Genomic DNA, 225772 nt, shown 5'->3' with positions numbered 1-225772 from the left:
CCGACAAATACATCGCCTCCGACGCCTGGTTCATCAAGGGCGGCAAGGCGAAGCTCTACCCCGGCAAGACCCTCCGCCTCGAATCCGTGAAGGGCAACGGCGGCCAGGCCGACCGCGGCGGCGACGGCGTGATCGCCGACTTCGACAAGGACGGCTACGGCGACATCGCGATCGGCACACCGCTGTACGACAAGTACCGGGGCCGGGTGACGGTCTGGTACGGCGCCGCCTCGGGCCCCTCGTCGCAGTCGGCCCGCTTCACCCAGGCCACGAAGGACATCAAGGACACCCCGGAGGTGGACGACTCCTTCGGCGCCTCGGTCTCCGCCGGCGACGTGAACGGCGACGGCTACCGGGACCTGGCGATCGGCGCGTACGGCGAGAGGCTGGGCAACCAGCCGTACGCGGGCGCCGTCCACGTCCTGTACGGCACCAAGTCCGGCCTCACCGCCAAGGGTTCCCAGTGGTTCGCCCGCAACACCCCGGGCGTCCCCGGCGGCCTGGACGACGACTCCTTCGGCGGCACGGTACGCCTCCGCGACACGAACGGAGACGGCAAGGCGGACCTGCACGTGACGGCGAACTACGGGTCGGTGGTGCTACGGGGTTCGGCGTCGGGGGTCACGACGGCGGGGGTGGAGTCGGTGAACGGGGAGATCGTCGCGGGAATGCTTCAGTAACGACGAACGACGGCAGACCTGCGGACATGCAGATGTCCCTCCGTCCTGAAGTGCGGAGGCTGAGCCGGTAGCACGGAGTGCAACACGTACCGGCTCTTCTCCGCGACCCGGCAGGACGCGAGATTCCCCGAGGCGTGGAACAACTCGAGGCGGGCCAGGGGCAACAGCCCCTGCCCCCCGAGCGCCCAGGCCGACACGGCATCCAACGCACGGGGAGCGACCCCGCGCCCCCTGACCTCGGCGGAGGTCCAGTAGCCGACCTCGGCCACGCCTCCCGATGACTCCACGACCTTGACCACGACATGCCCGACGGGACGACCAGCGCCTTCGAGCACGGCGAAACCGAGCCGGGTACGACTGGCCCACCCCTCACTCTGCTCGTCGACCCACCGCCGAGCGTCGTCCTCACTGTCCAGATGCGTGACCAACCAGCGGCGCATACCGGGATCCCGATGAGCGACCACGAGCGCCGCCGCGTCGTCGGGCCGCCAGGGGCGGAGGGTGAGTGCGGGGGCGGTGGGGGTGGCTGCCGCCGAGAGCCGGACGGTCACGGTCAGCGGCTCAGATGGCGTATGAGGGCGGCGAGGCCGGTGGGGGTGGGGGCTATGACCGTGGCCGGGTCATCGCTTTCGCGGAGGAGCGCACGGCCTGCTTCCGGGGCGGCGACTTCGAGGCAGTTGGCCGCCTCACCGCCGCTGGAGAACGAGGACTTCTGCCACGTTATGCCGTCCGCCATTCTCTGCCCTCTCACCATTCGCGTACGAGTCCGTGAATCAGCTCCCGGGACTCTACGACCCCCAACGCGGCCGACTCCACCTTGCGGAGAACCTCCCGATAGCGCGCGAGTTGCGCCTCCGCGTCCAGGAAAGCACTGCCGTGCTGGCTGTCCACCATGACGGTGTCCAACTCCCGAACGGGTCCGCCCGCGTACACCACCGGATCGGCGACGCCGGCGAAGCCGTCCACGTCGAACGGCACGACACGCACGGCGACTTCGCGTTCCAGAAGCCACGACAACTGATCCCGCGCCACCTTGCGGTCCGCCACCCGGATCCGCAGCGCGGCTTCGTGGATCAACGCCAGGTACCGCATCCCCCCGAGAGCCTGCCGACGGCGCAGCCTGAACTCCACCCGCGTCTCGATCTCCTCCTCGGACAGCTTCGGCACCGAAGCCCCGAAGATCGCGCGCACCTGCCCCTCGGTCTGGAGCAGCCCCGGGATGTGCACGCACTCGAAGTTGGTCAAGTGCGCGGCATGGTGCTCCAGCTCGGCCAGATCGAGGTATCCCGACGGCACCCGCCCCCGGTACTCCTCCCACCAGCCCCGCCCGCGCTCGGTCGCCATGGCCACCAGAGCGTCGACGAGCGCGGGATCGTCGCACGCGTATTGACTGGCCAGGTGCCGCAGCCGTTCCGCGCTCACCCCGACCCGGCCGGCCTCAGTCATGGAGATCTTGCTCTCCGCGATGCCCGCCGCCTTGGCCGCTTCCCTGGCGGTCAGCCCGGCCCTCTCCCGGAGCTTGCGCAGTTCCGCACCCAGGCGTTGCTGGCGCACGGTGACGATGCTCCTCGCTGGCATAAGGCCCTTCTCTCCCGGCAGTTGGGGACACCAGTATCCCAGTTCAGCTTGACCGGGGTGATACATCACCCCTACCTTCAGTGACGCGACGCACACGCTGCGACACCCCGGGGCCCCGGAAGCGCACCGCACCGCCCTGCCAAGGCGGGCGCGACAGAGCCACCGCCCGGCACCACCACAGCGCCCCCACCCCTGCGCACCACCGGGAGACCGACATGCGGAACCGGCCCGACTGGGAGTACACCCTCCACATCCCCCACGACCCCCGAGCCGTAGGCATCTGCCGCCGAGCCCTCCGCGACATCCTCACCACCCACGGCCTCCCCGCCCTCCTCGACCCGGCGGAGCTACTGGCCTCCGAACTCCTCGGCAACGCCATCCGCCACACAGCCGGCCCGGCGTCCCTGAAGATCAGACAGTCCGGCCCCTCCTTCCGCCTCGGCGCCTGGGACTCCGACCCGACACCCCCGACGATCAACCCCCACCCCGACCCGACCGAATCCGGCCGAGGCCTGCACCTGATCGACGCGTACGCGGACGACTGGGGGTGGTTCGCGGTCAACGGCTCGTACGGGAAGTACGTCTGGTGCGAACTGGGTACGACGTCGAAGCCCGACTGACTCCTGCGGCAACTGCGCGCCAGTACCTGGACTCGGTGGCCGACGGAGAGCCCTAGAACCACCGTGCGTCGAGCGGACCGAACAACCTCCCGACGATAAGTTCAGGCACCATGGCGGAACCCCTCTACTACATCGACCGCTCCGACATCCGCGACGGCAAGCTCGCCCAGGTCAAGAGCGGTATGCACGACCTGGCCACGTTCATCGAGGCCCGCGAGCCCCAGCTCATCGCCTACCGCTTCTACATCGACGAGTCCGAGTCCACGATGACCACGGTGGCCGTCCACCCCGACTCCGCCTCCCTGGAACTCCACCTGGAACTCGGCGGCCCGAAGTTCCGCGCGTTCGGCGCGCTCGTCCGCATGAGATCCATCGACGTGTACGGCCGCCCGACCCAGGCAGCCGTGGCCCGGCTCCGCCAGAAGGCCGAGATGCTCGGCGGAGGCACGGTCACCCTCCACACCCTCCAGGCGGGCTTCCACCGACCGCTTCCGCCCACCCGCCGCAACCCCCTCAGTGGAACCGCGTAGTCACGATCCGCGCCTTGTAGATCTGGGCCAACGACTTCCTCCGGTCCCCGCCCGTCGAGAAGCGCACGACCTCGCCGCCATAGACGCTGTCGCTCGCCGTCACGTCACGCGTCCACATCCACTGGCCCGACGGATGGATGACGAACGACTTGACCAGCGCGAACTCGCCCCCGACCCGCAGATCCGTCTTCCGGCGCGTACGGCGGTCCACCGCGTACACCCCGTTCGAGTCCGTGATCACCAACCGGCCCGCGTCCGAGTAGTCCGGCTGGACGTCATGGCCGTAGTGCTTGCCCGCCCGTACCGCGCCGTCGTCGTCGCGGCGCAGGTCGATGTCGGCGCCCACCTTCCGCAGCCGGGCGGCCCGGCCACGGCCCCGCACCTCGTACGTCCGCAGCACCGGGCCGCCGATCACCCGCAGCACGTTCGCCTGGTCGTCCCACAACACCCCGTGCGGCTCGACCAGCTTCCCCAGGGCCGCGCCGTTGATGATCTGCACAGGGGTCGCGCCCCACCCGGAGCCGCTCGGCCCGTACACCCGGATCTCCCCGACCTTCTGACCACGACCGTGCGAGCACGCCACGACGACCACGTTCCTGCCGGGGATGTGCTCGATGCTGTGCGGGTAGGTCGGGATGCTCGCCTGCCAGCACAGATGCCGGTACCCGAGGCGGCTGCCGTTCCCCATCACCTTCACCGCGCCCGCCCGCCCGTTCCCGGGCTGCCCGGCCGTCATGAAGGCGTACGTCGCCGAGCCGACCTTCCGGAAACGGATCTCGAAGGGGTTGTTCCAGGGCGTACGGCTGTTGCCCGGGTCGAAGACCCAGTCGGCGGTGGTGTTGTTCCAGGCCGTCTCGGTGCGGCCGTAGACCAGGAAGCGGTTGGAGTTCTGCTCGCAGAGGGCGACCCGGTAGTCAGCCATGTCAGTCACATCTGCCAGGTCAGCCACGTCAGCAGCATCAATCACGTCAGTCGCATCAATCACGTCTGTCACATCAGTCATGTCTGTCACATCAGTCATCGTCGTACTCGGCTCCCCCGTTGTACTCCGCACTCCGCACTCCGCACTCCGCACCTTCCAGGCCGCCAGGGCCGCCCGTCCGCCGCGCAGCCATACGCGCGTTGGCCACGCCCCCGACAACGGCGGATAATCTCCCCTATCAGCCCAATACACCCAAACCTTGGGCCCCCGGGACCCCGAAACCACGGAAAGCCGGCGATCGTCATGGCTGAACATCCCCACGCCGCTCTCGTCCGCAAGGGCTACGAGCTCTTCACCCGCGGCGACATGGACAACCTGCGCACCCTCTTCGCGGGCGACTGCACACACCACGTACCCGGCGACCATCTGCTGTCCGGCGACTACAAGGGCCAGGACGCGATGATCGACCTGTACCAGCGGCTCTTCTCGGAGACGAACGGCACGTTCAGCGTCGAGCTGCAGAACGTGTGCGTCGACGGCCGCGGCCACGCCGTGTCCGTGCACCGCTACACGGCCGAGCGAGGCGGCAAGCAGATCGAGCAGAACGGCTGCCTGATCTTCCGGATCGTCGGGGACAAGGTCACCGACATCGACGAGTGCCAGGAGGACCTGGAGAAGGAGAGCGAGTTCTGGGCGTAACGCCCACGGAGCAACCGACGAACCACCGACGAACCACCGAGGAACCACCGAGGAACCACCGAGGAACCACCGACGGGACCGCACAACCCCGCACGCCCTCCAGGTGTCACACAGGTGAACGAACAGAGCCGCAGTTTCGGCTCCCGCTCGGCCACCCACCTGGAGCCCTCGTGCACAGACGGACCATACGGACGTACGCCCTCGCCGCCACCGTGGTCGCGGCCACCACTGCCGGGCTGGCCCTCGCGCCCACCGCGACCGCCGCCGGTCCCCAACCCACCCCCGTCACCAGCGACTTCAACGCGGACGGGTACGCGGACCTGGCCGTCGGCGTCCCCGACGCCGCCGTCGGCGGCAAGGCGAAGGCCGGTTACGTGCACGTCCTGTGGGGCGGCCCCAAGGGCATCGGCGCCCACGGCGGCATCCGGGTCAGCCAGGCCACCCCCGAGATCCCCGGCACCCCGGAGGCGGGCGACCGTTTCGGCGCCGCCGTGGCCCTCGCCGACACGAACGGCGACGGTGTGGCGGAGCTGCTCGTCGGCGCCCCCGGCGAGGACGTGAACGGCCACACGGACGCGGGCGTGGTCGTCGCGGTGGGCGGCTCGAAGAGCGCCACGAAGGGCCGGCCCGGCCCGGGCTCGAACGTCCTCACCGGCCCGTCCGCCTCCGCCGCGTACGGCCTGTCGGTCGCCGCGGCGGACCTGACCGGCGACGGCGGCCGGGACATCGTGATCGGCGGCCGGGATAAGGTCGTCCTCATCGCAGTCGTCGACGGCGGAGAGGACGTCGTCGTCACCACGGTCGTCGACACCCCCATGGGCGGCCGCGCCCCGCTCCTCGCCACCGGCGACTTCACCGCCGACGGCACGGACGACCTGGCGATCGCGTACCACACGGTGAACGCCCCCTACACCCAGTCGCACGTGCGGCTGTGGGCCTGGGACCCGGCCGACCGGACCATGGCCAACACCTGGAACTCGGACAACGGCGCCGCCTCCGCCCTCGCCACCGGCGACTTCGACGGCGACGGCCTGGACGACCTGGCCCTCGGCGAGTGCCGCGAGATCGCCGACGAGAACATCGACGACCCGTGCGGCCCGGAGGAGTACGCGAAGGGCGGCGGCATCCACGTCCTGTACGGCGCCAAGAGCTCCTTCGGCTCTCGCTCCCAGACCCTCAACCAGGACACGGTCGGCGTGTACGGCCGCGCCGAGGACGGCGACCGCTTCGGCGCCTCGCTGGCCGTACTGGACTGGAACCGCGACGGCCGCGACGACCTGATCGCGGGCGCCCCCGGCGAGGCCATCGGCACCCGCAAGGCCGCGGGCGCCGCCACCCTGCTGCTGAGCAGCAAGACCGGGCTCGTCGACCCCTTCGGCGAGGCCACGAGCGTCGCGTACAACCAGGACACCCCGCGCGTCCCCGGCGTCGCGGAGACCGGCGACGCCTTCGGCACGGCCGTGGCGACGGGCGACTACGACGGCGACGGCATCCCCGACGCGACGGTCGGCGCCCCCGGCGAGAACGCGAAGTCGGGCGGGGTCTGGCTCTTCCCGAAGCTCTCCTCGGCCACGTCCTACGCCCTCACCCCCGCGAAGCTCGGCCTCCCGTCCCCGTCAACGGCCTTGTCGTACGGCAAAACCCTGGCGAGCCACTGACGAGCCGCTGACGATCGACTGGCGATCGACTGGCGATCGACTGACGGTCATCCGGCGAACCTCTGACGAACCACCGACAACCCCCTATTTACCACCTACTTACCCCCTGCTTACTCCCTGACGGTCCCTTAGGGGATGTCACAGCTCGGCCGCAAAGCCGGGCCGGTTGGCCCCGGTCCGGCACGCGGTCGCGCCGGACCAGGTACGTTCGATGACGTGGCTGGATTCAGGATCGGACGCGGCCGGGACAACGGCGCTCCTCAAGCGCGACCGCAAAACCCCCCGCACGGACAGCAGGCCCCGCAGCGCGGCGGCCCGTCGTACGGCTACGCCCAGACGCCCCCGCAACCGCCGTACGGCGGCCAGGGCGGCGGTCGTCCGGGCTGGCCGCAGACGCAGGGTGGCGGCACCCGGCCGGGCTACGGCACGCACGGGGGTCATGGGAACCACGGCGAGCCGGAGTACTTCGGCGACGACGGCGGACACCCCCACGGCGGCGGCCCCGGCGCCGACCCGTACGCGGCGAACAACCCCGGCCACACCCAGATGTTCTCGGTCGGCGAAGACCCGTACACCCAGAGCGACGCCTACCGCGCCGGCCAGGCCCCTGCCCCGCCGGCGGGTCCTCGCCTCCCCTGGAAGGAACTGCTGAAGGGCATCGTCACCAGCCCGAGCCGGACCTTCCTCGTCATGCGGGACTACGCGATGTGGGCCCCCGCCCTCATCGTGACCTTCCTCTACGGCCTGCTCGCGGTGTTCGGCTTCGACACGGCCCGCGAGGACGCCATAAAGGCCACGCTCTCGAACGCGGTGCCGATCGTTCTGATCACCGCCGTGGCGATGGTGGTCAGCACCTTCGTCCTGGGCGTGGTAACCCACACCCTGGCCCGCCAGCTCGGCGGCGACGGCGCGTGGCAGCCCACGGTCGGCCTCTCCATGCTGATCATGTCCCTCACGGACGCGCCCCGCCTGGTGGTGGCGATGTTCGCGGGCGGCGACGCCTCGTTCGTCCAGATCCTCGGCTGGGCCACATGGGTCGCGGCGGGCGCCCTGCTCACCCTGATGGTCTCCAAGTCCCACGACCTGCCGTGGCCGAAGGCTCTCGGCGCCTCGGCGATCCAGCTGATCGCGATCCTGTCGATCATCAAGCTGGGCACGTTCTAGGGGCGGATGCGAGCGGTAACGAGTGAGGGGCTCCCGGCGTTCTGCCGGGAGCCCCTCACTCGTTACCGCTGTCGTTACCGCTGTCACTCGACGTAGTACGGTTTCCGCTCCCACGACCAACCCAACTCACTGGGGAGTTCCGCATGGCCAGCTACGAACAACACGCCCAAGCCGCGAGCGATCTATTGGCATCGATGAAGCTCGGAAAGCTGGCCTCGTATGAAGACCGTGCCCGGGCCGCACAGGTCGAAGCCCTACTGGCACTCGCCGCAGCCATCGCCGGCCGTCAGACGGGATCGTCATTGCAGCCGCCGCAGTCGGAGCGGTAGCCGGGCCGTCCGGAGCGGACCGAGGGAGGTCGGCCACCATCGTGGACAGCACGAGGGCCCCCGGACGATCTGTCGAGGGGCCCTCGTGCATCACGAACTGCGAAGCACGCGCAGGTCAGAGCGCTTCCATGTTCGGCTTTGCCGCTTCTCCCGACTTATGTACCGGAGGCAGGACACTCCACGGAAAATTGATCCACTCATCGGTCCGCTTCCACACGTAGTCGCACTTCACGAGGGACTGGGACTTCTCATAGATCACGGCGGACCGCACCTCGGCCACGGCGCCGACGCAGAAGTCATGAACGAGCTTGAGCGTCTTACCCGTATCGGCCACGTCGTCCGTGATGAGGACTTTCTTGTCGGAGAAGTCGATGGCATTGGGGACGGGAGCGAGCATGACGGGCATTTCGAGAGTCGTCCCCACCCCCGTATAGAACTCGACATTCACCAGATGGATGTTCTTGCAGTCGAGGGCGTAGGCGAGCCCACCGGCCACAAAAACGCCACCCCGGGCGATGGAGAGCACGATGTCGGGCTCGTACCCGTCGTCGGCGATGGTCTGCGCGAGCTCACGCACGGCGGCGCCGAACGCCTCGTAGGTCAGGTTCTCGCGGATCCCGCTCATGCCTTCACACCTGCGTCCTGTGGAAGTTCAGGAAGGAACGGGAGGCGGTGGGCCCGCGCTGCCCCTGGTAACGGGACCCGTACCGCTCACTGCCGTAAGGGAATTCGGCCGGCGAACTGAGCTTGAACAGGCAGAGCTGCCCGATCTTCATTCCGGGCCAGAGCTTGATGGGCAGAGTGGCGAGATTGGACAGTTCGAGAGTCACATGCCCGGAGAAACCCGGATCGATGAACCCCGCCGTGGAGTGCGTGACGAGCCCGAGCCGCCCGAGCGAACTCTTCCCTTCGAGCCGGGAAGCAAGATCATCGGGAAGGGAGATGACCTCGTAGGTGGAGGCGAGCACGAACTCACCGGGGTGAAGGATGAACGGCTCGTCCCCCTCAGGCTCGACGAGCCGAGTGAGATCCGACTGTTCGATGGAGGGGTCGATATGGGGATAGCGGTGGTTCTCGAACACCCGGAAAAAGCGGTCGAGACGCACGTCGACACTCGACGGCTGCACCATGGATTCGTCGTACGGGTCGATCCGCACCCGACCGGCGTCGATCTCGGCCCGGATGTCCTTGTCTGAGAGAAGCACGCCCCGAGGATACGCAAGACGCGCGGACCCCCTCCAACCAGGAGGAGCCCCGCGCGCCCGTCGACTACGACAACACACCGGCTGCCGCGACTGCTACCACTACCACCGGCCCTGCTACCGCTACGACAACTGCTGCCGCTACCGCTTCTCCAACGCCACCGGGACGACGCTGCGCAGCCGGGCGCAACGAGGGCAGCGGATGAGCCGGCCGGGGCCGAGGCGCTCGGCCTGCTGCATCGGGAACGAAGCGGTGCTGAACACGTGCCCATCGGCACAACGGACGACGGTGCGCTCCATCAAGTCCAAGAGTCCCTTCCCCAAGAGCCGCGTCTGGCTGATGACCTGACGACGAAAGCCACATTACGGGATGAAAGGGACGGCCCTCCAGGCGGCACTCCGATCCCGACGGAGGCCCACCCGGACCCTCTTCCACGCCCCCACCGTACGCCCCAACTCCCGCCACCCGCAGCCCCATCCCCACCCCCCAACGCACCCGGACCCCGCGCCTTCAGCACGCGGGGCCCGACATGAGGTAAAGTGACGACGCGTTCCGACACCGGCACCGACCGGCGTCTTACGCGGGTGTAGTTTAATGGTAGAACATCAGCTTCCCAAGCTGAGAGCGCGAGTTCGATTCTCGTCACCCGCTCCACGATGAAACCCCAGGTCAGCGGCCTGGGGTTTGTTTGTTGTCTAGTCCAATTTGGGGGTTCCGTGCCCTCTGTGTGCCCTAAGTCGGGGCCGAACAGCCGCACCCAGGACCCCCGGACATCACCTTGCGCCACCCAATCCTCGTTCGTCTCAAATGGCGAGACGCATTTCGTGTGACCCGCACCACAGGTCGAGCAAATGGCAACCAAGTCGCTTACGCAAAGGGCCGGTTGCGCGGCGCCGGTGTGGCCGGGTAGTTCACAATGCCCGGCATGCCCACCAGGTACGACCGTTCCCGCAGGCGCCGAGCGGCAGCGCGCTGTGGTCGCCCCACGAAGAAGGGGTCGCCATGCAAGCTCCCGCCGGAGATCGGGAAGGGCTGCCGACACCATGCCACTGGAGCAGAGCGCGAAGCCGCCGCACAGGAGGCGAGGGCTCGGGCCGAGAGAGCAAGACAGCGGGCGGAACGGGAGCGACGGGCCATCCTTACTGTGGTCGCCCTCGTCACCGTGGCCGTGTTCACCGGCCTCGGTGTCGGCATCTGGAACGGATGGAAGGACGATGAGCACGAGTCCATGTGCCAGCCACACCGGACCCAGGCACTGGCCCTGAGCGACAAGGCCCGCGCCGTCCGGATTCCCCTGGTGTTCGCCGGCGACCCGAACATCAGCATCCTGCAGCTCGGGACCGAGTTCCCCGACGACCTGGGAAGCCTCGACGCCACCTCCGCGACCGAGCTGGACATATCCAGCGCGTACTCCGAGAAGCGGGACTTGGCCGGGCAGGCAGCACGCGTTGTTCTCGATCACCGAGAATGCTTCGGGGCCGATTTCGCCGCCGCTGCCTCCCGGATAGAACGGGCGCCCACCGAAGTCAGACGGGTCGAGATGCCGTCGCCTGCTCACTGCGCCGATGGATGGCCGTCCACTTCAATCGGTCGGCGAGGTGCGTGCTCACACCACGGCGGCGTTGTTCCGGCTCAGCCTTGGGCGACGCTGCTCTTCGGCTGATCACGTACGGCAAGTCCCGCACCAGAATCTCCGAGCGCGCAGGACTCCGACCGCGACCTTACGCAGGCACCAGGTCTCCCAGCACCTCACGAAGAGCGGTGCCTACGACCGGTCCTGCAACCGCCACCTGACGAAGGTCATCGCCCTTCATGTAGCGGTAACTCTGGGGAGGGTGGAACGTCCCCGCGGCCCGCAATGCCCCGAGTGTCACCGGTTCGTCAAAGGAAACCGGATCCTCCAGCGTCAGACCACTCGCCTGGGTCGCACCATTCATGTAGGCGTCGTACTCCCGCCTGGTGATCCCCGTCTGGCTGCGGTGAGCCAACCAGACCTCCTTGGGAGAGGCGACATGTACCGCGGCAATGCGCGCCATGCCCACCAGGGCCATGGTGGGCGCGGTCGCGTAGAGCAGAACTGGGGTTCCGGGAGGCGCGGCGACGCGTTGGCGGCGGACCTCCACCGTCTTACTGCCGACCAGGATCGCGGTGGCGAAGCGCGGGTGGACGGACAGCAGCATCGCGCGTTCCGGATCGTTCACGTCGTTCGGTGCCCCTCTTTGTAGACCGCCTGGAACAGCTCGTTACTGATCTTCGACAGCGAGATCAGCGACAACGGTAGTCCCAGCTCCTTGGTGAGGGAGGTCAATCGCCGCAGCGTCACCGGCTTGGGGAAGATCTCGGCATCCGAGAACCTCAGCGCCATGGCTCGGCCCGAGGCGTCAGCGGCTGCTTTAACCTCACCCCGACCATATACGCCCAGGTGTTCGAATTTCGAGAAGAGGGTGTCAGGTGTGTCGATGAGCACCTCGTCGAGACGTGAACTGCCCACCACCATCTGGCCGTCCATACCTGCAGTGCCCTTGCTGACGTACCAAAGCAGACGGGCGGGAACGCTCTCGCCTCGGTGCCCGGAAGACCGGTAGTAGACGTGCTCCCGACTGATCCCCAGTACGTCGCTGCGAGGCAGCAGCATGGCCGGGACGTTGAACAGTTCAGTGGACCAGCGCGGTTCAATCGGCACCAGGAAGGACGGCAGCTCCGAGTCGATGACCTTCGCCGGCCACCAAGCGCGCTCCACCACAGAGGCCACCTCGGCTGGCATCCCAGCGTGAAGTGAGGCCGCTTCCACGGTCAGTTCGCGGGCGAGTCCGCCGGCCACCGCCTCCACCTCGGCTGCCGTACCGCACACGTTCACCAGGAGGGCCACGAACTTGCCGTCATGCTCGAAGAAGCCGTCGTCCCCAGCGGCAGCCTTGGCTACAGCGGAGAGGTGCGGGTCGCTGATGCGCATGATCTCCGCCCCGCAGTCGCGCCCATGGCGCTTCAGCAGGAAGAGAAGCTGCCTGGCCAGGGTCTCTTCCAGCGGATGGCCTGCGGTGCGCAGTACGGGGACGATCAGAGTCCGACCGTCCAACGCCCATGCGTAGAGGGCGACCGGATGGCCCTGCCCGTCCCTCAGCAGCTCTCGACGCCACACGACTGTGTCATCGGTCAGCGACCGAAGACGCTCGGCGAAAGCCGAGCCGTCGTCGCCGCCCGACTGGTTGAAGAAGGCGACCAGCTCGTCCTCCCCACCTGGTGCCACCTCGCTCGACCGGAACTCCGTGCCCATCAGATCGGCGGGGCGATACACCTGGGCTTGCCGCAATTCGTCCACGTGGAGCGTCACGGTGGAGGGCGCCACGACGCGGACACGGGCGACTTCCCAAGCCACGTCGGCAAGGCGGGACAGGAGCGGGTTCCGGGTGGCCAGGACTTGAAGGCCGGCGCACGATGTCTCGGCCACGTAGTGCAGGCAGCGTCGGAGTGTCGCGTCGACGGGGAGGTCTGCAAGCGACTCCGCGGCTGCCTTCAGCAATTCAGCCGTTCGTTCGGCCACAGCCTCGGAGGCAGGGGTGAGCTGGCGTAGGCCGTAGAGCGCTGCCCTCTGGTGCTGACGCTCGGCGGTATCGCCGACGTCCCGGATCTGGTGGACCAGTTGGGGCGTGTAGGCGAGTTCGACGAGGTCCGTCATCCAGCCCGCCTCCAGCGCGCGGGACTCCTCCGCGTCGTCCGTTTCCGCGAGTCCGCGCAGATCGGCGAAGACACCGTGGTCGACGGTCACCACCAGCAGCGCGTCGCTCTCCACCTCCGTGAACAGGTCAGGGTGCCCGAGGTCCAGCCACCATCCGTCGAGGATCTCTCCATCCCGGCCGCGTCCGCGCACCTCGCCGTTCGGGACGAACCCCAGGCTCGTCCACATGTCGCTGAGTTCGTAGTCCCGTCGGCATTTGGCCTTGATGCCGAGCCGTTGTGGATATCGCTGCTTGATGGCCTCCACCAGCAGTCGTGCGATACCCCGGCCGCGCTGTTCCTCCGCAACGCATAGGTGGGCGAGACGTATATGGGCACTCCTCTTGGGGAGCCCGAACAGCGCGTAGCCGATCACTTCGTCCGCTTCGACGGCGACCAGGAGCCCTCCGTTCTCCGCCGCCTGTCGATACGCGGGAGGCGTCAGCAGCCCCAGCGTCTTTGTGTAGCGATCACCCAGCGTCACGGCCTTGTCGATCAACTCGACCTGCGCAGGCGACGCGGGCAGAACCTTGATCGCCATCGTTCCCCCTCCAGAAGGGTCGGCCAAGGCCGACCTCAACTCCCCTGTCAGTACATACAGGGAAAGCTGATCTCAACCGAGGCCAACCCTCAAGGGGGCACGAGGGGCGCACGGTGCTGCAGAGGCTGTCACGGAGCGGCTACTGCCGTACGGACCCCGGCCAGGACCTGTCCAACTGGGATCCGTACGGTCACGGTTGTCACGCTTCCTCGGCGTGCTGCCCCTCAGCGTCAGGGCTTCGCAACTGCTGCCGTACCTCGGCGTCGATGCCTTGTGCCAGCCTCCGCTGGTGCTTCGCCGTCGAGTGCTGGTAGATCAGCTGAGCCCGCTCCGAGGACTGGCCGGCGCGGACCATGAGGTCCTTCAGCTTGGCGCCTGTGTCGGCGGCGAGGGTGTTGCCGGTGTGGCGGAGATCGTAGAAGCGGAAGTTGTCCGGCATGCCGACCTTGGTCCTCGCCTTGCGCCATTTGCGGCCGAAGGTCGAGCGGCGGAAAGGGGCGCCCTTCTCCCCGATGAAGAGGAGGCCGTCCGGTCCCTTCTCGGCGAACCACTGCAGGTGGCGGCGCAGCTCCGGGAGCAGGAAGTCCGGCAGGTAGACGGTGCGCTTACCCGCCCGGGTCTTGGGGTCGCCGGTGACTCGCCTGCCGTTCGTCAGCTCCGGCGAAGCCTGTGTGACGCGCAGGGAGCATTCGTCGAGATCGACACTGTGACGGCGTAGTTCAGCCAGCTCCTCCGGGCGGAGGGAAGCGAAGGCGCCCAGCAGGACCATCAGGCGCCAGCGCGGTCCCATGGCGTCGGCGAGGTCGAAGACCTGCTCGATGGCGGCGGTGGGACGTTCGTCGGCCTCCTCCTTGCCGGCGCCCTTGATGCGGCATGGGTTGTTGCGGAGGAGATCGTCGTCGACTGCGGTCTGAAGGATGGACTTCAGCAAGCGGTACGACTTGGCGACCGTGGTGGCGCCGGTCGCCTTCAGGCGGTCGGCGCGCCACGTGCGGACGGAGGGCGGGGTGATCTCGTCCAGGTTCTTGCCGCCGAAGGTCGGCAGGATGTGGAGGCGGAGCAGTCCGTCGTAGCGGTCGACGGTGGTGGGAGCCAGGCCGCGTTCCTCCAGCCAACGGAGTGTGTACTTCTCGAAGTTGACTGCTCCGGCGTCCGGGTCGCGCCATGTGCTGCGCTCAATGTCAGCGCGGACGAGGTTGAGCCAGTCCTGGGCGTCAGACTTGGTCTCGAACGTCTCCGGTGCTTTGTGCCGTTGGCCGTCCGGTCCGAGGTAGCGGGCCTGCCATCGGCCGGAGGCGAGCTTGCGTGCCGTGCCGAACTCGCGCCGCCGCTGCGGCTTGCGTGCCGCCATCAGGCCGCCTTCCCGTAGCGGGCACGGATGCGGCGGACCGGCTCGACGGTGCGCGCCTCGACGTACTCGGTGATCGCGCTCTCGGGGATGCGTACCGGGCGGCCGAGCTTCACGTAGCGGATGCGGCGCTCGGCGATCAGGCGGCGGACGAAGCGGTCGCCCGTGCCGAGCATTTCGCCGGCCTCGGCCACGGTCAGGAGGCGGTCAGCCATTCGCGGTCACCTCCTGAGCGGTGTGGGCGGTGCGTTGGGAGCGGGGAAGGGCAGGGGGTATTGCGGGTCGGCGCAAGGGCGGTGGGTCCTTTACTCGGGGTGGTGCGGTGTGGCAGGCCGTTCGGCGGGCGTCGCCTGGAACTACGCGGCGCGGATCCCATGGAGGAGGGCCAGGGGCGAGACCCGGAGAGCCTGGGCGAGGGCGACGAGGTCGTCGATGTCACAGCGGCGCTGGGCGCGTTCGATGCGGGACAGCATCGTGTTGGTCATCGGACGGCCGAGGGCGGTGACGCGGGCGGCGAGCTCGCGCTGGGCGAGGCCGCGTTCGGTGCGGAGAATTTCGATGGTGCGGGCGGTCCGTATTCCGGCCGGTCCGATTTCCAGGGATCGTGCTGCCATGGCTCCATTTGTAGCTTCCATTCGCCGGTTTGGTTAACCGGCGATCGTCGGCTATGTTGCGCCCGGCGAACGGGCGGGGCTTACCTCTGGGCTGGGTTCCGAGTATCCGGTTGGCGGCGTCTTCTCCAGCCCGATGGCATGCTCTGACGTGGGGTGTTGTGTTGTAGCTTGCACTCTCAGCAGGAGTCAACGGGTTCTCGAAGTGATACTTCTGGCTTCACCTGACGGTGCATTATTTCGGCAACCGGCGATCCGGGTTTATGGTTTTGTTCCTGCCTCGCAGCACACGTTCGCCGTCAGCTGTCTGATTTCCCGGCGGAATGCTGGACTTGTGTGGCAGGGGTGTGGCTGTCTTGGCTATACGACGCCACCAGCCCTCCCGCTTCGGACCGGGGCTGTATGCAACCCCCTCCCTGTGCACCGCCCGACGAGGGTCGATCGCACCTCTCCGTCCTGACCTAGGAGCCGCCGCCCGATGAGCTACGACGCCCGCGAATGGGTGTGGGACCACAGCCGCAGCAAGGGCACCGCCCGCATGGTCCTCGCCCTGATCGCCGACCGGTGCCGTGACCGGCACTGCGTCGCGTACGCGTCCGTGCCCACCCTCATGAAGCGCGCCAACGCGTCCCGCACCGCCGTACGCGACGCCCTGGCGAAGTTGATCGCCAGCGGCGAGCTGGTGCAGCTCCCCGACCGCAAGGGGCCACGGGGAGAGACGTACTACGTCCTTCCGGTCGCCGCCCGGTTCCTCGCCGATCAGGCCGAGGAGGGGGACCGGAATGCGGCCCCGCGGGGGGATCGGATTCCGACCCTCGGGGGGCCTGAATCCGGCCCTGCCGAGCATGTCGAGGGGGGAGCGGATTCCGACCCCGGGGAACGAAATCCGACCCCCAGGGAGTACGGAATCCGACCCGGTGGGGGTGCGGATTCCGGCCCCCAGAACAGAAGAGAACCGAAGGTGAACGGTAAGAGCAGCAGCTCTACCCCGCTCATCTCCGCGCTCGAATGGCAGATCGACGACGACGCCCGTGCCTGGCTCCAGCGCGGCGGCCACCTCGACCGACTCGGCGAGCACGCCCTGCACGCAGCCGACGAGAAGTGGCGCGCCTACCGGGCTCCATGGGCGCCCCGCACCGCCGCCGCGTGGGCCACCGACTGGCGCGCGTGGATCGCCCGGGAACACACCCCCGCCCCTGGACGCCCCACTCTCTACGCCCTACCCGGCGGCACCCACGGGACCCACACCACGGCCACGGCCACGGGCATGACGCGCTCCGAAGCGCACATGGCCGCCCTGCTCGCCGCCCTCGACGAACCGACCGGAACGGAGTATCCCGCCCTTGGACCGACGTGAAGTCGCCGCTGTCCTCGCCTACGTCGGGCGCCTCGACCCCCGCACCATCCGCGCCGGCACGGGCGAGGCCCGTGACCAGATCGCCCAGTGGCTGGAGCTGCTCGACGACGTGCCCTTCGCCACCGCTCACGGCTGGGACGTCCGCGAGGCGATACGGTCGCACGTCCTCGACTCGCCGTACCCGATCCTGCCCGTGGACGTCGTCCGCAGATGGCGTGCCCACCGACGCGACCGCCTCGATCGGCACACCGACCCCACTCCAGCCGCCGACCCGGACGACCCGGTCGCCTGGCGTGCCGAGCTGCTCCGGTCCCGGAACGCTGTCGCCACCGGGGTGACCGCCCCTTCGACGTACCGGCACATCGCCAGCGGTGGCCGGCCTCGCGACGTGGAGGAGCGCCTGCGCGAGGTCGGGTCGTGCATCCCGCCGGCCGTACGCGCCGAGCTCGCCCGCTACCGTCCGGCCCGCGCCGCACGCGAGACCGCCATCGCCGCGGGCGTCCCGGACGCGCTCGGCGTGCGGTGCGACTGGTGCCACGCGGCCGTGGGCTCCCCGTGCCGTCAACGCAGGGCGAGCCCTGACGGAACCGCCCGGGGCAATGCCGTACGTGCCACTCCCCATCCGTCGCGCGTCGACCTCGCCGCTGCCCGGATGGACCGACACCGAGCAGCGTGACGCCGTCCCGTTTCGCTCCTCGCGGCAGTTGCGTGGGCTGGGAACGGCCCGGTCCCCAACCGGTCGTACACGGTCCCGACGAGCGCTTGGGGGACCGCGTCCCGGGGACCGTGTGACGGCTGTCGGGGACCGGTCCCGCAGAACATGCAGCTCAGAGGGCCTTTATGTCGGTCCCCTGAAGCGTCCCCGGTAACCGGGACCGTCCCCCACGGCAGCCTCTTCGGTCCCCGCGGGGACCGGGACCGTGCAGCGGAACGGGACGGTCCCCGTGACGACGTGTCAGGGGGACCGTCCCCGATGAGCGGCGCATCCCGTCCCCCGTTGTATGGGGACCGTGTGCCGCAGCGCTTGGGGACCGGTCCCCGTTGCACTCCTCGCCAGCCACACAGCCCTGCCCCTGACGGCGTCTACCGCAGCTCCCACAACCGTCGCACTGCTTCGGCCACTGGCCTCATCTGCCAGCGCTCGACGCTTCGGCGGCTCAGCTCCCCTACCGACCACACCCTCGGAGAACCACACGTGCACGACCGACACCACGAAGTCACCAACCGGCAGGAGACCCCCACCGCCCCGGACAACCGCGCAGCAAGTTGTCGGGTAAGGAGTCCTTACCCGGCCCCCGCCCCGGGGGAGACGGAGGCATCCGGCGCAGGGGCGCCGGAGTCTGCCGGCCCGGGGGGACCGACCGAGACAGGGGGCGAGACCACGTCGTCGTCGCACCCCGTGCAGCCGTCCGCTCCGCGTCGCCGAATGCGTCAGCAGCGTCTGCGTGAGCGCCGCGTCCATCCCCGCTACAGCGACAGCGAGTTCGCCGAACTCGCACGCGCCGCCGACATCAGCCGTATGCCGATCGGCGGTTACGTCGCCGAGGCATCCCTGGCCGCCGCCCGCACCGAGGACCCATCGGCCGCGGTCGCCGACTACCGCGCCATGGTCAAGGCGCTACTGGCCACCAACAGACAGCTCGGCGGAGTCGGCAACAACCTCAACCAGCTCACCTGGCACCTCCACAAGGACGGCGCCTGGCCCCAGCCCGACACCGTCCTCCGCCTCCTGGCGCGCATCGAAGCAGCCATCGCCGCCGTCGACACCGCAGTCGCCCAGGTCGTAGAGGGGCGGTGAGCCGGTGATACCGAAGATCATCCTCGGCCAGGGCGACACCCGCCGCCTGATCGCCTACCTCTTCGGCAAGGGCACCGCCAACGAACACGTCGCCCCGCACCTGGTGGCGTCCTGGAACGGCTTCGCCCCCGACCCCGGACGCAGTCCTCACCGCGACCCCAAGGAGGTGGAGAAGCAGCTCCACACCCAGCTCGACCAGCCGGTGGCCATGCTCGGCCGCCGGGCACCCAAGACAACCGTCTGGCACTGCCCGGTCCGCGCCGCCCCCGAGGACCCCATCCTGACCGACGACCAGTGGGCCGAGATCGCCCGCCGGATCGTGGCAGCAGCCGGCATCGCACCCACCGGGGACACGGAAGCCTGCCGCTGGGTGGCCGTACGCCACGCCGACGACCACATCCACATCGCCGCCACCCTCGTCCGCCAGGACGGCCGCCGCCCCCGCCGAGACCACGACATACGCGCCGTTCAGAAAGAAGCCCGCCAGATCGAAATCGACTACGGACTCCGCCGACTGAAGCCCGGCGACGGCACCGCTGCCAAACGCCCCACCAGCAAGGAGCACTTCAAGGCCAGGCGCCTGGGCCAGGACGCCACCTTCCGCGAGATCCTGCGACTACGCGTCCGCCGCGCGATGGCAGCCGCCTCCACCGAGGCCGAGTTCTTCGCCCTACTTGAGGCAACGGGTGTGACCGTGCGGCTGAAGCTCGGTCCGTCCGGCGACGCGCTCGGCTGCAACTTCGCCCTGCCCGGCGACACCAACGACAAAGGAGAGCCCGTGTTCTACGCCGGCTCCACCCTCGCCGGCGACCTCTCCCTGCCCAAGATCCGCCAACGCCTCGCCACCACCAGCCCCGAACCCGTGGCCATCCGGCCGGGCAACCCGTGGCACCAGGCCACCGCCGCCACCGAACGCATCCCCCACCATCTGGCCCACAGCGACGACGCAGTGGCCCAGGGCCAGTTGGCCGCACTCGGCGGAGCACTCGACCTGCTCCCACTAACCGCCCCGCCCGCAGCGCGTGCAGAACTCGAACACGCCGCCGTAGCCTTCGAGCGCGCCACCCGCTCCCGCATCGCCGCCGACCACGTCAGCTCCCGCGTCCTGCGCCGCAGCGTCCAGGTGATCTGGAAGGATCCCGCACGGCATGGGGACGGTGCCGGGCTGGCGATGCTGCTGGACGTCGCGCTCACCGCGGTCGCCTACGCGATGCACTGGCACCGCATCCGCCAGCACGCCCAACAGCAGGCGGCAGCCGAGCAGACCCTCATCCACCTGCAGGCCGCGTACGCGCAGATCGCCGGACCAGTCCTGGCCGGCCTCGCCAGCAGGGCACCCAGCCCTCAGATCCAGCGCCGCTACGCCCACCAGCTCCAGCAGGCGGTCCCCGAACACGCCGACCGCATCCTGGCCGACTCCGCCTGGGACGCCCTGGCCACCGTGCTCGCCCAGGCGGAAGCAGCCGGACACAACGCGACCGCGATCCTCGACCGGGCCCTCAGCCAGCGCACGCTGGACGACGCCCACAGCCCCGCCCGCGCACTGACCTGGCGCATCCGCCGCCTCGGCGAACGCCACGCACCCGGCCCACGAGCCCAGGCGGCCAACGCCGACCACCCCACTGCTCCGCGCTCGCAGGAACCCCAGACCCGGCGGCGCTGAACACCCCTACGCCCGGCCGCCACCATCACCGCCACCGATCACAACAACACCGCACAAGGAACCGCCCATGCCCCAGCCCCCTGTTCGCGCCAACGTCGTCGTCCTCCTCACCAAAGTGGACAGCACCCCCCGCGATGACCGGTCGCTCCTGTATCGCCGCAATGGAACCGCCTTCACCACGGCCGAGCACGACCTGATCTGCACCGCTACCCCGGCAGAGGTCACCGCCGCGCACGCGCAGCGACAGCTTGAGTAAGAGTGGGCGCGTGAAACCTACGAGATGCAGAAGGCCCTCGTCGACCTGTTCACGAAGTACGTCGACCAACTCCCCGACGGCTCCCTGTGCAGCAACATCTACGCCACCATGACCGATGAGGACTACTCGGAGTACGAGCGCCTGGTCAAGATCGTCGCCGCACGAACCGGCCTCGAATACCGCGCCGAGCACGAAGACAACTGACCGTACGCACACCAACGGCGGCCCACCCAGGGGCCGCCGTTGCGGCAGGACTGAAGCGGCTGCCGATTCACCCCGCGACGATCACCGTCCCGGTGCCGACGGCCGTCTGCTTGACGATGCTGCTGCGCCCGCCAGCGGCTTGCCTCTGCTCGGGCAGGAGCCGTCAGCTGTGGCGGACGACGGTAAGCCTGCCCTCGGCGCTCTTGGGCACGGTACGGCGGAGCACCGGCACCGGGGAGGCGAGCGAGGAGGCGAACGCGGCGACCAGGTCGTGGGGGACGCTGGCGCTGAAGCTGGCGCACCACAGGTACGGGGCGCCGGGAACGGGGTCCGCCCACGCCTGCCAGCCCACCAGGTCAGGACGTGGGTCGGCGTCCTCGATGAGCGGCGGCAGCATCTCCAGGGAGACGTTGCAGGAGAACCCGGGATCCGTGGCGGTGGTGCGGGGGCGGTCCAGGTCGCGGATCCAGCCGCGGGCACAGAGCGCGTTGAGAACGGTCTCGGGCCCGGTGAGGCCGACCTCGGGCGTTTCGCGGGTGTCGATCGCCGCGAGGAGGTCGGCTAGCCCTCGTACGGAATGCCGGTGGTGAAGTACGCGTTCCACGCCGTCATCACGGACGTGGCATGCGAGCGGGCGCTCAACTGCCAGGCAACCGGCAGCCTGCCCAGCTCGAACGGGTGGGCCGCGAGAATCCACTCGGCGCCGCACAGCCCGTCCGAACTCACGTACAGCAGGGTGTTGCGGGCCGTGGGCCACATGCGCCAGCCGAGGCCGGCCAAGGTGTCGCCGATCCGCTCGGCGAGCGCACCGTCATCGCCAGCCAAATGGCGCGGGGTGACCCAGTACACCGGGTCCGGCGAGTCAAGAGGGGAGGGATCGCTGGGGTGGTGCGGGTGCAGGGGCGCTTCCGTAGGCTCGGGGGTGGTGTCCAGCAGCGTTGTACGTTGACATGGCTTGCCGCCGGGCACCAGCCCTTCAGGGGGTCTTTCCTGTCTGCCCCCGGCGAACTGCTGCGTCGGCACCCTCCCCGGCCGTCTGACGACATGCGAGGGCCCCGTCCACGCGCAGCTTGGACAGGGCCGTCTGACGTTCTACTTCAGGCTGCTCTCGACGGCCTCGAAGATGTCCGAGTCGGTCTCCTTCTGCCAGTCCGGCAGGTCGGGCCAGTCGGCCACGTATCCAGGCTTCGGGTCCTCGAAGTGCTTGTACATCTGGGCTGTCCAGCACGTTGCCACGAAGCGGCTCTTCTGCTCGCGTGACAGGCGGGAGGCGTGGCCGCCGCTGAGGTCGAGAAAGTGGCGCACCTGCTCGTACACAGCGCCCGCGGCCTCACGTTCCCACTCGGGCGTCTCCTCCCACGGGGTCACGTAGCTCGGCTTCGGCTCACCGGGGAAGTGCTTCCGCACCCCTGCGGTCCACGCCTCACGGAAGACCCGTGCGCCCTCGTTGGCCATGCCATCCCCTCTCGTCACGCCGTCAGGGTGCCGATCTCGGCCCTCAACTCGGCAATGCGCCGATCGCGCCCGAAGTTGCCAAGCTCGGCGGTCAGAGCTTGGAGTCTACGGGCGACGTAGCCGGACCCGGAGGCCCGCGCCAGACGCAGGGCCTCGACCCCGTACTGCACCACCTGTTCCGAGTCCCTCCGCTTTGCGCCGATAGCGGCCAGGTCGACGAGCACGGAGCCTCGGCGCCGGAACGAATGACCGGGAGCGAGGGGCTTTTGTCGAAGCGCGTCCTTGAGGGCGTCCTCGGCGAGGCCGAGCCGATTGAGCTGCAAATACCGGGCCCCGCGCTCCTCTGCCAGACGGGAGCCGTCAAAGCGCAACCATCCGCCGTTGGAGACTTCACCGCCCAGGTCGGACACCTTCTCCGCCTCGTCGAGCGCCTCCTCGCAGGCGTCGAAGTCGCCGAGCCATGCGTACGCCTCGGCCTGGACGGCTGCGGCCCAGTGCCTCGTTGACAGGTTGCCGTCGCCGCGAAGGGCGATGCGACGTGCTGCGCCGAGGGTTTCCGCCGCTCGCTTGTAGCGCTTCTCCGAGAGGTCCACGTAGGCGCTTCGGATAAGGGCACACGCCCACAGATCGAACGCGCCGGCCTCCCTGCTCGCGCTGGCGGCCAGTGAGTACGAGGCGGTGGCGTCACCGTAGCGGTTGGCGTCGAAGGCCAGCTCCCCCGCGAGTTGGAACAGGTCCCCGGCAGCGAAGCACAGCGTGCTGGCCTGGCTGTTCCCTCCCCAAAGCGCGTCGTTGAGGGCTTCGAGCTGAGACCGCACTACGGGGTGCACCGAGTGCTTGGCACGGGAGAGCTGGTACACCTGCCACAAGTGGCCGTTCATGCGCTCGAAGGCGTCGAGGTCGCCCCGCAGCTCGCCTTCCGCCAGGGTGTCCGCCTCATCTATCGGCACGGCGGCGAGCGCCCCCGAGACCGCCAGCAGGCGCAGAAACTCGCGTCGGATCATCTCGTCTGTGTCCTCTGGACCATCGTGGGCGCTCGACGCCAACCCCGTCGGCATGGGCAGGACTTCAGCCGAGGCCCACATGGCGTCGAGTTCGTCGAGGTCCATCTGTAGCACCTCAGCGACCTTGGGCCGCTGGGGAGGCTGGGGCTTCGATTCGCCCCGCTCCCATCGGCCTACGGTGCGCCGATCGACGCCAACCGCGAAAGCGAATCCCTCCTGGGTTAACCCCAGAGCTCTGCGCCTCTCGGCAAGGCTCATGTGGCCCCCCTTCCCCGGCTCTTGCTGTTCTCAATCATGGCGCCTGTCCCATGTCCCAGAGATGTCCCCACACTGACCCACGAATGCCGTGGTCCGCACGCCCTTCGCACGGAACGCTGGACTCCCATCCGGTGAAACCGCCGTCAGCCAGCGAGGGAAACGCCGTGACGACCATGATGAGAAGAGACGAAGCGTCGAAGGCCGAGTCCTGCGAGGACCCGATCGATGTCCAGCAGATCGAGGACAGCACGGAGTTCGCCCTCGTCATGCAGTTGGGCGCATCAACCCGCGAGGACATCGACACCAAGACGGCAACCCTCATCGGTGAGTTGAACCTGCTTCTCAGCAGGAGGCCGGGCGCTGACGACGATCCCGCCGTCAGGGACCTGTGCAGACGGGCGTACAGGCTGCTGGAGCTCTCCGAGCGCCCTACGAAGGAGACGCCGGCCTTCAGCGCCTTCTTCTACATGCGTGATGTCGCCAGTCTTACCCGCCGGCTGCTGTGGGTCTACGCGGAGGGCAGCGGCCATGCGCCCTGACCATCCCCTGCTGCTTCACAGCGCGTCCGCACCGACACGGGCTGTGTGCGCGCCCCAACCGGGCTTCTGGTGCGAGTGGCGCCATGCTGACGGACGCCTCATCAGGTCTGCTTCCCAGCGCACTCCCGAGTCGGCCGTTCGGTGGGCTCGCATCACCCTGCGCGTCATCGCCTCAGCCGTGGACGAGGACTTCGTCGATCCCCTTATGGCCAGGAGCCACCAGGGGTGGCGCGACGCCGTCCGGGCCCTCGCGGAGGGCGGGGAATTCGCGCTGCCCCTCGTGGCGAAGCCGTACTCCTTCGTATGGCACGTTCGCCCTGTCCCCTTCCTCACCCTCGTCGGCGGAAGCCCGATGCCTCACATTCCGGAAGGTGACCCGCCATGGGAATGAGGCCCAGCGAGTTGTGGGGCCGCTTCGATTGGCAGAGCGGCAGCTGCTTCAGGTGCGAGCAGACGAATGTCCCCGTGGCCGAGGTCGGCGAGATCGCGGTGGCGGGCACGGTGCTTCCTCTCTGTGCCTGCCAGCGATGCGTCTTCAGGCTCGAACAGCTCCACTGGACGATGAGCGAGCGCGCCGTCCGCCAGCGGAACGCCCCGGCTCCCGCACAGCCCCTTCCCCTCGGCCAGTGGCCCACCAAAGTGCCATTCGACAGACCGCCCTCCCACGTCGCGTAGGAGAACGGCCGCTTCTTGGGCGGGGCTTCAAGCCCCGCTCGCACCACGAGAAGAGAGAGCCGCCTTGGCAACCGAGGAACCAGACGACGACACGTTGTTCGACCTGATCGGCGCCGTCGGCGCCGGAATCAATGCCAGTAAGGACGAGGGCCTTCCCCTTGACGTGCGCGCACTCGCCGCTGACCTGGCCGACCACACCGCAGACAGGCTGGCCCAGTTCAAGAAGACGACGTAGTGCCGAGAAGGAGAATGCTTGTGAATGACACTCCCGCCCCGACGTCCGAGAAGCACAACGCCCCCGCATCCGAACAGCAGATGCGTGATGCCATGGTGGAGCGGCTGATCGAACTGGGGGCCGCGCGCAGTGGCCGCGTCGTGGCCGCGTTCCGTTCGGTTCCCCGGCACCTGGCCACCCCCGAAGTGGACATGGCCAAGACCTACGAGGCCGAGTTCGCCCCGGTCACGAAGACGGATGCGACGGGCGTGAACATCAGCTCGGTGTCCGCCCCGCGTATCCAGGCCATGCAGATCGAGCAGGCGGACATCCAGCCGGGGATGAGCGTCCTGGAGATCGGCTCCGGCGGGGTGAACGCGGCCTACCTCGCCGAGATGGTGGGCGAGCGGGGCCGCGTCGTCACGATGGACATCGACCACGACGTCACCCAGCGTGCCGAGGAGTTCCTCAAGGCGACCGGCTACGACCGGATTGTCACCGTGATCACCGCCGACGGCGAGCACGGCGTGCCCGGCCACGCGCCGTACGACCGCATCGTCGTCACCGTGCAGGCCGCCGACATCCCGCCCGCCTGGGTCCACCAGCTGAAGGAGGGTGGTCGGCTCGTGGTGCCGCTGCGGATGCGTGGCATGACCCGCACGGTGGCGTTCGTCCGCGACAGGGAGCGGCTCGTCAGTGACGGGTTCGAGCTGTGCGGGTTCGTGCCGATGCAGGGCGTCGGGGAGAACCGCGTGCGCCTGGTATTGCTCCACGACGTGGAAGGGGAGGAGATCGCCCTCCGCCTGGACGGCCATCCCGAGCCTGACGCCGAGGCCCTGCGTGTGGCCCTGGGCATGCCCCGTGTCGAGGCGTGGTCGGGCGTCACCGTGGCCGGCGACGAGTCCACCGAGCACCTGGACCTGTGGCTGACGACCGCCCTCGACAACCTCCCCTTGATGGCTGCCAAGATCGGCGCACGGAAGCGTGGTCTGGTCGGCTCCGCGTCGCCGATCGGCGTCCCCACGCTGGTGGACGGAGACAGCTTCGCCTACCGCACCGCGCGCCCCATCGACGACCCCGACCGGTACGAGCTCGGGGCGATCGGCCACGGGCCGCAGGGACAGAAGGTCGCGGACCGTCTGGTGGAGGAGATCCAGGTCTGGCACAGCGACCACCGGGCCCACCGTGCGCACATCGAGGTCCACCCGGCGGGTACGCCGGACGACCAGCTTCCCGCGGGCCGTCTCGTCGACCGACCCCACACGCGGGTCACGATCACCTGGCCGTGACGCCGTCGGCGGCGCCACGGCCAGGCCGGCACAGCACATCCCACCCGCCTTTTCCCGTGAGGAGTACGTGATGGCACAGCAGAACCCCACGACAACGCTGAAGGCCGCGACCGACTACAGCACCAACACCGGGTCGGACTTCGACCTCAACATCGAGACCCTCGCCTCGGCCCCGGTCATCGGCTCGCTGCTGAACGACACCAGCGACAACTGCACCTCCACCTGCCAGTCCGCCTGCACCAACAGCACCTGCATCGGCGGCTGACCCACCAGGGGCCGGGCGGAATCTGACCCGCCCGGCCCCGCGCACCGCCGTGACGAAGAAGGAGGCACAGCGATGTACCACGCGATCGATGCGAGCATGATCCGCGCATCAGTCTTCCCGCTGGCGGCGACGCTTCCTCCTTGGCCCGACCTGGACGGCGACGCCCCCGCCGACGTCGAGCGCTGGCGCGACTGGATCGCCCAGGTCTGGGCGGACGACACCCGGGCTGCCGCCATCGAGTTCGCCGCGCCGCTCCTCGCCGCCGCCATCCGCGACGTGCTCGGCGGAGAGCGGCAACGGCCGCGCTCCGTCCGGCGCACCGCGGCCTCGCTCGCCCGCTACCTGCTGCGCATGCAGCACCGCGCCACACCGTTCGGGCTGTTCGCCGGCCCCGCCCCCGTGCGCATCGGCGGCACCGCTCGGGTGACGTGGGGGAAGGAGCACCGTGCTTTCGCCCGGGCCGATGCCGAGTGGTTGAACACCGCCATCACCGCCCTGGAAGGCAACTGGGAGGTGCTGCGGCGCCTGCCGGTGATGGCAGATCCGACCTGCACGGTACGAGGCACTCGGGTGGCAGTACCGCACCAGCCCGGCACGAACGGCCCCACCGACACCACACTGCGACGAACCCGAGCCGTGGAAGCGGTGCTCACCTTGGCCCGTACGCCGATCACGGTCAGCGACCTCGTGGCCAAACTCCACGGCGACTACCCGGAAACGCCGACCGCGGTGATCGAGAACATGGTGTCCAGCCTCGTCGCCCATCGCGTCCTGCTGACCAGCCTCCACGCCCCCATGACATGCGACGACGCACTCGGACATCTCATCGCGCAGCTGGACGCCACGGGTGCCGCCGCCCCATCAGGTGGAGCCGGTACAGCCGAGGAGCTGCGAAAGATCCACCAGCTGCTCACCCTGCACGACATCGCTGCCCAGGGTGAGCAGCAGGCCCTGCGCGTCCAGGCGGCTGCGCGAATGAACACCCTCACCGGAGGCACCGCCCGCACCCTGGTCGTGAACGTGCGCCCCGACTGCGACATCGTCCTGCCGACAGCGGTCACGCGGGAGGCGGAGCGTGCCCTGGAGGTCGTCTCCCGTATCTCGCCGTACCCGAACGGCTCTCCGGCGTGGCGGGACTATCGCGCTCGGTTCCTGGAGCGCTACAGCATGGGAGCGATCGTCCCCCTGCGTGACCTCACCGACCCGGACACCGGCCTCGGCTTCCCCGTCGGCTACCGCGGCACGGTTCTGAAGCGGACGGTGTTGGCCACGACCCGCCGCGACGACCACCTCCTCGCTCTCGCCCAGTCTGCGGCCCTCAACGATCGGCGCGAAGTCGTCCTCACCGAGGAGGACATCGAGGCCATGTCGTTGGGGGATCCTACGCAAGTACCCGCGCACGTCGAACTGTGCTTCACCGTGCTGTCCCCCTCACTGGAGGACCTGGAGCACGGCCGATTCCATCTGGTCACCGCCGGTCTGTCCCTCGCGGCCGGCACCACGACGGGCCGCTTCCTGACGATGCTGGACCAGTCGGACCGCGACCGGATGACCGCCGAGTACGCCGCCCTGCCAACGCTGGCCCCCGGAGCCGCACGCGGGCAGGTGTCCAGCCCACCCCTGCGCATCCCGACCCGCAACGTCGGCCGCGCCCCAGCCGTCGTCCCACACGTCCTCTCGGTCGGCGAGCACAACCCGGACGCCACCCTCGACCTGGACGGCCTCGGCGTCGTCGCCGACTCCCGACGCCTCTACCTGCTCTCCCTCTCCACCGGACAGCTCATCGAGCCCTCGGTCCTGAACGCCGTGGAACTCAGCAGCGCCACCCACCCCCTCGTCCGCTTCGTCACTGAATTGCACCGCTCCCACACCGCCATCCTCACCCCCTTCGCCTGGGGCGCGGCGGCCCGGCTGCCATTCCTGCCCGAAGTCCGCGTCGGCCGCACCATCCTGTCCGCCGCCTGCTGGCGGCTGAACGCACGCGACCTCGGCGATGACAGTCGCGCCTGGATGTTCCACTTCACCGACTGGCGCATCCGTTACGGCGTACCCCGCACCGTGTACGTCGGCGGCAACGACCAACGGCTCCGCCTCGACCTCGATGTCAGCGCCCACCGGCAACTCCTGCGCGCCGAACTGGACCGCCACGGAACGGTGACCCTGCACAAAGCGCCCGACGAGGCGGCGTTCGGCTGGGTCGGCCGCGCCCACGAGATCACCGCGTCCTTCGCTTCCGACCAACCGCCTTCCCCCGCGCCCATCAACCGCACGACACCCGTCGTCAACCACGACTCCAGCCGCCTGCCCGGCGCCGGCGAGTGGGCCTACCTGAAGCTGTACGGCAACGCCGACCGAGCACCCGAACTGCTGACCGCGCACCTCCCGCGCCTCCTCCACGACTGGGACGCCGACGCACCGACGTGGTGGTTCACCCGCTACAGCGACCCCGACAGCCATCTCCGGCTGCGACTGCGCCTCCCGAACCCGAACGCCTTCGGTGAGGTGGCGCAGCAAGTCGCTGCCTGGGCAGGTGAGCTGCGCGCGGAGGGCCTTCTCCAACGCGTGCAGTGGGACACCGACGAGCCGGAGACCGGACGCTACGGCACCGGCCCCGCCCTCACCGCAGCCGAACAAGTCTTCGCCGCAGACTCCGCCGCCGCCCTCGCACAGATGGCCCTCCCCATCCCCGACAGCCTCCGGCCCGCCATCACCGCCACCAGCTTCGTCGACATCGCCGACGCCTTCCTCGGCTCCCCAGCGGACGGACGGGCATGGCTGACGACGAACCTCCTGAAGAACGACGGCGAAGCCACCACCCGCGACGTACTCTCCGCAGCCGTCCACCTCTCCGCCCCGGGCCCCGACCACGCGGCCCTGCAAGCCTTGCCCAACGGTGAGCACCTCGTCACGACGTGGGCCCTGCGCCGCACCGCCCTGACTGCCTACCGCCAGGCTCTCGAAGCGCACGGTGCCGACCCCGCCGCGGTTCTGCCGTCCCTTCTGCACATGCACCACAACCGGGCCGCCGGCATCGCCCCCGACAGCGAAGCCATCTGCCGCCGCCTGGCCCGCGCCGCCGCCCTTTCCTGGACCGCAAGAGAAGAAGGAGCCCTGCGGTGACTACCGCTCCGCCCGCCCCGGAAACGGACGCCGCCGTCCGGCAGTCCCTCGCCCGAGGCTCCCTCGGCATCGCCCTGCTCCACGTCGAACGCGCTCGCCAGGGCACCGGCTCCTGGCAGACCGCCCATCAGCAACTCACCACCGTCGGGCCCCTGTTGGACGGCGACGAGACGGGCCTGTTCCTCGGCGCGCCCGCGATGGCGTCTGTGCTGCACTGGGCCACCGTGGACAGCATCCGGTACACCGGCGCCCTGCAAACCCTCGACCGCATCGTCGCCGCCCACATCCGACGCCGACTGGCAGCAGCACACACCCGCATCGACCGCGGCGAGCCGACCACCTTCGCCGAGTACGACCTCCTGCGCGGCCTGACCGGCCTCGGCGCCCTCCTCCTACGCCGCGCCCCCGAGGGCGACGACCTCAAGGGCGTCCTTGAGTACCTGGTGCGCCTGACCGAGCCGCTCCCCACCGCCGACGGGCGACCCCGCCTGGGCTGGTGGGTGAGCCACAGCCCAGTCAACCTCACTGCTCCCACCCCCGACGGCCACGCCAACGCCGGCCTCGCCCACGGCATCACCGGCCCCCTCGCCCTCCTCGCACTCGCCAAACTCCGCGGCATCACCGTGCCCGGCCATGAGAAGGCGATGCTGCGGATCTGCAGTTGGCTGGACCAGATACGAGTGAACGACCACCGAGGCACCCGCTGGCCACGCTGGATCACCGACACCACCACCGTGCCCCCACACCTGGCCGCCCCCTCCTGGTGCTACGGCACCCCCGGCCTGGCCCGCGCCCAACAACTCGCCGCCCTCGCCCTGAACGACCCCGACCGCAAACGCATGGCCGAACGAGCACTCCTCTACTGCCTGGCCGACCCCACCCAGCTCGACCAACTCACCAGCCGCGGCCTGTGCCATGGCCTCGGCGGCCTGCTCCGGGTCCTCCAACGCGTCACCCAGGACGCCGACGAACCGCGAGCCTTCGTCCACCACCTGCCACAGCTCAGCGAACGCTTCCTCACCACCAAACCCCCAGCCGAGACCGGCTTCCTCAACGGCTCGGTCGGCGCGACCCTCGCCTTCCAGAACATCCAAGAAGGCACCCTCCCAGCCAGCGACTGGGACGCGTGCCTTCTCCTCATCTGACCGCGCGACCGAAAGGGATCGGGATGAATCTGCCCGACAGCAGCACGATCGAGCAGGCCGTCCTGGCTGTTCTCACCGGTACCCCACCCACGGAGGCCGCCAGCCGGGCGCAGACGTCGCCCGAGCATCTCCTCAAAGCCACCGAGCGATACCGCGACGCTGGCCGAGCCGCTCTCGGCGTCGGCCTCGAACCATCCGGCTGGCTCCAGGCGAACATCGAGTTCACTGACTACTCGACCGCCGAACGCGCCTTCCACACCTACCTCCTGCCCCTCCTACGACGGGCAATGGACAGCGGGTCGATCGCTTGCTGGTGGTTCATCCGCAAACGCCCAAGCTGGCGCCTCCGAGCCCTTCCTGGTCCGGGTTCCAGGGCAGATGACTTGTCACGGCAGATCCACGAGCTCCTCGACACCGTGGTCTCCGGAGGTGGGGCCGAGCGCTGGTGGCCGTCACCGTACGAGCCGGAAACCACTGCATTTGGCGGCCCGCACGGCATGGACATCGCCCACGACCTGTTCCACACCGACAGCCTTGGCGTCCTCGACTACCTGCATCTCATGGGCAGGGACGGAGACGAGGGTGGCTTCCTCGACGCCAAGGCCACCTCGCTCCTCCTCATCAGCCTCTTCTTACGCGCCGCAGGACAGGAATGGAGCGAGCAGGGGGACGTCTGGGCACTCGTCGCAGCAACGCGCCCTCTGCCTGGCGACGTCCCGGTTGACCGCGTGACCGCCATGACCCCCGTATTGAAAAGACTGCTGACGATCGACGCCGCTCCCGCCCTCAGGGCCAAGGGACCGCTGGCACCCGTCGCCGATTGGTTCGCCAGGATGGAGCACAGCGGCCGTGCCCTCGGTCACGCCGGACGCGAAGGGCGACTCAGCCTCGGGACACGCGGCATCCTGGCCAGGCACATCATCTTCCACTGGAACCGCATGGGCTTCACCACGCGCCAGCAGGCCGTCTGGGCACGAGCGGCGCGAGAAGCAATCCTCGGAAGCCAGCCGCGTGCCGTGATCGCCGCGACGGAGGCCAAGACAAGGCCCACCGCACCTGCGGCAATGACGCAGCAAGTGCCGCCGAGTGCGGGGTGAACCGGCATACAAGGCGAAGATGCGGCGAAGTGGTGAACTGTGTCCCGTTCCGGCCAGCCGCCCCAGTCCTGGAGTGCCTGCGGCAGGCCCCAGTGGCGAGGGTGACGGACAGGGTGATGTCGGCCTCCGGTAGGGCGTCGATCAGCTCGTCGATGTAGACGCTCGGGCACCCAGATCGGCCGCACAGTGCGGTGCCCCGTCCCCGTGCGGCGTGATCAGCCGTTGTGGAACCCGAAGTAACCGCAGCATGGATATCCGCTGTCGGCGCCCTTGGCGGCGTCAGCCTCGGCACCGTCACCGGCGTCCTCGCTGCCCGCATCCAAGCCCGCCCCGCTCACCGAGCAGCCGAAGCCGCTTATGCACAGGCAGAATCTGCCTACCGCGCCGCTCTCGACTCCGCGCGCGAACAAATCAGGGCCGCAGCAGCCCAGAACACTGGCAGCGCCCGGCGGCACGTCTACGCGGCCTTCATCAACGAGGCTCACAAGCTCCAGCTTGCGGTAGCCCAATTCGATCGGGACTTCTACGGAATCACAGTCGACACCAGAGAGGCACGCGAGGCCCTTGACCGTGTCGACAAGACAGCTGCCCTGGTTCTGCTAGAAGGGCCGAAGGAAGTCAGCGAGGCGGCCTGGGAGGTTGACGACGAGGCGCTGGCGGGGCTCTCCGACTACGAGAGATCCGGCGACACGTGAGGCTATGACGTGGCGGTCACGGGCATGTCCGACTCGGACTCAGGCGACGGCCGATGGGCCGCCGCCATCGGCAGGCTCAGCACCATCGTGAGGCCGCCGCCCGGTGTGTCCTCGGCGTGGAGGGTGCCGCCGATGGCCTCGGCGAAGCCGCGGGCCACGGCCAGGCCCAGCCCTACACCGGCACCACGCGGGGCGTCGCCGTAGCGCTGGAAGGGTTCGAAGATGCGGTCCTTGGCCTCGTCGGGGACGCCCGGGCCGCGGTCCACGACGCGCACCTCCACCCGGTTGGCGATGGCGCTCGCCGAGACCAGGACCGGGGTGCCCGCGGGGCTGTGCTTCACCGCGTTCTCAACGATGTTGGCGACGGACCGTTCCATCAGGCCCCGGTCGACGGCGGCCATGGGCAGCGTCTCGGGGATGTCCAGGTCGACGCTGCCCTCGGGGACGCCGCCGAGTGCCATCGGGATGACCTCGTCGACGTCGGTCTCGCGGATGATCGGGGTGACGGTGCCGGTCTGGAGGCGGGACATGTCGAGGAGGTTGCCGACGAGGAGGTCGAGGCGGTCGGCGCCCTCCTCGATGGCCTCCAGCAGTTCCGCATGGTCCTCCTGCGACCACTCGACGTCGTCCGAGCGCAGGGAGGTGACCGCGGCCTTGATGCCGGCGAGCGGGGTACGCAGGTCGTGGCTGACGGCGGCCAGCAGCGCGGTGCGGATGCGGTTGCCCTCGGCGAGTTCCTTGGCCTGGTCGGCCTCCTGCTTCAGGCGTCGGCGGTCCAGTACGACGGCGGCCTGGGCGGCGAAGGCCGCGAGAACGCGGCGGTCCTCGGCGGGCGGGACCCGCCCGGTCAGCGCGAGGGTCATGTGGTCGCCGACCGGTACGTCGACGTCCGCCTCCTCGGGGGTGGCACAGGGCCCAGGGCCCACGCTGCCGGCGCAGGTCCACGGGTCCACGTCGCTCGCGCGTTCCAGCAGGGCCGCCGACTCCATGGAGAAGGTCTCGCGGACCCGCTCCAGCAGGGCCTCCAGACTGGTCTCGCCGCGCAGGACGTTGCCGGCCAGGAAGGAGAGGATCTCCGACTCCGCTCTCAGCCGGGCGGCCTGATGGGTACGGCGGGCCGCCAGGTCGACGACGGAGGCGACAGAGACCGCGACGCCGACGAAGATCGCGATAGCGACGATGTTCTTCGGGTCGGCGATGGTGAGGGTGTGGACGGGTGGGGTGAAGTACCAGTTCAGGAGCAGGGACGCGGCCACCGCCGAGGCCAGTGCCGGGAGGAGCCCGCCCAGCAGGGCCGCCGCCACCGTCGTCGTCAGCAACAGCAGCATGTCGTTGGCGAGCCCGACGTCCGGGAAGACGCCCCTCAGCAGCCAGGTCAGCAGCGCGGGCCCGCCGAGGCCGACGAGCCAGCCCCAGATCAGGCGGGCCCGGCCGAGGCGGGCACCCTGGCTGACCGGGAGTCCGCGCCCCTTGCCGGCCTCGTCGTGGGTGATGAGGTGGACGTCGAGGTCGGGTCCGGAGTCCCGGGCAACGGTCGCGCCGACGCCCGGTCCGAAGACGTACTGCCAGCCTTTGCGGCGGGAGACGCCGAGCACGATCTGGGTGGCGTTGACCCCGCGCGCGAAATCGAGGAGCGCGACCGGTATGTCCTCCCCGACGACCTGGTGGAAGGTGCCGCCGAGGTCCTCGACGAGGGTGCGCTGGACGGCCAGTTCCTTCGGCGAGGCCGCGGTCAGGCCGTCGCTGCGGGAGATGTAGACGGCCATCACCTCGCCGCCCGCGCCCTTCTCCGCGAGCCGCACGGCCCGGCGGATGAGCGTCCGGCCCTCCGGTCCGCCGGTCAGGCCCACCACGATGCGCTCCCGCGAGCCCCAGATCTTCGACACCCGGTGCTCGCTGCGGTACTCGGTCAGGTAGGCGTCGACCCGGTCGGCCACCCACAGCAGAGCCAGCTCGCGCAGCGCGGTCAGGTTCCCTGGCCGGAAGTAGTTCGACAGGGCCGCGTCGACCTTGTCCGGCTTGTAGATGTTGCCGTGGGCCATCCGCCGCCGCAGGGCCTGTGGGGACATGTCGACCAGCTCGATCTGGTCGGCCCGCCGTACGACCTCGTCCGGCACGGTCTCCCGCTGCCGTACGCCCGTGATCGACTCCACGACGTCGCCGAGCGACTCCAGATGCTGGATGTTGACGGTCGATATCACGTTGATACCGGCAGCCAGCAACTCCTCCACGTCCTGCCAGCGCTTGTCGTTGCGGGACCCGGGAACGTTGGTGTGGGCGAGTTCGTCCACGAGTACCACATGGGGGTGCCGGGCGAGGACGGCGTCCACGTCCATCTCCGTGAAGACGGTGTCCCGGTACTCCAGTTCCCTGCGCGCGATCTGCTCCAGACCATGCAACATCACCTCGGTACGCGGACGACCGTGATGCTCGACGAAGGCCACCACACAGTCGGTGCCCCGCTCCACGCGGCGGTGCGCCTCGGACAGCATGGCGTAGGTCTTTCCGACGCCGGGGGCCGCGCCGAGATAGATCCGGAGCTTGCCGCGTGCCATGTTCATCCTTCGAAGCGATAGCCCATACCGGGCTCGGTGATGAGATAGCGGGGATGGGCGGGGTCCTTTTCCAGCTTGCGCCGCAGCTGGGCCATGTACACCCGCAGGTAGTTGGTCTTGTTGCCCTGGGTGACGCCCCAGACCTCCTGGAGGAGGTGTTTCTGTGTGATCAGCCGTCCCGGGTTGGTGACCAGGATCTCCAGCAGATGCCACTCGGTCGGGGTGAGGCGTACGTCGTGACCGTCCCGTACGGCTTTCTTGGCCAGCAGGTCGATGGTGAACCCGTCCGTCTCGACGAGCGTCATCCCCGGCGCGAGCGGTACCTCCTCTGTGCGGCGGACGGCGGCCCGGAGCCGGGCGAGCAGTTCGTTCATGCTGAAGGGCTTGGTGATGTAGTCGTCGGCTCCGGCGTCCAGCGCGGCGACCTTCTCCTCGGACGCCTGGCGGGCGGAGAGGACGAGGATCGGCACACGGGTCCAGCCGCGCAGCCCCCTGATGACGTCGACCCCGTCCATGTCGGGCAGCCCGAGGTCGAGCAGGACCACGTCGGGCTGCCGCGCGGCGGCCAGCCGGAGCGCGGTGGCACCGTCGGGGGCCGCGTCGACCCCGTACTGGCGTACCTGGAGATTGATGATGAGGGCCCGCACGAGCTGCGGATCGTCCTCCACCACCAGCACCCGTGTCATGGGTGTGCGCCTTCCTGTCGTGTGTCGGGGCCATGAACGCCGGAGGCCGTGCGACCGGCGCTCATAACGGCGGGAGTGGCGGCCCAGGGCTCTCTCCCGTACCGCCGACTGCCCTGTGGACCGTGCAGTGCGTCAGCTTCTGGCCAGGAGGTCCTTGAGCGCGATGTTGAGTTCGAGGACGTTCACGCGGGGCTCCCCGATGAAGCTGAGGGTACGGCCCTCTGTGTGGTCGTCGACCAGCTTCTGCACCTGATCGACGGACAGACCGTTCTGCTGAGCGACCCGGTGGACCTGGAGGTCGGCGTAGTCCGGTGAGATGTCCGGGTCCAGGCCGGAGCCGGAGGACGTCACCGCGTCGGCCGGCACCTCGGAGGGCTCGACCTTGTACTCGGCGGTCGAGTTGTCCTTGACGACGGCGGCCTTGGCTGCCTTCACCCAGTCGATCAGGTCCTTGTTGTCGGCGGACCGGTTGGTGGCGCCGGACAGGATCAGCTTGTACTGGGTGTTGACGCTGTTGGTGCCGAGACCGTTCTGGGGGCGGCCCTGGAACCACTTCAGGTCGGGCTCCGGGGTCTCCTGGCCCTCCTTCAGCGGCAGGTTGTACGACTGCCCGATCAGCGAGGAGCCGACGATCTGGCCGGTCCCGTCCTTGATCTCCGAGCCGTTCGCCTTGTCGCTGAACAGCGCCTGGGCGAAGCCGGTGACGACGAGCGGGTAGATGACGCCCGTCACCAGGGTCAGTACGAGCAGGGCGCGCAGGCCCGCTCCGAACAGCCGGGCAGTGTTGATGACCGTGTTTTTCATGGCGCTCAGCCGATTCCGGGGATGAGGGAGATGAGCATGTCGATGAGCTTGATGCCGATGAAGGGGGCGACCAGTCCGCCGAGGCCGTAGACGGTGAGGTTGCGGCGGAGCAGTTTGTCGGCGCTGACCGGCCGGTACTGCACGCCCTTCAGGGAGAGCGGCACCAGCGCGATGATGATCAGCGCGTTGAAGATGACGGCCGACAGGATCGCGGAGTCCGGCGAGGACAGGCCCATGATGTTGAGCTTGTCCAGGCCCGGGTAGACGGCCGCGAACAGCGCCGGGATGATCGCGAAGTACTTGGCGACGTCGTTGGCGATGGAGAACGTCGTCAACGCGCCCCGGGTGATGAGGAGTTGCTTGCCGATCTCGACGATCTCGATGAGCTTGGTGGGGTTGGAGTCGAGGTCGACCATGTTGCCGGCCTCCTTCGCGGCCGACGTTCCGGTGTTCATCGCGACGCCGACGTCCGCCTGGGCGAGCGCGGGCGCGTCGTTCGTGCCGTCACCGGTCATCGCGACGAGCTTGCCACCGGCCTGTTCCCGCTTGATGAGGGCCATCTTGTCCTCGGGGGTGGCCTCGGCGAGGAAGTCGTCGACGCCCGCCTCCTCGGCGATCGCCTTGGCGGTCAGCGGGTTGTCGCCCGTGATCATCACCGTCTTGATGCCCATGCGGCGCAGCTCCTCGAACCGCTCCCGCATGCCCTCCTTGACGACGTCCTTGAGGTGGATGACACCCAAGACCCTTGCCCCGTCGGCGTCCTCGACCGCGACCAGCAGCGGGGTGCCACCGGCCTCGGAGATCCGGTTGGAGATCGTGTCTGCGTCGTCGGCGACCGTGCCGCCCTGTTCCCGCACCCAGGCGATGACGGACCCGGCCGCGCCCTTGCGGACCTTGCGCCCGTCGACGTCCACACCCGACATCCGGGTCTGGGCGGTGAAGGCGATCCACTCGGCGCCGGACAGCTCGCCCTGCACGCGCTCGCGCAGACCGTACTTCTCCTTCGCCAGTACGACGATGGAGCGGCCCTCGGGCGTCTCGTCGGCCAGCGAGGAGAGCTGGGCCGCGTCCGCGACCTCGGCCTCGGTGGTGCCCTCGACCGGCACGAACTCGGCGGCCTGCCGGTTGCCGAGCGTGATCGTGCCGGTCTTGTCGAGGAGCAGGGTCGACACGTCACCGGCCGCCTCGACGGCCCGCCCCGACATGGCGAGCACGTTGCGCTGGACCAGCCGGTCCATGCCCGCGATGCCGATCGCCGACAGGAGCGCGCCGATCGTCGTCGGGATCAGGCAGACCAGCAGGGCCACCAGCACGACCATCGTGAGATGGGTGCCCGCGTAGTCCGCGAACGGCGGCAGGGTCGCCACCGCCAGCAGGAACACGATCGTGAGCGACGCCAGCAGGATGTTCAGCGCGATCTCGTTCGGCGTCTTCTGCCGGGCCGCGCCCTCGACCAGGTTGATCATCCGGTCGATGAAGGTCTCACCGGGCTTTGTCGTGATCTTGATGACGATCCGGTCGGAGAGGACCTTCGTGCCGCCGGTGACGGCGGACCGGTCACCGCCGGACTCCCGGATGACGGGCGCGGACTCACCGGTGATCGCCGACTCGTCCACGGAGGCGACGCCTTCGACGACGTCACCGTCGCCGGGGATGATGTCGCCGGCCTCGCACACGACCAAGTCACCGATCCGCAGTTCGGTACCGGGGACGCTCTCTTCGGAGCCCTCTGCGAGGCGGCGGGCCACGGTGTCGGTCTTTGCCTTGCGCAGGGTGTCGGCCTGCGCCTTGCCCCGCCCTTCGGCGACCGCCTCCGCCAGGTTGGCGAAGACGACGGTCAGCCAGAGCCACGCGCTGATGGTCCAGCCGAACCAGTCGGTCGGGTCCTTGAAGGAGAAGATCGTCGTCAGCACGGACCCGACCAGCACCACGAACATCACGGGCGACTTGACCATCACCCGGGGGTCGAGCTTGCGGCAGGCGTCCGGCAGCGACTTGAGCAGCTGCTTGGGGTCGAAGAGGCCCGCGCCGACACGTCCTTCGGCGGGCTTGTGCCCGGTGGGGACGTCGCTGTGCGGCGCCCGGGTCGGGGTGGCTGTGGACATCGCGTCCTCTTGCTTCGTTACGTCGGTGGTCATGACGCCAGCCCCTCGGCCAGCGGACCCAGCGCGAGCGCCGGGAAGTACGTCAGCCCGGTGATGATCAGGATCGCGCCAACCAGCAGCCCGGTGAACAGCGGCTTTTCGGTGCGCAGGGTGCCCGCGGTGGCCGGGACCGGCTTCTGCTCGGCGAGCGATCCGGCCAGCGCCAGCACGAACACCATCGGCAGGAAGCGGCCGAGCAGCATCGCGATGCCGAGCGTGCTGTTGAACCACTGGGTGTCGGCGTTCAGCCCGGCGAAGGCCGAGCCGTTGTTGTTGGACGCCGAGGTGTAGGCGTACAGGATCTCGGAGAACCCGTGCGCGCCGGAGTTCGTCATCGAGTCGCCCGGGGTGGGCAGGGCCATCGCCGCGGCGGTGAGGACGAGTACCAGTGCCGGGGTGATGAGGATGTAGCAGGCCGCGAACTTGATCTCGCGGGTGCCGATCTTCTTGCCCAGGTACTCGGGTGTCCGGCCGACCATCAGGCCGGCGATGAACACCGCGATGATCGCCATGATGAGCATGCCGTAGAGGCCGGAGCCGACACCGCCGGGCGCGATCTCACCCAGCTGCATGCCCAGCATCGTGATGCCGCCGCCGAGGCCGGTGAACGAGGAGTGGAAGGAGTTCACCGCGCCGGTCGAGGTGAGCGTGGTCGCCACCGCGAAGATCGACGAGGCGCCGACACCGAAGCGGCTCTCCTTGCCCTCCATGGCTCCGCCGGCGATCTCGAACGCCGGGCCGTGGTGGGCGAACTCGGTCCACATCATCAGGGCGGTGAACCCGAGCCAGATGGTGGCCATCGTGGCGAGGATCGCGTAGCCCTGCTTGATGGAGCCGACCATGACACCGAACGTGCGGGTCAGGGCGAACGGGATCACCAGCAGCAGGAAGATCTCGAAGAGGTTGGTGAAGGGGGTCGGGTTCTCGAACGGGTGGGCGGAGTTGGCGTTGAAGACGCCGCCGCCGTTGGTGCCGACCTCCTTGATGGCCTCCGTCGAGGCGACCGCACCGCCGTTCCACTGCTGGGAGCCGCCCATGAACTGGCCGACCTCGTGGATGCCGGAGAAGTTCTGGATCGCCCCGCAGGCGACGAGCACGATCGCCGCGACGAACGCGAGCGGCAGCAGGACGCGGGTCACCCCGCGCACCATGTCGGACCAGAAGTTGCCCAGCTCACCGGAGCGGGAGCGAGCGAAGCCGCGTACGAGCGCGACCGCCACCACCATGCCCACCGCGGCCGACACAAAGTTCTGCACGGCCAGCCCGCCGACCTGCACGACGTGGCCCATGGCCTGCTCGCCGTAGTACGACTGCCAGTTGGTGTTCGTCACGAAGGACGCGGCCGTGTTGAACGCCTGGTCCGCGTCGATGGAGGCGAAGCCCAGCGAACCGGGCAGCACGCCCTGCAGCCGCTGGAGGAGGTACAGGAACAGGACACCGGCCGCCGAGAAGGCCAGCACGCCGCGCAGGTACGCGGGCCAGCGCATCTCGGTGTCCGGGTTGGCGCCGATGCCCTTGTAGATCCACTTCTCGACCCGCCAGTGCTTGTCGGAGGAGTAGACCTTGGCCATGTAGGTGCCGAGAGGGACGTAGGCGAGCGCCAACGCCGCTATGAGGGCCAGCAACTGGAGCACGCCGGCGAGTACGGGACCCATGTCACCCGCTGCGGTAGCAGCTGTTGTCACCGTCAGAACCTCTCCGGGAAGATCAGGGCGAGGACGAGATAGCCCAGCAGGGAGACGGCCACGATCAGGCCGACGACGTTCTCGGCGGTCACAGCTTCGTCACCCCCTTGGCGACGAAGGCCACGAGCGCGAACACGGCGATCGTGGTGACGACGAAGGCCAGATCGGCCATCGCGAACTCCTGGAGTGAGGTTCGGGAAGAACGGACAGTTAGAGGAAACCGCGTCCATGGCCGGATTCGGTCTCCCGTTGACGGCTCTCTTACGGCCGCACCCACACCCTTGACGGGATCCATACGGCCCTGGTCGTCATCGGTGGCGGGGGTCACGTGACGGTGCGGAGCGGCCCGCTCACAGCAGCCGGAAACGCAGCCGGCAGATCACCGCGTCGGTCTCGCGACGTACGGCGTGCGCGACGACCGCGCCCCGCTGGTTCTGCAGCAGCCGCTGCCACAGCCGCTCGGGCTCGGCCTCCGGGATCAGGACGGTGACCCGGGTGGCAGGCTCCGCCGCCACCTCACGGACGTACGCGGCGATGGGGCGGCCCAGGCTGCGGCGCTCGGACGTCAGCCGGACCAACGGCACCCCGGGGTCCCACTCCGCCCAGGCACGCTCCAGCGCGTGCAGCTGGGCCCGGTCCTCGGGGTCGGGGTAGCAGACGGTGACGGCGCGGACCTCGTCGCCCAGTGAGACCGCCGCGGTCAGTGCCTCGGACGTCAGACGGGAGAGCGAGGAGACGGGCACGATCACCAGCGAACGGTCGCGGTGCGGGGTCTCGGGGACACGGCCCAGGCCCAGCCGCTCCCCGATGCGGGCGTAGGCGCGGTGCACGACGACGAACGCCGCCACCAGCAGCGGCAACGCCACCACGACCAGCCAGGCGCCCTCCCCGAACTTGGTCGCGGTGACGACGACGGCCGAGACGCCGGTCAGCAGCCCGCCGAAGCCGTTCAGCAGCGCCTTGCCCCGCCACCCCCGCCCGCGCTCGCTCCGCCAGTGCCGGACCATGCCCACCTGGGCGATGGTGAACCCGACGAAGACCCCGACGGCGAAGAGCGGCACAAGCGTGTTGGTGTCGCCGCCGGAGAACACCAGCAGCGCCGCCGAGACCACGGCCAGGGCCAGTACGCCGTGCCGGTGGACCTGGCGGTCGGCCTTCAGCGCGAAGACGTGCGGGAGGTAGTTGTCACGGGCCAGCAGCTTCAGCAGCACCGGCAGCCCGCCGAAGGAGGTGTTGGCCGACAGGGCGAGCAGGATCATCGTGGCGAACTGGACGACGTAGAAGGGCCAGTTGTGGCCGAACGAGGCGTCGGCGAGCTGGGCGAGGACCGTGACTCCTTCGACCGGCTGGAGGTGGAAGCGCGAGATGAGGACGGACAGGCCGATCAGCATCAGGCCGAGGACCGCGCCGAGGGCGACCTCGGCCCGCTGGGCCCGCTTGACGCGCGGTACGCGGAAGGAGGGGACGGCGTTGGCGAGGGCCTCGACACCGGTGAGCGCGCTGCACCCGGAGGCGAAAGCTTTCAGCAGGAGTAGCGCGCCCACGGTCGTCGCGTTGTCGGCGAGGACCGACGCGTGCCCGTCCGCGGTGGCCGTGCTGACCGGGGCGGACCGGAACAGACCGACGACGATCAGCACCAGGATCGAGCCGACGAACACCACGGTCGGCACGATGAACGCCTTCGCCGACTCCACGATGCCCCGCAGGTTCACGGCCGTGATCAGCGCCAGCACCACCAGGCACAGGACCAACCGGTCGCCGTAGAGGGTGGGAAAGGCGGAGGTCAGCGCGGCCACGCCCGCCGTGACGGCGACGGCCACGTTCAGGACGTAGTCCAGGACCAGCGAGGCGGCCGCCACCAGGCTCGTGCGCGCACCCAGATGAGCCTTGGCCACCGCGTACGAGCCACCGCCGTCCGGGAAGGCCGCGATCACCTGCCGGTACGAGGCGACGAGCACCGCCAGCAGACCCGCGATGGCCAGCGTCACCGGCAGGGTGAACCCGAGGCCGTGGGCACCGGCCGCGGCCAGCACGAGCACGATCGCCTCAGGGCCGTACGCCACCGACGCCATCGCGTCCAGGGAGAGGGCGGCAAGGCCCGTGACGGCGGTCAGCCGGTGGCGCTCGCCGGCATCGGGCGGCTCTTCGTCGGCGGGGGTCGCGCCCGGCTGGACTGTCAGGACGGACATCGGTTGGTACTCCTTCTTCTTTCGGCCGCGCGAGGGTCGTCCCTCAACCGCGCACGGGTCTTCCCTCAGCCGCACGAGAGGCCGAGGTGTGCGCGGTGCACTCAGGGTGTGTCCCGTTCCGGCTCCGGCCGGCCTCTCCTAGCGCGTTCTTCGCGCCGAACCGGCCGACTTTGACGAGGTCTTGACGACCGTGACGAAACGGCGGTGTGACCCAGGTGACAGAGCCGTCAGAGTCACATCAAGAGGGAGACGAGCCCGCTCCGCCGCTCCCTACGGTCTCCGCCATGACCCCCCTCAACGGCACACACCAACATCTCGACACGGCTCACGACCTGCGCCGGCCGCGGGATGTGCGGGACTCGCTCCGCTGCGCCGGCGCGCTGCTCGGATTTCTCCTCCTCCTCGACTGGGGCTCGGGCCGGTTGACGCTCTGGCGCGGCGCCCTGTGGTTCGGTCTGGCGCTGCTGCTCCTGCTCGCGCTGTATCCGGCCCGGGTCCGCGCCGGCGAAGGCTGGCTCGCCTCGCGCCGACTACTGCGCGAACATCGCGTCCGTACCGATCTGCTGGTGTCCGTCCGCTGCCTGGACGGCGTGTCGCAGCGACTCGTGCTGCGGGACTCGGTCGGCGGCCGGGTGGAGATCGATCCCGAAGTCCTCGTGCGGAACCCGCGGTTGTGGTCGCGTCTGGACGCGGGCGCCCGGAAATCGGCGGCCGCCGGCACGCTGCTGTGCGGGGCGACCGCGTTGAGTCGCCTCTCCCGGCGCGTCGACCGCGAGACCGCCCACGCCGTCTTCAGGGCGTCCGACCTGAAGTAGCCGACTCAAGGCTCGGCAGGGCGGTTCGTGGTCATGGTGTCGCGGTCACGGGTCGCGCTCATGGTGTCGCGGTCATGGCGCGGTCACCCAGCGGCACGGGTCCGGAGTGCCGCCAGGCCCCAGGACGACTCGCAGGCACGGTCCCTCTCATCACCGGACACGTCCGGCCGCACCGCGCGGCTGCGGCTTCTCCGTCGGCTGCGGTGGCTCGTCCGTCGTGCCGGTCAGGTCCGCGACGGGCAGGGACACGACCATGGTCAGGCCGCCGCCGGGGGTGTCCTCAGGGATGAGCGTGCCGTTCATCGCCTCGGTTAGGCCCCGGGCGAGGGCGAGTCCGAGGCCGAGGCCGGTGGTGTTGTCGGTGTCGCCGAGCCGCTGGAACGGTTCGAAGACGCGGTCCCGGTCCGCCGGTGGGAGACCGGGGCCTCGGTCCACGACCCGCAGTTCGACCCGGCCCGCCAGGGCACTGGCGGTGACCAGCACCTGCCGGCCCGGCGGTGTGTGCCGGGCGGCGTTACCGACGAGGTTGGCGACGACCCGCTCCAGCAGCGGCGGATCAGCCAGCACCGCCGGAATCTCCTCCACGTCCCGTGCCTCGGCCACCGGCACGTCCGCCAGCGCCATCGGCAGGACCTCCTCCAGGGTGGTGGCCCGCAGGTTCAGCGTGAGGGCCCCGGCCTCCAGGCGGCTGCGGTCGAGGAGGTTCTCCACCAGACGGCTGAGCTTGGCCATCGACTCTTCGGCGGTGGCGAGGAGTTCGTCGCGGTCCTCCGCCGAGAACTCCACATCCCGGCTGCGCAGCGAGGCCACGGCCGCCCAGCCGGCGGCGAGCGGGGTGCGCAGATCGTGGCCGACGGCCCGCAGCAGCGCCGTACGCATCCGGTCGGCGGCCTTCACGGGCTCCACCTCGGCCGCCGCCTCGGCCAGCCGGGCGGCGAACACGATGTACCTCGGTCGGCCGTGGCACAACACGGCGACCGCCTGGCCCCAGGCGCTGGTCCGCGACACAGCACGATCCGCTCGGGCATCAACTCCGCCCACCCCTGGGCCGACATGACCACCGACTACTCCTGGTCGCAGGCCCGGTTCAAGCAGTACAACAACTACGGCCTCGGCTCCGGGGACCTCGGCGCCAACGACCCTGAGATGACCGACTCGTAGGCCACCGACTACACCGCCGAGAAGTACCTGGCGGGTACCGACGGCTGGAACCCGGTCTACCACTCGTAGGGCGAGGGACACAGCGGATCGGGCCGGGGCGGTGGCAGCCGCCGTCCCGGCCCTGCACCCGTGTCTTCGACGGAACGACTCCGGTGAGGTCGCCCTCGACGGCTCGGCACCTTGCTTGGACGCGACAATTCCTGTCGACCTTCGAGCGGCGGTCCGCAAGCGACGGGACAAGGATCGTCAAGGAACGGTAAAGCGTCTTGACTCCGGTCGGTGAATAGCATTTACCTGACGAGGCAGATCTTTAATCTTCAAGTTATGCTTTCGGCACTGAAATCGTCTGGAGCACACCATGCCCCCCACCTCCCCTGCCCGCAGGGCGGCCGTCGCCTTCCTCGCCGCCGCCGCTGTCCTGGGTGCCGTCGCCGTACCTGCCGTCGCGGCACCGCGGAGCACGGATGCCGGGCACGCGGCACATGGCTACGGCGGCTATGGCGACGCCGCGCGCCTCGGCTACCAGAAGGCCGTCGCCGTCACGGTCGCCAAGGGCGTGTTCGAACGCGGGGACACCAAGGTCGTGGACCGTTTCGTGCGGTCGGACTACATCCAGCACAACCCGACCGTGGGGGACGGGTCGGCGGCTCTGAAGGGCCTGGCCACCTCGATCCACCAGCAGTTCCCCGACGCGAAGTACGACGTCGAGCGGGTCATCTCCCAGGGTGACCTCGTGATGCTCCACTCCAACGTCATCCTGGTCCCGGGCACCAAGGGCTCGGCCGTCATCGACATCTTCCGCTTCCAGGGCGGGAAGATCGCCGAGCACTGGGACGTGATCCAGAGCGTGCCGGACACCACCGCCAGCGGCAACGACATGTTCTCGACGCTGAGTTCGCCGAAGACCTCGCAGCCCCTGGACCACCGGCTCACCCAGGCCAACAAGAAGCTGGTCACCAAGGCATTCGACGAGCTCATGGTCCACAAGGACCTGACCGCCCTCGACCGGTACTGGGACGCCGGCTACCTCCAGCACAACCCGCAGATGCAGAACGGTGTGGCCGCGGGCAAGGCGGGCCTCGGCGGTTACTTCGCGTCGGCACCGCAGCTGACGGTCACACCGAAGCGGATCATCGCCGAGGGCGACCTGGTGGCCGTCCACAGCCTCTACGTGAACTACCCGGGGGACCGGGGCACGGTCATCCTGGACCTGTTCCGGGTGCGCAACGGCAAGATCGTGGAGCACTGGGACATCACCCAGTCCGTGCCGGAGACCTCGGCCAACGGGAACGGGATGATCTAGACCGATCCTGAAGAGATCTTGAGCGGTGGAAGTGGGCCGACGCCCCGGTGGCACACAGGGGGCGTCGGCCTGGTGGAGGTGAACTCGCCCATCGCGAAGTGGCCGCCGACGAGACGACCCAGGCCGGCGCGCGGGCAACGGTGTCACTTCGAGCGTCCACCAGTGATCGCTCCCGCGCACGATCTCCTCCGCGTGCCCGTCGTGCGGTGCCGGTCCTCCGCCAGGTCCGCCGGACGCCGATCTCCTTCAGGGCTACGGCCGATTGCTCGGTGTACTTCTCCGCCGGCTCGATATCACGCAGCCCCTGTTGTCCAGGGCGATGGGCGGGCTGGAACGCTGAACGGGCGTTCAATTGCCTGCGACAACGCGGCCCAGAGGGGGAGGCGCACTCTCAGAGCTGACCACGAGCAGGCAGGGAGGCGCCGATTCCTCTGCCCTCCGCGAAATGAGTGCCGATGACCACTCATTCCAGCTGCGCTGGGGCCGCCATGGCGATCTGCTCGAAGATCTTCTCGTCTGCGGCGAAGTCGGAGTCGGGGATGGGCCAGTGGATCACGACCTCGGTGAAGCCCAACTCCTGATGCCGGCCCGCGAAGTCGACGAACGCGTCAACCGACTCCAAGGGGCGGCCACGGTCCGGGGTGAAACCGGTGAGCAGGATCTTGTCCACCTCGGCCACGTCCCGCCCAATCGTGGTGCACGCGTCGGCCAGCTTCTCCACCTGGCCACGGAGAGCACGGATCGATTGCTCCGGCGTGCCGTTCTCGTACAGCTTGGGGTCCCCAGTGGTCACCCACGCCTGCCCGTACCGCGCGGCGAGCCCCAGCCCGCGCGGGCCGGTGGCGGCCACCGCGAAGGGCAGTCGGGGCCGCTGCACACAGCCGGGGATGTTGCGCGCCTCGTGCGCCGAGTAGAAGTTCCCCTCGTACGACACAGAGTCCTCGGTCAGCAGCCGGTCAAGGAGGGGCACGAACTCTGCTAGCCGGACGGCCTCGTCAATGCGTGTTGCGGTGATGGCGGTGCGCTGTTTCAGCGCGCCACGTCGAAGAGGTCGGCGTCGGCGCGGGCCCTTTCTGTGAAGGGAGTCGGCTTGATGCCCCAGGTCGTGTGGACATCCTCGGGGCTGGGTGCGCCGTAGCCGATCTGGTTGGCCCATTCCTGGCTGTGCGCGACGCCTGCGAGCATGCCGTCGCGAAGGGCGTCGGTGGCCGACGGCGCCCGATAGGTGATGCGGATTCCAGTGGCGTCGGAGAGGGCGGCGGCGATGTGCGCGACGTGCGGCTCGTCGCCGTTGAGTTCGATGATCTGACGGTCGAAACGGTCCGGGTCGCGACGCAGGGCGGCGACGGCGAACCGTGCGATGTCGACCACGCTGAACAGTTGGATCGGCATGTCGGTGGAGTGGACGGAGTCGAGGCGCCCCTCGGCCAGCCAGGGGAACATGGCCCGCGCCTTGGGCGGCAGGTAGCTCTCCATGAGGGTCACCGGCCGCAGAACGGTCCAGCGGCGCAGCGTCGACGTGCGCAGGCGGGCTTCGATCAGCAGGCGGGCCGCGGCGTAGGCGTCGAAGGTGAGGCCGGTGCCGTAGTCGCTGCGGGCGAGGTGGCGTTCGAGGCCGGCGACGCTGGTCTGCACGAACATGTCCACGTCCGCGCGCTCGGCGCTTTCGATGAGGAGCGTGCCGATGTCGGCCTTGAGGCGTCACCGTGAGGGCCGACAGGGACGGCGAAGACGGAGTCGACACCGTGCATGGCGGCGTCGATGGCCTCCCGGTCGCCGAGGTCGCCCTGGATGTAGAGGGCGCCGAGTTCGGCGAGGTACTGGGCTCGGGGGATTCAGGCGCGGCGGCGTCAAAGGCGCGCACGGTGTGGCCGACATCGCGCAGGTGGCGGACGGCGGCGGCACCCTGGTCACCGGCGGCACCGGTCACGAGAACGGTGGTGGGGGTCATGCTGGGCCTTTCCTCCTGGTGGAGGTCCGGTGCCGTGGAGCGCGATCACTGAGTCGTCGGGCGTGGCGGCGATGATGTCGGCGGGCGACCGTGGGCCGCAGGCGTGCGGCCCACAGTTGCCCCTCCAGCCCGGACACGACGAGTCCGTGGACGCCGCGGAACCCTCCGGGGGTTGTGCCGCGACCCTTACCGCATTGTCAGGACGGTCTTGCCCAGAGCGTGGCCGGCTTCGACCTGGGCGAGGGCCGCCGCTGCCTCAGCGAAGGGCATGACCGTGGTGACGTGCGGGTCGAGCGCGCCGGATGCGACCAGTGCGGCAACAGGGGAGAGCGTGTCGCCGGTCTGCTCCACTTGGAAGTAGCCGCCGCCGAGTTCGGCCGCCGCCGTCGGATCAGCAGCCGTGACGATCCGGGACTTGTCCGCGACGAGATGGGCGACGGCGTACAGGGCGTCGCCGCCGACCAGGTCGAAGACGGCGTCCACGCCGTTCGGGGCGACGGCGGTGACCCGGTCGGCCACTCCTTCTCCGTAGGGGACGTGAGTGGCCCCGAGGGAGGAGACGAACTCCGCCTTGCCCGGGCCGGCGGTGCCGATCACGGTGGCGCCCAGGCCGCGGGCGATCTGCACGGCCGCGACACCGATACCGCCACCGGCTCCGTTCACCAGCAGGGTGGCACCGGGCGTCAGGTTCAGCCGGTCTATGCCCTGCTGGGCGGTGGCCGCGGACACGGACAAGGTCGCGGCGTCCGTGAATGACACGCCGGCCGGCTTGCGTGCCGCGGTCTGGACCGGCAGCAGCACGTACTCGGCGTAGCCGCCGAGCAACGGCAGGGCCCCGAAGACCTCGTCTCCGATCGTGAACCCCTCGACCCCGTCGCCGATTTCTTCGACGACCCCGGCGACCTCCGTGCCGAAGGTCGCCGGCAGGGGCAGCGGAAGGAACTCCCGCAGGTAGCCGGCGCGCACCTTCCAGTCGACCGGGTTCACCCCGGCCGCGTGCACCGCGACCAGAAGCTGGCCCGGCCCCGGAACGGGCCTGGGCAGGTCGACAAATGCCTGCGTCTCGGGACCGCCGTACTCGGTGAAAACGTATGACTTGGGCATGGCTCCTCGTTCTGTTCGATCTGGTGAAACTCGGGTGGCCGGAAAGGCCGGGGCCCGGTCGTGGTCCGCGCAGTGGTGTCACGGGCGGGGCGATATGGATGCCCCGTCTGGGGGCCAGCCCCCGGCGGGCGCTGAAGACGGCCTCGGAGCGGTCGCGGTTTCCCGGCACAGCGGGCGATCTGCTGAGGCATGGCCTCGGGAAATCCTCCGGGCCGCCCTCGCTGCCCCGACGTGATCGCCACGTGTCAGAGCTTGTGCTCTGTCTTCTCGATCACCCGTCGGCTCCCGGCGGGAAGACGCCGCCTGCCGGTCCGCGCACCGCGGTCTTGGTCAGCTCAAGGACCCGCTCTGCGGGGAGGGGGTTGCCGGTGGTCGTGGAGGCCCAGTGGAACCACTCCTGCGGGGTCAGTCCTGCGGGCGCTTCGCCGAGGTAGGCCGGGCCTGCTACCGGGGTGCCCGGGTCGGTGCGCCAGCTCTCGGTGAGCGGGCCGATGTCCACCGCGTCGTAGCCGAGGGTGTCCAGGAGCCGGACGGCTTCTTCCTTGGCCGGTGCGTCGTCGCCGGCTATGGGCAGGGCGCTGCGGTCGGGGGCGCCGGTGGGCCGGGCGAGGGTGAACAGTTGGTGTGCGCCGATGTTGTTGAAGACCTTGACCACGCGGGACCGCGCGAGGTGCCGCTGCAGCAGCCCGCCGGAGGTGAGTTCATCCTCGTCCAGCTCTGCCATGCGACCGTCCCGCTGGGGGTAGTAGTTCATCGTGTCCAGGACGGTCTTGTGGGCCAGGGCGTCCACGGGAAGCTGGTCGTACGCCTTCAGCGGGATGGTCACCACCACCAGGTCGCCGGAACGTGCCGCCTCTGCCGGTGTGACCGCGCGGGCGTGTCCGCCCAGGTCGGCTACGAGATCAGCGAGCGTCTCGGGGCCCCGGGAGTTGCTGAGCAAAACGTCGAGTCCCGCCGCGACGGCCAGGCGGGCCAGGGACGTCCCGATCGCACCGCTGCCGATGAGCCCAAGAGTCAGAGGCACTGAGTTCTCCGTTCGTGATGCCGATGACGCGCGAATGCACCGTCGGCGGGGGTGAGTTGGTCGTGTGCGGGCGGAGGGCCGAGCCGTGCGTCGCCCGCCGTAGCCGTTGGTGGGGGGCGCCCTTCGCAGGTGTGTGTCCGCGCGGCTGTCCCGCGGCGGGCGGGCAGCGGCGCAGGGTGACCCAGAGACTGTGCGCCGGGGCCGCTCGGCGTCGACGAGCGCGGTGGTGTACAGGCAGGTGACGCCGTGGAAAACGAAATCCGCCGTCGTGCCGCGGACTGGGCGCTGCGCGCCGGACGCCCAGCGAGAGCAGCCGGCGAAGACGACTTGGCAGGCCCGGACGCAGTGCTGCGCCGCGCCACGTTGTCGTACGGGCAGTTCGTGCTGGTCGAACGGGGTTCCCGGCTGGGTGATCTTCCCTTCGCCCGGCCATGAGGCGGGGCTGCCCGCACAGCTCATGGATGCGCATGTGTATGTCCGGGACGATGCCGCCCGGTCCGGCGGTCTACGGCTGAAGCAAGACGTCGTGCGCGTCGTTGCGCAGCCCTGAAACCGTTGTGAACGGCGGCCTGGGCCGTCCTCATCGGTTGGTGCTCAGACCGAGCATGGTCTCCGTGCGCGTCCACAGTCGCTGGGCGAGTTCGGGGCTGCGGGACTGCTTCGAGGTGCGGGAGTCGGCCTTCATCCTGTTGAAGTACTGGCCGTTGACGCTGTGCGGGTCGGCGACGGTCGCGAGGTGCACGAGTGGCGCTGCGCCCTCCTTGTTGTCGATCATCAGCATGCCGCCGAGACGGGTGTTGTAGATCAGATGGTTGATGCCTGCCGCGCCCGTACCGATGCTGGAATTGACGACCCCGGGGTGGAACGCGGTGGCAGTGATCCCGGTCTGCGGCGTGCGCCGGGCGATTTCCCGGGTGAAGAGCAGATCGGCGAGCTTGGAGTCGGAATAAGCGGCGGAGGTCGAGTAGCGGCGTCTGTCGAAGGAAAAGTCGTCGAGCCGGATCCGGCCGCTCCAGTGAGCGAGGCTGCTGGTGATGACGGTGTGGGTCCGGGACGCGCTGAGCCGCTCGTGCAGCAGCGACTGCAACAGGAAGGGGGCGAGGTAGTTGATCTGCAGCGACGTCTCATGCCCGTCCTCAGTGATGCGCCGCTCGGGAACCATGGCGCCGGCATTGTGGGCCAGTACGTCGATGGTGGGGCACCGTTCGAGCAGTTGCCCGGCGAGGGAACGGACCTCGGCCAGCCGCGTGTAGTCCGCGGCCAGCGGTCCGACCCCGAGTTCGGCGGCGATGGCCGCGCTCGACTCCTTCGACGGCCCGACGGGCACCACGGTGGCTCCCTGCCGGGCGAGCTGCCGTGCCGCCTCGAAGCCGATCCCGGAACTCGCTCCGGTGATCACCACGGTCCTGCCGGTCATGTCCCGATCCATCGGCCTGCCTCGTCCCTCTGCGTGCGGTCCGCGCGTGCTGGGTCACAGCATACAAACAAAATCGTTCGTCTGTACTCTGGGGGTATGAGGAGATCAGCTGAGGAAGCGAAGGCGCGCATTCTGCAGGCCGCGCAGGCCGAATTCGCCCGGTACGGCGTGACGGGGGCCCGCATCGACCGCATCGCGCGGGAGGCGGGGGCCAGCAAGGAGCGCCTGTACGCGTACTTCGGCGACAAGCAGGGCCTGTTCGACGAGGTGATCCGCGCGGCCACGGAGCACGTCTACAACGCGGTGCGCATAGAGGAAGGCGACCTGATCGCCTATACCGGCTCTCTGGTGGAGCACTTTTTCGCGCATCCCGATGATCTGAGGATGCTGAACTGGACCCGGCTGGAGGAGCAGTGCGAGAGGGCTCTCACCCTCGACGCCGTCACCGCCCACCACGCGCAGAAGGCGGCAGCGGTGCGCCGCGCGCAGGAGGCCGGCCTGGTCGACCCGGTCTGGCATCCCGACGAGCTTTTGCAGCTCATCCTGGTCACCGCCACCTACTGGGCCAGCGCCTCCGGCAGCAGCGCCGAGTCCCCGGCCCGCTACCGGAGCGTGGCCGAAGAGGCCGTCCGTCGCCTCATCGAGCCGAAACGGTGATGTTTGTGTGTGGTGGATGAGTGACGAGACCGGGAGGGCCAGGAGCAATCAGCCCGCAAGTAGCTGTTGCGGTAACGATCTTGGGGTCTGTCGATCAAACGGCAGTCTCGATCGTGGTCGCGAGGTACACACTCCCGCGGAGACGAGGGCAGTAGGGAGGGGCGCCGTTGGCACGAGTGGAAAAGGTACGTCTGGGCAGGGCACCGGTCCGCGGTACCCGTGCGGGTGCCGCAGACCGGCCACTTCGGCGCGGGGAGTCGTCCCAGTGCGTCTGCTTGCCCAGCCTCAGGCGAGATGGCTGGCGAACCATTCGAGCATCAGCTGCGGATTCTCGGGGAAGTAGTTGTAGCCGTCGAACCGGCGGGTCGTGCCTTCGATCCAGTGCAGCTTCTTGTCAGTGGCGCCCAGACTGTCGTAGATGCCCTGCACGTCGGACGGGTGGGTGCTGGAGTCGTGGTGCACCTGTGCGACGAGGGTCGGGACGGTGACGTCCTTGGCGTAGGGCGTGGGCGTCAGCTCGTCGAGGTCGAAGCCGCTGAGATTCTTGTACTCCAAGGCGAAGGTGTCGATCGCGTCCGGCAGGCCCTGCGCGGCGAGCATGCCTTGCGCGATCGGGCGAAACGAAGACGGTTGCAGCGCGATCAGCGCGCGGATGCCCTGGAATTCTTCCGGGTGTTTCGACATGGCGATGATCGTCGAGTTCGCGCCGAGGCAACGGCTGAACAGGGCGATGCGAGAGTTGTCGATGCCCCGTCGCCGACGGCTGTACCGCAACGAGCCGATCACGTCCCGGTATTCGTGGAGTCCGAAGGACATGACTCCGCCGTTGGCGGAGTCGCTCTGGCCGTGGTTGCGCAGGTCGTAGGCCAGCACGTTGTACCCGGCGTCGTGCAGATTCCGGTAGTCGGGCAGGAAGTTGACCTCGAAGTCGACCATGGCGTTGTAGGGCTCGATGTGTCCCGGGAATCCATAGCGGTTGCCCGGCCCCGGGTGGTTGGCGATCACGAGCTTGTCCGAGTCCGCCGGAATGAACCAGCCTTCCAGGGTGGTGCCGTCCTCGGATGCGAAGCGGACGTCCTCGTAGTCCATGCCGTAGTCGTCGGGGCGTCGCATGATCGGGGTGCGGACCGGGTGCGCGAAGGCGGTCACTATGCCGGTGACGGTCTGCCGCGCGGCGCTGTCGCTGATGGTCACGTTCAAGCCTCTGTGCGGTCGGTGATGGGGGGTTGTCACTCGTCGACTCACGGGCGCCGGACGTCGATCTGCGGAGCGAGGTGCGCATCGACCCCTGCCGGTCCTCGACAAAGTGGTCTGCACCCTTACTGCTCTTGGCCGTGCATCAATGTACTCAGTGAGTACATTGATGGTCAATGGTGTAACCGATCACCGTGCGTGCATCGGGATACGCTGGCAGGCATGTCCGCGAGTCGCCCTTACCACCACGGGAATCTGCGAGCCGTTCTCCTGGAGAGCGCGGAGCGTGCCCTGCGTGAGAAGGGGGCCGACGCCCTCTCACTGCGTGAACTGGCCCGCGACGCCAATGTGAGCCCTCGCGCACCCGTCCGTCACTTCAAGGACAAGCAGGCCCTGCTCAACGCCTTGGTACTCATGGGGTACGAACGGTTGGGACATGCCTTGCAGGCCGCCGACGACCGAGATGCGCCCTTGGAGTTGCGGCTTGCCACCCTCGCTCAGGCGTACCTCGGCTTCGCCGTCGACAACTCCGAATTGCTGGAACTCATGTACGCCCGTAAACACGACCCGGACGCCTCCGAGCAGATGACCGCGGCCATCGACCGGACCATGGGCGGCCTGCGGCGAGTGATCACGGAGGCCCAGAAGCGCGGCGAGATCATCGAAGGCGACCCCGAGCGACTCACGCTCGTCGTGGCCGCTGGTCTGCACGGTGTCGCCGCTCTCACGGTCAACGGCGCGCTCACCCGGCAGGCAGGAATGGACGGCGCTCGCGACGTGGTCCACCACCTGCTCCGCGGGCTCACACCCGGCTGACGTCCGCCGGCGAACCTGCCTGCCGGCAGGGCGGGCTGGTGGTGGACAGGGGCTCTTGTTGTCGCCCTGATCCCCGTCAACGGCAGCCGGCCAGCCGTCGGGTGTGACGCGAAGCGCCTCGACGACAGTGATGCGTACGTCTTCACCGCGCGGCCGGCGACGCCATGCGGGACCCGTACCGCCACCGTAGGCGAGGCCCCTGCCGCAGAAGCCCTGTTCGCAGGGGTTGAACAGGGCTCCTGCGGGGCTGAGTTGGGGGGCGTCAATCGGGTGGCTCCCCTACTGGCCCTGGGCAGCAGGACGGCAGTTTTCAGGTGGGCCGCCCCATGACCAGGGGCTATACAGAGATCGCTGCTACACCACTCGGCGGGACACCATCCCGAGCCCGCCCAGCCTTCGTCATCGTGTCGCTGAACCACCGCCCGACCATCTCAGCCGGGCGCTGGGTTTCGCTCGTCGCCATCGAGAGTGCAACGGAGCCGAACCATGCACATCCTCTTTCGAGAAGACCGGCACCACTGTTGTTCGGTGTCGGCCTTCTCGTCAGGAAAATGGATCAGGTCAGGATTGACCTGGCTGAACTACTGGAAGTCGCAGCCTGGATTGGGGGCGTCCTCGGAAAACGGCGCGCCGTGCGGCAACACGTAGAGGACGTCCAGGACCAGTGGAGTGGTCCCGAGGTTGCGGCCTATGTGCACGTGGTCGGAGCCACTCATCTCCATGATGGTGCTACCGGCCTTGTAGACGCCGTCGGATTCACAGGTTGATTCGAAGTGGCTCAGGGTTCCCTGCTTGACAAAGCCGTACAGGGTTCCGTCGTGGTAGTGCCATCCCGTGCTCTGGCCCGGTGGGATCGTGATCTCCCGGAGGACGTAGTCCGTGTCGCCGATCGTGGTCTGCGAGATCACTGTGCCCTTGACTCCAGGGCCGGGGGGAGTGGCTTGGGCGGACCCCGCGACGAGTGACGAGCTGAGGGCTACGACGGTGATCAGCCCTGTGCGGAGTAGGTTGCGCATGGAAAGCCTTTCCGTGGGGGGAAACAGGCAGACGGCCCCGACTGTGGAACATGCCCCTCTCTGCGAGGGGACGTGTGCGTACCGCAAGCAATGCCCATCGCTGATGCGTCCCGGCTCCCGCCCCACCCCAAAGCCCGGATGGAGTACGGGACTTGGTCGTCCGGTCGGCGCGTGTTCCTGATTCCCGTGCCCGGCAGGGGCACCGCGCCGAGGTTTCCCGCGCGGTATGCCGCTCGCCTCGGCGGTGTCTCCGTTGCGTCGGACATGGCAGGGTTTCAGACGGGCTACACAGAGAAGGGGTTGCTTGACTTACTCAACCTTAAGAGGGTTGCTTGACTTAGGCAAGTCGCTGTGTGGGGTGTGGATGGAGGGCGCTGTCGTCGGTCGCCGGGGTCCCCGACGTGGTCGCTTCTGCGGGACCGCTCGGCCCGGTATTCGGAGAACTGCCGAAGCGCGGTCGGGGCGTCGATCGAGCCGGGGTCGACGACATGCTCCAACGCCGCGCTCTGCAGGATGCGCTTGACCGGAACCTCGAGCTTTTTGCCGGTGATCGTGTGCGGGATCGCCTCGACCGCTACGACGTCGTCGGGCACGTGCCGGGGCGATGTGCCGTCCCGGATCGCGGACGTGATCCGCTCGTTCAGCGCGTCGGTGAGCTCGGCCCCTTCCGTCAGCCGGACGAACAGCGGCGGGACACCATCGGGCCACTTTGTCAGGGCTGCTGTGACGCGTAAGGGTTTGCGGCCTGGCTGGGCGGAGGCTGCGGGTGGAGGCCCGGTACTCCCGTGCCGGCGGCCGCGAACGCCACGTCTTCACCACACGACGGGCAGTTCGTCGACCCCGTAGACGAACGTGTTCTCCTTGAAGGCGATGTCTTCGAAGGGGACGGCGAGCCGCAGGCCGGGCAGTCGGCGGAAGAGTTCGGGCAGGGCGATCTGGAGCTCTGCCCGGGCCAGTGGCTGGCCGAGGCACTGGTGGATGCCGTATCCGAACGCGACGTGCCGGCGTGCGTTGTCCCGGCCCAGGTCCAGGCTGTCGGGGTCGGTGAAGCTCTCCGGATCGCGGTTGGCCACGTGGACCGGGACGATCACGCCCTCTCCGGCGGAGATGGTGACGCCGCCGATCGTCACGTCCTCGAGGGCGTACCGGCGCAGTCCGCCGTGGACGATGGAGAGGTAGCGAAGCAGTTCCTCCACGGCGTTCGCGGCCTCGGTCGGGCCGGCGAGCAGGCGGGGGATCTGGGCGGGGTCGCGCAGGAGGGCGACGGTGCTGAGCGCGAGCATGTTCGCCGTGGTCTCGTGGCCCGCGAACAGCAGGAAGACAGCCAGGTCGGACGCGTCCCGCTCGGTGACGGTGCCCGCGTCCACGTGTTCGGTGAGGCGGGACAGCACGTCGTCGCCGGGATTCCCGCGCTTGGCGGTGAGCAGGTCGGCGAGGTAGGCGTTGAGCTCTTCCCATGCCTGCGTGAACTGCTCTCCCGTCGCATGGGCGTCCACGAAGACCCGTGAGCGTTTCTGGAAGTACTCGTGGTCCTCGTAGGGCACACCGAGCAGGTCGCAGATCACCAGCGAGGGCAGCGGCAGGGTGAAACGCTCCACCAGGTCCGCCGACCGCTCTGACCGGGTCATCTCGTCCAGGAGCCGGGTCGTGGTGCTGGCGATCCCGGGACGCAGTGCGCCGATCCTCTTGATCATGAACTCGCGGGTGAGTGTGCTGCGCATCGTGGTGTGGATGGGCGGGTCGTAGTTGGCGAAGAACCCATGGGCGAGCGGCGGCATGTCCGGACGCTGGCTCGGGAAGCCGGAGTGTGACTGGTCGCTGCTGAACGCGGGGTTCCCGAGGACCGCGCGAGCGTCCTCCCAGCGGGTCACCAGCCAGGCACTGTGCCTGCCGTCCCAGATGGTGACCTGGGTTATCGGGTTCTCGTCCCGCAGACGGGAGTAAAGGGGCGGCGGGTCCAGGGGTGTGTTTTTCGGCCGGGTGAGGGAGTAGGCGGGAGTGTCCACAGAGGACATGGGGGACTCCTGTCGTTGTTGCCTTGACATCGCGGGGGTGGGGGTCACGCTGTTGGTGCGGTTTCGGACGGCGAACGGGCCGGGACGACGGTCCACTCCTGGCGCGCGGCGATGGCCGCACGCCAGGAACGGACGGCGCGCGGTGGCATGCCGACGGCCAGGACGCCGACCAGGTGCTCGGCCCGGCGGTAGGCGGCAATGAAGCGCCGGGTCACCAAGTCCCCCTCGACCACGACTGCTTCGTCATGGCCGCGGAGATGGCCGTACGCCTGGATCCTCATGTCGTACTGATCGGACCAGAAGTACGGCACCGGTGCGAACGGGCGGCGCTCCCGCGAGCCTTCGCACAGGAGGTTGCGGGCGACTGCCGTGCCCTGCTCGGCCGCGTTGGTGCGGTGCTCGACGCGCATGTGCGTGCCGAACAGCGGGTTGTACCAGCGAGCCACATCGCCCACCCCGTACACACCCGGTGCGGCCTCGCTGAACTCGTCGCAGACCAGGCCGTTGTCCAGGGGGAGCCCGCTGCCCTCCAGCCACTCGGTGTTGGGATGCGAGCCGATGCCGACCACGACGACATCCGCCGGTACGACGGTTCCGTCCGCCAGGGCCACTCCGGTCACCTCGCCGTCGCGGCTGAGGACCTTCCGCACCATGACCCCGGTGCGCAGGTCGACGCCGTGCTCGCGATGTGCCTGGGTCAGGGCGCGGCCGACGTCCTCGCCGACGGCGTGGGCCAGCGGTACCGGGGCGGGTTCGAGCATGGTCACGGAGAGGCCGAGTCCACGGGCCACCGAGGCGGCCTCCGAGCCGATGAAGCCGGCCCCCACCACCACGAGCCGCCGTGCGATGAGGAGTTGTCGCCTCAGCGCCACCGCGTCGTCCAGGGTGCGGATGACATGGACTCCGCGCACGCCGTCCCCGCCCGGCAGCCGACGGGGCCGTACACCGGTCGCCACGACCAGGGCGTCGTAGCCGACGATGTCACCGCCTGCCAGCGTGACGCTCCGCTCCTGGACGTTCACGCCGGTGGCTGTCCAGCCCAGCCGCAGGTCCAGTCCGAGCGCCTCGATGTCGCCGCGGTCGCGGAGAGGGAGCCGGTCCACGTCCCACTCGCCGCCAAGGATCTGTTTGGACAGCGGCGGACGGTCGTACGGCAGGTGTGTCTCGTCGCCGACGAGGGTGATCGTGCCGTGGTAGCCCTTCCGGCGCAGCGACTCTGCGGCGGCGAGGCCGCCGGCGGAGGCTCCGACGATGACCACCCGGTCCATGGCGCTCACGATTCCTGTACGCGGATGGCCGCCGCGGGGCAGACCGTGGCCGACTCACGTACGTCGTCGTGGAGTTCGGGGGCGGGCGACTCGTCGAGCAGGACGACCATGCCGTCGTCGTCGCGCTGGTCGAAGACGTCGGGGGCGATCAGGACGCACTGCCCCGAGGCCACGCACTTCGGGACGTCGACTTCTATTTTCATCCTGGTTCTCCGGTTCTCGTGTGGGTAGGTCAGGCGACGGTCAGCAGGCCGGTGGCGATGCCGCCGCTGGTGCCGCCGTCTGTCAGCAGCACGGCACCGGTGATGCGGGAGACCGCCGGGCTGCCGAGGAAGAGCAGGACGTCGGCCTGCTCGTCGGGGTTTCCGGGTGGCCGAGGGGGGATCGGGAAGGTGTCGTGCCCCGAAGGAGTCGTTGTCCGCTTCCGGTTCATCTGCCTGCCTCGTCCCTCTGCGTGGGCTCCGCGCATGCTGGATCACTCGACAGCATACAAACAAAATAGTTCGTCTGCACCTGGGGTGTGAGGAGATCAGCTGAGGAAGCGAAGGCGCGCATTCTGCAGGCCGCGCAAGCGGAATTCGCCCTGTACGGCGTGACGGGGGCCCGTATCGAGCCACTGCTGCTCCTGCACGCCCTCGGCCGGTTCCAGCAGGACGCCGACAGCGAACTCCGCTACAGCGCGGTGGAGAAGGACCTGCAGAGCCTGCTGACCGAGTACGGCCCGCCCAACAGGACAACGCCCGCCTACCCCTTCCACCACCTCGTCAGCGACGGCGTGTGGGAAGTGCGCACCGACCACGGGCACGGCAGCCCCGGGACCGGGGTACGGGTTCTCCGGGAGACGGGCGCCACCGGCCGACTCGCACCGGAACTCCAAACCGCCCTGCGCCGCGAGCCCGAACTGCTGGGGCGGATGGCGCGGTTGCTGCTCGACCTGCACTTCCCGCCCTCGCTCCACAGCGAGTTGTGCGAAGCCGTCGGCCTGGAACTGGAGCCGTCGGAGACCGCGCACCTCGTGCCCGCGCGCAGACAGCGGGACCGGCGCATGCGCGAACTTGTGCTCACCGCCTACGAGTACCGGTGCGCCTTCTGCGGCTACAACGGCAGGATCGGCACGGTCCCGGTCGGGCTGGAAGCCGTGCACGTACGGTGGTGGGCCTTCGGCGGACCGGACAAGGTCGACAACGGACTGTGCCTCTGCTCGCTGCACCACAAGCTCTTCGACAAGGGCGTCCTCGGAGTCGACGACGGCCACCGCATACTCGTCTCCCAACACTTCGTCGGCCACAGCCCCGCCGCCCGCGAGCACGTCGTCGCACTCGCGGGCCGTCCCCTCATCGGCCCGCAGCCAGGCACACCCCCTGTCGCAGCCGACCACCGCGCCTGGCACACGAGCCAGGTCTTCCACGGCACTCCACGCCCCGCCACTGCGGCCTGACCGGATGACCGACACCTCCTCTCGACCCCCTCCCTGAAGTCGGCCTGCCTTCCCGCCTCGGCGGTGTCCACCCCGAGCAGGCCCGCATCGCTGGAGCCTCTCCGACCCCTCTCCGGCCCGAGTTGTTCGGCCGCCGCCGCTGAACCCTCCTCCGTACGCTCCTGCAATGGCGCCCTTTCACCCACCAGCCCATCTCGTCACCGGCCGTACTCAGGAGGACGTCGATGTCCCGGTGCGAGCCCGAGGCCAGGACTTCCAGGGGGCGGTGTGCAGCACCCCGCCGGGCTGTTCGGCGTCCAGGACGACGCCGAGGACAGCGAGCGATCCGTCGGACCAAGGCTCCGTCCAGGTCCAAAGCACTCGGAATCGAGGCTTGGCCAGGGTGATGAGATCGTGATGCCCGTGAGCCGGCACATCCCGGCCCAGGCGTACGTTCGCGGGTTCGCTCATCCTGGCCGGTGGTGACGCCGGACGGAAGTGGCTCTCCCGCCCGGCGTACTGTGCGAGGCGGTCAGCGGGTGACCATGAGCTTGCGGACGCCGTAGTTGGTGCCGGTGAAGTCCATGGGGACTTCCTCCAGCGGGGTGGCGAGCCGGAGGTCGGGGAATCGCTTGAAGAGCTTGGGCAGGACGGTCCTGAGTTCGGCGCGGGCGACATTCTGGCCGAGGCAGGCGTGGATGCCGTAGCCGAAGCCCATGTGGCGGACCATCTTGCGGTCGATGTCGAGGGTGTCGGGGTCTTGGAAGGCGCGGGGGTCGCGGTTGGCGGCGTTCAGCGCTACGACGACGAGGTCGCCCTTCTTGATGTGGCCGCCGGCGAGTTCGAGATCCTCCTTGGCGACGCGGCCCAGGCCGAACTGGACGATGGTGAGGTAGCGCATCAGCTCCTCAACCGTCGTACCGATCTTCTCGGGGTGGGCCAGCATCCGCTCGCGCTGCTCCTGGTGGGTGAGCAGGGTGAGGGTGGACAGGCCCATCATGGCAGCCGTGGTGTCGTGTCCGGCGAACAACAGCAGCACGCCGAGGCCGATGAGCTGCTTCTCGGTCAGGATCGAGTCCTCACCGTCGGTCTTGTGAACGAGTTCGGCGAGGATGCCGTCGGTGGCGCCGGTGCGGCGCTTGTCGGCAACGAGGTTGGTGATGTGGTCAATGAGCCAGTGGGCGCCCTTGTCGCGTTCCTCACGGCTCTTGGCCATGTCCATGAGATCGGCGGTGGCCTCGTGGAAGCCGTCGCGGTCCTTGTAGGGGACGCCGAGCAGCTCACAGATCACCAGGCAGGGGATGGGCAGGGCCATGGCCTGGACGAAGTCGAAGGTCTCGGGGCCGGCGGCGATGGCGTCCAGGTGCTCGTCGACGATTTTGTCGAGGTAGGGCTGGAGCTTGTTCTGCACGGCCTTGGGGGTGAAACGGCCGGTGAGTAGGCGGCGGTAGGCACCGTGCTCGGGCTCGTCCATCATCACGAAGCCGGCGTCGAAGGGAGCGTCCTCGCCGGCCTCGGAGAAGTCGCCGTCGGGAGTGTCGTGGCGCGGTCGCCGGGCGCTGAGGCGCGGGTCGGTGAAGACCTGGCTGCCTTCCTCGAAGCGGGTGACGAGCCAGCCGCTGGAGCCGTTGGGGAAGCGGATCTTGACGATGGGCTGCTCCTCGCGCAGCCGGGTGTACTCGGCCGGCGGATCGAAGGGGGCGTCGGCGTCGCGGGTGACGGGCTGGTTGATGAGGGGCTCGGTCATTTCTGCTCCTGCGCGGTGGGGGACTGGGCAGTGGTGTGCGCGTCGATCGCGGCGGTGACGCCGGTGTGGGTGGCGGTGGCCTTGCACCAGCCGGTGTAGACGGCCAGGTGCAGGACGGCCTCACGGAGCTGGTCGGCGCTCAGTTCGTTGTTGACCAGCGCGCCGTTGGCGATGATCTGGACGAGTTCGGGGCGGCCGACGGTGGCGGCGACGCCGAGGGTGAGCAGCCGGCGGTCGCGGACGGACAGGCCCTCGCGGCCCCAGACCTGGGCGAAGAGGTAGCTGACGGTCTCGGTGCTGAAGGGGTCGGTGCTGTCCTGGACCGCGGTGCTGAAGCCGGGGCCGTAAGCCTGGTCCATCATGTGCAGGCCGTAGGCGTGGACGTCGTCCTTCGCCGGTGCCGGTTCGGGTGGCGGTGCCGGTTCGGCGTCCAGTTGGAGGGTGTGACGGGCCTGTGCGCGTACCACGTCGACGAGGGGGGCCTGGACGCCGAGGTCGGCGGCGAGGTCCCGGGCGGCGTCAAGGTCCTTGGTCATCAGCGGCTCGATCTGGTGGCCGGCGGCCTCGGGCAGGACGCCGACGGCGTCCCGCATGCGCAGCAGTTGCAGCAGGGTGCGGCCTTCGGGGTCGGCCGAGTCGATGATCTCGGCAAGCCGGGAGGGGTCCACGCCTGCGGCGCGGGCCAGCGCGGCAGCTTCGGTGACCGTGCGCCAACTGCCGTAGGTGACGACGTTGCGGGCGATCTTGGTGGCCATGCCGGCGCCCGGCGGGCCGCAGTGCACGACCTTCTTCGCCCAGTCCTCCAGGACGGGCAGGGCCTCGTCGACGGTCTTCTGCTCGCCTCCGAGGATGGCGACCATGCCGTTCTCGGCAGCCTTGTCGCCCGGGGTCACCCCGCAGTCGAGGAAGCCCACGCCGTGCTCGGCGCACAGGCCGGCCAGTTCGTGGACGACCGGCAGGGCGACGGTGGCGAGCAGGACGATCACCAGGCCGGGACGGGCGGCCGACAGCAGGCCGTTCTCGCCGGCGATGACCTCGCGTGCCTGGGCGGCGTCGACCACCGCGACCATCACGACGTCGGAGGTCTTGGCCACTTCGGCGGGCGAGCCGAGCGGGTCGGGTACGCCGGCCAGGTCCGCGGCGGCGTCGGGGCGGATGTCGTAGACCGCGGGGACGCGTCCGCTGCGGGTCAGGCTGACGGCCACGCCGCCGCCGATCATGCCCAGGCCGATCACGCCGGCCCGGAGGGTGTCGCTCATGCCGTACTCCCGATGAGAAGGGGGGCCGCCACGGCGACCCGTGCCCGGTAGCCGCGCAGGGCCCGGACCATGTCGACAAGGAGCCCGGTCTCGATCCGCACGCCGTGCCCGTCATGGACGGTGCGCGGCGTGGCGCCCGGTTCGTCGCCGAGGGCGTCGCCCATGGGCTGAGGGGTGTCGGTGACGAGAGTCGCCTCGCAGCCCAGGCCGCGTGCCACGGCGGCGGCCGCGGTACTCACAGCCGCACCTGGATCGCGGCGGCCGGGCAGACCGCTGCGGCCTGGACCACGTTGTCGGCTCCTTCGGCCGGCGGGTTGTCGTCGAGCAGGACCACGATGCCGTCCTCGTCCCGCTGGCCGAAGACCTCCGGCGCCGCCAGCACGCACTGGCCGGCACCGCAGCACTTGTCGAAGTCGATGGAGATGTCCATGGGGGGGGATCCACTTCCGTCAAGCCCGCAGGAAGGGTGGCGACGTGCGCCGGGCGCCATATAGTTGCCCTAGGAACCTAACTTAGTTCAGTGGCGACTGTACCCCTGCGCGTGCGGGGCGACAACCATCACTTCGGAAGGGTTGGTCAGAGGCGTGAAGGGGGTGCGCGCGACATGCCCGGCCGGGCCGTCGCTCCCCCACTGAGGGGCGGCGGCTCCCGCTACGGCCGCGGGCCGTCCGGTTCCGGGGTACCCCTGATCTCCCTGATCCTGCGTGACGCCTCGGTCTCGGATCCGCTCGCGGCAATGAAGGGGGCGCCGGGGGCACCGGCGACGAGCGAGTCGACCAGTCCGTCGGCGAGTTGCAGGATCAGCTCCTCCGAGGACTCGTCCCGGTAGAGGTTGTGGTGCAGCGAGACCATGCCGTGCAGTCCGGCCCACAGGGTATGCGTGGCCTGATCCACCGGCAGGGACAGGCCGAACCCGTTCTCCTCGCAGCTGTGCAGGCCGGCGCGGAGGCTGGCGGAGATGTGACGGGCGGGGTGGCCGCTGATTCTGCTCGGCTCCGCCGTCGGCTGGTGCACCTCGAACATGAGCCGGTAGTGGCCGGGACTGCTCATGCCGAAACGGCAGTACGCGTATGCCTGGGCCCGGACCCGGGCCCGCGGGTCCGCCTCGTCACCGTCCCGGGCGGCGGCGGCCATCCGGGCGGCCAGGTCGCCGTAGCGGTCCTCCAGCGCCGCCCACACCAGTTCGGTCTTGTCGGTGAAGTGGAGGTAGATGCTCGGGGCGGAGATACCCACCTCCATGGCGACCGCGCGCATGGTCAGCCGGTCGGAGCTGCCCCATTCGCCGAGCAGCCGCTGGACCGCGGCCACGATCTCCCGCCGCCGCCGCGAGCCCTGCCCGTCCCGCTGACCGCCACCGGCCGGCCGTGTCTCCATCGCGCGCACTTCCCTTCCGGCCACAGGTTAACCGGCACCCGGCACCGGGCTCCGCAGTCGCAAGGCTCCCTCCAGCGTCCGGACGACACCCTGCTGTTGATGGACACGCTCGGCGCGGCCGTACGAGAACCCGGGCTCGCCCGTCCGGACGACCACGCGGACCGGGCAACCGCGCTGATCATGGGGTGCTGGAGCCAGCCAGCCGCCTCCTGCGAGGTGAGCAGTTGCACCTGAGGAGGAGCAGAACGTCGAACTGACGACGGAGCTGGAGCCCTGAACCAGCGCGGGTCAGAATGGACGGTCGGTCGCTGGACCGCAGTGCCCCGCCTCGCGTCAGGGCAGATTCAACAAATCGTCGCAACACGAGGAGTGTTGGGGTCGTTCATCAGGAGTCCGGTGAAGTGCTCGGCTGGGGTGTCCCAGCCGAGCGTCTTCCGAGGTCTTCGGTTCAGCTCGGCAGCGGCGGCGTCCAGGTCCTCCCTGGTGTACGTGGACAAATCCGTTCCCTTCACCCGTCGCCGACACCCGCACCCTCATGGCACTCGCCCGCGCCCACCGGGAGACCGACGGTGCTGCCGCCGAACCAGTGAGGCGACAGGCGTGGGCCATCTTCTCGGACATCGGCGTGCCCGAGACGGAGTATGCGGATCTCAACCGGTGACGTCGCCTCAGCTGAGCCCGCCAGTCCCGTTCCCGACGTAGCCAGGACATGTGCTCCGGCCCATGGCGACAGGCGCGGAAGACCGCGTTCTGGGCGCCCCGGGAGCATTCCATGCCGGAGCCTGCGCCGAAGTCGGGCACGTCGAGTTCCCAGACGACGCCCCCGTCGGACGTCGCCCCGGAGAGGCGGCCGAGGGAGCCCTCGGCGGTGTAAGTGTTGCCGTTCGGGAAGCGTTGGGTGCTGAGCAGGCGTGGGGCTCTCACGAGGACTGCGCCACCGGTTGCGCATGCAACAGCGGCCGCATGCGCCGTGCCGGGCTTGCGCCTGGTGCGCCCTCCAAGGGCGTGACGACGCCGCTGAACCGCCTGGGCCGAAGCCGTGCCCAATCCGTGCCCGTAAGGACAGACAACCACGGTCAACAGGGGTGCGAGACAACCCTCACGCCACCGCACTTGCTCGACATCTACGCAGGTCAAGGACATAGAGACCGCCCAAGCGCCGTCGCTTCCCAAGCTGAGAGCGCGAGTTCGATTCTCGTCACCCGCTCTTCTTCAAGCCTCAGGTCAACGACCCGGGGCTTGTTTCATAGGGGTGTCGTTGCTGCGGTTTGCGAGTACTCCCGCACCCCGAGACTGGGCCTCGCGCAACGGTCGTCGCGCCCAGAGGTAGAGATGCCCGGAAGCGCTGGCCAGCTTCGAGCAGCATCCCTCCGGACGGGGACTTCCTCGTCATCACCACGTGGCGTGCCCTGTCGGCCTACCTGGTTCGCGACAGCGTGCAGACCGACCAAGGACCGGGACGGAAGGTGATCCCTAGTTAGTGCCGCCGAGCGCCATCCCGTCCTGGCCCAGGATGAGGACCTGGGGGCTCTCCTGCGACCTGTCATTTCTCGGCATCTCCATGCCGCCATTCTCTCGCACGCATGCTTTCCCACACGGTGTGCCCCTGGACGAGGGTGATCCACCCTCGTCCAGGGGCACGGTCCGGCAACGGAGGCTCAGTGCGCGGCGCGGCGGGCCAGCGCCCCGCGCGAGCGGGTCACCAGCGCGGCCAGCAGGGCGGCGCCGAGGGGCACGGCCACCAGGAGGGCGGCGAGTGTCTCCCAGGGGACGACGATCGGCACGTACGGCGGGGCGTCACCGGCGCCGCCCCAGCCATTGTCGAGAGCCTCCTGGTAGAAGCGCGTCTGCTCGCGCTCCTCGGTGAGCCGCAGCCCGACCGCGGGCAGGACACCGGCAGCCGAGCCGAGGACCACACCCATCGCGGCGACCACACCGCACTGGAAGCCGCTGAGCGTGCGGCGCACCCGGGGCGGGGCGCCGACCGCTGCGAGCGTCTTGAGATCGGCCTCCGCGTCGGCCTGGGCGAGACCGGTGGCGATGCCGGCCGCACCGATGGTGACCAGGCCGGCGAAGACGGTCAGCGCGAGCAGGACGAGCCCGTTCTCGTCGACCCAGCCCTGCTCCACGGTCAGCTCGACGTCGCTGCCGAGCTTGGCGATCTCGGCGTCGAGCTTCTGCCGCTCCTCGGTGCTGGGCATCCGGTCGGTGCTGAAGTAGGCGCCGAGGGGGACGGTGGTCAGCCCGGCGGCCTTGGCGGCGGCGGGGCTGAGCACGCTCTGCAGTCCGTAGGAGTCGGGCGAGCCGGCCACCTGGTAGGCGGGGAAGGACTTCAGCTCGCCCGGGACCGGCTTGTTCTGCTCGGCGGCGCGGTCGGCGGCCTTCAGGTCGGTGATCAGCTTGATGCCGACGGTGCCGTTCCTGTCGACCTGGGGCTTGTGGAAGCTGAGGAGCTTTCCGTCGGCGAGGGCCTTGGCCGCGCCCGGGTCGTCGATGCCGAGGACCTTCAGGAGCGGGGCGTCGGCGATGAGGAGACCGCCCTCGACGTAGATGCCGTTGCCGTCGCTCGAGAGGCAGCGCCAGTCCTTGGCGAGCGCGCGCCGCTGCTCCTTGGTGTACTTCTCCGCCGGGTCGGAGCCGTCGGGGGTGCTGACCCACAGCGGGCACTCGTTGGCCGGCGGGGTGACGACCTCGAAGCGGCCACAGCCCTCGCCCTCGCCATACGGGGCGCAGCCGGGCTTGCCGACGGCGATCCGGAACACGTCGGCGCGGACGTCGACGGGCAGCGACCGCTGCACGGCGTCGCGGACCTCGGGGACGTCCCGGCCGCCCTCCTCGGTGACGAGCGCGGCGACGGCCCCGTGCGGCAGGCTGGCCCGGTACTCGGCCAGACTCTGGGCGTCGTGGCTCGCGGCGTACGTCGAGACGGCGACGGTGCCCGCGACGGCGGCCAGGACGGCGGCGACAGCGGGTGCCGTACGGCCCCGGTTGCGGACGGCGTCCCGCAGGGCGAGGCGCGGCGAGAGCGGCAGCCAGCGGCCGGCCCGGCCGAACAGGCCGACCAGGGCGGGCGTCATGGCGACCACACCCAGCTCGGCGATGGCCGAGCCACCCGCGACCAGGACGAACTGGTCGGAGAAGACCGAGCCGTACAGGGCGATGGCCGCGCCGAGCAGGAAGGCGCCGAGGCCGATCAGCGGCAGCACGCGGTTGCTGCGGCGCACGCCGCGACGGCCGGTGAGGGAGGCCAGGACGGTCTGCCGGGAGGCGGTGACGGCCGGGACGATCGCGGAGAGCAGGCCGGTGAGGACGGCGAGCGCGGCGATGGCGAGCAGTTCCAGCGGCTTGACGGTGAAGCCGCCGAACCGCTGCCCCATGTAGTCCTCGAGGAGCGGCCGGAGGGCGAAGGTCAGGATCAGGGCGAGGACCATGCCGACCAGGGCCGCCGCAACGCCGATGACGAGGCCGCCGCTCAGCATGATGGCCCGGATGTGGCTGCGGGCACCGCCGTTGGCGCCGACGAGGCCCAGCTGGCGGCGGGAACGACGGGCACCGACGGCGAAGGCGGGACCGGCGAGCAGGCAGATCTCCAGCATCGCCAGACCGACGACCGTGCCCACGGCGGCGAGAGCGGCGGCGTCGGCGGCCCCGCTGCTCTCGTAGTTGGCCCAGCCTTCCTCCTGGTAGAGCGGCACCTCGGAGTCGGCGGGCGGGTCGAGGGCCACGGCGCGCGAGGTGACCACGACACCCTTGACGTTGATCGCCTGGACCGTGTTCCACGTGAAACCACCGGACTTCTTCACCAGGTAGGTGGTGGAGACGTCGGGCTTCGGCAGTCCGGCCTTCTCGACCGCCTTGGCGTACGGCGCGAGGAAGGCCCCCGGCAGGGCGTTGACCTGCTGTGCCGTGAGGTCGCTGGGCAGCTCGTACGAGCCGCTGATCACATAGGTGCGGTCGAAGCCGCGGGCGGTGAGGGTGGAGCCGACGGACAGCCCGCTGCTCTCCAGGAACCGGGTGGTCGCGGCGATCTCGTCGTTCTTCTCGGGGAAGCGGCCCTCCTGGAGCCGCATGATGCCCCGGGCGACGGGATCGGCGGCGGCCAGCTCACGGACCTCGGCCTGGAGCAGACCGTGCCTGGTGGTCAGCTTGGCGCTGCCCCCGCTGTCGGTCAGCACCGTCGAACCGGCCGGGATGCTCTTGGTGACATCGGTCGGGCCGTCGGGCCAGGACTTGCCCGGCGAGTCGTAGTCCCCGGCCGGGGTGTGCTGCTCGCCGTCGGGGTCCTGCAGGATGGCCACGCCGGCCGTCCCGGCGTCGGAGAAGCGAGCGTCGGCGGCACCCAGGGTGCGCTCCATCCGCTGCGCGGGGGTGAGTTCGGCGCTGCGCACGGTCAGGTCCAGGGCGCTTACGCCCAGGATCGGCAGCGCGATCATGGCGAGGACGAGGAAGCTGCGGCCCTTGGAGCGCCAGGCGTCACGGCGGGCGATGCGGACCGCGACCCGCCAGGAGTGGAACCAGGTCGTCACCGCTGGGCCGCCCGGCCGGTCAGGAGCGACTCGGCGTCGCTGCGTACGGTCTGGTCGACGACGGCGCCGTCCCGCAGGAAGACGACCCGGTCGGCCCAGGCGGCGAACCGCGGCTCGTGGGTGACCATGACGCCGGCGGCTCCGGCGTCGCAGCGGGAGCGCAGCAGGGCCAGCACGGACTCGCCGGTCTCGGAGTCGAGGGCGCCGGTGGGCTCGTCGGCGAGAACGAGCCGGCGGTCGCCGACGAGGGCGCGGGCGATGGCCACGCGCTGCTGCTGGCCGCCGGACATCTCGTCGGGGAACCGGTCGGCGAGATGGCCGAGGTCCATCTCGGCGAGGGCGGCGAGGGCCTCGGTGCGGGCCTTGCGAGCCGATATGCCGTCAAGTTCGCGGGGCAGGGCCACGTTCTCGGCGGCGGTGAGGGCCGGGATGAGGTTGTAGTCCTGGAAGACGTAGCCGATGCTGCGGCGGCGCAGGGCGGCGAGCCCCTTGATGCCGAGGGCGGTGACGTCGGTGCCCTCGACGAAGACCTGCCCGGAGGTGGGGGTGTCGAGGCCGCCGGCAATGGTGAGCAGGGTGGACTTGCCGGAGCCCGACGGGCCCATGACGGCGACGAGTTCACCGGGGTGGACGTCGAGGTCGATGCCGCGCAGGGCGTGCACCTCGGTGGCGCCGGAGCCGTGGACGCGGGTCAGGTTCTGCAGACGCAGCACGGGCTGCTGCTGTGTGGACATGGTTCCCCCTCGGGCGTACGCCGGCGAACGGCCGGACGTCGGTGCGACGGACGGTCGTTGGCGGCGCCGTGCGTACGGTATGGGTCTGGTCGGGTGGTTTGGAGTCTTCAGGTGGTACGGGTGGGTCGGGTGGAGCCGGTGGACTCGGTCGGTCCTGTGGATCCGGTCGGCCCTGTGGATCCGGTAGTTCGGGTGCTCAAGGTCGGTCGTGAAGGGCGGAGATCACGGGCGGTGGCGTGCGGCCCCCTCTGCCCCGGCCCCCGCCCGCGTCCCCGTCCCCGCCGCTCCCGCTGCCGCCCCCGGCGAGGCCGGCTCCGGCCCCGCCGCCGGGGCGGTCGACGAGAGACGGATCAGCCGGGACTCGCAGTGGTCGAGCCAGCGCGCCTCGGCCTCGGTCTGGAAGATCAGCTGCTCCAGGACGAGGAGCCAGGCGATGTCGTCCCGCTCCCGGACCCCGTTCTTCTCCACGGCGGTGAGGGCCTGCGCCTTCAGCCGGGTGTAGTCCTGCATGGCCTTCACGGTGTGCCGGCGCTGGGACTGGATGACGTCACGAATGTCGACCCCGGGCGCCCCGACGGCCATGGCCAGCTTGATGGCCAGCTCGTCACGGGCCGGGCTGGTGCGGTCGACGGGGTTCTCGAACCAGCTGCGAAGTTCGACTCGACCGCTGTCGGTGATCGCGTAGAGCGGGTGGCCGGCCTCGTCCTCGCCGTCCTGCACGACCATGCCGTCGCGTTCGAGCCGGCTGAGCGTCGTGTAGACCTGACCCACGTTGAGCGGCCAGGTGGAGCCGGTGCGGGACTCGAACTCCGTACGGAGCTGTGAGCCGTAGCGCGGGCCGTGTTCGAGGAGGGCGAGAAGCCCGTGACGGATGGACATACCGAGTATGTATACCGAGTAAGTTCGCGCGGCCAAGCGTCCTGAGGCGGACGCCGGAGGTCCGACTCAAGGGGGACCCGGGCCGTCGCGAGCCGCTCAGCGGCGGCGCATCCGCACCCCGGGGAAGCCGATGCCGAGGCCCACCAGAGCCAGCCCCACGCCCAGTGTGAACACGGGAATCCGCCGGTCGGAGAGGTCGAGGGGGGCCTCGGTGCCGGTCCGGTGAGCGGCCACCGACAGCTCCGCGGGCGAGCTCTCGGCGGCCGGGGCGTCCGTCTTGGGTACCACCTCGACCCCCTCGTCCGACTTCTCGGCGGGCTCCTCCTCTGTTGCCGTTTTAGTACGAGCGGGCTTCACCGGGCTCGTGGAGGACGGCGAGCCGGAGGGGTCGGCCGGGCCGCTCCCGGCCCTCCCCCGCCGACGCCCCCCGAGGGAGGCGGAGTCGCTGGGCGCGGGCGCGTCGGGCGGCCCCGACGGCTCGGGGGCCGCCGGACGGGCGGGTCCGGCGGGTCCGGAGAAAGGCGACGCCGACGGGGCGGACGGACGATCGGGCGGGGTGGGTGCGGCGTTCGTGGCCGCGGAACCGTTCGGAGCAGGAGCGTGAGCGGGCGGCGCGGGGGAGACCGTCGCCGTGGCCGGGCGCGAGGGGGCCGGCGGGCGCGGGACGGACGGGATGGTGGGCGGCCCGGAGGGGTGCCTCACGGCGGCGGCCTCCGGCCGGAAGGCGCCGGCGCTCCGCACGGCGCGGGGCGCGCCCTCGCCCTCGTGCGCATCGGCCTCGTGCGCATCGGCCTCGTGCGCATCGAGGCCCAAGGAGTCCTCAACTCGCAGCAGGATGCTTGATGCGCGCCACCGCCACTCCCGGTCTCTGGCAGCCAACCGGAGGCCCTGATCTCCCCCATCCCTGCGTCGTGCCCATAGCGTGCCCTTCAGAGCGGACAAACACGGTCAACAACGGTGCAACCAGTCCCTCACACCTGCCGCCTGACAACGAATCTGCCCAGTTCAGCTGCCCTATGGCCGCGCAAGCGCCGTCGCTTCCCAAGCTGAGAGCGCGAGTTCGATTCTCGTCACCCGCTCCATAATGAAACCCCAGGTCATCGGCCTGGGGTTTGTTGTTGTTAGTCCAATTTGAGGGTTGCGGGCCCTCTACGGGCCCCAAGTCGGGGTCGAGCGGCCATCTCCAGGGTCTCCGGGCATCACTTTGCGCCACCCAACCCAGCGTCACCGGCTTGGGAAAGATCTCGGTGTCCGAGAACCTCAGCGCCATGGCGCGGCCGGAGGCATCAGCGGCTTCCCGCACCTCCGCCCGACCATATGCACCCAGGTGTTCGAATTTCGGGAAGAGGGCGTCGGGTGCGTCGATAAGCACCTCGTCGAGGCGCGAACTCCCCACCACCATCCGGCCGTCCATGTGGGTGCCCCCGCCGCTGACGCACCAAAGGAGGCGGGCAGGAACGCTTTCGCCTCGGCGCCCCGAGGATCGGTAGTAGACGTGCTCCCTGCTGATGCCGAGGACGTGGCTGCGCGGCAGGAGCATGGCCGGAACGTTGAACAGCTCGGTGGACCAGCGCGGCTTGATCGGCAGCAGGCAGGACGGCGACTCGGAGTCGATGACCTTCGCCGGCCACCAGGCGCGCTCCACCACGGCGGCCACCCCGGCCGGCATCTGCGCGTGCAAGGCAGTTGCCTCCACGGTCAGCTCACGAGCGCGTCCGCCGGCCACCGCCTTCACCTCGGCTGCCGTACCGCACACGTCCACCAGGAGAGCAACGAACTTGCCGTCGTGCTCGGCGCCCCCCACATCGGCACCTCCCTCGCGCAATCCCTGGCCTTCGCCATGGCCGCCCGCCTGTGCGACCGCTTCGGCATCCCCACCGAGGTCCTCTTCAGCGCCCTCCGGCTTGAGCGCCTGGGCGAGGACCACCAGCGGCGGCCCGAGCGGCAGCGCGGTCGGGGGCGGGCCGCGAGCGCGATGCTCTTCGGCACCAGCTCGCCCACCACCATCAACACGACCGTGGAAACGACCACGCCCGGCACGGTCGCCACCGACGAGGCGACCCCGCCCAGGCCGACGGCCTCCAGCGGACCGCACAGCAGCGCGGCCGGCGACGGCTCGGCGAGCATGCCGATCACCCATCGAGGTCACCGTGATGCCGGGCTGAGGCCCCAGCGGGCTGGACGCCACGCGTCCAGCCCGCAGACACCTTTGCACCGCTCAGCCGGGAAGAACCGGGCCCGGGCGCTTGCCGCACGGAAACCGATCGGTGTACGATATGGGAAACCGATCGGTTTCCGAAGTGTTCATGGCCTCCGGTCATCGGCGAGCGTCAGTCGATCGGTGCCATTGACCGCAGGGCTGATGCAGAGGTCGGTCCCGAATGCGCCGCACCCGGCGCGTGCCGATCGCGTGCGTACTCAACCTCGGAGTCAAAAACCATGTCTTCTCATGCCACATCCAGCATCTTCGTCATCGGCGGCACAGGGGCTCAAGGAATACCCATTGTCCGCGCTCTTGTCGCCGACAAGAAGTACTCCGTCCGGGTGCTCACTCGGGATGCCACATCTCCCCGGGCCCAGGCTCTCCTCGCACTCGGCAACGTCTCCATCCTCGAAGGGTCATTCGCCGACGAGGACGTGCTGCGCGAAGGATTTCGCGGCTGCGACGGGGCGTTCATCAACATCGACGGGTTCAACACCGGCGAGAAGACCGAGACCTACTGGGCCATCCGCACATACGAGATAGCGATCGAAGAAGGAATAAAGTTCTTCGTCTACGGAAACCTGGACTACGCCCTCAAGAAGTCAGGATACGACTCCAGGTTCCGCACCGGTCACTATGACGGCAAAGGCCGCATGGCCGAATGGGTACTGTTCCAGAACGAGAAGAACAGGGACCGCATGGGAGCAGCGGTCTTCACCTCGGGTCCCTACATCGAGATGGTGATCTCGCCGCTCACTCCCATGCAACCCAGCATCGAGGACGGCGTCGTCACGTGGCGAGTCCCGCTCGGCGATGGAGCCGTTCCGCATGTGGCTCTCGAAGACTGCGGATTCTATGTCCGCTGGCTCTTCGACCATCCGGAGCGAGCCAATGGCATGGACCTCGAAGTCGCCATCGAGCACATGACCTATGCCGATATGGCGGCGGCATTCGAGAAGGTCACCGGCCATCCGGCGCAGTACATCGACACCGATCTGGAAGCATATTGGAACAGCCCGGACCTGAAGGGGATCGCGGATCACCCTGCCGGATACAACGCCGACCCCAACGACAAGAGCACCATGAGCTTCCGCGACAATTTCACGGGCTTCTGGAATGTGTGGAAGCACGGAATCATCACCAGGGACTACGCTCTACTCGACGAAATCCACCCCGCCAGGATCAGAAGCGCGGAGGAGTGGTTCCGTCGCGAAGACCAGCTGGGAAGGGAACTCGGCAAGGGAAGTCTCTGGGAGAGGGTTCAGCCGGAGAACTGGAGCGTGGACTCCGCGGTTCTCAAAAGCAGCGCGGATTTCAGGACGGGCAAGTTGTAGACGGGCGCGATCAGCGCTGCCCACGCCCTGTCCGACACGGTCAGAAACGGCCGAACGGCGTTCCGGCAGAGACTGATCCATATCGCTCACGCGGTCCCTATTTGCTCATTTGATGTAACTAGTTCCGTTGGGGAACCGTAGGGCTGGATCAGCCCGCACCACACACCATGGAGGACCTCATGACCGCGATCAGTACGGCCAACACCGCAAGCGAGATGGTGCGCTCGGCCACGACCACCGCGTCGCGGATTGCCGCGCGCAACCTTGAGCTCTACGACACCGGCAATGTCGCCGGGGCAGACGAGGTGTTCGCCCCGGATCTGATCGACCACAACCCCGCTGACGGCGCCGCCTCGGGAATCGACGGCATGCGAGCGCTGATCGCCGCGGTCCGCGACGGATTCACCGACACGCAGCACCGGATCCTTTTCCAGCAGGAGCTTCCCGGCGGCTGGGTGGTCCTCCACTGGCGGATGACTGGGACCCACACCGGAGACGCCTTCGGGTTCGCCGCCAGCGGCAACCCGGTCGATATCAATGGCACCGACATCATCCGCGTTGTCGACGGCAAGATCACCGAGATCTACCACGTCGAAGAACTGCTCAAGCTCACCCAACAGATCAGCACCGGCGCGCAGTCGGCGTGAAGACCGAGGTCTTCTCGGACAACGCACGCCCCTGAGTCCTGATCTGCAAGCCTCGCCTGAACGCGGCGCTTGCGGACTTCGGACACCGCAGCCCGGTACGGCTCGTGTGCCGCAGCATCGAATGAGACACGGCCGCCGCTGAGGCGGTCGTGCCGCTTCTGGCGCCGAGCCCCGCGAGAAGCCGGCCGTTGGTGACAACCGAGACCCAGCGTGACGGCTCCGGCCGGAGCCGTCACGCTGGGTCTCGTCCAGGTGGGCAGCACATCACCGCGCCGGAGTTCAGCCCAGACGGCCACGGCCTCTCGGCGGGTGACCGCACCGGCCGCGTCGCCCGGTGGACGGCCGGCGGCACCGCTGCGCCAGAGTCCTGCGCAACGCCTTCCCTCAGGTACCTCGGTGACACCGCAGAGGCAATCGGTGGCCTCGCCCTCAGTCCTGACGGGCCGCAGCCTCGCCACCGACGGCACGTCGGCACGCTCCCATCGGCAGCCGGAGCGACGAGCGGCAAAGCGACGCTGAACCGTATCCACCCCGCCGCAACATCGGCGGCTCGGCCGTCGTCTCGCTTCTGACCCGTCCGGCTGCGAGAACACTTTCCTGGCGGGGACCGGACGGCGGTCCCGGCCTCGACCGGGGCGTCCCGACAGCGTCGCCGATCCGCGTCAGAGATCGATGTCGGCCGGCCACTGGCCAGCGGTCCGGGGGGCACACCGAGGAGCTTCCGGGCGGAGCGCTCGGCTGTGATCGAGTGGTCCGGCTGCGTACTGAGGGCTCGGTACCTGTCCGCGACGGCGGCAAGGGCTTGCTCGCCCCTCGCGGGTGCGAGCGGCGCGAAGAAGGCGTGGGGGTCGGTCGCCTCGTAGGTCACGGTCCGCCCGAGCCGGGTGCTGAACGCCTCGGCCAGGTCCTCTCCGCTGTTGGCCGGGTACTGTCCAACGGAGACCACACCGGTGACGTCCGCGACCCGGTCCCCGGTCACGCACTACACCCGAACGCGGGTGGCTACGGCGTTCCCGGGACCGTCAGGCCACCGCGTTCAGCAGGTCGGCCAGCAGATCGGGCCGTTCCAAGGCGATGAAGTGGCCTGCTCCCGGCACCTGCGTGAAATCGGCGGCCGGCAGCAGCTTCTTGTCGGCTTGCCGGTCCGAGGGCCGGGACCAGTCGTGCTCCCCGTAGACGAGGTGGACGGGTGCCTTGACCTCGGGGTAGCGCGAGCGGGCGGCGATGAGGCTGGGCAGGCTCTGGTACACGGCTCGGGCGACGGTCGAGTAGCCGGGGCGGCTGCCCACCTGGAGGAGTTCGTCGAGGTAGTCCTCCCGCAGCGCGGTCTTGTCGACCAGCCCGCCCTGCAGGATCCTGCGGACGACGGGCTTGGGCTCCACCCCGGCGACCACCGGGCCCACTCCCGGAGTGAGGACACCGCTGACCACCACACGGGCGAGAAGACTGGAGCGGGCGATCCCGCCGGGGAAGTCGTACGTGTTCACCGCGACGACGCGCCGCACCCGCTCGGGCAGGTCGGCCGCGGCGGTCAGGGCGAGCACCGCCCCCATGGACTCCCCGACCAACGTCACGTCATTCAGGTCGAGTTCGGTCAGCAGCCGCTCGACGCCCGCGCGCATCGCGGGCTCGTCGTACGACGCCCCGGGCACGATCTCGGAGTAGCCCATCCCCGGCAGGTCGAGGGCGTACACGGTGTACCGGTCCGCGATCAGCGGGATGAGGTGGCGGAAGTGCTCGGCCTGGGTGCGCACGGTGTGCAGCAGGACCAGCGGAGCGCCGGTGCCGGCTCTGAGGTAGCGCAGCGTTCCCTCGCGGCCGCCGGATCCCGCGCGCGGGGCGATGGTGTGGCTGGTGGTCCCCTGAATGTGAATCGTGGGACGTGACTCCTGGCTGGGCATCTCGCCGACTCCTTGGGTGTGAGTGGATCACCAAAACGGTCATGACTCTCACCGGAGAATGAGAAACCGCTCGGTTTCCACCAAGGTAAACCGAGCGGTTTCCAGGCGCAAGCCCAGCAGCCCCCCGGCTTCACCGGGGCGGTCCGTACCCGTGGACGTGGTCGCCTCGCAGGCCCGGCGGCCGGGCCCACGGTCACCACGCCGCCGGAGACGAGGTCGCGCAGTTCGAGGCGGCTCCCCTTCATGGCCAAGAGGTCCACAAGGCCGGTGGTCGCGGCGGTCGCGCCCGGTCTTGAAGGTGCGGCACAAGGCGTCGACGCCGAACAACCAGGGGGCGGTCGAGGCAGCACCGTCGGCCTACGCGGACTTCGCCCCTGTCGGGTCACTCCCGGGCCAGATGCGACACGTTCACTTGCACCGAGGAAACCGATCTGTTTCCCTAAGTGGAAACCGATCGGTTTCTGGCCGACGGTCGGCCCATGCCCAGCGACTGAGGAGAAAAGTGAGTACCACCTTCGACCGCGGAGCGCCCGCTTCCGGGAAAACAGACTCGGGCCGCCGCGGCTCACATGCCGTGCGCTGGTGGGTGCTCGTCGTGCTGGGCGTGGCACAGCTCATGGTCACGCTCGACGCGACCGTCGTGAACATCGCGCTGCCCGAAGCGCAGCATGACCTCGGTTTCAGTGACGGCAGCCGGCAGTGGGTCATCACGGGGTACGCCCTGGCGTTCGGCAGCCTGCTGCTGCTCGGGGGCCGACTCGGTGACCTGTTCGGTCGACGTACGACCTTCGTGACCGGCCTGATCGGTTTCGCGGCCGCATCCGTCGTCGGCGGCGCGGCCGGCAGCTTCGACATACTTGTGGCGGCACGTGTGGCCCAGGGACTGTTCGCCGCGCTGCTCGCGCCTGCGGCGCTCTCGCTGCTCAGCGTGACCTTCACCGACCCGGCCGAAAGGCCGAAAGCCTTCGGCATCTTCAGTGCGTTGTCAGGTGCGGGCGCCGCGGTCGGACTCCTGCTCGGCGGCATGCTGACCGAATGGGCGTCGTGGCGTTGGGTGATGTACGTGAACGTCATCTTCGCGGGCGTCGCGCTGGCCGGTGCGCTGCTGTTGCTGGCCAAGCCCGCGCTCACCGAGCGGCCCAAGATCGACATTCCTGGCACCGTCGTGGTGAGCGCCGCACTGTTCGGCATCGTCTACGGGTTCGCGCACGTCGAATCCACCAGTTGGACCGACCCGGTCGCCCTCGGCTCCATGATCAGCGGCGTGGTGCTGCTCGCGGTATTCGCCTGGCTGGAGCTCAGGGTCGCGCATCCGCTGCTGCCGCTGCGCGTCGTGCTGGACCGGACCCGAGGTGGTTCGTTCCTGGCCGTGTTCGTCCTGGGCATGGGGATGTTCTCGATCTTCCTGTTCCTGACCTACTACCTGGAGGCCAGCATCGGCTACTCGCCGATCGAGGCCGGTCTGTCCTTCCTGCCGATGGTCGGGGGCATCGTCGCCTCGTCGACCACGGTGCCTTCGCTGCTGTTGCCCAAGGTCGGCCCGAAGGTCGTGGTCATCGCCGGCTTCCTGGTCTCCGCGTCCGGCATGGCCCTGTTGACCCGGCTCACGCTGGACAGCGGCTACGTCGCCGACATCATGCCGGGCATGATCCTGTTGGGTCTCGGTATCGGTGCGGTGATGACCACCTCGTTCCAGGGTGCGACCGCAGGCGTGCACCACGAGGACGCGGGCGTCGCCTCGGCACTGATCAACACCAGCCAGCAGGTGGGCGGCTCGATCAGCACGGCGCTGCTGACCACCGTCGCCTCATCGGCCGCGACCGACTACCTCTCCTCGCACAAGCCGGGCGCACTGACCATGGCCCAGGCCGGGGTCGAGAGCTACACGGCCACCCTGGCCTGGGGCGCCGGGATCTTCGTGGTCGGCGCGGTGCTCACGGCGTTCCTGATGCCGAATTCAGCTCTGGCGCCGTCGGAGGGCGAGCCTGTGATCGCCCACTGAGCCCGAATCCACCGTGGTGAGAAATGTCCTGCGCTGATCGGTGCGCTCCAGGCACACATCAGCGCAGGACAGGGGCATCTCCGAGACGGTCCCGTGCGTTCCGTCCTCGGCAAACCCGTCATCGCCGGTCGAGGGCACGCACGATGGGGCCGAGCTTCCGAGGCCGGTGAGACACACCGACCATTCTGGAGACCACGGCGGCGGCGCCGAACCGACTCGGCCGTGGGCGGCGCCGTAGAGCACCCCGGCCAGCATCGTAAACCGATCGGTTTCCCATAGGCCGGAATCGAGTTAACCTCGCAATATGACCACCGAAGCAATGCCAAGCTCCCGAGAGCGACTGCTGGAGGCAGCGGCCACGCTCACCTACCGAGACGGCGTCAACGTCGGCGTCGACACGCTGTGCAAGGCGGCGGGAGTGTCCAAGCGCTCCATGTACAAGCTGTTCGAGAGCAAAGGCGAACTGCTGACGGCGAGCCTGGAGGAACGCGCCTCCGCCTATGTGACGGCACTCCTTCCCGCGACGGACGACAACCGTCCACCCCGAGAGCGGATCCTGCATGTCTTCGAACAGGCGGAGGCGCAGGCGGGTGCACCCGACTTCCAGGGCTGCCGGTACCTCGTCGTACAGATCGAGCTCAAGGACCCGAGCCACCCCGCGAGCCGGGTGGCCGATCGGGTCAAGGAGAACCTGACAGACTTCTTCCGCGCCGAGGCCGAACAGGGCGGGGCGAACGACCCGTACCTGCTGGCCCGTCAGCTGATCCTGGTCTTCGACGGCGCCAGCGCCCGCGCGGGAATCAAAGCCGACACGCCGGCCGGTCTCATCGCTCCCACCGTGGCCGTACTGCTCGATGCGGCGGACATGCGCTGACGCATCGCGTGACGAACAGCCGCGGCGAGCGATGCACTCGGCAAGCCGCAGCCGCGCCCGGCGACCGAGCAACTCCCATGGGGCCCAAGCCCGTTGCCAGCCGAAGGCCGGCACCCCGGCCTGACTCGCGGGCTGAGCCCTGATCGCCCGACGATCGATCGCCGACGCCCGCGAGGAACCTGATCGACAGTCCGAAGGAGAGGCTCGCCGCTTGGGCTTGCGCGCGAAAACCGATCGGTTTACGGTGGTGAAACTGATCGGTTTCTCGCCCGTGGCGGCGAGCCTTGTACCCGCACCCCTAGGAGCATGTATGACTGCCGCGCGAGGCACCGAGGGGCAACCCACCCGTCCCCCGCTTCCGGCGAAGCTGGCGGCCCACCCGTCGGTACGGGCCGTACTCGCCCGGCGCGGGACCGGTGACGCGGGCCGCCCGCCCGCGGTGATCGACGCGGCCTGGCTGCGCGAGCTGTGCCTGGCAGCCGGGGCGGACGACGTCGCCGCGGTCAGCCTGGACCACCCGGACCTGGCCGGCGAGCGCGAGCACGCGCTGTCCGCGTTGCCCGGCACCCGCACCCTGATCGCGATGGCGGTCCGGATGAACCGCGACAACTGCCGCTCCCCCGCCCGCAGCGTGGCCAACCAGGAGTTCCACCACACCGACGAACAGGCCAACCACGCCGCGCGCAGCGTCACCCAGTCCCTACAGGACGCCGGCTACCGCGCGCTCAATCCCTCCGTCGGCTTTCCCCAGGAGATGGACCGCTTCCCCAACGAACGAATCTGGGTGGTGGCGCACAAGACGGTCGCCGTGGCCGCCGGGCTCGGCGTGATGGGCCTGCACCGCAATGTCATCCACCCGAAGTTCGGCAGCTTCGTGCTGCTGGTCACCGTCCTGGTGGACGCGGAGGTGAGCGAGTACGGGCAGGCGCTGAACTACAACCCCTGCATCGACTGCAAGTTGTGCGTAGCCGCCTGTCCGGTCGGCGCCATCGCCAAGGACGGGGCATTCGACGCGCTGGCCTGCACCACGCACAACTACCGAGAGTTCATGAGCGGGTTCACCGACTGGGCGCAGACGGTGGCCGACAGCGAGGACGCGGCCGACTACCGCTCCCGGGTCAGCGATTCCGAGAGCGCCTCCATGTGGCAGAGCCTGAGCTCTCCGCCCGGTTACAAGTCCGGCTACTGCCTCGCCGTCTGCCCCTCCGGCGAGGACGTCCTGGGCCCGTACCTGGACGACCGCAAGAACTTCATGGACACCGTCCTGCGACCGCTCCAGGACAAGAAAGAAACCCTGTATGTCCTGCCGGACTCCCACGCACAGGAGTACGCCCGGCGCCGCTTCCCCCACAAGCCCGTCAAGGAAGTCACCGGTGGCTGGCATCCCCCGGCGAGGCGTTCCGAGTCCACCGACCGAGAGGCCCGTACGCCATGAGCGGCAGTCACCCCTTTGACGACCGCCAGGGCCCGCACCGCATCCCGGCGGAGACGAAGCCGGAGAGGACGCCGTACGGGCACGACGGCAGGTCACCCGAGACGGGCCATCACTCGGAGTGGCCTCGGTGTGCGTCGTCCTGACGGGGACGGCAGGCGCGCACACCCTCATGGCTCGGCGACGGCCCTTCCCCCAGGCCGTCGCCGAGCCCTCGCCGGAGACCTCCGGAAACCGATCGGTTTTCATTTCGTCCACTCCGGGTTAACCTCACGGCATGAGCACCGAAGTGAAACTGAGCCCCAGGGAGCGCCTGCTGGAGGCGGCGGCCACGCTCACCTACCGAGACGGCGTCAGCATCGGCGTCGAGGCGCTGTGCAAGGCGGCGGGGGTGTCGAAGCGCTCCATGTATCAGCTGTTCGAGAGCAAGGACGAACTCCTGGCAGTGAGCCTGAAGGAGCGCGCCTCCGCCTACGTGGCGACTCTCCTGCCCGCGATGGACGACGGCCGGTCACCCCGCGAGCGGATCCTGCACGTTTTCGAGCAGGTGGAATCGCAGGCAGGAGCGCCCGAGTTCCGAGGCTGTCGGTATCTGGCCGTGCAGATCGAGCTCAAGGACCAGAGTCACCCCGCGAGCCGCGTGGCCCACCAGGTCAAGGCGAACCTGACGGCCTTCTTCCGCGCCGAGGCCGAGCAGGGCGGGGCGGGCGATCCGGATCTACTGGCCCGGCAGCTCAGCCTGGTCTTCGACGGCGCGAGCGCCCGCGCGGGGATTCAGGCCGACAACCTGACCGGGCTCGTCGCGCCCACCGTGACGACCCTGCTCGACGCGGCAGGTGTGCACTGACGCATCGCCGCCCAGAAGACTCCCTCACCTCCCGGCACCCACTGGAAGCCCGATGGCCGTAAGCGTGATGCCGAGCATGCCGCAGGCGAAGAAGCTTGCGGTCTTGTCGGCATCAGCGCCCAGTGACAGGTGCACGGTTTCCCAGATACTCATCCAGCCGGCCCGGACGACCTCACCGATCAGGTCATCGCCCTGCGCTTCGGAGGCCGCCACGGCGGCATATCCCTGCATCTGCATCAGGAGCGTTTCGGGGCGCGTCGAGATCAGCTGCGCATAGGCGTCCGCCATCATCTGCCGGGCTTGCTCGCCTCCCTCCACCCCGTCGGCCGCCTCCTCGAAAGCCAAGCGAGTGTCTTCCGCGCTCCGCACCAGAGCGGCGACGAAGATCGCCTTCTTGTCCGGGAAAAGCCGGAAGAGATACGGCTGCTTGACGCCGGCCCGCTCGGCGATCGCAGCGGTGGTGGTGCCGCGGTAGCCGGCGATCGCGAACTCGGCGATCGCCGCGCGAATGACGTCCTCACGCCGCTCCTGCGCACTGATCCGGCCCATGGCGGCATTCTCCCTGCTTGAACCTGCATGCGAAAACCGATCGGTTTACCCTAGCGGAAACTGATCGGTTTCGAGTGGGTGCGGGAGTCCAGGATGACGACAGATCGGCCGGTGGCACTCGTGACGGGTGCGTCATCCGGCATCGGGAAGGAAACCGCGCTCGCCCTGGTCGCAGCCGGATTCAACGTGGTCGGCACAAGCCGTGACACCTCACGCGTCACCCCGCTCGGCGGTTTGACGTTCCTCGGCCTCGACGTGGTCAGCGACACCTCGGTCACCGCAGCGGTCCAGGAGGTGAGCGAGCGGTTCGGGCGGATCGACGTCCTGGTCAACAACGCCGGCGTCGGCTCGATGGGCGCTGCCGAGGAAACCCCCCTCGCGCAGACCCAGGGCATGTTCGACACCAACGTCTTCGGGGTCATGCGCATGGTGAACGCGGTCCTGCCGCACATGCGTGCCCAGCGACGCGGGCGCATCATCAACATCTCGTCCGTGCTCGGGTTCCTGCCCCAGCCCTACATGGCCGCCTACGCCGCCTCCAAGCACGCGGTCGAGGGCTACACCGAGTCCCTGGACCACGAGGTCCGTGACCACGGCGTCCGGGCGCTCATCGTCGAACCCGCCTACACCAGGACCGGATTCGAGGCCAACAGCGCGAAACCCGACACCCCCCTACATGTGTACGCGAAGCAGCGACAGACCGTCGACCGCGTGATGACGGAGGCCATCAGGGACGGCGACGCCCCCGCCGTCGTCGCCAGGGCGATCGTCGCGGCGGCGACCGACACCAGGCCGAAGCCGCGCTACACCGCCGGCCCCCTGGCCGGACGCGCACGCGTACTGCGCCGCCTCGCTCCCGCCGCGGTCTTCGACAAGCAGATCCGCAGGATGAACCAGCTGACCGGCTGACGCACAGGCGCTGCCCGGGCTTTCCGAACAGCCGCGCCACCACCGGCCGACGCAGGATTCTCCACCGGGCCGCCGGTCTGCCCACCATCAACTCCGGCAAGCGAAAGGGCCCACCGACTCCGTCGGCGGGCCCTCACGAAAGATCGAGGCCAAGGGCTGTCCCGTAAATGATCTCCGAGCTGCCTCGGGCGTGCTTGGCCGTCGTGCGGGCCGCTCGTCTATCCGGCGAGGGCGAGGTTGTGCATCCGGGCGATGCCGAGCATGGCGTGGTGGACTCCGTCGCCTTTGAGGCGGCAGTCGCGGAGGATCTTCCAGGTCTTCATCCGGGCGAAGACGTGCTCGACTCGGGCGCGGACCTACCTGCTTGTGGGACTTGTTGTGCGCTTCCTTCCAGTCCGGAAGGTCTTCGCCCTTGCGCCGGCGGTGGGGCATGACGAGCCCGGTGCCGGGATAGCCGCCGTCGGCGATCGTGAGTGTTCTGCCGACGGCGGTTTTGGCGCCGGATTCCTCCCATGCCTTGCAGTCGTTGCGGTTGCCGGGCAGGGGCTGGCCGACCACGACGACCAGGCGGGTGCCGGCGTCGATGACGACCTGGTGGTTGGTCGAGTACCGGTCGTTCTTGGACTGCTCCGCCACCGTGTGGTCCCGGGTCGGGACCAGGGTGCCGTCCACGATGAGCACGGTGTCCTTGGCGAACCGCTTGCGGGGCTGGAGTGCGAGCATCGGCCCGAGGTGGTCGATGATGCGGTCCGCCGCCGACTTGGACACCCCGAAGAGCGGGGCGAGCTGGCGCATCGTCAAGTTCGTGCGCCAACACGCCGCGACCAGCAGGGCCCGGTCCTCCAGCGGGAGGCTCCACGGCCGGCCCTTGCGGACCGCATCCGCACCCTCGCGCCGCAGTACGGTCACCAGCTTGCCGAACAGGCGAGGGCTCAGCCCGGTGAACGGGGCTATCCAGGACGGCTCCGACGCCGTGATCACGCCAGCCACATCAAGATCATCTCATCCGTGGCCAGCAGCTACGGGACAGCCCTTAGGTTGCCGCCGCGAAAGCGTCGACGCCCGTGAGGTCGGCCGACAGCGCCCACAGGCGCGCGGCCTGCTCGGGGTCGGTCGCGTGTGCGTGCACGCCGCCTTCCGAGCCGTCGCCGGCCGGCTCGGCTATGTCGCAGTCCTCGCAGTACACGCCGCCCATGCCCGCCAGCTGGGGGGAGGTCGCCGCCCATACCTGCGTCGCCGCGCCCTGCCCGGGCGTCTTGAACGTGGGATCGGTCGGGTTGCCGTTCTCGTCGATCCAGCCCGCGTCGACCATCTCCGCCTTCGCAAGGTGGCGCTGCAGCGGAGTGAGGATGCTGCCCGGATGCAGCGCGAATGCTCTGACTCCGGCGTCGCGGCCGAGCGCATCGAGCTGCACGGCGAACAGTACGTTCGCCGTCTTCGCCTGCCCGTACGCCTGCCATCTGTCGTAGCCGCGCTCGAACTGCACGTCGTCCCAGCGCACGCCGGTGATGCCGTGGGCGCCGGAGGAGACGGCGACCACGCGCGCGCCACCGCGGGCGATCGCCGGCCAGAGATGGTTGATCAGCGCGTAGTGACCGAGGTGGTTGGTGGCGAACTGCGCCTCCCACCCGGGGCCGACCCGCATCTCGGGGCAGGCCATGACCCCAGCATTGTTGATCACGATGTCGACGTTGCGATCCGAGGCCAGGAACCGCTCGGCGAAACCGCGGACGCTTTCGAGGTCGGACAGGTCGAGGTCGTCGGTCTCGACGCCGTCGATGCCCTCGACTGCCTCCTGAGCGGCCGCCCGTCGCCGGGCGGGGACGACGACGCGGGCTCCGGCACCCGCCAGGGCGCGGGTTGTCTCCAGACCGAGTCCCGAATAGCCACCGGTGACGATCGCGGTGCTGCCGGACAGGTCGATCCCGCTCAGGACGTCGTCCGCGGTGCTCCGGGCACCGAAGCCCGATCCGATCTTGTGCTGAGGTGTCGTCATGACGGAGACGCTAGATGCTGAACCGCGCTCTAGGTCAAGGGCCGGTGACGGCGAACGTCCGGGGCCAGCCGTTGTGTCGGTGCTAGAGCACCACAATCGCCAACGGTGGCTATCCCGGTACCGGACTTGTCATGCCCCACAGGCGGCGCAAGGGCGAAGCTCTGCCCGGTTGAAGGGAGGCCCACAACAAGTCCCACAAGCAGGTAGGTCCGCGCCCGAGTCGAGCACGTCTTCGCCCGGATGAAGACCTGGAAGATCCTCCGCGACTGCCGCCTCAAAGGCGACGGAGTCCACCACGCCATGCTCGGCATCGCCCGGATGCACAACCTCGCCCTCGCCGGATAGACGAGCGGCCCGCACGACGGCCAAGCACGCCCGAGGCAGCTCGGAGATCATTTACGGGACAGCCCTTAAGGCTTGAGCACCGCCAGTACATCGTCGAGCGAAACGTCGGTGGGGTCACTCACATCAGAACCATCGAACGTCTGCCAGATATAGGACGCCGTCCCGCTCTCCCGCAGAGGATGCAGGTCGGCCAATTCCGGATCGTCCCGGAACCTGTTGAACGCCTCTTCGGACTCCCATTCAACGAGGAACAGAACCTGCCGTGGCGCGAGGTCACCAGCTACGTTGTCCCGGAAGCGACCAAACGCCACCATTCGACCACCGTACCGCGGAGCCGCTTCCGGCAAGCGGCTGAAATACGCAAGATATTTCTCCAGGTCGACCACGTCAAACATATTCAGGGCGTAAAACTTCTTCTTCTCTGAATTCGCGCTCATTGCTCATATCCTCTCCGGTGAGTTGGGGTTGGTGGTGGGGCCCCGCCGGGGGCCCGGTCTACTTGGTGAGCTGGGGGTACAGCCCTGCCAGGTCGCCGGCCAGGCCCGCCTTGACCTGCCGGGAGATGTCGTCGGCGAGCACCTCGTACGCGCCGGTCTCGACGCCGTCGAGGGCGAGGGAGGCGACGTCACGGGGGTCGGACTTGGGCGCCTCGACGCCAGCCGCGAGGTCCGTATCGACGTAGCCGACGTGCAGTCCGGTGACAGTGATGCCGCGCGACTGAAGCTCCAGGCGCAGGGAGTTGGTCTGCGACCACAGGGCGGCCTTGGAGGCGCTGTAGGAGCCGCCGAGGGCCAGCCAGGAAAGCACGGAGTGCACGTTCAGGACGTGGCCGCCACCATTGCGCTCGATGACCGGCACAAAGGCCCGGGCGACCAGAAGCGGGCCGTAGAAGTTCGCCTCGAACTCCCGGCGTATGTCGTCGATCGGGGAGTCGAGGAAAGACGCGCCGACCGAGGCACCGGCGTTGTTGATCAGCACGGTGACGTCCTGCGCCTGCGCGGCAGCGGCCGCCACGGAAGCCGGGTCGGTGACCTCCAGCGCCACCGGGACCGCGTCCGGGTGCGTCACGCTGCGCGGATCGCGGGCCGTGGCGTAGACCTTGCCGGCACCGCGCACATACAGCTCTTCCACGAGGGACTTGCCTATGCCGCGGCTGCCGCCGGTGACGAAGACGTTCGCGCCCTTCAAAACAGTCATGACTCTCCCCGGAGAATGTGAAACCGATCGGTTTCCAGAAGAGTAAACCGATCGGTTTTCCGACGCAAGCTCAAGCGTCGATCCGAACCCCGCCGCATCGGCGGGTGCGCTCGGGCGGCCGGGGCACGCGAGACGGCCGCGAGGGTGCCGGGAAAGGACGCACGCTCCGGCAGCACCGCCCCGACGAGGGCCTCGGACGCTCCCGGGGCGGCTCACCAGCAAGCTCCACCTCTCGGGCGAGGGCGGGTGACGCCAAGAAGGGGCCAGCTATCCATGTGCACACGCACGGCTCCGCGCAGTCGGCCCGGGCACGGACGGCCCCATGCAAAAGGTGGGCCACTTCACGCGGCACCCACCCGTCGCCGAGCGCCGTGCCCATAGCGTGCCCATAAGACCGGTGAACCACGGTCAACTACGGTGCGATCATGCGCTCCCGGGCGCCACACCAGAGCACGTATGCCCAGGTCAGAGGCTATCCGCCTCCCCAAGCGCCGTCGCTTCCCAAGCTGAGAGCGCGAGTTCGATTCTCGTCACCCGCTCCACGAAGAAGGCCCAGGTCAGAGACCCGGGCCTTTTTGCTGTGTGGGGTGATCAGCGGTCGCGTTTCCAGTACATGCCGTACCCCTCGCACAGGATGCCCAGGGCGAGGGTGTCGGAGATGCCGGCGGTCACGGGTGGGGTCCCGGATGGTGGGCTTCTCGTTGGGCGGCCAGGTGGTCCACAAGCGCATTGGGTGTGGAAGGGCAGCACGGGAATGCCCTGCCGCAAGGTCGGCGAGGCGCTCGGAGCGGCCTTGCCGGGTCGGGATCTCGCTGCCGTCCCTCACCCTCCCCGACCAGCCATCAGGCGTTCGCCACCACCGGCGTCAGGCGTGCCGTGCTCCGCAGCGAACCGGAAGCGGTCAAGGCGAAAAAATCTATGGATCTTCGCGGCAACCTTTTCGGCCTCTCGGACCACTAACAGCCTTGGGAGCGATTGAGTTCGGGGCGTGCTGGCCTGGCGGGTTGGCTGGTGGGTGATCAGCAGGCGGCCTGCCGGGCGAGCACCAGCTCAGTGCTCGCCTTGCGGCGGGTCGCCCGCCGGGCGGAGCGGTCAGAGACCAGGGTGGCGATCGCGAGGTGAGTCTCGGCGTAGGTCTCGCGGCGGCCGGTGAACCGCTGCAGGGGCCGCCACTGCTTGTACTCGGCATTGGTGTGCTCCACACAGATCCGCGCGGAGGACTGGCGGCGTCGCTGCTCGCGCCAGGCGTGGTGCTCGCCCAGCGGCGCGTCGTCCTTCGGCTTCTTCGGCGGGGCACTGACCTGGCCGGGGAACTCGTTGGCCAGGCCCCGGTAGCCCTCGTCGACTACAGCCTTGACCTTGGGGTGCCGGAGGAACTGCTCGGCGATGCCCTCGGTGCGCACGGCGGTCTGGTCGTGCATGCGGCCCGGCCGGACCACGCCGCTGAACAGGGTGCGACCCTGCGGGTCACTGAAGGTGGTGGTCTTGATGGTGTTCTGCTTCTTCTTGCCGGAGACGAACGCCTTGCGGCCGGAGCGGTGGGCGCGGGGGCGGCGGACCTGCACTTCGGTGCCGTCGATGCGCAGGTCAACGCCCTCCGTGCCGGCGTAGGCGAACAGGTCCTCCAGCGTGCGCAGCCGCACCCCCGGCCGGTCCGGGACGGCGAAGCCGCGGGCCGCCAGCAGCGGGCGGACCTCGCGAATCGCTCCGGAGACGGTGGAGCGGTCCACTGCGTACAACTCGGCTAGAGCGGCGTGCGGGATCCCAAGCCGCAGGTGGACCAGCGTGACCAGAAGTCGGTCGACGAAGACCAGGCGCTGCTTGGGCCCGGCGCCGGCCGCCCGTCTCCGGTCTCCGCCACGCCGCTCGTGTAGCGCCGACTCCCGCGCGGCCTGCCATCGGGGCGCGAGTTCTTTGAGCAACTCGCCGAAGTGTGCGCGCGGGACCCCGGACAGGGCAGGATGGGAACAGGCCGCACGGGCCCAAATAAACCTCACAACTTACCCAACCCGTAAGGCCGTTCTCATGTCACGGGCCAGTGCCACAGCACTCTTGATCGTTTACTGAGTGGAGCCTAGGCTCCTGTGCCCATGGAGATGGGGGAACCGGACCGCGGGCGGCGGGCATGGCGCGACGGGCTGGTCAGGCGTCGTGCAGCCGTGGCTCTGCTGGCCGGGGCGGCGGGGCTGGTCGTTCTAGGCACGGTGTTCGTCGTACTGCCGGGTGTGGTGGTCGACCACGATCTCGCCGGGGCGAGCGTCGCCGCACAGGATCGACTGAAGGCGGTGAACGATGTCCGTACGACGCTTCTGCAGGTGGTCGGCGGCCTGGTCGTGCTCTTCGGCGCGTACGCCACCTGGCGGCAACTGCGGGTGAGTCAGGACGGTTTGCGCGCCACCCAGGAGGGCTACGTCACCGACCGATTCAGCCGGGCCGTCGACCAGCTCGGCAGCGACAAGCTGGATGTGCGCATCGGCGGGTTGCACGCGCTGTGGCGGATCGCCGAGCAGTCCGCCCGCGACCGGGAGGCCATCATCTCCATCCAGGCCGCGTATCTGCGTACGCACCTGCCCTGGCCACCCGCCGGGCCGGAATCACCGGCGGCAGACGTGCCCATCAACGACATCGCACCCCTGGAGACTCGCGCCGCCGACGCCCAGGTGGCGCTGACCGCGCTCGGCGTGCTGTGCCAGCACCGGGAGCAGTCCTGGGTCAATCTCAGCATCACCGACTTGCGCCGGGCCGACTGCGACGGACTCTGGTTCCCCGAGGTCAACTTCGACCGCGCTTGCCTGGAGGCCGCGGGCCTGTACCACGCCAATCTGACCCAGGCGTCCCTGGTCTCGGTCAACCTGCGGCACGCCGACCTCACGACTGCGATTCTCCGCCGGGCTCGCTGCATTCTGGCCGACCTACGGGGCGCGAAGCTGGTCGAAACCGACTTGCGTGACGCCGACTTCACTGAGACCGACCTGCGCGAGGCGAACCTGCGCAAGGCCGTCGCCCACGGAGCGGTCTTCCAACGCGCTGATCTCCGCATGGCCGACTTGCGCGGCACCGACTTGAGCACCGCCAACCTTGTCGAAGCACGCCTGACCGGCGCCGTGGCCAGCGAGCACACCCGCTGGCCCGCCGACTTCGACCACACGGCCGCCGGAGTCGTCGACACCGATGACCCTGGCCCCGAGCCCTCGCCCCTACTCCAGCCCCCGGGGATGACGTGGCAGGCGCCACCGCTGCGGTCCACTCCCTGACCAAGACACGCCGGTCAAGACAGCGGCGACCGCGATCCGCCTGACGGCACCACTCCTCCTCAGCGGCGTCCTGATCGCGCAGGGGCCCAGACCGCCAGGCAGATCCGGGGCTGGTATCGCTCCCAAGGTCGTAAGCGTTGTCCGGCCAAGTGGTCCGGTCAGATGCAACGGCTGAAAGAGAGCACAGGCATGTCCCCGGAACGAGAGCACAGACATGTCCCCGGCCCACCCACGTCATCGATGGCGTCCCGCGTCGGCGGCCACCGTGCCGACGGCGGCGCGCGCGGTGACCGCCCGAAGCATCGTGGTCGTCGGTTGCTCGCGCGTCGGGGTTTCTGGGCGGGTCTCGCCATGGTGGTCGTGGCCGGCTCGGCTGTCGTGGTCAACCAGGCTTCGGCGCAGCAGAAAACCCTGGATCTGAAGAAGTGGTACGTGCTGGTCAACCGCAACAGCGGCAAGGTGCTGGACGACCGCGGCTCCGCCAAGAACGACGGCGCGGCGGTGGTGCAGTGGAGCCGTCACGGCGGGGCCAACCAGCAGTGGCGGTTCGTCGACTCGGGTGACGGGTACTACCGGCTGCAGAACCGGACCTCCGGCAAGGTGCTGGACGACTTCGGCTGGTCGAAGACCGCCGGCTCCGCCATCGTGCAGTGGAAAGACCTGAACGCCACCAACCAGCAGTTCAAACTGGCCAAGTCGTCGGACGGCTACGTGCGTTTGGTCAATCGCTTCAGTGGCATGGCTGTCGGTGTCAAGAACGCCACCAAGGCCAACGGGGGCGACATCGTCCAGAACCGCGACCGGGGCGGCGCCAACCAGCAGTGGAAGCTCGTCGCGGCCGGTAGCGCCGGCGGCACCGGGAACCCGGGGAACTCCGGCAGCACGCCCGCGCCCGGCGGCAGCGCTCCGGCGAGCCAGGCTCCGAGCGGCACCCACCCGGCGTCGCCGCCGGCGTCTCCGGCCGCCACCAACGGCAGCTCGACGGCACGTTTCATGGGCAGCGACAAGGTGTTCATCGGCGGTTCGATGACTGACGCCTCGGCGAACGCCGCGCCGTTCGACGTGCGCTACGCCTATATACACAGCCAGCCCGCGCCCACGTCGGCCGCCTATACTGCGTCGCGTTGCAAGGATGAGTGGTCGGGCTGGTGGGGCTGCTGGGGCGGCAGCAGCACGGCGCCCGGAAACCAGGTGACCTGGCAGGACAGCGTGGCGGCCAAGGCGACGTACCAGGGCAAGTCGCGACCGCAGAAGTATCTTTGGACCTGGTACTCGTTGCGCGACCTCGGGGACATGGCAGGCGAGGGTGACGGCCCGGGCGAGGTCAAGGCCATCAACAGGCGTGACCTGCTCACCATGTACCTGAACGACTACCGGTTCTTCCTCCAGAAGATCGGCAAGTCCCACGACATGATCGATCTGGAGCCCGACTTCTGGGGCTTCGCCCGGTCGCTCGGCAATCTGCACCAGGTTCCCTCGCAGGTCTCGGGCGCCAACCCGACGGACTGCGGATCGCAGGAGAACAGCGCCGCCGGACTCGCCCAGTGCCTGATTCACATGGCGCACAAGTACGCGCCGAACGCCGCCGTGGGGCTGCACCTCTCCTGCTTCGACTGGGAGAGCAACCTCCAGAAGTGCGTCAAGGACTACGCGGACCTCGGGGCGAAGAACGCCGACTTCCTGGTCACCGATGTGTCGGACCGCGACGCGGGCTGGTACGCACAGCCGGCCCACGGCGGCCGTGACACCTTCTGGACCGACCAGAAGGCCGCCGCCTCGCTGAAGTTCTGGAAGACGATGGCCGAGTCCGTGGGCAAGCCGGTGGTCCTGTGGCAGATCCCGGTGGGCAACATGGCGGGGAACAACACTCCCGGCCACTTCAAGGACGACAAGGTGGACTGGCTCTTCGCCCACATGGACCAGGTGGCGAACGCCCACATCGCCGGCCTGCTGTTCGGTGCGGGGTGGACGGAGCAGACGACGCCTGAGACCGATGGCGGAAACCTGATCCGCAAGACGATCGCGTATCACAACTCGGGTGGTACAGCACTCAAGTAGGCGAAGCTGACGAAATGCGCCCCCATCTCTTCGATGGGGGCGCCGATAGAGGCGGCCTTGGCGAAGGGGATGATCGTGCTGACAGGTGACGGCGGGGCCCCCAGCCGGATGGTCGCGGAGCAGCCATGGTCGCTCACGGCCGTAGTCATTGCTCGTTGCACGCTGCTGGGCCGCTCTTGTGCCCCATCTCCCACCCAGTAGGTGGCGCCGCTTCGGAGGGTGGCCAGAGCTTTCATGGGCGCCTCGTCATCACCAGCCAACAGCGATTCCAGCACAGGCCGTTCCATGGTCACCCCCGTTTGGATCGGCCGCACCACAAGCGCACCAGACCCAGCGGGGAACCACGGTGAAAGCAACCGGGCCCGAGGAAGCTGCATCACAGCCGTTCGTCCAGGTCAGTGCCCGAACCAGCCTCACATGCTCGCAGCTTCCCAAGCTGAGTGTCCCTTGTTGGCGGAGCCGGATGGCCCGCATTACGGGTGCGGACGTCTCCGCTCGTTCTCGCCAAGCAGCCTGCATCCAGCGTGCTTTCCGGCGTTGGAGGTTCCATGGACGGGACCACCCTCACCGAGCCTGAAAACCCACAGAACGGCCTCTGTCGGCCGGGGGGCACCTGACACCAGGAATCCGGGCCGAGTTACGCGATCGCACAAGCTGTCATCGAGCCAGAACCGGCAAAGCGGCATCATGTAGGCGTGATCACCATTCATCTGAAGTATGAGATTGACGCCGACAAGCTTGACGATTTCGAGGAATACGGTCGCCGCTGGATCCGGCTCGTCAACCGTTTCGGCGGGACGCACCACGGCTACTTTCTGCCGAGTGAGGGCGACAGCGACATCGCCTATGCCCTCTTCTCCTTTCCCAGCCTGGCCGTGTACGAGCAGTACCGCACGGACAGCATGTCCGACTCGGAGTGCCAGGAGGCATTCCAACTGGCCCGTGACACCCGCTGCATCAAGCGATACGAGCGCCGCTTCCTCCGGCCGCTCGACGGCCTGTCCTAGGCCGGCGGAAGGTGCGTGGTACGACCCTGCTGCGCGGCTGTACGCAGCGCTGCGATGACGGCCGTGGTCGTCGGGTTCGCGGTCTCGCTGCGACGCGTCGCGGCGAACAGCAGGCGCAGGATCGGGCGGTCCTCGATGGGCACCGCGCGGATTCCGGGTGTGGCCGGGTCGATGGCCGTCCGGGGGACGAGCGCGGTGGCGAGGCCGGCCCGTGCGAGGGCGAGCTGGGCAGCGATGTCGGCGGTGATGTAGCGCGTCGTGGGTGTGAAGCCGGCCTGGTGGCAGGCGTGCAGGATGGCCTGTCCGCAGTCCGTGGTCGGCGGCGGTACGGCGAGGCTGTGCGTGGCCAGTTCCCGCAGCGCGACGGGCGGCCGCTCCTCGGTTTGGTCGGCCGCGGTGACGACGAGCAGCGGATCGTCGAGCAGCGGGGAGACCTCGATGCCCCGGGGTGTGGCATCGGGCAGCTGGTGATACCGCTGTCCGAGCACCACATCGACGGTGCCGAGGGTGAGTTCGCGCAGTTGTGCCTGGTCGGTGACGAGGCAGGTCAGGGTGAGCTGCGGGTGGTGTGAGCCCAGCGCGGTCAGTGCGGGGGCCACGATCCGGGCGACGGTCGAGGGCAACGCGGCGAGGGTGGCGGTGGCGCCGACCGTGCCCTTGACCGCCGCGACGGCGCTCTCGGCCTCCTGCACGGCGGCGAGGATCCGGTCGGCGTGTTCGAGGAGCACCCGGCCCGCCTCTGTCAGTGCCACGGTCCGCCCGTCGGGGCGCAGCAGATCGACTCCCACGTCCTGCCGCAGCACGGACAGCTGCTGGGACACGGCACCTGCGGACAGCGCCAGCGACTGGGCGGCCGCGGAGATGGAGCCTCGGGCGGCGACGGTCTTGAGCATGTGCAGACGGCGGATATCCAGCATGACTCGATAGATTACCTAAAGGGTTCCATCAGAAATCATCCCCTTGACCTATTGAGTCACGGTGGGTGATCTTCGCCGCATGGAAATCTTCGATTGCATGACCGCGGTTGCCCGGCCCATCCACGATTTCGGTGACGAGTTCATGTCCAGCGAGGCGACCTCCGCCGTGGGCCTGCGTGCCGGCTTTCCCCCAGGGCGCGGCTTCTACTGTCGCGGCCGGTTCGGGGTACTCGGCGAGGCGTCAGTCCCGGTGGTCCAAGCAGTACAGGGCTTCCTCGGCCCCAACCTGGTTACCGCGGGCTGGCTGGCGGGAAAGCCCGTGATGCCGGCGGAGGAAGCCGCCGCCCGCTACGCACAGGCCGTCCGGACGTGGGGGCGCACCAACATCCCCGCCGACGTCGACGTGGAGCACTTCAACCACTTGGCACAGCAGCTGATCGACGCCGCCGACGCCGACGCACTGCCTCTGTTCGCCGGCTGGCGCGAGCAGCCCTGCCCTGCCGACGACCCGGTCGGTGCGGCCATGCAGCGCATACACGTACTGCGGGAACACCGTAGCGCCTGCCATCTGGCGGCGGTGCGCCTGAGCGGGCTGGGCGCCCGAGAGGCAATGGTCATCAACCTCGGCGTCGAGCAGGCGACCCACTACGGCTGGCACGACCCACAACCCGTTGCTGCAACCCTGATCCCCCGATGGCGGCGTGCCGAGCAACTCACCGATGAGCTGCAGGCGCCGCTCTACGCCACACTGGGCGACCGGCAACGTACCGAATTCGCCCAGCTCGTCAACGCGTTGACCGCCTCCCCGACCCCGTGACCGACGTCGAGAACACCGACAGGAACACGAAGCTCCGCCGGTCGTCATCACCCGCCCCGGGCGCCGACCCAAGCCAAATCCGATGCTTCGGACGGGTACCGGTGGACGACGGCGCCTACGACCGCGCCTGGCAGGTCCAAGAAATCCTCACCCGGCGCGGGCAGCACCGCAGCGCCAGAGCCGTGGACATCGCGGTGGCCGCCACGGCCGAGTTACAAGGGCTCGCTCTCCTGATGTCGGCGGCGTTGGGGTTGGTCATCGGCGGCTTGCGGTGGCGGCGATGACGGGTAGAAAAGCGAGGGCGAGGATGCCGCCGGTGAGGGCGAGGACGGGGTAGCCGACGGCGGCCACGACGAGGCCGGAGGCCAGGCCCCCGGTGGCACCTGCGATCGCGATCGAGACGTCGACCATGCCCTGGGTCTTGGCACGGGTGGCCAACGGCACGGTGTCGGTGATGATCGCGGTGCCGGCCACGAGGCCGAGGTTCCAGCCCAGGCCGAGCAGGGCGAGGGCAACGGCGAGCAGGGCGACGGAGTCGGCGGGTGCGGTGGCGGCGAGGATGCCCGCGGCCAGGAGGGTGATACCGGAGGCGACGGCGACCTTGATGCGGCCGTAGCGGTCGGCGAGTCGTCCGGTCACGGGCGAGGGCAGGAACATCGCGGCCACGTGGACGGCGATGACGAGGCCGGAGGCAGTGGTGGTGTGGCCGTGGTCCTGCATGTGGACGGGCGTCATCGTCATGATCGCGACCATGACGAGCTGGGTGAGGACCATGATCAGCGCGCCCAGGACGACTCCGGTGCTCCGTCCCTGGGCCGGAGCGACCTCGTCCCCGCTGGTGATGCTGCTGCCGATGGCCTGCTCGGTTTCGAGGGTCCGGGCGAGGAGCAGGGGGTCGGGGCGCAGCCAGATCGCCAGGACAAAGGCGGCGGCCACGTAGGCGACGGTGGCCAGGAGGAACGGGCCGGCCAGGCGGGGGATGCCGAAGGTGTGGGCGAGGTCGCCGGTGAGTGAGGTGAGGTTGGGACCTGCGACGCCGCCGAGGGTGGTGGCGACCAGGACGGTGGAGACGGCGCGTCCGCGGTGGGCGGGGGCGGCCAGGTCGGCGCCTGCGTAGCGGGCTTGGAGGTTGGTGGCGCTGCCTGCGCCGTAGACGAACAGCGCGAGGAAGAGCAGGACAGGGTTGTCCGCGACGGCGGCGGCGATGACACCGCCTCCGCCGACGGCTCCCGCCAGGTATCCGGCGGCAAGGCCTGGGCGGCGGCCTCGGGCCTGGGAGATGCGGCCGACGGCGACGGCGGCGACGGCGGATCCCGCGGTGAACAAGGCGCTGGGCAGTCCGGCCAGGCCGGTGGAGCCGAGCATGTCCTGTGCCAGCAGGGCGCCGACGGTGATGCCGGCGGCGAGGCCGGCGCCGCTGAGGACCTGGGCGGTGACCAGGACGGTCAGGACGCGTCGCTGTGCCTGGTAACGCGGGGATATCTCGGTCGTGACGGAGTCAGTGCTCGTCAAGGGGACTCTTTCGCTAGGGCGGCGGGGACCGGGAGGCAGGCCCGCCGCCGCGAGGAGCGGGCGGACGGCCGGGACGTGGTGGTCAGGAGGTGTCGATGGGCAGGTCGCCGCGTCGGCCGTATTGCCCCCGTTGAGCCCGACGGGGGCTAACCCGTTGAAGGACCCGACGATCGTGGCCCCGCCACAGTACGGCCGGTGAGCCGGGAGAGGCCCGCGCCGCAGAAGCGGTCGTGGGGCGGGGCGAGCGGCGTTGGGCCCCTCGCCCCGCCCCGAGGGCGGGTTCTGGGTCAGACCGCCGTCGGCTGAGGCTCGGGGGCCTTGCGGGTCAGGCGGCCGGCCCGGTGCAGTCCGTAGAGGGACGCGGCGCAGGCCAGTCCCAGGACAAGCAGCGCCAGCCAGGGCAGCGCGGACATGCCGGCCGAGCGCGCGGCGTCGAGGGCCGCCCCGGTGAGCAGGTTGCCCAAGGTGATGCCGACACCGCAGATGGTGTTGTAAAGGCCGTAGTGCGTGGCGACGAGGCGTTCGCCGGAGAGCCGGACGATGGTGTCCATCTCGAAGGGGTACGCGATCATCGTGCCCAGCGCCAGCAGCAGCGCGGCCAGTGTCGGCGGGACGGCGGCGAGCAGCCCGCGCCCCAACCCCTCGTCCGGTATGGGCACGGCCGTCGCCGCGAGCAGCGGTACGAAGGCCACGCCCATGCTCAACAGCCCCCAGGCCAGGGCCTGTCCGGGCTCCATCCTCGCCTTGCACCACGCGGTCACCCGGGTCTGGCCGAAGATCGTGGCCAGACCCGAAGCCGCGAAGAGTACCGCGACGGCCGCAGTCCCGAACTCGCCGTCGCCGCCCAGGCGTCGGACCTCCAGCGGCAACGCAAGATAGACCTGGAAGGACAGCACGTACGAGCCGATCATGGCCGTCGAGAAGAGCAGGAACGCGCGGTTGCGCAGGATCCCGGCCCACTGGGCCAGCACGCGCTCACGCCCGTCGGCTTTCGCGTCCGCCGCGTCGTCCGCCCGCCGGGTGGGCAGCGCGCGGATCTGTACGACGCTCAGCAGCGCGAAGACCGCCGCCGAGACGAGGCAGGTGATCCGGAAGTCGAAGCCGGTGAGCAGCATCCCCACCAGCGGGCCGAGCAGTATGCCCGCTTGGTAGAAGACGTTGAAGAGGGCGAACGCCTCGACCCTGCGCTCCCCCGCGTCGGCCGCCAGATAGGCGCGTACCGCCGGGTTGAACAACGCCCCCGCGAAGCCGGTGGCCGCCGAGGCGGCGAGCAGCGCGGGAACCGAGTCGACCAGGCCGAGGGTGGCGAAGCCTACGGTGCGCAGGACGCACCCGGCGACTATCAGAGGCTTGTAGCCGAGCCGGTCGGCAAGGGTGCCGCCGATGAGGAACATGCCCTGCTGGCTGAAGTTCCGTACCCCCAGGATGAGTCCGACGAGCCATCCGGCCAGGCCGAGGGAGCCGGACAGGTGGGCGGCCAGGTACGGCATCAACATGTAGAAGCCGAGGTTGATGGTGAACTGGTTCACCATGAGCAGTTGGACACTCCGCTCGTAGGAGCGGACCTGTGTGAGCATCGTCTTCACCGCGCCGCACCGCCTTCGGCGGCACCGGCCGATTCGGCCATCAGGGAGAGGGGGTCGCTGACCGTCGTGCAGCGGGTCCAGCGGGTGACTTCCTTCTCGTCCGGCCTGCCCACCAGTTCCGGTTCGGGTGCGGGTGTCACGCCCAACAGCCCACGCTCGGCGCAGTATTCGTCGTCGTAGACGGTCTCCAGGTATCGCTGGGGTCCGTCGGGGAAGACCGCCACGATGCGGGTGCTCGCAGGAGTCGTACGGGCGAGCCAGCCGGCCACCAGCGCGACCGCACCGACGCTCCAGCCACCTGTGGCGTAGTGCGAGGTGGCCAACTTCCTGCAGGCCCAGACCGATTCGCCGGGCGCCACCCAGTGCACCTCGCTGAAGTTCTCGTAGGCGACGTTGCGCGGGTGGATGCTGGAACCGAGACCGCGCATCAGGCGGGGTCGGGCGGGCTGGCCGAAGATGGTCGAGCCCACGGTGTCCACGCCCACCAGCCGCACCTCGGGGTACAGCTGGCGCAGGACGCGCGAGATGCCCGCGGAGTGGCCGCCCGTCCCGACGCTGCAGACCAGCACGTCGATGTGGCCCAGCTGCGAGGCGAGTTCGAGGGCGAGCGGGGTGTAGGCGAAGACGTTGTCCGGGTTGCCGTACTGGTCGGGGCACCAGGCTCCGGGGTTTCGTGCCAGTAGTTCGGCGACCCGGTCACGGCGGGCCTGTTGCCAGCCGCCGGTGGGGTGCGGCTCGGGGACCGTGTCGACGGTGGCGCCGTAGGCCGTGAGCAGCCGGGTCATGGACGGTTCGAGGCCCGGATCGGTGACCAGGGTGACAGGGTGCCCGTAGACCATTCCGGCCAGGGCCAGGCCGAGGCCGAGCGTGCCGCTGGTCGACTCGATGATCGGGCGTCCCGAGCGCAAGTCGCCGCGGGCTCGGGCCCGTTCGACCATGTGCAGTGCGGGACGGTCCTTGATGCCGCCGGGGTTGAAGCCCTCCAGCTTGGCCCAGAAACCCCGGTCGGGCGGGGAGAAGGGCTGGGATACGCGCAGAACAGGGGTGTTGCCGACCAGCCCGGGGAGGGTGGAGGCGGCGGGGGTGAAGTCACTCGTGGTCAGGGAGTGCATCTCTTTCGCTCTCGTTCGATGCGGACGTATGTGGACGCTCATCTCGCGCGGCGGCAGATGCGCGGCGCGCGGCGGTCCGGCCGGGGCCGACCTGCCAGGGCGGCGTCTATACGCGCCACCGGCAGAGGGAGATCAGAGCGGGCCGGCCGCCGCTGGGTGGGAGTCGTCGCGTGGCACCACGGAAATCGTGCGAGAGGAGGTCTGGCACGCCCGTCTGCGAGACGGCGGTGGTCGCAGACGGTGGGACGCGAGTCGAGGAGTTCCAGAACGTGGCGGCCTCTGAACCGGCGTCGTGACAACGGTCGGGAGAGTCCGGTGCGTCGAGAATCTCGCGCTCGGAGTTCTCCACGGGCGGCGGGACTTCACTCGACGCGGCGGCTGAGCGACCGTACGGCTGCTCCGAGGCATGGAGCTGATCACCGAGGCACGCCGACATCGCGAGCAGCAGGGCGTACAGCACGATCAGGACGAGTCCGCTCTTTCGGAGCGAACGTGCTCTTGGGGCATGGACAGGGACGGTGGCAGGGGTGGGGGGCACAAGTTCTCCGTGCGGCGCTGCCCCGGCCGGAAGGATCACGGCAGTGGCAGGGATCAGTGGGGGGGTGGTGGAAACGTCGTCGACCATCCCCGCGCCGCACCGAAGAACGGCATGCAGAGGAGGTCAGACGCCAGGAACCGGCCGCCGGGAAATACGCGACCACGGCTTTGGGCCGGGTCGGTGCCCCCTGAGAAATGACCGGTTCGGAAAGGCGCTGACCTAGATACGCAGAACCGCGGAGTCCGCCGCATGCTCTACCGGAGCCACGACGTCCTGGGCCGCTGTGTAATGAGCGCGCACCAGCTGAGACAGGCCGTCGTCACCATCGCTCGCCGAGCTCAGCGGAGACAAGCAGGGCACGCCGACACCGGGCGCCTGCGGAGGCTGCCCGAGCGAGCACTCCCCACCGGCGTGGTGCTGCCCGTGACCCTCGTGACGGTCGCCCGACGGATCGTGAGGAGTCTCGCCCGAGAGCATTGCCGACGTGGCACTCGCAACCTTTTCGCGGTCCACGGCGGGCGTGAAGTGAACGTCGGATACCGCGACGCCTTCGTCGGACGAGACGTGACGTACCGTGGCATCGGGGCTGACGGCATGCGTGTACAGCAGACCGAAGAGGAACAGGCCCAGGCCCACCATGCGCCACAGAACCGCTGTCGAGCGGCTCCGCTGCGCACCGGAGGGCGACCAGGCTGTAATCACGCCGTGATCCTAACCCGCCCCCGGAATCACTCCCACTTCGAACGACGGGAACACTGCGTAAACAAGCCATCCTGCGGATGCGGCTGCCCTCCGGAGGAACCAACCGCGTGCACGCCCACGGCACTTGACCAACTGCAAACAACGGTTTCGGCATCTTACGGGCCCTCATGCGCAGCATCCGGCAGACCCTGTTCTTCGCCCTCGTCCACAACGCCGCCGGCATCCCGCTCGCCGCCGGAGCGCTGTACCCGGTGTGGGGCATCCGCCTCAGCCCGTTCATCGCCGCCGCGATGACCCTGGCCTCCCTGTCGGTGGTCACCAACGCATCCCGCCCGCGGCGCCGGCGTACCAGCCCGCTGCCCCGCCGCAGCGGCAGCGGGCGAACCAGAGGGCGAGCCGCGTACGGAGACACCTGCCGATCACGCGCCCCGGCCCGCCACGACACCGGAGAGCGAAGTGGGCAACGAGCACCCTGCCCAAGATCATCAACACGAGTCCGCCACCGCTGTCATCAACGCCGGCTCCGACACCGCCTACCGGGTCGCGCTCGGCGGCCACCGGCTGACCGTCACCCACACCGACGGCTACCCGGTCCGGCACCAGCAGGTGGACGCCCTGCTCATCGGCATGGGCGAACGCTACGACGTCCTGGTCACCCTCGGCGACGGCGTCTTCCCCCTGGTCGCCGCGGCCGAGGGCAAGAACGCAGGGGGCCTGGCCCTGGTCCGTACGGGTTCCGGCCGTACACCGGCGGCGTCCGTACGGCCGAGGGAACGCAGCGGCCTGATCATGACGGTCGAGGCCGACGCCATACGCGCTGTGGCACCCGATGCACCCGCACGGCCACACCTACCGGCTCGGCGACTCCGGTCCCCGTAAGGACACCGCGATCGTCCTGCCCAAGAAGAAGCTGTCCGTCTTCTTCGACGGCGACAACCCCGGCCAGTGGATGCTGCACTGCCACAACGCCTACCACGGCGAGGCCGGGATGATGACGAACGTCGCTTACCAGGCATGACCTCGCGTTGGGTGGCATGCGGCGTGCTTGCGTGCCACCCAGCCGCCGGTGCGCGTCCTGGGCCGCATTGCTACGGAGGCTTGAGGCCTCGGGGATCTTTCGCATGACCTGAGATTGCTGTGACAGGTCGTTTCTTTACCTGGGCGGGACGGAACGGGCGATCTCGCGACGGATCCACCGACCCTGGCTCCGTCGTTCCCCAGACCGGGGCCAAAGCCTGCCCACCCCCTTTCACCTGGAGCACGCCCTTGCCTCCACCACCCCCCTGATAAGATCCGGCAATTTGTGCGAGGGCACGGGCCCTCGCAGGGGAGGGAACTTACGTGGGCAGACATGCCCCGGGACGGGGCGGGCTGGCCGCCGCCGTCTCCTCGCTGGCGGTCATCGTGGCCGCGTCCGCCGTCGTCCTGTCGGACGGCAGCGGATCCGCGGAAGCGACCGAAGCCGACACCACCGCGATCACGCTGGTCGACCCCAGCACCACCACACCGCGCACCGACCGCCCGTACGTGGCCGGCGACAGCGGCTTCCTGCACCGGCAGACCGGCAGGGCCGGCATGCTGTGGACCGACTACGCGACGGGCAGGACCGTCACCGTCGAGAAGGCCGACGGCAGCGTCTACACCCCGTCCTCGAACTGCTACTACATCGACTCCGAGTGCCGTACGGCCTGGTACGGGTCGGACAGCGACCTGATCGCCCTGCCGTCGTCGTCGGTGACGTCCTCGTCCGTCAGTCTCTGGGACCCGGCCACGGCCACGACCCGGAGCCTGAGCTGGGCCGGCTCCACCACCCACGGCTACTACCGGGCCCTGGCCGGAGACACGGTCGTCACCACATACTCCTTGATCGACAAGGTCGACGGCGAGTGGCGCCCCCGCAAGGTGACCGGTGACCCGACGGCCGTGGGGAGCACGGACGTCCTCGCCGCGGACTCCTCGGGCGTGCTCTGGTCGGTCGACACCGGCACGATCGGCTACATCGACGTCGACTCGGCCGTGAACACCGATGTGTTCGCCGACGCCACCTACGCCTCGCACTACGTGATGAGCGAGGACCGCATCGGCTGGTACCAGGCCGGCACCGCCGAGCTGCACCTGAAGTCCCGCACCGACCTCGCCGCCGCCGAGCAGGTCGTCACGCTGCCCGCGCACCCGGGCGCGCTCGACGGCGACCCGGTCCTGGTCGGCGACTGGCTGCTGCTGCCGCTGTCCTCCAGCTCGCTCGGCTCCAAGCTGCTCGCGGTCGACGTGAACGACCCCTCGGTGCAGCAGACCCTGCTGGCGAGCGCCGGCGAATACACGCTGGCGGCCGGTGACAAGAGCGCGCTGGTCACCGGCGGCACCGACGCCACCGACTGGTGGGTGCAGCGGGTGAGCCAGGCCGAGGACGGCACGCTGAAGCCGGCGAAGGTCCGGCAGGCCCCGGCGGTGGAGAACGCCAAGACGGGCATCGCGCTCAGCCGCGGCAGCCTGCGCGTCGCCGAGGACGACCCGAACGCCACCGCGGACACCACGTCCGTGCGCACTCTCACCACCGACGGCTCCGCCACGCTGACGGCGTCCGAGGCCACGGCGAGCGGCTCGATCCACGCCGCCCTCTGCCCGTACGAGGGCACCACATGCTCGGCGCTGTGGGGGAACGTCGACGCCGAGGACGTCTACCTCGACGCGAACGGCGGCACCGACGAGGGCGAGGGCATCGGCGACGACCGGCTGAAGGAAATCGGCGGCCACTACCTGGACTTCGGCGGCCAGGGCGGCCGAATCGTCGACGTCTCCGACGACTACGCCGTCTTCAACTCCGGCGGCACCACCCCGGCGCAGTACGTAGGCGAGTTCGGCCAGGGCCAGAAGCTGAAGCGGTCCGTGCGCGCCGCGGCTCTGAACGGCTCCACTCTCTGGAGCGCCACCACCACCGCCGGCACGCTCACCTCGTACAGCATCCCGCTGGCGAAGACGCTCGGCACGGTGACCGTCCCCGGCCTGGCCTGCGTGCCGAGCGAACTCCAGGCGGCGGGCCGCTGGGTGTACTGGGCCTGCGGGACGGACTCGGCGGGCGTGTACGACACCGAGGCCGGTACGTCGACGGCGGTCACCCCCGGTGACGTGCTCCTCGGCGACGGTTTCACCGTCCGCCACGACCATGGCGCGGGCACGCTGGTGCTCACCGAGGCGGCCACCGGCACCACTCGCACGATCGCCTCCGACCTGGCCGACAAGGGCCTGACCGCGGACCGCCGTTACCGCTGGACGGTCGACGAGTACACCGGCCTGGTCGCCTGGTTCGACGACTACGAGCGCACCCACGTCACCACGACGGGCATCGCGCCGTCCGCCGTGACGGCCTTCGAGACGTCGGCCGGCAGCTATGTGGACCCGGGCATGCCCTTCGAGGGCGACTGGGTGCTGTCCCGCCCGGTCACCTCCTGGTCGCTCACCTTCACCTCGGTGCAGAGCGGCGCGAACGGCAAGGCCACCCGCACGCTCACCGGCGGCGCGACCCCGGACAGGGTGACGACGACCTGGAACGGCAAGACGGCGAGCGGCGGTTACTTCCCCAACGGCCACTTCACCTGGACTCTGAGGGCGACCGGCCTCGGCACCACCGCGGCGAACACGGTGACCAGCGGCGAGGGCTTCCTGCAACGCGGCGCCGCCGTGCGCCGCGACTTCGTCAGCCCCGACGGCGCCGACGGCCGCGGCGACCTGCTCACCCTCAACTCCTCGGGCGGGCTGACCTTCCACAGCGGCACGGGGACGGGCAAGTTCGGCGACAAGTACACGGGCACCGGCTGGCCGACGAGCGTCAGGGCAATCCCCTTCGGCGACCTGAGCGGCGACCGCTGCAACGACGTCCTCGTGCGCTACAGCAGCGGCGCACTGCGGCTGTACAAGCCGGGCTGCGGGGCGGCGGTCAAGCCGTCGACGTCGTACACGACCCTCGCGACCAGCGGCTGGACGCAGTACGACGCCCTGACGTCGCCGGGCGACGTGAGCGGCGACGGCCGCCCGGACCTGATCACGAGGAACTCGTCCACCGGAGCGGTCCACCTCCACAAGGGCACGAGCGAGGGCAAGCTCGCCTCCCGCGTCAAGCTCTACGACAACTGGAAGGGCTACAAGAAGATCGTCGGCACCGGCGACATCACCGGCGACGGCAACGCGGACCTCCTGGCCCAGGACACGTCCAACAACCTCTACCGCTACAACGGCAAGGGCGACGGCACGTTCGCGGCCCGCGTCAAGGTGCTGTCCGACTGGGGCGGCTCGTACAACGCGGTCGTCGGGGTCGGCGACATCACGGACGACGGCAGGCCGGACCTGGTCTCCCGCGACACCAGCGGCAACCTGTGGCGCAACAGCGGTGACGGCAAGGGCTCGTTCGGTCCGCGGACGCGGATCGCGAGCGGCTGGAGCGGCTACAAGTCCCTTTCCTAGGTGGCGGGTTGGTCCTCCAAAGGCGCCCGGAGACTTGATGTCACCGGGCGCCTTCGCACGCCCCGCGTGATGTCGGCGCACAGCTGATGCTCCTGGGGTGGAGGGGGGACATATAGCCCGTCGCCAGACCCCGCCGGACCGGCGTCGTAGCCCTGCCCGACGGCCCGTAGCCTCCCCGAGGCGGCTCCGTCGTACCGGCTCGCGGCGACCACGACAGGAGACGGTGAACGCGGCCATACGGTGCTGCAGGGACGGCGCCGGCCCGGTTGCCGGCGTCCGATGAGCGGCGTCGCGGTGGGCGGCGTCGCGGTGGGCGGCGTGGCGGTGGGCGGCGTGGCGGTGGGCGGCGTGGCGGTGCCGTCGGTCTTCCCGCCGGGAGCGGGAGGGCCGACGGCACCTCATGGTGCCTCGTACGGCACGGGTGCTCCGCTAGGAGGCGTCACGTACCGTGCCGGTGAACTCCGGGCCCTCGACCGGCTCCCCGTTGGCGTCGTAGGTCCACAGGCGCAGCCGCAGCGACTCCGTGTCCTCGCTCAGCTGATCGGTGACGGTGGGCACGGACATGTCGATGCTCAGACTGCCCGCGGGTACTTCGGACATGAGCAGCGCGCCGTCCGGCAGTGCGGACAGTGGCCGCTCGGGATCCGGCGAGGCACCGAAGTGCTCGTCCAGCCACGTCGCGGGGACGTCCCCGGTGGACAGTTCGGTGCCGTCGGAGACGGGCAGCAGCTGCAGGTCCGTCCACAGGGCCACGTCGGCGGCGGCGGAGAGGGTGATCCGCCAGACCAGCGGTTGCCCCTCGGTGACCTGGTCCGCGACCGGTGTCATGGTCACCGTGGGCTGGGGGTCGTCGTTCTGCGCGGTGACGCCGCCCAGGGAGGAGCCGACCACCGCGCCGCGTACGGTCTTGACGGCCACCCGGTGTGCCGTGTCGGAGCTGTAGCGGGTGTTGCCCTCGACCGTCACGGGTACGTCGACGCGGGTGCCCGCCCGGACCTTCACCGTGCGCGCGACGGGGAAGTCGCTGCCCGGCTCCTCCACGAACAGCCGGACCTCGCCGCTGCCCGACCCGGACACCCGTACCGGCACCTGGTAGGTGCGCGAGCCGGAGTCGCCCTCCTTGACGGTGAGGTTGCCGACATCCACGCGCGCCAGCTTGGCGGGCTGGACGACGGGGGTGCCGGGGCGCCAGCCGTAGGCGTCCACCAGCCATGCCGTCCCGGACTCGGTACGCGGGGTCAGGCGCAGGGTTTTGACGTGGCCGAGGTCGATGCGCTTCCGGGTCTCGGCGGACAGGGGTACGCGGACCTCACGCGCCCAGTAGGAGGAGGTGCGGGAGGTGCCCGGCAGGCCGTCGACGCGGACCCGGCCGAGGTTCGCCCGCTTGCCGGAGGTGTCGGTGAGGGCGACGTCCAGCTCGGTGCCGGTGGTGTTCGGCGGGACGATCACGCGCAGGGTCAACTTCTTCGCTCCGGACAGGGAGACCGGAGCGGCGGGACTGAACCGGGTGGCGGTGCCGGAGCGGCTCCAGTTCATGGCCAGCGCGTACCGGCCCGGCTCCTTGCCGGGGGTCACCCTCCGCCACTGGGTGAAGTGCGGGGAAGCGGTCCTGAGGGCGGGGTCCAGGCAGGAGACCTTCGGGTCCGGGTCCACCTGGGCGCACAGCCGACCGCCGCCGCTGACCTTGGCGGAGGAGGCCGGAAGGAACGCTCCCGAGCGGGCGGCGCCGACGGCGTGGGTGAGGACGCGGGCGGGTCCGGCGGAGGCTGCACGCGCGGGCGACCCGTCGAGCAGCGGGCGGACCCGGTCGTCACCGGCGACGAACAGCCGGGCCGCGGCGGCTATGTACGTCGAGCCCGCCTTCCGCTGCTGCTCGGCGGTGAGCCGGGTGGCGGTGCCCGGCGAGCACAGCGGGTCGTGCCCGTCGCCGCCGTAGGAGAAGTCGTCGTCGGCCGGTGCCGTGGCCTGGCCGGGGGTCCACTCGCTGTTGAAGTAGTTGTGGTTCGCACCCGTCATGTAGACCGCGCTGTGCAGGGCCTTGCCGCGGCTGACCCCACGGGTGCCGTCGACGTAGTACTCGCCCTGCAGGTCGATGACGTCTCCGTCGCAGCCCGGCAGGATCGACACGGACGGCACGTCGGGTGCGGGGTTCTGGCCGAAGATCGTGGGGCCTATGAGGACGGTTCCGCGTATCGTCCAGCGGGTTTTGCCGTGGTAGCCGTCCTGGTCGGCGGGCGGCGGGGTGAGGCTGTCCAGCGCGGCCCGGTCGACGCCCTCACCACCACGGGAGTGGCCCACCAGCAGCACCCGGCCGAGGTCGGCGCGGGGCGCCCGTCGTACGACGTCGGGGGCCGTGGACGGGTCGGCGGCCCAGTCCGCCCAGTGGGCCAGGTGCAGCCGTATCAGCGAGGAGCGGGCCTGGGCGCCGGCGTCGTCGGCCTGCCAGTCCTGGGCGTTGACGGAGTTGGCCGAGATCGAGACCGTCACATAGCCCTGGGAGGCCAGGAGTTGCTGGTCGTGCAGGTATCCGCGGTAGCTCGGCACCGGCTCGTGGTCGGCCGGGCAAGGCCATTCGAGGGTCAGGTCGTCGCCCTTGAAGCAGGTGGCGTGGCGCCCGTGGAGGAACAGCGCCAGGGGGCGGCTGCCCGTGGCGCCCTTCGGTGCGACCACCACGGCCTTCATCTCCACCTCGGTGTCGTAGCCGGGCAGGTGGACCGATGGCAGGGAGTACTCACCGCTGGTCGTACGGAACGAGCCGGCCACACCGGGGTCGACCTTGTTCACGGTCGCGGCCCGGGGCAGGCGCGATGGGCCCGAAGAGCTGTCGAGTCCGCGGCGCTCACGGGCCGCGGCCTTCGCTCCGGCCGCGTCCAGACGGCGCCCTCCGGCCTCGACCCGCAGGTCGTCCGTCCTTCCGAGGCTCACCCCGTCGAGCGGCAGCCGGAAGGTGCGCCCGTCCGCGGCGGGTCTGGGGATGCCCAACAGGCGTTCCCCGCTGCGGAACTCGACCTGGGCATCGCCCACCGGCACCTTCTCGGGCGAGCGCCACACCAGCTCTGCCGACTCCCCGGACCCGGTGGTCCGCCAGCCCTCGGGAAGCCCCGCGGACGGGGAAGCGGACAGCAGCCCGGGGTCCGGTTCCGGCGCCGCCTGCGCCGCCCCCGGCGACGCCAGCGCCAGCGCGAGGGCCGCTGCCACAGCGGCCGTCACGCGCGAGACACGGATCACTTCTGTTCCTCCTCATGGTCAGTGCCCCGAGAACCCCACGGGCCCCGGGCTCCCCCGACGCACCAAATGCAACACATCCGATCGCTCTGTCACCTCCTCGCACAGCATTCGCACAACTTCCACTCCTTCCGGACAACAGAACACGTGTCACCAGGGGCAGTTGGTCTGTCTGTGAGCCAACGTCCGTGCAGGTGAGGGTTGTTCGCTGATCCCCGGACGCGGGTACGGCGGCGTGCCCGCCCGGTAGGTGGCATAGGGGCATGGCGTGCTCATGGTGTGCACGTCCCATGCCCTCCTCGCCGGGCGGGAGTCGGCGGAGAGGGAGGCCTGGGCAACCGCCTCACCCGACCGCAACCGGACGCGCCGATCCCGGCCCACTGGCGGGTCCAGGAGGTCCTCACCACGCGCCCTGCACAACGCCGCCCGCTCCGCGGTCAAAGCACGCACCGCCGCCCTGAACCAGATCGCCCACATCCTCGTCACCGCACCCGAGAGCATTCGCGCCCGATACGGACAGCTCAAAGGAACAGCCCGCACCGACGCCCTGGCCCGGCTGAGGCCGGCCGGGGACGCGGTCCACGTCGCGGTCCTCACCCCGCTGAAGAGCCTCGCCCGACGTGGCCGGATGGGAGTGCCGGGTCAGCGAGCGCGTCCTGGCGCTCGCCCCGCCCACGTCCGTGTCCGGGGAACCTTCGGGACGAAGTCCGCGCAGGTCAGGGCCATGGAAGGCGCGCAAGCGCCGTCGCTTCCCAAGCTGAGAGCGCGAGTTCGATTCTCGTCACCCGCTCCATGGTGAAGGCCCAGGTCAGAGACCCGGGCCTTTGCTGTGCGTGGTGATCAGTCGCCGCGTGCCTTATTCGTGTGAAGCAGCCACGACGTACTCCTTCTCTGACGGTAGGCGGCTGAATTTGCGTCCCGCCGTCACGTGGCAAGACGTTCGTCTCCTTCGCCAAGGGCTCCTCGGCTGGTGCCCGCGCCGACGGCAGCGTGGCCGGTACCAGCCGAGGAGGCCTCAGCCTGACGAAGAGGACGAACCCGACCCCATCGAAGTGGGGCCGACCGGCTGCGTGTCTCCGCCTACTTGAGTGCTGTGCCACCCGAGTTGTGGTGGGTGATCGTCTTCTTGATCAGGTTTCCGCCGTCGGTTTCGACCGATGTCTGTTCCCCATGGCCGGACAGCACTGAGTGGCCCGGGGAGGCCGAAAAATTGCCGTGAACGCGAAGATTGACGGTTTTTTCGCCTTGGAGCCGCACCAGATCGAGCGGGGAACAGCGGGGAATCACGGTCACTGCGGCCGTGGTCGACGCAGCCCCTAGCTGTCGTAGGGGACCCAGGCACGCTCGTCTGCGTCGTTCCTGCCGTACCAGTAGTGCGGCATTCCCTTGATGCTGGTGGTGTGGAACGGGCGGCCGTGGTCGTCGATGCGGATCGTGCCGGTGCGGCCCTGGGAGGACCAGTCGAGTTCGAGGTACCAGCGGGCGTCGTAGGTCTGTGTCGTCGCGTCGACCAGCAGCACCTCCGGGTCCTCGGCGGAGACACGGTACGGGAAGTGCACGGCCGGGATGGTGTGTTCGCTGTCGGCGCCGTCCTTCGGGCGGGCGATGGGGCGGTCGACATCGAGGTCCACGGTGAGGCGGCGGGGCCTGAGCTCACCGCCGCAGCCCTGGCCCATGGCGTACGCGCTCCCGGCGGCCGGGTTGCCGCGGCTGACGACGCGGACGTGGAGCGCCTTCAGGACCACGGCCGTTGACGACCGCCCCTGCACCGAGATCTGCACCCTCGTATGCCGCCCGTGCACCGCGCCCTGCGTCGCCGCCCACACCCCGGCGTCCTGCTCCACCGGCGGCGGAGGCACCTGTGCGGGCGGCTTGTCGATGACGTAGTCGTGGTCGCACCCCTTGTCCCAGACCAGGGAGTCGGTGCTCCAGGCGAGGGGCAGGCCGGTGGTCGGCTTCGTGGCCGAGGCGGGACCGCTGTCGGTCGCGGACGGGGCGGGGTTCTGCTGCCCGGGGCTGGGCGACGCGGAGCTCCGGGAAGGGGACGGGGAGGCGGTGGCCGGCGGTTTCGCCGAACCGTGGGCTGCGCCGGAGGCGGTCGTCCGCAGGCCCGCGGGGCGGGAGGCGTCCGCCGCGGAGGAGCGGTCGTTCGACAGGACGGACACGCTGCCCGGAGTGGCGAGCAGCGCGCAGGCGACGGCGGTGGACGCCAGAACCCGTCGGCGGCGGTACCAGGGGCGGGGAGCGGAGAAGGGAGAGGGAGAGGGGGCGGGCTCGTCCGGGGCTGGATCGTCCCCGGGCTGCTCCGCGGAGCTGCTCTCCTCGACGAGTGCCCCGTCCGTGTCCGTGTCCGGTGCAGGTGCCGCAGCCGACGCGGCCGATGCCGGTGCCGACGCGGCCGATGCCGCCGCCGACGCCGAACCGGCCGTACGCACCCGCTGCCGAGCCCCCACCGCCGACAACCACAGCCTGTGCAGTTCGAGCCGCTCCTTCGGTGTCGCCTCGCAGAAGGCCGCGAGCCGCTCCACGGGCGCGAAGTCCTGCGGCACCGCCTCGCCCGCGCAGTACCGGTGCAGCGTGGAGGTGTTCATGCCGAGGCGGCGGGCCAGGGAGCCGTAGCTCCGGTCCGTACGGTCCTTCAGCCGGCGCAGCAGCGCCGCGAACTCCTCGACATCGTCCTGCATCGATACCGTTCCTCCGTCGTCCGCCCGCGATCCCGTATCCCATGTACTCACATCCCTGCACGTCAGATGGGCTGGGATGGTTCCACCGTCGCCAAAGGGGCGGCAGTCGTTGCGCCGGACTCCGGTGTCCGTCGATGCTCTTGGTGTCGCACCGACCAGGGCCGGACCGACCAACCGGCATCGGCGACGGCCGAGACGCATGCATGAACGGTCGCCTCCATGGCCACCGCGCTTGATACGTCGTCACACACGCTCACCACGCCGGTTGCCGTACTCGTCGCAGCACCGGCCTCGCCCCTGCTGACCAGCGGCATCCGCAACGGATCACGATCTGCATCTGCATCTGCCGTGTCAGACGATCCACTCAATTCTTGGAGGTTTGATGAAGTCCGTCATCCGAACGGCGGCAGGTCTCGCGGGCGCGGGCGTGGCCGTCGCAGCCATGTCCGTGGCCGGCGCATCGGCAGCGCAGGCGGAGTCCCCCACCAACGGCTGCCCGTACCCCTATGTCTGCTTCTACGTGGACGAGCACGCCTGGAACGCGGGCACGCCGATCACGACGTACCGCGATGTCACCAGTTCCTACCAGACGGTCAGGCCCCGGCCGCACTACTACGTCGTGAACACCCGGAACGACGACGTGGCGTATCTACGGCTCCAGGACGGGACCTCGATCTGCCTGGGGCCGAATTCCCGAACCGTGTTCGCGAACGCTTACAGCGTCACCGGAATAAAGATCTCCAGCAGTTCCACCTGCTGAATCCGCTCGAACGGCGGCGGCCACTTCCGCAGTTCAGCAGGGATGGGGCGGTTCCACCGTTGGCGCGTTCCACCGTTGCAGGTGTGGCGTTCCGCACCCCACGGCTCCCGCCGCCACCGACAAATCGGCAGGCACCTTCGGCACGAAAGCCGGAACCGGCCGAGAGCAATCACATACGGATCAGAAAAGGAAGACACACATGAACAGGAAGTCCCCCGCTCACCGTCGTCAGGGCCGCCGCGCGGCCGTCGCCGCCGGCCTCGTCCTGGCTGTCGGACTCGGTGTGTCGACACAGGTGTCGGCACAGGCGGCTGTCGGTGCCCCCGCGAAGGCGTCCACCGCCGCACCGCAGTCGGTCAGCGGCAGGTCCGGCCAAGTGGTGACCCGGGTTGCCGACTTCTACGGCGCGTACATCGACGCGAAGGGCGATTACACGGACCCGGACGTCACGCTGGCCACGGCGCTCCGCAAGCACTACCTGACGCCCGGCTTCGCCAAGCGGCTGGCGGCCTGGGAGAAGAAGAACGGGGCGGACGGCGTCCTGCGTGCCCAAAACGTCCCGGCGCGGTGGACGGTGACCGACAACGGCACCATGGGTCACAGCCATGAGGTCATCGTCACGCTGACCTTCGGCAGCGGGAAGACGACGCAGAAGACCAAGCTTTTCGTGCTGGTGGAGCGGTACAACCACATCTCCGAGATCGCCACCACGAGCGCCCGCTAACGGCGCGGCCCGCTCCGCCCGCCCTGCCCTGTCCCGGCCGGGACAGGGCACCGGGGTGGCGAGTCGACGGATGCACTCCGGGGGTCCATCATCGGCGACGCCGTGCCATCGCCGTGCCATCGCTGAGCCCTCGCTGCGCCCTCGCTGTGCCTTTCAGAGCGACAACCAAGCCGCTCTCACGGCTGTCGGCTGCCCCGCGGCCAAGGCGGCGGGGCAGTCGAAGCGCTGTCGGTCATTCCATGATGTGTATGGCCGCGGCGGGGCAGACCGCGGCCGCTTCCCGGACGGCGTCATGGTGTTCCGCAGCGGGGGCTTCCGCCAGCAGTACCGCGATTCCGTCCTCGTCCCGCTGGTCGAACACCTCGCCGGCCTTGACTGTGCACAGGCCACTGGCGCAGCACAGTTCCTCGTCAATGGTGATCTTCATGGCAGTTCCTTGCTCCGATGGGTCCGATGGGTCCGATGGGTCCGATGGTCCGATGGCTCCGCTTGTCCGCGGCGTCACAGTGAGTTCTCCGCGTCGCGGCTCTCCCGCCGCTCACCAGCCGCTTGTCACCAGGTGACCCACAGCTCCTCCAGGCCGGTGGCCACGACCCCGGTGCGGATGCGCAGGGCGTCCGGGTCGTCCCGCAGCCGCAGTTCGGGCAGCCGCCGGACGAAGGTGTCCAGGACGACCTGGAGTTCCACCCGGGCCAGCGTCTGGCCGATGCAGAAACGCGGTCCCGCGCTGAAGGCCAGGTGCTGCTGGGCGTTCGGGCGGCACGGGTCGAACCGGTCGGCGTCGGGGAACTTGCGCTCGTCCCGGTCCGCGGCGCTGAGGTTGACGAACAGGGTGGTTCCGGCCGGGACCGGTTCGCCGCCCACCTCGATGTCCTCGGAGATGAACCGCGGAATGCCGAGGCCCCCGACGGGGTCCAGACGCAGGGCCTCCTCGACCGCGCCCGGCACGAGTGACGGATCGGCGATCACGGCCTCGTAGAGCTGCCGGTCCTCCAGCAGCAACGCCGTCATCTTGACGATCTGGTTCGAGGTGGTCTCGTGCCCCGCGACCAGGATGCCCACCACGGTGGAGATGAGCTCCGCGTGGCTGAGCCGGCCGTCCTCGCTGTCGGAGATCTGTGTCAGCTCGCTGAGCAGGTCCTCCCTCGGGTTCGCCCGCTTCTCCTCGACCAGGTCCGAGGCGTACGCCTCGAACTCGCGCCGCGCCTCGTCGACCTCGGCCTGCGTGTACTTCGTCGTCGTCATCAGGACGTCGGACCAGTGCGCGAACCTGCCCTGGTCCTCGGCCGACGCACCCAGCAGCGCGCAGATGACCCGGACCGGCAGCGGGAGGGCGAACTCCGCCCGCAGCTCGGCGGGTGCTCCCTTGGCCAGCATGGCGTCCAGCAGTTCGTCGGTCATCTGCTGGATGCGGGGGCGCCAGGCCTCCATCTTCTTCACCGTGAACGCCGGGCTGATCAGCCGGCGGTACCGCCGGTGTCCCTCGCTCATCATCTGCGACAGGGCTTTGTTCTCCCGGTTGAACATCCCGCCGTCCTCGGTGGTCGACGTGCGGGCCGCGCCCTCATGGTCGAGGCGCCGGTTGAACCGGGGGTCGGAGAGCAACGCGCGTGCCTCGTCGTAACCGGTGACGAGGCCGGCGACGTCTCCGCTGGGCATCCGGACGTGGGTCACCGGGCACGTGGCCCGGGCTTCGGCCCACTCGCGGGGCGCTTCCAGAGCCTTGGGCTGGTCGAACGGGTAATCGAGTACGTTTTCGCCGGTCATGGTGGGGGCTCCTTCGATCAGTGATCCAGCTGGAGGCCGGAACGGTCTTCTGACAGGGCGAGCGGCTTGTACGTGGGGATTCGGGGAGTGCGGGGGCGGGTCCGGCCGCCCCCGGGTGGGGACGGACCGGGGCGACGGGGACGGGGTCCTCGGTGTGTGCCGACCCCCGGGGATCAGCCGTGGGGCCCGGTTCTCCGGTTCGGTCCGTCCACCGGGGATGTCAGCTCCCCACGGCCTCGTGCCAGGGCGCCCCGGTCTCGATGGCCTGGCGCCACTGCCGGATCGCCTTGGGCGGCATGCGCACCGCGAGGGCACCGCTGACCCGGTCGCCGGTGCGGTACGCGGCGACGAACCGCCGGTCGGCCAAGTCGCCCTCCACCACGGCGACTTCGTCGTGGCCGCGCAGGAAGCCGTGCGCCTGGACCTTCATGTCGTACTGGTCGGACCAGAAGTACGGCACCGGCGCGAACGGCTTGCGCGCCTGGGGGTTGAGCAGATTGCGGGCGGCGGCCATGCCCTGCTCGGCGGCGTTGGTGCGGTGCTCGATGCGCATCGAGGTGCCGAACAGCGGGTTGTACCAGCGGGCGACGTCACCGGCCGCGTACACGTTCTCCGCCGCCTCGCAGTACTCGTCGCACACCACGCCGTCGGCCACCGTGAGACCGCTGCCGTCGAGCCATTCGGTGTTCGGCAGCGAGCCGATGGCCACGAGCACCTCGTCCGCCTCGATCCGCGAGCCGTCGGCGAGCCGGACGCCGCCCTCGGTCGCCTCGGCCACGGTGACCCCGCAGCGCAGGTCGACCCCCTGGTCCACATGGGCCTGGGCCAGCATCCGCCCGACCTCGGCGCCGACCGCGTGCGCCAGCGGTACGGCGGCGGGTTCGAGGAGCGTCACCTCGGCGCCCAGCTTCCGGGCGACCGCGGCGGCCTCCGCGCCGAGGAAGCCGGCGCCGACGACGACCAGCCGTCGGCCGGGGGTGAGCCGCTCCCGCAGAGTGAGCGCGTCGTCGAGGGTGCGCAGCACGTGCGCGCCCGTTCCGGGCAGGCGGCGCGGCCGTACGCCGGTGGCGATGACCAGTCCGTCGTACGGCACTTCGCAGCCGTCCGCCAACCGCACTGTCCGGGAGGCGAGTTCGAGGGCGGTCGCCGCCACGCCGAGGCGCAGGTCGAGGTCGAGGGCGGCCAAGGCGGCGGGGGTGCGCAGGGCGAGCCGGTCGGACTCCCATTCCGAGGACAGGAGTTGCTTGGACAGCGGCGGACGGTCGTAGGGGGCCGTCGGCTCGTCGCCCACGAGGGTGAGCGTGCCGTCGTAGCCCTCCCGGCGCAGTGTCTCGGCCGCCGCAAGTCCGGCTGCCGAGGCCCCGACGATCAGGACGCGCCTCATCGCTCCCCCAGGCGGGTCGCCGTCGCGGGACGGATGGCCACGGCATCCCGTGCTGTGCCGGGCAGATGGTGCTCGGAGTGCTCCCTCGACAGGAGCGCGACGCGTTTCGGCTCGTCCTGCCTCGCCCGCGGGGTCGTCTCCCCTTGCACGTGCGTGGGGGTGATCGGTGCCGGTGCGGTCGCACCTAAGCAGGTCGATGAGTCTGTCATGCGTGTCTCCTCGGTGAGGGGGCTCCGACGGGACGGAGACCGGGGATACAGAGATGGGCGCGAGGCTCCCGCCGCGTCGTGGGGCGCGCGTCGGGCGGGGTGAAGGTCGGGTCGGGGTCGGCCAGGACGCAGACCCCGGCACACCTCCCCTTGCCTGACTTAGGCAATCACATTTAATTTGCCTTAGTCAAGCAAGCTATTGGTAGGTCTTCTGTGAAGGTCCATGCCCGACACTTCTCCGAGAAGGGGGACGTGCCGGGTTCGGACGAAGAGCTCGCGAGGATGGCCGAGCGGCCGGCCGCGTGAATGATCGCGTTGAAACACACCGAGCCAGGAAGGGGCCTACCCGACCGCTGCCGGCTCCTCCATCACGGCGCCGTGCCCACAGCGTGCCCACAACGGGCCCTGAGGGCGGCTCGGCTCCGGCCGGGTCTCACAGTTCGCACGAGCCGCTGTCGATGCGAAGGTGCCGGCCCCTGGCCCAGCGGCACAGCCGGACGCCGACGACGATGCCGACGATCGTGACCAGTGCGGGCAGGTAACCGCTGGAGACCTGGATGATCGGGATCGCCGGGCAGCCACCGGAGATCGCCCAGCCCGTGCCGAACAGCACTGCGCCGGGGATCACGCCGGCGTGGATGCGCCCCGGGGTGCGACGGACCCGCAGCAGAGCGAAAACGCACACGATGATCACGACTGCTCCGGCGAACGACAGGAGCATCCGCAGGTCCTGGAAGGTGAACATGCGGTTCAGTTCGGCGTAGTCACCGAAGCCGATGCTGGTGACGGTGAAGCCGAGCGCCAACCCGGTGACGATGTTGGCCAGCAGGATTCCGCCCCGGGTACGCATCAGATCACCTTCCACAGGAGGAACGACACGGCGACGGCCGTACCGAAGAACGTCGCCGTCGCCACGATGCTGACCGGGGCAAGCCGACCACAGCCGTTGAGCCCGTGGCCGGAGCTGCAACCACCGGCCAGTCGGGTACCGAAGCCGACCAGCACGCCTCCCGCGAACAGCAGGACGACCATGCCGACCGAGTTGGCCGTGACCAGGTCCCGGAAACCCGGTCCCATGTCGAGGCGGAGGTGGAACCGCCCGGAGGAGAGGGAGGCGATCAGCCCGCCGACGAAAACCGATATCAGCAGGGCGGCCTGGGTGACCAACGGGGCCGGGCGCTGACGCGTGACCGCCGGGTCCTCAGCCGTCTGCGGTTCGACGGGCGGGCCCGACGCCGGCTCCACATGCGACTGACGCGCTGGGGCCGGTTCGGCCGCGAGGGTGGCGAAATGGTCGGCGCCGGCCTTGACGAGCGCGGCGGTGAGAGCGCGTTCGTCGGCGAACTCCTCTTCCATCCGCTCGAGTTCGCGTTCGCGGCGCCAGTGCAGCACACGGTCCCACGCGCCCGAGACGCCGAAGGACCGATCGGTGGCGAGGGTGTAGCCGACGGTCAGCGCGGCCAGCGCGACGGCCCCCGCCCACCAGGGCCAGTAGGCACTCATGCGGAGCCTCTCATCCACGTGACGAACCGGCTCCAGCCGCCCTCGGAGCCAGGCTCCCGTGAGCCGGGCCGGCCGCTGGGGTCGGGTGACTGTGGAACGGAGGTGGTGGGGGTGGACGGGTCGGAGGGGGCCGCGTCGGTACCCGTGAAGTCGATGTAGCGCGCCGTTTTTCCGTTGGGCAGCAGGCTGATCGGCACGCGCTCACCGGTGAGCGACATCCGGTAGCGCGCACAGTCGCGCCATTCGTGTTCGCTGTCGCAGTAGTAGTCGCGCCAGCCCTGCAGACTCGACCTGAGGTAGGGGAAAAGGGGACATCTGGTCGCGTGTAAGCAGCTCACGCATTCTCCCTTCCGACGTGAACCGCCCGTACGCGGGTAGCTGTTGTCGGTTCTGGCTGTCCGTGCCCGTCGCACGGTCCCGAGCCTGCGAAGTCAAGCACTGCCAAACCGGCATGCGCAACGGGCGTCCGGCGCCACGGAAGAGACACGTGGTGGACGATTCGGCCGAGGATTCCGAGCGTGTCACGCAATGCACGGACACGCGGCTGTCGTCGGGGGGCAATTGGGCGTCGCCGTCGCCATCCGTCGACGGACAACCGTGCGGCATCGTCGGATCCGTCGCCGGTCTGCCCGGCCGGCCGTCCCCCGACGAAGTCTGCCGGCCAGGCCCCGGCGAGAAGTCCGGGCGTGCCGCGTGTCAGACGTGGCCACCGCACCACCCGGAGGCTGCTGCTCGTTCCGGGAGTCCTGCGGTGGCCATCAGCGACACTGAAGGGAAGCTCAGAGGCTGTCCAGTTGGTTACAGCCCGACCGGGTTGAGGTAGGTACCCGGGTGGGTCGCGCCGTCCTGCTTGAGGATCTGGCCGCCGAACGGCCACTCCAGGGTGAAGTGCTTCGTCTCGTTCGGCGGGGTGACCAGGAACTTCGCCGGAACGAACTTCTCCTTCTTCGGCGTGGACTTGGCCACCGGGAGCAGGGTGATGCTGAAGTCCACCGTGTCCCCCTGCTCCAGGATCATCTTCTCGGGCTTCTTGGAGGAGCGCGCCAGCGACCAGGTGCCGTCGGTCTCCTGAGCGCCGATCATGTCGACACCGGCGAAGCCGGACAGGGTGCAGGTGTGCTTGCTCCGGTTGGTGAACCAGATGTACGCCTGGGTCTGCTTCTCGGTCTGCCCCATCTCCGGCTTCGCGTCATCCCCCATGGCGAAGCCGGCCTTCAGGTCGGCGGTGTGGCAGCGGGCCGGCTCGGCCTCGGCGGGGGCGGCAGAGGCCGGGACGGCGGCAGCGGCAGTGCCGGCGACGACGATCGCTGCAAGGGCCACGGCGGTCAGCTTGCTCTTCATGAATTTCCAGTTCCCCTCGAATAAGAATCGGCGCGCGAGGTCAGTGCGCGCCTACACACCTGAAGATGTGCAATGCCCGGGGGAGGTTCGGTGTACCGCAGAACTTTTTCCGACAGCCAGGCTCCTCACTGTGGCCGCGTACGAGAACTCGGGATCCGGCAGCAAGCTGACAGGCCCTCATGACCTGGCGACCGTCGCGGTTCATGCCCGTTCCGCCATCGAAGTTGCCCCAAAGGGCAAAACTCGAAAAACTCTGCCGCGGCGAAGCAACCTGGTCCACCACCGGCTCGCATTGACAGTCGATACCGATTCGCTCTTTGTCGGCTTCCGAAAGGTGGCGAATTTCATGAAACAAATCGCCAAGCGGGCGGCTCTGGCCGCGACGACGACGTTCAGGATCCTCTGAACCACCTTCGGCTTCGGCTTCGGCTTCGGCTTCGGCTTCGGCTTCGGCTTCGGCTTCGGCTTCGGCTTCGGCGCCAGGGAGCGACGACACGACAGGCCACGCCGAGCGGCTTGCCGCTGTGGCGGTTGGCGATGCGGTAGTTCGTGCCCGCCACCGGTTGGTTGGCGAATCTCGAAGCGGTCGACGGTGGCCCAGTCGTGCGTCGCGGCGTCCCGCTTGGTGCCGGTGACGCGCACCCGGATCGTGTGCTTGCCGGAGGTGAGCCGGGGGCCGGTCCACACCGAGACGTCGCCGGTGCGCGCCGCCGAGTACAGGTCGACCAGCGCCTCGGCCCCACCGTCGATGGAGACGCTCACCATGCCATGGCTCGGCGCGGTCACGGCGCGCAGCGTGACGCCGGTACCGACGAAGCTCAGCGTCGCCGTGTCACCCGTGGTGTCACTGTAGGAGTCGTGCCGGCGTAGGGGCCGCTCTCGTTGCTCGTGTGGCTCCAACTGCCGTTGTACGTCACCGTGGTGGCGGCGTCGTCCACGTTGCTCGACGAGTTGCCCAGCTTGAGGTACTCGACCGAGTCGGTGAACGTGGTACTGCCCGACTTCGTGGTCGACAGCACCAGGTACACGCGGGAGCCGCTGGCCGGCGCGGTGAACGAGATCGGCCGGGTGACGCGGGAGCCGAGCGGGATGGTGAGGGGTCTCCACCTGCTGGTCCGTGAAGTCGGGTAAGCGAGCGTAACCATGTATGAGTGAGTGTCGTTGTCAGGGTGTGAATCTGACGGAATGGGCGAAGACGCAGGGCGTGCATCCGCAGACCGCGTATCGCTGGTTCCGTGAAGGGACGTTGCCGGTACCGGCTCAGCGGGTCGGGCCACGCACGATCCTGGTGAACATCGACGCGAACACCACGCCCGAGGCCATCGGCGGTCTGGGCCTGTATGCCCGCGTGTCCTCGCACGATCAGAAGACCGATCTGGAACGCCAGGTCGCCCGGCTGTCGGCGTGGGCAGCGAAGGCCGGTCACCAAGTCGTTCGTGTGGAGGCGGAGATCGCTTCCGGGATGAACGGCTGCCGTTCCAAGGCCCGGCGTCTGCTGGCCGACCCGAACGTGACCTGTGTGGTGGTGGAGCACAAGGACCGGCTCGGCCGGATGAATGTCGAGCTTGTCGAGGCCGCCTTGTCCGCGACGGGCCGTCGCCTGCTGGTGATGGACGACGGCGAGGTCGAAGACGACCTGGTGCGGGACATGATGGAGGTACTGACCTCGTTCTGCGCCCGCCTGTATGGGCGCGGGTCGGCGAAGAACCGCGCCCGCAAGGCACTGGAAGCCGCCGAGCATGGCTGACCTCCGCCCGATTGCCGCGCCGTTCGTGGTGCTCGGCCCGTCCGGTGTGGCGGTACGTGCCCGGCTGGGGGACCTCACGCCCGGGGATGAGAAGGTTCTGCGCTTGGTGGGGGCGCACCTGGGCTCGCTCGCTTCGAAGGACCTCAAAGCGCGTTGCGCCGACGGCCTGGAGCACTCCACCGAGTCATGGGCGGCCCGTAAGAGGGATCTGACGGCCGAGTCGTCGTCCAGATGGGCCGGGTCGATCACGAAGGCCACGCATGACCAGTGGGCGCTCGCCCGGCGCTGCCAGGCCGCACACGTACAGTCCCTCGAAGCCGGTATCACGACGATCCGGCACCGGCTGTCGCTGCCGGCCGGGGAGAAGGGCACCAAGCGGGCTCCGGGCGGCTACCGCTCCGCGCACGAGTGGTTCCACAAGACGCGACGGCTGCATGTGCTGGAGGACCGGCTCGACCAGGTTCGGGCTGAGAGGGAAGCGGGCCGGGTGCATGTCGTGCGTGGCGGTAAACGTCTGCTGGGCACCCGCCACAACCTCGACAAGGCGCAGCTCACCGAGGCCGAGTGGCGTGAGCGGTGGGAAGCCGAGCGCTGGTTTCTTCAGGCGGACGGCGAGTCAGGGAAAAGGTTCGGCAACGAGACGATCCGCATCACGCCCGAGGGCGAAGTATCGATCAAGCTCCCGGCCCCGCTCGCCGACCTGGCGAACGCCAAGCACGGCCGGTACGTACTCGCCGCGAAGGCACGGTTCCCCCACCGGGGGCAGGAGCGGGCCGACCGCGTTGAGGCGAACCGGGCCGTGGCCTACCGCATCCACTACGACACTCGACGCGGGCGCTGGTACGTGGACGCCTCCTGGCAGATCCCTCCCACCAAGACCATCCCACTCGAAGCCGCCCTCGCCGATGGCGTGATCGGCGTGGACACCAACGCCGACCACCTCGCCGCATGGCGCCTGGACACTCACGGCAACCCGATCGGCCGACCGCGCCGGTTCTTCTACGACCTGTCCGGCAACGCCCCCCGCCGCGACGCCCAAATACGGCACGCCCTCACGCGGCTGCTGAACTGGGCCAAGAGCTGCGGCGTCACGGCCATCGCGGTCGAAGACCTCGACTTCCAGGCCGAGAAAACCAGAGAGAAGCACGGGCGCAAGCGCCGATTCCGCCAGCTCATCTCCGGCATGCCGACGGGCAGGCTCCGCGCCCGGCTGGCCTCCATGGCCGACGCCACAGGTATCGCGATCATCGCCGTGGACCCGGCCTACACCAGCAAGTGGGGCGCGCAGCACTGGCAAAAGCCGATGGCCAACCCCAACCGTAAGACCACCCGGCACGATGCGGCGAGCATCGCGATCGGACGACGCGCCCAGGGACACCCGATCCGGCGACGGACGACACCGCCCCGTGCACACCAGAGCGATGTGCACGGGCATCGGACCGTCCAGGCCGACCGGCGTGCCCCTGAGCGTGAGGGACCCCGCCCCCGCATCCCCGGACCACGGACACGATCCGTGCCGCCGGACGCGGCGAGTACGCGGGCGACCAGGACATCCAAAACCGCTCGGGGTGTCCGCAGTGACCAGGAATGGGTCCAAGACTCACTCCTGCTCACTGATTAGGAACGGTCTACACGATGGACATCAGCTCCGTCGGGTACAAGTCCGTGAGCCTGGTGCACGGGACGACGGAAGACCTCTGCGCCCGCATCGACTGATGTCTGCCCGCGCCTGCGGCACCGGTGCCGCAGGCGCGGGCAGAGCCCGAGATACCGACGTCGCGTACAAACCCCCAGGTCGGAGACCCGGGGGTTCTTTGTTGCCGGCCGCATGGGGCCGCACGCCTCAGATGCAGAGGCACGGCCCCGGTGGAGCGAGAGAGACCCAGGGCGACGTCTCTACGCTCACTCCTGGTCACCCCTTGGTTTCGGCCTCGGCGTCGGCGACGGCGATCGCGATGCCGAGCGCTTTGGCGATGTTGCCGGCTGCCGTCATGACGCGGGCGGTGCCCACGATGGGGGCGACGGCGACCAGGACATCCTGCACCTGCTCGGCGGTCAGGCCGGCCTGGATCGCGGGGTCGATGTGGGAGACGTAGGAGATCGGCGGAGCGTCCGAAGCGGCGAGGGCCGCGATGCGGGTGAGCATGAACGTGTCCGGGGTAAGCCCGCACCGCTCGACCGAGTCGACGGTCATTGCCGCGAGGGTGTCGAGTACGGGGGTTTCAGATGCTGTGGCCATGGCGGGTCGCCTCTCCTGTTGGGTACGACGAGGAACAGTGCGCGGAAGCAAGGGCGCCGCATCTCGGGCCAGCCCCCACCACTCGACCTTAAGTCCGTTTTGCGTTAATTTCTCGCAGAGAGGGGGGTTGTTACTTCTAAGTACCGATTTCGCAGGCACGGCATGCCGCGTCGGGAGATCGACGGTCTGCGCTCCCACCCGGCCGCCGGGGAGCCACTGCCGTCACCGACCCCGCCGACCGCCGCGATCTCGACCGGTTCTTCCGGACGCGCTTCGGCCGCCGAAGCGGTCCCGGTCGGCCCCTGGCCGGTCCAGGGGCCGGGGCCGCACACACACGTGTGCCTTTTGTACGGCCCTCGTCGCTGACCCAGCATGGCGTTGCGCGCACAACGTTGGCATCAGAGGCGGGCCCACCCCCTGATGCCGCCCCAACTCACTCAACTCGCAGGGGAGATACCGTCATGCGCGCACTGCACGTCCCGGCCGCCGGGGCACAGCCGCAGTTGTCCGAGGTGCCCGTGCCCGAGCCGGTCGAGGGCACCGTGCTGATCAAGGTGAAGGCCGCCGGGCTCAACGCCGTCGACAACGCCGTCGCCGCCGGGATGATGGCCGCGATGGCCGCTCACCACTACCCGCTGACCTTGGGCCGCGACGTCGCCGGCATCGTGCACGAGGTGGGCGCGGGCGTCGATCACGTGCGGCCCGGTGACGAGGTCGTCGGCCACATCCCGTTCGTCCCGCCCATCCAGGCCGGCACGCTCGCCGAGTACGCCCTGCCCGCCTCCTCCGTCACATCCAAGCCCGCCGGCCTGGACTTCACCCGCGCCGCCGCCCTGCCGCTGGCCGGAGCCGCCGCGCTGGGCGCCGTGGACATCGTCTCGGCCGAGGTGGGTCAGAGCGTGCTGGTCATCGGCGCGAGCGGGGGCGTCGGCTCCACGCCGTGCAGCTCCTGGCCGCCTGGGGAGTCACCGTGGTCGCCACCGCCGACTCCGCCGACGCCGACCGGGTGAAGAGCCTGGGCGCCGCCACCGTCATCGACTACACGCGGGGCGACGTCGCCGCACAGGTCCGGGCCGCCCACCCCGACGGCGTCGACGCGCTGGTCGACCTGATCGCCTACGCCCCCGACGCCCTGCCCCTGGACCTGGTCCGCAAGGGCGGCAAGGTCGCCTCCACCCTCGGCGCCGCCGACGACCAGACGCTGGCCGCCCAGGGCCTGACCGGCGGCAACGTCATGGCCGCGCCCACTCGCGAGGACATCGCCCCGCTGGCCGAGCCGGCCGCCGCCGGCACCCTCACCGTCGACGTGACCACGGTGCTGCCGCTGGAGAGCGCCGCCGAGGGACTGGCCACCATCGCCTCCGGCACCGCCCGGGGAAAGATCGTCATCACCGTCGCCGACTGACCCGGCCCGCTGCCACCGGTGCCGCCCGCCCGTCCCCACGGGCGGCACCGGGCCGCACGGACACTGGCCGGCGGAGGGGAACTGCAACGACATTGCGCTTCGTGGCCGGCGCAGGGCTGGTGTCGATGCGGCCGTTGGCCAGGTAGAGGCGGTCGCCGACGCGGGCGACGGCGGACGGAACGTCGGACGGAACGTCGGACGGAACGTCCAAGCGGGGATCGGCGATCGTGGCGCGCAGGACTGCCGTACGGAAGTTCCGGACGACCTACAGCCGACACCCCTCCAGGAGGCCGGAAGTTCCGGATGACCCAGAGCCGACACCCCACCAGGAGGCCGAGGTTCAGGGCCCGCCGATTTGGGTCACGAGCCGCACCAGGTGCACCCAGGTGGACTGGAGGCGTGGGACGGGGACCCCGCAGCCGACGTGCAGGTAGTCCGTCGTCTCGAAGTTCGCGTAGGCGAGCAGGGCGTGGGCGAGCATGTCCTGGTCCCCGTCAACTCCCGCTTCCTTCAGAAGAGTTGAGACGTGGCGGTGGAAGGCGCGGCCGGTGTCGGAGGCTTGGCGGCGCTCGTGGAGCACCTGGCGGCCCAGCGCGGCGCCCAGGTCCGCGCCGGCGGCGACGCGCTCGATCAGCGCACAGCCGAACGCCTCCAGCCGCTCCCCCGCAGGCGCGCCCGGGCCCAACGGCGGGGGACCTTCGGTGTACGCCTCCTGGAACTCGGCCTCGGCCTCACCCAGGAGGGCGAGCAGGAGCCCTGCGCGGTCGCCGAACCGGCGAAAGAGGGTGCCCTTTCCCACCCCGGCCGCCTCCGCGACCGACTGCATCGTCACGTGCTCGGCCCCACGCTCGGCGATCAGCCGGGCGGCCGCATCCAGCAGCCGGGCACGGTTGCTGGCGGCATCGGCCCGCTCGGTGGCGGTGTCGTCCGGTGCGTCCATCACGGGGTTCCTGTCACTTGTGCGTACACGTTTCCGTCCTCGATCCACACCGGGTACGCGGGGACGGGTTGCCGGGGAGCGAGGGGTCGGCCGGTGCGCAGGGGTGCATCGGGCGGGCGAGGGCGTCCGGTCCGGAGCGGCACGTGTGAGCGTGGCCGATCACCGGGGCCGACGGCGTGGGGCCGCGCCCGGACCCGACCCGAGTCCGAGGCGACCTCGACAGATGGGCCTAAGCCTCGCCCCTCGGTGGTGAGCACGGCCAGGACGTCATCGTGCACGCCGTTCGCCTTCCGGCGCACGCGCACCCGACGCGCTGCACGACGCGTCCGTCGCCGGCGCTGGATGCGCGGGCTCAGGGGGTGAGCTGCTGGTGTCCTATGGGGCGGTGGACATGCCGGCGAGCTGGGCGACCTCCTCGCGGCGCAGCCCCTGGGTGCGCCGGCGCGGGCCCTCGACCAGGCCGACATCGCGGGGGCGCAGCGTCTCACGCCGCCGACGCAGGAATTCCGCCAGTTCCTTCTTGTCCATGCCGACCATCGTCGCTGCTTCCCGGTCGGCTATCCAGAGACCGCCAATCCCTGGCTGACCCTCTCGCGGAGAAGTGCCGAGTGCGGTGCCTTTCGATTTCGCCGCGGCCACCTCGCTCGTGCACCGGATCCACCACCCCGATCCGACCTGGTGGAACGACCTACCCAAGATCACCGCTCCGACGCTCGTCATCGACGACGCATCGGCCGGCTACACCCCCAGGAGGGACTGGCCGAAGCCGCTCGTCTCCTCCCTGATGGTCGGCTGGTGACGATCGAGGGGGCCGGACATCTGGCATTGCCGTTGCCGTCGCCTCGCACGTGTCCCTGCGAGGCGACGACAACGGTCTGCGCGTCAGTGCGCTGCGGCCGTCGGCTCCAGAACGAAGACCGGGATCTCACGGTCCGTCTTCTTCTGGTACTCGGCATAGTCGGGGAACGCCACGACGGCTCGCGCCCACCACACGGTCTTCTCGTCGCCGGTCACCTCGCGTGCCAGCATGTCCTGTCGTACGGGGCCGTCCTGAAGCTCCACCCGGGCGTCGGCCACCAGGTTGTGGTACCAGACCGGGTGCTTGGGGGCCCCGCCCGAGGAGGCGACCACGGCGTAGGAGCCGTCGTGCTCCACCCGCATGAGCGGGGACTCGCGGATCTTGCCGCTCTTCGCGCCCAGGGTGGTCAGGATGACGACAGGCAGGTCCCGCCTTGCCGCGTCGTCCCAGCCGATCAGGCTGCCCAGCGTCGTTCCTTCGGTACCGCCGGAGCTCTCGTACAACTCCACCTGCTCGCGTACCAACTTCATCGCGCTCGGCTCGTACTCGCCCATGAGAGGCATGGTGCCCGTCTCCGTGCTGTCGTCTCGGCTCAGAACATGGTGTTGTCGTTCGCCGACGTCTCCGGGACATCCTGGATGACGTCCCAGTGCTCGACGATCTTGCCGTTCTCGAACCGGAAGATGTCCATCACAGCGGTGCCACGGTCAGTCGCCGAGAGGGTCCGGCGGTAGTGGAGCACCACGAGGTCGTTCTCGCCGATCACCCGCTTGAAGTCGAACTTCAGCTCCGGGTACTCGGCGGTCCGCCACGTCACGTACGCGACGAACGGCTCCGTGCCGTCCGCGGCCTGCGGGTTGTGCTGGATGTACTCGCGCCCACGTAACGGTCCACGGCTGCCTGGGGGTTCTTCTTGTTGAAGGCCAGGTCCATGAAGGCGACCGCGACGCGCTTGTTGTGCCGCACCCGGCTCTCCGCCCCGTGATCGCCGCGACCGGATCCGGTTGGGCCGAGGCGGTGCCCGCGACGGTGAGTGTGGCCGCGGCAGACGCGCCGAGAGCGGCGGCGACGGCGGAGCGGCGAGAAAGAAGGGACTTCATGATCATCTCCCGGGATGGGAACAAGACTGAGTCGCACGATGCGCGTCACCCCAGGTGGCGGCGGTCGCGGCGGGAGGCCTGGCGAGGACTGGAAGACTGGGGCTGACTGGCGAAGACTGGGGCTGACTACAGGGCGCCTCCCCACCGGACCAGCTCGATGCGGTCGGGAGGGCGGACGGGCGGCGTCCGCCGTCGCCGTAGCGGCCGGGGTGAGGCCGCCGGAACAGACTCAGCCGATCTTGCTGAGCATGGCCAGGACGTCGTCGTACGTGCCGTTGGCCTCCGCGTCGCGCACGAACCTGGCTTGCTCGACGATGTTTTCCTTGGCGTCGGGCTTCTCGCGCAGGAGGGTCAGGGTCTCGGAGAGGAAGTCGTCGAGCGGCATGGCCGTCTCGCTGTCCTCCTGACCCAGCAGGGTCGTGCGCACAGCCGGTGGGACCACCTCGATCACCTGGACGCCGGCGTCAGCACCGGCGAGCTGGATGCGCAGGCTCTCGGAGAAGGAGTGCAGCGCGGCCTTGGTCGCGTTGTAGGTCGGGGTGATCGGCAGCGGTACGAACGCCAGCGCGGAGGTGACGTTCATGACGACCGCGTCGTCCTTGCCCACCAGCAGCGGCAGGAAGGCGTACGTCATCCGGATCGTGCCGAGCAGGTTGACCGTGACGTGGTCCTCGGCGACCGGGAGGGAGGCCGGGTCGAGGAGGTTCTCCGGCAGCATGATGCCCGCGTTGTTGACGAGCACGTTCAGCTCGGGGTGGCTTGCCGCGAGCGTCTCGGCGGCGCGGGCGATCGACGCGGGGTCGGCGACGTCGAGGACGAGCGTGTCGATGCCCGGGTTCCCGGCGGTGATCTCGTCGAGGAGTTCCTTGCGCCGGCCCGCGACGATCACCTTGTTGCCGGCTTCGTGCAGGCGCAGGGCCAGGCCGTGCCCGATGCCCGAGGTGCCGCCGGTGATCAGGATGGTGTTGCCGGTCATCTTCATGGGGGTCTTCTCTCCTTCGCTGGCCGCGGACCGGTGAACGCCCCGCCCGCAGCCTCGACCGTAGGAGCGCCCGCACGGAGGCGGGGAGAGGAAGGTTTATCCATGGATCGGCGGTCCCTGGCTGGGACAACGGAAAGCGGCGACCATGGAGAGCATGGACAGGAAAGAGCTGGCGGAGTTCCTGCGTCGGCGGCGTGAGACGCTGCGCCCCCGCGACGTCGGCCTGGTCGAGGGCCCGCGCCGGCGCACCCAGGGGCTGCGCCGCGAGGAGGTCGCCCAGCTCGCCGGCATGTCCACCGACTACTACGCCCGCCTGGAGCAGCAGCGCGCCCCGCAGCCGTCCATCCAGATCGCCACCGCCCTCGCCCGGGCGCTGCGACTGACCCCGGACGAACGCGACCACCTCTTCGCACTCATCGGCCACAACGCCCCGGCCCGCTTCCAGCGCTCCGAGCACGTCAGCCCAGCCCTCATGCGGGTCCTGGAGCGCCTGAACGACGACACCCCGGCCCTGGTGCTGTCCGACATGGCCGACACCCTCGCGATGAACCCGATCGCCACCGCCCTGCTCGGCGACCAGATGCGCCACACCGGCCTGGCCCGCAGCGCCTACTACCGCTGGTTCACCGACCCCGCCGAGCGGCTGGTGTACCCCGAGGAGGACCACCCCCGCCACGGCCGCGCCCAGGCGGCCCGCCTACGGGCCGCGCTCAAGGCCGGCAGCGGAGACCCCAGAGCCGCCCGGATCGTCGCCGAACTCCAGGAACGCAGCCCCGAGTTCGCCGGCCTGTGGGAACTCCAGGAGGTCGCCCAGCGCTACGGCGACAGCAAGACGATCCTCCACCCCGACCTCGGCCGCATCGACGTCGACGCCCAGGTCCTGTTTACCGAGAACCGCGCCCAGACCCTGGTGGTCATGACCGCCCGCCCCGGCACGGAAAGCCAGGGAAAGCTGGAACTCCTCTCGGTCATAGGACACCAGCAACTCACCCCCTGAGCAGTCGCGAGCCGGGGGTACGGTCCCCGACCGGCGGCGCATCCATGTGCCGCCCTACTGGAAGGAATGCGCGCGTTGAAAGCGGCAGCATCCCAGGAGAGAGCCACCCATCTTCCCGGCCGGTGCTCCCAGGTCCCGGTCGAGCGCGCGGACTTCATCCGGCAGACCCTCGACCGCCTCGGCGACAAGTGGAGCCTGCCCGTGATCGGCACGCTGCACGACGGGCCTCTGCGCTACACCGAGCTCCGACACGCCGTCCCCGGGATCTCCCAGCGCATGCTCACCCTCACTCTGCGACAGCTCCAGCAGCACGGCCTGATCACCAGGACGGCCCACGGCGAAGTACCTCCACGCGTGGAATACGCCCTCACGTCGCTGGGCACCGGCCTCCTCGACCTCGTCCACTCCCTGGATCGCGGGCCCCATGCCCTCCCTCATCGCGGGCCCCAGGCCCTCCCTCGGAGTCCCAGACCGCCTCCACGGCCCGGTCGGTCTCCTTCGCCCTCCGCAGACGGGCGGCCTGTTCCATCAACCGGCTCGCGGTCGACGTGCCCAGGGGGTCGCTCGCGGCGGCCATCAGCCAGGCGGCTGAGACGGGTTCCGTCCGCGGCGGGACCACCAGGAGGTTCCAGCGGCCCACGTGGTACGAGAGCAGCAGCAGTTCGTGCGGATCCTGCTCGGGCAGGAACCAGCCCACCTTCACGACATGCCCGCCGACGGGCACCTTGCGCGGGACGACGGGCCAGTGGGTGGGATTGACCGTGACCCTGGTGATCCGCCCCCACAGCGGATCCAACACGGCTGTCAGGATGGGGAGTTCCGCCCCGAGATCGCGAGAACGGGGCCACCATGCGCCGTCCAGGAGAGCCGGAGCGGCGCCGACCGGAGCCAGCGACAGCCGGAGAGAGGAAGAGGCGGGGGAGGACGACGAGAGCCGGTCTTCGAGTGTCGGCGAGAGAGAAATGGTCGCAGTCATGACGCGAACCCTGCCCCGGGCCGACCGCGGTCGGCCCGGCCTATTCGATCGCCGAAAACGACACGAGCGTGGTAGCCGGTGCGCGAAATGTCCTCGGTGTCTTCAGCGTACTCCTCGGGGCGCACGACACGAGAGCCGCGATGACACCGGATGCCCGAAATGCACACCAGGCATAGCATGAAAGTGGGTCGGCACACTCTCACGTGCGACCGGCCCGGAAGGGCGACCCCGGTGTGTATACGCCGGGGTCGTTGGAGCACGACGGACGCGGGAGCCAGGGGCAGGGCGTGATCCGTTCCGCCGATGCGCTGGTAGCTGCCGACCAGCCGGCGACGACCACCGTCGGGCCCTTCGATCAGGACCAGCACCCCGAACCCGGCCCGCTCACCGGCCGACGTGCCCATGCCCCCGTCGAACCAAGCCCCTTGTGCCGACCGGCGTTTGAGGGCGACGTGCCGCCCATGGCGTAATCGGCTCGTTGGACCGGTCGGCGGTGCGAGCCTGTGCAGGTCGGCAGCGTCGTGCCACGCTGATCGCCGTTGCCTGCCGGGTGGATCCAACAGGGGAGGCAGAGAGCCATGACGGACGGTGGGCACAAGTCGGGCAGGATCGGGGTGGACCGGTCGGAGGGGTTCGGCGAACGGCTGCTGGGTGTGCTGCTGGACCGGGCCCACGAGATGCCGCCGGAGTTGATCGCCCCACTCGTCGCGGAAGAGGTGGCCAGGGTCGGGGGACGTGAGGTCTCCATCCTCCTGCAGGACTACGAACAGGTGCTGCTGGTGCCGTTGCCGGGCCGGAGGCTGAGGGTCGGCGGCCCCGAGCCGGTCGAGGACTCCCCCGCCGGCCAGGCGTTCCTGGGCCGCAGAACGGTGGAGGTTCCGGTGGACGGCGGTGTACGGATGTACCTGCCGCTGCTGGACGGCAGCGACCAGATCGGGGCGATGGCCGTCACCCTGGACAGCGTCGATGACGACGACCGGCGGTTGCTCCGCAGGCTCGCCGGTCTGGTCGCGGACATGATCGTCACCAAGGACGCCTACACCGACCAGTTCTTCCAGGCCCGCCGCAGCGCCCCCATGAGCGTGGCAGCGGAGATCCAGTGGTCGTTGCTGCCCCCGCTGTCGATGACCATTCCGCAGGTCGAGGTGGCCGGAATCCTGGAGCCCGCCTACGACGTGGCCGGCGACAGCTTCGACTACGCCCTCAACGGCGACATCCTCCACGTGGCCATGATCGACGCGATGGGCCACGGGCTGGACGCGGCGACCATGGCGACGGTGGCCATCGGCGCCTATCGCCACACGCGACGGGCCCACACCGATCTGTCCCAGGTGTACGCGTTCATGGACAGGGCCATCAATGAACAGTTCGGCCTGGACCACTTCGTCACCGCACAGATGATGGTCCTGGACATCACCACAGGCCGGCTGCAGTGGGTCAACGCCGGCCACCCGGCTCCGTTCCTGATCCGTGACCGCGCAGTGGTGGACCGGCTGGAGAGCCCGACCACGTTGCCGGTCGGCTTCGGCGGCGAGGAGCCGGTGGTCAGCGAGCGGATGCTGCACCCCGGGGACCGGTTGCTGTGCTTCACCGACGGCCTGATCGAGGAGCACCAGGTCGGCGGGGAACAGTTCGGTGAGGAGCAGCTCATCGAGTGGACCAACCGGATCCTCCACGACCGCACCGAGGTACGGGCGGTGGTACGAGCGCTCTCCCACGCCCTGAAACAGGAACGCGGCGGCACCACGACCGACGACGCGACCATCTTCCTCATCGAGTGGCGGGGCGGCGACGCCGATCACCTCGCCACGCTCGACTGAGCCCGCGACGACGCACCGGCTACCTGACTGAAGCCTGGCGCTGACCTGGTGTTTCGTACCCGAGGTCGCAATACCGCAGGCGGTGGGGCGACAGCCCCCGCTCGCGTCACGGCGCACCGACGACAGGCCCTGGCTAGGCGGTGCGTCGGGCGCGGTGGCGGGCTTCCCGGAGTCGGACCTTCGACGGGAGACGGTCCAGGCCGGCCGAGTCTCGTGCGTGTGCGAGTGTTTCCCGGATCAGTCGTCCCAGAGTCCGCGCTGGATCCGCGTGAGGCTCCAGCAGCAGCCGCACGCGTGCGGTGGGAGCAGTACGTCGGCCCGTCAGCCGGACATGAGCGTGCGAGACCCCGTCGAGGGCTTGCGCCTCTTCCTCGATGACGTTCTCCAGCGTGCGGCCGTTGAGCCGGGCCGGCGCGCCGTCTTCGCTGTTGACTAGGACCCGGTCCAGGCGCTGTCCGCGCTGTGCGAGGAGCCACCACAGCAGCAGGACCAGCAGCACGGCGAGCACCGCGATGACGGTCGGCCACCACCACCCCTCTTCCCGCCACCGGGTGCGTCCCTCGACGCCCAGCACCACATCGTCCGGCCCACGGAAGGGCCACCAGCCCGGCATGCCGAAATCCCAGCGGCGCTGCAGATCCAGCCCGCCCAGCAGTACGCCACCACCCAGGGCGAACAGTCCAAGGCCGAGAAGCCCCAGCAGCACCCGGTTCACTGCCTTGAGCATCAGGATCACCTCAGCCCTTCCGCTTCGGGCGCCGGACACGCACGGCCAGCGTGGGTCGCCGGGCCAGACGCAGGGACGTCACGGCTTTCCCCAGCGTGGCGTCCAGGTCCGCGCGCACCTCCTCGAGATCGCGGAAGTGTGCCCATGCCCGGGCCTTGACCTTCCGGCGGCCCACTGCGACCCGTGCCGACTGGACACCGGCCACCTGCATGGCCCGGTCGCGCAGCAGCAGGGCTGCCGCGCGGCGGTCCAGCCCGGCGCGGACCTCCTCCGTCCCGGGGATACCGGTGGGCTGCCGCATGGGCAGCAGCCTGCGCAGTCCCGGCGTCACCGCCAGCAGGAAAAGCCACAGGCCGAGGGCCATCGCCACCGCGGCCCCGACGATCATCCAGATGTCATCCAGTGGCCGTGTGGCCAGTTCCTCGGCGAGCCGCCACCGCCAGCGCATCGCGGACCGGCCTGCCCGCACCGAGACCACGTCGTACAGGAGCAGCCCTACGGCCACCACGGACAGCAGGGCCACCAAGGCCGCGGGAATCCGCCGTGCCGACCAGAAGCGGCGCGCCGGCGGGCCTGATTCATCGCTCGCCGCCGGCTGGCCTGATTCATCGCTCGCCGCCGTCGCACCCGCGCCCGTCTCCGCTCCCGGGTCGCCGTCGGCGGGCGGAGCTGCCGGTCCGGAATCGGAGGAAGGGGCGCTGTCGCCGGTCGGCTGCCGCCAGGTGTTCGCGCTCATCTCACCCTCTCCTGGTCCGTGTGGCGCGCATACGCCGAGTGCAGCCTCTCGACCGACACCACGAGGTCGGGCACCTCCATGCCGGCCCATGTCCTGAGGCGTTCGGTGACCTCCCGGCGCACTGCGGCGCACTGCGCCCCGATGTCGGACGGGTAGCCGAGCTCGACGGTGATGCGCATCCGGGCCTCGCCGAGCACCGCCTGCCGGCCGGTGGCAGATTCGGCGTCTCGTCCCGCGGTGGTGCGCTCCGGTGCCCGCCGCACGGATGTGGTCACGTGTGGCGTCCGGCGGCCGGGCGGTACGTGGCCGGCCGACTCGGTGAACCGGCTCAGCGCCTCGCGCGCCGCCCAGGAAGCGATCTTCGCCACGACCCGGTCGGCTACGGTGATCGCGCCGCGCTCCTCGCGAGGGATGCCCGGACTCCGATCGGCTTCACCGGTCACCGCCGCCAGTCCTCCCGAGCCCGTCGCCGGTCATCGCTGATCCGCTCCTGCCGTTCCCGGCGGCGGACGAAGTCGCCCGGTTCGAGGTCACCTTCCATGAACCGCCCGACCACGAGACCGACGACGCCCAGCCCCAGCACCAGCAGGAAAGCCCAGAAGTCACCGAAATACGCGGCGAAACCCAGCGCCATTCCGGCCATCAAGCCCACCACGGCCCTGCTCATCACGCGCTCCTTCACTCAAGCGGGCTGCTCCGCCCCGGCTACTGGATCCGCTGCCGCTCCTCCCCTTCGTCCTCCTCGTCGGGCAGCTTCACGTCGCTGACCAGGATGTTGACTTCCACGACTTCCCGACCCGCCATCCGCTCCACCGCGGAGATCACGTTCTCCCGCACCGCACCGGCCACGTCCGTGATCGAGACGCCGTAGTCGACGACGATCTCCAGATCGATGGCCGCCTGCCGCTCTCCGACCTCGACACTGACTCCGCGCCTGACGGATTTGCCGCTGTCGGAGCCAGGCATCCGCTCCCGCACGGATCCCATCGAGCGCGCGAATCCGCTGCCCAGTGCATGGACGCCGAGCACGTCCCGTGCCGCCATTCCGGCGATCTTCTCCACCACCACATCGGCGACGGTCGTCCGGCCGCGAGAACCGGGCGCACCGCCAAGCTTTACGCCGGTGTCCTCAGTCATCGTCATCGGGACATTCCTCCCTCAACGCGTTCATGGCACTCAGTTCTTCAGATTATAGTTGTTTTAGTACGTTCTGCCCGAATTGCGGGCCATGGAAGAGGGAAGGTGAGAGGCCGGTGACCGAGGCGTGGACGCAGGCACTACAGCGCCGGCTCGGCCTGGGCCGGCTGCTCCCGCTGGGCGGGCCCGGCGACGGGACATGGATCACCGAGCAAGCGGCCGTCCAGGCGCTCGGGCGCGCTGCCGCCGAGATTCCCGGTGTTCGCCTGGAGTCTCTGCGCATCGGGTCGGCGCCGCTCAAGCCGGTGTCCGAGCCGGCCGTCCGTCCGCCGGCCAGCGCGCTACCGCCTGGCCCGCTCAGGATCGAGGCCGCCTTCACAGCAGCCCTCGCGCGGCCGCTGCCGGAGACCGCCGACGAGTTGAGGAGCGTACTGCTGAGCGCGGCCGCCGAACGGCTCGACCTGGCCACCGTGACAGCCGACCTGCGCGTCACGGATCTCCATGAGGGCCCGGAGACAGGCGTGAAATCGCGGACCGCGGCGAAGGCCATGAGGCCCGCGCCGGAAGCCGCGGCCGAGCGAAGCTCGCCCCCGGCGACCGGAACAGGATCCATGTCCATGTCGGGGCCCGTCGGGGAACTGGCGGACGTCGCGACAGCTGTTCCGGGCGTCGCGCGCCTCACCGCCGTGCTGGGAAGCCGCCCGGTCAAGGTGGAGGACCATGACGATCCACCCGGCCGACACATCGAGGTCCACCTCGCGGTCGCCTCCGGACACCGTCCGCTGGAAGTCGCCCGCGCAGTCCGGGACGCCGTGGCCGGCGCAGCAACCACGGACACCCCGGGCCCGGTCACCGCCGCCGTCCTCATCACGGAAACCGCGGCCTCCGCACAGGACAACCAGGGCCCTGCTGATCACTGAGCGGATCACTGAGGGGCGCTCAGCACAGATCACGGAGGGGCGCTCAGCACGGTGACCGGCATGGTCCGCCGAGAGTGTTCCTTGAGCCCCTCAGCGAGCGCGGGCAGGTTCAGGGGCGGCCGATTCGGCCGCGGTGGCGATGTTGCGGGCCATGCCACCGAAGACCGCGGCGTGGAAGGGGGCCACGCCCCACCAGTAGGCGTGCCCGGCCAGGCCGTGCGGATGGAACAGGGCCCGCTGCCGGTACACCGTGCGCCCCTGTGGGTCCCGGTCGACGGCCATCTCCAGCCAGGCCAGGCCCGGCAGCCGCATCTCCGCGCGCAGCCGGAGCAGCCGGCCCGGCTCGATCTCCTCCACTCGCCAGAAGTCCAGGCTGTCGCCGACCCGTAGCCGGGTGGCGTCCCGGCGGCCCCGGCGCAGGCCGACACCGCCCACCAGGGTGTCCAGCCAACCCCGCAGGGACCAGGCCAGCGGCGAGGAGTACCAGCCGTTCTCGCCGCCGATCGCCTCCACCACCCGCCACAGCGCCTGCGGCGACGCCGCGACCGTCTGCTCGCGGTGATCCGTGTAGAGGCTCCCGCCCGCCCAGTCGGGGTCGGTCGGCAGCGGGTCGCTGGGGGCACGGGGTGTCGAGGCGGAGGACCACCTGGTGGCCACGTCCGCGTCCTGCACGCGCCGCAGAGCCAGCCGGATCGCGCGGTCGAGGGTGAGCGGCCCCTCCGGCGGGTCCGGCACGTAACGGACGATGTCCCGCTCGGCGCAGACCACCTCGTGCTTCAGCGACTCGACCAGCGGGCGCGCGAGAGCGCCCGGCACCGGGGTGACCAGACCGACCCAGAGGCTGGACAACCGGGGGGTGAGCAGCGGAACAGGGACGATGACGCGTTTCGGCAGCCCGGCGACGACGGCGTACCGCCGCATCATCTCCTCGTACGTGACGACATCCGGCCCACCGATGTCGAAGGCGCGGTTCACGTCGTACGGCAGCCGCGCGCATCCCACGAGGAGGCGGAGCACGTCGCGGACGGCGATCGGCTGGATGCGGGTGCGCACCCAGCTCGGGGTCACCATCGCGGGGAGCCGCTCGGTCAGATGGCGCAGCATCTCGAACGAGGCCGAACCCGACCCGATGATCACGGCTGCCCGCAGTACGGCGGTCGGCACGCCCGAGGCCAGGAGGATGCGGCCCACTTCGGCGCGGGACCGCAGGTGGGGTGAGAGTGCGTGCTCGGGTACGCCCGCGGGGGTCAGCCCGCCGAGGTAGACGATCCGCCGGATTCCGGCGGCGCGCGCCTGCTCACCGAAGATCCTGGCCGCGCGCCGGTCGCTCTCCTCGAAGCCCCGCCCGGTGCCCAGGGCGTGCACGAGGTAGTACGCGATGTCCATTCCCTCCATGGCCGCGCGCACGGACTCCTCGTCCGTCACGTCCCCGCGCACCACCTCCGCCTGCCCGGCCCACGGGTGGTCCCGCAGCTTGCCGGGCGAGCGGGCCAGGCAGCGCACCGAGTACCCGGCGGCCAGCAACTCCGGCACCAGCCTGCCGCCCAGGTAACCGGTGGCGCCGGTGACCAGACAGCGCGGCGGCCGGTCGTCGTCGGTCATGCCGATCGCGCGCACGCCGGCCGAGCGCGTCTTGTCCGGCGACGGCCGGCGAAGCGGGCCGCGAGAAAGGTCATGGCTCTCATGTCTTCCGGGGACGTGCCCTCCGAGGGGCTCGGTCGCTGTTCCCCCGAGCCCATGCTCAGCGCCGACCACGAGCACCGCAACCGCACGGACACCGGCCGGAGGCCGACAGCGGGGAAGCGGCACACCGCGGATGGGCATCAGCGCCGTCCCGACACCGAGCGCCTCTCCCCGCTGTTCGACCTGACCGCCCATGTGCCCCTGAAGTGCGCGCCAGGCGGTTCACTCTCCGGCCTACTCGGCAAGCGTGTGCGCCACGAGCGCATTGGCGTGGCCGTGCCCCAGGCCGTGCTCGCTCTTGAGCCAGGCAACGAGTTCCATGTGCTTGGTCAGGGGCGAGGCGCGGATCAGCTCCTTCCACTCCGCTATCGGACGGCCGTACTTCTTCTCGATCGAGGGGAAGTAACTGGCGGGGCCCTTCACAGGTGCGGTCATGTCAGTCGCGGTCCTTTCCGTCAGTCCGTCAAGCGACTTCGCGTCGCGGTTCAGCGGTCGCCGCCGCCGCTCAGAGCCTGCGAGGTGGCCCTGCGCGTGTTGCCGGTGATGACCGGCGGGGGGCGAAGAAGTAATCGGCCGATGGAGGTGATCGCTCACTTTCCGGCCGCCGTCCAGGGCACCCGGCATCTGAGGCGGGCGGCGACGGCGAGTGTCGCCACCGTCCCGGCGACGAGCAGGGGGTGTCCGACCAGCCATGTCTGTGTGCCCTCGAACGGGTCGCCGGAGGTCAGTGTCGCGCGCTCCAGCATCCAGGAGACCGAGAAGACGAGGCCGACGACTGCCACCCCTAGGCGGAACGCGGGGTAGTGGGGAGTGTGGGCCAGGACCAGCAGCGACGGCATCATCAGGGCGACGACGAGCAACTGCGTCAGTTCGATGCCCAGGTTGAAACCCAGCAGCGTGGTCACGAGCGACCCCCGGTCGAGGCCGAGGTCACCGATGAGCGAGGCGAAGGCGAGGCCGTGGACCAGGCCGAAACCGGCGGCGATCAGCACCTCGCCGCGTGCCACCAGCGGCCGTATCGCATGGACCGCCGACACCGCGATCGAGAACGCGATGAGCGTCTCGACCGGCCGTGACGGGACGTGGACCACTCCCGAGGCCGCCAGGGCCAGGGTGAGCGAGTGGCCCACGGCGACGAGCCCATCGAGGTACGCATCCGTCGGGGAGCGATCACCGTCCTCGACCGGGGCCCCGGCATCACCGCCGACGACATCAGCCGTGTGTTCGACCGGTTCTACCGGGCCGACAGCGCTCGCGGTCTGCCCGGGTCCGGGCTCGGGCTCGCCATCGTCCACGACGTCGCGGAGGCCCACGGCGGTGCCGTATCGGCGGGTACGCGGCCCGGCGGAGGCGCCACGGTGGGCTTCACCGTGAGCCCGTCACGCCTTCTGCCCCGTCCCGGCCCACGGACGACGGCCGTGGCGACAGCGACAACGACGGCGACGGCGACGGCGACAGCGACAGCGACAGCGACAGCGACGGCGACGGCGACGGACTGACCGCACCGCGTCGCTCGCCGCCACGCAGGTGCCGACCATGCCCTGCTCGGCGTGGGCGTGGGCGTGGGCGTCGGCTCCGTACGCGGTGCGCCACGCGTCCCGCGTCCCCCGGAGTCAGCTCACCGGTGTGAGGATCACCGCCTGTCCGCCCGCGCTGGTCATGGTCACGCTGAGAGTGGTGGCGGAGGTGACCGTCCTGGTGCTGACGACGGTGGGGGTCGCGTAGGGGGAACTGCCCGCCGTTCCGTCGGCGTACACGGTGGCCGTGTAGGACGTGCCGCTGTCGAGGAAGGCCAGCGGAACCGACACGGTGCGCGCGTTCTCGTTGTTCATCACTCCGAGGAACCACGTGCTGCCGCTGCGGCGGGCCACCGCGACGTACTGGCCGAGGGAGGCCACGGGCGTGGTGCTCTCGTCCCAGGTGGTGGGGATGGCGTCGAACCAGGCGAGGCCCGGCCAGTTGGCGGCGGTGGCGTAGGCGGAGGGCTTGGAGTACCAGTAGAGGAAGTTCAGCGGCTGGTAGTAGACGGCGGCCATCGCCATCTGGTGGTTGTTGGTGGTCTGGTCGCGCGACTGGCCGTAGCAGATGGTGTAGTCCATCGGGCCGCCGACGTTGCGGGCGAAGGGCAGCAGGACGTTGTTGGTCGCGGTCGGGAACTGTTCGTTGCCGCGGACGCCCTCCAGGCTGATCCAGTTGGGGTAGGTGCGCTCGTAACCCCAGGAGCGGACGTCGTCGTGCATGTCGATCAGCAGCTTGTACTTGGCGGCGGCCTTGGCCCAGGCGATGATCTGGTTGGTCATCGCCTGGGTGCCGTCGTTGATGAAACCGAGCTTGATACCGGCCACGCCCCAGCTCTTGTACAGGGCGAACAGGGTGTCCGGGTCCGTCGCGGCGATCCGGTTGACGTAGAGGAAGACCCCGATGCCGTTGGCGGTGGCGTAGTCGATCACGGCGGGCAGGTCGATGGCGCTTATCGCGGCGGTGGCGTCGGTGGTGGTGAACTCCGGGCCGTACCAGCCGGCGTCGTACTCGATGTAGTCCAGGCTGCGGGCGACGGCGAAGTCCACGCCCTGGGTGCCGGCGGCGGTGGTCAGCTCGCAGCGGAACACCTTGCCCGGCTTGATCCAGGAGGTGTCCGGCAGGGCGCAGGCCGGGGCGAGGTTGAGTACGAGCTCGGCGTTGTCGATCAGGTCGCCGGCCTCGTCGCCGAGCACCAGGACACGCCACGGTGTGGCGAACGGCGTGGTGACGGTCGTGGTGTTCTGGGTGGTCCCCGAGGAACGGGCGGACTTCTTCATCAGGTACGTCTTGAGCGTGTTGTCGGCGCCGGTGACGGAGCTGACCATCGACCGCGGGTAGTTCACCCGGGAGGATTCGCAGACGGTGGCGCACAGGCCGCTGTCCAGGGTGACCAGCAGCGGCAGGTCGCTGAGGTTGCCGTTGTCGGTGCTGGAGGTGCCGGTGTACGGGATGGCTTCCGGCGCGATCGGGCTGTAGGCGTTCTCGTCCCGGGCGCTGTAGATGGTCGTGTTGTCGGGGAAGACCCAGGTCGTCAGCTCGTCGGAGATGGTGGCGCTGCCCGTGTCGAGCAGGACGCAGCGCAGCGCGACACCCGTGTCGTAGGCGCGCAGTTGGACGGAGAAGTTGACGCCGCTGGTGCCGTCCCGGAGGTTCCAGCGCATCTCCTGGTAGTGGTCCCGGATCGTCGCGTTGCGACCGAAGACCGGGGTCCAGGTGCTGTCCTTGGTCCAGTGCTGATAGTTGGTCACCGACACGTTGCGCGTGCCCAGTTCGGTGCCGTCGCTCAGCACCAGGCCCAGCGCCGAGGGGTTGAGGACGGTGGTGCCGCCGCGCTTGACCGACCACTGGAGCACCCCGCCGACCAGGGACATCGTGATCTTGTTCGTGCCGTTCGGCGAGGTCGCCGTGATCGACGAGTCCGCGGCCTGGGCCACGGACACGTCGCCGAGGCCCAGGACCACGCCCCCTGTGGTGACCGCCGCCCCTTTGAGGAGCCCTCGTCGGGACAGCCCCGGGGGACGCTCGGTCGTGGGCCGACGGTCGGACAGGTTCCCCGATGCGGAAGCTTCCATGGTGTGTACACCTCTCCTGGGCGCCGCAGCAGCCGATGAGGTCCGGGCACCGCGCGGGCGTTGGCCGTCCTCCCGGTGATGCAAGACGACCGCTCTCAAACAAAACCCACCAGTAACGAACCGTCGCCGACTCGCAGGGGCTGTTCTACGCGTCGATCTTCCGACTGGTCAACGGGCCCGCGTAAAAGTTTCACCTCAAAGGAAGGCTCAGAGCGTCAGAAACCGTCACATAGCACGGACATCCGTTCGGCGAGTGAGCGCAGGGAGGCCAACGTCCCGGCCATCTCGAAGCTCACGACGCCGACATGTGACCGGTCGTCAACTGCCTGACTCGCCGCCCCCGTCCGCCCGACCGGATCAGTCAAAAAGAAACAGAACCCAACGCCAATGTCTTGACAGAGCTTCTGGCGACAGTTGTCATTAACCCGCCATACGGCGGATATATACGTCCCCCCTCCCCCCGTCAGCCGGTCCCGGACCCGGCCCCGCCGTCCCAGGCCCCAGCCGCACCACGCACGCTCCCCCGTCCCAGGCCCCCGCCGCACCACGCACGCTCCCCCGTACCCGGCCGCCCCCTCCCTCCGCGCTTCGGACGCGCAAGCGGCACCCCCGTGCCCGCCTCCGAAAGACCCGGGCCCGGGACCTCGACGAAGAGGTGAAGAAGCATGTCCCAAGGAACGTCTTCCGATCAGAGCCGCAGCCGCGGACGCGGACCACGGCGCACAGCCGGCGTCCTGCTCCTGACCCTGCTGGCGGTGGTCGCCGCGCTCCTGATACCCGCCTCGGCAGCCCAGGCCGCCACCACCGTGACCTTCACGACCGGCGCGGCACGGACCGACACCAGCGGCAACACCCTGCAGCTCCACGGCATGGGCATCATCAAGGTCGGTGACACCTGGTACGGCTTCGGCGAGAACAAGACGGGTGTGAACTCGTCCAACACGTCCTTCCAGGCCATCGCCTGCTACAGCTCGACCGACCTGGCGAACTGGACGTACCGGGGCGACGCGCTGTCCCTGCAGAGCAGCGGTGACCTCGGCCCGTCCCGGGTGGTCGAGCGGCCGAAGGTGATCTACAACGCCACCACCCAGAAGTACGTGATGTACGTGCACATCGACAGCCTCAACTACTCCGAGGCCAAGGTCGGTGTCGCCACCAGCAGCACGCCCTGCGGCGCCTACGACTATCGGGGCAGCTCCCGCCCGCTGGGCCAACTGAGCCGTGACATCGGCCTGTTCCAGGACACCGACGGCACCGCCTACCTGCTGTCGGAGGACCGCAACAACGGCCTGCGCATCGACCTGCTCTCCAGTGACTACCTCACCCCGGTGAGCACGGTCGCCATCCTGGGCAGCGGCGGCGGCGCCAACAGCTTCGAGTCACCCGCGATGATCAAGGCCAACGGGATCTACTACCTGCTGGCCTCGCACCTGACCGGCTGGAGCCTGAACGACAACGTCTACTCCACCGCCACCTCCGTCAGCGGCACCTGGTCCGCGATGAGGAACTTCGCCGCCCCGGGCACCAAGACGTACGGCAGCCAGACCGCCAACATCATCACGGTGGCCGGCACCGCCGGTACGACGTACATCTACGCCGGTGACCGCTGGAACGCCTCCGACCTCGGCGCGTCCCAGCTCATCTGGCTGCCGCTGACCATCAGGGGCACGACGGTGAACCTCGGCCAGTACCCGACCTGGTCGCTGGACGTCCAGGCGGGCACCTGGACACCGAACAGCGGCGTGCCGAGTGCGGGAGTCCACACCCTGACGAACTCGGGCAGCTCCATGCGGCTCGATGTCACCGGCGCCTCCACCGCCACCAACGCCAATGTCATCCAGGCGACCGGCACGAGCGGGACGGACCAGCAGTGGACCGTCACCAAGGTCGCGGACAACATCTACACGCTGAAGAACGTCAACAGCGGGCTGTGCCTGGACGTCCCCAGCAAGTCGACCGCCGAGAACCGCCAGCTCATCCAGTGGACCTGCAACGGCGGCACCAACCAGCAGTTCTTCTTCGACCTGGTCGGCAGTTACACGGGCAGCGTCTACATGCTGGTGGCCGTGCACAGCGGGCTGAACCTCGGGGTGCTGAACAACGCGACGACCACCGGAGCGGCGGTCGTCCAGTTGACGGGCACGGGCGCGACGAGCCAGAAGTGGACCGTCGGCTAATACCCTCGCGCCGAGGTGAGTGCCGGCCCGCTGCCACCGACCATGGCAGCGGGCCGGCGCCATGCGCCCGGCCGTTTCCCGCCGCCCCGGCCTAGGGCGCGTCGCGAGGCAGGCGGGAATTTGACGACAGGCCCTAGCTCATGGACCGGCGGCGGCTATGGAGGAGCGGTGAGCCTCGCTGTCGAGACGTACGAGACCACGACCGCGACGATCACCAGCGGCATGACGGTGAGCCCCTGTGCCCCGATCAGCAGTGTGGCCAGCAGGACGGAGACCAGCGGAAGTCCCAGCATCGCGGCGCTCATCGCTCCGATTCCCATCGCGAACCCCGCGACCAGGCTCAGCCCCGGCAGGTGGGAGAACAGGATGCCGCCCGCCGCTCCCACGAACATCGCGGGAAAGATCGGGCCGCCCCTGAAAGCGCTGAGCGATGTGCAGTAGGCCAGGCCCTTGCACAACACCAGCAGCGACAACGCCCCCACCGAGTACGCGGCGCTGTGCGTGAGGAGCGGATCCATCGCCGTCTGCCCCGAGTACAGCACGTCGGTCGCCGCTTTGCCGGTGCCCTCCGCGTAGCCGATCGCCAGCCCCGCCACGACCAGGCCCATGACCACCGTGGTCGGCACCCGTCGTCTCTCGACGAGCGTCTTGAGCCGGACGGCGAGCCATCGGATTCCCGCACCCACGAGTGCGGCCGACACTCCGATGACCAGAGCCCAACCGAATTCCGCCGCTGTCGGGCGTGTGGCCTCGGGTACGTCGCGCAGTGCCAGCGAGTAGGTGCCCAGCCCGGTCCAGGATCCCAGCCCGACGAAGATGAGCGCGCCGATGCCCGCGGCCAACAGGCCGGGCACCAACACCAGCGCCATCATCGGCCCGCCCAGCCCCGAGGCCTCCATCAGGAGGAACGCTCCCAGCAGAGGGGATCCCAGCAGTGAGCTGACGGCGGCGAAGCTGCCCGCCGCGCCCAGCACCGCGATCATCTGCTTCGGGGGGTCGCGCTTGACCATCCGCACGGCGCCGGCGGCGAGCCCGCCGCCGAGTGCCAGGAGAGGTGCCTCGGGTCCGAGGACGGCGGCGAAGCAGAGCGTCGCGAGGGCGGCGACGAAGACGCCGGGCAGCTCGATGGGTGTGGGCGCGGCCGCGGGCTTGAACCCGGCTGTCGGTTCATGGCCGCCGTGTCCCGGCAGGTACTGGATCGTCAGTGCCACAAGCAGCCCCCCTACGGCGAGCAGCGGCAGCGGCCACCAAGGTGGCGTTCCGTCGAACCCCAGCGACTCGGGCAGATCCGTGTAGATCAACGGCTGCACTTCCCCGACCAGCGCGAGGAAGCCGAACGCCGCCGCGGACACCGGTACGCCGATCAGCGCGGCCATCAGCAGAAGCACCAGGTACGCGCGGCTCCGAAGAAGCGTCATCGGGTCCGGGGTCGGCGACGGGGCCTCGGCCCCGGTCGTGGCAACCGGCATGCGCATTGCCTCCTCGCGAATGCGGACCCCGTCGGGGTCTCACCGGCTGCTTTCAGCGAACCCGGAACTGCCGCCACCTGATACGAGCGGCACGGCTTCGAGCCTGACACGCCGTTCCCGCCCGGGCACGTCAACGCCGCCCACGCGGGTGACTCCGATACGTCAGCCTCGGCCACCGGTGGTTCGCCGGAACCGGCGGACCGGGCTCTTCCGCGATCCCCTCTTCGCCCCCGGAGACACCGTCCCCCATCGATGAGTTCGGGAGTCGCTCACGGCCCGGCGGGCGTTGTCCGTGCAGGCGGTCGGTTGCCCAAGGCGGCGCGGCACGGCGCGCGCGGCCTCCTCGGCCCGTGCGCAGCGGAGGCCGGGGCCACCGGCCTCCGCTTCCGGTCTCGCTCGGTCGGAGGACGGGTGGTCGCTGCTCCTGGGCTATACGGGCTGGGGGTGGCCGAACAGCAGGTCGTAGCCCGCCGGGAGCTGGAGCAGGATGCGCCGGGTGAGCTCTTCGCCCGCGGCGTCCGCGGCCACGCTGAGCACGGCGCCCACGTCCCAGGCCGCGGTCTGTTCAGTTGCTCCCTCGATCCATGCCGCGGTGGCCCGTACGAACCGCTCGGGGGAGAGCGGCTCGCGTGCCTGGAGCGGATTGAGCAGGACGAGTGCCATCTCCTCCGGCAGCCGGGCTGCCAGCTCCGCCCGTACCTCGCCCACCAGGTGCGCGCCCAGGAGCGGCAGCACCGTGCGGGCCGCCCGCTCGGCTTCCTCTGTGCTCTCGTACTCTCCGCGTTCCTTGACCTGGTCCAGGAACGCCTCCCATCGCATTGTCATCGCTACTCCCTTGTGTCAGGGGCGACGAGCGGAGGACGGGGCGGCCGCGAGGGGCGGCCGTCCCCCGTCTCCGGCGCGGCCGGGGGACTCAGCCGCTGATCTCCCTGTGCGCGGAGCCGCCACCGATGGCGACCTTGCGGGGCTTGGCGCGCTCGGCGATCGGGATCCGCAGGGTCAGCACACCCGCGTCGTAGTCCGCCTTGATGCGCTCGGTGTCCAGGGTGTCGGCCAGCACGACCTGGCGGGAGAAGACGCCCAGAGGCCGCTCGGAGAGCTCCATCTGCACGTCGTCCGCCTTGGTGACGGGCCGCCGCTCGGCCTTGACCGTCAGCATGTTCCGTTCGACGTCGATGTCGATCGCGTCCGTGGAGACGCCGGGCAGGTCGAGGGCGATCACGTACTCCTCGCCCTCACGGTAGGCGTCCATCGGCATCGCCGACGGCCGTGACCAGGTGCCGGTCGTGTTCAGGAGCTGCTGGGTGAGTCTATCGAGCTCACGGAACGGGTCGGTGCGCATCAACATGGTCAAACACCTCCAGTTGTCCGGGTCAGGCACGTTCCTGCCAATGCGGTTCACCTTGCCTTCGTTGTAACATGTCATCCAAGTGATGACAAGTAGAGCGTCATCGAGACGATGACAGCGCCGGAGGCTCCATGACCACCGCCGATCAGCCCGCCCCCCGCCCCCGCGGTCTCACCCCCACGTCGTTCCTGGCCGCCGCGGCGCTGGACACCATCCACGAAGCCCTGCGCACCGCCCGGACACCGCGGGACGGGCAGCAGCCCGAACCCGCCCGGCCCGAACCCGCGCAGGCCGGCTCGCAGCAGGCACTCGCCGCCCTCCTGCTGCTTCGCGAAGTGCGCGATCAGCTCGCCGCATGGGAACCGGACCTGATCGAGGAAGCCCGGGAGGCCGGCGCCAGCTGGGCCGACCTCGCCCGCCCCCTCGGCGTCTCCAGCCGCCAGGCCGCTGAACGCCGCTACCTGCGCGTACGTCCCGGAAACCCGGGCTCCACGGGCGAACAGCGGGTACAAGCCACCCGGGACCGCCGCGCCGCCGACCGCACCGTCACCGCCTGGGCCCGCGCCAACGCCGCGGACCTGCGCCAGCTCGCCGGCCAGATCACCGCGCTCGCCGACCTCCCCGCCGCCGCTCGCACCCCACTCGTCGAACTCACCACCGCCCTCGCCGACAACGACGCGGCCACCCTCGTAGGTCCCCTGACCGACGCGCACACGTACCTGGCGTCCGACCACCCCGAGCTCGCGGCGCGCGTGGAAGACATCGCCCGCCACACCGACCGACTCCGCCGACACAGCGGCGACCAGCGCCGAGGGCCTCGGAAGCCGCCGGCACCTTGAACATGGCGGCGGCAGCAGGGCCGTTCGATCTAAATCTCATGCGTCGGCCTGTGGCACCTCATACGATCCCCTCGCCGCCCGTACACCTGTGCGCATCAGCACGGCGTGCGGGCATCCAAAACGGGAGGGACCACTTGACCATGCCCTTCGGCACGCGAGCGCGTGCCGTCCTCGCCTCTCTGGGAACCCTCGGCCTGGCACTGGCCGCGTCGCCCGCGAACGCGGCCGACGGGACGCCCACCACACCCACCCAGTTGTTCAACGGCTACCGGAACTGCTCGACCGACGCGGACCGGCCCACCTACCTCTGGGCCGGCACCGGCCTTGTCGTCGAAGGCATCCCCGGGACCACCGACACAACCGGCAACCCCCGGGTCAGCGTGCGCTATCAGGTCTGGCCGGTCGCCGACCCGACGCGGATCACGACGGTTACCCGCGACTTCGCCACCACCGGGTTCGAGGCACCCGCCACTCTGCCCGCCGCCGCGCTCGCCGACGGACAGACCTACGCGTGGCAGGCGCAGACGGTGGCCGGGGGCGCGGCCTCGGACTGGTCGGCCCCCTGCTACGTCACGGTCGACAACACCCGCCCTGCGAGCGCACCCACCATCACCTCGCCGAACTACCCGCCGGACGGATGGAATCAGGGCGGGGAGCCGGTCACGTTCACACTGGACGCGGGCGGCGTCGACGACGTCACCGGGTTCCAGTTCACCTGGCAGCAGGACTTCCCGGTCATCGGCACGACGATCGGCGACCACGGCATTCCGCAGCCCGTCGACCCGTACTCGGACACGAGATACTTCAAGCGCGCCGACGCGCCCGGCGGTTCGGCCACGCTCAGCCTGGTCCCGCCGCGCGGCGCCGGTGTGATGACCCTGTGGGTGCGAAGCCTGGACCGGGCCTACAACGGATCGGCGATCACCAGCTACACGTTCCGCGTCAGCTCCACGGCGCCCACCGTCACCCCGGCCGTCCCGTCGCCCGAGTTCGGCGATCCGACCGAATTCACGCTCCGGCCCGACGCGGGGCTCCAGTCGAAGAGTCCGGTCGTCGGTTACTCCGTGAAGACCGTCGGCGGTCAGAGCGACAGGACCGTCGACGTGGAGGCGGCGGCGGACGGCACGGCGAAGGTGACGCTCACGCTGGACGGCACCTACGGCGAGTCGCTCCGGGTGACCAGCAGGAGCGCGAACGGCTGGGTCAGCGACGCGGCATCGTGGGACATCAGCTACGACACGACTCCGACCGTCGCTTCGGACGTCTACCCCGAGAACGGTTCGGGCGGCGGTGCGGGCGTCCCGGGCGCGTTCACGTTCACGCCCAAGGTGAAGGACGTCGTGAGCTACACGTACTCCTTCGACGGGGACCCGGAGGCCACGGTCACCGCGGGCGCCGACGATGAGGCGGGCATCGACTGGACCCCGTCGACGGACGGCTTCCACTACGTCACGGTCTACGCGACGACCCGCTCCGGCATCCGACTGGCGCCCTACGACTACTTCTTCACTGTGAACTGACACCGCGGGAACGCAAGATGCCCCTGACCGGCCGAGGCCCGGTCAGGGGCATTGGTACGTGAGGTGGGCGGTGACCGTGCGGTGCTTGGGGGAAAGGATGCGCAGTTCGACCCGTGCCTCGTATCGGCCTGTGCCCTGGAAGGTCCACCGCAGGTGCAGACGTGCCTGTCTCTGGCCCCGGACCACCCCTTCGCGCAGTGTGCCCGAGGCGGTGCCGTCGCTTCGGATCCAGCGGTAGGAGATCGTGCCCGGCCGGCCGTTCGTGGCGACGAGGCCGACTATGTCGGCTGTGTCACCGCATCCCAGAACCGTGGGCCGGGCCGTGACCGCCGCCGTGTGCACCGCGACGGACGGCCCGAGACGCTGCCAGGCGAGGAAGGCCAGGACTGCGATCAGTACCAGCGCGGGCAGAGCGTGTCGGCGCAGACGTCGGCGTCGGGGCACGGGGGGCGGCGGCACCACGGGCAGCGTCCTGTGGGTTCGGTGCGCGAGGGCGGCTGTCACCCCCGGGCCGAAACGCAGCATCGTGCCCTCGGCGCGATCCGGCGGCGTCAGCGGGGTCTCCGTGGAGAACGGCCCGACGAGGGTGGCGTCCGGCTCGGGTCTCTGGATCCAGTGGCTGGCCAGCACAGTGGCGCTGTACTCGGCGTCGGCGGGGCCGGGTTCGTCGCTAGGGGCGGGTTCGTCGCTCGGGGCGGGTTTGTGTGCGGGGCCGAGCACCTGGGTGGGCTCACCGTCCCCGGCTGGGCCGAGCACCCGGGTGGCCTCACCGTCCCCGGCTGGGCCGAGCACCCGGGTGACCTCACCGCCCCCGGCAGAGCCGAACACCAGGGTGGCCTCACCGCCCCCGGCGCGGTCGAGTACCCGCGTGGGCTCCCCGGCGTCTTCGGCGGTCGCGGGAGTGCGGTCGTCCTTGGTGGTCATCGGATGTCACACCGCCTGGTCAGAAGCTGCTGCGAGGCGCCGCCGTCGGCGGAGGCCGGAGTGGTCGTGGCCCGCACCGACCAGTAGCAGGCGTTGCTCCGGAAGGTGTGGTCGACGGTCAGGGTGTACTGGGTGGCGCCGCTGCGCTCCAACGTCTGGACCGCACCGTCCGGGGTGCCGAGCTGTCCGCCGGTGTCGCCCGTGAACCAGGAGACGGTGAGGGAGAGCGGCCCGGTGCCGTCCGTGGTGATGTCGATCGTCGCCGTGGCGGTCGTCGGGCCCGTCTGGCGGAAACCCGACACCGTGACGTCCTTGACGGCGGGGGCGGCCGGCGAGCCGGGGGAAGCGGTCGTCGGCGTCGCCTCGGGGGTCGCCCCGCCGGGCGTCGTCGTCTCCGGGGCCGGAGCCGTGGTGAGGGACGCCGAGGGCTCGCCGGTGTCGGCGGTCCCCGGGTCCGAGGCCGACGGGCCGGCTGACACGGTGGACGTGGGGGACGTGGGGGACGGCGGGGACGAGGCGGTGGTCGTCGCGGTCGGAGCGGTGGGCCCTCCCGACTCCACACCGGGCTGGGCACTGGTGGTGGCCAGGGCTTGCGCCGCCTGCTGCGGATCCGCTCCGGGTGTGTGCTGGATGCCGTAGGTCAGGAGGGCACCCAGCAGCACGGCCGCACCGGACACCAGCATCCCCGGCCGACCGGGCCGCCACGACCGCGCCCAGCCTTGTCCCGGTTCCCGGCCCAGCACCGTACGCGCGGTGTCCGTCGTGGTGTGCGGGGCGCTGCGGGCCGACGGCAGCAGCAGCGGCAGCAGGGCCACCAGCGCGGCGAGCCGGCCGCGCCCGCGTTCCTCCCAGTCGGGCCCGTAGGCGGCGCCGGCGGCCGTCTCCAGTTCCGTGGCGAACGCCTCGGCGTGTGTGGGCCGTTCCTGCGGGTCCTTGGCCAGACCGCGCCGCACCAGGTCCCGCACCGCCTCGGGGACCTCCTCGACGGGGACGGGCGCATCGGCGTGCTGCAGCGCGAGTTCGGCGAGATTGTCGCCCGGGTACGGCTTGTGGCCCGTGAGGCACTCGAAGAACGTGGCCGTGGCCGCGTACACGTCGGCGGCGGGAGAGGCGGGTGCCCCGGTCCACTGCTCCGGGGCCATGTAGGCGGGGGTTCCCGCCGCTCCGGCGCTGGTGCCGACGTCCGCCGCGATCCCGAAGTCGACGAGCTTGGACTCTCCGTCCGGTGCGACCAGGACGTTCGCCGGCTTGTAGTCGCGGTGGACGACGCCGATACGGTGCGCGTCGGCCAGACCGAGCAACGAGCCCTTCAGGACCACGAGGGCGGCCTCGGGGTCGAGCGGGCCCTGGCTGGTCAGCAGGGTCCGCAACGAGACACCGTCCACCAGCTCCATCACGATGGCGGCGCCGTCCGGACTCTCGACGTACTCGTACAGCCCGGCGACGTACGGGCTCTCCAGGCCGCCCAGCAGCCGCGCCTCCGCCCTGAAGTCGCGTACGAAGCCGGGCCGGGTGCGCAGTGACTCGGCGAGGTACTTCATCGCGACCGGGACGCCGGTCTCCTGGTGCACGGCAAGGACGACCCGCCCGCTCGCCCCTGATCCGAGCTCCGTCGACTCGGTGTATCCGGGCACCGCCCATGTGTTCATTCCAGCCCCCAAGGCTGCAGTGCTGCCGGAACCTCACTCGCCCCGGAGCTTCGGACCACGCCCCCAGAGACACACTTTTCAGCCACATCGGTTGCGGTGCGGCACCCGGGAGCCCTGCCCCCGGGGGCATAAGTGGTATCACCCGAGGTGGGCGATGGGCCACACCTTGACGGAAGCCGGGGCACGTACGGGGCGGGTACGCCGCTGTGGCCTACCGGCCGTCGTCGCGGTGGGCCGCGATGGCTCGGTCCAGGGTGAGGTGGTCGGCCCAGCTGCCGTGGAAGCCGAAGGGCACCCGGCTGGGGAGCTTGACCCGGGCGAGCGGGGTGCGGCGCAGGTCGGCGGCGTCGTGAATGAGGAGTTCGCTGAGGTCGGTGGTGCGGTTCCACCACAGGGTGAGCAGGTAGCCGTCGTCCTCGCTGCGGGCGTTCTCGCGGGCGACGAAGGCCGGTTCGCTGGGGCTGGTCAGGCCGTCCGGTCCTTCGACGACGGTGGTGTGGTCGAGGAGGTAGTCGTGGCGGGCCAGCCCGTCGGACATGGTGTCGTGGGCCAGGCCGCGTGTGGTGACGAAGTAGCCGTAGCGGTGCGGGCGGCCGGTGTACGCATCGTTGATCTTCGGGAACTCCCCGAAGATGCCGCTGATCATCTCCTCCGAGGCCCGCCCGGTCGCCAGGTCCACACGCCACCGGTAGGGCTGGGCCGGGGGGAACCACTCGTGGGAGCCCAGCGGCGTGGAGAGGCGGTCGGCGGGGTTGCCGAGCCGGCTGATGCGGTGCCCGTCGACGATCAGCTCGCCGTCCTGCTCGTAGGCGTTGAAGAAGTGGGTGTTGGCCCAGTGGCCGCCGAGCTCGTGCCAGGTGACCTCGTGGGTGTGGCGGTTCATCAGGACGATCTGCACCCCGTGTTCCAGGGAGTTCTCGTCCCAGACCACGCCGGGCCTGCTCTGCACCACCATGTCGAGGCGGAACTGGGCGGGGGTGACGAAGAAGACGGCGTAGGTGTCGCTGACCGCGAAGTCGTGCATGAGGACGGGCACGCCGATGTCGAAGGAGTGCGAGTCGATGATCTCGGCCGTCTTCACGTCGGCGCGGTACCAGGTGACGACCGGGCCGGTGGCGGCGAAGAACAGCATGTCGCCGGTGTCCGGGTCGGTCTTGTAGTGGCCGGTGCACAGGACGTCGATGCCGCCGTGGAAGTCGTACGTGCCGAGGGTGCGCAGGGTCTCGGGGTCCAGCGCGTGCGGCAGTCCGCCGTCGTAGTAGACGATCAGGTGGTCGTCGAAGAGGCCGGCGTTGATGTTGGCCACGTTCTTGGCGGGCGGGGCGCCCTCGGGCAGCCGGCCCGGGGTGCCGCCGTTGACGAAGCCGCTGTAGACCGCTTCCCCGGCCTCCACCTCGACCTTCATCGAGTCGGTCTCGACCCAGCGGGTGCGGTAGGCGGCCCGGCCCTCGCGCAGGTAGATGCCGCAGACCATGCCGTCGCCCTCCCACCAGTGGTAGCGGTCGGTGTTGCGGGGCTGGAAGCGGGGGTTGGAGGAGACGCGGAACAGCGCGCCCGCGAGGTCGGCCGGTATCTCTCCGTCCACCTCCAGGTCGTACGCCTCGTTCTCCTCCGTCCAGGGCGCGAAGGGGCCGTTGAGGAACTTGTTGTCGGTGGGCCAGCCGGCTCCGGGGGCGGGGGCGGGGGTCCGTCCCGTCCGGCGGGGGACGACGGTCATGGGGTTCGGGGGCATCGTTGCTCCAGTGTGCGGGGGGCGAAACGGATGGGTGCGGGGGGCGAAACGGGCCCCGTCAGAAGGGGTAGTCGGGGAGTTCGCCGCGTACGGTGACCCACTGCTGTTCGGTGAAGGCTTCGAGGTTGGCGGCGGTGCCGCCGTGGCGGGAGCCGGTGCCGGAGTCGCCGGCCCCGCCGAAGGGGATGAGCGGCTCGTCGTTGACGGTCTGGTCGTTGATGTGGACCAGGCCGCTGGGCACGCGCTCCGCCAGGGCGAGGCCCTTCATGACGTCACGGGTGAGGACACCGAGGGACAGCCCGTACTCGGTGCCCGCGGCGAGCCGGGCCGCCTCGTCCAGGTCCTGGAAGGGGACGACGGGCGCGACCGGACCGAAGATCTCCTCGGCGTAGGCGGGCGCGGTGAGCGGTACGTCAGCGAGCACGGTGGGCCGGTAGAACAGGCCCTCGTAACCGCCGCCCGCGGCCAGCCGGGCACCGGCCGCGATCGTCTCCTGGACGATGTGGTGCACGTTGTCGCGCTGTCCGCCGTCGATGAGCGGCCCGATGGCGACGGCCTCGGTGGTCGGGTCGCCGACCGGGAGCGCGTCGGCGTGCTGGGCGAGCAGGGCGGTGTACTCGTCGACGACCGAGGCGTGGACGAGGTGGCGGCTGCTGGCCATGCAGATCTGACCGGCGTGGACGAAGGATCCCCAGGCGCCCACCGAGGCGGCCTTGTCCAGGTCGACGTCGTCCATGACGACGAGCGCGGAGTTCCCGCCGAGCTCCAGGTGGACCCGCTTGAGGTGCCGGGCCGCGGCCACGCCGATGGCTCGGCCGGCCCGGGTGGAGCCGGTGAACGCGATGACGGGAACCTGCGGATGCTCGACCACGGCGGCTCCGGTGTCCGCGCCCCCGGGCAGGACGTGCAGCAGACCGGCGGGCAGGCCCGCCTCTTCGAAGACGCGGGCGAAGACGACGCCGCCGCTGATCGCGGTGCGGGGGTCCGGCTTGAGGACGACGGCGTTGCCGAGGGCGAGCGCCGGGGCGACCGCCCGCATGGCCAGGGTGATCGGCACGTTGAACGGGGCGATGACGCCGACCACTCCGACGGGCTTGCGGCGGGAGAAGGACAGCCGCTCCTGCCCGGAACGCAGCAGTTCGCCGTAGGGTGCCCCGGCGAGGGCGGCGGCCTCTTGGCACTCCTCCGCACCACCGCTGCTGACCTGTAGGGCGGCGAACGGACGGATCGCACCGGACTCCCGTACCACCCAGGTCTCGATCTCCTGCTGGTGCTCCTCGAAGAGGCGGGCGGCGCGGCGCAGTACGGCGGCACGGTCGGAGTACGGCCGGGCGGCCCACTCCCGCTGGGCCCGCACCGCCCGTTGTACCGCCTTGTCCACGTCTGGCGGTGTGGCGGAGCCGACGCGGCCCAGCGTCTTGCCGGTGGCGGGCTCGACGGCGTCGTAGTCCTCGCCCGAGCCGTTGATCCACTCGCCCGAGCCGGAGAAGATGCGGCCTTCCCAGGTGGTGCTGTCCAAGAACGTCATGGTGTCCCGTTCCGATAGATCCGTCATGTCTGGTGCTTCTAGGTCCGTCATGTCTGGTGCGTCGCGCCACGAAGGAGCGCGTCGAGTCGTGAAGGGGGCGTCGCCCGGAAGGGCCCTGGCGCGGCCGGGTCGGCGGCGAAGACCAGCGGGCACACCGCGAGGGGGGTGTCCTTGGTTCCCGGGGAGAGCCGAGGCGCGGGTCGGTCAGTGGCTGGGCAGTGGGCTGGCCGACGGGGCGGCGGTATCCGCTTGCGCCACGGAGGTGTCGGCCGCTTCCGCGCCGCCCGGTACGTCCGCGGCCGTACGGTGCCGCAGAGCGAGTACGGCGATGAGCGCGGCCACCACGCTGGCACCGGCGCAGAGGTACAGGCCGAGATCGAGGCCCGTTTCGAGGGCCTCGCGGGCCAGCGGGACCAGGGTGCGCGACAGCCCGCCGAGATCGGCGTTGGCGACCGCGATCGCGCCCCCGTCCGCGTTGACGGCACTGGCCACGCCCATGGCCTCGGCGGGAAGCTTCGCGGCGCCGAGCTTCGCGGCGAGTGCGCTGCTCGCCGTACCGAGGGCGACGGCGCTGACGATCGCGGGGCCGAGGGCCTGCCCGGTCTCGCGGACGAGGCTGGTGACGGCGCTGGCCATACCGGCGTGCCGGATGTCGACGGCGCCGACCGCGACGGCCGTCAGCGCGGAGAACATCGTGATGAAGCCGATCCCCAGCAGCAGGATGGGCCCGGTCATGGACGCCAGGTCCGTGGCGTCGCCCGGCAGCAGCGCCATCCAGATCTCGCCCGCCGCGAGGGACAGCAGACCGCCGACGAGCAGGGCACGAGGGTGCACCCGCTGCAGCAGCTTCGGCAGGACGGGGGTGAGCACCAGCGGGATCGCCTGGATGAGAGCGAAGGGCAGGGCGGCCGTCAGCGGGGAGAGGTGGTAGACGGTCTCCAGCTTGATGCTCAGTGCGTAGGCGGTGCCGATGAAGCCGAACATGGCGAGCAGTCCGATGGCGGCGGCCGCGGCGAAGGAGGGGTTCCGGAAGAGTTCCAGCCGCAGCATCGGCGCCCGTGACTTGCGCTCCGCGACGAGGAAGCCCACGAAGGCGGCGAGGGCGATCGCGAAGGCGAGCACGATGTGCGTCGCGGTGTAGCCGTCGTTGGCGCCCTCGATGACGGCGTAGAGCAGCGCCAGCAGGGACACGGCGACGGTGATCTGGCCCGGCCAGTCGAGTCCGCGCCCGGCCGGCTCTCGGGAGTCGACGACGCACCGGGCGCTGACGGCCGCGGTGACCAGGCCGACCACCGCGAGCGGTACGTAGGCCCAGTGCCAGTCGGTGTGCTCGGCGGTGAACCCGCTGATCAGCGGGGCGATCATGGCGCCGAACGCCAGGCTGACGGCCCAGTACGACAGGGCCCGCGCGCGGGCGGCGGGTTCCGGGGTGCCCGCGACGACCACTGCCAGCGAGGAGGGGAAGATCGCTGCGGCGCCGAGGCCGGCGAGCGCCTGGCCGGCGATGAGCTGGGTCAGGGTGCCCGAGGTGGCGACGACCAGGGCGCCGGCCGTGATCAGCAGTCCGCCGAGGACGAGCAGGCGTTTGCGTCCGAAGAGGTCGCCGAGAACGCCGAAGTTCAGCTCCAGGATGGCCGTCGGCAGGATGAACGCCGCGGGGATCCAGGCGAGCGCGGCGGCCGACGCCCCGAAGTCCCGCTGGATCTCTCCGATGATCGGGGACGCGAGCGGGATGCCGATCTGGGCCACGCAGATTGCCAGGCATGCGGCGATCAGGGTGGCGCGGCCCAGCGACGGTGGGCCCTCGGCGTCGGCCGGGGCGGCGGCTCTCCCGGCATCGGAACGGGTCATGGGGTGCCTCCAGTGGCGGCTCGAGCGGTCCCCGGTGGCTTCAGCAGAGCCAGGACGGGCGTCCCGCATACTCGGACGCTTGTAGCGTGAGACAGGACGCTGCACCCAAAGCGCTTGAACCGTCAAGAGGCGAGACGCGAGAAATCTCCTTGCGGACGCCCGCATGCCGATCGTTGACGTCGGCGCATCGAGCAGCCTAGTGTCCCGGACAACAAAACATGCGTCCTGAAAAAGGAGACACAGCCATGGCGATCACTGGACTCGGTCACACCGGCTTCTGGGTCGACGACCTGGTGAAGATGCGCGACTTCTACTCCCGCGTCCTGGGGCTGACCGTCACCGACGAGGACGAGGAGCGGGGCATCGTGTTCTTCTCCTCGCGCCCCGACGAGGAGCACCACGAGTTCGTCCTGCAGCGGGGCCGCACCGCCCCTCCCGGCGCCAAGCTCACCCACCAGGTCTCGTGGCGCGTGGACACCCTGGAGTCGATCATCGGCTTCCACCACCGGTTCCGTGCCGAAGGCATCGACGTCCAGCAGGAAGTCACCCACGGCAACGCGATCGGGATCTACTTCTTCGACCCCGAGGGCAACCGCAACGAGGTCTACCTCCGGCTGGAGCGTGACGTGCGCCAGCCCTTCCGCAAGACCATCGACCTCGACCAGGACCCGGCGGACGTGCTCGCCGAGGCCGAACGGCTACTGACCGAAGGCGGCCCCGCCTACCAGCCGGTCCAGTAATCGCCGTGCCCACGACATCCGCGGCACCACCGGCCCCGCGACCCGACGTACTCATCGTGGGCGCCGGCCCGACCGGGCTGACGGCCGCCCATCTGCTGGGCTCGCGGGGCGTACGCGTGCTGCTGGTGGAACGCAACGCCACCACCAGCGACGACGCCAAGGCGATCAGCCTCGACGACGAGTCGCTGCGCACGCTCCAGTCAGCCGACGGCCTCGACGAGGCGGTCTACCCGATCCTCGTGCCGGGCACCGGGACGAAGTACTTCGGCATCGGCGGACGGCCGCTCCTGCACGCCCGCGGCACCGGCGACCAGCGCTTCGGGCACCCCTTCAAGAACCCCTTCGCCCAGCCCGACCTGGAGCGCGTGCTGCGCGAGCAGCTGCGCCGCCTCCCCAGCGTCGACGTCCGCTTCGACACCCGCCTGACAGCCCTCGTCACCCAGCACCCCGACCAGGTGCGCGTGTCGCTGCGGACCGGCGGGGAGGACGGGCCGACCGAGGAGTTGGACGTCTCGTACGTCCTCGGCTGCGACGGCGGCCGCAGCACCGTACGCGACCTGCTGTCCATCCCCATGGAAGGGCGCAGCTTCCCCGATGTGTGGCTCGTGGTCGACACCCTCCAGGACACGCACGACCAGCGCTACGGCATGCACCACGGCGACCCGGGCCGCCCCGTCGTCATCGTCGCCGGACGGGACGGCCGTTGCCGCTACGAGTTCCGCCTGAAGCCGGGCGAGTGCGAACCCGGCACACCGCCCCCCTTCGCCCTGGTGCGCGGGCTCCTGCGGCCCTACCGGGAGATCACACCCGAGCAGGTCGAGCGGGCCGTCGCCTACGGCTTCCACGCGCTGCTCGCCGACCGCCTGCGCGGGGGCCGCTGCTTCCTGCTCGGCGACGCCGCGCACATGATGCCGCCGTTCGCCGGGCAGGGCCTCAACTCCGGTGTACGGGACGCGGCCAACCTCTGCTGGAAGATCGCCGAGGTCCTGGCGGGCCGGGCCGACGACACACTGCTCGACACGTACGACACCGAGCGGCGCCCCCACGCCCGGGCCGTGATCGACCTCTCCGTACGGCTCGGCCGGATCGTGATGACCACCAGCCGCCCCCGCGCCCTGCTGCGCGATGTGCTGGTGCGCACGGCCATGCGCATCCCGCCGGGGCGCCGCTATCTCACCGAGATGCGCTACCGCCCCGACACCCGAGTCAGATCGGGAGCCGTCGTCCCCGCTCACGGCCCGGGCCGTGAGCTCGTCGGCACGATGCTGCCGCAGCCGAGGGTGCTGCGCGGGCGGCATCATCGCCTCACTCGGCTAGACGACGTCCTCGGACAGGGCTGGAGCCTGCTGGGGATCGGCGTGAGCGACACCGACTGGGTGGCCGTCGCGCGGGCCGGCCTCCCCGACGCCACCGCCGTGGACGTCTTCCTGGACGACCGCGCACCGCGCGACCGTGCCGGCCGGACGGGGATCGCCGACGCCGACGGCCGGCTCGAGGCCCTCTTCGCCGGAGTCACGAGGCACTTCGTCCTCGTACGCCCCGACCGTCTGGTGGCAGCCGTGTTCACCCCCGACCGGGCCCAGTACGTCGGCGCGGAGCTGCGGCGCTTCGCCGCCCGCCCCCTCACGGCCACCGTCCCTCCCGCCCCCGTCCTCGATTCCCTCCCCGAGATCCAGCACGACTCCCCAGGAGTACCCCGATGAGACTCAGCACCGTCCGTGTCACCGACGACCGCCGGACCGCCGCCGCCCGGCAGGAAGGCGACGAACTCGTCCTGCTGCCCTACTCCGACGTCGGCGCTCTGCTCGCCGCCGGTGACGACTGGCAGGTACGGGCGGCCGCCACGGACGGCGAGCGCCTGCCCCTGTCGGAGGCGTCACTCGCCCCGCTCGTCCCCCATCCCAACAAGATCGTCTGCCTGGGCCTGAACTACGCCACCCACATCAAGGAGATGGGCCGCGCGACCCCCGCGCACCCGACCCTGTTCGCCAAGTACGACGGCTCCCTGATCGGCGCCCACGACGACATCCACATGCCGCCGGTCAGCGACGACCTCGACTGGGAAGCCGAACTCGGCGTCGTCATAGGGCGCGGCGGCCGTCACATCCCGCGCGAGAAGGCCCTGGAGCACGTGGCCGGCTACACGGTCGCCAACGACGTGACCGTGCGCGACTGGCAGCACCGCACCCGGGAGTTCCTCTCCGGCAAGACCTTCGAGGCCACCACCCCTGTCGGGCCCACGCTCGTCACCCCCGACGAACTCCCGCCCGGCGCCTCCGGCCTGACCATCTCGTGCGGTGTCGACGGCCACACCATGCAGCAGTCCAACACCGCCGACCTGCTCTTCGACGTGGCCGACACCATCGCCTACGTCAGCACCATCATCACGCTGCTGCCCGGCGACCTGATCCTCACCGGCACCCCGGGCGGGGTGGGCGCCGGCCACGACCCGAAGGTCTTCCTGCGGCCCGGCCAGGAACTCGTCACCACCGTGGAGGGCGTCGGGGAACTGCGCAACACCGTCGTCAAGGACCGGCTGTAAACGGGCCCGCCGGGAGCGGGCGGACCGACGCGACCTCCAAGGGCACGCGGTCACCCGCTACTGTGCCTCGCATGTCAGGAACAGCGTCCCCCAGCTACCGCGACCGCAACTCCACCGCCGACCGGGCGCTCGACATCCTGACCATGTTCGACGACACCCACCTCGTCGTCTCCGGCACCGCCGTGGCGGAACGGCTCGGCGTCGCCCGCTCCACCGCGTACCGCTATCTGCAGAGCCTGGTCGCCGGGCGCTTCCTGGAGGAGGCGCCCGGCGGCGGCTTCCGGCTCGGCCTGCGCGTACTGGAGATCGCCCGGCTGGCCCGCCGCAGCTACGGCCTCTCCGAGGTCGCGCTGCCGTCGATGGAGGCCCTGGCCGAAGAAGCGCACGAGACCGTGCTGCTGACCCGGCGCGCCGGGGACCTGGTGGTGTGCGTGGACCGCGCGGAGAGCACCCGCGCGGTACGCATCTCCTACGAGCGTGGCAGCACGCTGCCGATCAACGCCGGCGCCTCCGCCCTCGTCCTGCTGGCCTGGAGCCCGGACGACGAGGCCCGCAGGCTGCTGGAGGCCGCCGAGCTGCGCCGCTTCACCCCGGCCACCCTCACCGACGTCGACGCCCTGATGGAACGCCTCGGCCGGATCCGCCGCATCGGCTACTCCGTCACCCGCGGCGAACTCGACCCCGACGTCGTGGGCATCGCCGCGCCGATCCGGGACGCGAACAAGCAGGTCGTCGCGGCGGTGAGCGTGGCCGCCCTCGCCTCCCGGGTCTACCCGGAGGCGGAGACGGAGATCGCCCAGAAGGTCCTGGCCACCGCCCAGCAGATCAGCGACCGGATGGCCGTCGTCGCCGGGTGACCCCACCGCGCCGTGGCCCGCCCCGGTGCGCGGGGCTCGCGGGGTGCCCGGCGTCAGTGCTGAGTGCGGTGCGCCGACCCGTCGCGGCCGACCGTCAGCGGTGCCGGGCGGTAGGGGGCGTACGCCGCCCCGCCCAGACCGAGCTCGGTGGCGGCCTTCTGGAGCGCGGCCGGGGTCGCGACGTCGTCCCAGTGGCCGGTTTCGACGCGGTGTTCGAGCGCGTGCAGGGCGGCCACCGTCTCGGCGGTGGTGAACGTGCAGTGGCCCTGCCGCTCGACGTACGCCTGCCGCAGCAGCGCGCCGTCGCCCGAGGCCCGCACACGGGCGGCGAAACGGCTCTCCTGCTCCACCGGAACCAGGTTGTCGGCGGTGGTGTGGATGTTGAGCAACGGCACGTCGAGTCCCTGGCCCGCGGAGGACGTCCGCTGCGCGGTGCGGACGGCGGCCGGGTCGGCGGTGATCGTGGCGCCCGCGGTCAGCGTGCGCAGGTCGGCGCGCAGGTCGAGGCCGGCCGCCTTGTAGAGGGCGCGGACCTGGGGCGCGTGTGCGGAATCGGCGAGCAGGCGGGCGTAGTCGACGCCCCGGTTCCAGGAGGCGTTGCCGCCGACGGACTGCTCTATGGCGTACCGGCCGCCCTCGACGAACGAGAGGATGCCCTGCGCGAACCACGCGTACTGCTGCTCCTGCTGGCCCGCCCAGTCGGTCGCGGCGGGCCGGTCCTTCCCGGGCGCCCAGGCGGGCAGGTTGAGGTAGGCGGCGGCCAGCGCGATCCGGGCGCGGCCCTGCGGGGTGCCCTGGGCGGCGGTGACCGCCTTGGTGAGCAGGTCGGCGGTGGCGGAGGCCTCGGCGGAGGTGCCGAACCGTACGAGTTTCACGTCCTGTCCGGGCAGCAGCAGACGGGCGATGGTGTACTCGGCGTCCAGCTGGTAGTTGTTCAGGTCCGTGCCGCCCGCGACCAGGCCGCACTGACCGAGCGCGCCGTCGATGCGCCCGCCGCCGTCCCGGGCCAGCTGCGCGTTGACGAGTCCGCCCATCGAATTGCCGATGGCCAGCGTGCGCGACGGCTTGCCGATCTTCGCGGTGACGGCGTCGACGGTGGCGAACTGGTCTCGTTCGGCGCTGTTCAGTGCCCACATCGAGCCGTTGGGGTCGTACGACGACCCGGCCATCGCGTAGCCCTCGGCGAGCAGCGCGGTGCGTACGGCGTCGGTGGGAGCGTTCCTGGCGACCAGGGGGCCGAAGCCGTGGCTGAACAGCAGCAGGGTGCCGTTCCAGTCCTCGGGGACGTCGGCGACCCAGGTGGCGCCGTCGGCGAGGGTGCCGGTGAGGTGGCCGCTGACCGGCGAGTCCACCTGGGCGGCCGTGGAGGGGAGGGTGGTGAGCGCGGCGGATGCCAGCGTGGCCAGGGCGACGAGGGCGACACGCAGACGAGTACGGGGAGTGCGGGGGGTGCGGGGGGTGCGGGGACGGGTGCTGGCAGGCATGGTGACGGCTCCTTGCGGGGGATGCGGGGGATGCGGGGGCCGGAGCGGATGCTCAGTGCACTGAACGAGTGGCGTCCAGGAATGTAAGGCTTATTTCTTGCGACGGCCAATAGAGTGCACAACTTCACGCCAACCGCGCGGAGCGCGATACGTGCGCCGACGCACCGCCGTGGGTCGCCCGGCGCGGTAACCGCTTTAAGCGGTTACCAAGCCGACCGCATGGGCGTCCCCCGCCGCCCTCGTCACCCGGTGTCGCTACCGATCCGCAGGCCGTCGAACGGCTGAATGATCCGTAGGGGACGGGGACACCACCGCGGGCCGGCGCGGGGACTCCATCGCGCGCTGCGGATGTGATGCCGTCAGGACGGGCAGTTGTCGTTGAGGTGCACCGGTGGCGGGCGTTTGGACCGGCGGCACCACGGCCACGGCCAGGGGGCGTGAGGGCTCGTGGACGCCCGGCTCGCTCAGGCTGTCGTCGATGGACACCACGATCCCGGTGGTCTTCCCCGCCGGCCGCGTCGCATCCGTCATGTCGGCCACCGCCGAGATCCTCTCGTACAGCGTCCTGCCCCGGGCGGCGCGCGCCGGGTCGTCGGACCGAGCGGCGGTACGGAGCGCGTCGAGGACCCGGACCAGGTTGTGGCCCGAGATGAGCACGTCCTGCATCCCATCGGCTCCCTTGGTGATGCGGCCCTCCGGCAGGTTCGGATCGACGGTGAGCATGCACAGCCGCTTGTTGTCGGGACCGATCCGGTTCCATGTGTCATGCGTGCTCTGGGACCAGGACGGTTCCCACACCCCGAAGGCGGCGCGCGCCATGAACGTCCATGTGTCCTCGTGGCAGCGCAACGCGATGTAGGAGACGCCGGCCAGCCGCCGCATCGACTCTCCGTGCCGCCTGGCGGAGACGTCCTTCGCGGCACGAGCGGCGAGGTCGATGGCTCGGTCCTCCTCGCGCCACCGCTCCTCCTGCTCCCAACGACGGCGCGCCAACTCCCGCTTGTGCCGCTGGTTCTCGACGTACTGCTCGATGAACTTCCTCAGCACGACGGGCTCACTCCCCGCACAGCGCGGGCTCTACGGCAGGGCCGGACGCCACCGCTCGGGCGATCGACTCGCCGCCCGCGCCATCACTTGTCGTCGGCTCCGCCGACGCGAGGTTCCACCGGGACACGGCCTGCCGAAGGTGTTCAAAGATCCAAGACGAACTCACGCTGTCTGAAACGCGCCGATCACCTCCAGGACACGGCGCTGCTGCGACCGGGCTTCGCGCCGCCCCCGGTCACGGGCGGTACGCCGCGCGGTTGTGGTAGGTGACCTTGCCGGAAGGCAGCTTGGTCGGGGCGAAGAGTTCGTCGACGGTCACGAAGTGGAAGCCGCGGGCCTTGAGGGCCTTGATGATCCCCGGTACCGCGTCGACCGTCGTCTTGTGGATGTCGTGCATGAGGACGATGTCCCCGGGCCTGGTCTCCGCGTTGACGTACCTGATGAGCCGGGCGGTGTCGCGGTACTTCCAGTCGAGGGTGTCGACGCTCCAGTGCACCAGCGGTCGCCCGGCGGCATTGCGAACAGCCGCGTTGTGGGCGCCGTACGGGGCGCGGAGGGTGCTGGGCTTCTTGCCGGTCGCCGCCTTGATCGCCGTGTCCGTGCGGGAGAGCTGCGACTTGATCTTCGCGGTGGTGAGCTTGGTCAGGTCGGCGTGGTCCCAGCTGTGGTTGCCTATCTGGTGGCCGGCGAGCGCCGCGTCGCGCACCGTCGACGGGTACTTCTGGACGTTCTTGCCGACCAGGTAGAAGGTCCCTCTGACGTTCCGGTCGTTCAGGATGCCCAGCAGCCGCTTCGTGTCGACGACCGGCCCGTCGTCGAAGGTGAGCGCGACGCACTTCACCTTGCGGCAGTCGACGGCCAGAGGTGTGGCGGCGGAGGCGGATGTGGCGGTGCCGACGAGCGTGGAGCCGCAAAGGGCGGCGGTGGCGACGGAGATGACGAGGCGTCGGTGCATCGGGTCCTCCAGAGACAGTGAACTTCCCTTGCGAGCACTGGACTTCTCTGTAGGACGCACCCGAAGTGGGATTGGATGCACGTTTGTTCTACGACTCTTCGTACAATTTCGCGAGAGCCGCACGGAATTGACTGTCCGTCACCTGCGTCACGCCTTGGCGGCGCCCCTAGCTTCACGGCACGGGAAGAGGGACGCAGGACTCGCTTCAGGCCCCCGGTCCCGAGGAGGGCTCAGCGCTTGAGCGTGACGCGGACCGAGACGTCGATCACCTCGCGGGCCAGGTGATCCGATCCGGCCTCCGATACAGGAGCGATGCCCGATACATCGCGAATATGCGTATAGGTCGGTCCAGGCCGGATACCCGTGCCGGATGGTACGGATACTGAAGCGACACGGACAGCACGACAGCGATCATGCCGTGGCCGATCAAGAGGTTGATCGAGAGGTTGATCGAGAGGTTGATCAAACGGCTGATCGCGAGGCAGAGAGCAGGCAAGCCCCGGAGGCCGGGCCGGACGACGAGGTGGAGCGGCGGGCGCCGGAGCGTCCGACGGATCTGCCCAAGCCCGCCTGGGGGGCGGTGCTGAAAGGCACCTTGAAGGAGTTCAAGAGAGACGAGCTGGTCGACCGGGCCGCGGCACTGACCTACTACGGAATTCTGGCGCTGTTCCCGGCACTGCTCGCGCTCGTGTCCGTACTGGGGATCGTCGGGCAGTCGGCGACACAGCAGGTGCTGGACAACATCCAGAAGCTCGCCCCGGGTCCCGCGCAGGATGTCCTGCGGAACGCGGTGCAGCAGATGCAGGGAAATGCCGGTCTGGGTTCGGTCATGGCGATCGTGGGTCTGGTGCTGGCGGTGTGGTCGGCGTCGGGGTACGTCGCCGCGTTCATCCGCAGCGCGAACGCGGTCTACGACGTTCCCGAGGGCCGTCCGGTGTGGAAGGTGCTGCCGGTGCGGGTCGGTGTGACCGTGGTGCTGATGGTGATGGCCGTGATCAGCGCGCTGATCGTGGTGTTCACCGGCGGTCTCGCGCGGCAGCTGGGCACGGCGCTCGGCGTCGGCGACGCGGCGCTCACGGTGTGGTCGATCGCGAAGTGGCCGGTGCTGGTGCTCCTGGTCACGCTCATGATCGCGCTGCTGTACTGGGCGACCCCGAACGCGAAGACCCGCGGCTTCCGCTGGATCACCCCCGGCAGCATCCTCGCGCTGCTCATCTGGATGGCCGCCTCCGCCGGGTTCGCGCTGTACGTGGCGAACTTCGCCTCGTACAACAAGACGTACGGGACGCTCGCCGGTGTGATCATCTTCCTGGTGTGGCTGTGGATCACCAACCTGGCGATCCTGCTCGGACTGGAGTTCGACGCGGAGCTGGCCCGGCAGCGTGCCGTCGCCGGTGGACATCCGGCCGGGGAGGAGCCGTACGTCCGGCCGCGCGACACCCAGAAGTGGGACGAGGAGGACCGTCGCCGACTCGGGTCCTGACATGAGGCCCACGGGACATGAGGCCCACGGGCTTGATGGGGGCATGACGGGCGGCGGCCGTGTCGGCCGCCGCCCTCCCCTGAGCTGTCAGGGGCCCTACGACGTCGCCTAGGGCTTCGGCACCTTGTACGCCATCGCCCGCGGATAGTCGTGCCGGTGCAGACGGACCCGGACCAGCAGGGGGCCGGAGTTGACCGGGTCGGTGGGGTCGGTGAGGCGGGCCAGCAGTTCGTCCAGTTCGGCGGTGTTCGCGATGTCGATCCCGTGCGCCGGGGTCTCCTCGTCGGCGAAGACGGCGGCGAGGCGGTCGTAGTGCCAGGGGTGCAGGACGTTGTAGAAGTCCGCGCCGTCCGGGTCGGCGGCACCGGCTGTGCCCCGCTCGGCGTAGTAGGACGGGTTCACCAGCATCTGCTCGATGCCGTAGAAGTGCCCGTTGTCCATGACGAACACCACCGAGCGCAGCCCGAGCCTGGTGTGGGTGGAGATCTCCTGGCAGGTCTCCTGGAAGGAGCCGTCGCCGACGAACACCATCGGGCGCGTGCGGCCGCGCTCGGGGGCGAGTGCGGCGCCGGTGGCCGCGCCGACCGACCAGCCGATGGACAGCCAGCTGACCTGCGAGAGGAAGCCACCCGCGGGCAGGGACAGGTTCATCGAGCCGATGAGGGAGAACGCGGCGTCGGAGACGACCGTCCAGTCCTGCCGGGTCTCCAGGCCCAGGAAGTGGTTGATCCGGTCGAACAGGCCGTCGTAGGTGAGCTGTTCGGTGTGGCGGGACGGCGAGCTGACGGCGCGGAGCGAGGCGCGGTGACGCTCCAGGCCGGCGGGGCGGTCGTGGGGCGCGCCGTGGTGGGCGTGGGCCTCGGCGTAGTAGTCGGCGGCCAGGCCCGACGAGCCGAAGCGCTTGACCAGCGCGTCCTGGAGGGCGGGCAGCAGCCGGGCGAGCTGGACGTCGGGGAAGTACGTGGTGCCGACGCTGACCCCGCCCTGGGCGGCCATCACCCAGTCGGTGCCGACGTACTGTTCCCCGCCGAGGTTCTTCGACGTGGACCAGGCGCCGAGGCCGATCCGGCAGGTGGCCCAGTCCTTGAAGACCCAGTGCACGTCCGGGTGGCTGGCGTGGCCGTTGTACACGCCGTGGAACTGCGGCAGGTCCTCGTCCACGACGGCCTTGGCGCCGACGGTGGTGCAGAACGGCACCCCGGTGGCCTCCGTCAGGTCGGTGAGCTCCCCGCCGAGGCCGAACCGGTCGATCTCCTCGCCGGCCCACACGATCGGGCGGGGCCTGCCGTCCGGGCCGGGGTGCGCCTCGATCAGGCCGATGATCGCCTCCACGGCGTTGTCCAGCATGGTCTGGTTGCGCGTGCTGAACGGCCGTTCGCGGCGGGTGAGGGGGGCCTCCGGCGCGGGACAGGGCTCGTCCCACAGGTCCTCCATGACCTCCAGGTAGACCGGCCTGCGCTCGGAGAGGCACGCGGTGAGCGCGGCGTCGATCTGGGCGGGGGCGAGACCCGGGTTGGAGATGGCCTGCGCGTCCACGGTGACCTGCCGGTAGACAGCCAGGTTGCTCTCGGCGCGGGGGCTCATGTGGGAGGTGAGCAGGCCGACGGCACGGTAGTTCTGCCACTGCTCGTAGGGCGGGGCGGCGTTGACGGCGATCAGCGGGATCTGCTCGACGTAGGCGCCGCCGCAGGCGTTGAGGAGGTTGAACGCGCCGACGCCGTAGGTGACCGCGGCCGCGCCGACGCCGTGGACGCGGGCGTAGGCGTCGGCGGCCTGGCCCGCGCCGCCCTCGGTGGGGGTGCCGACCCACTCGATGTCGCCCTCGGCGCGCAGGGTGGTCAGGAAGGGGCCGAGGTGGTTGCCGGGGACGCCGAACAGATGGGTGATGCCCAGCTCGGCCAGGCGCAGGGCGAGGTAGCGGGCGACTGTGCACTCGGGGATGATCGCGCTCATGACTGGTCCTCCTCGCGGTTCGGGCCCGGGGTGGTGACCGGCGGGGCCTGGTGGACGGCGATGGCGGCGCGGACGGCGCTCTCCAGGGAGCCCTCGATCCAGGCGTGCTTGAGGGAGGTGTGCTCACCGGCGAAGTGCACGGGGCCTTCGGGCCGGGAGACGTCCAGGTGGAAGCTGGTCATCTGGTGCGCGGTGTAGATGGCGGCCTCACCGAAGGCGTACGGGTCGCGGGCCCAGCTCTTGGTGGCGCCCCGGCCGGTGAAGAACACCTCGATCCGGCGGCCGTGCAGGGCCTGAAGGTTGCGCAGGGCGTAGACGTACCGCTCGGTGCTGCGCATGGAGTCCCAGCGGGCGGCGTCGTCGGACCAGGAGTACGAGGCGAGGACCACGCCGCCGGTGCTGCCCTCGGCCCGGTGCGAGGGGTAGTACATGAACCGGTTGGGGTTGTCGGTGGCCGAGCCCCCGCCGAAGCAGTGGGTGGCGGGGCGCAGGGCGGGGCCGCGCAGCGGCATGGTGCTGTCGATCAGCCGCATCTCCTCGGTGACGCCGCTGCCCTTGACCGCGGCACCGAGCAGACCGGCGCCCGCCGCGGTGAACGCGAGGGCGGGATCGGAGTCCGTGTCGGCGCCCAGCCGGTAGTGCTCGTAGAGCCCTGGCGCGATGTTCTCCAGCTCGTCGCGCCAGTCGTCCTCGGTGAACTCCCACCACCGGTGGCTGAACTCCAGCAGCACCTTGGTGGCCGAGTCGTAGTGGGTCTCGATGATGGCGCGGCGCTTCTTGTACGACATCGAGGGGACGATCTCCACGAAGCGCAGGGCGGAGAAGGGGATGGTGACGATCGCCAGGTCCGCCGTCCACAGGCGCGGCTCGGCCTGTGGATCGTTCTCGGCGACGGTCTGCACGGCCACGCCCCAGCCGTCGGGCCCGACGGCGCCGGTGCCCTCGGGGTCGGTGTCGCGGCTGGGATCGTGGTATTCGAGGCGGATCATGCGGTGGCCGAGCCGCACCTCGTCGAGCAGGCCCTGGTGGAGGGCGTGCGGCAGGCGCCAGCTGCCGCCGGGGATCTCCCAGTAGCGGACGGCGGGGTTGATGTCGCTGCGGCTCAGGAAGCTGTGGAAGAAGGAGAGGTGCAGCCGTGACGACATGTTCTCCAGCGTTCCGACGGCCTCGATCGCCTCGTCGCTGAGCCCGGCGTGGTCGCGCAGGAAGCCGCCCATCGAATAGCCGTCGAAGTCGCGGATCACCCGGGCCCAGCCCTCGACCCACTCGTCGAACGGCTTGTTCACGCGCCGCCCGTCGACGAGGTCGGAGTAGTAGTCGCGGACGGACTCCAGCGCGTCGTCGACCATCTTCACGACGGGGGCGCGGACCTCGTCGCCGGTGAGGTGGAAGCCCTCGTTGATCCGTTCGGGCCCGGCGGTGTAGTCGGCGCGCCGCACCTGGACGCGGTTGGTGCGGATCCAGGAGTTGCCGCGCTTGTCGGGTTCACGGAAGTCGGGGCTGTCGTCGCCGTAGGTCCAGGTCTGCCCGGTGAAGGATGTGTACGTCACCGGGGGCGCGGGGACCTCGGGGCCGCTGCCGGTGGAGGGGTCCACGTCCACGTTGTAGAACTGGCGGCGGCCGAGCCCGAGTTTGTCGACGAGGGCGAGGACGAGCGGGTGGAAGTCGGGCAGCCGCATGGCGCCGGCCTCGGCGTACTGGGCGGGGTCCTCGAAGGGCTGGCTGAGCTTGGTGGTGTGGAAGGTCTTGACGCGCCCCCCGACGCGGCTGGTGTTGGCCTCGATGATGGTGACGTCGTGACCGGCGTCCTTGAGCAGTCGGCCGGCGACGAGGCCGGTGACACCGGCGCCGACGATGAGGATCTTCTTGCGCGGGTGGTGCGTGGAGCCCAGGCGGCCCGTGTCTATCAGGGTGTGCAGATAGCCGAGTTTGAGGTCCTTGTCGTCCGGCCCGACGAGGAGGAGTTCGCGGGCGAGCCTGAGGCATGTCTGCCAGCGCGCACGGGTGGCGGAGTTTTCCCGTGAAATGTCGGTCATAGCTTGCGATCGTAGATATGGAGAAACGATTTCCTGGCTTTATCAACAGATAAAGTCCTAAAAGGGCTGATCGCATTTCTTGACGTAATTTCGACTTGCTCGGATTTCCCGTACGAAAACCAGAGTTCCGCCAGGGACGGAAATGGTGATCCGGGACCGGCCGCTGCCCGCGCCACCCACGCCGCTGTTAGGGGCCGGGCCCACCGGGTACTCGGCAGCGCGTCACCGGAACCGCCGACACCGCTCCACCACCAGGAGGGACGATGCCCGATTTCGGATACTTCCTGTCGTGCGAGGAGCACAGCCCGGCCGAGCTCGTCGATCAGGCCCGGATGGCCGAGCAGGCCGGCTTCGACTCCCTGTGGATCTCCGACCACTACCACCCGTGGAACGACCGCCAGGGCGAGAGTCCGTTCGTGTGGACGGTGATCGGGGCGCTGTCACAGGCCGTCTCGCTGCCCGTCGAAACGGCGGTGACCTGCCCCCTCGTACGTACGCATCCCGCCGTGATCGCCCAGGCGGCCGCCACCAGCGCCGCCCAGCTGGGCGGCCGTTTCCGGCTGGGGGTCGGCACCGGCGAGGCGCTCAACGAGCACATCCTGGGCACCGGCTGGCCCGAGGCCTCGGTGCGCCTGGACATGCTGGAGGAGGCGCTCCAGATCATCCGGCGGCTGCTCACCGGCGAACAGACGAGCCACCACGGCAGGCACTACACGGTGGAGAACGCCCGCCTGTACACCCTGCCCGACGAGCCGGTCCCCATCGACGTCTCCGCCTTCGGCCCGCAGGCCGCCGAGTTCGCGGCCCGCGTCGGCGACGGTCTGATCACGACGATGCCCGACACCGCCCTGGTCGAACGCTTCCGCCGCGGTGGCGGCGGCGCCAAGCCGGTGTACGGCGGACCGAAGGTGTGCTGGGGCCCGGACCGGCAGCAGGCGCTTCGCACCGCGCACCGTCTGTGGGCCAATGAGCAGCTCCCCGGGGAACTCCCGCAGATCCTGCCCACGCCCCGCCACTTCGAACAGGCCTCCGAGCTGGTCACCGAGGACCAGGTCGCGGCCTCCGTACCGTGCGGCGACGACCCCGACACCCATGTCGAGGCCCTGACCGCGTTCGTCGACGCGGGATTCGACACCGTGTACGTCAACCAGATCGGCAAGGACCAGCGGGGCTTCTTCGACTTCTACCGCACGAAGATCCTGCCGCGCCTGCGCGCCTGACGGGAAGGCGGTTCCCTCTGATGCTCGCAAGGGGCTGGTGGCGGCGCCGCGGCAGCCGCCACGCGCTCGCCGCGCCGCCCCTGAACCCGCTCCACACGCCCTACCGGAAAGGTCTTCGAACATGTCGATGAAGGTCTCCGACCACATTCTCGAGCGGCTGCGTGAGTGGGGAGTGGAGCATGTCTTCGCCTACCCCGGGGACGGCATCAACGGTCTGCTCGCGGCCTGGGGGCGGGCAGGTGACGACCCCCGGTTCGTCCAGTCCCGCCACGAGGAGATGTCGGCCTTCGAAGCCGTCGGCTACGCCAAGTTCTCCGGCCGGGTCGGTGTGTGTGCCGCCACGTCCGGGCCCGGCGCCATCCACCTGCTCAACGGGCTGTACGACGCCAAGCTGGACCACGTGCCCGTGGTCGCGATCGTCGGGCAGACCGACCGCAGCGCCATGGGCGGCTCCTACCAGCAGGAGGTCGACCTGCTGAGCCTGTACAAGGACGTCGCCTCCGACTTCTGCGAGATGGTCACCGTCCCCGAGCAGCTGCCCAACGTGCTGGACCGGGCGATGCGCACCGCCATGGCCCGCCGCTCCGTCACCGCCGTGATCGTCCCCGCCGACGTACAGGAACTGGACTACTCGCCACCCGCGCACGCCTTCAAGATGGTCCCCTCCAGCCTCGGCATGTCGCGGTACGCGCCGGTGCCGGGCGACGAGGACCTCGCCCGGGCCGCCGACGTGCTCAACGCGGGCGAGAAGGTCGCGATCCTCGTCGGGCAGGGCGCCCGCGGGGCCCGTCAGGAGGTCATGGCGGTCGCCGACCGGCTCGGCGCGGGCGTGGCCAAGGCGCTGCTCGGCAAGGACGCCCTCGACGACGACCTGCCGTACGTCACCGGCTCCATCGGGCTGCTGGGCACCCGGCCGTCGTACGAGCTGATGCGGGACTGCGACACCCTGCTCGTCATCGGCTCGTCCTTCCCCTACACCCAGTTCCTGCCGGAGTTCGAGCAGGCCCGGGCCGTGCAGATCGACATCGACCCGCACATGGTCGGCCTGCGCTACCCGTTCGAGGTCAATCTGGTCGGCGACGCCCGCGAGACGCTGACCCGGCTGCTGCCCCTGCTCGACGCGGCGGAGCACCGCAGCTGGCGCGAGCAGATCGAGCTGAACACCGCCCGCTGGTGGGAGGTCATGCAGCGGCGCGCCGCGGTCGACGCGGACCCGGTCAACCCCGAGTACGTCGTCCACGCGCTGAACGACCTGTTGCCGGACGACGTGATCCTGACCGCCGACTCCGGCTCGGCCGCCAACTGGTACGCCCGGCACCTGCGGCTGCGCGGCGCCATGCGCGGCTCGCTGTCCGGCACGCTCGCCACCATGGGGCCCGGGGTGCCGTACGCGATCGGCGCCAAGTTCGCGCACGGCGACCGGCCGGCCGTCGCCCTCGTCGGCGACGGGGCGATGCAGATGAACGGCATGGCGGAGCTGATCACCGTCGCCAAGTACTACCGGGAGTGGGACGATCCGCGGCTCGTCGTGGCGGTGCTGAACAACCAGGACCTCAACCAGGTCACCTGGGAGATGCGCGCCATGCAGGGTTCCCCGCAGTTCCTGCCCTCCCAGTCGATCCCCGACGTCGCCTACGCCGACTTCGCCCGTCTGGTGGGCCTGGAGGGCATCCGGGTGGAGAAGCCGACCGACGTCGTGGGCGCCTGGGAGACCGCGCTGGCCACCGACCGGCCCTGCGTACTGGACTTCGTGACCGACCCCGCCGTACCGCCGATCCCGCCGCACGCGACGCTCGACCAGATCGAGGCCGCCGCGAGCTCGATCCTCAAGGGCGACAGCGACCGCGCGGGCATGGTCCGCCAGGGCTTCAAGGCCAAGGTGCAGGAGTTCCTGCCCGGCCACCGCCACCGCGCGGACCGGCCCGGCACGCAGGCGGAGACGTGAGCGGCCTCGGCCTCACCTGGTCAGAGCTCGGCCTCACCTGGTCGGCGCTCGGCCTCACCTGGTCGGCGCTCGGCCTCACCTGGTCAGCGAGGGACGAGCCGCACCCGTCGAGTTCACCGTGGTCGTCCTCGGGTACCCGGGAGGCCGAGCGGCGGTGGACGAACCGCCCACTGGACTGGAGGGATGGATCCCCATGACTCAGCATGTCAGCGACGTCATGACGGCTTCCCCGGTGACCGTGGAACCGCAGACCCCGGTGACGACCGTGGCCCGGATGATGCGGGACGAGAACATCGGTGCGGTTCTGGTCGCCGAGGGCGAGCGGTTGCGCGGGCTGGTGAGCGACCGCGACCTGGTGGTGCGGGCGATGGCCGAGGGCGGCGACCCGAGCCGGATGACCGTGGCCGAGGCGTGCAGCGAGGATCTCGTCACGGTGAAGCCCGGCGACGACCTGACCCGCGCCGTGAAGGTGATGCGCGAGCATTCGGTCCGCCGTGTCCCGGTCGTCGACGACTCGCAGCACGCGGTGGGCATCGTCTCCATCGGCGACCTGGCCATCGAACGCGACCCCGGGTCGGCTCTCGGCGACATCAGCTCGACGAGGCCCAACCAGTAAGGACCCGCGACGGGCCGCCCCGTCAGGTCGGTCGGACCGCCAGGTCAGTCGGTCTCGCGGCGGAGGGCGGCGAACCGGCTGACGACCTCCGCGTCCCGGTGGTCGAAGAAAAGGGAGCTGCCGGTGTCCAGGGTGGCGACGGCCGCCATCTGCTCGTCGGTGAGCTCGAAGTCGAAGACGTCGATGTTCTCCGCCATCCGCTCGGCGTGGACCGACTTGGGGATCGCGACGACGTCCCGCTGGACGAGCCAGCGCAGTACCACCTGCGCCACGGACTTGCCGTGCCGCTCCGCGATCCCGCTCAGGAGCGGGTGGGTGAACAGGCCGCCCCGGCCCTCGGCGAAGCCGCCCCAGGACTGGATCTGCACCCCGTGTTCGCGCATGAGCTCCTGGTAGGCGGCGCGCTGGAAGAACGGGTGGGTCTCGATCTGGTTGACCGCGGGGGTGATCTCGTTGAAGGAGGCCAGGTCGACGAGGCGGTCGGGGTAGAAGTTCGCGACGCCGATCGCCCTGACGGCGCCTTCGCGGTGCAGTTGTTCCATGGCTCGCCAGGAGCCGTAGACGTCGTTGAAGGGCTGGTGGATCAGATACAGGTCGAGGTGGTCGAGACCTAGCCTGCCCAGCGAGGCGGCGAAGGCGCGCTTGGTCCTCTCCTCGCCGGCGTCCTCCAGCCAGACCTTCGTGGTGACGAACAGTTCCTCGCGCGGGATGCCGCTGGCGGCGACGGCCCGGCCGACGGCCTCCTCGTTGCCGTACGCGGCGGCCGTGTCGAGCAGCCGGTAGCCGGCGGCGAGCGCGTCGAGGACGGCCTGCTCGGTCTGCTCCGGCGGGATCTGGTAGACGCCGAATCCGAGGATCGGCATCTCGACGCCGTTGTTGAGGGTGACGTTCCGCATGGGGACTTCCTTCCGTACATACGTACGTACGTACGTGGCGGGCGGGGCCGGCGGGCTGCGTTCAGTACACCGCCGACGCCGCCGACGCGCTCTTTCGAAGACTGCGCCGTCCGGGTTCGGTCCTTGAGGTGAGAACGCCGGATCAGCTCCTATGTGGTCGCCGCGGGAGGAGAAGTTCACCGAGCGGCGGACGATCGGCCGACCGGTGAACTCCGTTGCGCCGACGGGCAGTTCTCCGGCAGCGGGTCCCGACACCCCTCGCGGGAAGCACGGTCCGCGGGCGCCGGGCACCGGCCGCGCGTCCGCCCCGGGCGTCCGATCCGGCGGAGCTGCCCGCCGACTCGGCGAACCCGGCGGGTCAGAAGGGCCCTATGCGGGTGAAGCCTGGGCCCCGGTCCGCGCCGTGGGGCATGGATGAAGCTTCCGGCCGTACCCGGCCGAGTCAGCGGACACGACGCGCTGGAGGCCAGCGATGAACCACAGATCCCACCGAGCCGATCACACCGACGGCAACCCCGGCAACCGCGGCCGGACCGGCAACGCCAGCCACACCGATCCCAACAACCCCACTCACCCCACTCACCCCATTCACCCCACTGCCCCCACCGACCCCACCGCCCAGAGGCGCCACCACGTTCCCGTCCTCATCGTCGGCGGATCCCTCGTCGGCCTGTCGACCTCCCTGTTCCTGGGCCGGCTGGGCGTGCGGCACACACTGGTGGAGCGGCACTCCGGCACGTCCATCCACCCCCGCGGCCGTGGCAACAACGTCCGCACGATGGAGCTGTTCCGGGCGGCCGGGGTCGAGCCGATGATCCGTCAGGCCGCGGCCACCCTGGCCGACAACCACGGGATCCTGCAGACGCCCACCCTGGTCGGCGACGCGGGCGAGTGGCTCTTCAAGGAGATCGACGCGGGCGGCGGCCTGGCCCGGTTCAGCCCCAGCTCGTGGTGCCTGTGCAGCCAGAACGACCTGGAGCCGGTGCTGTACGAGCACGCCGAGCGGCTCGGCGGCGACCTGCGGTACGGCACCGAACTGATGTCGTTCGACAGCGACTCCTCCGGCGTCACCGCGGTCGTCAAGAGCCGGGAGACGGGCGAGCACACCACCATCGGCGCGGACTACCTCGTCGCCGCCGACGGCCCCCGCAGCCCCGTCCGCGAGCAGCTCGGCATCGGGCAGAGCGGTCCCGGCGACCTGTTCCACAACGTCAGCGTCACCTTCCGCTCCCGCGGTCTCGCCGAGGTCGTGGGCGACCGCCGCTTCATCGTCTGCTACCTGACCAGCCCGGACGCCGACGGCGCGCTGCTGCCCGTGGACAACCGGGAGAACTGGGTCTTCCACGCCCCCTGGCACCCCGAACACGGCGAAACCCTGGAGGAGTTCACAGACGAGCGGTGTGCCGAGCACATCCGCCGCGCGGTCGGCGTCGCCGACCTCGACGTACAGATCACCGGCAGGGCGCCCTGGCACGCCGCCCAGCGGGTCGCCCGGAGCTACCGGTCGGGACGTGTCTTCCTCGCCGGCGACTCGGCCCACGAGATGTCCCCCACCGGGGCCTTCGGCTCCAACACCGGTATCCAGGACGCGCACAACCTCGCCTGGAAGCTGGCCGCAGTGCTCGGCGGCTGGGCCGGGGAGGGCCTGCTGGACACGTACGACGCCGAGCGCCGCCCGGTGGCGGAGGCGACCAGCGCCCGCGCCGCCGCACGCTCGGTCGAGCACAGCCACCCCGGCTTCGCCCCGCCACCCGTCGCGGGCGGTGGCGGCGGCCCACAGCGCGGCATCCTCAACGTGGCCCTCGGCTACCGCTACCCGCAGGGCGCCGTCATCGGCGCCGACCCCGCGACCCCCGTCGTCCCGGAACGCCTCGACCTGTCCGGCGAACCCGGCAGCAGGGCGCCCCATGTGGCGGTACGGCACCGGGGTGAACCGATCTCCACCCTGGACCTGTACGAACGCTCGCTCGTCCTGCTCAGCGACGCCGCCGAACCGAGCGGCTGGCACGAGGCCGCCCTCCGCCTCGCCGAAGCGATGGCCGTCCCCCTCGCTTCGTACCGGGTGGGCACGGGGCCCGGTGCCGAGCTGATGCCCGAGGGCGACGTGGACTGGGCGGCCGCCCACGGGATGACGCGTGGAGGCGCCGTACTCGTCCGGCCCGACGGGTTCGTGGCATGGCGGTCGTCGGGGGCGGTCCCTGATGCCGAGTCGGCGCTGCGGCAGGTCCTGATCACTCTGTTGGCGGGCTGACCGCCGGCGAACGGGGCGGCCGCGGCGCGGCGCGCCGTTCACCCGAGTGATCGTCTTGAGTGGTGGCGGAAGGCGAGCTGGATGACGGTGGATCACGTCGGGGCCGGGTCACCACAGCTGACGAAACGACAGCTGCCCGGCCCGTCGACGGAAGGAACGTCAGATGCACTCTGTTCGCATCCTCCTGGCCACCGCGGCGGCTTCGGCCGCCCTCGCTCTGGGCGCGTCCGGCGCCTACGCGGCCGGGGGCGATTGGGATCACTCGGACTCCTCCTACAGCAAGGAACAGGGCAAGGAGCACGGCAAGGGCTACGAAAAGGAGCACGGCAAGGAGCACGACAAGGGCGGCCGCCCGCACGGTGGCATGCACACCGGTGGTGGTGCGCTGACCGCGGTGGACGAGGGCGGCTGGGGCTCCGCGAAGGACTCGGAGGGCTACAACAAGGACAGCGAGCACGGCAAGGAGTCCGGCGGCAAGCACGACGAGAGCTCCTGGAGCGGGAAGGACGAGAACTCGTGGAGCGGTAAGCACCACGAGGACTCCTACGGCGGCAAGCACGAGAAGCCCAGCGGCGGAATCCACACCGGCGGCGGCGCGCTCGCCTCACCCACCGTGACCGCGGGCGGGCTGGCCGTTCTCGCGATCGGCGCGGCCGGTCTGTACGCCGGGCGCCGCAAGAGGGCAGCCGGAAGCCTGGCCTGAGCCATGCCGGAGGCGATAGCCACCGTGGTCGCCACGACGCGCCGCGTGGCGGCCACGGCCGGTCCCCCCGGTGCCCCCTCAGTCGTAAGACACGTCGTAAGACACGTCGTACGGCACGTCGTCGAGCACGTCGTCGAACACGTCGTCCGACACCCCCCGCCCGCCGCTCGCACCGCGCGCCGGGCGGCCCCGCTTCCCCCGAACGGCCGGTCACCCGCGCGGTGCATACGAGTCGCGCGCCTGTGGGGGCGGGTTCAGGATCGAGGCACGCCCCCGACGCCGTACAGAGGCGGCCCACGTTCTTCACCGACGCTCCCCCGAAGGAGATGTGCGCAGGATGACCACCACGTCCCAACGTGTTTCGAAACCGCTGGCGCAGCAGATGTCGCAGCGTGTGTCCCAGTCCGTGTTCGACGGCTCCAGGCTCCGTGTCGTCCTGCTGGTGGACGTCTACGACGGTGCCCAGCAGCAGTTCCTGGAGGCGTACGAGCAGTTGTGCAACCAGGTCGCGTCCGTCCCCGGGCATGTCAGCGACCAGCTGTGCCAGTCCATCGAGAACCCCTCGCAGTGGCTCATCACCAGTGAGTGGGAGAGCGCCCCGCCCTTCCTCACCTGGGTGAACAGCGAGGAACACGTACGGATGGTGGAGCCCCTGCACAGTTGTGTCCGGGACACCCGGTCGCTGCGCTTCCACATCGTCCGTGAGACCGGCGGTCCGGCGACGGGCGCCGAGCCCGCGAAGCGCCGGCTCCAGGCGTCGCCCAGGATCGGTGACGGCGTGATCCGGCACGCGCTCACCTTCACGGTCAAGCCGGGCAGTGAGGACAAGGTCGCCAAGATCCTCGCCGACTACACCTCGCCCGAGCCGCGCGTCGACGACACCACCCGGCTGTGCCGCACCTCCCTGTTCATGCACGGCAACCGCGTGGTCCGGGCCATCGAGGTGCGGGGCGACCTGCTCGCCGCGCTGCGCCACGTCGCCCGGCAGCCCGAGGTGCGGGCCGTCGAGGAGGCCATCAACCCTTATCTGGAGCGGGACCGGGACCTCGACGACCCCGAGTCCGCCCGGCTCTTCTTCACGCGCGCGGCGCTGCCCGCCGTACACCATGTGACGGCGGGTCAGGAGAGCCCGGACGCCGCGCGGCTCGCGTTGTACTACCCGGCCCTGAAGGGGCGCGGGTTGCGGCTGGCCGAGCTGCTCGCGCGGCAGGACGAGGCGGCGGCGGACGACCCGCGGGGACCGGTGCTGCGCAGCACGATCTTCCAGCGCGACGACGTCGTCGTACGGCTGGTCGACGTACGCGGCGGGATCGACGCCGACCCCGGCCCCGTGCTCGGCCTCACGGACCGCGGCCGGGCGGCCGAGCTGACGGCCCTCCTCGACGCCGGGGCGCTCGGAGCGGACGGTTCGGTGCTGAAGGACGGCGCCCCCGCCCGCCTCCTCACGGTCGCCCGGATGGAACTCGTCACCGACCGCCGCGCACCCGACGCCTGATCCACCGGCACTTGGGCCGTGACAGCCACGCCCCTGTCGACGCAGCACATGTCCTATGCAGCTCATGTTCGGAGGAACGTCGTGATCAAACGTCACCCCGGAATCGTGGATGTCAGCGAGGTCGAGCCCAACACTCGGCGCGGTGGCGATCTGCGGGCCATGCTCACCCCCGCCACGGTCGGCTCCACCAGCGGTTTCATGGGCGTGGCCATCGTGGCGCCCGGCGACCGCATCGCCGAGCACTACCACCCTTATTCCGAGGAGTTCATCTACGTCATCTGCGGGCAGTTGGAGGTCGACCTGGACGGCGAGCCCCACGAGCTGCGGCCCGAGCAGGGGCTCCTGATCCCCGCCCATATGCGGCACCGCTTCCGCAACGTCGGCCGGGTGGAGGCCCGTATGGTCTTCCACCTCGGCCCGCTGGCCCCGAGCCCGCCGCTCGGCCACGTCGACACCGAGGACGCCGACGGCGTACCGCTCGCCGGGGGCGTGGGGCGGGCCGAGAGAGCTCAGGTCCGCTCATGACCAGGCGCGTGGCGGTCACCGGCATAGGAGTCGTCGCCCCGGGCGGCATCGGTGTCCCGGCGTTCTGGGACCTCCTGGCGGGCGGTCGCACGGCGACGCGCGGCATCACGTTCTTCGACCCGTCCGGGCTGCGTTCGCGGATCGCCGCCGAGTGCGACTTCGACCCGGCGGCCCACGGGCTGGACCCGGAGCAGATCGCCCGGTGCGACCGGTACATCCAGTTCGCGCTGGTCGCCGGGGAGGAGGCGATACGGGATTCCGGCCTCGACCTCGCCGCGGAGAACCCCTGGCGGGTCGGCGTCTCCCTCGGCACGGCGGTCGGCGGCACCACCCGGCTGGAGCACGACTACGTCCTGGTCAGCAGCCACGGGCAGCGCTGGGACGTGGACCACCGGGAGGCCGGCCCGCAGCTGCACCGGGCGTTCGCACCCAGCACCCTCGCCTCGACGGTGGCGGAACGGTTCGAGGCACGCGGGCCGGTGCAGACCGTCTCCACCGGCTGCACCTCGGGCCTCGACGCCGTCGGCTACGCCTTCCACACGATCGAGGAGGGCCGGGCCGACGTCTGCCTGGCCGGCGCCTCGGACTCGCCGATCTCCCCGATCACCATGGCCTGCTTCGACGCGATCAAGGCGACCTCCCCGAACAACGACGACCCGGCCCACGCCTCCCGTCCCTTCGACGCGGAACGCAACGGCTTCGTCATGGGCGAGGGCGGCGCCGTACTGGTCCTGGAGGAGCTGGAACACGCGCGGGCCCGCGGCGCCCATGTGTACTGCGAGCTCAGCGGCTACGCCACGTTCGGCAACGCGTACCACATGACCGGGCTGACCACCGAGGGCCTGGAGATGGCCCGGGCCATCGAGGAGGCCCTCGGCCAGGCCCGGCTCGACGCCACGGCGATCGACTACGTCAACGCCCACGGCTCGGGCACCGTGCAGAACGACCGGCACGAGACGGCGGCGGTCAAACGGGTCCTGGGCGCGCACGCCTACGACACGCCCATGAGCTCCATCAAGTCCATGGTGGGCCACTCCCTGGGCGCGATCGGCGCGATCGAGGTCGTGGCCTGTGTGCTGGCCCTGGTCCACCAGGTCGTCCCGCCCACCGCGAACTACGAGACCCCGGACCCCGAGTGCGACCTGGACTACGTGCCGCGCGTCGCCCGTGAGCGACGGCTGAACAACGTGCTCTCCGTGGGCAGCGGGTTCGGCGGCTTCCAGTCCGCGGTGGTCCTGACGCTGCCGAGGAAGGAGACACGATGAGTGAACGGCGTCCTCGGCGCGCGGCCGTCACCGGCATCGGCGTGGTCGCGCCCAACGGAACCAGCACCGAGACCTTCTGGAAGTCCACCAGGGAGGGCATCAGTGTCCTGGACCGGGTCACCCGCGAGGGCTGCGAGCACCTGCCGCTGCGGGTGGCAGGCGAGGTCCGCGACTTCGACCCGCCGTCGGCGGTCGAGGAGCGCTACCTCGTCCAGACCGACCGGTTCACGCACTTCGCGATGGCCGCCGCCGACCAGGCGCTCGACGACGCTCGCCTCGACCGGCCCGCCACCGACGCCGCGCCGTTCTCCGTGGGCGTGGTCACCGCGGCCGGTTCCGGCGGCGGCGAGTTCGGGCAGCGGGAGCTGCAGCAGCTGTGGGGCAAGGGCAGTCGCTTCGTGGGGCCGTACCAGTCCATCGCCTGGTTCTACGCCGCGAGCACCGGCCAGATCTCCATCCGCCGCGGCTTCAAGGGCCCCTGCGGTGTGGTCGCCGCCGACGAGGCCGGCGGTCTGGACGCCCTGGCGCACGCGGCGCGGGCCGTGCGGCGCGGCACCGACGTGATGGTGGCCGGCGCGACGGAGGCGCCGCTGGCTCCGTACTCGGTGGTATGCCAGCTCGGCTACGAGGAGCTGAGCACCGTCGACGACCCGGCGCGCGCCTACCGCCCCTTCACGGCCGCGGCCTGCGGATTCGTTCCCGCCGAGGGCGGCGCCATGCTGGTCGTGGAGGCCGAGGGCACGGCCCGGGAACGGGGCGCGCCCGTGCGGGCCGTCCTGGCGGGCCACGGGGCGACGTTCACCGGCGCCTCCCGCTGGGAGGAGTCCCGGGCGGGACTCGCCGAGGCGATCCGGATCGCCCTGGACGAGGCCGGCTGCGCCCCGGAGGAGATCGACGTGGTCTTCGCCGACGCCCTCGGCGTACCGGCGGCGGACCGTGCCGAGGCGCTGGCGATCACGGACGTCCTCGGCGCGCACGGCACCCGCGTCCCCGTCACGGCGCCGAAGACCGCCGTCGGCCGGGGCAACGGCGCGGCGGCCGTGCTGGACGTCGCGGCGGCGGTGCTCGCGATGGAACACGGCGTGATCCCGCCCACCCCCAACGTCTTCGACGTCTGCCACGACCTCGACCTCGTCACCACCCGCGCCCGTGCCGCCGAGCCGCGCACGGCGCTGGTCCTCAGCCGAGGACTCATGGGGTCGAACGCGGCGCTGGTGCTCCGGCTCGGCCCCGGCGACGCCTCCTGACCATCCATCACGACGCAAGGAGAGAAAGAGCATGAGTGACCGCATCACCGTGGAGGAGCTGTCCGAGCTCATGAAGAAGGCGGCCGGGGTCACCGTCACCCCGGAGGAACTCCAGCAGCGGTACGAGTCCGGCTTCGACGCCCTCGGCATCGACTCGCTCGGACTCCTCGGCATCGTGGGCGAGCTGGAGAACCGGTACGGCACGCCGATGCCACCGGACGCGGAGAAGAGCAAGAGCCCCCGGCAGTTCCTCGAACTCACCAACAGCGCACTTCTGGCAGGAGCCTGACATGGCCGGACACACACAGAACGAGATCACCATCGCCGCGCCGGTCGACCTGGTGTGGGACATGACCAACGACGTGGCGAACTGGCCACGGCTGTTCAGCGAGTACGCCTCCGCCGAGATCATGTCCCAGGAGGGGAACAAGACCACCTTCCGGCTGACCATGCACCCCGACGAGAACGGCAAGGTCTGGAGCTGGGTCTCGGAACGGGAGACGGACCGCGACGCGCTCAGCGTGCGGGCCCGCCGCGTCGAGACCGGCCCCTTCGCCCACATGAACATCGTGTGGCGCTACGAAAAGGTGCCGGGCGGCACCCGGATGGTGTGGACGCAGGACTTCGCGATGAAGCCTGACGCACCGGTCGACGACAAGTGGATGACGGACAACATCAACCGGAACTCCAAGGTCCAGATGGCCCTGATCCGGGACCGCATCGAGAAGGCCGCCGCCGAGCGGGGCGCCGCGCCGGGCCTGACCGACTGAGCCGCACGGAGAACCGGACGGAGAACGCCCCCATGCACCAAACCCTGATCGTCGCCCGTATGGCTCCGGGCGCCGCCCCGGACATCGCCAAGATCTTCGAGGAGTCCGACCGGGGGGAGCTGCCGCACCTCATCGGGGTCTCCCGGCGCAGCCTCTTCCAGTTCGGTGATGTGTACCTGCACCTCATCGAGTCCGAGCGCGACCCCGGCCCCGCCATCGCCAAGATGGCCGGGCATCCGGAGTTCCGGGACATCAGCGACCGGCTGACAGCCCATGTCAGCGCGTACGACCCCGCCACCTGGCGTTCCCCGAAGGACGCGATGGCGAGGCGCTTCTACCTCTGGGAGCGGGACGGCGGTTCCTGAACCGGACCCCCTACGACGGCCGGACTCCCCACGACGGCCGGTCGCCGGGCTCGCGAGGTTCGCGCGCCCGGCGGCGGTCCGCGGTCACTCGGGGACGGTGCAGTCGAACGCGTGCAGATAGGGGTTGACCGGGCGGACGTCGTCGATGACCAGACCCGCGTCCGTCAGCCTGCGGACCATGCTGTCGGTGGTGTGCTTGGCCCCTCCGACGTTGAGGAGCAGCAGCAGGTCCATGGCGGTGCTGAACCGCATCGAGGGGCTGTCGTCGACGAGGTTCTCGATGACCACGACCCGGGTTCCCGGGCCGCCCGCCTCGATGACGTTGCGCAGGGTCCGGGCGGTGCTGTCGTCGTCCCACTCCAGGATGTTCTTGATGATGTACACATCGGCCCGGACCGGGACGGCCACGCGGCAGTCGCCGGGGACGACACGCATCCGGTCCGCGAGCGATCCGCCCGGCCGCAGCCGCGGGTCGGCGTTCTCCACCACGCGCGGCAGATCGAGCAGGGTGCCGTGCAGCGCCGGATGCTTCTCCAGCAGGCTCGCCACCACATGCCCCTGCCCACCGCCGATGTCGGCGACGGACGAACTCCCCGACAGATCGAGGAACTCGGCGACGTCCCGCGCGGACTGCACGCTGGACGTCGTCATGGCGCGGTTGAAGACGTCGGCCGACTCCGGGGCGTCCTCGTTGAGGTAGACGAAGAACTCCTTGCCGTACAGGTCCTCGACGACGTTACGGCCGGAGCGCACGGCCTCGTCCAGCCTCGGCCAGGCGTCCCAGGTCCACGGTTCGGTGCACCACAGGGCGATGGCGCGCAGGCTGTGCGGATCGTCCTCGCGCAGCAGCCGGGACATGTCGGTGTGCGCGAACGTCCCGTCCGGCCGCTCGGCGAAGACTCCGTAGCAGGACAGGGCCCGCAGCAGCCGTCGCAGCGGCTTCGGTTCGGTCTTCACGGCCGCCGCGAGGGCGTCCACGTCCGTCGGGCTGTCCCCGAGGGCGTCGGCGACGCCCAGCCGGGCGGCAGCGCGGAGGGCTGCCGCACAGGCGGCCCCGAACACGAGTTCCCTGAACCGCATGGCGGGCGGCGGGGTGGTCGATGCCGTCTGTGGATTCTGTGCGGTCTGAGCAGTCGTCATGTCAGGCCTTCCTTCTTCGAGTCGATGAGCGACGACGGCCGTTCAGCACAGTCCCGCGGGCCTGGACGCCCGGCAGGTGTTGCCCTTGAAGGTGTTGCCCCTGCCGGCGGTGTCCGTGTTGACGAGGTCGGCCGGGGCGTTGCCCTCCAGCACGTTGTCGGTGATCCGGTTCCGCTCGCTGGTGGTGCCCACGAAGCTCTTCCACAGGACGATTCCGCCCGACAGCGGGGAGTTGCCGACGTTGCCCGTGACCCGGTTCCGCGTCACCAGGCTGTCCTCGGCGCCGGTCAGTACGATGCCGATGCCCTGCAACGCGTCCAGCCGCGCGGTCTTCGGGCAGGACTTGTTGTTCCGCAGGATGCGGTTGTCGGCCACGGTCACGGCGCCGGCCCTCGGCTTGTTCTCGTCGCCCACGACGAAGACGCCCGCGCAGTTGCCGGTCAGGTGGTTGTCCGCGACGGTGAGGTTGCGCAGGCGCCGGACGGTGATGCCGATCCGGTTGCCTTCCAGGCGGTTGCGTTGGACCACCGTTCCTGCGGTGTCGGTGGCGCCCTCCTCGGTCTTGATCGTGTTCGCGAGGAACAGACCGGCGTCACCGTTGTCCCGGGCGGTGTTCTGCCGGAACACACCCCGGACCGAACGCTCCTGGGCGATGCCCCACACCCCGTTCTTCACCGCGGTCACGTTGCGCACGGTCAGCCCGTCGGTCTCCTGGGCGAACACCCCGCTCCCGGCGAAGCCGGTCACGGTCAGGGAGGCGACGGTGACACCCTCGACGGCCCGGCCCTTGGCCCCGACCACACAGATGCCGTTGCCGCCCTCCGCACAGCGGTTGACGGCCTTCTTCGTGCCCGGTTCGACGACGGTGCTACGGCCCATGCCGCGCAGCGTGACCCCGGACGTGTCGATTTCGACGCTTCCCCGGTACCTGCCGGGGGTCAGCAGAACGGTGTCACCGGGTTCGGCGGCGTCCACCGCTCGTTGGATGGACTCCCCCGGAAAGACCAGGTGGGTCATACGGCCGGCGGCGGTCGACGGGGCGGCCCCGAGCCCCGCCCCGATGAGCGCCGCGGCGCACGCCAGGTAGGCGATATGGCATTTCGTCATATTCCGCACGTTATGACCTGCTGATCTGCGAACGGTGCGCATAGCCCATCCGGCGGCGTGTCATGCGCGGTCACGCGGGCACGAGACCCGCCGACATGCGCGCCACCCGGCGCCGCGCACAGCGCGAGCGCTCAGGCGCCGACCCGCCGCCCCATCCCCCGCCCGCCCCGCATCGCCGCCTCGACCACCGCCGACACCGCGAAGGTCCCCACCATGACCAGCCCCACGCCGATCCCGTACAGGCCGCCGGCGTCGTCCGACCAGTCCCAGAAGGCGGCGACGGTCAGGCCGGCCGTGGTGCCGAGCACCGCGCCTCCGATGCGTCTCCGGGACGCCGCCCAGCCTTGGCTCATGCCCCCAGCGTTCCGCCTCCCGTCGGCGCCGACCAGGGCGGACGCACTCGACTCCACCCGAGTACACGCTCCAACCACGCACATGAGTACGACACCCATCGCATGGCTAACCTGGGTATTAAGCGTTGATTACGGGGTAAGCTCGTACAAATTTCCCTAAGGAACCGAAAATGGGTCTCGGTGTCGGCCTTTCGGCCGTGAAGCGCAGGTTCCCCACCCGTACGTCCCGCGTGTCCCGCGTCTTCGTGGCGGCCGTGGTCGCCGCCGGCCTGGTCCTGGCCGGAGGCTGCGGCGGCGACGGCGGTGACAGCGGGGGCGGAAGCGAGGGCGACAGTCTCAAGGTCGGCGTACTGCTCCCCGGCGGCGGAGCCTCCCGGTTCGGGCAGTTCGACAGACCGCTGATCGAGAAGAAGCTCAAGGAACTGTGTCCGGGCTGCCCGGCGGCGACCGTCGCCGCCACACCCGAGCCGATGGTCCAGCGGCAACAGCTCGACGCCATGATCACCAAGGGCATGGACGTCCTGATCGTCGCCGCGGTCGACCCCAAGGCACTGCGTTCCTCGGTCGAGGCCGCCGATCGGGCCGGCATCCCGGTCGTCGCCTATGACCGGCTCGCACTGGGCCCCATCTCCGGTTACGTCACCTTCGACGGCGAGATCATCGGCAGGCTCCAGGCCGAGGGGCTCCTGAAGGGCATGGGCGAGAAGGCGGACGGCGGCCAGATCGTCATGATGAACGGCGCCACGACCGACCCCAACGCCGGCTGGTTCAAGCGCGGCGCGCTCGCCGTCCTCAAGGACAAGGTCAAGATCGGCAAGTCGTACGACACCGTCGGCTGGCGCCCGGAGAACGCCTACGTCAACATGACCGGCGCCATCTCCGCCCTCGGCGCCACCAACATCGACGGCGTACTGGCCGCCAACGACAGCCTCGCCGGTGCCGTGGTCTCCGCCTTCGGCGCCAGCGGGGTCAAGCCGCCGCCCCCGCTCACCGGCCAGGACGCCGACCTCGCGGCCGCACAACGCATCGTCGGCGGCGACCAGTACATGACCGTCTACAAGCCCTACAAGCCCGCGGCCGACGCCGCCGTCGAGATGGCCGTCGCCCTCGGGCGCGGCGAGAAGGTCGACTCCATCGCCACCGGAACCGTCGACAGCGACACCACCAAGGACATCCCGGCGGTCCTGCTCCCGTCGGTCTCGGTGACGGCCGGCAACATCAAGGACACCCTGGTCAAGGACGGTATGTACACCATCGACCAGATCTGCACCCCGAAGCTCCGGTCCGCCTGTGCCGAGGCCGGGCTCATCTGACGGCCCTGAGAGAGGTGACCCGTGGTTCAGCCCCTGCTGGCGCTGCGCGGCGTCTCCAAGCGCTTCGCCGCCGTCCAGGCGCTGATGGATGTCGAGCTGGAGATCAGGGCCGGGGAGGTGGTCGCCCTGGTCGGCGACAACGCGGCCGGCAAGTCCACGCTGGTCAAGGTGATCTCAGGGGTGGCGCCCGCCGACAAGGGGGTCATCGAGTGGGAGGGCGGCCCCGTCCAGATCAAGAGTCCCCAGGACGCCCGGGTCCTGGGGATCGCGACCGTCTACCAGGACCTCGCGATGTGCGGCAACCTCGACGTCGTCGCCAATCTCTTCCTCGGCCGGGAGATCCACCGGTTCGGCATCCTCGACGAGGTCGAGATGGAGCGCCGCACCCGCGAGCTGCTGAAGACCCTGTCCACCCGCATCCCCGACGTGCGGGTGCCGCTCGCCACCCTCTCCGGCGGCCAGCGGCAGGTCGTCGCGATCACCCGCTCCTTCCTCAGCGCGCCCAGACTGCTCCTGCTCGACGAGCCCACCGCCTCCCTGGGCCTCGAACAGACCAACCAGCTCCTCGACCTCATCGAGACACTGCGCGACCGGGGCGCCGGGGTGCTCCTCATCAGCCACAACATGGGTGACATCAAGGCCGTCGCCGACAAGGTCGCCGTCCTGCGCCTCGGCCGCAACAACGGCCTCTTCGACGTGAACACCGCCTCCCAGGAACAGATCATCGCCTCCGTCACCGGCGCGGCGGACCACTCCGCCCCCCACCTGCCGGTCCACCCGGAGGAGACATGGCCGTGAGGTGGAGGTGGCGGGGGACCCGGGCGCGCGACGCCTCCGACACCGCGCCCGACGACGGCGGAAGTCGCCGGCACACCGGCCGCCTCGGAACGTACGAGGCCGCGGTGCGCCGCAGACTGCGCGAGGGTGAGCTCGGCCCGGTCCCGGTGCTGCTCGCGCTCGCCGTGACCTGGACGGTCTTCCAGAGCCTCAACGAGAACTTCCTCTCGCCGCGCAACCTGTCCGTCCTCAGCGTGGACATCGTCGGCACCGGCATGGTCGCCGTCGGCGTCGTCTTCGTCCTGCTGATCGGTGAGATCGACCTGTCGGTGGGCTCGCTCGCCGGCCTGTCGGGCGCCCTGTTCGCGGCCCTGAGCGTCAACAACGGCCTGCCGGAATGGCTCGCCGTACTCATAGCGGTGCTCTGCGGTACGGCCGCCGGGGCCTTCCACGGGTTCGTCTTCACCAAGATCGGCGTACCCGCGTTCGTCGTCACCCTCGCGGGCCTGCTGGCCTGGAACGGCCTGATGCTCTATCTGCTGGGGCCGGAGAGCTCCATCAGCTTCAGCGGGGACGGTCTGGTCGCCACGCTGACCAGCCAGTACTTCAGTTCCACGGTCGTCACCTACGGCTTGGCCGCGCTCGGCACGGCCGCGTACCTCCTCGCCTCGTACCACGACCGCAGGCGTCGCGGCGCCGCCGGGATGCCGTACCGGCCGGTGGGCGAGATCTGGGCGCGGACGGCCCTCCTCGCGGTGGTCGCGTTCACCACCGTCTCCGTGCTGGGCCGGTTCGAGGGCCTGCCGCTGGCGCTTCTGATCTTCCTCGCCGTGCTCGTCGTCTCGGACCTCATCCTGCGCCGCACCCCCTACGGCCGCCAGGTCCTCGCACTGGGCGGCGGCGTGGAGGCGGCCCGGCGGGCCGGCGTCGACGTGGCGCGCGTACGGATCTCGGTGTTCCTGGTGTCGGGGACCCTGGCCGCGGCCGGCGGCCTGTTCGTCGCGTCGCGGCTCACCTCCGCGACCCAGGTCCCGGGCTCCGGCATGCTGTTGATCAACGCCATCGCCGCCGCCGTCATCGGCGGCACAAGCCTGTTCGGCGGCCGCGGCTCGACCTGGTCCGCGCTGCTCGGGGTGCTCATCATCCAGTCGATCGCCTCGGGCATGGCCCTGCTGGGCGTCCAGCCCGCCGTCCAGTTCATGATCACCGGCGGGGTGCTGCTCATCGCGGTGATCCTCGACGCGCTGGCACGACGCGCGGCGGAGTCCCGGGGACGGGCTTAGGGAGTGCCCCGGGGTCTGTGTCCGAGGGCGGCCCGCTCACGTCCCGGCAGCCCGCCGGTGCTCCGGTCTTGCCTCCCCCCGCCGGGCCCCGTTACCTTGCGGCGGAGTTTCTGGCCAGGTACGCGGTGCGATCCGGCGCATCGGTGTTCGGCGCGCGGAACGGACATCGGGTGACAGGTCGAGGCAAGGGCCGACAGCCCTCGCCCGAGGTGCCGATGCCGAACATGCCCGCCTTGTCACCGACGACCAGGGCCGTGAGGTCGGCGGCGGCCGAGGCCGCCACCGCGGCCGGGATGCCGGAGCTGTCCGCTTCCCTGATCGGGCAGCCCTGGACGAACGGGCGTCCGTCGCTTGTGCGTGGGCGCGGGCGACCTTGAGTCGCGCCTTCTCCCTGTTCTTGGATCCCTTCTTTCACGGCCGGGACAAGCACGGGAAATACCTCGGTTACGAAATACTTTCGCGGCCCGGGTCCAGCGGGATCCCGAAGCCTCCGGTCGACGCCGCCCGCGATGAGAGAAGCGCTCGGCCCCGTGGCCCGGGGGCACGCCGGAGTAGGCTGACAGAAGGGACGCGGACCTCCGCGTCCCACCGCAGGGAGGTGAGGACGTGGAGATCGTCGTCACCGTGGTTGCGATCCTCGCCCTGATCATGCTGGGGGTGCTGTTGATCCACAGCCTGAACGCCCAGCACGACCAGCGGATCGCGGGATTCCACTACAGCGAAGCCCTGCCGTGGGTCCGTCGGCGGAACCGCAGGAACCGACCGCCCACAGGGCCTGCCAGGTCGCCCGGCAGCACCCGTGACGGGGATGGCGGAGCCGAGGAGGACAGCCGATGACGTCCCCGGACGACGAGGTCACGACGGAGCCGCCGGAAGCCCCCGCCGAGGGGCACGCCGAGGTGCGCATCGTCGCCGCGTCCCCGGATGTCGCCCGCCGCGTCGCGGAGGTCCTCCGCCAGTGCTTCGCCTCCGGCGAGCAGCGCAGCTACCCCGCGGGCCGCGACGGCGCCACCCGGCTCCACCTCACCGTGGACACCACCCGCCCGGCGGCGCCGGCTCGCTCCTGGCTGGTCTCCAGCCAGCCCTCGGAGCTCTCGGCGGCCGAGGAGGAGCACGGCTGAGCAACACTCGATGCCAGCAGGACGTTTCGGTCATACGATGACAAACGGGTCAGCGCACTCTCGTGTGCCACGGCCCGGAAGGTCGGCCCCGGTGTGTAGACGCCGGGGCCGTTGCCCCACCGGTGGAGCGCGCAGACAGGGAGCAGGGCATGATCCGTTCAGCCGACATCCGCGAGTGGCGCAACCACGACGTGGTCGACCCGAAACAGCGCAGGATCGGCATGCTCGAAGCGGTCTACGTGGACACGGCCACCGACGAACCGGCCGTGGCCACCGTCCGGACCGGCCTGCCCACCCGCCACCGGCTGGTCTTCGTCCCCCTCGACGACGTGGTCCTCGGACCCGACTACGTCAAGGTCTCCTACACCAAGGGACAGGTACGCAAAGCCCCGTGGATCGGGACGGACGACGTGCTCCCCGCCGAGCAGGAGGAGGAGATCTTCCGGCACTACGGCATGACGTACCGGCCGGGAGCGGGCGGCGAGCGTCAGCTCGCCCGCCGCTGACGTGCACACGCGGCGCGGAATGACCGTAGCGGCCGTACGAACCGGGCGCGGAATGACCGTAGCGGCCGTACGAACCGGGCGCGGAACGACCGGGTCGGCCGTACCAACCCGGCACGGAATGACCCGGTCGGCCGTACGCGCCCGGCGCGGAAGGGGTGGTCCGAGGTGATGGCGCTCTTCCTTCTGCTCGTCCTCGTGGCCGTCGTGCTGGGAATCATCGGTGCGGTGGCGGACGGCCTGGGCTTCCTCCTGGTCATCGGCATCGTGCTCTTCGTCGCCGTCGGGACGTTCTTCGCGGTGCGGGTGTACCGGCGCGCCAGGCGGCGTCCCGTCCGCTGACGGCGCAGCCGTCCGGTGAGGACGGCGAGGCTGCCAGGACTGGAGGGCGGCGTGGTGGAGGGTGCGGGAGACGAGGGGCGGTCGTGGCTGGTGGCCGAGCCGTCGGGTTTGTGGCAGCGGGTCGTCAGGCAGCTGGGCACCGCCCTGATGGTGGTGGATCAGGCCGGCCGGATCGTCGCCGTCAACCCGTCCGCCGAGCGGCTGCTGGGCCGTGCCGCCACCGCGATGCGCGGCGAGGACGCGCACGCGCTGCTGCACCGGGACGCGGCCGGCGGAACGCTCCTGCGTGAGCGGTGCCCGCTGCTCCAGGCGCTGGCCGAGAGGGCCGCCGCGCGCGGGGAGGGCGACAGTTACCTGCGCGGCGACGGCCGCCTGGTCACGATCTCCTGGTCCGCCTCCCCCCTGACCACCGACGGCTCCTTCGCGGGCATGGCGGTGCTGTTCACCGACGTCACGACCGACCAGGGCGCACGTCGGGAACGCGCCGCCTATACCAGTGCGCTGGAGGACCTCACCGAGCGGCTGACGCTGGTCGCGGAGATCACCGACGTACTGGGTCAGACCCTGGAGACCGACGAGGCCCTCGCCCGGCTGGGCCGTCTGCTGGTTCCCCGCCTCGCCGACTGGGCGGCCGTGGACCTCCGGGTCGGTTCCGGGCAGGTCCACCGGGTGGCGGTCACCGGTCCCGCGGGCCGGGACGCCGGGCTGGAGGGCAGGCGCGAGCCCCTGCCCGAAGCCGGGGCGACGCACCGCTCACCCCTCGTCCGGGTGCTGAACGGCGGCGATCCCATACTGCGGAACGAGCAGCATGAGCAGCACGAGGAGGGCCGGGAGGGCCAGGAGGGCCAGGAGGGCCGGGAGGGCGAGGCAGCCGGCTCTTCACTCGCCGCCGTCCACAGCGACTTCCTGCGGACCGTGGGCGCGACATCGGTCATCACCGTGCCGCTGGGCTCCAGGCGGCAGATCACCGGCGCCCTGACGGTGGCACGCACCGACCCGGCGCACCCCTTCAGTACCGAGGACCTGGAGGTGGCGAGCGACATCGGCCGCCGGGTCGGCCTGGTCATCGACAACGCACGGCGGTTCGGTCGCCAGCGTGCCGTCGCCGAGGCCATGCAGCGCAACCTGCTCGCCCCGCTGCCCCAGCCCGGCCGACTGCGGCTCGCCGCCCGCTACCAGCCCGCCCCGGCCGGCTCCCAGGTCGGCGGCGACTGGTACGACGCGTTCGAGCTGAAGGACGGCACGCTCGCACTGGTCATCGGCGACGTCGTGGGCCACGACCTGACCGCGGCGGCCGGGATGGCACAACTGCACGGCATCCTGCGCTCACTGGCCTGGGACCACACCGGTCTGCCCGGCGCCGTCGTCGACCGCCTCGACGAATCCATGTCCGCCATCACCACCGTCCCCATGGCCACCCTCGTCCTCGCCCGGGTCGAGGGACACCCGGACACCGGCCCGTGGACACTGCGGTGGACCAGCGCCGGACATCCGCCGCCCCTGCTGCTGACACCCGGCGGACACGCGGAGTACCTCGAAGCCGGGCAGGGGCTCCTCCTCGGCACCCACCTGGGCACCCGTGCGAGACGGCCGACCGCCGCCCGGTCCCTGCCACCGGGCTCCACCCTGCTGCTCTACACCGACGGCCTGATCGAGATCCCCGGCAGCGACCTCGACACCGGCCTCGGCCGCCTGCGCCGGCACGCCCTCGCACTCGCGCACACACCGCTGGACACGCTGTGCGACCAACTCCTCGCCCGTATGCCACCCGGCAGCACCGACGACGTGGCCCTCCTCGCGCTGCGCCTGCCGCCGTGATGCGGGCGGGAGGATGGCTCAGGCCCCGAGGATCAGTACGCGGAACGGGCCGTACGGGTACGCCGGCAGTTCGTCCCCCTCGGCGTACCGCCACCCCCAGGACCGCAGTGCCTCAAGGGTCCTGTGGTCGGAGCGGTTCACCAGCATGACGCCGAGCGTGGCCCCGTGGTCGGCCAGCAGCCGCTTCTGCAGGCGCCGGGCGAGGTTCCAGGCACGGTCCTGGTTCTGTCTGCGCACCCGGGGCGGCACGAGTATCCCGGCGATCACGCAGAGCCGTCCGGCGGCGGCGAGCCGGAGCAGGCTCCCCTGAAGGTGGTGTGCGTCGAGCCCCTCCCACCTGGGCCCGTCGCCGCGTACGGGGAAGCCGTAGGCGCATCCGGTCAGTTCGGTGGACTCCGCGATCAGCAGCTCGAACCCCGGTCGCCGCACGTCGGCCACCAGCCGTCGGAGAAAGGCGCCGCGGGCCTGGTTCCACGCCCACGGGCCGCCGCCCGAGGTCTCCGCGAACAGGTCGCCCAGCTCTCCGAGCCGGTCCTCGATCTGCTGCCGGCTCAGCTCACGGACGCGTTCACCCGCGCGCGGCGACGAGCCGCGCTCCGGCCTCGGCTCCCGCGCGCCAGGCCGGTCGGGGCCCACGCGCCCCTCAAGGAGCCGGGGCCCGGTGGCGGCGGGCGTCGGCGGAACCGGAACGTTCACGATCATGGCGCAAGCCCTGCCCCGGGCACGGGCGGACCCGGCCCGGCGTCGTCGCTGTCGGAGGGCCGCACCGGTCACGAAGCCGGTGCGCGAGGACCTCTCGGTGTCTTCAACCGTACTCCCGGCCGCACGCGCCCAGGTGCGCGCCCAGGCGCGCGGCCGACCGCCGCGCCGAGCGCCCGCGCCTGAGGCCGAGCGCGCATGTGGTCTTTGTCGCAGCGGTGGAGTGCCGACCGTCCGCCCCGCTATCCGCCCCCTCAACAGCAATTTCGCGGTTCGGGAGGAGCGAACATCTGTCATCGCGAGATCAGAAATTCATCCGCCGCGCTGGGAATATCCCCCGAATCGTGGTGCGGTAGGGGTTATTCTGCGCTTCCGGACGATCGCGCCATGCTACTGTCGAGATCAGTTGCAGTTGTGGTTCCCAGAAGATTTTTCCGACGGGAGATCATCACGGCGACCGGAGTCCGCACGAGGCGGCTTCCGAACACCGTCCCCGGAGGAGAAACAAAATGGCTACTGGCACTGTGAAGTGGTTCAACTCGGAAAAGGGCTTCGGCTTCATCGCGCAGGACGGCGGCGGCCCCGACGTCTTCGCCCACTACTCGAACATCGCCACCCAGGGCTTCCGTGAGCTGACCGAGGGCCAGAAGGTGTCGTTCGAGATCGCGCAGGGCCAGAAGGGCCCGACGGCGGAGAACATCCTCCCCGCCTGACGCCGCACACGCACACTTCGCAGCTGGGGCCCGCACCTTGGGGTGCGGGCCCCAGCTCGCTGCATTCCCGAGCGAATCCGCTCCATCATCACCGGCTCGTTCTCGCGATTCTCTGCGCCGTTCATTTTGCTGCGGGAATTCCTTGCTACGTGCCCACGTCAAGGAAGGCTCCCGTATGAACCGTGCAGGTAAATCCCGCACGCCCCGCAGCACGTCCCGAGCGTCGAATCGCCCGGCCCCCGCACGCCGAAATGTCGCGCCCCAAGGCGAGTTCGCACCGCCGAAGACGCTGACGCCCGCACTGCCCGCCGTCGAGTCGTTCGCCGATCTCGACCTGCCGGCGCCCCTGCTGGCCGCGCTGGGCACCGAGGGCGTGACCGTGCCGTTCCCCATCCAGGGAGCGACCCTGCCGAACTCCCTCGCCGGCCGTGACGTGCTCGGCCGCGGCCGCACCGGATCGGGCAAGACCCTCGCCTTCGGCCTCGCCCTACTGGCCCGGATCACGGGCCGGCGCGCCGAGCCGAAGCAGCCGCTGGCCCTGATCCTCGTCCCCACCCGCGAACTCGCCCAGCAGGTCACGGACGCGCTCACCCCGTACGCCCGCGCCGTACGGCTGCGGCTCGCCACCGTCGTTGGCGGAATGTCCATCGGCAGGCAGGCCAGTGCCCTGCGGGGCGGCGCCGAGGTCGTCGTCGCGACGCCGGGCCGACTCAAGGACCTCATCGTCCGGGGCGACTGCCGGCTGGACGACGTCGAGATCACGGTCCTCGACGAGGCCGACCAGATGGCCGACATGGGCTTCATGCCCCAGGTGACCGCCCTGCTCGACCAGGTGCGCACGGACGGGCAGCGACTGCTGTTCTCGGCCACCCTGGACCGTAACGTCGACCTGCTCGTCCGGCGCTATCTGAGCGACCCGGTCGTCCACTCCGTCGACCCCTCGGCGGCCTCGGTCACCACGATGGAGCACCACGTCCTCCACGTCCACGAGGCGGACAAGCAGCGGACGACCACCGAGATCGCGGCGCGCGACGGCCGCGTGATCATGTTCCTGGACACCAAGCGCGCGGTGGACCGGCTGACCAAACACCTGCTGAACAACGGCGTCCGCGCCGCCGCCCTGCACGGCGGCCGCTCCCAGCCGCAACGCACCCGCACCCTCGCCCAGTTCAAGAACGGGCAGGTGACGGCGCTGATCGCGACGAACGTCGCGGCTCGCGGCATCCACGTCGACAGCCTCGACCTGGTCGTCAACGTGGACCCGCCCGTCGACCACAAGGACTACCTGCACCGCGGCGGCCGTACGGCCCGCGCCGGCGAGTCCGGCAGCGTCGTCACGCTGGTCACCCCCGACCAGCGCCGCGAGATGACCCGGCTGATGGCCACCGCCGGCATCAACCCCCGGGTCACCCCGATACGTTCGGGCGAGGCGGAGCTGAGCCGCATCACCGGCGCGCGGACCCCGTCGGGCGTACCGGTCGTCATCGTGGCACCGGAGCCCCAGGAAACTCCCCGCCGCGCCGCACCCACCTCCTCCCAGCGGCGCCGCAGCAGCCGCGGCCGAGCCGGCCGGGGCCAGTCCACAGGCCAGCCCCCCGCCCAGTCCACGGGCGAGGCGGCGCGCCGCAGGCCGCGACGGCAGTCCCCCGCCACCGGCAGGGCGGTCTGAGGCCGCGCCGCGCCCCCCGCTCCCTTCCCCATCCCCCCAGTGAGGCACCATGCGCTGTGTCATCGCCCGGTACCCGTTCGACCTGACGAAGGACGGGGTGCTGGACTCCATGAAGGGCGTCACGCCCGAGCCCGTCACGGGTGAGTCCGTGACCATCGGCCGCCGGCGGTACCCCGCCAAGCAGGTGGGCGAGATCGTCACCCGGCAGGACCGCCGCGACTTCACCAGCGGCGAGGTCATCCGGGCCATGAGCCGGCTCGGCTTCACCTGCCACCCCCGCCCCGAGCCCGCTCCCGCGTTCGCCCCCGATCCGCTCTGGGCCACGTCGGAGCAGCTCGGCGACGTCGTCCACCCGGACCTCTGAGAACGGGCAGGACGTAGGACCGCCGCGATCACTGGTCGGCGGACGGTGTTGATTCGGGGCTTCGGCGCGCCGTACGGCGCGCCGGGGCCCCGCGACACGTCGCACGACGACACGAGCCGTCATCCGCGTTCAACTCGCCCCGGCCGAGGCGTCGTTCACCTTATGCACACGAACCCGTCTCCCTATCATCGGAAGATGACGGAACCGACACAGCCCGGCCCGTACGCGGGTCAGCCCGGCCCGTACACGGGTCAGCCCGCCCCTCCGCCGCAGGGGGGTTCCTATCCATACGCGTCCACGCCGCCGCCCGGTTACGGAAGACCGACCGGCCCGCCGACGGACCCGGCCGCGGGCTCCGACCGGGTGTCCGGCGTGCTGCTGGTCCTCGGCGCCGTTCTCGCCGTCGCCGCTTCGTTCACCACGATGGACAAGTCGGTCCAGTATCTGGACCGCAGCAGCGAGCAGTCGGTGTACGAATCCGTCGCGACGGCGTGGTCGTACTCCAACTCGCAGCCGGGAGCGGAGACGACCTCGGTCACACAGTTCTCCGGGATCCCGCTGCTCCTCGGCGCCCTCGTCGCCCTCGTGGCGGCCATAGTCCTTCTGGCCGCCTTCGGCCGTCGGCTCCCGCTGACCCGGGCACTCGGCATCGCCGGCGCGACACTGCTGTTCGGCACGGTGCTTGCGGTGCTGACGGACGTGATCAACGACGCCCAGTGGGACACGGACACCCGGACCACCACCTTCGGCCCCGGCTTCTACCTGCTGACCGTCGCCTGTCTGCTGGCATTCGCCGCGACCGTACTCACCGTTCTGGGCACCCGCCGCCCCGTCGGCCCCGCCCAACCCCAGGCCCAGCAGCCGTGGCAGACCGCGCCCACACCCCAGCCGTACCCTCCGGCCCAGCCGCCGCTTCCGCCTCAGTCCCCGCCTCAGTCTCCGTCTCAGGCCCCGCCTCAGCCGCCGACCGTCGGCTGAGGCCGTCGGAGCCGTTCGCGCCCGCCTCGTGGCGTGGGCAAGAACGCGAGCTGACATGTGTGAGCGCGGCGGGCCTGGTGAGGCCCGCCGCGCTCACGCATGTCGGCTCAGCTCACTGGACGATGTCGAACGTGGCGTCGGCACGGCCCGTCCCGGTGGAGATCTCATCGATCCGCAGGGCGAAGGACGAGTGCCGGAGGTAGCGCGTGGGGAACCTGGCCGAGCGGAACGACGACCAGGTCCCGTCGAGGCCGGCGACGCGGTGGAACGTGGCGTCGGTGGCGAAGGCGGCCGTCCCGTCGTCGCGGACGACCTTGATCTCGAAGTTCTCCTGCTTCATGTAGTAGCCGGGGAAGTTGACCGACTCGAACGACACACCGGTCGAGTCCGACAGGCCGGGCCGCAGCCGCCACTGCGCGTCCTGGTAGGGGTCGAAGGGCAGCTCGCTGATCTTGCCGGCGAAGCTCGCGTGGCGGACGTAGCGGCCGGGGAAGTTGTACGACTTCAGCAGGTTCCAGCTCGTGCCGCCGTAGCGGGCGAGGAGGCGGTCGCGGTCGGCGGCCGTGATCGGCTGGACGGTGTTGTGCTTGGCGTTCAGCGGCGCGGTGTAGGTCTGGCGGCCGGCCTTGGTCCACGTGCCCGACACCAGGTCGCCCTGCCACAGGTCGAACTTCGCGTTGGGGCAGTACGTGTCACCCCACAGCATCCAAGTGGACGGCGCGGTGAGGGACTTGACCAGCGTGGGGGCCTCGGTGCACCGGTTCTCGGCGACGCCGTCGGTGTACTTGGTGAAGCTGCCCGGTTCCACGGACGTCGACCGTGCGCCGGCCAGGCGGCCGGTCGCGTTGTCCTTGTAGTAGAGGTAGTTGGATCCGTTGACGCCGGTGACGACGTGCGAGTCGATCACGCCGTGCCCCGCGTCGTAGTACACCGCGGGGTCGGTGGCGGTGACGAAGTCGGTCGTGTAGGCGACGTCGATCACCGAGTACGAGGCGCCCTGCGGGACGGTGGTGAACGTGATGCCGTAGGCCTGGCGGACCGGGTCCCAGTGGACGGCCGGCGCCCAGCTGTACGCGTTCGGATTGGTGCCGTTGACCTTGAGCAGCCGGTCCGCCGACCAGTTCACCAGGTCCGGCGAGGTCCAGACATGGATGTTCGGGTTCGGTTTCGTGAAGCTGCCGCCCGCGGCGATGTCCGTCGCGAGTGCAACCCAGCTGCCGTCGTTGAGCCGGAACAGGAACGGGTCGCGGATCCCCTTGGTGCCCGCGGTGGGGGGCAGGATCGCGTTGTTGTCGTTGAGCGGTGTCCACTCCCGGCCGTCGTCACTGACGGCGAGATGCAGGGCGTTGACATTGCCCGCGCCGCTGATCGACTCCTTGAAGTAGCCCATCACATAGGCGGAGTCGGCCTCCGCGCCACGGCCGTCTGCGCCGGGACGGCCACACCCGCGGCGAGCGCCGCCAGGGCGACCAGGAACGCCGATCTTCGGATCAGTCCTGCCAGCATGGTCTTTCCTCTCGAAGGGGCGGTCCTTCACCCCGGGTGCGCTGCCGGCGCCCCCCTGAGGCGGGCGCCGGCAGCCGGGTCGAATCAGCTGGTCCGGTGGTCAGCTGGTCAGCCGGAAGGTCGCGTCGCTGCGCCCCGTCGCGGTGGTGATCGTTTCGAGCTTCAGCTGGAAGGCGTAGTGGCGGATGTAGCGGTCGGGATGGTTGTACGACTGGAACGAGGACCAGGTCGAGTCGGCGAGTCCGGCGACCTGCCGGAAGGTGGCGTCCTCGGCGAACTGGGTGGTGCCGTCGTTGTAGACGAGCTGGAAGTCGGATCCGTCGCTGCGCAGGTAGTAGCCGGGGAAGTTCACCGACTCGAAGGAGACGGTGCCGGAGCCGGCCAGGCCGGGGCGCGGCCGGAACTTGGCGTCGTCGTTGGTGACGTTCTGGTCGATGCGCACGTCGAAGTTGGCGTGCCGTACGTAGCGGTCCTGGAAGTTGAAGGACTGAAGCCGCTTGCCCGGGACGTTGGCCCAGCGTGCCTGGATCCGGGCGTCCTCGGCGGCCGTCAGGTTCAGGATCGAGCCGTGGCGCTTCTTGTTGCCGCCCAGGGAGTAGGTGCCCGACGTCGGGAGCTTGAAGGTGCTGGGGGCGGACGGGTTGGTCGTCGAGACCGGCATGTATCCCTTACCGGCCGCGTACTGGTCGAGGTAGAGGGTCCACTCGTTGCGGTCGCGGAACTTCATCCACATCGGACCCTCGACCTGGGAGCCGGTCAGACCGATGCCGGAGAGGTTGCCGAGGTTGGTCCAGGTGCCGAGGATCGAGTTGCTGCCCTCGAGCGTGATCTGGCCGTCACCGGAGGCCCGTACGTAGCGGTAGTTGCCGACGCCGGAGGGCACCTCGACGATCTGGGTGTCGATGATTTCCTGGGTGCCGGGGCGGTCGATGTAGATCTGCGGGGTGGTGATGGAGCGGAAGTCGCTGGTGTGGGCGTAGTAGATGCGGTGCTTCGTCGCGCCGTTGAGGGGCTTGTTCGTCGCCCAGTACAGGACGTAGTCGTTGCTGGCCGGGTCCCAGATCGCTTCCGGCGCCCACGCGTTGCGCCCGTCGGGGATCGCGCCGGCGACATTGAGCAGCCACGGCGCGGACCAGGTGACCAGGTCCGTCGACTCCCACACCACAAGACTGCGGCTGCCGTCGTTGATGGACTGACTCCACGTCTGCCCGCAGTCGATGCACAGGTCGGTCGCGATGATCCAGTACTTGCTGCCGTCGGGTGAACGGACCAGGGCGGGGTCGCGCACCCCGCGCGTGCCGACGGTGGAGCGCAGGGTCATCCCGCCGCCGTTGAGATCGGTCCAGTTCAGACCGTCCGCGCTGTACGAGAAGTACATCTGCTGGCCGGTCGACCCCTCCCCGATGAAGTGCGTCATCAGGTAGCCCGGGTCGGCGGCCGCGGCCTTGTCGGGGGTGACGAGGGCCTGGCCCGTGAGAACCAGGCATGCGGCGACCAATATCGCCGTCAGCCGGGCGAGAACCGCGGACATGCGTGTCTCCTGTCTGTGCGCGTTGGAGCGCTTTACCGGCACGCCGAATCGGCGCCCTGGGGGTGGGGATGCAGAAGGCGTCTGCGGCTCGATTCCTGTCGGACGCCCAGAAGTTGTTCGACTTTTCGGACAATGTTCGTAAGGTCGGGCAGACGTTAAGGCGGGCCGACAGCGTGCGTCAATACCTCCAACATGCGCAGTAGCGAACTGAATCGAACGCGATCTACCTCGCTCGCCTTTTGCGAACGACCGCCGTGATCCGGCCAATCCCTCGCCTGTCAGCCCACCGGCCGGTAATTGTCAGGTTCACCGGCTTGTCTGGTGACGGCTCCGTTCCCCCACCCCGAGGAGTGCCATGACCGACGTCCTTGCCGGCGTCCCGGACGAGACCGTCCCCGAGTTCCCGATGCCCCGGGCGGCCGGCTGTCCCTTCGCGCCGCCCCCTGAGCTGCTGAAACTGCACGCCGAGAAGCCGGTTTCCAAGGTCCGGCTGTGGGACGGCACCACCCACTGGCTCGTCACCCGCTACGCCGACCAGAAGGCCCTCTACGGCGACCAGCGGCTCAGCGTCGACACGACCCGGCCCGGCTTCCCCTACCTCAACGAGGCCTTCCGGGAGACGGCGGCCAAGACCCCGCCGTCCTTCCTCAACATGGACGACCCCGACCACGCGCGCATCCGCCGGATGGTCACCGGCTCGTTCGCCGTCAAGCGCATCGAGGCCATGCGTCCCGCGATCCAGCGGATGACCGACGAGCTGATCGACACGATGCTGGCCGGACCGAAACCGGTCGACCTGGTCGAGGCGCTCACGCTGCCGCTGCCGTCGCTGGTGATCTGCGAGCTGCTCGGCGTCCCCTACGAGGACCACGACTTCTTCCAGGCCAACAGCAAGGTGGGACTGCGCCGGGACGTGACCGCCGAAGCGGTACGGGCCGCCTTCGGCGAGATCTACCAGTACCTGGGCGGTCAGATCGACGCGAAGCTCGACAACCCGGCCGACGACATGCTCTCCGAGCTGGCCGCCCGGGTGCGGGCCGGTGACCTGACCCGCCACGACGCGACCATGCTGGGCGTCCTGCTGCTCGGCGCCGGGCACGAGACCAGCGCCAACATGCTCGCCCTGGGCATCCTCGCGTTCCTGGAGCACCCCGACCAGCTGGCGATCGTCCGTGACACCGACGACCCGAAGGTCCTCGCGGGCGCGGCGGACGAGATGCTGCGCTATCTGACCGTCGTCCACAACGGCCAGCGCCGCCTGGCCCTTGAGGACTTGAAGGTCGGCGACCAGCTGATCCGGGCCGGCGAGGGCGTCATCATCCCGGGTGCCACCGGCAACTGGGAGGCCGGCGTCTTCCCCGACCCCGAGCGCCTCGACGTCCGCCGGGACGCCCGCCGCCACCTGGCCTTCGGCTTCGGCATCCACCAGTGCCTGGGCCAGCCACTGGCCCGCCTGGAGCTCCAGGTCGTCTACAACACGGTCTTCCGCCGCATCCCCACCCTGCGTGTGGCCACCGACCTGAACAAGATCCCGTTCAAGGACGACGGCATCGTCTACGGCGTCTACGAGCTGCCGGTGACCTGGTAGCGGCCGGGCCCCCGCGTCCTCGACGCAGCCCCGTAGCCGCGTCGTGTCGTGCGGGGGGGGGCAGGGCGGGTCCGATGACGCCGGTGCAGACGGAGCGGTGTGCCGATCGGCGTCCCAGCGGTCCACCGCTTCCGGCACGCCGACCGCCCACTGTGGATGGCGCGGTAACCGGTATAAGCGGTTACCGCGCCGCCGAAGGGTACCCGCCGAGCCGGACGCTCTTCATGCCGCCGGCTCCGGCACCTTGAACTCACGGGCCTGCACCGCCAGATGGGACAGCACACCGCCGGCCTCGGCGACGAGTCCGGCGGAGCGGGCCAGGTTCGCCGCGCCGACCACGCCGTGTCGCGCGAACCGGAACAATCCGTGGCTCTACGCGCGTCGAACCCTTGTCAGGCAAGTGAGTTGAGGCAAACATGGGGCAGCTCGTTTGAGCCGAAATAAAATCCCCCTCGTTCGCCCGACAGGTGAGGCATGAGTACACGTACGTCCAGAATGCGGCACGCGGCCGGCGACGGCTACGCGTCCGCCGGCTCCCTCAGACAGAACGCCCTCGGCGTTATGGGCATCCTCTTCTTCGTGCTCTCCGCGCAGGCACCGCTCACCGGTGTCGCCGGGGCGGCACCGGTCGCCGTGGCCATCGGCAACGGCCCGGGGGTGCCCGCCATGTATGTGGTCGCCGGGGTGGTCGTCCTGCTCTTCTCGGTCGGCTATGTCGCGATGGGCCGCCATGTGGTCGACGCCGGCGCCTTCTACGCGTACGTCGGCAAGGGCCTCGGCGCCACGGCCGGCGCGGGCAGCGCGGGCGTGGCGCTGCTGGCGTACCACGCCATCCAGGCGGCGGTGTACGGGCTGTTCGGCGCCGTCATGAACGGGCTGGCCGTGCAGTACCTGGAGACGGACGTGCCCTGGTGGCTGATCGCCCTCGGCACGATGGTGCTCGTGCAGGCGCTCGGCGCGGCCGGGGTCGACGTGGGCGCCAAGGTGCTCGCGGTGTTCGTCCTGGCCGAGATCAGCCTGCTGCTGGTCTTCGGCATCGTCACGTTCCTCACCGGCGGCGGCCCCGAAGGCCTGGCCCCCGAGGCCTCCTTCTCCCTGTCGGCGGCGCTCGACGGCGCGCCCGGGGTGGCGCTGATGTTCGCGGTGGCGTCGATGTTCGGCTTCGAGGCGACGGCGATCTACGGCGAGGAGGCGCGCGATCCGCACCGGACGGTCCCCCAGGCCACCTATCTCGCGGTCGTCCTCGTCACCGCGTTCTTCGCCTTCACGTCCTGGATGCTGATCTCGGCGCACGGCCCGTCGTCCAGTGCCGCCGCCGCCGGAAAGGCCCTGGAGGCCGGGGACGGCGCGGCCTTCGTCGCCGCTCCCGTCTCCGACGAGCTCGGCGCGTGGGCGGGCGACGCGCTCCCGATCCTGCTGGCCACCTCGCTCTTCGCCAGCATCCTGGCCTTCCACAACTCGGCCAACCGCTACCTGTTCTCCCTCGGCCGGGAGGGCCTGCTGCCGCGCAGGCTGAGCGCGCTCAACGGCCGTCAGTCGCCCTGGCTCGCGGGTGTCGTACAGACCGTGATCGCCGCACTGCTGGTCTTCCCCTTCGCCCTGGCCGGCAAGGACCCCGTCCTCACCCTCTTCTCCTGGCTCAGCGGCCTCGCCGTCCTGGCGATCATGCTGCTGTACTTCCTGACCTCCGTCTCGGTCATCGTCTACTTCCGCCAGGACGGGTCGGGTGACACGCGGGTCTGGAACACCCTGATCGCCCCGGCCCTGGGCGCGGGCGGCATCGCGGGCGCGATCTGGCTGATCATCGCCAACTTCACGACGCTCATCGGCGGTGACGCGACGACCGCGATCTGGCTGGCGCTGACGGTGCCGGGGGCGCTGGTGTTGGGGATGGCGATGCCGCGGCTGGCGGGGAGATCGGGCAGGCGGTAGGGGCGCCCCCGGTGCACCCCGCAGGGCTCCCGTGGGGCGGCCCCGTAGGGCCCCTGTCGGTGTGACCGTCAAGATGGTCATGGCCGGGAGACCCGCGCACAGGTGTCCCGGCCCGCACGCTGCTCAGCTCCGGGCGCGCTGCTGCCAGTTGGTGAAGGACTGCAGCGGGTCGCCGTTCTCCATGGCCCAGGGGTAGACGGTGACCATGCCGCCGATCGCGCGGAACACCTCGCCCGCCTGCGCCGCCCGCTTCGCCTGGACCAGGGCGTACGCCAGCAGGTTCAGGTCGGCTATGGCTGCGGCGTGGGTCAGGTGGCCGGGCCGGGGCCAGTCGGCCAGGGCGCGGCCCAGAGCGTTCTCGGCGTTCGGGCGGCTCCACAGGTGGATCGCGGTGAGGGCCTCGACCCCGCCCTGGTCGACCGTGCCGTGGTAGAGGTCGATCAGGGCGGCGATTTCCAGGCCCGCCGTCGGTGCGGTGGGCGCCGCCCCCGCGCGTACCCGGTCGAGGAACTCGACGGTCTGCGCGTGCGAGCCGCACTCCCACGGGGACAGATAACCGAGCATCTCGAAATGGGCCTCGCGGTGCCACGGATCGCGTCTGACGATCTCGTCCCAGAGCGGGAAGACCTCCGTGCTCGGCCGGCGCCACAGCCGCAGCAGCCCGAGACGCACCACCCAGGGGCTGGGGTCCTCGGGCCGCGCCCCGGTGGCCCGTTCACAGGCGTCGAGCGCCTCCCGTGTCTCCGCCGCGACCGGGTGCTCCTCGTACCGCGCGCGCAGCATGACGCCCCAGGCGAACAGCAGTTGGGCGTCCGGGTCGTGCGGCTGCTCCTCGGCCCAGGAGCGCTGGAGGGCCGGCGAGGTCGACTCCGCGAGGACACTCATGCGGTGGGCCCTGCGGTCCCAGTCCCGTCCGGTGTCGCGCAGCAACTGCTCGATCATGGCCACGACGAGACTACGGCCCGCGGAGGTACCCCTCTCGATGAGACGCTTGCGCACCTTGCCCAGGTCCGCGTCGTCGAGTTCGGGGGCGAGTCTGGTCGTGCTTCGTCGGCGACCGAGGAGAGACATGCTCGGAGAGTAACGAATTTCGGTCGCACAGTGATGGGTTGCGGTACATGGATGTCGATCTGAGATCTCTACCGACCAAAGGCGCCGTGGCGGGTACGGACGGCCGGTCCGACGGGTGGAACTTCGAAGGGTGCGGGAAGCGTTGACAGGAAGACGCGTGGAACGTGCGCGGGCGCTGGACGACATGGGCTGAAGCCGAGGTGGCACGGATGGCGATGTGGGATCGGATCAAGGACCAGGCCAAGGGTCTGCAGCAGCAGGCGCAGGGGGCGCGGGGCCTCGGCGGACACAGCCAGGGCCACGGACAGGGCCAGGGCCAGGGCCAGGGCCAGGGGTACGGACAGGGCCAGGGCCACGGACACGGCCAGGGGTACGGGCGCCCGGGTTCCGGGGCCTCCGGCGGGTCGAAGGCTCAGCTGGTGAGCGCGTTGAAGTCCCAGCTCAGCTCGCTCAAGACGGAGCTGAAGAGCGGTGCCTACCGGGACGCCAGCATGGCCATGTGCGCCCTGGTCGCCGCCGCCGACGGGCATGTCGATCCGGCCGAGCGGCAGCACGTGGAGTCGCTGATCCTGAACAACGACGTCCTGCAGAACTTCCCGGCCGACCAGCTGCGGCAGCGCTTCAACAAGCACGTCGACCAGCTGTCGTTCAACTTCCAGCAGGGCAAGGCCGAGGCGCTGCAGGAGATCGCCAAGGCCGCCAAGAAGCCGACGGAGGCCCGGGCGGTCGTACAGACCGGCTTCGTCGTCGCGGGCGCCGACGGATATGTGGCGCCGGCCGAGGAGCAGGTCCTGCGCGAGGCGTGCGCGGCACTCGGGGTGTCCCCCCAGGAGTTCGGCCTCTGATCCCCCGGAACCCAGGGCTCGGTGGCCCGGTGCCCCGGGGCCGGATGGGCGAAAGCCGTCCGGCCCCGGGGCACCGCCGTTCTCAGCCGCTCACCGGCACCGGCTGAAGCTTCGCCCGGAAGTGGCGCAGGATCGGGGACTGTTCCACGATCCGGTAGCCGTGCACGGAGGCGGCGTCCTTGGCGATCTTCTCCAGGGTCCGGCCGACGTGGTCGTAGTGGCTACGTGTGTAGACCCGGCGCGGGAGGGCGAGCCTGACCAGCTCGTACGGGGCGCTCTTGATCGGGTTGCCGTCCTCGTCCTCCTCGCCGAGGTAGAGCGAACCGAGCTCGGCCGAACGGATGCCGCCTTCGAGGTAGAGGCGGCAGGCGAGGGCGTGGCCCGGGTAGTTGTGGGGCGGTATGTGCGGGAGGAGGCGGCCCGCGTTGAGGTAGAGGGCGTGCAGGCCCGGGGGTTCGAGGATGTCGACGCCCGCCGCGCGGACCCGGCCCGCGAGGTGGGAGGCGATGTCGGCCCGCTCCGCGAGGTAGGCGGGTTCGGTGACCTCCAGCAGGCCCGCCGCGATCATGTCGAGGTCGCGGCCCGCGAGACCGCCGTAGGTGGCGAAGCCCTCGGTGGCGATGAGGAGGCGTTCGCACTTCTCGGCGAGTTCGGGGTCGTTGAGGCCGATGAAGCCGCCGATGTGGACGATGGCGTCCTTCTTGGCGCTCATGACACAGCCGTCGGCCAGCCGGAACGCTTCTTCGGCGACCTGGCGCGGGGTGTGGCCCTGGTAGCCCGCTTCGTGGCGGGTGACCAGCCAGGCGTTCTCGGCGAACCGGGCGGCGTCCAGGATCATGGGGACGCCGTGGCGGCGGCAGATCTCGGCGGTCTGCTTCAGGTTCTCCATGGAGACGGGCTGGCCGCCGCCGCCGTTGTTGGTGATCGTCATGACGACCACGCGGACGCGGGAGCCGTCCGGGCCTTCGAGCCAGCCGCGCAGCGCGTCGAGGTCGATGTTCCCCTTGAACGGCAGCTCCGCGTCCAGGTTCTTGGCCTCCGCGCACGGCAGGTCATGAGCCTGACATCCGGAGAGTTCGACGTTCGCCCGGGTGGTGTCGAAATGGGTGTTGGCGAGGACGATGCCGCCGGGCTCGAGGAGCGTGTTGAACAGGATGCGTTCGGCGGCGCGCCCCTGGTGGGCCGGCAGGATGTGCTTGTAACCGGTCAGATCGGTTACCGCTTGGTGGAAACGATAGAAGGAGCGCGAGCCCGCGTAGGACTCGTCGCCGTCCATGCCCGCGGCGAGCTGCGCGGCCGAGATCGCGCCGGTGCCCGAGTCGCTGAGCAGATCGATGGTCACCTCGTCGGCCCGCAGGTCGAAGAGGTTGTAGTGCACCCGTTTCAGCGCCTCCTCGCGCTGCTCCCGAGTGGTGAGCGCGATGGGCTCGACGACTTTGATGCGGTAGGGCTCCACGCTGACTTCCTTGCTTCTGTTGCTCTGTGGACTGCTTGGTGGCTGTTGGCCTGATGGCCGCTATGCGGCGGAGGTGTCGAGCACCGGCTCACGCTGTTCACCGGCGGGCGGCCGGACCTCGTAGGCCTCCGAGGAGATGTACGTGGTCACCCGGGGCGGCCGGCCCCGCTCGTGGGCCAGCGCCACATACGCGACGAGCCCCACACCGTCCTCCGGTCGCCGCGCGGTGACGGCGGCCAGGGCCCGGTCGAGTACGGCGGTGTCGAGGCCGTGGCGGGTGAGGACGGCCTTCGCCCGCGTGAGCGCCTCCCCGTCGTGGCGGACGTAGTCCCTGACCGGCACGTGCAGGGTGAAGCCGGTGGGCCCACCGTCGGTGCGGGTGAAGGAGTGGCAGGACAGCACGGGCCGGCCCTCGAACCGCTCCGGTGACGCGGCCCCGGCGGGTCGCGGCCCGTCGTCGAAGCCGCCCGCGAGGCGCAGGAACTCCTCCAGCGTCTTGGCGTCGGGCCCGGCTTTCATCCGGGACAGACCGCCCGCGGCGGGTACCGGCAACTCCCGATGGGTGGCGTAGATCTTCACCCGGGGTGCTTCCCAGTCGCCCAGGTCGAGGGCGAAGAACGGGTAGCCGTCGGCCGCCGGCAGCGCCTTGAAGGCCTGTCGGTGGCCGAGCCGCTTCAGTGCCTTGCGTACCGTCTTCTCGGCCCGCGCCGCGCCGGACGCCGAGGGGTTCAGGTACACCTTGACCTTGGGTACGCCGCCGGGACGCAGCTCCAGCGCGATCCACAGGGCCAGCGGGCCCTCCGGGTCGGCGGGGAAGAACAGGTCCTCCAGTACGTCGAGTTGGCCGGTGCCGAAACCCCAGCGGTCCGCCATCGACCGGACGGCGCGCAGCCCTGCGCGGCCGTTCTCCCGCAGGCTGCCGGCACCCCATCCCGGTTCCAGCAGCACCCTCAGTGCCGGGGGTGCGTCCGGCCGGTAGGAGAGCGAGAACTCCACCGGGGTGGAGTCGTCGGACAGGAAACTGTGGGAGGGGGGCGGCAGGTCCAGCGGCCGTTCGGCCTCCGGCCCCAGTGCGTCGGCCAGTATCCGCGCGTAGCTTTTCGCGTCGGTCCGGCCGAGGCCCGACACCTGGCACAACCGCAGTAACTGGCCGGTCACGAGCCCGTCGAGCGTCGGCGTCGCCCGTGACTCCCCGGTGCCGGGGCCGAGGCCGCTCACCGCTGCTCCCGCCGGGTGCGAGGGGGCACAGAAAGATACCCGCCGACCTGGGCGGGTATCTCGTCGTGCGGTAAGGGGCGGGCGGTCACGCCCCCAAGGGCGTTTGCGGGTATTCGTTCAGAAGCGGCGTCGGTGGATATGTGGTCCACGACACCTCCCTTTGTTCGTTGGTCACCACGAATGCCGCCGCGTTACTACCCCTTCTGTTGAAAGTTCATGCTGTGACGGGATGTCACTTCTGTTGTGTACATCACCCCTTGAGCCGCGCCGGGTCAGCCCTTCAACCAGGTCAGGAAGGAGCTCCAGACTCCCCCGCGCTCCTGCCTCCGGCCCGCCCCGGCGTGCTCGACGCGCGGCGAGGTCTCCGTCGCGCGCGGCGGGTTCGGCCGCTGGACGACCTGCGGGGTGAAGCGGCAGGGCAGTCCGGCGAGGGCGCGGTGGAAGGGGCCGGGCCGCCAGGTCAGGCTGTCCTCGGGCACGGCGAGTTCGATGTCGTGCAGCCGGTTGAGCAGGCTCTCGATGGCCACCATGGTGACGAGCCGGGCGATGTCCTTGGACGGGCAGGCGTGCGGGCCCGCGCTCCAGGACAGGTGGGCACGCCGGCCGCCGGCCTTACGGGCCGCCGCGAGCGCCGGGTCGGTGTTGGCGGCCGTCATGCTGACCATGACCAGGTCGCCCGCCCTGAGCTTCATGCCCCCGAACTCCATGTCGGACGCCGGGTAGTGCGGTGCGTAGTTGGCCATGGGCGGGTTCTCCCACAGCGTGTCGTCGATGGCCTCGTCGATCAGGCCGCCGTCGGCGTACCGGTCGTGCGTGAGCAGCCGGTGCAGGGTGTTGCCGATGAGGTTGCGCAGCGGTTCGGCGCCCGCGCCGAGGAGCAGGATCAGCTGGTGGACGAGTTCCTCGTCGGTCAGCCGCGCCTCGTGCCGCATCAGCCAGGAGGTGACGTCGTCGGCCGGCTTGGCCCGCTTGAGCGCCACCAGCTCGAACACTGCCTGGCCGAGGACCGCGTTGGCCTTCTCGGCGTTGACGCCCTCGAAGACGCCGGAGATGCCGAAGACGACCCGGTCGCCGATGTCCGCCGGGCAGCCGAAGAGCTCGTTGAACACGAGCAGCGGCAGCTGCTTGACGTAGTCGTTCATCAGGTCGATCGAACCGCGGGCGGCGACCTGGGAGATGAGGTACTCGGAGGCCCGCTTGGCCATCTCGGTCAGCTGGCGGGAGTCCACACGGGCGAGGGTGTCGGTGATCGCCTGACGCAGCCGGGCGTGCTCGGCGCCGTCGGTGAACATGGCGTTGGGCCGGTAGCCCAGCATCGGCACGACCGGGCTGTCCGGGCCGATCTTGCCCTCGGCGACGTCACGCCAGCGGCGGGCGTCCTTGCGGAAGTTGCTGGAGTCCTGCAGCAGTTGCAGCGCGGTCGCGTGGTCGGTGACGAGGGTCGCCTCGACGCCGGGCGCGATCTCGACCGGCGCGGCCGGCCCGTAGTGCCGCAGGTGCGCGTAGTACGCCTGGGGGTCGGCCGCGTACTCCGCCGTGTACAGCGGCACCCGCAGTCCGCTGTCGTGCGCCGGGCAGCCGGGTGGTGGTACGGGAACGGTGGGTTCGGGGGTCATGTCTGCTCCTAGCGGGCGCGGTCCATCAAGTAGCGGACGAGCGTGATCAGCGCGTCGGCCGACGAGCGTTCGTCACGTGCGTCACAGGTGACGATGGGGGTGTCGTCGAGCAGGTCGAGTGCCTCGCGCAGCGCCCTCGCGTCGCGTATCGACGAACCGTCGAAGTGGTTGACCGCGATCGCGTAGTCGAGTCCGTACTGCTCGATCAGGTCGATCACGGCGAAGGAGTCCGCCAGCCGCTCGGGATCGACCAGGACCAGCGCCCCGAGGGCGCCGCGGGCCATGTCCTCCCACATCTGCACGAACCGCTGTTGGCCGGGCGTGCCGAAGAGATACAGCACGACCCGCTCGCTGACGGTCAGCCGGCCGAAGTCCATGGCGACCGTGGTGGTGGTCTTGCTCTGGACGCCCTTGAGGTCGTCGATCGCCTCCCCCGCCCGGGTCATCGTCTCCTCGGTGGTGAGCGGCGAGATCTCGGAGATCGACCCGATGAAGGTGGTCTTGCCCACCGCGAAGTGCCCGACGACGAGGATCTTCACGGCGGTCTGGGTCTCGCCGCCGCGGACGTAGGCCCGTTCATCCAAATTTGGCCCGGAGACCATCCAGCACCTCCTCGAGAATCTGCAGGTTGGCGACGGGCGCACGGGGCACGGGGGCGCGGGTGATGAGGTAACCCCCCTCGGAGAGGGCGGCCAGCAGGATCTTCACCACGCCCACCGGCAGATGCATGTGCCCGGAGATCTCGGCGACGGAGAGGTAGCCGCCGACGCAGATCCGCAGCAGCTCCTGCTCCTCCGGCGAGAGGCGGGCAGGCCGCTGCTGCTCGTCGGCCGCGGCCGTGACCAGCGTGATCAGCGAGAACTGGTTCTCGCCGGGCAGGCCGCGGCCGCCGGTGATGACGTACGGCCGTACTAATTCGGCGGCCTCGTGCTCCTGCTTGTCGGAATCGCTCATGGCCGTACCACGCTCTCGCGAGGCGGAGCAGTCAGTACCTTGCCCAACTGGCCGACAAGCTGCTGCATCCGGAAGGTGATGTCCGCCATGTCGACGTCGGAGGAGGCCGACACGGCGAGATAGGCGCCTGCACCGGCGGAGATCAGGAAGATCCAGCCGCCGTCGAACTCGACCAGGGTCTGCTGCCAGCGCAGATCGGTCCGGTCGACGAAGAACGACAGCGAACGGCTGAGCGACTGCATGCCGCTCATCGCGGCGGCGGCCTTGTCCGCGTCGTCCTTGCTCACGTCCCTGGAGCGGGCCCGCTGCAAGCCGTCGGCGGAAACCAGAACCGCGTGCAGAGCTCCGGGGATCTCCAAGGCGCTGTCAAGCATCCATGAAAGATCGTTGTTCATGAGACCTCGTGCCCTTCGCTGCTTGCGCCACGGGTTCCGCCCGGCCGCTCCGTGTCCGGATGCGTGGCCCGGCCCGCGTCCGTGCCCTGCTTGAACGCGGCCATGATCGCTGCCGTGTCCTCACTGCGACGCCTCGGCGCGGACGAGGACGACTCGCTGTTGGAGACGAGTGCCATCGGCCGCTTCCGCCGACGCCGGGGCAGACCGTCGTCGGTCGTGGGCAGCGGCGGTGAGGGCTCGGGGCCGGTCTCGAACGCCGCGGCGACCGCGTCGACGGCCGGTGCCGTGTGCGCCGTGTGCGCCGTGTACTGCGGCTCCGGCGAGGCCACCGGCTGCGTCGGCTCCTTCGGCGCCGGCATGTCGGTGAGCAGCTCGTCGGGCAGGAGGACCACGGCGCGTACGCCGCCGTAGGGCGAGGTGGAGTCCACGGACACCGTGAAGCCGAACCGCTCGCAGAGCACACCGATCACCGCGAAGCCGAACTGCGGCGGGTTGCCGAGCCCGGAGACACCGGAGGCCCGCTCGCTCGACAGCAGCTTCTCGGCCCTGGCCTTCTCCTCCTCGTTCATACCGACACCGGCGTCGTCCACGACGATGCAGACGCCCTTGGGGACGGTACGGACGTTGATCTCCACCACGGTGTCCGGGCTGGAGTAGCTGGCCGCGTTGTCGAGCAGCTCGGCGAGCGCCAGCGCCACCGGTTCGACGGCGCGGCTGGTGACGCCGAAGTCCACCTTGGACAGGATCTGCACTCGCTGGAAGTGGCGGATCCTGCCCTGGGCGCTGCGGACCACGTCGTAGACCGAGGCCACGTCGCGGTGCCGGCCGAGCCAGCCCTCGCAGAGCACGGCGATGGACTGGGCGCGCCGACCGAACTGCGCGTTCATGTGGTCGATCTCCAGGAGGTCCTGGAGCATGACGGCGTCGCCGTACTTGCGCTGCAGCCCGGAGATGATGCGCTGCTGTTCGGCGGCGAGACCCTGCAGGGTCCGCATGGCGGACTTCAGGGCCGTGCGCGTCTCCGACTCGGCTTCCTGCTGGGCCTGTCGAACGGACTCCGCGTAATGGCTCTCCAACTCACCGTAGTGATTTCTGAGCCCTGTGATCTCCTGCCGTAACTTCCGCGCCGCCCCTCGCTGGCGAACGATCAGGGCTACGGCGAGAAGGGTCACGGCAAGGAGAGCCCAAAGCACCGGATTTTGTATGTATTGCGTCATGAGACCCTCTTCAGGCGGCTGAAAGCCAGCTACTGAATTCCCGTCAATTCGCGCAGACCGGAGGTCGCCCGCGCCAGGGTCGCCGCCCAGGCTGCCCCCTTGGCGATGAAGGTGCCGGTTTTGCACCTATCCGTCCGTTCAGCAAGTGCGGTGATCGTATCACCGCGCGTGCGCGTGACTAGACGTCAAGATGCCGAATCCTTGCGAATGTTGGACCCAATCGAGACTTGCCGTCGTGTCGTATTGCGCGGAGATGAACGGGCGTGGTGTTACCCGCGACAGGATCGCGACAAGACGGGGCGGCGACCGTGCCCACAAATACGGACGGCAGTGGTCAAACACGGTGCGAGCGCGGCTCCGGCACCGGGTTTCCCCAACTCCGGTAGCGGTGACGCCCTTTCCGGCTGTCGCGTTCCAACGGTCGTATACGACAGGGCAGATGGCCGGTGGCGTGCGTCAGGCCTCCTGGCACTCCTAGGGCCTGTCGTCAAATTCCCGTCGTCCGCCCGGAGGGCGGGCCGCGCGGCGTCAGGTGCGTGCTCTCGGCGTGCCGGGCGCAGACCCTCGTACTGGTTGTACGCGGGTCTGCGCCCGGTGCGGTGAGTGGGGGCACCTCCCACGCCCTTGAGGCAGTGGGGGAGCGTGCATGGCGTCGCGCGGCAGGCGGGAATTTGACGACAGGCCCTAGGGGGGTGTGTGGCCGACGGCCAGGCGTTCCGCCAGTGAGGTGAACGCGCGGATCTTGGGGTTCTCGGTCTCCGCGCGCCAGGCGAGGGCGGCGTTGGCCCTGGGCAGTCCGGTGAGCGGCCGGTGCACGACGCCGGGGTGCCGGTAGGAGTGGAAGAGCCCTTCGTGGGTCGTCCACACCATCTCGCCGGTGGCCACCTGGTGGAGCGACTCCTGGTACGTCTGGCCGCCCTTCCCCCGGCGCAGGGGTCTGCCGTACGGGGTGAACGGCGGGCAGAAGCCGTGGCGGAGGACGTCGGGCAGTTCGTCGGGGCCGTCGAGCAGGACGCAGTCCGCCAGATCCTCGATGTCGACCGTCTCGCGCCGCGCCAGCGGATGGTCCGGGCGCAGGGCCAGCACCCGGCCGTGGGACACCAGGACGCCGCCCACCTTCAGATCCGGTTCGTCGATCGGCAGCAGTGTGAGCAGGACGTCGGTCTCGCCGGTGCGCAAGGGACCGTAGGGGTCGCGCCAGGGCACCTCGACGACCGTGATGCGGCAGGCCGGGTGGCGGCGGCCGAAGGAGACGACCGTGCCGGTCAGCGGCGGACCGTTGAGGCAGCCGAGGAAACCGACGCGCAGGGGGCCGTCCATGCCCTGGGCGATGGCGCAGGCCTCGTCGAAGCTCTTCCGGAGGCTTTCGTGGGCGGCGCCGAAGGTGCGTCTGGTGTGCTCGCCCAGCGGGGTCAGTTCGACGCGGCGGCTGGTGCGGATGAACAGCGGTGCGCCGATGCGTCGTTCCAGTGATCTGATCAACTGGCTGACGCGGGACTGGGAGAGTCTCATCCGCTCCGCGGTGCGTCCGAAGTGCAGTTCCTCGGACAGCGCCAGGAACACTTCTATCTCTGTCAGATCCATCCGGGTGTTCTCCCGTGTTCGCCCACATCGATGAGCCTGGCTGATGGATTGTGCATCACTTCGACCTTGATCGCCCAACGGCCCCGCTGCGATCGTCTGTTGCGCGGCCGGCCGGTCGGCTTGTGGGCACTCGGGGGAGTCGGCAAGCCGGCCGGTCGGCCTGCCCGCTTCGGCGGCGGCCGCAGTCAACGGCTGGAGAAGGGCCCACCCGAATACGATCAACAGCGCCCGAGGGAATTGACCTCCCTGATACGGATAAAACACCCCCATCCTGCCCAACCCAGATGTACCGTGCGGTCCAAGGTCGCAGAATTCCCCGTGAGCTATCCCACACCCGCACTGTCGCCCCGGCCGCCCCTGCGCAGGGCACGGGAACAGAGGCCGATGAGCGTGGCGTTGGCCAGGGCGCCGAGGGCGAACGAGACGATCAACATCGCGCCTCCCTCCGGCAGTACGAACAGCACGAAGCTGGACGGAGCTGTGGCGAGGAGCGGTATCACACCGGCCATGGACTCCCCCGAATCGTCCCAGGCGGTCACCACCAGCGCCCAGACGAGCAGGGCGGCGCAAACCGCGAGATAGACGAGGGCGACGACATCGGTGAGCGCGTGGCGCAGTCGGCGCGCAAGGCTCGCGAGGCGCGGAAGACTTCGGCCGGGTTCGCCGCCGGTACCAGTCACGGGGCTGGACTCCTCAGTGGTCGTGATCGTGATCGTGGTCGTGGTCGTGTGTCGTGATCGTGGTCGTGTGTCGTGGTCGTAATCGTGGTCCTGGTCGTGGCTCTGACGCGGGGCCGTCAGAGATGGGCTCCGGGTGGGTTCGGGTGGGCGAGGCCCAGGTCGTAGGCGAGGATCGTGGCCTGGACGCGGTCGCGCAGGCCGAGTTTGCGGAGCAGCGCGTTCACATGGGACTTGACCGTGCCGACGGTGATGCCGAGTTCCTCGGCGATCTCCGCGTTGGTGAGGCCGGTGGCGACCAGCGCCAGGACGTTCCGCTGGCTGCCGGTCAGGCTGTCCAGGGCGTGCGAGCCGCCGTCGTCCCGGGGCCCGGGGGTCGTACCGGACGCGTAGTGGCCGATGAGCCGGCGGGTCGCGGAGGGGGCGAGCACGCTCTCCCCGGAGGCCACCACCCGGATGCCCTGGAGCAGTTCGGCGGGGTGCACGTCCTTGAGGAGGAAGCCGGAGGCACCCGCGCGCAGCGCGTCGAAGACGTACGCGTCGAGGTCGAAGGTGGTCAGGACGAGCACGCGGGGCGCGTTCTCCCCGCCCGTGATGATGCGGGTGGCGGCGATACCGTCCAGCACGGGCATCCGTACGTCCATGACGACCACGTCGGGCGCCAGCTCCTCGGCGAGCCGCACCGCGACCGCGCCGTCGGCGGCCTCGCCGACGACCGTCATGTCCTCCTCGGCGTCGATCACTGCGGCGAACCCCGCCCGCACGATGCCCTGGTCGTCGACGACCAGCACCTTGAGGCTCATCGCTCCCCCTCTTCCATACCTTGTTCCGGCGCCGCCGTGAGCGGCAGCCGGAGGTGGACCGTGCCGGGCCGGTCGGTGGTCAGCGTGCCGCCGAGCGGCGCGACGCGGGCCGCCAGCCGTTCCCGTACGGCGGGGCGGGCCGCGTGGGGCACGCCGGTGGCCGTGAGCGTCAACGTATAGCCGTCCGCGTCGAGTTCGAGCACCGCGGGTTCCTCGCCACCGGCCGCGAGGACCGTCTCGGCGGCGTGGTAGGCGGCCAGGTCGACGGCGGTGGGCAGGCGTTCCGGTACGCGGTCGGTGAGCCGTATCCGTACGTCGCGGCCGGTGGCCCGGCACTGGTGGGCGAGCAGGTCGAGGGCCTGGAGGGTGGGCTGCGGCCGGAGTTCGGGGCGGGTGTCGCCCTCGCGGACGGTGTCGAGGAGGGCGCGCATCGCGGCCAGGGCCTCGCGGGCACGGTCGGCGGTCGCGTCGAGGCGGCCCGCCTCCGCCTCCGCGACCATGTCGGCGGTGCGGGACAGCACGGTCGTCTCCAGCCCCGCCGCGATCCGCCGTCGCTCGGCCCACGCGTCCCGCACGGCCTCCTCGGTCCAGCCGGCGAGCCGCTCGTCCCGCGTCCCCCGGTCGGCCCGCTCGCGCCGCCCCCGCAGCACACCGGTCCAGCGGGCCGCGCCGATCACCAGGGAGGAGCCGAGTACCGCGCCGACGGCGACCGCCCAGGCGGGCACCGTCGTCCCCCGGTCCAGGACGGCGACGGTCATGACGGCGGCGTGGACCAGGACGGCGGCGACGGTCAGGGGGGCAGCGACGGTGAGCAGGGCGGCGACACTGAGGGGGGCGGGCGCATCCACAGCCGTACGGGCGCCCGCAGCCGTACGACTCGGACTCGCCCCCGTCCCCGTGCCCGTCCCCGTCTCCTGCCCCTGTCCCGTCTCCTGCCCATGTCCCGTCTCCCGCCCCTGCCCCTGCCCCGGCCGCCGAGCCACGTCCGCCGCCAGCACCACACCCGTGGCGAGCATGCCCAACACCGGCGGCAGGAGGACCGGCCCCGTGTAGTCGCCCACGGCCATCGCCACCGGCCACAGCGGCGCCAGCGCGAGCAGGGCGGCCTGCGCCGCGCGGGGCGCCCGGCGCAGCCACAGCAGGGCGACCGCCTGGGCCCCGGCGAGGAGCGCGAAGAGGACGCCCGCGGAGACATGCCATGCGCCCGACGGCGTCTCCTCCGCCCGTACGACCAGCGTCGGGAGCAGCGGCTGTACGACGAGGCCGACGGCGGCGACCACCTGGGCGAGCCGGTAGCCGCGCGGGACGGACCGCTCCGGTGGGGCGGCGGTGCGGCCGGGCAGGGCCGCGCGCACCTCCCAACCGCCGTCCGCCGTGGGGCCGGTGTGCAGGGTGCCGCCCGTCTCCCGGGCCCGGGACCGCAGGAAGCCCTGGCCGCGTCCGCCGCCCAGACCCGCGCCGTGGGCCACCGCACCGGCCGGGGGCGCCGCGCTCGTGACCACGACGTCCGTGCGGGTGTCGCCGTACCGGACCAGCACCTTCGTCCGCGCGCCCGGCGCGTACCGGGCCACGTTCGTCAGGGCCTCGCGCACGATGCCGTACGCCGCGTCCGCGACGGTGCCGTCCGGCAGGGGGTCGAGCTCGCAGTCCACGTGCTGGTCGAGGCGGCGGAACCCGGCGACCAGGTCCAGCAGCCGCTCCTCCGGCGACGGCAGGTCCTCGCGGGAGGGCGCCGGGGCACGTACCGCGCCGAGCGCCCGGGTGACCTCGAGGCCGGTCTCGACCGCGAACCGAAGCGCCTCGTCGGCGAGTTCGGGACGGCGTTCACGCAGCCCGAGCGCCGCTCCCGCGGTCACGACCACGGCCGTCAGATGATGGGCGCTGACGTCGTGCAACTCCCTCTCCATACGCCGCCGTTCGACCGCCGGAAGCCGATGCCGCTCGATCTCGGCCCGCTTCAGCAGTTCCTCGGCGGCGCGCCGCGCACGCCGGGTCCGCCGTACGAGGAGGCCCGCGCCGCACGCGATGGCGTACAGCAGGGCGGTGAGGACGAGGTCGAGGCCGTCGCGGTCGCTGAGGCCGTGCAGGGTGAGGCCCTGGAACGACTGCCAGACGGCGAGCGCCACCACGCACAACACGGCGGTGAACGTGTCGCGTTCGGTCGCCACGGTGAACAGGGCCAGCGCGACGCCCGCGGTACCGAGTACGGCCATCGCCCCGGTCGGCAGCGGCCCGGCGCCCACCGCGCACGCGGCGGCGACCAGGACGAGGGTCACCACCGGGCGGGCGCGGCGCAGGGCGAGCGCGGCCGTCACCGGCCCGGCGACGAGGACCGCCACGAGCAGGGCGGACGCGGACGGCACGGCCCCGCGCACGAGCGCGGCCCCGGGCCACACGACGGCCTGGACACAGATCAGCAGGACGGGAAGCAGTCGGTCGTCGGGGCGGTTCAGCATGGATTTCATGGCGGAACCAGGCTATGGCCGCAGGTGAAGGCCGTACTCCGGCTGGAGGCGGACCTCCCTCTCCTACCTGGGTTATAGACGCGGCTGTACCCAGCGGAGGTGCCCTACCAGGGGCCTTCTCCACCTCCGGTTCAATGCGGCAATCGTCCCGCAGCGCGAGGACTGTGACAGGCCCCCGGAAATAGGCTCGATCACATCGAGAGGCCACGGAAAGACGGCAAGACGGCAAGGCCGAAAAAACGGCTGCCGTTCTCGAACGGTTCTCCAACCCATCAAATCCAGGGGGATATCCCATGTCCAAGCGCATTCTCATCTCGTCTCTCCTCGGTGTCGCCGCTCTCGGCGGTGTGGCCGCCGGCGGCATCGCCTGGGCCTACGGCCCCACGGAGCCGGTCCTGGAGAACACCTCGGCCCGCTATGTCGCGCCGACCGACGACCGCACGGGCTCGTTCACCTTCACCACGGATGTGACCGACGACTCGGGCATCAAGGGCCTCAAGGTCATCGCCTGGCCCGCGAGTTCGAAGCTCGACCCGACCGAGGCGGAGCTGCGGCACGTGGACAGCGCCAAGTGCGCGGCCGTCTCGGACGAGACGTACCGCTGCACCTACTCCTTCAAGGTCACGAAGAAGGACCTGGCGGAGACGGACAAGGGCACCTGGTACGTCTCCGCCCTGGCGACCTCCAAGGACGGCGGCACGACGTTCGCACCCCGCGCCGCCACGTTCGCCATCCCGGCCTGACCCGCCTTCGACGCCACGAGCTGACCCGCGACCTGCGGCCGCGCGCCCCAGACCTACGGCCGCGCGCCCCCGTCGCGGCCGCAACACTCCCGGCGCGGCCGCACTCCCCCGGTGGCCGCGCCGGGCAGAGCGATGGGGGCGAGCCCGGGGTAGGCCCGCCCCCATCATGCGGGGCCAGGGGGGCATTGGCCCCGCGTCCATGACGACCGGCACGACCGGCACGACCGGCACGACCGGCACGACCGGCACGACCGACGCGGCCAGCACGGCCAACACGGCCAGCACGGTCGACGCGACCGACACGGCCAGCACGGTCGACGCGACCGACGCGGCGGACACGACCGACGCGGCCGACGGCACGTCGGTCAGGTCACGCGGCGACCTTCTGCTTCAGCGCGGCGACGCCGTCCTTCACCTTCTGCTCGGTCTCGGCCCGCTTGTGGTCGCGCCGCTGCTTCGACTCGTCCTTCCGGATCCGCTCGACAGCCTCCTCCATCGCCTTCAGCTCCGCCCGTACGGAGTCGGCCGGGCGCCGCTCCAGCACGGCGTCGTAGCGCATGGCCAGCAGGTCCAGGGCCTGGGTGTCGGCCTCCCTGGCCTCCACGAGGATCGCCGTGCCGTTCGGCGCGACGTGCTGGGCGAAGAGGCCGACGGTGCCGGCGGCCTCCGCGGCCCGCCGCTGATCACGGCCACCGCCGATCACCGCCCCGATGCCCCAGCCCAGCAGCACCCCGAGGGGCCCGCCGAGTACGCCGACCAGCGAACCGACCAGCCCGCCGACGGCCGTCCCCTTTCCCACATCGATCCCCACTCCCTCGGGGACCCGGACGGACCCGTCGTCGAGGCGCTCGATCAGTACGGCCCCGCGGACCTCGGTCGTCGCTGAGTCGAGGTGCCTGAGCTCGCTGAGCGCCTGGTAGGCGGCGGCGCGGTCGGCGAAGCGCAGAGCTATGGCGTTCTCGTGCACGGACATGGCGTATCTCCTTCGTCGTGTTGCACCTCATCTGTGAGACAGTATGTATCGAAGATGAGTTGTGAGTCAACATGTCTCACAAACGGTGGGTGAGCCCGACCGACCGTTACCGTGTGACTCGGTGAGATCGCGATGCCGTCAACGCGCGTGGACCAAGAGGGAGTCGGGTGGGAGACGTACGGCTACGGGGCTGGTGGGTGCGAGCCCAGGCGCTGGGTACCGCTCACCCGCGACTGCTCGACCTCGGCATCGCGCTCCTCGTCCAGGCCGCGATGACGATGCCCTTCGTCGTGCCGCGTCCGCCCGAGCTTGAGCCGGCGACCTGGCCCGCGTACGGGCTGACCACGCTCACCGTGGTCCCGCTGGTCTGGCGGCGGCGCGCCCCGCTCGCCGTACTGCTCGCGATCACGGCGACCAGCGCCCTGTACAGGCTGGCCGTGGACGGGCCGGGCCAGCCGCTGCCGTACACCGGGCTCGTGATCATCTACACGATCGCCGCGCTGTCGCCACCGGCCAAGCGGCTTGCCGCCGTGCTTCTGCTGCTGGTCAGCGTGCCGACCGCGGTGTGGCTCAACTCCCGGACGGCACGCGAACTGACCTTCTCCCTCTTCGTGTTCGCGGCCGCCTACGTCTTCGGGCGGCTGACCGACGCCCGCCGGCGCGCGAACCTCGTCGAGGCCGAGCGGGCCGCCGCGCGCGAACGGGCCCGGATCGCCCGGGAGATGCACGACATCCTCTCCCACGCGGTGAGCCTGATGATGGTCCAGGCGGAGGCGGGCCCGGTCGCGGTACGCGTGGCCCCGGAACGGGCGGAGGCCGCCTTCGAGGCGATCTCCGAGACGGGCCGGGACGCCATGGCCCAGCTCCGCCGGATGCTGGGGGTGCTGCGCGAGGACGAGCTGGACGGCGACCCCCGTCGGCCGCAGCCCGGGCTCTCCGAACTGCCCGGCCTCCTCGACCGGGTGCGGGCGGCCGGCGGCGGACTCGACGTCGTGTACGGGACGGCGGGGACCGTACGACCGCTGCCGGACCCGACCGGGGCGACCGTCTTCCGGATCGTCCAGGAGGCCCTGACGAACACCGTCAAGCACGCGGACGCCCGTACTGTTTCCGTCCGACTCGCCTATGAAGGGCGCCACTTGAGCGTCGAAGTGGTGGACGACGGGCGCGGTCCGCAGCCCGTCCCCGCCCCCGGGCACGGGCACGGCCACGGACTCGTCGGCGTCCGCGAGCGGGCGGCGGCGCACGGCGGTACGGCGGTCACCGGCCCGGGCCCGGACGGCCATGGCTTCGCCGTACGGGTCCGTATCCCCCTGGCCGACCCGCCGCCCGTACCGTCCACCGCGGAGGTGACGCGATGACGATCCGGGTGGTCGTGGCCGACGACCAGGAGCTGGTGCGCAGCGGCTTCGCGATGATCCTCGACGTCCAGCCGGACATCGAGGTCGTCGCGGAGGCGGGCGACGGGGCGGCGGCCGTCGAGGCGGTACGGCGGCACGCTCCCGACGTGGCCCTGCTCGACATCCGGATGCCCCGCATGGACGGCATCGAGGCATGCCGCGCGATCAGCGCGGAGAGCGCCTGCCGGGCGGTGATGCTGACGACCTTCGACTCCGACGAGTACGTGTACGAGGCGCTGCACGCGGGCGCGAGCGGCTTCCTGCTCAAGGACGTACGCCGGGACGATCTGGTGCACGGCGTACGGGTGGTGGCGCGCGGCGACTCGCTGCTCGCGCCGTCCGTGGCCCGGCGGCTGGTGGAGCAGTACACCCGGCCCGCCGCCGCCCGGCCCCGCCCGAGCGACCCCCGCCTCGACACGCTGACCGCCCGGGAACGCGAGACCCTGCTGCTGCTCGCGCGGGGCCTGTCGAACGCCGAGATCGCCGTGGAACTGGTCGTCAGCGATCACACGGTCAAGACGCACGTCGGCAACGTGCTCGCCAAGCTGGGCCTGCGCGACCGCATCCAGGCCGTGATCTGCGCATACGAGACGGGCCTGATCACAGCCGGGGAAGGGGCCGGGGATCCCCCGCCCGGGGGACCGTCGGGGCGCGGGTCCTCCCCCGCGTCGGCGAGGAACTGACCGTCAGCCGCCTCCGGAAGACCGCCTGCGCGGGCGATCCGCGAGAAGCCGCAGCTCAGAAGGATGGAGCCATCGACAACAGCGGCTCACATCCCCGGAGTTGACCATGAAGAGCACGACCCGCACGCTGCTGGCCGCAGTCCTCGTCCTGGGCGTCGCGACGGGCCCGACGGCGGTACTGGCGGTACTGCCGGCCGCCGCATCCACCGCCCCGTCCACGGCCCCGTCCAATGCCGTGCCCAAGGCCGTGTCCAAGGCCGCATCCACCGAAGTGGCCTCCGCCACCGCCGCCGCCCTGGAGGCCGCCGTCGCGGACCTCCCGGCGGCGGACGCGACGGCCGCGCTCGTACGGGTCGGCGGCACCGACGGCACCTGGCGGGGCAGTTCGGGCGTGCACGACCTGGAGAGTGGCCGCGCGGCCGACCCGGACGCCCGCTTCCGCGCCGGTTCCGTGACCAAGGTCTTCACGGCGGCGGTCGTCCTGCAACTGGCCGCCGAGGGAAGAGTGGACCTCGACGCGAGCGCCCGTTCGTATCTGCCGGAGCTGATCCCGGCGTCGTACGAGGGCGTCACCGTCCGGCAGTTGCTCAACCACACGCACGGCATCCCGGCCCCGGACTTCCCCGGCACGACGGTCGAGGAGTGGTACGAGAACCGCTTCCAGGTCCACGACCCCGAGGACATGGTCCGCTCGGCGACGTCGAAGGACCGCGAATTCGCGCCGGGCGAGCGGCAGCACTACCTCAACATCGGCTACACGATCGCGGGTCTGCTGATCGAGCGTGTGACGGGAGACTCGTACGAACACCAGGTCGACCGGCGTGTGGTGAAGCCGCTCGGGCTGCGCGACACGTATCTGCCCGGCACGAACCCGCGGATCGTCGGCCCGCACAACCACGGCTACCAGACGATGAGGCTGGATGACGACGGCACGACCGGTCTGCGTGATGTTTCGGTGTGGGGGACGACGGACGGCTGGGCGGCCGGTGACCTCGTCTCGACCACGGCGGACCTGGAGCGCTTCACGAAGGCCCTGTTCCGGGGGCGGGTCGTACGCGGCCCTCTTCTGGAGGAGATGTTCACGCTGCCGGACGTGACGGACTTCAGGAGCGGCGCCCCGGCCGCGTACTCCGTCGGGCTGTCCATGAAGAAGCTGGGCGGGCGCGAGGTCTGGGGCAAGACGGGCGGCCGCTGGGGCTACAACGCGGCCATCGCCTCCACCCGCGACGGCTCCCGCACCCTCGTCTACAGCGTCAACTCCACGGACGCCAAGGGCCAGGACATGAACCGGGTGACGCTGAACGTGATGGTGGCGGCCTACGGCAGGCCGTAGTGACGAGAGGCCGTGCCGGGGCGGGCTCCGCTCAACCCGCCCCGACAGGCGTCCGTGACGTCGTTGTTTCTCGTACTGCTACGCCCAGCAGCCGTTGACCGTGGCGGCGAGGCCGTCCAGGGCGTCCTTGATGTCGGCCGCGTTCGCGGTGGAGCCGTTCTCGATGAAGGAGAAGACCTTCCAGCGGCCGTCCTGGGCCTTGGTGAACCCGCTCAGCGCGATGGCGCCGGTGAGCGTGCCGGTCTTGGCCTTGACCTGCCCGACGGCGCACGACGAGTCGGCGGTGTCGAACCGGCCCCACTCGGGACCCAGGGTCGCGCCCGCCTCGCCCGAGACCGGCAGCCCGTCCACGATGTACTTCAGCGTCTGGCTGTACCGCGGGTCGGCGGTCACGTCGAGGATGTCGGCGATGGTCTGCGCCGGGATGCGGTTGGCGCGGGACAGCCCGCTGCCGTCGTGGATCTCGAAGTTGTCCAGCGAGACCCCGTACCGGGTGAGGACCTGGCGTACGACCGCGGTGCCGTTCTCGAAGGTGGGCTGCTGGCCGGCACCGAGGGCGGTCAGCCGGAGCAGGGACTCGGCGATGTCGTTGTCGCTGACCTTGAGCATCTGCTTGACGACGGTCGACAGCTTGTCGGAGGTGTGCTGGGCGACGGGAACGTCTCCCTTGCCGACCACACCGCGCGTGACACCGCCGTCAACGGCGACGCCCCGCTCGGCGAGGAGCTTGGCGAAGACACCGCCGGCGTCGAGGGAGGTGTCGTCGACGTTGTGCGAGTCCACGACCAGCGCGCGGACCGGGGCGACGGAGTCCGGGTAGTAGCCGGTGTTCCAGCCGTTGGCGAGCGTCGGCTCGGGGAAGAGGCTGTCGTCGATCCTGACCTTCACCGAGGTGAGGCCCGCGGCCTTCAGCCCCGCGACGGCGTCCTTGGCGAGCGCGTCGAGGTCGTCGGTGGTCAGCGTGCGGTCACCGGCGCCGACGAGGGTCAGCGTGCCGTCGCCGTAGACGACCTTCGTGGTGAGCCGGTGGTTGGGGCCGAGCACCGTCAGCGCGGCGGTGGCGGTGGCGAGCTTGGTGTTGGAGGCGGGCATCAGCGCGGTCGTCGCGTTGTGGCCCCAGACGAGCTTGTCCGACGCGGAGTCGATGACGACACCGCTGAGGTTGGTGCCGAGCCGCGTGTCCTGGACGCGTGTGTTCAGGTTGTCCGCGATCTTCTGCTCGGCCGCGTCGAGTTCGGCGACACTCGCCGTCTTGGAGACGTCCTTGTCGGCGGCGAAGGCGGACGTACCGGACAGAATCGTCCCGGCGACAGGCGCCGTCACCGCGAGCACGGCCATGCGCCGGAGCGCCGGGTTCTGTGCCTTGGTCTTACGGTGCCGACCGCCCGCGCGGGCGGCGGTGGGGGTGCTGGGCTTGGGGGGCATGGGGGAGCCTCGGTGCGCGATGGGGCCCAGGAGACCTGGGTTTCCACGGGAGTTGTGGGTTGATATTGAAAGTCAAAGTAACAGCAGGGCCCCGTGATACCGCCCGGTACTTTGTGAAGGCTTGACGCAAGTCCGGTTTACCGAACGGTTGGCCGCGTCCGGGCCGGTGGCGGTCAGCGGTAGTCGGGGTTGGGCGCGTCGAGGCGGCACCCGGCGTCCCATTCCGAGCGCTGGTTGCCATGAGCCGGAACTCCGCCTGCGCGCTTGAGCAGCGCGGCGAGATGCATCAGATTCCAGGTCATGAAGGTCGTGTTGCGGTTGGTGAAGTCGTTCTCCGGCCCGCCCGATCCGGGATCCAGGTAGGAGGGTCCCGGCCCGGCGGGCCCGATCCACCCGGCGTCCGCCTGGGGCGGGACCGTATAGCCGAGATGCTGAAGGCTGTAGAGGACGTTCATCGCGCAGTGCTTGACCCCGTCCTCGTTCCCGGTGATCAGACACCCGCCGACGCGCCCGTAATAGGCGTACTGCCCCCGGGAGTTGAGCACTGCGGAACAGCCGTACAGCCGCTCGACCACCTTCTTGGTGACGGAACTGTTGTCGCCGAGCCAGATGGGCCCGGCCAGCACGAGGATGTCGGCGGCCATCACCTTCTCGTAGAGCACCGGCCAGACGTCGGTGGCGAACCCGTGCTCGGTCATGTCCGGGTAGACGCCGGTGGCGATGTCGTGGTCGACGGCCCGGATCACGTCCGTGGCCACCCCGCGCCCGTCCATGACGGCCCGGCTCTTGTCGATCAGGCCCTGGGTGTGGCTGAGCTGGGGGGAGGGCTTGAGGGTGCAGTTGATGTAGAGGGCGGTGAGGTCGTCGAACCGGTACGGGTCGTCGGTCGTGTCGGAGGGGGAAGGCGACGTTGCCATGAGAATCTCCCTGGCCCCTGGGGCCTGTCGTCAAATTCCCGTCTGTCGCGCGACGGCAGGCCCTGGCGCGGAGAGATCGGGCGGTCGTAGACGTTGTCCGGGGTCACGATCTCGGTGATCTCGCGGGCGACGAGGGAGGACGGCTCCTGGCCCTCGTACGCGACATCGTCTTTGCCGGACTTGCCGTAGCGGGAACTGCCGTGGCCGGAACTGCCGTACCCGGAAATGCCGTGGCCGGACTCTCCGCACCGGTCGACGTCCGTGGCGTGAACGCCCCCCCCTGGCGTGAACGGCGATGGTGGGAGTCACCTCGATCGGGGCCAGCACCGACGCCACGAGCATCGCCACGGAGAGGAGACGACGGGGGCGGGTACGTCGCATGGCTGGGGCTCCCCTTCCAGGTCACGGTGCGAAGGGCCAGATCACCATCCGGACGCTGGGGGGAGGATCCCGTCGGGCACGCGGTGCGGTGAGTCCACTCGTTCGGAGCCATGTGCGAAAGTCCCGTCGTCCGCCCGAAGGGCGGGCCCGGCGGGACTTTCCCGGCGACCTCGACCACGAGCCGTTCGCCCGGACGCACGACCATCGACGTCGGCCACAGCGCGATCTCCACCGCCACCGGCACTCCCGGCGTGAGCGGTTCCTCGGCCGCGTGCGTGAGGTACGGCTCCGACGGAGTGGACTTGTCCGGGTCAAGCGCGCGGTGCGACGCACGTAGCTGCCCGAGCGGTCCGACGTAGCCCAGGCCTGCCGGCGGCTGCCCCAGCCTGTCGTGGGGCGCCCGCTCGGCCTCCGTCTCGCAGGTGATGTCGGTGAGCCGACCCGCGAGGGCCGGGGCGGCGCGCATCGGGTAATACCTTTTCAGAATTTAACCAACTACGCATTGTGATCCGGCGCTTAAGATAACAACTACCGACTGGCCTTCCCCCGAATGCCTGATACCTCGCGCCACCTGATACTCGTTGAGTGATCGTGACACGGACCTTCCCCTCAGGTGATCAGACCGCCACGCAAGGCAGCGCCGTATGGCTCGAGTTGGCCGACAGGAGAATGAGCATCGAGTACTACTCCGACCTGCTTGAGGATTTCCTGGAGACCATCAACCGGATGGAAGGTGAGTACCGGCGGGCCGCGTCGGGCAGAAATAAAACCACAAGCACACAGGATGCAGAATGAGAGCTGACTACGACGCGGTGGGCCAGGACCCCGATGGGACTCAGCCGCTCGATACACAGCACCTCTGTTACATCCCCGATCAAAGGGCCCTCCCGGAGGACTGGGATCTGGACGAAGAGCTGGCTCAGATCCTGTATACGCCGCAGGGCGTGGGGCTCGTCCCTCCCCCACCGGACAGCCACAGGCGCCCGCGCCGCCCGGCCAGTCGACGGCGGCCACGCTCGGGGGTCCACGTCTTCGCCGGAAAATCGAGGATCGTCACTGTCGCATTCTTGATCGCGACAATCACCATGTGCGCAGTGGCGATGCTGTACTGGTCGATCTCCTATTCGTACAACCAACTGCACACCATCGCGCTCATCGTGGTGTCGGAGAAGATGGCGCGATGGTGGCCGTTCACGGTGTACGGGCCATGGCTTGTCGCGGGTTTATCCATCGTGCGGGCATCAGTTCAGAACCGAACCGCTCGGCGCTCCTGGGCGGTGATGCTCATCTCCTCCGGCACGGCGGCAGCTCTGTGTATCGGTCAGTCACCGAGTTCTCTGCTCGCGATGGTCGTCGCCGGATTTCCGCCGATCACCGCACTGGTTTGTTTCCGTGAACTCATCGGCCAGTTCTCCTCCCGGTACGGCCCTCGGCACGCGGCTGACACCGTGAACGGACCCAAGCAGGCAAGGCCGTAGCGA

At 70.0% G+C, this 225772-nt stretch carries 213 protein-coding genes, 1 tRNA gene and 16 pseudogenes (1 of these 230 only partly in view); 98 read left to right on the top strand and 132 right to left on the bottom strand.

Annotation, left to right across the window (positions count from 1 at the left end; genetic code table 11):
* Window positions 1-680, top strand: partial view of an FG-GAP and VCBS repeat-containing protein gene (locus SGFS_RS31670; protein ID WP_286255333.1) — the end only. 706 nt of this gene lie to the left of the window's left edge; only the last 680 of its 1386 coding nucleotides appear in the window; its start codon lies off the left edge, out of view; its stop codon occupies window positions 678-680.
* Here SGFS_RS31670 and SGFS_RS31665 read toward each other — a convergent pair.
* Genes SGFS_RS31665 through SGFS_RS31655 form a run of 3 tightly spaced genes read right to left on the bottom strand, consistent with a single transcriptional unit; the run spans window position 674 to window position 2234 of the window.
* The gene (locus SGFS_RS31665) at window positions 674-1231 is read right to left on the bottom strand and encodes a GNAT family N-acetyltransferase (RefSeq protein WP_350284029.1); all 558 of its coding nucleotides are present in this window, start codon (window positions 1229-1231) and stop codon (window positions 674-676) included. The two genes, SGFS_RS31670 and SGFS_RS31665, sit on opposite strands and share 7 nt — an antisense overlap.
* 2 nt (window positions 1232-1233) lie before the next feature.
* Window positions 1234-1416, bottom strand: a complete 183-nt coding sequence (locus tag SGFS_RS31660) for a DUF397 domain-containing protein (RefSeq protein ID WP_286255331.1) — start codon at window positions 1414-1416, stop codon at window positions 1234-1236.
* An 11-nt stretch (window positions 1417-1427) separates the two neighbouring features.
* Window positions 1428-2234 (bottom strand): helix-turn-helix domain-containing protein, encoded by an 807-nt coding sequence (locus SGFS_RS31655; protein WP_350284028.1) that lies wholly within the window; start codon window positions 2232-2234, stop codon window positions 1428-1430.
* Between the two features lie 239 nt (window positions 2235-2473).
* Between SGFS_RS31655 and SGFS_RS31650 the strand changes: the two genes are divergently transcribed.
* Both SGFS_RS31650 and SGFS_RS31645 read left to right on the top strand, forming a co-directional pair.
* Window positions 2474-2878 (top strand): ATP-binding protein, encoded by a 405-nt coding sequence (locus SGFS_RS31650; protein WP_286255328.1) that lies wholly within the window; start codon window positions 2474-2476, stop codon window positions 2876-2878.
* Between the two features lie 110 nt (window positions 2879-2988).
* A complete protein-coding gene (locus tag SGFS_RS31645) occupies window positions 2989-3408 on the top strand; it encodes a hypothetical protein (RefSeq protein WP_286255326.1) in 420 nt (139 codons plus the stop codon).
* On the opposite strand, the gene SGFS_RS31640 is transcribed toward SGFS_RS31645, so the two are convergent.
* Entirely contained in the window at window positions 3392-4330 is a 939-nt protein-coding gene (locus tag SGFS_RS31640; RefSeq protein WP_286255324.1) for a hypothetical protein, read from the bottom strand. The genes SGFS_RS31645 and SGFS_RS31640 overlap by 17 nt on opposite strands.
* A 303-nt stretch (window positions 4331-4633) precedes the next feature.
* Between SGFS_RS31640 and SGFS_RS31635 the strand changes: the two genes are divergently transcribed.
* The 4 genes from SGFS_RS31635 to SGFS_RS31620 all read left to right on the top strand — a co-directional run bounded on the left by SGFS_RS31635 (window position 4634) and on the right by SGFS_RS31620 (window position 8180).
* Window positions 4634-5029 (top strand): nuclear transport factor 2 family protein, encoded by a 396-nt coding sequence (locus SGFS_RS31635; RefSeq protein ID WP_286255323.1) that lies wholly within the window; start codon window positions 4634-4636, stop codon window positions 5027-5029.
* A gap of 170 nt (window positions 5030-5199) precedes the next feature.
* Window positions 5200-6687 (top strand): FG-GAP repeat protein, encoded by a 1488-nt coding sequence (locus tag SGFS_RS31630; RefSeq protein WP_286255321.1) that lies wholly within the window; start codon window positions 5200-5202, stop codon window positions 6685-6687.
* Between the two features lie 135 nt (window positions 6688-6822).
* Window positions 6823-7851: a Yip1 family protein gene (locus SGFS_RS31625; protein WP_286255319.1), complete on the top strand. Its 1029-nt coding sequence runs from the start codon at window positions 6823-6825 to the stop codon at window positions 7849-7851.
* 143 nt (window positions 7852-7994) lie between these two features.
* Entirely contained in the window at window positions 7995-8180 is a 186-nt protein-coding gene (locus SGFS_RS31620; protein WP_286255317.1) for a hypothetical protein, read from the top strand.
* Between the two features lie 115 nt (window positions 8181-8295).
* Here the strand turns inward: SGFS_RS31620 and SGFS_RS31615 are convergent, their stop codons facing one another.
* From SGFS_RS31615 to SGFS_RS31605, 3 genes are all read right to left on the bottom strand, one after another.
* A complete protein-coding gene (locus SGFS_RS31615; protein ID WP_286255315.1) occupies window positions 8296-8805 on the bottom strand; it encodes a phosphoribosyltransferase in 510 nt (169 codons plus the stop codon).
* Between the two features lie 4 nt (window positions 8806-8809).
* Window positions 8810-9385 (bottom strand): dCTP deaminase, encoded by a 576-nt coding sequence (gene dcd / locus SGFS_RS31610; protein ID WP_286255313.1) that lies wholly within the window; start codon window positions 9383-9385, stop codon window positions 8810-8812.
* A 138-nt stretch (window positions 9386-9523) separates the two neighbouring features.
* Window positions 9524-9646: a hypothetical protein gene (locus SGFS_RS31605; RefSeq protein WP_258540036.1), complete on the bottom strand. Its 123-nt coding sequence runs from the start codon at window positions 9644-9646 to the stop codon at window positions 9524-9526.
* Window positions 9647-9963: 317 nt separating this feature from the next.
* On the opposite strand from SGFS_RS31605, the gene SGFS_RS31600 reads away from it, so the two are divergent.
* Together SGFS_RS31600 and SGFS_RS31595 are read left to right on the top strand one after the other, a co-directional pair.
* Window positions 9964-10037, top strand: a tRNA-Gly gene (locus SGFS_RS31600).
* Between the two features lie 490 nt (window positions 10038-10527).
* Complete coding sequence (locus SGFS_RS31595) at window positions 10528-11046, top strand: hypothetical protein (protein ID WP_286255312.1); 519 nt, start codon at window positions 10528-10530, stop codon at window positions 11044-11046.
* A 58-nt stretch (window positions 11047-11104) separates the two neighbouring features.
* Here the strand turns inward: SGFS_RS31595 and SGFS_RS31590 are convergent, their stop codons facing one another.
* From SGFS_RS31590 to SGFS_RS31570, 5 genes are all read right to left on the bottom strand, one after another.
* Complete coding sequence (locus tag SGFS_RS31590) at window positions 11105-11584, bottom strand: ASCH domain-containing protein (protein WP_286255311.1); 480 nt, start codon at window positions 11582-11584, stop codon at window positions 11105-11107.
* Complete coding sequence (locus tag SGFS_RS31585) at window positions 11581-13638, bottom strand: GNAT family N-acetyltransferase (protein ID WP_286255310.1); 2058 nt, start codon at window positions 13636-13638, stop codon at window positions 11581-11583. The genes SGFS_RS31590 and SGFS_RS31585 overlap by 4 nt, the downstream gene beginning before the upstream one ends.
* Before the next feature lie 199 nt (window positions 13639-13837).
* Window positions 13838-14989: a tyrosine-type recombinase/integrase gene (locus SGFS_RS31580; RefSeq protein ID WP_286255309.1), complete on the bottom strand. Its 1152-nt coding sequence runs from the start codon at window positions 14987-14989 to the stop codon at window positions 13838-13840.
* Window positions 14989-15201 carry a helix-turn-helix domain-containing protein gene (locus SGFS_RS31575; protein ID WP_286255308.1) on the bottom strand — a complete coding sequence of 71 codons (213 nt, stop codon included), beginning with the start codon at window positions 15199-15201 and terminating at the stop codon, window positions 14989-14991. The genes SGFS_RS31580 and SGFS_RS31575 overlap by 1 nt, the downstream gene beginning before the upstream one ends.
* A gap of 141 nt (window positions 15202-15342) precedes the next feature.
* Window positions 15343-15600: a helix-turn-helix domain-containing protein gene (locus SGFS_RS31570; RefSeq protein ID WP_143640031.1), complete on the bottom strand. Its 258-nt coding sequence runs from the start codon at window positions 15598-15600 to the stop codon at window positions 15343-15345.
* Window positions 15601-16075: 475 nt separating this feature from the next.
* On the opposite strand from SGFS_RS31570, the gene SGFS_RS31565 reads away from it, so the two are divergent.
* The 6 genes from SGFS_RS31565 to SGFS_RS31540 all read left to right on the top strand — a co-directional run bounded on the left by SGFS_RS31565 (window position 16076) and on the right by SGFS_RS31540 (window position 20875).
* A complete protein-coding gene (locus SGFS_RS31565; protein WP_286255301.1) occupies window positions 16076-16954 on the top strand; it encodes a helix-turn-helix domain-containing protein in 879 nt (292 codons plus the stop codon).
* A complete protein-coding gene (locus SGFS_RS31560; RefSeq protein WP_286255300.1) occupies window positions 16941-17630 on the top strand; it encodes a zinc finger domain-containing protein in 690 nt (229 codons plus the stop codon). The genes SGFS_RS31565 and SGFS_RS31560 overlap by 14 nt, the downstream gene beginning before the upstream one ends.
* Window positions 17631-18380: 750 nt before the next feature.
* The gene (locus SGFS_RS31555) at window positions 18381-18752 is read left to right on the top strand and encodes a plasmid mobilization protein (protein WP_286255299.1); all 372 of its coding nucleotides are present in this window, start codon (window positions 18381-18383) and stop codon (window positions 18750-18752) included.
* A 4-nt stretch (window positions 18753-18756) separates the two neighbouring features.
* Window positions 18757-20415, top strand: a complete 1659-nt coding sequence (locus SGFS_RS31550) for a relaxase family protein (RefSeq protein WP_286255298.1) — start codon at window positions 18757-18759, stop codon at window positions 20413-20415.
* Window positions 20416-20482: 67 nt separating this feature from the next.
* Complete coding sequence (locus tag SGFS_RS31545) at window positions 20483-20671, top strand: hypothetical protein (RefSeq protein ID WP_286255296.1); 189 nt, start codon at window positions 20483-20485, stop codon at window positions 20669-20671.
* A gap of 24 nt (window positions 20672-20695) precedes the next feature.
* A complete protein-coding gene (locus SGFS_RS31540) occupies window positions 20696-20875 on the top strand; it encodes a hypothetical protein (RefSeq protein WP_286255294.1) in 180 nt (59 codons plus the stop codon).
* 163 nt (window positions 20876-21038) lie between these two features.
* Here the strand turns inward: SGFS_RS31540 and SGFS_RS31535 are convergent.
* The 3 genes and pseudogenes from SGFS_RS31535 to SGFS_RS31525 form a co-directional block, all read right to left on the bottom strand.
* A pseudogene (locus tag SGFS_RS31535) lies at window positions 21039-21724 on the bottom strand (SPDY domain-containing protein).
* A gap of 243 nt (window positions 21725-21967) precedes the next feature.
* Window positions 21968-22330 (bottom strand): hypothetical protein, encoded by a 363-nt coding sequence (locus SGFS_RS31530; RefSeq protein ID WP_286260166.1) that lies wholly within the window; start codon window positions 22328-22330, stop codon window positions 21968-21970.
* 14 nt (window positions 22331-22344) lie between these two features.
* A complete protein-coding gene (locus tag SGFS_RS31525; RefSeq protein ID WP_286255293.1) occupies window positions 22345-23592 on the bottom strand; it encodes a helix-turn-helix transcriptional regulator in 1248 nt (415 codons plus the stop codon).
* Between the two features lie 173 nt (window positions 23593-23765).
* Here SGFS_RS31525 and SGFS_RS31520 point away from each other — a divergent pair, with 173 nt between their 5' ends.
* Entirely contained in the window at window positions 23766-24131 is a 366-nt protein-coding gene (locus tag SGFS_RS31520; protein ID WP_286260165.1) for a hypothetical protein, read from the top strand.
* Window positions 24132-24303: 172 nt separating this feature from the next.
* Here SGFS_RS31520 and SGFS_RS31515 read toward each other — a convergent pair whose 3' ends face one another.
* Window positions 24304-24441, bottom strand: a complete 138-nt coding sequence (locus tag SGFS_RS31515; RefSeq protein ID WP_286255291.1) for a hypothetical protein — start codon at window positions 24439-24441, stop codon at window positions 24304-24306.
* Between the two features lie 429 nt (window positions 24442-24870).
* Here SGFS_RS31515 and SGFS_RS31510 point away from each other — a divergent pair, with 429 nt between their 5' ends.
* The 7 genes from SGFS_RS31510 (at window position 24871) to SGFS_RS31475 (ending at window position 32631) form a co-directional block, all read left to right on the top strand.
* Window positions 24871-25041 carry a hypothetical protein gene (locus tag SGFS_RS31510; RefSeq protein WP_220647798.1) on the top strand — a complete coding sequence of 57 codons (171 nt, stop codon included), beginning with the start codon at window positions 24871-24873 and terminating at the stop codon, window positions 25039-25041.
* Between the two features lie 20 nt (window positions 25042-25061).
* A complete protein-coding gene (fxlM, locus tag SGFS_RS31505; RefSeq protein WP_286255289.1) occupies window positions 25062-26309 on the top strand; it encodes a methyltransferase, FxLD system in 1248 nt (415 codons plus the stop codon).
* 70 nt (window positions 26310-26379) lie between these two features.
* Window positions 26380-26574: an FxLD family lanthipeptide gene (locus tag SGFS_RS31500; protein ID WP_220647796.1), complete on the top strand. Its 195-nt coding sequence runs from the start codon at window positions 26380-26382 to the stop codon at window positions 26572-26574.
* 72 nt (window positions 26575-26646) lie between these two features.
* Entirely contained in the window at window positions 26647-29694 is a 3048-nt protein-coding gene (locus SGFS_RS31495) for a lantibiotic dehydratase (RefSeq protein WP_286255284.1), read from the top strand.
* Window positions 29691-30839, top strand: coding sequence for a lanthionine synthetase LanC family protein (locus SGFS_RS31490; protein WP_286255283.1), 1149 nt, complete (start codon window positions 29691-29693; stop codon window positions 30837-30839). The genes SGFS_RS31495 and SGFS_RS31490 overlap by 4 nt, the downstream gene beginning before the upstream one ends.
* Before the next feature lie 23 nt (window positions 30840-30862).
* Window positions 30863-31936 carry a thiopeptide-type bacteriocin biosynthesis protein gene (locus SGFS_RS31485; RefSeq protein ID WP_286255281.1) on the top strand — a complete coding sequence of 358 codons (1074 nt, stop codon included), beginning with the start codon at window positions 30863-30865 and terminating at the stop codon, window positions 31934-31936.
* Between the two features lie 224 nt (window positions 31937-32160).
* Entirely contained in the window at window positions 32161-32631 is a 471-nt protein-coding gene (locus SGFS_RS31475; RefSeq protein ID WP_286260465.1) for a hypothetical protein, read from the top strand.
* A gap of 2 nt (window positions 32632-32633) precedes the next feature.
* On the opposite strand, the gene SGFS_RS31470 is transcribed toward SGFS_RS31475, so the two are convergent.
* The 8 genes from SGFS_RS31470 to SGFS_RS31435 form a co-directional block, all read right to left on the bottom strand.
* Window positions 32634-35186, bottom strand: a complete 2553-nt coding sequence (locus tag SGFS_RS31470) for a sensor histidine kinase (RefSeq protein ID WP_286255280.1) — start codon at window positions 35184-35186, stop codon at window positions 32634-32636.
* A 2-nt stretch (window positions 35187-35188) separates the two neighbouring features.
* Complete coding sequence (locus SGFS_RS31465) at window positions 35189-35872, bottom strand: response regulator (protein ID WP_286255278.1); 684 nt, start codon at window positions 35870-35872, stop codon at window positions 35189-35191.
* A gap of 132 nt (window positions 35873-36004) precedes the next feature.
* Window positions 36005-36676 (bottom strand): potassium-transporting ATPase subunit C, encoded by a 672-nt coding sequence (locus SGFS_RS31460; RefSeq protein ID WP_286255276.1) that lies wholly within the window; start codon window positions 36674-36676, stop codon window positions 36005-36007.
* Window positions 36677-36681: 5 nt separating this feature from the next.
* Entirely contained in the window at window positions 36682-38814 is a 2133-nt protein-coding gene (gene kdpB / locus SGFS_RS31455; RefSeq protein ID WP_286255274.1) for a potassium-transporting ATPase subunit KdpB, read from the bottom strand.
* The gene (gene kdpA / locus SGFS_RS31450; RefSeq protein ID WP_286260162.1) at window positions 38811-40475 is read right to left on the bottom strand and encodes a potassium-transporting ATPase subunit KdpA; all 1665 of its coding nucleotides are present in this window, start codon (window positions 40473-40475) and stop codon (window positions 38811-38813) included. The genes kdpB and kdpA overlap by 4 nt, the downstream gene beginning before the upstream one ends.
* A 32-nt stretch (window positions 40476-40507) precedes the next feature.
* The gene (gene kdpF / locus SGFS_RS31445) at window positions 40508-40597 is read right to left on the bottom strand and encodes a K(+)-transporting ATPase subunit F (RefSeq protein ID WP_069767153.1); all 90 of its coding nucleotides are present in this window, start codon (window positions 40595-40597) and stop codon (window positions 40508-40510) included.
* Window positions 40594-40833: a hypothetical protein gene (locus SGFS_RS31440; protein ID WP_286255273.1), complete on the bottom strand. Its 240-nt coding sequence runs from the start codon at window positions 40831-40833 to the stop codon at window positions 40594-40596. The genes kdpF and SGFS_RS31440 overlap by 4 nt, the downstream gene beginning before the upstream one ends.
* Before the next feature lie 22 nt (window positions 40834-40855).
* Window positions 40856-42694 (bottom strand): APC family permease, encoded by a 1839-nt coding sequence (locus tag SGFS_RS31435; protein ID WP_286255272.1) that lies wholly within the window; start codon window positions 42692-42694, stop codon window positions 40856-40858.
* 284 nt (window positions 42695-42978) lie between these two features.
* Between SGFS_RS31435 and SGFS_RS31430 the strand changes: the two genes are divergently transcribed.
* Window positions 42979-43509: a hypothetical protein gene (locus SGFS_RS31430; RefSeq protein ID WP_286255270.1), complete on the top strand. Its 531-nt coding sequence runs from the start codon at window positions 42979-42981 to the stop codon at window positions 43507-43509.
* 150 nt (window positions 43510-43659) lie between these two features.
* Here SGFS_RS31430 and SGFS_RS31425 read toward each other — a convergent pair.
* Window positions 43660-44442 (bottom strand): annotated as a pseudogene (locus SGFS_RS31425) (sensor histidine kinase); the annotation flags it as partial.
* A gap of 586 nt (window positions 44443-45028) precedes the next feature.
* Between SGFS_RS31425 and SGFS_RS31420 the strand changes: the two are divergent.
* The gene (locus SGFS_RS31420) at window positions 45029-45973 is read left to right on the top strand and encodes a nuclear transport factor 2 family protein (protein ID WP_286255267.1); all 945 of its coding nucleotides are present in this window, start codon (window positions 45029-45031) and stop codon (window positions 45971-45973) included.
* A gap of 196 nt (window positions 45974-46169) precedes the next feature.
* On the opposite strand, the pseudogene SGFS_RS31415 reads toward SGFS_RS31420, so the two are convergent.
* From SGFS_RS31415 to SGFS_RS31395, 5 genes and pseudogenes are all read right to left on the bottom strand, one after another.
* A pseudogene (locus SGFS_RS31415) lies at window positions 46170-46259 on the bottom strand (GNAT family N-acetyltransferase); the annotation flags it as partial.
* Between the two features lie 177 nt (window positions 46260-46436).
* Window positions 46437-46970, bottom strand: a pseudogene (locus tag SGFS_RS31410) (LLM class flavin-dependent oxidoreductase); the annotation flags it as partial.
* 32 nt (window positions 46971-47002) lie between these two features.
* Entirely contained in the window at window positions 47003-47614 is a 612-nt protein-coding gene (locus tag SGFS_RS31405; protein ID WP_286255264.1) for a Rossmann-fold NAD(P)-binding domain-containing protein, read from the bottom strand.
* Window positions 47615-48110: 496 nt separating this feature from the next.
* The gene (locus tag SGFS_RS31400; RefSeq protein ID WP_286255263.1) at window positions 48111-49028 is read right to left on the bottom strand and encodes an NADP-dependent oxidoreductase; all 918 of its coding nucleotides are present in this window, start codon (window positions 49026-49028) and stop codon (window positions 48111-48113) included.
* A 271-nt stretch (window positions 49029-49299) separates the two neighbouring features.
* Window positions 49300-50052, bottom strand: a complete 753-nt coding sequence (locus SGFS_RS31395; RefSeq protein ID WP_286255261.1) for an NADPH-dependent F420 reductase — start codon at window positions 50050-50052, stop codon at window positions 49300-49302.
* 246 nt (window positions 50053-50298) lie between these two features.
* Between SGFS_RS31395 and SGFS_RS31390 the strand changes: the two genes are divergently transcribed.
* Entirely contained in the window at window positions 50299-50487 is a 189-nt protein-coding gene (locus tag SGFS_RS31390; RefSeq protein ID WP_286255260.1) for a hypothetical protein, read from the top strand.
* A 145-nt stretch (window positions 50488-50632) separates the two neighbouring features.
* On the opposite strand, the gene SGFS_RS31385 is transcribed toward SGFS_RS31390, so the two are convergent.
* A complete protein-coding gene (locus SGFS_RS31385; protein WP_286255259.1) occupies window positions 50633-51469 on the bottom strand; it encodes an SDR family NAD(P)-dependent oxidoreductase in 837 nt (278 codons plus the stop codon).
* A 96-nt stretch (window positions 51470-51565) separates the two neighbouring features.
* On the opposite strand from SGFS_RS31385, the gene SGFS_RS31380 reads away from it, so the two are divergent.
* Window positions 51566-52126 (top strand): TetR family transcriptional regulator, encoded by a 561-nt coding sequence (locus SGFS_RS31380; RefSeq protein ID WP_286255258.1) that lies wholly within the window; start codon window positions 51566-51568, stop codon window positions 52124-52126.
* 285 nt (window positions 52127-52411) lie between these two features.
* Here SGFS_RS31380 and SGFS_RS31375 read toward each other — a convergent pair whose 3' ends face one another.
* Window positions 52412-53320 (bottom strand): alpha/beta hydrolase family protein, encoded by a 909-nt coding sequence (locus SGFS_RS31375; RefSeq protein WP_286255257.1) that lies wholly within the window; start codon window positions 53318-53320, stop codon window positions 52412-52414.
* Between the two features lie 213 nt (window positions 53321-53533).
* On the opposite strand from SGFS_RS31375, the gene SGFS_RS31370 reads away from it, so the two are divergent.
* Window positions 53534-54136: a TetR/AcrR family transcriptional regulator gene (locus SGFS_RS31370; RefSeq protein ID WP_434028220.1), complete on the top strand. Its 603-nt coding sequence runs from the start codon at window positions 53534-53536 to the stop codon at window positions 54134-54136.
* 581 nt (window positions 54137-54717) lie between these two features.
* Here the strand turns inward: SGFS_RS31370 and SGFS_RS31365 are convergent.
* The 6 genes from SGFS_RS31365 to SGFS_RS31340 all read right to left on the bottom strand — a co-directional run bounded on the left by SGFS_RS31365 (window position 54718) and on the right by SGFS_RS31340 (window position 58868).
* Window positions 54718-55152, bottom strand: a complete 435-nt coding sequence (locus tag SGFS_RS31365) for a cupin domain-containing protein (RefSeq protein ID WP_286255255.1) — start codon at window positions 55150-55152, stop codon at window positions 54718-54720.
* Between the two features lie 284 nt (window positions 55153-55436).
* On the bottom strand, window positions 55437-55745 hold the full coding sequence (locus SGFS_RS51870; protein ID WP_434028094.1) for a hypothetical protein: 309 nt from the start codon (window positions 55743-55745) through the stop codon (window positions 55437-55439).
* Between the two features lie 219 nt (window positions 55746-55964).
* Entirely contained in the window at window positions 55965-57167 is a 1203-nt protein-coding gene (locus SGFS_RS31355; RefSeq protein ID WP_286255253.1) for a cytochrome P450, read from the bottom strand.
* Window positions 57168-57211: 44 nt separating this feature from the next.
* Window positions 57212-58435, bottom strand: a complete 1224-nt coding sequence (locus SGFS_RS31350) for an NAD(P)/FAD-dependent oxidoreductase (RefSeq protein ID WP_286260160.1) — start codon at window positions 58433-58435, stop codon at window positions 57212-57214.
* Window positions 58436-58440: 5 nt separating this feature from the next.
* The gene (locus SGFS_RS31345; RefSeq protein WP_286255252.1) at window positions 58441-58638 is read right to left on the bottom strand and encodes a ferredoxin; all 198 of its coding nucleotides are present in this window, start codon (window positions 58636-58638) and stop codon (window positions 58441-58443) included.
* A 29-nt stretch (window positions 58639-58667) separates the two neighbouring features.
* Complete coding sequence (locus SGFS_RS31340) at window positions 58668-58868, bottom strand: hypothetical protein (protein ID WP_286255251.1); 201 nt, start codon at window positions 58866-58868, stop codon at window positions 58668-58670.
* A 120-nt stretch (window positions 58869-58988) separates the two neighbouring features.
* On the opposite strand from SGFS_RS31340, the gene SGFS_RS31335 reads away from it, so the two are divergent.
* On the top strand, window positions 58989-59873 hold the full coding sequence (locus tag SGFS_RS31335) for a phosphorothioated DNA-binding restriction endonuclease (RefSeq protein ID WP_286260158.1): 885 nt from the start codon (window positions 58989-58991) through the stop codon (window positions 59871-59873).
* A gap of 210 nt (window positions 59874-60083) precedes the next feature.
* On the opposite strand, the gene SGFS_RS31330 is transcribed toward SGFS_RS31335, so the two are convergent.
* From SGFS_RS31330 to SGFS_RS31305, 6 genes are all read right to left on the bottom strand, one after another.
* Window positions 60084-60323 carry a hypothetical protein gene (locus SGFS_RS31330; protein ID WP_286255249.1) on the bottom strand — a complete coding sequence of 80 codons (240 nt, stop codon included), beginning with the start codon at window positions 60321-60323 and terminating at the stop codon, window positions 60084-60086.
* Window positions 60324-60384: 61 nt separating this feature from the next.
* Window positions 60385-61599 carry a cytochrome P450 gene (locus SGFS_RS31325; protein ID WP_286255247.1) on the bottom strand — a complete coding sequence of 405 codons (1215 nt, stop codon included), beginning with the start codon at window positions 61597-61599 and terminating at the stop codon, window positions 60385-60387.
* Complete coding sequence (locus SGFS_RS31320; protein WP_286255245.1) at window positions 61596-62858, bottom strand: NAD(P)-binding domain-containing protein; 1263 nt, start codon at window positions 62856-62858, stop codon at window positions 61596-61598. Before SGFS_RS31320 ends, SGFS_RS31325 begins: the two co-directional genes overlap by 4 nt.
* Window positions 62855-63097 (bottom strand): hypothetical protein, encoded by a 243-nt coding sequence (locus tag SGFS_RS31315; RefSeq protein WP_286255244.1) that lies wholly within the window; start codon window positions 63095-63097, stop codon window positions 62855-62857. The genes SGFS_RS31320 and SGFS_RS31315 overlap by 4 nt, the downstream gene beginning before the upstream one ends.
* Window positions 63094-63288 carry a ferredoxin gene (locus SGFS_RS31310; protein ID WP_286255242.1) on the bottom strand — a complete coding sequence of 65 codons (195 nt, stop codon included), beginning with the start codon at window positions 63286-63288 and terminating at the stop codon, window positions 63094-63096. Before SGFS_RS31310 ends, SGFS_RS31315 begins: the two co-directional genes overlap by 4 nt.
* Window positions 63289-63509: 221 nt before the next feature.
* Complete coding sequence (locus tag SGFS_RS31305; RefSeq protein ID WP_286255240.1) at window positions 63510-64232, bottom strand: TetR/AcrR family transcriptional regulator; 723 nt, start codon at window positions 64230-64232, stop codon at window positions 63510-63512.
* A 99-nt stretch (window positions 64233-64331) separates the two neighbouring features.
* Between SGFS_RS31305 and SGFS_RS31300 the strand changes: the two genes are divergently transcribed.
* The gene (locus SGFS_RS31300; protein ID WP_286255238.1) at window positions 64332-64466 is read left to right on the top strand and encodes a hypothetical protein; all 135 of its coding nucleotides are present in this window, start codon (window positions 64332-64334) and stop codon (window positions 64464-64466) included.
* 110 nt (window positions 64467-64576) lie between these two features.
* Here SGFS_RS31300 and SGFS_RS31295 read toward each other — a convergent pair.
* The 8 genes and pseudogenes from SGFS_RS31295 to SGFS_RS31260 form a co-directional block, all read right to left on the bottom strand.
* Window positions 64577-64741, bottom strand: a pseudogene (locus tag SGFS_RS31295) (IS30 family transposase); the annotation flags it as partial.
* A gap of 973 nt (window positions 64742-65714) precedes the next feature.
* Window positions 65715-65795, bottom strand: a pseudogene (locus SGFS_RS31290) (DUF2587 domain-containing protein); the annotation flags it as partial.
* Window positions 65796-65890: 95 nt separating this feature from the next.
* Entirely contained in the window at window positions 65891-68758 is a 2868-nt protein-coding gene (locus SGFS_RS31285) for an ABC transporter permease family protein (protein WP_286255237.1), read from the bottom strand.
* The gene (locus tag SGFS_RS31280) at window positions 68755-69492 is read right to left on the bottom strand and encodes an ABC transporter ATP-binding protein (RefSeq protein WP_086748115.1); all 738 of its coding nucleotides are present in this window, start codon (window positions 69490-69492) and stop codon (window positions 68755-68757) included. The genes SGFS_RS31285 and SGFS_RS31280 overlap by 4 nt, the downstream gene beginning before the upstream one ends.
* Before the next feature lie 222 nt (window positions 69493-69714).
* Window positions 69715-70371 carry a PadR family transcriptional regulator gene (locus SGFS_RS31275; RefSeq protein WP_286255235.1) on the bottom strand — a complete coding sequence of 219 codons (657 nt, stop codon included), beginning with the start codon at window positions 70369-70371 and terminating at the stop codon, window positions 69715-69717.
* Between the two features lie 96 nt (window positions 70372-70467).
* Window positions 70468-71184 (bottom strand): hypothetical protein, encoded by a 717-nt coding sequence (locus tag SGFS_RS31270; RefSeq protein WP_286255234.1) that lies wholly within the window; start codon window positions 71182-71184, stop codon window positions 70468-70470.
* Between the two features lie 7 nt (window positions 71185-71191).
* Window positions 71192-72298, bottom strand: coding sequence for a hypothetical protein (locus SGFS_RS31265; protein WP_286260464.1), 1107 nt, complete (start codon window positions 72296-72298; stop codon window positions 71192-71194).
* Between the two features lie 38 nt (window positions 72299-72336).
* Window positions 72337-72541: pseudogene (locus tag SGFS_RS31260) on the bottom strand (hypothetical protein); the annotation flags it as partial.
* 269 nt (window positions 72542-72810) lie between these two features.
* Between SGFS_RS31260 and SGFS_RS31255 the strand changes: the two are divergent.
* Both SGFS_RS31255 and SGFS_RS31250 read left to right on the top strand, forming a co-directional pair.
* A complete protein-coding gene (locus SGFS_RS31255; RefSeq protein WP_286255233.1) occupies window positions 72811-73908 on the top strand; it encodes an NmrA family NAD(P)-binding protein in 1098 nt (365 codons plus the stop codon).
* A 179-nt stretch (window positions 73909-74087) separates the two neighbouring features.
* The gene (locus SGFS_RS31250) at window positions 74088-74555 is read left to right on the top strand and encodes an ester cyclase (protein WP_286255232.1); all 468 of its coding nucleotides are present in this window, start codon (window positions 74088-74090) and stop codon (window positions 74553-74555) included.
* A gap of 1022 nt (window positions 74556-75577) precedes the next feature.
* Here SGFS_RS31250 and SGFS_RS31245 read toward each other — a convergent pair.
* A complete protein-coding gene (locus SGFS_RS31245) occupies window positions 75578-76456 on the bottom strand; it encodes an alpha/beta fold hydrolase (protein ID WP_286255230.1) in 879 nt (292 codons plus the stop codon).
* A 502-nt stretch (window positions 76457-76958) separates the two neighbouring features.
* Here SGFS_RS31245 and SGFS_RS31240 point away from each other — a divergent pair.
* The 4 genes from SGFS_RS31240 to SGFS_RS31225 all read left to right on the top strand — a co-directional run bounded on the left by SGFS_RS31240 (window position 76959) and on the right by SGFS_RS31225 (window position 81611).
* Entirely contained in the window at window positions 76959-78458 is a 1500-nt protein-coding gene (locus SGFS_RS31240) for an MFS transporter (protein WP_286260157.1), read from the top strand.
* Window positions 78459-78762: 304 nt separating this feature from the next.
* Window positions 78763-79332, top strand: coding sequence for a TetR/AcrR family transcriptional regulator (locus SGFS_RS31235; RefSeq protein WP_286255228.1), 570 nt, complete (start codon window positions 78763-78765; stop codon window positions 79330-79332).
* A 310-nt stretch (window positions 79333-79642) separates the two neighbouring features.
* On the top strand, window positions 79643-80767 hold the full coding sequence (locus tag SGFS_RS31230; RefSeq protein WP_286255227.1) for a 4Fe-4S binding protein: 1125 nt from the start codon (window positions 79643-79645) through the stop codon (window positions 80765-80767).
* 274 nt (window positions 80768-81041) lie between these two features.
* A complete protein-coding gene (locus SGFS_RS31225) occupies window positions 81042-81611 on the top strand; it encodes a TetR/AcrR family transcriptional regulator (protein WP_286255226.1) in 570 nt (189 codons plus the stop codon).
* Window positions 81612-81635: 24 nt separating this feature from the next.
* Here the strand turns inward: SGFS_RS31225 and SGFS_RS31220 are convergent, their stop codons facing one another.
* The gene (locus tag SGFS_RS31220; RefSeq protein ID WP_286255225.1) at window positions 81636-82160 is read right to left on the bottom strand and encodes a TetR/AcrR family transcriptional regulator; all 525 of its coding nucleotides are present in this window, start codon (window positions 82158-82160) and stop codon (window positions 81636-81638) included.
* A gap of 93 nt (window positions 82161-82253) precedes the next feature.
* Here SGFS_RS31220 and SGFS_RS31215 point away from each other — a divergent pair, with 93 nt between their 5' ends.
* Entirely contained in the window at window positions 82254-83069 is an 816-nt protein-coding gene (locus SGFS_RS31215) for an oxidoreductase (protein WP_286255224.1), read from the top strand.
* Window positions 83070-83287: 218 nt separating this feature from the next.
* Here the strand turns inward: SGFS_RS31215 and SGFS_RS31210 are convergent.
* A pseudogene (locus SGFS_RS31210) lies at window positions 83288-84059 on the bottom strand (transposase).
* Window positions 84060-84102: 43 nt separating this feature from the next.
* Window positions 84103-85065: an SDR family NAD(P)-dependent oxidoreductase gene (locus SGFS_RS31205; protein WP_286255223.1), complete on the bottom strand. Its 963-nt coding sequence runs from the start codon at window positions 85063-85065 to the stop codon at window positions 84103-84105.
* A 92-nt stretch (window positions 85066-85157) separates the two neighbouring features.
* Here SGFS_RS31205 and SGFS_RS31200 point away from each other — a divergent pair.
* Window positions 85158-85410, top strand: a pseudogene (locus tag SGFS_RS31200) (transposase family protein); the annotation flags it as partial.
* 65 nt (window positions 85411-85475) lie between these two features.
* Here SGFS_RS31200 and SGFS_RS31195 read toward each other — a convergent pair.
* The 4 genes and pseudogenes from SGFS_RS31195 to SGFS_RS31185 all read right to left on the bottom strand — a co-directional run bounded on the left by SGFS_RS31195 (window position 85476) and on the right by SGFS_RS31185 (window position 88529).
* The gene (locus tag SGFS_RS31195) at window positions 85476-85847 is read right to left on the bottom strand and encodes a DUF1330 domain-containing protein (protein ID WP_286255222.1); all 372 of its coding nucleotides are present in this window, start codon (window positions 85845-85847) and stop codon (window positions 85476-85478) included.
* A 58-nt stretch (window positions 85848-85905) separates the two neighbouring features.
* Window positions 85906-86607: an SDR family oxidoreductase gene (locus tag SGFS_RS31190; protein WP_286255221.1), complete on the bottom strand. Its 702-nt coding sequence runs from the start codon at window positions 86605-86607 to the stop codon at window positions 85906-85908.
* A 612-nt stretch (window positions 86608-87219) separates the two neighbouring features.
* Window positions 87220-87321: pseudogene (locus SGFS_RS51865) on the bottom strand (flavoprotein); the annotation flags it as partial.
* Between the two features lie 305 nt (window positions 87322-87626).
* Window positions 87627-88529 carry a transposase family protein gene (locus tag SGFS_RS31185; protein ID WP_286246902.1) on the bottom strand — a complete coding sequence of 301 codons (903 nt, stop codon included), beginning with the start codon at window positions 88527-88529 and terminating at the stop codon, window positions 87627-87629.
* Between the two features lie 168 nt (window positions 88530-88697).
* On the opposite strand from SGFS_RS31185, the gene SGFS_RS31180 reads away from it, so the two are divergent.
* Both SGFS_RS31180 and SGFS_RS31175 read left to right on the top strand, forming a co-directional pair.
* Complete coding sequence (locus SGFS_RS31180; protein WP_286246900.1) at window positions 88698-89861, top strand: pentapeptide repeat-containing protein; 1164 nt, start codon at window positions 88698-88700, stop codon at window positions 89859-89861.
* A gap of 240 nt (window positions 89862-90101) precedes the next feature.
* Entirely contained in the window at window positions 90102-91919 is a 1818-nt protein-coding gene (locus SGFS_RS31175; protein WP_434028093.1) for an RICIN domain-containing protein, read from the top strand.
* Here the strand turns inward: SGFS_RS31175 and SGFS_RS31170 are convergent.
* Complete coding sequence (locus SGFS_RS31170) at window positions 91889-92194, bottom strand: hypothetical protein (RefSeq protein WP_286255219.1); 306 nt, start codon at window positions 92192-92194, stop codon at window positions 91889-91891. The two genes, SGFS_RS31175 and SGFS_RS31170, sit on opposite strands and share 31 nt — an antisense overlap.
* Before the next feature lie 420 nt (window positions 92195-92614).
* On the opposite strand from SGFS_RS31170, the gene SGFS_RS31165 reads away from it, so the two are divergent.
* Window positions 92615-92926 carry an NIPSNAP family protein gene (locus SGFS_RS31165; RefSeq protein WP_286255218.1) on the top strand — a complete coding sequence of 104 codons (312 nt, stop codon included), beginning with the start codon at window positions 92615-92617 and terminating at the stop codon, window positions 92924-92926.
* Here SGFS_RS31165 and SGFS_RS31160 read toward each other — a convergent pair.
* The gene (locus SGFS_RS31160) at window positions 92923-93843 is read right to left on the bottom strand and encodes a LysR substrate-binding domain-containing protein (protein WP_286255217.1); all 921 of its coding nucleotides are present in this window, start codon (window positions 93841-93843) and stop codon (window positions 92923-92925) included. The genes SGFS_RS31165 and SGFS_RS31160 overlap by 4 nt on opposite strands.
* A gap of 61 nt (window positions 93844-93904) precedes the next feature.
* On the opposite strand from SGFS_RS31160, the gene SGFS_RS31155 reads away from it, so the two are divergent.
* Together SGFS_RS31155 and SGFS_RS31150 are read left to right on the top strand one after the other, a co-directional pair.
* Window positions 93905-94660 (top strand): SCO6745 family protein, encoded by a 756-nt coding sequence (locus SGFS_RS31155; protein WP_286255215.1) that lies wholly within the window; start codon window positions 93905-93907, stop codon window positions 94658-94660.
* 86 nt (window positions 94661-94746) lie between these two features.
* Window positions 94747-94893: pseudogene (locus SGFS_RS31150) on the top strand (PIN domain-containing protein); the annotation flags it as partial.
* A gap of 22 nt (window positions 94894-94915) precedes the next feature.
* Here SGFS_RS31150 and SGFS_RS31145 read toward each other — a convergent pair.
* The 4 genes from SGFS_RS31145 to SGFS_RS31130 form a co-directional block, all read right to left on the bottom strand.
* On the bottom strand, window positions 94916-96172 hold the full coding sequence (locus SGFS_RS31145) for an MFS transporter (RefSeq protein WP_286255214.1): 1257 nt from the start codon (window positions 96170-96172) through the stop codon (window positions 94916-94918).
* A gap of 287 nt (window positions 96173-96459) precedes the next feature.
* On the bottom strand, window positions 96460-97758 hold the full coding sequence (locus tag SGFS_RS31140) for an MFS transporter (protein WP_286255213.1): 1299 nt from the start codon (window positions 97756-97758) through the stop codon (window positions 96460-96462).
* A complete protein-coding gene (locus tag SGFS_RS31135) occupies window positions 97755-98870 on the bottom strand; it encodes a PLP-dependent cysteine synthase family protein (RefSeq protein WP_286255211.1) in 1116 nt (371 codons plus the stop codon). The genes SGFS_RS31140 and SGFS_RS31135 overlap by 4 nt, the downstream gene beginning before the upstream one ends.
* Window positions 98871-99627: 757 nt before the next feature.
* Window positions 99628-100110, bottom strand: coding sequence for a hypothetical protein (locus tag SGFS_RS31130; protein WP_286255210.1), 483 nt, complete (start codon window positions 100108-100110; stop codon window positions 99628-99630).
* A 507-nt stretch (window positions 100111-100617) separates the two neighbouring features.
* On the opposite strand from SGFS_RS31130, the pseudogene SGFS_RS31125 reads away from it, so the two are divergent.
* Together SGFS_RS31125 and SGFS_RS31120 are read left to right on the top strand one after the other, a co-directional pair.
* Window positions 100618-101128 (top strand): annotated as a pseudogene (locus SGFS_RS31125) (multicopper oxidase domain-containing protein); the annotation flags it as partial.
* A 323-nt stretch (window positions 101129-101451) separates the two neighbouring features.
* Window positions 101452-104568 carry an FG-GAP repeat domain-containing protein gene (locus SGFS_RS31120; protein WP_286255209.1) on the top strand — a complete coding sequence of 1039 codons (3117 nt, stop codon included), beginning with the start codon at window positions 101452-101454 and terminating at the stop codon, window positions 104566-104568.
* Window positions 104569-104997: 429 nt separating this feature from the next.
* Here the strand turns inward: SGFS_RS31120 and SGFS_RS31115 are convergent, their stop codons facing one another.
* The 3 genes from SGFS_RS31115 to SGFS_RS31105 form a co-directional block, all read right to left on the bottom strand.
* Complete coding sequence (locus SGFS_RS31115) at window positions 104998-107796, bottom strand: alpha/beta hydrolase (RefSeq protein WP_286255207.1); 2799 nt, start codon at window positions 107794-107796, stop codon at window positions 104998-105000.
* A 1077-nt stretch (window positions 107797-108873) separates the two neighbouring features.
* Window positions 108874-109086, bottom strand: a complete 213-nt coding sequence (locus SGFS_RS31110; RefSeq protein WP_286255205.1) for a hypothetical protein — start codon at window positions 109084-109086, stop codon at window positions 108874-108876.
* Between the two features lie 23 nt (window positions 109087-109109).
* Window positions 109110-110477, bottom strand: coding sequence for a helix-turn-helix domain-containing protein (locus SGFS_RS31105; RefSeq protein WP_286255204.1), 1368 nt, complete (start codon window positions 110475-110477; stop codon window positions 109110-109112).
* A 382-nt stretch (window positions 110478-110859) separates the two neighbouring features.
* On the opposite strand from SGFS_RS31105, the gene SGFS_RS31100 reads away from it, so the two are divergent.
* Complete coding sequence (locus SGFS_RS31100; RefSeq protein ID WP_286255203.1) at window positions 110860-111237, top strand: hypothetical protein; 378 nt, start codon at window positions 110860-110862, stop codon at window positions 111235-111237.
* Between the two features lie 199 nt (window positions 111238-111436).
* Entirely contained in the window at window positions 111437-111961 is a 525-nt protein-coding gene (locus SGFS_RS31095) for a hypothetical protein (protein WP_286255201.1), read from the top strand.
* Between the two features lie 232 nt (window positions 111962-112193).
* On the opposite strand, the gene SGFS_RS31090 is transcribed toward SGFS_RS31095, so the two are convergent.
* The 9 genes from SGFS_RS31090 to SGFS_RS31050 form a co-directional block, all read right to left on the bottom strand.
* Window positions 112194-112388, bottom strand: a complete 195-nt coding sequence (locus SGFS_RS31090; protein ID WP_286255200.1) for a ferredoxin — start codon at window positions 112386-112388, stop codon at window positions 112194-112196.
* Window positions 112389-112513: 125 nt separating this feature from the next.
* Window positions 112514-113728 (bottom strand): cytochrome P450, encoded by a 1215-nt coding sequence (locus SGFS_RS31085; RefSeq protein WP_286255199.1) that lies wholly within the window; start codon window positions 113726-113728, stop codon window positions 112514-112516.
* 220 nt (window positions 113729-113948) lie between these two features.
* The gene (locus tag SGFS_RS31080; RefSeq protein ID WP_286255198.1) at window positions 113949-115112 is read right to left on the bottom strand and encodes an NAD(P)/FAD-dependent oxidoreductase; all 1164 of its coding nucleotides are present in this window, start codon (window positions 115110-115112) and stop codon (window positions 113949-113951) included.
* 642 nt (window positions 115113-115754) lie between these two features.
* Window positions 115755-116171, bottom strand: a complete 417-nt coding sequence (locus SGFS_RS31075; protein ID WP_286255196.1) for a YeeE/YedE thiosulfate transporter family protein — start codon at window positions 116169-116171, stop codon at window positions 115755-115757.
* Window positions 116171-116824, bottom strand: a complete 654-nt coding sequence (locus SGFS_RS31070; protein ID WP_286255195.1) for a YeeE/YedE thiosulfate transporter family protein — start codon at window positions 116822-116824, stop codon at window positions 116171-116173. The genes SGFS_RS31075 and SGFS_RS31070 overlap by 1 nt, the downstream gene beginning before the upstream one ends.
* Entirely contained in the window at window positions 116821-117162 is a 342-nt protein-coding gene (locus SGFS_RS31065; RefSeq protein WP_286255194.1) for a hypothetical protein, read from the bottom strand. The genes SGFS_RS31070 and SGFS_RS31065 overlap by 4 nt, the downstream gene beginning before the upstream one ends.
* Before the next feature lie 460 nt (window positions 117163-117622).
* The gene (locus SGFS_RS31060; protein ID WP_286255192.1) at window positions 117623-118165 is read right to left on the bottom strand and encodes a DUF4232 domain-containing protein; all 543 of its coding nucleotides are present in this window, start codon (window positions 118163-118165) and stop codon (window positions 117623-117625) included.
* A gap of 201 nt (window positions 118166-118366) precedes the next feature.
* The gene (locus SGFS_RS31055; protein ID WP_286255191.1) at window positions 118367-118951 is read right to left on the bottom strand and encodes a hypothetical protein; all 585 of its coding nucleotides are present in this window, start codon (window positions 118949-118951) and stop codon (window positions 118367-118369) included.
* Between the two features lie 32 nt (window positions 118952-118983).
* Entirely contained in the window at window positions 118984-119310 is a 327-nt protein-coding gene (locus SGFS_RS31050) for a hypothetical protein (protein ID WP_286255190.1), read from the bottom strand.
* Window positions 119311-119336: 26 nt separating this feature from the next.
* On the opposite strand from SGFS_RS31050, the gene SGFS_RS31045 reads away from it, so the two are divergent.
* A complete protein-coding gene (locus SGFS_RS31045; protein ID WP_286255189.1) occupies window positions 119337-119912 on the top strand; it encodes an IS607 family transposase in 576 nt (191 codons plus the stop codon).
* Complete coding sequence (locus tag SGFS_RS31040; RefSeq protein WP_286255188.1) at window positions 119905-121533, top strand: transposase; 1629 nt, start codon at window positions 119905-119907, stop codon at window positions 121531-121533. Before SGFS_RS31045 ends, SGFS_RS31040 begins: the two co-directional genes overlap by 8 nt.
* 291 nt (window positions 121534-121824) lie before the next feature.
* Here SGFS_RS31040 and SGFS_RS31035 read toward each other — a convergent pair whose 3' ends face one another.
* Window positions 121825-122151 carry a carboxymuconolactone decarboxylase family protein gene (locus SGFS_RS31035; RefSeq protein WP_286255187.1) on the bottom strand — a complete coding sequence of 109 codons (327 nt, stop codon included), beginning with the start codon at window positions 122149-122151 and terminating at the stop codon, window positions 121825-121827.
* Window positions 122152-122612: 461 nt separating this feature from the next.
* Here SGFS_RS31035 and SGFS_RS31030 point away from each other — a divergent pair, with 461 nt between their 5' ends.
* Together SGFS_RS31030 and SGFS_RS31025 are read left to right on the top strand one after the other, a co-directional pair.
* Complete coding sequence (locus tag SGFS_RS31030; RefSeq protein WP_286255186.1) at window positions 122613-123161, top strand: alcohol dehydrogenase catalytic domain-containing protein; 549 nt, start codon at window positions 122613-122615, stop codon at window positions 123159-123161.
* Window positions 123122-123556, top strand: coding sequence for a zinc-binding dehydrogenase (locus tag SGFS_RS31025; RefSeq protein WP_286255184.1), 435 nt, complete (start codon window positions 123122-123124; stop codon window positions 123554-123556). Before SGFS_RS31030 ends, SGFS_RS31025 begins: the two co-directional genes overlap by 40 nt.
* Before the next feature lie 340 nt (window positions 123557-123896).
* Here SGFS_RS31025 and SGFS_RS31020 read toward each other — a convergent pair whose 3' ends face one another.
* Together SGFS_RS31020 and SGFS_RS31015 are read right to left on the bottom strand one after the other, a co-directional pair.
* Window positions 123897-124496, bottom strand: a complete 600-nt coding sequence (locus SGFS_RS31020; protein ID WP_286255183.1) for a TetR/AcrR family transcriptional regulator — start codon at window positions 124494-124496, stop codon at window positions 123897-123899.
* Window positions 124497-124880: 384 nt separating this feature from the next.
* A pseudogene (locus SGFS_RS31015) lies at window positions 124881-125024 on the bottom strand (transcriptional regulator); the annotation flags it as partial.
* 85 nt (window positions 125025-125109) lie between these two features.
* Here SGFS_RS31015 and SGFS_RS31010 point away from each other — a divergent pair.
* On the top strand, window positions 125110-125295 hold the full coding sequence (locus SGFS_RS31010) for a hypothetical protein (protein WP_286255181.1): 186 nt from the start codon (window positions 125110-125112) through the stop codon (window positions 125293-125295).
* A gap of 83 nt (window positions 125296-125378) precedes the next feature.
* Here the strand turns inward: SGFS_RS31010 and SGFS_RS31005 are convergent, their stop codons facing one another.
* The 4 genes from SGFS_RS31005 to SGFS_RS30990 all read right to left on the bottom strand — a co-directional run bounded on the left by SGFS_RS31005 (window position 125379) and on the right by SGFS_RS30990 (window position 127377).
* Window positions 125379-125858: a nitroreductase family deazaflavin-dependent oxidoreductase gene (locus tag SGFS_RS31005; protein WP_286255180.1), complete on the bottom strand. Its 480-nt coding sequence runs from the start codon at window positions 125856-125858 to the stop codon at window positions 125379-125381.
* Between the two features lie 29 nt (window positions 125859-125887).
* Window positions 125888-126112 carry a nuclear transport factor 2 family protein gene (locus tag SGFS_RS31000; protein ID WP_286255179.1) on the bottom strand — a complete coding sequence of 75 codons (225 nt, stop codon included), beginning with the start codon at window positions 126110-126112 and terminating at the stop codon, window positions 125888-125890.
* Window positions 126109-126261 carry a hypothetical protein gene (locus SGFS_RS30995; protein ID WP_286255178.1) on the bottom strand — a complete coding sequence of 51 codons (153 nt, stop codon included), beginning with the start codon at window positions 126259-126261 and terminating at the stop codon, window positions 126109-126111. The genes SGFS_RS31000 and SGFS_RS30995 overlap by 4 nt, the downstream gene beginning before the upstream one ends.
* A gap of 363 nt (window positions 126262-126624) precedes the next feature.
* Window positions 126625-127377, bottom strand: a complete 753-nt coding sequence (locus SGFS_RS30990) for an SDR family oxidoreductase (protein WP_286255176.1) — start codon at window positions 127375-127377, stop codon at window positions 126625-126627.
* A 154-nt stretch (window positions 127378-127531) separates the two neighbouring features.
* On the opposite strand from SGFS_RS30990, the gene SGFS_RS30985 reads away from it, so the two are divergent.
* Window positions 127532-128374: a helix-turn-helix transcriptional regulator gene (locus SGFS_RS30985; protein ID WP_286255175.1), complete on the top strand. Its 843-nt coding sequence runs from the start codon at window positions 127532-127534 to the stop codon at window positions 128372-128374.
* A 66-nt stretch (window positions 128375-128440) separates the two neighbouring features.
* Window positions 128441-128725 (top strand): annotated as a pseudogene (locus SGFS_RS30980) (winged helix-turn-helix transcriptional regulator); the annotation flags it as partial.
* Window positions 128726-128741: 16 nt separating this feature from the next.
* On the opposite strand, the gene SGFS_RS30975 reads toward SGFS_RS30980, so the two are convergent.
* Window positions 128742-129350, bottom strand: a complete 609-nt coding sequence (locus SGFS_RS30975; RefSeq protein WP_286255173.1) for a DUF5994 family protein — start codon at window positions 129348-129350, stop codon at window positions 128742-128744.
* A gap of 578 nt (window positions 129351-129928) precedes the next feature.
* On the opposite strand from SGFS_RS30975, the gene SGFS_RS30970 reads away from it, so the two are divergent.
* Complete coding sequence (locus SGFS_RS30970; RefSeq protein ID WP_286255171.1) at window positions 129929-131170, top strand: PP2C family protein-serine/threonine phosphatase; 1242 nt, start codon at window positions 129929-129931, stop codon at window positions 131168-131170.
* Between the two features lie 133 nt (window positions 131171-131303).
* Here the strand turns inward: SGFS_RS30970 and amaP are convergent, their stop codons facing one another.
* From amaP to SGFS_RS30945, 5 genes are read right to left on the bottom strand one after another with little or no spacing between them, the layout of a single operon-like run.
* Window positions 131304-131897 (bottom strand): alkaline shock response membrane anchor protein AmaP, encoded by a 594-nt coding sequence (gene amaP / locus SGFS_RS30965; RefSeq protein ID WP_286255169.1) that lies wholly within the window; start codon window positions 131895-131897, stop codon window positions 131304-131306.
* A 10-nt stretch (window positions 131898-131907) separates the two neighbouring features.
* Window positions 131908-132633 carry a DUF6286 domain-containing protein gene (locus SGFS_RS30960; protein ID WP_286255168.1) on the bottom strand — a complete coding sequence of 242 codons (726 nt, stop codon included), beginning with the start codon at window positions 132631-132633 and terminating at the stop codon, window positions 131908-131910.
* Window positions 132630-133076, bottom strand: coding sequence for an Asp23/Gls24 family envelope stress response protein (locus SGFS_RS30955; protein WP_286255167.1), 447 nt, complete (start codon window positions 133074-133076; stop codon window positions 132630-132632). Before SGFS_RS30955 ends, SGFS_RS30960 begins: the two co-directional genes overlap by 4 nt.
* Window positions 133073-133300 (bottom strand): hypothetical protein, encoded by a 228-nt coding sequence (locus SGFS_RS30950; protein ID WP_286255166.1) that lies wholly within the window; start codon window positions 133298-133300, stop codon window positions 133073-133075. The genes SGFS_RS30955 and SGFS_RS30950 overlap by 4 nt, the downstream gene beginning before the upstream one ends.
* 38 nt (window positions 133301-133338) lie before the next feature.
* Window positions 133339-133770 carry an Asp23/Gls24 family envelope stress response protein gene (locus SGFS_RS30945; RefSeq protein WP_286260155.1) on the bottom strand — a complete coding sequence of 144 codons (432 nt, stop codon included), beginning with the start codon at window positions 133768-133770 and terminating at the stop codon, window positions 133339-133341.
* A 116-nt stretch (window positions 133771-133886) separates the two neighbouring features.
* On the opposite strand from SGFS_RS30945, the gene SGFS_RS30940 reads away from it, so the two are divergent.
* On the top strand, window positions 133887-134690 hold the full coding sequence (locus tag SGFS_RS30940; protein WP_286255163.1) for an Asp23/Gls24 family envelope stress response protein: 804 nt from the start codon (window positions 133887-133889) through the stop codon (window positions 134688-134690).
* A 90-nt stretch (window positions 134691-134780) separates the two neighbouring features.
* Here SGFS_RS30940 and SGFS_RS30935 read toward each other — a convergent pair whose 3' ends face one another.
* The 3 genes from SGFS_RS30935 to SGFS_RS30925 all read right to left on the bottom strand — a co-directional run bounded on the left by SGFS_RS30935 (window position 134781) and on the right by SGFS_RS30925 (window position 137503).
* The gene (locus SGFS_RS30935; RefSeq protein WP_286260153.1) at window positions 134781-136292 is read right to left on the bottom strand and encodes an SDR family oxidoreductase; all 1512 of its coding nucleotides are present in this window, start codon (window positions 136290-136292) and stop codon (window positions 134781-134783) included.
* Between the two features lie 315 nt (window positions 136293-136607).
* On the bottom strand, window positions 136608-136808 hold the full coding sequence (locus SGFS_RS30930; protein WP_286255161.1) for a DUF4287 domain-containing protein: 201 nt from the start codon (window positions 136806-136808) through the stop codon (window positions 136608-136610).
* Window positions 136809-136963: 155 nt separating this feature from the next.
* Window positions 136964-137503: a HupE/UreJ family protein gene (locus SGFS_RS30925; protein WP_286255160.1), complete on the bottom strand. Its 540-nt coding sequence runs from the start codon at window positions 137501-137503 to the stop codon at window positions 136964-136966.
* On the opposite strand from SGFS_RS30925, the pseudogene SGFS_RS30920 reads away from it, so the two are divergent.
* Window positions 137504-137872, top strand: a pseudogene (locus tag SGFS_RS30920) (sensor histidine kinase); the annotation flags it as partial.
* Window positions 137873-137986: 114 nt separating this feature from the next.
* Here the strand turns inward: SGFS_RS30920 and SGFS_RS30915 are convergent.
* Window positions 137987-139966 carry a glycoside hydrolase family 97 protein gene (locus SGFS_RS30915; RefSeq protein WP_286255159.1) on the bottom strand — a complete coding sequence of 660 codons (1980 nt, stop codon included), beginning with the start codon at window positions 139964-139966 and terminating at the stop codon, window positions 137987-137989.
* Window positions 139967-140631: 665 nt separating this feature from the next.
* Here SGFS_RS30915 and SGFS_RS30910 point away from each other — a divergent pair.
* Window positions 140632-142143, top strand: coding sequence for an RICIN domain-containing protein (locus tag SGFS_RS30910; protein ID WP_286255157.1), 1512 nt, complete (start codon window positions 140632-140634; stop codon window positions 142141-142143).
* A gap of 155 nt (window positions 142144-142298) precedes the next feature.
* On the opposite strand, the gene SGFS_RS30905 is transcribed toward SGFS_RS30910, so the two are convergent.
* The 3 genes from SGFS_RS30905 to SGFS_RS30895 form a co-directional block, all read right to left on the bottom strand.
* On the bottom strand, window positions 142299-143612 hold the full coding sequence (locus SGFS_RS30905; protein ID WP_286255156.1) for a chloride channel protein: 1314 nt from the start codon (window positions 143610-143612) through the stop codon (window positions 142299-142301).
* 429 nt (window positions 143613-144041) lie between these two features.
* On the bottom strand, window positions 144042-144437 hold the full coding sequence (locus tag SGFS_RS30900) for a DUF2267 domain-containing protein (RefSeq protein ID WP_286255154.1): 396 nt from the start codon (window positions 144435-144437) through the stop codon (window positions 144042-144044).
* Between the two features lie 88 nt (window positions 144438-144525).
* On the bottom strand, window positions 144526-144960 hold the full coding sequence (locus SGFS_RS30895) for an Hsp20/alpha crystallin family protein (RefSeq protein WP_286255151.1): 435 nt from the start codon (window positions 144958-144960) through the stop codon (window positions 144526-144528).
* Window positions 144961-145091: 131 nt separating this feature from the next.
* Here SGFS_RS30895 and SGFS_RS30890 point away from each other — a divergent pair, with 131 nt between their 5' ends.
* Window positions 145092-145799, top strand: a complete 708-nt coding sequence (locus SGFS_RS30890) for a type III effector protein (RefSeq protein WP_286255149.1) — start codon at window positions 145092-145094, stop codon at window positions 145797-145799.
* A 140-nt stretch (window positions 145800-145939) separates the two neighbouring features.
* A complete protein-coding gene (locus SGFS_RS30885; protein ID WP_286260152.1) occupies window positions 145940-147319 on the top strand; it encodes a hypothetical protein in 1380 nt (459 codons plus the stop codon).
* Window positions 147320-147361: 42 nt separating this feature from the next.
* On the opposite strand, the gene SGFS_RS30880 is transcribed toward SGFS_RS30885, so the two are convergent.
* From SGFS_RS30880 to SGFS_RS30860, 5 genes are all read right to left on the bottom strand, one after another.
* Window positions 147362-148243: a hypothetical protein gene (locus SGFS_RS30880; RefSeq protein ID WP_286255148.1), complete on the bottom strand. Its 882-nt coding sequence runs from the start codon at window positions 148241-148243 to the stop codon at window positions 147362-147364.
* Complete coding sequence (locus tag SGFS_RS30875; protein WP_286255147.1) at window positions 148240-149892, bottom strand: serine/threonine-protein kinase; 1653 nt, start codon at window positions 149890-149892, stop codon at window positions 148240-148242. Before SGFS_RS30875 ends, SGFS_RS30880 begins: the two co-directional genes overlap by 4 nt.
* Window positions 149893-150103: 211 nt before the next feature.
* Entirely contained in the window at window positions 150104-151624 is a 1521-nt protein-coding gene (locus tag SGFS_RS30870) for a carotenoid oxygenase family protein (protein WP_286255145.1), read from the bottom strand.
* A gap of 58 nt (window positions 151625-151682) precedes the next feature.
* Window positions 151683-153152 (bottom strand): benzaldehyde dehydrogenase, encoded by a 1470-nt coding sequence (locus tag SGFS_RS30865; protein WP_286260150.1) that lies wholly within the window; start codon window positions 153150-153152, stop codon window positions 151683-151685.
* A 204-nt stretch (window positions 153153-153356) separates the two neighbouring features.
* Window positions 153357-155003: an MFS transporter gene (locus SGFS_RS30860; RefSeq protein ID WP_286255144.1), complete on the bottom strand. Its 1647-nt coding sequence runs from the start codon at window positions 155001-155003 to the stop codon at window positions 153357-153359.
* 245 nt (window positions 155004-155248) lie between these two features.
* Between SGFS_RS30860 and SGFS_RS30855 the strand changes: the two genes are divergently transcribed.
* The 4 genes from SGFS_RS30855 to SGFS_RS30840 all read left to right on the top strand — a co-directional run bounded on the left by SGFS_RS30855 (window position 155249) and on the right by SGFS_RS30840 (window position 159142).
* Window positions 155249-155743 (top strand): VOC family protein, encoded by a 495-nt coding sequence (locus SGFS_RS30855; protein ID WP_286255143.1) that lies wholly within the window; start codon window positions 155249-155251, stop codon window positions 155741-155743.
* 5 nt (window positions 155744-155748) lie between these two features.
* Window positions 155749-157446: a bifunctional 3-(3-hydroxy-phenyl)propionate/3-hydroxycinnamic acid hydroxylase gene (locus SGFS_RS30850; RefSeq protein WP_286255142.1), complete on the top strand. Its 1698-nt coding sequence runs from the start codon at window positions 155749-155751 to the stop codon at window positions 157444-157446.
* Window positions 157443-158285, top strand: a complete 843-nt coding sequence (locus SGFS_RS30845) for a fumarylacetoacetate hydrolase family protein (RefSeq protein WP_286255140.1) — start codon at window positions 157443-157445, stop codon at window positions 158283-158285. Before SGFS_RS30850 ends, SGFS_RS30845 begins: the two co-directional genes overlap by 4 nt.
* 71 nt (window positions 158286-158356) lie before the next feature.
* Window positions 158357-159142, top strand: coding sequence for an IclR family transcriptional regulator (locus SGFS_RS30840; RefSeq protein WP_286255138.1), 786 nt, complete (start codon window positions 158357-158359; stop codon window positions 159140-159142).
* 53 nt (window positions 159143-159195) lie between these two features.
* Here SGFS_RS30840 and SGFS_RS30835 read toward each other — a convergent pair whose 3' ends face one another.
* The 3 genes from SGFS_RS30835 to SGFS_RS30825 all read right to left on the bottom strand — a co-directional run bounded on the left by SGFS_RS30835 (window position 159196) and on the right by SGFS_RS30825 (window position 162628).
* Entirely contained in the window at window positions 159196-160626 is a 1431-nt protein-coding gene (locus SGFS_RS30835; RefSeq protein ID WP_286255136.1) for an alpha/beta hydrolase, read from the bottom strand.
* Between the two features lie 255 nt (window positions 160627-160881).
* Complete coding sequence (locus tag SGFS_RS30830) at window positions 160882-161673, bottom strand: hypothetical protein (RefSeq protein ID WP_286255134.1); 792 nt, start codon at window positions 161671-161673, stop codon at window positions 160882-160884.
* A 235-nt stretch (window positions 161674-161908) separates the two neighbouring features.
* Window positions 161909-162628 carry a polysaccharide deacetylase family protein gene (locus tag SGFS_RS30825; RefSeq protein WP_286255133.1) on the bottom strand — a complete coding sequence of 240 codons (720 nt, stop codon included), beginning with the start codon at window positions 162626-162628 and terminating at the stop codon, window positions 161909-161911.
* Window positions 162629-162998: 370 nt separating this feature from the next.
* Here SGFS_RS30825 and SGFS_RS30820 point away from each other — a divergent pair, with 370 nt between their 5' ends.
* Window positions 162999-164111 carry a YihY/virulence factor BrkB family protein gene (locus tag SGFS_RS30820; RefSeq protein WP_286255131.1) on the top strand — a complete coding sequence of 371 codons (1113 nt, stop codon included), beginning with the start codon at window positions 162999-163001 and terminating at the stop codon, window positions 164109-164111.
* Window positions 164112-164219: 108 nt separating this feature from the next.
* Here SGFS_RS30820 and SGFS_RS30815 read toward each other — a convergent pair whose 3' ends face one another.
* Entirely contained in the window at window positions 164220-166064 is a 1845-nt protein-coding gene (locus SGFS_RS30815; RefSeq protein ID WP_286255129.1) for an alpha-keto acid decarboxylase family protein, read from the bottom strand.
* Window positions 166061-168100, bottom strand: a complete 2040-nt coding sequence (locus SGFS_RS30810; protein WP_286255127.1) for a flavin monoamine oxidase family protein — start codon at window positions 168098-168100, stop codon at window positions 166061-166063. The genes SGFS_RS30815 and SGFS_RS30810 overlap by 4 nt, the downstream gene beginning before the upstream one ends.
* Before the next feature lie 263 nt (window positions 168101-168363).
* Between SGFS_RS30810 and SGFS_RS30805 the strand changes: the two genes are divergently transcribed.
* From SGFS_RS30805 to SGFS_RS30795, 3 genes are all read left to right on the top strand, one after another.
* Window positions 168364-169320 carry an LLM class F420-dependent oxidoreductase gene (locus tag SGFS_RS30805; RefSeq protein ID WP_286255126.1) on the top strand — a complete coding sequence of 319 codons (957 nt, stop codon included), beginning with the start codon at window positions 168364-168366 and terminating at the stop codon, window positions 169318-169320.
* A gap of 121 nt (window positions 169321-169441) precedes the next feature.
* Window positions 169442-171265: a thiamine pyrophosphate-requiring protein gene (locus SGFS_RS30800; protein ID WP_286255125.1), complete on the top strand. Its 1824-nt coding sequence runs from the start codon at window positions 169442-169444 to the stop codon at window positions 171263-171265.
* A gap of 193 nt (window positions 171266-171458) precedes the next feature.
* Window positions 171459-171881: a CBS domain-containing protein gene (locus SGFS_RS30795; protein ID WP_286255123.1), complete on the top strand. Its 423-nt coding sequence runs from the start codon at window positions 171459-171461 to the stop codon at window positions 171879-171881.
* A gap of 44 nt (window positions 171882-171925) precedes the next feature.
* Here the strand turns inward: SGFS_RS30795 and SGFS_RS30790 are convergent, their stop codons facing one another.
* A complete protein-coding gene (locus tag SGFS_RS30790; RefSeq protein ID WP_286255121.1) occupies window positions 171926-172777 on the bottom strand; it encodes an aldo/keto reductase in 852 nt (283 codons plus the stop codon).
* Window positions 172778-173249: 472 nt separating this feature from the next.
* On the opposite strand from SGFS_RS30790, the gene SGFS_RS30785 reads away from it, so the two are divergent.
* The 9 genes from SGFS_RS30785 to SGFS_RS30745 all read left to right on the top strand — a co-directional run bounded on the left by SGFS_RS30785 (window position 173250) and on the right by SGFS_RS30745 (window position 181398).
* Complete coding sequence (locus SGFS_RS30785) at window positions 173250-175028, top strand: FAD-dependent oxidoreductase (RefSeq protein WP_286255120.1); 1779 nt, start codon at window positions 173250-173252, stop codon at window positions 175026-175028.
* A 163-nt stretch (window positions 175029-175191) separates the two neighbouring features.
* Window positions 175192-175731, top strand: coding sequence for a hypothetical protein (locus tag SGFS_RS30780; RefSeq protein WP_286255116.1), 540 nt, complete (start codon window positions 175192-175194; stop codon window positions 175729-175731).
* Between the two features lie 337 nt (window positions 175732-176068).
* Window positions 176069-177226, top strand: a complete 1158-nt coding sequence (locus tag SGFS_RS30775; RefSeq protein WP_286255115.1) for a SchA/CurD-like domain-containing protein — start codon at window positions 176069-176071, stop codon at window positions 177224-177226.
* An 81-nt stretch (window positions 177227-177307) separates the two neighbouring features.
* Entirely contained in the window at window positions 177308-177751 is a 444-nt protein-coding gene (locus SGFS_RS30770) for a cupin domain-containing protein (RefSeq protein ID WP_286255114.1), read from the top strand.
* Window positions 177748-179016: a beta-ketoacyl-[acyl-carrier-protein] synthase family protein gene (locus SGFS_RS30765; protein WP_286255113.1), complete on the top strand. Its 1269-nt coding sequence runs from the start codon at window positions 177748-177750 to the stop codon at window positions 179014-179016. Before SGFS_RS30770 ends, SGFS_RS30765 begins: the two co-directional genes overlap by 4 nt.
* Window positions 179013-180263, top strand: a complete 1251-nt coding sequence (locus SGFS_RS30760) for a beta-ketoacyl synthase N-terminal-like domain-containing protein (protein ID WP_286255112.1) — start codon at window positions 179013-179015, stop codon at window positions 180261-180263. The genes SGFS_RS30765 and SGFS_RS30760 overlap by 4 nt, the downstream gene beginning before the upstream one ends.
* A gap of 31 nt (window positions 180264-180294) precedes the next feature.
* Window positions 180295-180552, top strand: a complete 258-nt coding sequence (locus SGFS_RS30755; protein ID WP_286255111.1) for an acyl carrier protein — start codon at window positions 180295-180297, stop codon at window positions 180550-180552.
* A gap of 1 nt (window position 180553) precedes the next feature.
* Complete coding sequence (locus SGFS_RS30750) at window positions 180554-181033, top strand: SRPBCC family protein (RefSeq protein WP_286255110.1); 480 nt, start codon at window positions 180554-180556, stop codon at window positions 181031-181033.
* A 32-nt stretch (window positions 181034-181065) separates the two neighbouring features.
* Window positions 181066-181398, top strand: coding sequence for a TcmI family type II polyketide cyclase (locus tag SGFS_RS30745; protein WP_286255108.1), 333 nt, complete (start codon window positions 181066-181068; stop codon window positions 181396-181398).
* 84 nt (window positions 181399-181482) lie between these two features.
* Here SGFS_RS30745 and SGFS_RS30740 read toward each other — a convergent pair whose 3' ends face one another.
* The 3 genes from SGFS_RS30740 to SGFS_RS30730 all read right to left on the bottom strand — a co-directional run bounded on the left by SGFS_RS30740 (window position 181483) and on the right by SGFS_RS30730 (window position 183998).
* Window positions 181483-182538, bottom strand: coding sequence for a methyltransferase (locus SGFS_RS30740; protein WP_286255106.1), 1056 nt, complete (start codon window positions 182536-182538; stop codon window positions 181483-181485).
* Between the two features lie 42 nt (window positions 182539-182580).
* Complete coding sequence (locus SGFS_RS30735) at window positions 182581-183645, bottom strand: right-handed parallel beta-helix repeat-containing protein (RefSeq protein WP_286255104.1); 1065 nt, start codon at window positions 183643-183645, stop codon at window positions 182581-182583.
* Window positions 183646-183776: 131 nt separating this feature from the next.
* On the bottom strand, window positions 183777-183998 hold the full coding sequence (locus SGFS_RS30730; RefSeq protein WP_350284027.1) for a hypothetical protein: 222 nt from the start codon (window positions 183996-183998) through the stop codon (window positions 183777-183779).
* 170 nt (window positions 183999-184168) lie between these two features.
* Between SGFS_RS30730 and SGFS_RS30725 the strand changes: the two genes are divergently transcribed.
* From SGFS_RS30725 to SGFS_RS30690, 8 genes are all read left to right on the top strand, one after another.
* On the top strand, window positions 184169-185311 hold the full coding sequence (locus tag SGFS_RS30725) for a sugar ABC transporter substrate-binding protein (RefSeq protein WP_286255103.1): 1143 nt from the start codon (window positions 184169-184171) through the stop codon (window positions 185309-185311).
* An 84-nt stretch (window positions 185312-185395) separates the two neighbouring features.
* Window positions 185396-186109, top strand: coding sequence for an ATP-binding cassette domain-containing protein (locus SGFS_RS30720; protein WP_286260148.1), 714 nt, complete (start codon window positions 185396-185398; stop codon window positions 186107-186109).
* Window positions 186100-187371, top strand: a complete 1272-nt coding sequence (locus SGFS_RS30715) for a sugar ABC transporter permease (RefSeq protein ID WP_286255101.1) — start codon at window positions 186100-186102, stop codon at window positions 187369-187371. The genes SGFS_RS30720 and SGFS_RS30715 overlap by 10 nt, the downstream gene beginning before the upstream one ends.
* A 606-nt stretch (window positions 187372-187977) precedes the next feature.
* Entirely contained in the window at window positions 187978-188208 is a 231-nt protein-coding gene (locus SGFS_RS30710) for a hypothetical protein (protein ID WP_286255099.1), read from the top strand.
* The gene (locus SGFS_RS30705) at window positions 188205-188492 is read left to right on the top strand and encodes a hypothetical protein (protein ID WP_286255098.1); all 288 of its coding nucleotides are present in this window, start codon (window positions 188205-188207) and stop codon (window positions 188490-188492) included. The genes SGFS_RS30710 and SGFS_RS30705 overlap by 4 nt, the downstream gene beginning before the upstream one ends.
* A 149-nt stretch (window positions 188493-188641) precedes the next feature.
* Window positions 188642-188998, top strand: coding sequence for a PRC-barrel domain-containing protein (locus tag SGFS_RS30700; protein WP_286255097.1), 357 nt, complete (start codon window positions 188642-188644; stop codon window positions 188996-188998).
* Window positions 188999-189166: 168 nt separating this feature from the next.
* Complete coding sequence (locus tag SGFS_RS30695) at window positions 189167-189337, top strand: hypothetical protein (protein ID WP_286255096.1); 171 nt, start codon at window positions 189167-189169, stop codon at window positions 189335-189337.
* 54 nt (window positions 189338-189391) lie between these two features.
* Window positions 189392-191155 (top strand): SpoIIE family protein phosphatase, encoded by a 1764-nt coding sequence (locus SGFS_RS30690; protein ID WP_434028219.1) that lies wholly within the window; start codon window positions 189392-189394, stop codon window positions 191153-191155.
* Between the two features lie 18 nt (window positions 191156-191173).
* On the opposite strand, the gene SGFS_RS30685 is transcribed toward SGFS_RS30690, so the two are convergent.
* The gene (locus SGFS_RS30685) at window positions 191174-191857 is read right to left on the bottom strand and encodes a hypothetical protein (RefSeq protein ID WP_286255093.1); all 684 of its coding nucleotides are present in this window, start codon (window positions 191855-191857) and stop codon (window positions 191174-191176) included.
* A gap of 506 nt (window positions 191858-192363) precedes the next feature.
* Between SGFS_RS30685 and SGFS_RS30680 the strand changes: the two genes are divergently transcribed.
* From SGFS_RS30680 to SGFS_RS30665, 4 genes are all read left to right on the top strand, one after another.
* Entirely contained in the window at window positions 192364-192567 is a 204-nt protein-coding gene (locus tag SGFS_RS30680; RefSeq protein WP_286255090.1) for a cold-shock protein, read from the top strand.
* Window positions 192568-192742: 175 nt separating this feature from the next.
* Window positions 192743-194236: a DEAD/DEAH box helicase gene (locus SGFS_RS30675; RefSeq protein WP_286255089.1), complete on the top strand. Its 1494-nt coding sequence runs from the start codon at window positions 192743-192745 to the stop codon at window positions 194234-194236.
* Window positions 194237-194285: 49 nt separating this feature from the next.
* Window positions 194286-194600, top strand: coding sequence for an SCO5918 family protein (locus SGFS_RS30670; protein WP_286255086.1), 315 nt, complete (start codon window positions 194286-194288; stop codon window positions 194598-194600).
* Between the two features lie 195 nt (window positions 194601-194795).
* The gene (locus SGFS_RS30665) at window positions 194796-195578 is read left to right on the top strand and encodes a hypothetical protein (protein ID WP_286255085.1); all 783 of its coding nucleotides are present in this window, start codon (window positions 194796-194798) and stop codon (window positions 195576-195578) included.
* A gap of 112 nt (window positions 195579-195690) precedes the next feature.
* On the opposite strand, the gene SGFS_RS30660 is transcribed toward SGFS_RS30665, so the two are convergent.
* On the bottom strand, window positions 195691-196968 hold the full coding sequence (locus SGFS_RS30660; protein WP_286255082.1) for a glycoside hydrolase family 43 protein: 1278 nt from the start codon (window positions 196966-196968) through the stop codon (window positions 195691-195693).
* Between the two features lie 216 nt (window positions 196969-197184).
* Complete coding sequence (locus tag SGFS_RS30655) at window positions 197185-198615, bottom strand: glycoside hydrolase family 43 protein (RefSeq protein ID WP_286255080.1); 1431 nt, start codon at window positions 198613-198615, stop codon at window positions 197185-197187.
* A 355-nt stretch (window positions 198616-198970) separates the two neighbouring features.
* Between SGFS_RS30655 and SGFS_RS30650 the strand changes: the two genes are divergently transcribed.
* The gene (locus SGFS_RS30650) at window positions 198971-200203 is read left to right on the top strand and encodes a cytochrome P450 (protein ID WP_286255078.1); all 1233 of its coding nucleotides are present in this window, start codon (window positions 198971-198973) and stop codon (window positions 200201-200203) included.
* Window positions 200204-200425: 222 nt separating this feature from the next.
* On the opposite strand, the gene SGFS_RS30645 is transcribed toward SGFS_RS30650, so the two are convergent.
* Entirely contained in the window at window positions 200426-200566 is a 141-nt protein-coding gene (locus SGFS_RS30645; RefSeq protein ID WP_286255075.1) for a PEP-utilizing enzyme, read from the bottom strand.
* 111 nt (window positions 200567-200677) lie between these two features.
* On the opposite strand from SGFS_RS30645, the gene SGFS_RS30640 reads away from it, so the two are divergent.
* Entirely contained in the window at window positions 200678-202135 is a 1458-nt protein-coding gene (locus tag SGFS_RS30640) for an APC family permease (protein ID WP_286255073.1), read from the top strand.
* A 123-nt stretch (window positions 202136-202258) separates the two neighbouring features.
* On the opposite strand, the gene SGFS_RS30635 is transcribed toward SGFS_RS30640, so the two are convergent.
* Window positions 202259-203206, bottom strand: a complete 948-nt coding sequence (locus tag SGFS_RS30635; protein WP_286255069.1) for a hypothetical protein — start codon at window positions 203204-203206, stop codon at window positions 202259-202261.
* A 209-nt stretch (window positions 203207-203415) separates the two neighbouring features.
* Here SGFS_RS30635 and SGFS_RS30630 point away from each other — a divergent pair, with 209 nt between their 5' ends.
* The gene (locus SGFS_RS30630; protein WP_286255067.1) at window positions 203416-204051 is read left to right on the top strand and encodes a tellurite resistance TerB family protein; all 636 of its coding nucleotides are present in this window, start codon (window positions 203416-203418) and stop codon (window positions 204049-204051) included.
* 82 nt (window positions 204052-204133) lie between these two features.
* Here the strand turns inward: SGFS_RS30630 and SGFS_RS30625 are convergent, their stop codons facing one another.
* The 11 genes from SGFS_RS30625 to SGFS_RS30575 form a co-directional block, all read right to left on the bottom strand.
* Window positions 204134-205507, bottom strand: coding sequence for a tryptophanase (locus SGFS_RS30625; protein WP_286255066.1), 1374 nt, complete (start codon window positions 205505-205507; stop codon window positions 204134-204136).
* Window positions 205508-205567: 60 nt separating this feature from the next.
* Entirely contained in the window at window positions 205568-206725 is a 1158-nt protein-coding gene (locus tag SGFS_RS30620) for a tryptophan dimethylallyltransferase family protein (protein ID WP_286255064.1), read from the bottom strand.
* Between the two features lie 272 nt (window positions 206726-206997).
* Window positions 206998-208341, bottom strand: coding sequence for a cytochrome P450 (locus tag SGFS_RS30615; RefSeq protein ID WP_286255062.1), 1344 nt, complete (start codon window positions 208339-208341; stop codon window positions 206998-207000).
* A gap of 8 nt (window positions 208342-208349) precedes the next feature.
* Window positions 208350-208943 carry a GTP-binding protein gene (locus tag SGFS_RS30610; RefSeq protein ID WP_286255060.1) on the bottom strand — a complete coding sequence of 198 codons (594 nt, stop codon included), beginning with the start codon at window positions 208941-208943 and terminating at the stop codon, window positions 208350-208352.
* Window positions 208918-209295 (bottom strand): DUF742 domain-containing protein, encoded by a 378-nt coding sequence (locus tag SGFS_RS30605; RefSeq protein WP_286255058.1) that lies wholly within the window; start codon window positions 209293-209295, stop codon window positions 208918-208920. Before SGFS_RS30605 ends, SGFS_RS30610 begins: the two co-directional genes overlap by 26 nt.
* Window positions 209292-209690, bottom strand: a complete 399-nt coding sequence (locus tag SGFS_RS30600; RefSeq protein WP_286255057.1) for a roadblock/LC7 domain-containing protein — start codon at window positions 209688-209690, stop codon at window positions 209292-209294. Before SGFS_RS30600 ends, SGFS_RS30605 begins: the two co-directional genes overlap by 4 nt.
* Complete coding sequence (locus SGFS_RS30595) at window positions 209687-210907, bottom strand: sensor histidine kinase (protein ID WP_286255055.1); 1221 nt, start codon at window positions 210905-210907, stop codon at window positions 209687-209689. Before SGFS_RS30595 ends, SGFS_RS30600 begins: the two co-directional genes overlap by 4 nt.
* A gap of 684 nt (window positions 210908-211591) precedes the next feature.
* Window positions 211592-212491: a LysR family transcriptional regulator gene (locus tag SGFS_RS30590; protein ID WP_286255053.1), complete on the bottom strand. Its 900-nt coding sequence runs from the start codon at window positions 212489-212491 to the stop codon at window positions 211592-211594.
* 323 nt (window positions 212492-212814) lie between these two features.
* The gene (locus tag SGFS_RS30585; RefSeq protein ID WP_286255050.1) at window positions 212815-213171 is read right to left on the bottom strand and encodes an SCO4225 family membrane protein; all 357 of its coding nucleotides are present in this window, start codon (window positions 213169-213171) and stop codon (window positions 212815-212817) included.
* A gap of 116 nt (window positions 213172-213287) precedes the next feature.
* The gene (locus SGFS_RS30580; protein WP_286255048.1) at window positions 213288-213971 is read right to left on the bottom strand and encodes a response regulator; all 684 of its coding nucleotides are present in this window, start codon (window positions 213969-213971) and stop codon (window positions 213288-213290) included.
* Complete coding sequence (locus SGFS_RS30575; RefSeq protein WP_286255046.1) at window positions 213968-216436, bottom strand: sensor histidine kinase; 2469 nt, start codon at window positions 216434-216436, stop codon at window positions 213968-213970. The genes SGFS_RS30580 and SGFS_RS30575 overlap by 4 nt, the downstream gene beginning before the upstream one ends.
* 293 nt (window positions 216437-216729) lie before the next feature.
* Here SGFS_RS30575 and SGFS_RS30570 point away from each other — a divergent pair, with 293 nt between their 5' ends.
* The gene (locus SGFS_RS30570; protein ID WP_286255044.1) at window positions 216730-217179 is read left to right on the top strand and encodes a DUF5707 domain-containing protein; all 450 of its coding nucleotides are present in this window, start codon (window positions 216730-216732) and stop codon (window positions 217177-217179) included.
* A gap of 370 nt (window positions 217180-217549) precedes the next feature.
* Here the strand turns inward: SGFS_RS30570 and SGFS_RS30565 are convergent, their stop codons facing one another.
* On the bottom strand, window positions 217550-218152 hold the full coding sequence (locus tag SGFS_RS30565) for a hypothetical protein (RefSeq protein WP_286255042.1): 603 nt from the start codon (window positions 218150-218152) through the stop codon (window positions 217550-217552).
* Window positions 218153-218319: 167 nt separating this feature from the next.
* On the opposite strand from SGFS_RS30565, the gene SGFS_RS30560 reads away from it, so the two are divergent.
* The 3 genes from SGFS_RS30560 to SGFS_RS30550 all read left to right on the top strand — a co-directional run bounded on the left by SGFS_RS30560 (window position 218320) and on the right by SGFS_RS30550 (window position 221568).
* Complete coding sequence (locus SGFS_RS30560) at window positions 218320-219513, top strand: sensor histidine kinase (protein WP_434028092.1); 1194 nt, start codon at window positions 218320-218322, stop codon at window positions 219511-219513.
* Window positions 219510-220235 carry a response regulator gene (locus tag SGFS_RS30555; protein WP_286255040.1) on the top strand — a complete coding sequence of 242 codons (726 nt, stop codon included), beginning with the start codon at window positions 219510-219512 and terminating at the stop codon, window positions 220233-220235. Before SGFS_RS30560 ends, SGFS_RS30555 begins: the two co-directional genes overlap by 4 nt.
* Window positions 220236-220341: 106 nt before the next feature.
* Window positions 220342-221568: a serine hydrolase domain-containing protein gene (locus tag SGFS_RS30550; RefSeq protein WP_286255038.1), complete on the top strand. Its 1227-nt coding sequence runs from the start codon at window positions 220342-220344 to the stop codon at window positions 221566-221568.
* Between the two features lie 78 nt (window positions 221569-221646).
* Here the strand turns inward: SGFS_RS30550 and dacB are convergent, their stop codons facing one another.
* The 3 genes and pseudogenes from dacB to SGFS_RS51860 all read right to left on the bottom strand — a co-directional run.
* Window positions 221647-222993, bottom strand: a complete 1347-nt coding sequence (gene dacB, locus SGFS_RS30545; RefSeq protein ID WP_286255036.1) for a D-alanyl-D-alanine carboxypeptidase/D-alanyl-D-alanine endopeptidase — start codon at window positions 222991-222993, stop codon at window positions 221647-221649.
* A gap of 173 nt (window positions 222994-223166) precedes the next feature.
* Complete coding sequence (locus SGFS_RS30540; RefSeq protein ID WP_286255034.1) at window positions 223167-223910, bottom strand: flavodoxin family protein; 744 nt, start codon at window positions 223908-223910, stop codon at window positions 223167-223169.
* Between the two features lie 517 nt (window positions 223911-224427).
* Window positions 224428-224757: pseudogene (locus SGFS_RS51860) on the bottom strand (CocE/NonD family hydrolase C-terminal non-catalytic domain-containing protein); the annotation flags it as partial.
* A 119-nt stretch (window positions 224758-224876) separates the two neighbouring features.
* Here SGFS_RS51860 and SGFS_RS30535 point away from each other — a divergent pair.
* Both SGFS_RS30535 and SGFS_RS30530 read left to right on the top strand, forming a co-directional pair.
* Complete coding sequence (locus tag SGFS_RS30535; RefSeq protein WP_286255032.1) at window positions 224877-225086, top strand: hypothetical protein; 210 nt, start codon at window positions 224877-224879, stop codon at window positions 225084-225086.
* Complete coding sequence (locus tag SGFS_RS30530) at window positions 225083-225769, top strand: DUF2637 domain-containing protein (protein ID WP_286255030.1); 687 nt, start codon at window positions 225083-225085, stop codon at window positions 225767-225769. Before SGFS_RS30535 ends, SGFS_RS30530 begins: the two co-directional genes overlap by 4 nt.
* The last annotated feature ends 3 nt before the right edge of the window (window positions 225770-225772 follow it).

The organism is Streptomyces graminofaciens (assembly GCF_030294945.1).
Classification (GTDB): domain Bacteria; phylum Actinomycetota; class Actinomycetes; order Streptomycetales; family Streptomycetaceae; genus Streptomyces; species Streptomyces graminofaciens.
This window is presented reverse-complemented; position numbering and strand designations above follow the sequence as displayed.

Excerpts from the sequence above, each read along its gene's own strand:
- SGFS_RS31660 (WP_286255331.1), bottom strand. The coding sequence starts at position 1,416 with ATGGCGGACGGCATAACGTGGCAGAAGTCCTCGTTCTCCAGCGGCGGT.
- SGFS_RS31650 (WP_286255328.1), top strand. The coding sequence starts at position 2,474 with ATGCGGAACCGGCCCGACTGGGAGTACACCCTCCACATCCCCCACGAC.
- SGFS_RS31645 (WP_286255326.1), top strand. The coding sequence starts at position 2,989 with ATGGCGGAACCCCTCTACTACATCGACCGCTCCGACATCCGCGACGGC.
- SGFS_RS31640 (WP_286255324.1), bottom strand. The coding sequence starts at position 4,330 with ATGGCTGACTACCGGGTCGCCCTCTGCGAGCAGAACTCCAACCGCTTC.
- SGFS_RS31635 (WP_286255323.1), top strand. The coding sequence starts at position 4,634 with ATGGCTGAACATCCCCACGCCGCTCTCGTCCGCAAGGGCTACGAGCTC.
- SGFS_RS31625 (WP_286255319.1), top strand. The coding sequence starts at position 6,823 with ATGTCACAGCTCGGCCGCAAAGCCGGGCCGGTTGGCCCCGGTCCGGCA.
- SGFS_RS31620 (WP_286255317.1), top strand. The coding sequence starts at position 7,995 with ATGGCCAGCTACGAACAACACGCCCAAGCCGCGAGCGATCTATTGGCA.
- SGFS_RS31615 (WP_286255315.1), bottom strand. The coding sequence starts at position 8,805 with ATGAGCGGGATCCGCGAGAACCTGACCTACGAGGCGTTCGGCGCCGCC.
- SGFS_RS31585 (WP_286255310.1), bottom strand. The coding sequence starts at position 13,638 with ATGGCGATCAAGGTTCTGCCCGCGTCGCCTGCGCAGGTCGAGTTGATC.
- SGFS_RS31580 (WP_286255309.1), bottom strand. The coding sequence starts at position 14,989 with ATGGCGGCACGCAAGCCGCAGCGGCGGCGCGAGTTCGGCACGGCACGC.
- SGFS_RS31575 (WP_286255308.1), bottom strand. The coding sequence starts at position 15,201 with ATGGCTGACCGCCTCCTGACCGTGGCCGAGGCCGGCGAAATGCTCGGC.
- SGFS_RS31570 (WP_143640031.1), bottom strand. The coding sequence starts at position 15,600 with ATGGCAGCACGATCCCTGGAAATCGGACCGGCCGGAATACGGACCGCC.
- SGFS_RS31565 (WP_286255301.1), top strand. The coding sequence starts at position 16,076 with ATGAGCTACGACGCCCGCGAATGGGTGTGGGACCACAGCCGCAGCAAG.
- SGFS_RS31555 (WP_286255299.1), top strand. The coding sequence starts at position 18,381 with ATGCGTCAGCAGCGTCTGCGTGAGCGCCGCGTCCATCCCCGCTACAGC.
- SGFS_RS31545 (WP_286255296.1), top strand. The coding sequence starts at position 20,483 with ATGCCCCAGCCCCCTGTTCGCGCCAACGTCGTCGTCCTCCTCACCAAA.
- SGFS_RS31540 (WP_286255294.1), top strand. The coding sequence starts at position 20,696 with ATGCAGAAGGCCCTCGTCGACCTGTTCACGAAGTACGTCGACCAACTC.
- SGFS_RS31530 (WP_286260166.1), bottom strand. The coding sequence starts at position 22,330 with ATGGCCAACGAGGGCGCACGGGTCTTCCGTGAGGCGTGGACCGCAGGG.
- SGFS_RS31525 (WP_286255293.1), bottom strand. The coding sequence starts at position 23,592 with ATGAGCCTTGCCGAGAGGCGCAGAGCTCTGGGGTTAACCCAGGAGGGA.
- SGFS_RS31520 (WP_286260165.1), top strand. The coding sequence starts at position 23,766 with ATGATGAGAAGAGACGAAGCGTCGAAGGCCGAGTCCTGCGAGGACCCG.
- SGFS_RS31500 (WP_220647796.1), top strand. The coding sequence starts at position 26,380 with ATGGCACAGCAGAACCCCACGACAACGCTGAAGGCCGCGACCGACTAC.
- SGFS_RS31495 (WP_286255284.1), top strand. The coding sequence starts at position 26,647 with ATGTACCACGCGATCGATGCGAGCATGATCCGCGCATCAGTCTTCCCG.
- SGFS_RS31485 (WP_286255281.1), top strand. The coding sequence starts at position 30,863 with ATGAATCTGCCCGACAGCAGCACGATCGAGCAGGCCGTCCTGGCTGTT.
- SGFS_RS31470 (WP_286255280.1), bottom strand. The coding sequence starts at position 35,186 with ATGGCACGCGGCAAGCTCCGGATCTATCTCGGCGCGGCCCCCGGCGTC.
- SGFS_RS31465 (WP_286255278.1), bottom strand. The coding sequence starts at position 35,872 with ATGACACGGGTGCTGGTGGTGGAGGACGATCCGCAGCTCGTGCGGGCC.
- SGFS_RS31460 (WP_286255276.1), bottom strand. The coding sequence starts at position 36,676 with ATGAAAAACACGGTCATCAACACTGCCCGGCTGTTCGGAGCGGGCCTG.
- kdpB (WP_286255274.1), bottom strand. The coding sequence starts at position 38,814 with ATGACCACCGACGTAACGAAGCAAGAGGACGCGATGTCCACAGCCACC.
- kdpA (WP_286260162.1), bottom strand. The coding sequence starts at position 40,475 with ATGGGTCCCGTACTCGCCGGCGTGCTCCAGTTGCTGGCCCTCATAGCG.
- SGFS_RS31435 (WP_286255272.1), bottom strand. The coding sequence starts at position 42,694 with ATGTCCGTCCTGACAGTCCAGCCGGGCGCGACCCCCGCCGACGAAGAG.
- SGFS_RS31430 (WP_286255270.1), top strand. The coding sequence starts at position 42,979 with ATGACCCCCCTCAACGGCACACACCAACATCTCGACACGGCTCACGAC.
- SGFS_RS31420 (WP_286255267.1), top strand. The coding sequence starts at position 45,029 with ATGCCCCCCACCTCCCCTGCCCGCAGGGCGGCCGTCGCCTTCCTCGCC.
- SGFS_RS31405 (WP_286255264.1), bottom strand. The coding sequence starts at position 47,614 with ATGTTCGTGCAGACCAGCGTCGCCGGCCTCGAACGCCACCTCGCCCGC.
- SGFS_RS31400 (WP_286255263.1), bottom strand. The coding sequence starts at position 49,028 with ATGCCCAAGTCATACGTTTTCACCGAGTACGGCGGTCCCGAGACGCAG.
- SGFS_RS31385 (WP_286255259.1), bottom strand. The coding sequence starts at position 51,469 with ATGACCGGCAGGACCGTGGTGATCACCGGAGCGAGTTCCGGGATCGGC.
- SGFS_RS31380 (WP_286255258.1), top strand. The coding sequence starts at position 51,566 with ATGAGGAGATCAGCTGAGGAAGCGAAGGCGCGCATTCTGCAGGCCGCG.
- SGFS_RS31365 (WP_286255255.1), bottom strand. The coding sequence starts at position 55,152 with ATGCGCAACCTACTCCGCACAGGGCTGATCACCGTCGTAGCCCTCAGC.
- SGFS_RS31355 (WP_286255253.1), bottom strand. The coding sequence starts at position 57,167 with ATGTCCTCTGTGGACACTCCCGCCTACTCCCTCACCCGGCCGAAAAAC.
- SGFS_RS31350 (WP_286260160.1), bottom strand. The coding sequence starts at position 58,435 with ATGGACCGGGTGGTCATCGTCGGAGCCTCCGCCGGCGGCCTCGCCGCC.
- SGFS_RS31345 (WP_286255252.1), bottom strand. The coding sequence starts at position 58,638 with ATGAAAATAGAAGTCGACGTCCCGAAGTGCGTGGCCTCGGGGCAGTGC.
- SGFS_RS31340 (WP_286255251.1), bottom strand. The coding sequence starts at position 58,868 with ATGAACCGGAAGCGGACAACGACTCCTTCGGGGCACGACACCTTCCCG.
- SGFS_RS31330 (WP_286255249.1), bottom strand. The coding sequence starts at position 60,323 with ATGAGCGAACCCGCGAACGTACGCCTGGGCCGGGATGTGCCGGCTCAC.
- SGFS_RS31325 (WP_286255247.1), bottom strand. The coding sequence starts at position 61,599 with ATGACCGAGCCCCTCATCAACCAGCCCGTCACCCGCGACGCCGACGCC.
- SGFS_RS31320 (WP_286255245.1), bottom strand. The coding sequence starts at position 62,858 with ATGAGCGACACCCTCCGGGCCGGCGTGATCGGCCTGGGCATGATCGGC.
- SGFS_RS31310 (WP_286255242.1), bottom strand. The coding sequence starts at position 63,288 with ATGGACATCTCCATCGACTTCGACAAGTGCTGCGGTGCCGGCCAGTGC.
- SGFS_RS31305 (WP_286255240.1), bottom strand. The coding sequence starts at position 64,232 with ATGGAGACACGGCCGGCCGGTGGCGGTCAGCGGGACGGGCAGGGCTCG.
- SGFS_RS31300 (WP_286255238.1), top strand. The coding sequence starts at position 64,332 with ATGGACACGCTCGGCGCGGCCGTACGAGAACCCGGGCTCGCCCGTCCG.
- SGFS_RS31280 (WP_086748115.1), bottom strand. The coding sequence starts at position 69,492 with ATGTCCACACAGCAGCAGCCCGTGCTGCGTCTGCAGAACCTGACCCGC.
- SGFS_RS31275 (WP_286255235.1), bottom strand. The coding sequence starts at position 70,371 with ATGTCCATCCGTCACGGGCTTCTCGCCCTCCTCGAACACGGCCCGCGC.
- SGFS_RS31255 (WP_286255233.1), top strand. The coding sequence starts at position 72,811 with ATGTCTTCTCATGCCACATCCAGCATCTTCGTCATCGGCGGCACAGGG.
- SGFS_RS31250 (WP_286255232.1), top strand. The coding sequence starts at position 74,088 with ATGACCGCGATCAGTACGGCCAACACCGCAAGCGAGATGGTGCGCTCG.
- SGFS_RS31245 (WP_286255230.1), bottom strand. The coding sequence starts at position 76,456 with ATGCCCAGCCAGGAGTCACGTCCCACGATTCACATTCAGGGGACCACC.
- SGFS_RS31235 (WP_286255228.1), top strand. The coding sequence starts at position 78,763 with ATGACCACCGAAGCAATGCCAAGCTCCCGAGAGCGACTGCTGGAGGCA.
- SGFS_RS31230 (WP_286255227.1), top strand. The coding sequence starts at position 79,643 with ATGACTGCCGCGCGAGGCACCGAGGGGCAACCCACCCGTCCCCCGCTT.
- SGFS_RS31225 (WP_286255226.1), top strand. The coding sequence starts at position 81,042 with ATGAGCACCGAAGTGAAACTGAGCCCCAGGGAGCGCCTGCTGGAGGCG.
- SGFS_RS31220 (WP_286255225.1), bottom strand. The coding sequence starts at position 82,160 with ATGGGCCGGATCAGTGCGCAGGAGCGGCGTGAGGACGTCATTCGCGCG.
- SGFS_RS31215 (WP_286255224.1), top strand. The coding sequence starts at position 82,254 with ATGACGACAGATCGGCCGGTGGCACTCGTGACGGGTGCGTCATCCGGC.
- SGFS_RS31205 (WP_286255223.1), bottom strand. The coding sequence starts at position 85,065 with ATGACGACACCTCAGCACAAGATCGGATCGGGCTTCGGTGCCCGGAGC.
- SGFS_RS31195 (WP_286255222.1), bottom strand. The coding sequence starts at position 85,847 with ATGAGCGCGAATTCAGAGAAGAAGAAGTTTTACGCCCTGAATATGTTT.
- SGFS_RS31190 (WP_286255221.1), bottom strand. The coding sequence starts at position 86,607 with ATGACTGTTTTGAAGGGCGCGAACGTCTTCGTCACCGGCGGCAGCCGC.
- SGFS_RS31180 (WP_286246900.1), top strand. The coding sequence starts at position 88,698 with ATGGAGATGGGGGAACCGGACCGCGGGCGGCGGGCATGGCGCGACGGG.
- SGFS_RS31175 (WP_434028093.1), top strand. The coding sequence starts at position 90,102 with ATGGCGTCCCGCGTCGGCGGCCACCGTGCCGACGGCGGCGCGCGCGGT.
- SGFS_RS31160 (WP_286255217.1), bottom strand. The coding sequence starts at position 93,843 with ATGCTGGATATCCGCCGTCTGCACATGCTCAAGACCGTCGCCGCCCGA.
- SGFS_RS31135 (WP_286255211.1), bottom strand. The coding sequence starts at position 98,870 with ATGCACTCCCTGACCACGAGTGACTTCACCCCCGCCGCCTCCACCCTC.
- SGFS_RS31105 (WP_286255204.1), bottom strand. The coding sequence starts at position 110,477 with ATGCAGGACGATGTCGAGGAGTTCGCGGCGCTGCTGCGCCGGCTGAAG.
- SGFS_RS31100 (WP_286255203.1), top strand. The coding sequence starts at position 110,860 with ATGAAGTCCGTCATCCGAACGGCGGCAGGTCTCGCGGGCGCGGGCGTG.
- SGFS_RS31095 (WP_286255201.1), top strand. The coding sequence starts at position 111,437 with ATGAACAGGAAGTCCCCCGCTCACCGTCGTCAGGGCCGCCGCGCGGCC.
- SGFS_RS31090 (WP_286255200.1), bottom strand. The coding sequence starts at position 112,388 with ATGAAGATCACCATTGACGAGGAACTGTGCTGCGCCAGTGGCCTGTGC.
- SGFS_RS31085 (WP_286255199.1), bottom strand. The coding sequence starts at position 113,728 with ATGACCGGCGAAAACGTACTCGATTACCCGTTCGACCAGCCCAAGGCT.
- SGFS_RS31080 (WP_286255198.1), bottom strand. The coding sequence starts at position 115,112 with ATGAGGCGCGTCCTGATCGTCGGGGCCTCGGCAGCCGGACTTGCGGCG.
- SGFS_RS31075 (WP_286255196.1), bottom strand. The coding sequence starts at position 116,171 with ATGCGTACCCGGGGCGGAATCCTGCTGGCCAACATCGTCACCGGGTTG.
- SGFS_RS31070 (WP_286255195.1), bottom strand. The coding sequence starts at position 116,824 with ATGAGTGCCTACTGGCCCTGGTGGGCGGGGGCCGTCGCGCTGGCCGCG.
- SGFS_RS31060 (WP_286255192.1), bottom strand. The coding sequence starts at position 118,165 with ATGAAGAGCAAGCTGACCGCCGTGGCCCTTGCAGCGATCGTCGTCGCC.
- SGFS_RS31050 (WP_286255190.1), bottom strand. The coding sequence starts at position 119,310 with ATGGTTACGCTCGCTTACCCGACTTCACGGACCAGCAGGTGGAGACCC.
- SGFS_RS31040 (WP_286255188.1), top strand. The coding sequence starts at position 119,905 with ATGGCTGACCTCCGCCCGATTGCCGCGCCGTTCGTGGTGCTCGGCCCG.
- SGFS_RS31035 (WP_286255187.1), bottom strand. The coding sequence starts at position 122,151 with ATGGCCACAGCATCTGAAACCCCCGTACTCGACACCCTCGCGGCAATG.
- SGFS_RS31030 (WP_286255186.1), top strand. The coding sequence starts at position 122,613 with ATGCGCGCACTGCACGTCCCGGCCGCCGGGGCACAGCCGCAGTTGTCC.
- SGFS_RS31020 (WP_286255183.1), bottom strand. The coding sequence starts at position 124,496 with ATGGACGCACCGGACGACACCGCCACCGAGCGGGCCGATGCCGCCAGC.
- SGFS_RS31005 (WP_286255180.1), bottom strand. The coding sequence starts at position 125,858 with ATGCCTCTCATGGGCGAGTACGAGCCGAGCGCGATGAAGTTGGTACGC.
- SGFS_RS30990 (WP_286255176.1), bottom strand. The coding sequence starts at position 127,377 with ATGAAGATGACCGGCAACACCATCCTGATCACCGGCGGCACCTCGGGC.
- SGFS_RS30985 (WP_286255175.1), top strand. The coding sequence starts at position 127,532 with ATGGACAGGAAAGAGCTGGCGGAGTTCCTGCGTCGGCGGCGTGAGACG.
- SGFS_RS30975 (WP_286255173.1), bottom strand. The coding sequence starts at position 129,350 with ATGACTGCGACCATTTCTCTCTCGCCGACACTCGAAGACCGGCTCTCG.
- SGFS_RS30970 (WP_286255171.1), top strand. The coding sequence starts at position 129,929 with ATGACGGACGGTGGGCACAAGTCGGGCAGGATCGGGGTGGACCGGTCG.
- amaP (WP_286255169.1), bottom strand. The coding sequence starts at position 131,897 with ATGCTCAAGGCAGTGAACCGGGTGCTGCTGGGGCTTCTCGGCCTTGGA.
- SGFS_RS30960 (WP_286255168.1), bottom strand. The coding sequence starts at position 132,633 with ATGAGCGCGAACACCTGGCGGCAGCCGACCGGCGACAGCGCCCCTTCC.
- SGFS_RS30950 (WP_286255166.1), bottom strand. The coding sequence starts at position 133,300 with ATGAGCAGGGCCGTGGTGGGCTTGATGGCCGGAATGGCGCTGGGTTTC.
- SGFS_RS30945 (WP_286260155.1), bottom strand. The coding sequence starts at position 133,770 with ATGACTGAGGACACCGGCGTAAAGCTTGGCGGTGCGCCCGGTTCTCGC.
- SGFS_RS30935 (WP_286260153.1), bottom strand. The coding sequence starts at position 136,292 with ATGACCGACGACGACCGGCCGCCGCGCTGTCTGGTCACCGGCGCCACC.
- SGFS_RS30930 (WP_286255161.1), bottom strand. The coding sequence starts at position 136,808 with ATGACCGCACCTGTGAAGGGCCCCGCCAGTTACTTCCCCTCGATCGAG.
- SGFS_RS30915 (WP_286255159.1), bottom strand. The coding sequence starts at position 139,966 with ATGGAAGCTTCCGCATCGGGGAACCTGTCCGACCGTCGGCCCACGACC.
- SGFS_RS30910 (WP_286255157.1), top strand. The coding sequence starts at position 140,632 with ATGTCCCAAGGAACGTCTTCCGATCAGAGCCGCAGCCGCGGACGCGGA.
- SGFS_RS30905 (WP_286255156.1), bottom strand. The coding sequence starts at position 143,612 with ATGCCGGTTGCCACGACCGGGGCCGAGGCCCCGTCGCCGACCCCGGAC.
- SGFS_RS30900 (WP_286255154.1), bottom strand. The coding sequence starts at position 144,437 with ATGACAATGCGATGGGAGGCGTTCCTGGACCAGGTCAAGGAACGCGGA.
- SGFS_RS30895 (WP_286255151.1), bottom strand. The coding sequence starts at position 144,960 with ATGTTGATGCGCACCGACCCGTTCCGTGAGCTCGATAGACTCACCCAG.
- SGFS_RS30890 (WP_286255149.1), top strand. The coding sequence starts at position 145,092 with ATGACCACCGCCGATCAGCCCGCCCCCCGCCCCCGCGGTCTCACCCCC.
- SGFS_RS30885 (WP_286260152.1), top strand. The coding sequence starts at position 145,940 with ATGCCCTTCGGCACGCGAGCGCGTGCCGTCCTCGCCTCTCTGGGAACC.
- SGFS_RS30880 (WP_286255148.1), bottom strand. The coding sequence starts at position 148,243 with ATGACCACCAAGGACGACCGCACTCCCGCGACCGCCGAAGACGCCGGG.
- SGFS_RS30875 (WP_286255147.1), bottom strand. The coding sequence starts at position 149,892 with ATGAACACATGGGCGGTGCCCGGATACACCGAGTCGACGGAGCTCGGA.
- SGFS_RS30870 (WP_286255145.1), bottom strand. The coding sequence starts at position 151,624 with ATGCCCCCGAACCCCATGACCGTCGTCCCCCGCCGGACGGGACGGACC.
- SGFS_RS30865 (WP_286260150.1), bottom strand. The coding sequence starts at position 153,152 with ATGACGTTCTTGGACAGCACCACCTGGGAAGGCCGCATCTTCTCCGGC.
- SGFS_RS30860 (WP_286255144.1), bottom strand. The coding sequence starts at position 155,003 with ATGACCCGTTCCGATGCCGGGAGAGCCGCCGCCCCGGCCGACGCCGAG.
- SGFS_RS30855 (WP_286255143.1), top strand. The coding sequence starts at position 155,249 with ATGGCGATCACTGGACTCGGTCACACCGGCTTCTGGGTCGACGACCTG.
- SGFS_RS30845 (WP_286255140.1), top strand. The coding sequence starts at position 157,443 with ATGAGACTCAGCACCGTCCGTGTCACCGACGACCGCCGGACCGCCGCC.
- SGFS_RS30840 (WP_286255138.1), top strand. The coding sequence starts at position 158,357 with ATGTCAGGAACAGCGTCCCCCAGCTACCGCGACCGCAACTCCACCGCC.
- SGFS_RS30835 (WP_286255136.1), bottom strand. The coding sequence starts at position 160,626 with ATGCCTGCCAGCACCCGTCCCCGCACCCCCCGCACCCCCCGCACTCCC.
- SGFS_RS30825 (WP_286255133.1), bottom strand. The coding sequence starts at position 162,628 with ATGCACCGACGCCTCGTCATCTCCGTCGCCACCGCCGCCCTTTGCGGC.
- SGFS_RS30820 (WP_286255131.1), top strand. The coding sequence starts at position 162,999 with ATGGTACGGATACTGAAGCGACACGGACAGCACGACAGCGATCATGCC.
- SGFS_RS30815 (WP_286255129.1), bottom strand. The coding sequence starts at position 166,064 with ATGAGCGCGATCATCCCCGAGTGCACAGTCGCCCGCTACCTCGCCCTG.
- SGFS_RS30810 (WP_286255127.1), bottom strand. The coding sequence starts at position 168,100 with ATGACCGACATTTCACGGGAAAACTCCGCCACCCGTGCGCGCTGGCAG.
- SGFS_RS30805 (WP_286255126.1), top strand. The coding sequence starts at position 168,364 with ATGCCCGATTTCGGATACTTCCTGTCGTGCGAGGAGCACAGCCCGGCC.
- SGFS_RS30800 (WP_286255125.1), top strand. The coding sequence starts at position 169,442 with ATGTCGATGAAGGTCTCCGACCACATTCTCGAGCGGCTGCGTGAGTGG.
- SGFS_RS30795 (WP_286255123.1), top strand. The coding sequence starts at position 171,459 with ATGACTCAGCATGTCAGCGACGTCATGACGGCTTCCCCGGTGACCGTG.
- SGFS_RS30790 (WP_286255121.1), bottom strand. The coding sequence starts at position 172,777 with ATGCGGAACGTCACCCTCAACAACGGCGTCGAGATGCCGATCCTCGGA.
- SGFS_RS30785 (WP_286255120.1), top strand. The coding sequence starts at position 173,250 with ATGAACCACAGATCCCACCGAGCCGATCACACCGACGGCAACCCCGGC.
- SGFS_RS30780 (WP_286255116.1), top strand. The coding sequence starts at position 175,192 with ATGCACTCTGTTCGCATCCTCCTGGCCACCGCGGCGGCTTCGGCCGCC.
- SGFS_RS30775 (WP_286255115.1), top strand. The coding sequence starts at position 176,069 with ATGACCACCACGTCCCAACGTGTTTCGAAACCGCTGGCGCAGCAGATG.
- SGFS_RS30765 (WP_286255113.1), top strand. The coding sequence starts at position 177,748 with ATGACCAGGCGCGTGGCGGTCACCGGCATAGGAGTCGTCGCCCCGGGC.
- SGFS_RS30760 (WP_286255112.1), top strand. The coding sequence starts at position 179,013 with ATGAGTGAACGGCGTCCTCGGCGCGCGGCCGTCACCGGCATCGGCGTG.
- SGFS_RS30755 (WP_286255111.1), top strand. The coding sequence starts at position 180,295 with ATGAGTGACCGCATCACCGTGGAGGAGCTGTCCGAGCTCATGAAGAAG.
- SGFS_RS30750 (WP_286255110.1), top strand. The coding sequence starts at position 180,554 with ATGGCCGGACACACACAGAACGAGATCACCATCGCCGCGCCGGTCGAC.
- SGFS_RS30745 (WP_286255108.1), top strand. The coding sequence starts at position 181,066 with ATGCACCAAACCCTGATCGTCGCCCGTATGGCTCCGGGCGCCGCCCCG.
- SGFS_RS30740 (WP_286255106.1), bottom strand. The coding sequence starts at position 182,538 with ATGACGACTGCTCAGACCGCACAGAATCCACAGACGGCATCGACCACC.
- SGFS_RS30735 (WP_286255104.1), bottom strand. The coding sequence starts at position 183,645 with ATGACGAAATGCCATATCGCCTACCTGGCGTGCGCCGCGGCGCTCATC.
- SGFS_RS30730 (WP_350284027.1), bottom strand. The coding sequence starts at position 183,998 with ATGAGCCAAGGCTGGGCGGCGTCCCGGAGACGCATCGGAGGCGCGGTG.
- SGFS_RS30725 (WP_286255103.1), top strand. The coding sequence starts at position 184,169 with ATGGGTCTCGGTGTCGGCCTTTCGGCCGTGAAGCGCAGGTTCCCCACC.
- SGFS_RS30720 (WP_286260148.1), top strand. The coding sequence starts at position 185,396 with ATGGATGTCGAGCTGGAGATCAGGGCCGGGGAGGTGGTCGCCCTGGTC.
- SGFS_RS30715 (WP_286255101.1), top strand. The coding sequence starts at position 186,100 with ATGGCCGTGAGGTGGAGGTGGCGGGGGACCCGGGCGCGCGACGCCTCC.
- SGFS_RS30705 (WP_286255098.1), top strand. The coding sequence starts at position 188,205 with ATGACGTCCCCGGACGACGAGGTCACGACGGAGCCGCCGGAAGCCCCC.
- SGFS_RS30700 (WP_286255097.1), top strand. The coding sequence starts at position 188,642 with ATGATCCGTTCAGCCGACATCCGCGAGTGGCGCAACCACGACGTGGTC.
- SGFS_RS30695 (WP_286255096.1), top strand. The coding sequence starts at position 189,167 with ATGGCGCTCTTCCTTCTGCTCGTCCTCGTGGCCGTCGTGCTGGGAATC.
- SGFS_RS30685 (WP_286255093.1), bottom strand. The coding sequence starts at position 191,857 with ATGATCGTGAACGTTCCGGTTCCGCCGACGCCCGCCGCCACCGGGCCC.
- SGFS_RS30680 (WP_286255090.1), top strand. The coding sequence starts at position 192,364 with ATGGCTACTGGCACTGTGAAGTGGTTCAACTCGGAAAAGGGCTTCGGC.
- SGFS_RS30675 (WP_286255089.1), top strand. The coding sequence starts at position 192,743 with ATGAACCGTGCAGGTAAATCCCGCACGCCCCGCAGCACGTCCCGAGCG.
- SGFS_RS30670 (WP_286255086.1), top strand. The coding sequence starts at position 194,286 with ATGCGCTGTGTCATCGCCCGGTACCCGTTCGACCTGACGAAGGACGGG.
- SGFS_RS30665 (WP_286255085.1), top strand. The coding sequence starts at position 194,796 with ATGACGGAACCGACACAGCCCGGCCCGTACGCGGGTCAGCCCGGCCCG.
- SGFS_RS30660 (WP_286255082.1), bottom strand. The coding sequence starts at position 196,968 with ATGGGCTACTTCAAGGAGTCGATCAGCGGCGCGGGCAATGTCAACGCC.
- SGFS_RS30655 (WP_286255080.1), bottom strand. The coding sequence starts at position 198,615 with ATGTCCGCGGTTCTCGCCCGGCTGACGGCGATATTGGTCGCCGCATGC.
- SGFS_RS30650 (WP_286255078.1), top strand. The coding sequence starts at position 198,971 with ATGACCGACGTCCTTGCCGGCGTCCCGGACGAGACCGTCCCCGAGTTC.
- SGFS_RS30640 (WP_286255073.1), top strand. The coding sequence starts at position 200,678 with ATGAGTACACGTACGTCCAGAATGCGGCACGCGGCCGGCGACGGCTAC.
- SGFS_RS30635 (WP_286255069.1), bottom strand. The coding sequence starts at position 203,206 with ATGTCTCTCCTCGGTCGCCGACGAAGCACGACCAGACTCGCCCCCGAA.
- SGFS_RS30630 (WP_286255067.1), top strand. The coding sequence starts at position 203,416 with ATGGCGATGTGGGATCGGATCAAGGACCAGGCCAAGGGTCTGCAGCAG.
- SGFS_RS30615 (WP_286255062.1), bottom strand. The coding sequence starts at position 208,341 with ATGACCCCCGAACCCACCGTTCCCGTACCACCACCCGGCTGCCCGGCG.
- SGFS_RS30610 (WP_286255060.1), bottom strand. The coding sequence starts at position 208,943 with ATGGTCTCCGGGCCAAATTTGGATGAACGGGCCTACGTCCGCGGCGGC.
- SGFS_RS30605 (WP_286255058.1), bottom strand. The coding sequence starts at position 209,295 with ATGAGCGATTCCGACAAGCAGGAGCACGAGGCCGCCGAATTAGTACGG.
- SGFS_RS30600 (WP_286255057.1), bottom strand. The coding sequence starts at position 209,690 with ATGAACAACGATCTTTCATGGATGCTTGACAGCGCCTTGGAGATCCCC.
- SGFS_RS30595 (WP_286255055.1), bottom strand. The coding sequence starts at position 210,907 with ATGACGCAATACATACAAAATCCGGTGCTTTGGGCTCTCCTTGCCGTG.
- SGFS_RS30590 (WP_286255053.1), bottom strand. The coding sequence starts at position 212,491 with ATGGATCTGACAGAGATAGAAGTGTTCCTGGCGCTGTCCGAGGAACTG.
- SGFS_RS30580 (WP_286255048.1), bottom strand. The coding sequence starts at position 213,971 with ATGAGCCTCAAGGTGCTGGTCGTCGACGACCAGGGCATCGTGCGGGCG.
- SGFS_RS30575 (WP_286255046.1), bottom strand. The coding sequence starts at position 216,436 with ATGAAATCCATGCTGAACCGCCCCGACGACCGACTGCTTCCCGTCCTG.
- SGFS_RS30570 (WP_286255044.1), top strand. The coding sequence starts at position 216,730 with ATGTCCAAGCGCATTCTCATCTCGTCTCTCCTCGGTGTCGCCGCTCTC.
- SGFS_RS30565 (WP_286255042.1), bottom strand. The coding sequence starts at position 218,152 with ATGTCCGTGCACGAGAACGCCATAGCTCTGCGCTTCGCCGACCGCGCC.
- SGFS_RS30555 (WP_286255040.1), top strand. The coding sequence starts at position 219,510 with ATGACGATCCGGGTGGTCGTGGCCGACGACCAGGAGCTGGTGCGCAGC.
- SGFS_RS30550 (WP_286255038.1), top strand. The coding sequence starts at position 220,342 with ATGAAGAGCACGACCCGCACGCTGCTGGCCGCAGTCCTCGTCCTGGGC.
- dacB (WP_286255036.1), bottom strand. The coding sequence starts at position 222,993 with ATGCCCCCCAAGCCCAGCACCCCCACCGCCGCCCGCGCGGGCGGTCGG.
- SGFS_RS30540 (WP_286255034.1), bottom strand. The coding sequence starts at position 223,910 with ATGGCAACGTCGCCTTCCCCCTCCGACACGACCGACGACCCGTACCGG.
- SGFS_RS30530 (WP_286255030.1), top strand. The coding sequence starts at position 225,083 with ATGAGAGCTGACTACGACGCGGTGGGCCAGGACCCCGATGGGACTCAG.